The sequence below is a fragment of the Nonomuraea polychroma genome (assembly GCF_004011505.1).
GTDB lineage: Bacteria > Actinomycetota > Actinomycetes > Streptosporangiales > Streptosporangiaceae > Nonomuraea > Nonomuraea polychroma.
In genome coordinates this window covers 9,215,954-9,442,595 of the sequence record NZ_SAUN01000001.1, presented here as the reverse complement: position 1 = coordinate 9,442,595, position 226,642 = coordinate 9,215,954, and the positions used below count along the sequence as shown (strand labels likewise).

The 226,642-nt window shown below is 68.7% G+C and carries 220 protein-coding genes, 2 tRNA genes, 1 other RNA gene and 4 pseudogenes (2 of these 227 cut by a window edge); 105 read left to right on the top strand and 122 right to left on the bottom strand.

Annotated elements, in window-relative coordinates:
- The 4 genes from recF to dnaA all read right to left on the bottom strand — a co-directional run.
- On the bottom strand, window positions 1-1,177 hold the 5' portion of the coding sequence (recF, locus tag EDD27_RS43465; RefSeq protein WP_127937883.1) for a DNA replication/repair protein RecF. It extends 68 nt beyond the left edge of the window; the window shows 1,177 of its 1,245 coding nt (coding positions 1-1,177); the start codon lies at window positions 1,175-1,177; the stop codon falls past the left edge of the window.
- Window positions 1,178-1,226: 49 nt separating this feature from the next.
- Window positions 1,227-2,171, bottom strand: coding sequence for a phosphogluconate dehydrogenase (NAD(+)-dependent, decarboxylating) (gene gnd, locus EDD27_RS43460; protein WP_127937881.1), 945 nt, complete (start codon window positions 2,169-2,171; stop codon window positions 1,227-1,229).
- A 46-nt stretch (window positions 2,172-2,217) separates the two neighbouring features.
- A complete protein-coding gene (gene dnaN, locus EDD27_RS43455; protein ID WP_127937879.1) occupies window positions 2,218-3,357 on the bottom strand; it encodes a DNA polymerase III subunit beta in 1,140 nt (379 codons plus the stop codon).
- A 542-nt stretch (window positions 3,358-3,899) separates the two neighbouring features.
- Entirely contained in the window at window positions 3,900-5,471 is a 1,572-nt protein-coding gene (dnaA, locus tag EDD27_RS43450) for a chromosomal replication initiator protein DnaA (protein ID WP_127937877.1), read from the bottom strand.
- A 446-nt stretch (window positions 5,472-5,917) separates the two neighbouring features.
- Here dnaA and rpmH point away from each other — a divergent pair, with 446 nt between their 5' ends.
- The 8 genes from rpmH (at window position 5,918) to EDD27_RS43410 (ending at window position 11,753) form a co-directional block, all read left to right on the top strand.
- On the top strand, window positions 5,918-6,055 hold the full coding sequence (gene rpmH, locus EDD27_RS43445; protein ID WP_043614899.1) for a 50S ribosomal protein L34: 138 nt from the start codon (window positions 5,918-5,920) through the stop codon (window positions 6,053-6,055).
- Between the two features lie 154 nt (window positions 6,056-6,209).
- Window positions 6,210-6,572, top strand: a complete 363-nt coding sequence (gene rnpA, locus EDD27_RS43440) for a ribonuclease P protein component (protein ID WP_127937876.1) — start codon at window positions 6,210-6,212, stop codon at window positions 6,570-6,572.
- Window positions 6,569-6,859, top strand: coding sequence for a membrane protein insertion efficiency factor YidD (gene yidD, locus EDD27_RS43435; protein ID WP_127937874.1), 291 nt, complete (start codon window positions 6,569-6,571; stop codon window positions 6,857-6,859). The genes rnpA and yidD overlap by 4 nt, the downstream gene beginning before the upstream one ends.
- Window positions 6,860-6,863: 4 nt before the next feature.
- On the top strand, window positions 6,864-7,814 hold the full coding sequence (yidC, locus tag EDD27_RS43430) for a membrane protein insertase YidC (protein WP_127937872.1): 951 nt from the start codon (window positions 6,864-6,866) through the stop codon (window positions 7,812-7,814).
- A 20-nt stretch (window positions 7,815-7,834) separates the two neighbouring features.
- Window positions 7,835-8,323 (top strand): Jag family protein, encoded by a 489-nt coding sequence (locus EDD27_RS43425; protein ID WP_127937870.1) that lies wholly within the window; start codon window positions 7,835-7,837, stop codon window positions 8,321-8,323.
- A gap of 345 nt (window positions 8,324-8,668) precedes the next feature.
- The gene (gene rsmG, locus EDD27_RS43420) at window positions 8,669-9,340 is read left to right on the top strand and encodes a 16S rRNA (guanine(527)-N(7))-methyltransferase RsmG (RefSeq protein WP_127937868.1); all 672 of its coding nucleotides are present in this window, start codon (window positions 8,669-8,671) and stop codon (window positions 9,338-9,340) included.
- 236 nt (window positions 9,341-9,576) lie between these two features.
- Window positions 9,577-10,416 carry a ParA family protein gene (locus EDD27_RS43415; protein WP_241564563.1) on the top strand — a complete coding sequence of 280 codons (840 nt, stop codon included), beginning with the start codon at window positions 9,577-9,579 and terminating at the stop codon, window positions 10,414-10,416.
- A gap of 374 nt (window positions 10,417-10,790) precedes the next feature.
- A complete protein-coding gene (locus EDD27_RS43410; protein ID WP_127937866.1) occupies window positions 10,791-11,753 on the top strand; it encodes a ParB/RepB/Spo0J family partition protein in 963 nt (320 codons plus the stop codon).
- A 1,492-nt stretch (window positions 11,754-13,245) separates the two neighbouring features.
- Here EDD27_RS43410 and EDD27_RS43405 read toward each other — a convergent pair.
- The 3 genes from EDD27_RS43405 to EDD27_RS43395 form a co-directional block, all read right to left on the bottom strand.
- Window positions 13,246-14,295, bottom strand: coding sequence for a threonine aldolase family protein (locus EDD27_RS43405; RefSeq protein WP_241564562.1), 1,050 nt, complete (start codon window positions 14,293-14,295; stop codon window positions 13,246-13,248).
- Window positions 14,296-15,184: 889 nt separating this feature from the next.
- Window positions 15,185-16,141, bottom strand: a complete 957-nt coding sequence (locus EDD27_RS43400; RefSeq protein WP_127937864.1) for a D-alanine--D-alanine ligase family protein — start codon at window positions 16,139-16,141, stop codon at window positions 15,185-15,187.
- A 656-nt stretch (window positions 16,142-16,797) separates the two neighbouring features.
- Entirely contained in the window at window positions 16,798-18,144 is a 1,347-nt protein-coding gene (locus EDD27_RS43395; RefSeq protein ID WP_127937862.1) for an aminotransferase-like domain-containing protein, read from the bottom strand.
- 155 nt (window positions 18,145-18,299) lie between these two features.
- Between EDD27_RS43395 and EDD27_RS43390 the strand changes: the two genes are divergently transcribed.
- Window positions 18,300-18,917, top strand: coding sequence for a GNAT family N-acetyltransferase (locus EDD27_RS43390; protein WP_127937861.1), 618 nt, complete (start codon window positions 18,300-18,302; stop codon window positions 18,915-18,917).
- Window positions 18,918-19,124: 207 nt separating this feature from the next.
- On the opposite strand, the gene trxA is transcribed toward EDD27_RS43390, so the two are convergent.
- The 8 genes from trxA to EDD27_RS43350 form a co-directional block, all read right to left on the bottom strand.
- A complete protein-coding gene (gene trxA, locus EDD27_RS43385) occupies window positions 19,125-19,439 on the bottom strand; it encodes a thioredoxin (RefSeq protein WP_127937860.1) in 315 nt (104 codons plus the stop codon).
- 10 nt (window positions 19,440-19,449) lie between these two features.
- Window positions 19,450-20,382 (bottom strand): thioredoxin-disulfide reductase, encoded by a 933-nt coding sequence (gene trxB / locus EDD27_RS43380; RefSeq protein WP_127937859.1) that lies wholly within the window; start codon window positions 20,380-20,382, stop codon window positions 19,450-19,452.
- 211 nt (window positions 20,383-20,593) lie between these two features.
- A complete protein-coding gene (locus EDD27_RS43375) occupies window positions 20,594-21,511 on the bottom strand; it encodes an anti-sigma factor family protein (RefSeq protein WP_127937857.1) in 918 nt (305 codons plus the stop codon).
- The gene (gene sigM, locus EDD27_RS43370) at window positions 21,501-22,136 is read right to left on the bottom strand and encodes an RNA polymerase sigma factor SigM (protein WP_127937855.1); all 636 of its coding nucleotides are present in this window, start codon (window positions 22,134-22,136) and stop codon (window positions 21,501-21,503) included. The genes EDD27_RS43375 and sigM overlap by 11 nt, the downstream gene beginning before the upstream one ends.
- 15 nt (window positions 22,137-22,151) lie before the next feature.
- A complete protein-coding gene (locus tag EDD27_RS43365) occupies window positions 22,152-23,660 on the bottom strand; it encodes a protein kinase family protein (protein WP_127937853.1) in 1,509 nt (502 codons plus the stop codon).
- Window positions 23,661-23,812: 152 nt separating this feature from the next.
- The gene (gene murJ / locus EDD27_RS43360; protein ID WP_241564561.1) at window positions 23,813-25,420 is read right to left on the bottom strand and encodes a murein biosynthesis integral membrane protein MurJ; all 1,608 of its coding nucleotides are present in this window, start codon (window positions 25,418-25,420) and stop codon (window positions 23,813-23,815) included.
- On the bottom strand, window positions 25,417-27,549 hold the full coding sequence (locus EDD27_RS43355) for a DUF6049 family protein (RefSeq protein WP_127937851.1): 2,133 nt from the start codon (window positions 27,547-27,549) through the stop codon (window positions 25,417-25,419). Before EDD27_RS43355 ends, murJ begins: the two co-directional genes overlap by 4 nt.
- 50 nt (window positions 27,550-27,599) lie before the next feature.
- Entirely contained in the window at window positions 27,600-28,046 is a 447-nt protein-coding gene (locus tag EDD27_RS43350) for an aminoacyl-tRNA deacylase (RefSeq protein ID WP_277750854.1), read from the bottom strand.
- 244 nt (window positions 28,047-28,290) lie between these two features.
- Between EDD27_RS43350 and EDD27_RS43345 the strand changes: the two genes are divergently transcribed.
- Complete coding sequence (locus tag EDD27_RS43345; protein WP_127937847.1) at window positions 28,291-29,691, top strand: CCA tRNA nucleotidyltransferase; 1,401 nt, start codon at window positions 28,291-28,293, stop codon at window positions 29,689-29,691.
- Here EDD27_RS43345 and EDD27_RS43340 read toward each other — a convergent pair.
- Window positions 29,642-30,946, bottom strand: coding sequence for an MFS transporter (locus tag EDD27_RS43340; RefSeq protein ID WP_127937845.1), 1,305 nt, complete (start codon window positions 30,944-30,946; stop codon window positions 29,642-29,644). The genes EDD27_RS43345 and EDD27_RS43340 overlap by 50 nt on opposite strands.
- 106 nt (window positions 30,947-31,052) lie before the next feature.
- Between EDD27_RS43340 and idi the strand changes: the two genes are divergently transcribed.
- Window positions 31,053-31,643, top strand: coding sequence for an isopentenyl-diphosphate Delta-isomerase (idi, locus tag EDD27_RS43335; RefSeq protein ID WP_164904051.1), 591 nt, complete (start codon window positions 31,053-31,055; stop codon window positions 31,641-31,643).
- 132 nt (window positions 31,644-31,775) lie between these two features.
- On the opposite strand, the gene EDD27_RS43330 is transcribed toward idi, so the two are convergent.
- Together EDD27_RS43330 and EDD27_RS43325 are read right to left on the bottom strand one after the other, a co-directional pair.
- Complete coding sequence (locus EDD27_RS43330) at window positions 31,776-32,855, bottom strand: inositol-3-phosphate synthase (protein WP_127937844.1); 1,080 nt, start codon at window positions 32,853-32,855, stop codon at window positions 31,776-31,778.
- A 13-nt stretch (window positions 32,856-32,868) separates the two neighbouring features.
- Entirely contained in the window at window positions 32,869-33,459 is a 591-nt protein-coding gene (locus EDD27_RS43325) for a PadR family transcriptional regulator (protein ID WP_127937842.1), read from the bottom strand.
- A gap of 135 nt (window positions 33,460-33,594) precedes the next feature.
- Between EDD27_RS43325 and EDD27_RS43320 the strand changes: the two genes are divergently transcribed.
- Window positions 33,595-33,981: a DUF5318 family protein gene (locus EDD27_RS43320; protein ID WP_127937840.1), complete on the top strand. Its 387-nt coding sequence runs from the start codon at window positions 33,595-33,597 to the stop codon at window positions 33,979-33,981.
- 267 nt (window positions 33,982-34,248) lie between these two features.
- On the opposite strand, the gene EDD27_RS54965 is transcribed toward EDD27_RS43320, so the two are convergent.
- Window positions 34,249-34,476 (bottom strand): hypothetical protein, encoded by a 228-nt coding sequence (locus tag EDD27_RS54965; RefSeq protein WP_164904050.1) that lies wholly within the window; start codon window positions 34,474-34,476, stop codon window positions 34,249-34,251.
- Here EDD27_RS54965 and EDD27_RS43315 point away from each other — a divergent pair.
- The 3 genes from EDD27_RS43315 to EDD27_RS43305 are packed head-to-tail and all read left to right on the top strand — an operon-like array spanning window position 34,454 to window position 39,050.
- Complete coding sequence (locus EDD27_RS43315; protein ID WP_164904049.1) at window positions 34,454-36,670, top strand: transglycosylase domain-containing protein; 2,217 nt, start codon at window positions 34,454-34,456, stop codon at window positions 36,668-36,670. The genes EDD27_RS54965 and EDD27_RS43315 overlap by 23 nt on opposite strands.
- The gene (locus EDD27_RS43310) at window positions 36,667-37,989 is read left to right on the top strand and encodes a glycosyltransferase family 87 protein (RefSeq protein ID WP_127937835.1); all 1,323 of its coding nucleotides are present in this window, start codon (window positions 36,667-36,669) and stop codon (window positions 37,987-37,989) included. The genes EDD27_RS43315 and EDD27_RS43310 overlap by 4 nt, the downstream gene beginning before the upstream one ends.
- A complete protein-coding gene (locus EDD27_RS43305) occupies window positions 37,986-39,050 on the top strand; it encodes a mannosyltransferase family protein (protein WP_127937834.1) in 1,065 nt (354 codons plus the stop codon). The genes EDD27_RS43310 and EDD27_RS43305 overlap by 4 nt, the downstream gene beginning before the upstream one ends.
- Window positions 39,051-39,113: 63 nt before the next feature.
- Here EDD27_RS43305 and EDD27_RS43300 read toward each other — a convergent pair whose 3' ends face one another.
- Entirely contained in the window at window positions 39,114-39,857 is a 744-nt protein-coding gene (locus EDD27_RS43300) for a deoxyribonuclease IV (RefSeq protein ID WP_206641910.1), read from the bottom strand.
- A gap of 137 nt (window positions 39,858-39,994) precedes the next feature.
- Between EDD27_RS43300 and EDD27_RS54960 the strand changes: the two genes are divergently transcribed.
- A complete protein-coding gene (locus EDD27_RS54960) occupies window positions 39,995-40,171 on the top strand; it encodes a hypothetical protein (protein WP_164904048.1) in 177 nt (58 codons plus the stop codon).
- 51 nt (window positions 40,172-40,222) lie between these two features.
- Here the strand turns inward: EDD27_RS54960 and EDD27_RS43295 are convergent, their stop codons facing one another.
- Window positions 40,223-40,537 carry a hypothetical protein gene (locus tag EDD27_RS43295; protein WP_241564558.1) on the bottom strand — a complete coding sequence of 105 codons (315 nt, stop codon included), beginning with the start codon at window positions 40,535-40,537 and terminating at the stop codon, window positions 40,223-40,225.
- 193 nt (window positions 40,538-40,730) lie between these two features.
- Here EDD27_RS43295 and rpsF point away from each other — a divergent pair, with 193 nt between their 5' ends.
- The 7 genes from rpsF (at window position 40,731) to EDD27_RS43260 (ending at window position 45,079) form a co-directional block, all read left to right on the top strand.
- Window positions 40,731-41,021: a 30S ribosomal protein S6 gene (rpsF, locus tag EDD27_RS43290; protein ID WP_055504125.1), complete on the top strand. Its 291-nt coding sequence runs from the start codon at window positions 40,731-40,733 to the stop codon at window positions 41,019-41,021.
- A gap of 78 nt (window positions 41,022-41,099) precedes the next feature.
- Window positions 41,100-41,657: a single-stranded DNA-binding protein gene (locus EDD27_RS43285; protein ID WP_127937832.1), complete on the top strand. Its 558-nt coding sequence runs from the start codon at window positions 41,100-41,102 to the stop codon at window positions 41,655-41,657.
- A gap of 63 nt (window positions 41,658-41,720) precedes the next feature.
- Window positions 41,721-41,957 carry a 30S ribosomal protein S18 gene (gene rpsR / locus EDD27_RS43280; protein ID WP_020543048.1) on the top strand — a complete coding sequence of 79 codons (237 nt, stop codon included), beginning with the start codon at window positions 41,721-41,723 and terminating at the stop codon, window positions 41,955-41,957.
- Window positions 41,958-41,972: 15 nt separating this feature from the next.
- Complete coding sequence (gene rplI / locus EDD27_RS43275) at window positions 41,973-42,419, top strand: 50S ribosomal protein L9 (protein ID WP_127937830.1); 447 nt, start codon at window positions 41,973-41,975, stop codon at window positions 42,417-42,419.
- Window positions 42,420-42,645: 226 nt separating this feature from the next.
- Window positions 42,646-43,503 (top strand): ABC transporter substrate-binding protein, encoded by an 858-nt coding sequence (locus tag EDD27_RS43270; RefSeq protein ID WP_127937828.1) that lies wholly within the window; start codon window positions 42,646-42,648, stop codon window positions 43,501-43,503.
- Window positions 43,500-44,339 carry an amino acid ABC transporter permease gene (locus tag EDD27_RS43265; RefSeq protein WP_127937826.1) on the top strand — a complete coding sequence of 280 codons (840 nt, stop codon included), beginning with the start codon at window positions 43,500-43,502 and terminating at the stop codon, window positions 44,337-44,339. Before EDD27_RS43270 ends, EDD27_RS43265 begins: the two co-directional genes overlap by 4 nt.
- The gene (locus EDD27_RS43260; protein WP_127937824.1) at window positions 44,336-45,079 is read left to right on the top strand and encodes an amino acid ABC transporter ATP-binding protein; all 744 of its coding nucleotides are present in this window, start codon (window positions 44,336-44,338) and stop codon (window positions 45,077-45,079) included. Before EDD27_RS43265 ends, EDD27_RS43260 begins: the two co-directional genes overlap by 4 nt.
- On the opposite strand, the gene EDD27_RS43255 is transcribed toward EDD27_RS43260, so the two are convergent.
- Window positions 45,076-46,548 (bottom strand): APC family permease, encoded by a 1,473-nt coding sequence (locus EDD27_RS43255; RefSeq protein WP_241564557.1) that lies wholly within the window; start codon window positions 46,546-46,548, stop codon window positions 45,076-45,078. The two genes, EDD27_RS43260 and EDD27_RS43255, sit on opposite strands and share 4 nt — an antisense overlap.
- 104 nt (window positions 46,549-46,652) lie before the next feature.
- Window positions 46,653-47,954: an MATE family efflux transporter gene (locus tag EDD27_RS43250; protein WP_127937822.1), complete on the bottom strand. Its 1,302-nt coding sequence runs from the start codon at window positions 47,952-47,954 to the stop codon at window positions 46,653-46,655.
- 198 nt (window positions 47,955-48,152) lie between these two features.
- Between EDD27_RS43250 and dnaB the strand changes: the two genes are divergently transcribed.
- The 5 genes from dnaB (at window position 48,153) to EDD27_RS43225 (ending at window position 56,188) form a co-directional block, all read left to right on the top strand.
- The gene (gene dnaB, locus EDD27_RS43245; protein ID WP_241564556.1) at window positions 48,153-49,595 is read left to right on the top strand and encodes a replicative DNA helicase; all 1,443 of its coding nucleotides are present in this window, start codon (window positions 48,153-48,155) and stop codon (window positions 49,593-49,595) included.
- Window positions 49,596-49,795: 200 nt separating this feature from the next.
- On the top strand, window positions 49,796-50,533 hold the full coding sequence (locus EDD27_RS43240) for a TnsA-like heteromeric transposase endonuclease subunit (RefSeq protein WP_206641909.1): 738 nt from the start codon (window positions 49,796-49,798) through the stop codon (window positions 50,531-50,533).
- Window positions 50,530-52,626 (top strand): helix-turn-helix domain-containing protein, encoded by a 2,097-nt coding sequence (locus tag EDD27_RS43235; RefSeq protein ID WP_127937820.1) that lies wholly within the window; start codon window positions 50,530-50,532, stop codon window positions 52,624-52,626. The genes EDD27_RS43240 and EDD27_RS43235 overlap by 4 nt, the downstream gene beginning before the upstream one ends.
- 131 nt (window positions 52,627-52,757) lie before the next feature.
- Window positions 52,758-53,750 (top strand): AAA family ATPase, encoded by a 993-nt coding sequence (locus EDD27_RS43230; RefSeq protein ID WP_127937819.1) that lies wholly within the window; start codon window positions 52,758-52,760, stop codon window positions 53,748-53,750.
- Entirely contained in the window at window positions 53,747-56,188 is a 2,442-nt protein-coding gene (locus EDD27_RS43225; RefSeq protein ID WP_127937817.1) for a TniQ family protein, read from the top strand. The genes EDD27_RS43230 and EDD27_RS43225 overlap by 4 nt, the downstream gene beginning before the upstream one ends.
- Window positions 56,189-56,254: 66 nt before the next feature.
- Here EDD27_RS43225 and EDD27_RS43220 read toward each other — a convergent pair.
- The 10 genes and pseudogenes from EDD27_RS43220 to EDD27_RS43170 all read right to left on the bottom strand — a co-directional run.
- A pseudogene (locus tag EDD27_RS43220) lies at window positions 56,255-56,674 on the bottom strand (phosphotransferase); the annotation flags it as partial.
- 107 nt (window positions 56,675-56,781) lie between these two features.
- The gene (locus EDD27_RS43215) at window positions 56,782-57,876 is read right to left on the bottom strand and encodes a sensor histidine kinase (protein ID WP_164904047.1); all 1,095 of its coding nucleotides are present in this window, start codon (window positions 57,874-57,876) and stop codon (window positions 56,782-56,784) included.
- Between the two features lie 29 nt (window positions 57,877-57,905).
- Complete coding sequence (locus tag EDD27_RS43210) at window positions 57,906-58,595, bottom strand: response regulator transcription factor (protein ID WP_127937813.1); 690 nt, start codon at window positions 58,593-58,595, stop codon at window positions 57,906-57,908.
- Between the two features lie 37 nt (window positions 58,596-58,632).
- Entirely contained in the window at window positions 58,633-59,835 is a 1,203-nt protein-coding gene (locus tag EDD27_RS43205; protein ID WP_127937811.1) for an ABC transporter permease, read from the bottom strand.
- The gene (locus EDD27_RS43200; protein ID WP_127937809.1) at window positions 59,832-60,533 is read right to left on the bottom strand and encodes an ABC transporter ATP-binding protein; all 702 of its coding nucleotides are present in this window, start codon (window positions 60,531-60,533) and stop codon (window positions 59,832-59,834) included. Before EDD27_RS43200 ends, EDD27_RS43205 begins: the two co-directional genes overlap by 4 nt.
- Entirely contained in the window at window positions 60,530-61,555 is a 1,026-nt protein-coding gene (locus EDD27_RS43195) for a peptidoglycan-binding protein (RefSeq protein ID WP_241564555.1), read from the bottom strand. The genes EDD27_RS43200 and EDD27_RS43195 overlap by 4 nt, the downstream gene beginning before the upstream one ends.
- An 11-nt stretch (window positions 61,556-61,566) precedes the next feature.
- Window positions 61,567-62,025 (bottom strand): hypothetical protein, encoded by a 459-nt coding sequence (locus EDD27_RS43190; protein WP_127937807.1) that lies wholly within the window; start codon window positions 62,023-62,025, stop codon window positions 61,567-61,569.
- A gap of 152 nt (window positions 62,026-62,177) precedes the next feature.
- Window positions 62,178-62,996, bottom strand: coding sequence for a phosphotransferase (locus tag EDD27_RS59045; protein WP_421916678.1), 819 nt, complete (start codon window positions 62,994-62,996; stop codon window positions 62,178-62,180).
- A gap of 229 nt (window positions 62,997-63,225) precedes the next feature.
- Window positions 63,226-63,738 (bottom strand): GtrA family protein, encoded by a 513-nt coding sequence (locus tag EDD27_RS43180; RefSeq protein WP_241564554.1) that lies wholly within the window; start codon window positions 63,736-63,738, stop codon window positions 63,226-63,228.
- Between the two features lie 380 nt (window positions 63,739-64,118).
- Window positions 64,119-65,705, bottom strand: a complete 1,587-nt coding sequence (locus EDD27_RS43170; RefSeq protein WP_206641907.1) for a glycosyl hydrolase family 28 protein — start codon at window positions 65,703-65,705, stop codon at window positions 64,119-64,121.
- 260 nt (window positions 65,706-65,965) lie between these two features.
- Between EDD27_RS43170 and EDD27_RS43165 the strand changes: the two genes are divergently transcribed.
- Together EDD27_RS43165 and EDD27_RS43160 are read left to right on the top strand one after the other, a co-directional pair.
- Entirely contained in the window at window positions 65,966-68,065 is a 2,100-nt protein-coding gene (locus tag EDD27_RS43165) for an NPCBM/NEW2 domain-containing protein (protein ID WP_127937801.1), read from the top strand.
- 100 nt (window positions 68,066-68,165) lie between these two features.
- The gene (locus EDD27_RS43160) at window positions 68,166-69,605 is read left to right on the top strand and encodes a glycoside hydrolase family 76 protein (RefSeq protein ID WP_206641906.1); all 1,440 of its coding nucleotides are present in this window, start codon (window positions 68,166-68,168) and stop codon (window positions 69,603-69,605) included.
- 240 nt (window positions 69,606-69,845) lie between these two features.
- On the opposite strand, the gene EDD27_RS43155 is transcribed toward EDD27_RS43160, so the two are convergent.
- Entirely contained in the window at window positions 69,846-70,604 is a 759-nt protein-coding gene (locus EDD27_RS43155; RefSeq protein WP_127937799.1) for a MerR family transcriptional regulator, read from the bottom strand.
- Window positions 70,605-70,614: 10 nt separating this feature from the next.
- Complete coding sequence (locus EDD27_RS43150) at window positions 70,615-71,499, bottom strand: DUF2268 domain-containing putative Zn-dependent protease (RefSeq protein ID WP_127937797.1); 885 nt, start codon at window positions 71,497-71,499, stop codon at window positions 70,615-70,617.
- Between the two features lie 358 nt (window positions 71,500-71,857).
- On the opposite strand from EDD27_RS43150, the gene EDD27_RS43145 reads away from it, so the two are divergent.
- Window positions 71,858-72,694, top strand: coding sequence for a phosphatase PAP2 family protein (locus EDD27_RS43145; protein ID WP_127937795.1), 837 nt, complete (start codon window positions 71,858-71,860; stop codon window positions 72,692-72,694).
- 318 nt (window positions 72,695-73,012) lie between these two features.
- Window positions 73,013-73,486, top strand: a complete 474-nt coding sequence (locus tag EDD27_RS43140; protein ID WP_127937793.1) for a universal stress protein — start codon at window positions 73,013-73,015, stop codon at window positions 73,484-73,486.
- A 3-nt stretch (window positions 73,487-73,489) separates the two neighbouring features.
- Here EDD27_RS43140 and soxR read toward each other — a convergent pair whose 3' ends face one another.
- Window positions 73,490-74,008, bottom strand: a complete 519-nt coding sequence (gene soxR, locus EDD27_RS43135) for a redox-sensitive transcriptional activator SoxR (protein ID WP_127937791.1) — start codon at window positions 74,006-74,008, stop codon at window positions 73,490-73,492.
- Window positions 74,009-74,017: 9 nt separating this feature from the next.
- Window positions 74,018-74,449: an Lrp/AsnC family transcriptional regulator gene (locus EDD27_RS43130; RefSeq protein WP_127937789.1), complete on the bottom strand. Its 432-nt coding sequence runs from the start codon at window positions 74,447-74,449 to the stop codon at window positions 74,018-74,020.
- A gap of 56 nt (window positions 74,450-74,505) precedes the next feature.
- On the opposite strand from EDD27_RS43130, the gene EDD27_RS43125 reads away from it, so the two are divergent.
- Window positions 74,506-75,420 carry an SMP-30/gluconolactonase/LRE family protein gene (locus tag EDD27_RS43125; protein WP_127937787.1) on the top strand — a complete coding sequence of 305 codons (915 nt, stop codon included), beginning with the start codon at window positions 74,506-74,508 and terminating at the stop codon, window positions 75,418-75,420.
- A gap of 9 nt (window positions 75,421-75,429) precedes the next feature.
- Here the strand turns inward: EDD27_RS43125 and EDD27_RS43120 are convergent, their stop codons facing one another.
- Complete coding sequence (locus tag EDD27_RS43120) at window positions 75,430-76,161, bottom strand: ABC transporter permease (RefSeq protein WP_127937785.1); 732 nt, start codon at window positions 76,159-76,161, stop codon at window positions 75,430-75,432.
- On the bottom strand, window positions 76,158-77,063 hold the full coding sequence (locus EDD27_RS43115) for an ABC transporter ATP-binding protein (RefSeq protein ID WP_127937783.1): 906 nt from the start codon (window positions 77,061-77,063) through the stop codon (window positions 76,158-76,160). The genes EDD27_RS43120 and EDD27_RS43115 overlap by 4 nt, the downstream gene beginning before the upstream one ends.
- 109 nt (window positions 77,064-77,172) lie before the next feature.
- Between EDD27_RS43115 and EDD27_RS43110 the strand changes: the two genes are divergently transcribed.
- From EDD27_RS43110 to dnaN (EDD27_RS43100), 3 genes are all read left to right on the top strand, one after another.
- Window positions 77,173-78,606 carry a sensor histidine kinase gene (locus EDD27_RS43110; RefSeq protein ID WP_127937781.1) on the top strand — a complete coding sequence of 478 codons (1,434 nt, stop codon included), beginning with the start codon at window positions 77,173-77,175 and terminating at the stop codon, window positions 78,604-78,606.
- Window positions 78,603-79,256, top strand: a complete 654-nt coding sequence (locus tag EDD27_RS43105) for a LuxR C-terminal-related transcriptional regulator (RefSeq protein WP_127937779.1) — start codon at window positions 78,603-78,605, stop codon at window positions 79,254-79,256. Before EDD27_RS43110 ends, EDD27_RS43105 begins: the two co-directional genes overlap by 4 nt.
- Window positions 79,257-79,409: 153 nt before the next feature.
- The gene (gene dnaN, locus EDD27_RS43100) at window positions 79,410-80,507 is read left to right on the top strand and encodes a DNA polymerase III subunit beta (protein WP_127937777.1); all 1,098 of its coding nucleotides are present in this window, start codon (window positions 79,410-79,412) and stop codon (window positions 80,505-80,507) included.
- Between the two features lie 410 nt (window positions 80,508-80,917).
- Here the strand turns inward: dnaN (EDD27_RS43100) and EDD27_RS43095 are convergent, their stop codons facing one another.
- Window positions 80,918-81,394, bottom strand: coding sequence for a MarR family winged helix-turn-helix transcriptional regulator (locus EDD27_RS43095; RefSeq protein ID WP_127937775.1), 477 nt, complete (start codon window positions 81,392-81,394; stop codon window positions 80,918-80,920).
- A gap of 63 nt (window positions 81,395-81,457) precedes the next feature.
- Here EDD27_RS43095 and EDD27_RS43090 point away from each other — a divergent pair, with 63 nt between their 5' ends.
- Together EDD27_RS43090 and EDD27_RS43085 are read left to right on the top strand one after the other, a co-directional pair.
- Window positions 81,458-81,745, top strand: a complete 288-nt coding sequence (locus tag EDD27_RS43090) for an antibiotic biosynthesis monooxygenase (RefSeq protein WP_127937773.1) — start codon at window positions 81,458-81,460, stop codon at window positions 81,743-81,745.
- On the top strand, window positions 81,742-82,581 hold the full coding sequence (locus EDD27_RS43085; RefSeq protein ID WP_127937771.1) for an SDR family oxidoreductase: 840 nt from the start codon (window positions 81,742-81,744) through the stop codon (window positions 82,579-82,581). The genes EDD27_RS43090 and EDD27_RS43085 overlap by 4 nt, the downstream gene beginning before the upstream one ends.
- Here EDD27_RS43085 and EDD27_RS43080 read toward each other — a convergent pair.
- The 6 genes from EDD27_RS43080 to upp form a co-directional block, all read right to left on the bottom strand.
- On the bottom strand, window positions 82,568-83,242 hold the full coding sequence (locus EDD27_RS43080; RefSeq protein ID WP_127937769.1) for a FadR/GntR family transcriptional regulator: 675 nt from the start codon (window positions 83,240-83,242) through the stop codon (window positions 82,568-82,570). The two genes, EDD27_RS43085 and EDD27_RS43080, sit on opposite strands and share 14 nt — an antisense overlap.
- Window positions 83,243-83,341: 99 nt before the next feature.
- The gene (locus tag EDD27_RS43075) at window positions 83,342-84,685 is read right to left on the bottom strand and encodes a helix-turn-helix domain-containing protein (protein WP_127937766.1); all 1,344 of its coding nucleotides are present in this window, start codon (window positions 84,683-84,685) and stop codon (window positions 83,342-83,344) included.
- A 96-nt stretch (window positions 84,686-84,781) separates the two neighbouring features.
- Window positions 84,782-85,315 (bottom strand): PH domain-containing protein, encoded by a 534-nt coding sequence (locus EDD27_RS43070; protein ID WP_127937764.1) that lies wholly within the window; start codon window positions 85,313-85,315, stop codon window positions 84,782-84,784.
- Window positions 85,312-85,470 carry a hypothetical protein gene (locus EDD27_RS54955; protein WP_164904046.1) on the bottom strand — a complete coding sequence of 53 codons (159 nt, stop codon included), beginning with the start codon at window positions 85,468-85,470 and terminating at the stop codon, window positions 85,312-85,314. Before EDD27_RS54955 ends, EDD27_RS43070 begins: the two co-directional genes overlap by 4 nt.
- A 96-nt stretch (window positions 85,471-85,566) precedes the next feature.
- Window positions 85,567-85,791 (bottom strand): hypothetical protein, encoded by a 225-nt coding sequence (locus tag EDD27_RS43065; protein ID WP_127937762.1) that lies wholly within the window; start codon window positions 85,789-85,791, stop codon window positions 85,567-85,569.
- Window positions 85,792-85,934: 143 nt separating this feature from the next.
- A complete protein-coding gene (gene upp, locus EDD27_RS43060) occupies window positions 85,935-86,573 on the bottom strand; it encodes a uracil phosphoribosyltransferase (RefSeq protein ID WP_127937760.1) in 639 nt (212 codons plus the stop codon).
- A gap of 147 nt (window positions 86,574-86,720) precedes the next feature.
- Between upp and EDD27_RS43055 the strand changes: the two genes are divergently transcribed.
- The 4 genes from EDD27_RS43055 (at window position 86,721) to EDD27_RS43040 (ending at window position 88,296) form a co-directional block, all read left to right on the top strand.
- Window positions 86,721-87,236 (top strand): tRNA adenosine deaminase-associated protein, encoded by a 516-nt coding sequence (locus EDD27_RS43055; RefSeq protein ID WP_127937758.1) that lies wholly within the window; start codon window positions 86,721-86,723, stop codon window positions 87,234-87,236.
- Between the two features lie 17 nt (window positions 87,237-87,253).
- Window positions 87,254-87,730: a tRNA adenosine deaminase-associated protein gene (locus EDD27_RS43050; RefSeq protein ID WP_127937756.1), complete on the top strand. Its 477-nt coding sequence runs from the start codon at window positions 87,254-87,256 to the stop codon at window positions 87,728-87,730.
- A gap of 13 nt (window positions 87,731-87,743) precedes the next feature.
- Window positions 87,744-88,199 (top strand): tRNA adenosine(34) deaminase TadA, encoded by a 456-nt coding sequence (gene tadA / locus EDD27_RS43045; protein ID WP_277750794.1) that lies wholly within the window; start codon window positions 87,744-87,746, stop codon window positions 88,197-88,199.
- 10 nt (window positions 88,200-88,209) lie between these two features.
- A tRNA-Ser gene (locus tag EDD27_RS43040) sits at window positions 88,210-88,296 on the top strand.
- 792 nt (window positions 88,297-89,088) lie between these two features.
- Here EDD27_RS43040 and EDD27_RS43035 read toward each other — a convergent pair.
- Window positions 89,089-92,793 (bottom strand): nSTAND1 domain-containing NTPase, encoded by a 3,705-nt coding sequence (locus tag EDD27_RS43035; protein ID WP_164904045.1) that lies wholly within the window; start codon window positions 92,791-92,793, stop codon window positions 89,089-89,091.
- Between the two features lie 493 nt (window positions 92,794-93,286).
- Between EDD27_RS43035 and EDD27_RS43030 the strand changes: the two genes are divergently transcribed.
- From EDD27_RS43030 to EDD27_RS59040, 5 genes and pseudogenes are all read left to right on the top strand, one after another.
- The gene (locus EDD27_RS43030) at window positions 93,287-93,787 is read left to right on the top strand and encodes an RICIN domain-containing protein (RefSeq protein ID WP_127937753.1); all 501 of its coding nucleotides are present in this window, start codon (window positions 93,287-93,289) and stop codon (window positions 93,785-93,787) included.
- A gap of 72 nt (window positions 93,788-93,859) precedes the next feature.
- Complete coding sequence (locus tag EDD27_RS43025) at window positions 93,860-94,288, top strand: sensor histidine kinase (RefSeq protein WP_127937751.1); 429 nt, start codon at window positions 93,860-93,862, stop codon at window positions 94,286-94,288.
- Window positions 94,289-94,612: 324 nt separating this feature from the next.
- Window positions 94,613-94,681: pseudogene (locus EDD27_RS57360) on the top strand (hypothetical protein); the annotation flags it as partial.
- Window positions 94,682-94,779: 98 nt separating this feature from the next.
- Window positions 94,780-95,046 (top strand): hypothetical protein, encoded by a 267-nt coding sequence (locus EDD27_RS57355; RefSeq protein ID WP_241564956.1) that lies wholly within the window; start codon window positions 94,780-94,782, stop codon window positions 95,044-95,046.
- A complete protein-coding gene (locus tag EDD27_RS59040; RefSeq protein WP_127937749.1) occupies window positions 95,028-95,276 on the top strand; it encodes an EamA family transporter in 249 nt (82 codons plus the stop codon). The genes EDD27_RS57355 and EDD27_RS59040 overlap by 19 nt, the downstream gene beginning before the upstream one ends.
- 285 nt (window positions 95,277-95,561) lie before the next feature.
- On the opposite strand, the gene EDD27_RS43010 is transcribed toward EDD27_RS59040, so the two are convergent.
- The 4 genes from EDD27_RS43010 to ypfJ (EDD27_RS42995) all read right to left on the bottom strand — a co-directional run bounded on the left by EDD27_RS43010 (window position 95,562) and on the right by ypfJ (EDD27_RS42995) (window position 98,666).
- Entirely contained in the window at window positions 95,562-96,329 is a 768-nt protein-coding gene (locus EDD27_RS43010) for a DUF4352 domain-containing protein (RefSeq protein WP_164904043.1), read from the bottom strand.
- Window positions 96,330-96,434: 105 nt separating this feature from the next.
- Window positions 96,435-96,731 (bottom strand): type II toxin-antitoxin system VapB family antitoxin, encoded by a 297-nt coding sequence (locus tag EDD27_RS43005; RefSeq protein ID WP_127937745.1) that lies wholly within the window; start codon window positions 96,729-96,731, stop codon window positions 96,435-96,437.
- A 97-nt stretch (window positions 96,732-96,828) separates the two neighbouring features.
- Window positions 96,829-97,662, bottom strand: a complete 834-nt coding sequence (gene ypfJ / locus EDD27_RS43000; RefSeq protein ID WP_127937743.1) for a KPN_02809 family neutral zinc metallopeptidase — start codon at window positions 97,660-97,662, stop codon at window positions 96,829-96,831.
- 53 nt (window positions 97,663-97,715) lie between these two features.
- Complete coding sequence (ypfJ, locus tag EDD27_RS42995; RefSeq protein ID WP_127937741.1) at window positions 97,716-98,666, bottom strand: KPN_02809 family neutral zinc metallopeptidase; 951 nt, start codon at window positions 98,664-98,666, stop codon at window positions 97,716-97,718.
- 141 nt (window positions 98,667-98,807) lie between these two features.
- Between ypfJ (EDD27_RS42995) and EDD27_RS42990 the strand changes: the two genes are divergently transcribed.
- Window positions 98,808-99,449 carry a LysE family translocator gene (locus tag EDD27_RS42990; RefSeq protein WP_127937739.1) on the top strand — a complete coding sequence of 214 codons (642 nt, stop codon included), beginning with the start codon at window positions 98,808-98,810 and terminating at the stop codon, window positions 99,447-99,449.
- Window positions 99,450-99,490: 41 nt separating this feature from the next.
- Here EDD27_RS42990 and EDD27_RS57350 read toward each other — a convergent pair whose 3' ends face one another.
- A complete protein-coding gene (locus EDD27_RS57350; RefSeq protein WP_241564551.1) occupies window positions 99,491-99,886 on the bottom strand; it encodes a hypothetical protein in 396 nt (131 codons plus the stop codon).
- A gap of 527 nt (window positions 99,887-100,413) precedes the next feature.
- Window positions 100,414-100,617: pseudogene (locus EDD27_RS59035) on the bottom strand (zinc ribbon domain-containing protein); the annotation flags it as partial.
- Window positions 100,618-100,806: 189 nt separating this feature from the next.
- On the opposite strand from EDD27_RS59035, the gene EDD27_RS57345 reads away from it, so the two are divergent.
- Window positions 100,807-100,953, top strand: a complete 147-nt coding sequence (locus EDD27_RS57345; protein WP_241564550.1) for a hypothetical protein — start codon at window positions 100,807-100,809, stop codon at window positions 100,951-100,953.
- Window positions 100,954-101,222: 269 nt separating this feature from the next.
- Here the strand turns inward: EDD27_RS57345 and EDD27_RS42980 are convergent, their stop codons facing one another.
- The 7 genes and pseudogenes from EDD27_RS42980 to EDD27_RS42955 form a co-directional block, all read right to left on the bottom strand.
- Entirely contained in the window at window positions 101,223-101,849 is a 627-nt protein-coding gene (locus tag EDD27_RS42980) for a hypothetical protein (RefSeq protein ID WP_127937735.1), read from the bottom strand.
- A gap of 895 nt (window positions 101,850-102,744) precedes the next feature.
- On the bottom strand, window positions 102,745-103,119 hold the full coding sequence (locus EDD27_RS42975; protein ID WP_127937733.1) for a DUF6223 family protein: 375 nt from the start codon (window positions 103,117-103,119) through the stop codon (window positions 102,745-102,747).
- A 164-nt stretch (window positions 103,120-103,283) separates the two neighbouring features.
- Complete coding sequence (locus tag EDD27_RS42970; RefSeq protein WP_241564549.1) at window positions 103,284-103,532, bottom strand: lipocalin family protein; 249 nt, start codon at window positions 103,530-103,532, stop codon at window positions 103,284-103,286.
- A complete protein-coding gene (locus tag EDD27_RS58085) occupies window positions 103,529-103,840 on the bottom strand; it encodes a lipocalin-like domain-containing protein (RefSeq protein ID WP_277750793.1) in 312 nt (103 codons plus the stop codon). The genes EDD27_RS42970 and EDD27_RS58085 overlap by 4 nt, the downstream gene beginning before the upstream one ends.
- A 55-nt stretch (window positions 103,841-103,895) precedes the next feature.
- Window positions 103,896-104,120, bottom strand: a pseudogene (locus EDD27_RS59030) (hypothetical protein); the annotation flags it as partial.
- Window positions 104,121-104,442: 322 nt separating this feature from the next.
- A complete protein-coding gene (locus EDD27_RS42960; RefSeq protein WP_127937729.1) occupies window positions 104,443-104,826 on the bottom strand; it encodes a DoxX family protein in 384 nt (127 codons plus the stop codon).
- Window positions 104,827-104,983: 157 nt separating this feature from the next.
- Complete coding sequence (locus EDD27_RS42955; protein ID WP_241564548.1) at window positions 104,984-105,397, bottom strand: carboxymuconolactone decarboxylase family protein; 414 nt, start codon at window positions 105,395-105,397, stop codon at window positions 104,984-104,986.
- A 293-nt stretch (window positions 105,398-105,690) separates the two neighbouring features.
- On the opposite strand from EDD27_RS42955, the gene sigJ reads away from it, so the two are divergent.
- Both sigJ and EDD27_RS42940 read left to right on the top strand, forming a co-directional pair.
- Window positions 105,691-106,620 (top strand): RNA polymerase sigma factor SigJ, encoded by a 930-nt coding sequence (gene sigJ, locus EDD27_RS42950; RefSeq protein ID WP_127937727.1) that lies wholly within the window; start codon window positions 105,691-105,693, stop codon window positions 106,618-106,620.
- A 381-nt stretch (window positions 106,621-107,001) separates the two neighbouring features.
- Window positions 107,002-107,364 (top strand): tyrosine-type recombinase/integrase, encoded by a 363-nt coding sequence (locus tag EDD27_RS42940; RefSeq protein ID WP_127937726.1) that lies wholly within the window; start codon window positions 107,002-107,004, stop codon window positions 107,362-107,364.
- Window positions 107,365-107,428: 64 nt separating this feature from the next.
- Here the strand turns inward: EDD27_RS42940 and EDD27_RS42935 are convergent.
- A tRNA-Ser gene (locus EDD27_RS42935) sits at window positions 107,429-107,516 on the bottom strand.
- Window positions 107,517-107,621: 105 nt separating this feature from the next.
- On the opposite strand from EDD27_RS42935, the gene ffs reads away from it, so the two are divergent.
- Both ffs and EDD27_RS42925 read left to right on the top strand, forming a co-directional pair.
- An RNA gene (ffs, locus tag EDD27_RS42930) (signal recognition particle sRNA small type) lies at window positions 107,622-107,717 on the top strand.
- A gap of 31 nt (window positions 107,718-107,748) precedes the next feature.
- Entirely contained in the window at window positions 107,749-110,226 is a 2,478-nt protein-coding gene (locus tag EDD27_RS42925) for a DNA polymerase III subunit gamma and tau (RefSeq protein WP_127937724.1), read from the top strand.
- A 227-nt stretch (window positions 110,227-110,453) separates the two neighbouring features.
- Here EDD27_RS42925 and EDD27_RS42920 read toward each other — a convergent pair whose 3' ends face one another.
- Window positions 110,454-111,884, bottom strand: a complete 1,431-nt coding sequence (locus tag EDD27_RS42920; RefSeq protein ID WP_206641905.1) for a helix-turn-helix domain-containing protein — start codon at window positions 111,882-111,884, stop codon at window positions 110,454-110,456.
- A 450-nt stretch (window positions 111,885-112,334) separates the two neighbouring features.
- Here EDD27_RS42920 and EDD27_RS42915 point away from each other — a divergent pair, with 450 nt between their 5' ends.
- The 5 genes from EDD27_RS42915 (at window position 112,335) to EDD27_RS42895 (ending at window position 116,229) form a co-directional block, all read left to right on the top strand.
- Window positions 112,335-112,685, top strand: coding sequence for a YbaB/EbfC family nucleoid-associated protein (locus tag EDD27_RS42915; protein WP_127937722.1), 351 nt, complete (start codon window positions 112,335-112,337; stop codon window positions 112,683-112,685).
- 2 nt (window positions 112,686-112,687) lie between these two features.
- Window positions 112,688-113,287: a recombination mediator RecR gene (gene recR, locus EDD27_RS42910; protein ID WP_127937720.1), complete on the top strand. Its 600-nt coding sequence runs from the start codon at window positions 112,688-112,690 to the stop codon at window positions 113,285-113,287.
- A complete protein-coding gene (locus tag EDD27_RS42905) occupies window positions 113,280-113,810 on the top strand; it encodes a DUF5063 domain-containing protein (RefSeq protein WP_127937718.1) in 531 nt (176 codons plus the stop codon). Before recR ends, EDD27_RS42905 begins: the two co-directional genes overlap by 8 nt.
- 86 nt (window positions 113,811-113,896) lie before the next feature.
- Window positions 113,897-115,174, top strand: a complete 1,278-nt coding sequence (locus EDD27_RS42900) for an aspartate kinase (protein ID WP_127937716.1) — start codon at window positions 113,897-113,899, stop codon at window positions 115,172-115,174.
- Complete coding sequence (locus EDD27_RS42895; RefSeq protein ID WP_127937714.1) at window positions 115,171-116,229, top strand: aspartate-semialdehyde dehydrogenase; 1,059 nt, start codon at window positions 115,171-115,173, stop codon at window positions 116,227-116,229. The genes EDD27_RS42900 and EDD27_RS42895 overlap by 4 nt, the downstream gene beginning before the upstream one ends.
- 75 nt (window positions 116,230-116,304) lie before the next feature.
- Here the strand turns inward: EDD27_RS42895 and EDD27_RS42890 are convergent, their stop codons facing one another.
- A complete protein-coding gene (locus tag EDD27_RS42890; protein WP_127937712.1) occupies window positions 116,305-117,294 on the bottom strand; it encodes a hypothetical protein in 990 nt (329 codons plus the stop codon).
- 174 nt (window positions 117,295-117,468) lie between these two features.
- On the opposite strand from EDD27_RS42890, the gene EDD27_RS42885 reads away from it, so the two are divergent.
- The 4 genes from EDD27_RS42885 to EDD27_RS42870 are packed head-to-tail and all read left to right on the top strand — an operon-like array spanning window position 117,469 to window position 120,977.
- Window positions 117,469-118,137, top strand: a complete 669-nt coding sequence (locus EDD27_RS42885) for a TetR/AcrR family transcriptional regulator (RefSeq protein ID WP_164904040.1) — start codon at window positions 117,469-117,471, stop codon at window positions 118,135-118,137.
- Between the two features lie 51 nt (window positions 118,138-118,188).
- Window positions 118,189-119,148: an LLM class F420-dependent oxidoreductase gene (locus tag EDD27_RS42880; protein ID WP_127937710.1), complete on the top strand. Its 960-nt coding sequence runs from the start codon at window positions 118,189-118,191 to the stop codon at window positions 119,146-119,148.
- A 4-nt stretch (window positions 119,149-119,152) separates the two neighbouring features.
- Window positions 119,153-120,580: an amidase gene (locus EDD27_RS42875; RefSeq protein WP_127937708.1), complete on the top strand. Its 1,428-nt coding sequence runs from the start codon at window positions 119,153-119,155 to the stop codon at window positions 120,578-120,580.
- A 43-nt stretch (window positions 120,581-120,623) separates the two neighbouring features.
- The gene (locus tag EDD27_RS42870) at window positions 120,624-120,977 is read left to right on the top strand and encodes a YkvA family protein (protein WP_241564547.1); all 354 of its coding nucleotides are present in this window, start codon (window positions 120,624-120,626) and stop codon (window positions 120,975-120,977) included.
- Here the strand turns inward: EDD27_RS42870 and EDD27_RS42865 are convergent.
- The 4 genes from EDD27_RS42865 to EDD27_RS42850 form a co-directional block, all read right to left on the bottom strand.
- A complete protein-coding gene (locus EDD27_RS42865; RefSeq protein WP_127937706.1) occupies window positions 120,974-122,170 on the bottom strand; it encodes an amidohydrolase family protein in 1,197 nt (398 codons plus the stop codon). The genes EDD27_RS42870 and EDD27_RS42865 overlap by 4 nt on opposite strands.
- Before the next feature lie 171 nt (window positions 122,171-122,341).
- Entirely contained in the window at window positions 122,342-123,085 is a 744-nt protein-coding gene (locus EDD27_RS42860; protein ID WP_127937704.1) for a tyrosine-protein phosphatase, read from the bottom strand.
- A gap of 9 nt (window positions 123,086-123,094) precedes the next feature.
- On the bottom strand, window positions 123,095-123,898 hold the full coding sequence (locus tag EDD27_RS42855; protein ID WP_127937702.1) for an SURF1 family cytochrome oxidase biogenesis protein: 804 nt from the start codon (window positions 123,896-123,898) through the stop codon (window positions 123,095-123,097).
- A gap of 96 nt (window positions 123,899-123,994) precedes the next feature.
- The gene (locus tag EDD27_RS42850) at window positions 123,995-124,462 is read right to left on the bottom strand and encodes a winged helix-turn-helix transcriptional regulator (protein ID WP_127937700.1); all 468 of its coding nucleotides are present in this window, start codon (window positions 124,460-124,462) and stop codon (window positions 123,995-123,997) included.
- Window positions 124,463-124,520: 58 nt separating this feature from the next.
- Between EDD27_RS42850 and EDD27_RS42845 the strand changes: the two genes are divergently transcribed.
- Together EDD27_RS42845 and EDD27_RS42840 are read left to right on the top strand one after the other, a co-directional pair.
- On the top strand, window positions 124,521-125,036 hold the full coding sequence (locus EDD27_RS42845) for a GNAT family N-acetyltransferase (RefSeq protein ID WP_127937698.1): 516 nt from the start codon (window positions 124,521-124,523) through the stop codon (window positions 125,034-125,036).
- Window positions 125,033-125,629: a TetR/AcrR family transcriptional regulator gene (locus EDD27_RS42840; RefSeq protein WP_127937696.1), complete on the top strand. Its 597-nt coding sequence runs from the start codon at window positions 125,033-125,035 to the stop codon at window positions 125,627-125,629. The genes EDD27_RS42845 and EDD27_RS42840 overlap by 4 nt, the downstream gene beginning before the upstream one ends.
- A gap of 119 nt (window positions 125,630-125,748) precedes the next feature.
- On the opposite strand, the gene EDD27_RS42835 is transcribed toward EDD27_RS42840, so the two are convergent.
- Complete coding sequence (locus tag EDD27_RS42835; RefSeq protein WP_127937694.1) at window positions 125,749-127,815, bottom strand: hypothetical protein; 2,067 nt, start codon at window positions 127,813-127,815, stop codon at window positions 125,749-125,751.
- Here EDD27_RS42835 and EDD27_RS42830 point away from each other — a divergent pair.
- The gene (locus EDD27_RS42830; RefSeq protein ID WP_127937692.1) at window positions 127,802-128,344 is read left to right on the top strand and encodes an NAD(P)-dependent oxidoreductase; all 543 of its coding nucleotides are present in this window, start codon (window positions 127,802-127,804) and stop codon (window positions 128,342-128,344) included. The two genes, EDD27_RS42835 and EDD27_RS42830, sit on opposite strands and share 14 nt — an antisense overlap.
- Window positions 128,345-128,375: 31 nt before the next feature.
- Here EDD27_RS42830 and EDD27_RS42825 read toward each other — a convergent pair whose 3' ends face one another.
- Complete coding sequence (locus tag EDD27_RS42825) at window positions 128,376-128,678, bottom strand: hypothetical protein (RefSeq protein ID WP_127937690.1); 303 nt, start codon at window positions 128,676-128,678, stop codon at window positions 128,376-128,378.
- Window positions 128,679-128,904: 226 nt separating this feature from the next.
- Here EDD27_RS42825 and EDD27_RS42820 point away from each other — a divergent pair, with 226 nt between their 5' ends.
- Window positions 128,905-130,308: a DUF7059 domain-containing protein gene (locus EDD27_RS42820; protein ID WP_127937688.1), complete on the top strand. Its 1,404-nt coding sequence runs from the start codon at window positions 128,905-128,907 to the stop codon at window positions 130,306-130,308.
- 292 nt (window positions 130,309-130,600) lie between these two features.
- On the opposite strand, the gene EDD27_RS42815 is transcribed toward EDD27_RS42820, so the two are convergent.
- From EDD27_RS42815 to EDD27_RS42805, 3 genes are all read right to left on the bottom strand, one after another.
- Window positions 130,601-133,603 carry an AfsR/SARP family transcriptional regulator gene (locus tag EDD27_RS42815; RefSeq protein WP_127937686.1) on the bottom strand — a complete coding sequence of 1,001 codons (3,003 nt, stop codon included), beginning with the start codon at window positions 133,601-133,603 and terminating at the stop codon, window positions 130,601-130,603.
- A 256-nt stretch (window positions 133,604-133,859) separates the two neighbouring features.
- Entirely contained in the window at window positions 133,860-134,504 is a 645-nt protein-coding gene (locus EDD27_RS42810; RefSeq protein WP_127937684.1) for a GNAT family N-acetyltransferase, read from the bottom strand.
- A 181-nt stretch (window positions 134,505-134,685) separates the two neighbouring features.
- Window positions 134,686-135,921, bottom strand: a complete 1,236-nt coding sequence (locus EDD27_RS42805) for a pyridoxal phosphate-dependent aminotransferase (RefSeq protein ID WP_127937682.1) — start codon at window positions 135,919-135,921, stop codon at window positions 134,686-134,688.
- 79 nt (window positions 135,922-136,000) lie between these two features.
- Between EDD27_RS42805 and EDD27_RS42800 the strand changes: the two genes are divergently transcribed.
- From EDD27_RS42800 to EDD27_RS42790, 3 genes are all read left to right on the top strand, one after another.
- A complete protein-coding gene (locus tag EDD27_RS42800; RefSeq protein ID WP_127937680.1) occupies window positions 136,001-136,954 on the top strand; it encodes a LysR family transcriptional regulator in 954 nt (317 codons plus the stop codon).
- A 204-nt stretch (window positions 136,955-137,158) separates the two neighbouring features.
- On the top strand, window positions 137,159-137,854 hold the full coding sequence (locus tag EDD27_RS42795) for a ribonuclease HII (RefSeq protein ID WP_206642290.1): 696 nt from the start codon (window positions 137,159-137,161) through the stop codon (window positions 137,852-137,854).
- Window positions 137,855-138,198: 344 nt separating this feature from the next.
- Window positions 138,199-139,224, top strand: a complete 1,026-nt coding sequence (locus EDD27_RS42790; RefSeq protein ID WP_127937676.1) for an LLM class flavin-dependent oxidoreductase — start codon at window positions 138,199-138,201, stop codon at window positions 139,222-139,224.
- Here EDD27_RS42790 and EDD27_RS42785 read toward each other — a convergent pair.
- Together EDD27_RS42785 and EDD27_RS42780 are read right to left on the bottom strand one after the other, a co-directional pair.
- The gene (locus EDD27_RS42785; RefSeq protein ID WP_127937674.1) at window positions 139,193-139,579 is read right to left on the bottom strand and encodes an SCO5389 family protein; all 387 of its coding nucleotides are present in this window, start codon (window positions 139,577-139,579) and stop codon (window positions 139,193-139,195) included. The two genes, EDD27_RS42790 and EDD27_RS42785, sit on opposite strands and share 32 nt — an antisense overlap.
- Before the next feature lie 83 nt (window positions 139,580-139,662).
- Window positions 139,663-140,592 (bottom strand): ATP-binding protein, encoded by a 930-nt coding sequence (locus EDD27_RS42780; RefSeq protein ID WP_127937673.1) that lies wholly within the window; start codon window positions 140,590-140,592, stop codon window positions 139,663-139,665.
- Between the two features lie 67 nt (window positions 140,593-140,659).
- On the opposite strand from EDD27_RS42780, the gene EDD27_RS42775 reads away from it, so the two are divergent.
- Entirely contained in the window at window positions 140,660-141,139 is a 480-nt protein-coding gene (locus EDD27_RS42775; RefSeq protein WP_127937672.1) for a tetratricopeptide repeat protein, read from the top strand.
- Between the two features lie 23 nt (window positions 141,140-141,162).
- On the opposite strand, the gene EDD27_RS42770 is transcribed toward EDD27_RS42775, so the two are convergent.
- Entirely contained in the window at window positions 141,163-142,539 is a 1,377-nt protein-coding gene (locus EDD27_RS42770) for an LCP family glycopolymer transferase (RefSeq protein ID WP_241564545.1), read from the bottom strand.
- 172 nt (window positions 142,540-142,711) lie between these two features.
- On the opposite strand from EDD27_RS42770, the gene EDD27_RS42765 reads away from it, so the two are divergent.
- On the top strand, window positions 142,712-143,392 hold the full coding sequence (locus tag EDD27_RS42765) for a class I SAM-dependent methyltransferase (protein WP_127937670.1): 681 nt from the start codon (window positions 142,712-142,714) through the stop codon (window positions 143,390-143,392).
- A gap of 20 nt (window positions 143,393-143,412) precedes the next feature.
- On the opposite strand, the gene EDD27_RS58080 is transcribed toward EDD27_RS42765, so the two are convergent.
- Together EDD27_RS58080 and EDD27_RS42760 are read right to left on the bottom strand one after the other, a co-directional pair.
- Window positions 143,413-143,547, bottom strand: a complete 135-nt coding sequence (locus EDD27_RS58080) for a hypothetical protein (protein ID WP_277750792.1) — start codon at window positions 143,545-143,547, stop codon at window positions 143,413-143,415.
- Window positions 143,548-143,579: 32 nt separating this feature from the next.
- Window positions 143,580-144,557: a polyprenyl synthetase family protein gene (locus EDD27_RS42760; RefSeq protein WP_127937668.1), complete on the bottom strand. Its 978-nt coding sequence runs from the start codon at window positions 144,555-144,557 to the stop codon at window positions 143,580-143,582.
- A 73-nt stretch (window positions 144,558-144,630) separates the two neighbouring features.
- Between EDD27_RS42760 and EDD27_RS42755 the strand changes: the two genes are divergently transcribed.
- Window positions 144,631-145,146: a flavoprotein gene (locus tag EDD27_RS42755; RefSeq protein WP_127937666.1), complete on the top strand. Its 516-nt coding sequence runs from the start codon at window positions 144,631-144,633 to the stop codon at window positions 145,144-145,146.
- Window positions 145,147-145,191: 45 nt separating this feature from the next.
- A complete protein-coding gene (locus EDD27_RS42750; RefSeq protein ID WP_241564912.1) occupies window positions 145,192-146,136 on the top strand; it encodes a serine hydrolase domain-containing protein in 945 nt (314 codons plus the stop codon).
- Window positions 146,137-146,157: 21 nt separating this feature from the next.
- Here EDD27_RS42750 and EDD27_RS42745 read toward each other — a convergent pair whose 3' ends face one another.
- Complete coding sequence (locus EDD27_RS42745) at window positions 146,158-147,015, bottom strand: LysR family transcriptional regulator (protein WP_127937662.1); 858 nt, start codon at window positions 147,013-147,015, stop codon at window positions 146,158-146,160.
- Window positions 147,016-147,086: 71 nt separating this feature from the next.
- Here EDD27_RS42745 and EDD27_RS42740 point away from each other — a divergent pair, with 71 nt between their 5' ends.
- Window positions 147,087-147,965: a 4-hydroxy-tetrahydrodipicolinate synthase family protein gene (locus EDD27_RS42740; protein ID WP_127937660.1), complete on the top strand. Its 879-nt coding sequence runs from the start codon at window positions 147,087-147,089 to the stop codon at window positions 147,963-147,965.
- Here EDD27_RS42740 and EDD27_RS42735 read toward each other — a convergent pair.
- A complete protein-coding gene (locus EDD27_RS42735) occupies window positions 147,927-149,072 on the bottom strand; it encodes an FAD-dependent oxidoreductase (RefSeq protein WP_127937658.1) in 1,146 nt (381 codons plus the stop codon). The two genes, EDD27_RS42740 and EDD27_RS42735, sit on opposite strands and share 39 nt — an antisense overlap.
- 102 nt (window positions 149,073-149,174) lie before the next feature.
- Here EDD27_RS42735 and EDD27_RS42730 point away from each other — a divergent pair, with 102 nt between their 5' ends.
- Window positions 149,175-149,600, top strand: a complete 426-nt coding sequence (locus EDD27_RS42730; protein WP_241564544.1) for a MarR family winged helix-turn-helix transcriptional regulator — start codon at window positions 149,175-149,177, stop codon at window positions 149,598-149,600.
- On the opposite strand, the gene EDD27_RS42725 is transcribed toward EDD27_RS42730, so the two are convergent.
- Genes EDD27_RS42725 through EDD27_RS42715 form a run of 3 tightly spaced genes read right to left on the bottom strand, consistent with a single transcriptional unit; the run spans window position 149,597 to window position 157,076 of the window.
- A complete protein-coding gene (locus tag EDD27_RS42725; RefSeq protein ID WP_206641904.1) occupies window positions 149,597-154,420 on the bottom strand; it encodes a DNA repair ATPase in 4,824 nt (1,607 codons plus the stop codon). The two genes, EDD27_RS42730 and EDD27_RS42725, sit on opposite strands and share 4 nt — an antisense overlap.
- Window positions 154,421-154,431: 11 nt before the next feature.
- Window positions 154,432-156,525, bottom strand: a complete 2,094-nt coding sequence (locus tag EDD27_RS42720; protein WP_127937652.1) for a flotillin family protein — start codon at window positions 156,523-156,525, stop codon at window positions 154,432-154,434.
- Window positions 156,525-157,076, bottom strand: a complete 552-nt coding sequence (locus tag EDD27_RS42715; protein ID WP_127937650.1) for a DUF1449 family protein — start codon at window positions 157,074-157,076, stop codon at window positions 156,525-156,527. The genes EDD27_RS42720 and EDD27_RS42715 overlap by 1 nt, the downstream gene beginning before the upstream one ends.
- A gap of 145 nt (window positions 157,077-157,221) precedes the next feature.
- Here EDD27_RS42715 and EDD27_RS42710 point away from each other — a divergent pair, with 145 nt between their 5' ends.
- Window positions 157,222-158,133 carry an NADP-dependent oxidoreductase gene (locus tag EDD27_RS42710; RefSeq protein WP_127941331.1) on the top strand — a complete coding sequence of 304 codons (912 nt, stop codon included), beginning with the start codon at window positions 157,222-157,224 and terminating at the stop codon, window positions 158,131-158,133.
- Here the strand turns inward: EDD27_RS42710 and EDD27_RS42705 are convergent.
- From EDD27_RS42705 to EDD27_RS42695, 3 genes are all read right to left on the bottom strand, one after another.
- Window positions 158,123-159,037: an aminoglycoside phosphotransferase family protein gene (locus tag EDD27_RS42705; RefSeq protein WP_127937649.1), complete on the bottom strand. Its 915-nt coding sequence runs from the start codon at window positions 159,035-159,037 to the stop codon at window positions 158,123-158,125. The two genes, EDD27_RS42710 and EDD27_RS42705, sit on opposite strands and share 11 nt — an antisense overlap.
- Window positions 159,037-159,915 carry a 1,4-dihydroxy-2-naphthoyl-CoA synthase gene (locus tag EDD27_RS42700; RefSeq protein WP_127937647.1) on the bottom strand — a complete coding sequence of 293 codons (879 nt, stop codon included), beginning with the start codon at window positions 159,913-159,915 and terminating at the stop codon, window positions 159,037-159,039. Before EDD27_RS42700 ends, EDD27_RS42705 begins: the two co-directional genes overlap by 1 nt.
- Window positions 159,916-159,977: 62 nt before the next feature.
- Window positions 159,978-160,310 (bottom strand): ArsR/SmtB family transcription factor, encoded by a 333-nt coding sequence (locus EDD27_RS42695; protein WP_020542962.1) that lies wholly within the window; start codon window positions 160,308-160,310, stop codon window positions 159,978-159,980.
- Window positions 160,311-160,397: 87 nt separating this feature from the next.
- On the opposite strand from EDD27_RS42695, the gene EDD27_RS42690 reads away from it, so the two are divergent.
- A complete protein-coding gene (locus tag EDD27_RS42690; protein ID WP_127937645.1) occupies window positions 160,398-160,568 on the top strand; it encodes a DUF3073 domain-containing protein in 171 nt (56 codons plus the stop codon).
- Here EDD27_RS42690 and EDD27_RS42685 read toward each other — a convergent pair.
- Window positions 160,531-161,817 carry a cytochrome P450 gene (locus EDD27_RS42685; protein WP_127937643.1) on the bottom strand — a complete coding sequence of 429 codons (1,287 nt, stop codon included), beginning with the start codon at window positions 161,815-161,817 and terminating at the stop codon, window positions 160,531-160,533. The genes EDD27_RS42690 and EDD27_RS42685 overlap by 38 nt on opposite strands.
- A gap of 67 nt (window positions 161,818-161,884) precedes the next feature.
- On the opposite strand from EDD27_RS42685, the gene EDD27_RS42680 reads away from it, so the two are divergent.
- Window positions 161,885-162,481 (top strand): TetR/AcrR family transcriptional regulator, encoded by a 597-nt coding sequence (locus EDD27_RS42680; protein ID WP_164904038.1) that lies wholly within the window; start codon window positions 161,885-161,887, stop codon window positions 162,479-162,481.
- 6 nt (window positions 162,482-162,487) lie between these two features.
- On the opposite strand, the gene EDD27_RS42675 is transcribed toward EDD27_RS42680, so the two are convergent.
- Window positions 162,488-163,375, bottom strand: coding sequence for an alpha/beta fold hydrolase (locus EDD27_RS42675; protein WP_127937639.1), 888 nt, complete (start codon window positions 163,373-163,375; stop codon window positions 162,488-162,490).
- Between the two features lie 57 nt (window positions 163,376-163,432).
- Here EDD27_RS42675 and EDD27_RS42670 point away from each other — a divergent pair, with 57 nt between their 5' ends.
- Window positions 163,433-163,786 (top strand): zinc ribbon domain-containing protein, encoded by a 354-nt coding sequence (locus EDD27_RS42670; RefSeq protein WP_127937637.1) that lies wholly within the window; start codon window positions 163,433-163,435, stop codon window positions 163,784-163,786.
- Window positions 163,787-163,810: 24 nt separating this feature from the next.
- On the opposite strand, the gene EDD27_RS42665 is transcribed toward EDD27_RS42670, so the two are convergent.
- From EDD27_RS42665 to EDD27_RS42640, 6 genes are all read right to left on the bottom strand, one after another.
- On the bottom strand, window positions 163,811-165,232 hold the full coding sequence (locus EDD27_RS42665) for an LCP family protein (protein ID WP_127937635.1): 1,422 nt from the start codon (window positions 165,230-165,232) through the stop codon (window positions 163,811-163,813).
- Between the two features lie 93 nt (window positions 165,233-165,325).
- Window positions 165,326-165,586 carry a DUF6510 family protein gene (locus EDD27_RS42660; protein WP_127937634.1) on the bottom strand — a complete coding sequence of 87 codons (261 nt, stop codon included), beginning with the start codon at window positions 165,584-165,586 and terminating at the stop codon, window positions 165,326-165,328.
- 1 nt (window position 165,587) lies between these two features.
- Entirely contained in the window at window positions 165,588-166,316 is a 729-nt protein-coding gene (locus EDD27_RS42655) for a ferredoxin reductase (RefSeq protein WP_127937632.1), read from the bottom strand.
- Complete coding sequence (locus EDD27_RS42650; RefSeq protein WP_127937630.1) at window positions 166,317-166,913, bottom strand: sulfite oxidase-like oxidoreductase; 597 nt, start codon at window positions 166,911-166,913, stop codon at window positions 166,317-166,319.
- A gap of 19 nt (window positions 166,914-166,932) precedes the next feature.
- Window positions 166,933-167,592: a response regulator gene (locus EDD27_RS42645; protein ID WP_127937628.1), complete on the bottom strand. Its 660-nt coding sequence runs from the start codon at window positions 167,590-167,592 to the stop codon at window positions 166,933-166,935.
- Window positions 167,589-168,722, bottom strand: a complete 1,134-nt coding sequence (locus tag EDD27_RS42640; RefSeq protein ID WP_127937626.1) for a sensor histidine kinase — start codon at window positions 168,720-168,722, stop codon at window positions 167,589-167,591. Before EDD27_RS42640 ends, EDD27_RS42645 begins: the two co-directional genes overlap by 4 nt.
- A gap of 213 nt (window positions 168,723-168,935) precedes the next feature.
- On the opposite strand from EDD27_RS42640, the gene EDD27_RS42635 reads away from it, so the two are divergent.
- From EDD27_RS42635 to EDD27_RS42595, 9 genes are all read left to right on the top strand, one after another.
- Window positions 168,936-169,325, top strand: a complete 390-nt coding sequence (locus tag EDD27_RS42635) for a hypothetical protein (protein ID WP_206641903.1) — start codon at window positions 168,936-168,938, stop codon at window positions 169,323-169,325.
- Window positions 169,322-170,782, top strand: a complete 1,461-nt coding sequence (locus EDD27_RS42630; RefSeq protein ID WP_127937624.1) for a multicopper oxidase family protein — start codon at window positions 169,322-169,324, stop codon at window positions 170,780-170,782. The genes EDD27_RS42635 and EDD27_RS42630 overlap by 4 nt, the downstream gene beginning before the upstream one ends.
- A gap of 11 nt (window positions 170,783-170,793) precedes the next feature.
- The gene (locus EDD27_RS42625; protein ID WP_127937623.1) at window positions 170,794-171,165 is read left to right on the top strand and encodes a nuclear transport factor 2 family protein; all 372 of its coding nucleotides are present in this window, start codon (window positions 170,794-170,796) and stop codon (window positions 171,163-171,165) included.
- A gap of 42 nt (window positions 171,166-171,207) precedes the next feature.
- Window positions 171,208-173,520: a xanthine dehydrogenase family protein molybdopterin-binding subunit gene (locus EDD27_RS42620; RefSeq protein WP_127937621.1), complete on the top strand. Its 2,313-nt coding sequence runs from the start codon at window positions 171,208-171,210 to the stop codon at window positions 173,518-173,520.
- 22 nt (window positions 173,521-173,542) lie between these two features.
- Window positions 173,543-174,247: a DUF2267 domain-containing protein gene (locus EDD27_RS42615; RefSeq protein WP_127937619.1), complete on the top strand. Its 705-nt coding sequence runs from the start codon at window positions 173,543-173,545 to the stop codon at window positions 174,245-174,247.
- Window positions 174,248-174,416: 169 nt separating this feature from the next.
- On the top strand, window positions 174,417-174,884 hold the full coding sequence (locus tag EDD27_RS42610) for an ATP-binding protein (protein WP_164904036.1): 468 nt from the start codon (window positions 174,417-174,419) through the stop codon (window positions 174,882-174,884).
- A gap of 116 nt (window positions 174,885-175,000) precedes the next feature.
- On the top strand, window positions 175,001-176,350 hold the full coding sequence (locus EDD27_RS42605) for a polysaccharide lyase domain-containing protein (protein WP_127937615.1): 1,350 nt from the start codon (window positions 175,001-175,003) through the stop codon (window positions 176,348-176,350).
- A gap of 135 nt (window positions 176,351-176,485) precedes the next feature.
- Window positions 176,486-178,693 carry a polysaccharide lyase 8 family protein gene (locus EDD27_RS42600; RefSeq protein WP_127937613.1) on the top strand — a complete coding sequence of 736 codons (2,208 nt, stop codon included), beginning with the start codon at window positions 176,486-176,488 and terminating at the stop codon, window positions 178,691-178,693.
- A gap of 150 nt (window positions 178,694-178,843) precedes the next feature.
- Window positions 178,844-179,881, top strand: a complete 1,038-nt coding sequence (locus EDD27_RS42595) for an endo-1,4-beta-xylanase (RefSeq protein ID WP_127937611.1) — start codon at window positions 178,844-178,846, stop codon at window positions 179,879-179,881.
- A gap of 1 nt (window position 179,882) precedes the next feature.
- On the opposite strand, the gene EDD27_RS42590 is transcribed toward EDD27_RS42595, so the two are convergent.
- Window positions 179,883-180,701, bottom strand: coding sequence for a patatin-like phospholipase family protein (locus EDD27_RS42590; protein ID WP_127937609.1), 819 nt, complete (start codon window positions 180,699-180,701; stop codon window positions 179,883-179,885).
- A 102-nt stretch (window positions 180,702-180,803) separates the two neighbouring features.
- On the opposite strand from EDD27_RS42590, the gene EDD27_RS42585 reads away from it, so the two are divergent.
- A complete protein-coding gene (locus EDD27_RS42585) occupies window positions 180,804-181,274 on the top strand; it encodes a VOC family protein (protein ID WP_127937607.1) in 471 nt (156 codons plus the stop codon).
- Between the two features lie 42 nt (window positions 181,275-181,316).
- On the opposite strand, the gene eno is transcribed toward EDD27_RS42585, so the two are convergent.
- The 3 genes from eno to EDD27_RS42570 all read right to left on the bottom strand — a co-directional run bounded on the left by eno (window position 181,317) and on the right by EDD27_RS42570 (window position 185,054).
- Complete coding sequence (eno, locus tag EDD27_RS42580; RefSeq protein WP_206641902.1) at window positions 181,317-182,591, bottom strand: phosphopyruvate hydratase; 1,275 nt, start codon at window positions 182,589-182,591, stop codon at window positions 181,317-181,319.
- 461 nt (window positions 182,592-183,052) lie between these two features.
- Window positions 183,053-184,186 (bottom strand): amidohydrolase family protein, encoded by a 1,134-nt coding sequence (locus tag EDD27_RS42575; RefSeq protein ID WP_127937605.1) that lies wholly within the window; start codon window positions 184,184-184,186, stop codon window positions 183,053-183,055.
- A 346-nt stretch (window positions 184,187-184,532) separates the two neighbouring features.
- Entirely contained in the window at window positions 184,533-185,054 is a 522-nt protein-coding gene (locus EDD27_RS42570; RefSeq protein ID WP_127937603.1) for a DUF6292 family protein, read from the bottom strand.
- A 348-nt stretch (window positions 185,055-185,402) separates the two neighbouring features.
- On the opposite strand from EDD27_RS42570, the gene EDD27_RS42565 reads away from it, so the two are divergent.
- A complete protein-coding gene (locus EDD27_RS42565) occupies window positions 185,403-186,239 on the top strand; it encodes a helix-turn-helix domain-containing protein (protein ID WP_164904035.1) in 837 nt (278 codons plus the stop codon).
- 26 nt (window positions 186,240-186,265) lie between these two features.
- Window positions 186,266-186,448 (top strand): DUF397 domain-containing protein, encoded by a 183-nt coding sequence (locus EDD27_RS42560; RefSeq protein ID WP_206641901.1) that lies wholly within the window; start codon window positions 186,266-186,268, stop codon window positions 186,446-186,448.
- 194 nt (window positions 186,449-186,642) lie between these two features.
- Here EDD27_RS42560 and EDD27_RS42555 read toward each other — a convergent pair whose 3' ends face one another.
- From EDD27_RS42555 to EDD27_RS42520, 7 genes are all read right to left on the bottom strand, one after another.
- Complete coding sequence (locus EDD27_RS42555; protein WP_127937599.1) at window positions 186,643-187,941, bottom strand: YncE family protein; 1,299 nt, start codon at window positions 187,939-187,941, stop codon at window positions 186,643-186,645.
- Between the two features lie 179 nt (window positions 187,942-188,120).
- Window positions 188,121-188,351, bottom strand: a complete 231-nt coding sequence (locus EDD27_RS42550; RefSeq protein ID WP_127937597.1) for a hypothetical protein — start codon at window positions 188,349-188,351, stop codon at window positions 188,121-188,123.
- Between the two features lie 152 nt (window positions 188,352-188,503).
- On the bottom strand, window positions 188,504-189,454 hold the full coding sequence (locus tag EDD27_RS42545; protein ID WP_127937595.1) for a CU044_5270 family protein: 951 nt from the start codon (window positions 189,452-189,454) through the stop codon (window positions 188,504-188,506).
- The gene (locus tag EDD27_RS42540; RefSeq protein ID WP_338324691.1) at window positions 189,447-190,046 is read right to left on the bottom strand and encodes an RNA polymerase sigma factor; all 600 of its coding nucleotides are present in this window, start codon (window positions 190,044-190,046) and stop codon (window positions 189,447-189,449) included. The genes EDD27_RS42545 and EDD27_RS42540 overlap by 8 nt, the downstream gene beginning before the upstream one ends.
- A 137-nt stretch (window positions 190,047-190,183) precedes the next feature.
- Entirely contained in the window at window positions 190,184-190,552 is a 369-nt protein-coding gene (locus EDD27_RS42535; protein ID WP_127937591.1) for a barstar family protein, read from the bottom strand.
- An 8-nt stretch (window positions 190,553-190,560) separates the two neighbouring features.
- Window positions 190,561-190,974, bottom strand: coding sequence for a ribonuclease domain-containing protein (locus EDD27_RS42530; RefSeq protein WP_206641900.1), 414 nt, complete (start codon window positions 190,972-190,974; stop codon window positions 190,561-190,563).
- Window positions 190,975-191,322: 348 nt separating this feature from the next.
- Window positions 191,323-192,312 (bottom strand): pirin family protein, encoded by a 990-nt coding sequence (locus EDD27_RS42520; RefSeq protein WP_164904034.1) that lies wholly within the window; start codon window positions 192,310-192,312, stop codon window positions 191,323-191,325.
- 265 nt (window positions 192,313-192,577) lie between these two features.
- On the opposite strand from EDD27_RS42520, the gene EDD27_RS42515 reads away from it, so the two are divergent.
- Both EDD27_RS42515 and EDD27_RS42510 read left to right on the top strand, forming a co-directional pair.
- Window positions 192,578-193,045, top strand: a complete 468-nt coding sequence (locus EDD27_RS42515) for a MarR family winged helix-turn-helix transcriptional regulator (protein ID WP_127937587.1) — start codon at window positions 192,578-192,580, stop codon at window positions 193,043-193,045.
- 344 nt (window positions 193,046-193,389) lie between these two features.
- The gene (locus EDD27_RS42510; RefSeq protein ID WP_127937585.1) at window positions 193,390-193,605 is read left to right on the top strand and encodes a hypothetical protein; all 216 of its coding nucleotides are present in this window, start codon (window positions 193,390-193,392) and stop codon (window positions 193,603-193,605) included.
- Between the two features lie 170 nt (window positions 193,606-193,775).
- Here the strand turns inward: EDD27_RS42510 and EDD27_RS58075 are convergent, their stop codons facing one another.
- Window positions 193,776-198,038, bottom strand: a complete 4,263-nt coding sequence (locus EDD27_RS58075; RefSeq protein ID WP_127937584.1) for a rhamnogalacturonan lyase family protein — start codon at window positions 198,036-198,038, stop codon at window positions 193,776-193,778.
- Between the two features lie 415 nt (window positions 198,039-198,453).
- Here EDD27_RS58075 and EDD27_RS42500 point away from each other — a divergent pair, with 415 nt between their 5' ends.
- The 3 genes from EDD27_RS42500 (at window position 198,454) to EDD27_RS42490 (ending at window position 201,948) form a co-directional block, all read left to right on the top strand.
- Window positions 198,454-200,346 (top strand): helix-turn-helix domain-containing protein, encoded by a 1,893-nt coding sequence (locus tag EDD27_RS42500; protein ID WP_127937582.1) that lies wholly within the window; start codon window positions 198,454-198,456, stop codon window positions 200,344-200,346.
- 125 nt (window positions 200,347-200,471) lie between these two features.
- Window positions 200,472-200,894, top strand: coding sequence for an ATP-binding protein (locus EDD27_RS42495; RefSeq protein WP_241564910.1), 423 nt, complete (start codon window positions 200,472-200,474; stop codon window positions 200,892-200,894).
- Between the two features lie 28 nt (window positions 200,895-200,922).
- Complete coding sequence (locus tag EDD27_RS42490; RefSeq protein WP_127937578.1) at window positions 200,923-201,948, top strand: DUF4331 family protein; 1,026 nt, start codon at window positions 200,923-200,925, stop codon at window positions 201,946-201,948.
- A 393-nt stretch (window positions 201,949-202,341) separates the two neighbouring features.
- Here EDD27_RS42490 and EDD27_RS42485 read toward each other — a convergent pair whose 3' ends face one another.
- The 4 genes from EDD27_RS42485 to EDD27_RS42470 are packed head-to-tail and all read right to left on the bottom strand — an operon-like array spanning window position 202,342 to window position 205,250.
- On the bottom strand, window positions 202,342-202,923 hold the full coding sequence (locus EDD27_RS42485; protein WP_127937576.1) for a GTP-binding protein: 582 nt from the start codon (window positions 202,921-202,923) through the stop codon (window positions 202,342-202,344).
- Window positions 202,904-203,269 carry a DUF742 domain-containing protein gene (locus EDD27_RS42480; RefSeq protein WP_206641899.1) on the bottom strand — a complete coding sequence of 122 codons (366 nt, stop codon included), beginning with the start codon at window positions 203,267-203,269 and terminating at the stop codon, window positions 202,904-202,906. The genes EDD27_RS42485 and EDD27_RS42480 overlap by 20 nt, the downstream gene beginning before the upstream one ends.
- 2 nt (window positions 203,270-203,271) lie before the next feature.
- Complete coding sequence (locus tag EDD27_RS42475; RefSeq protein ID WP_127937573.1) at window positions 203,272-203,703, bottom strand: roadblock/LC7 domain-containing protein; 432 nt, start codon at window positions 203,701-203,703, stop codon at window positions 203,272-203,274.
- A gap of 29 nt (window positions 203,704-203,732) precedes the next feature.
- Entirely contained in the window at window positions 203,733-205,250 is a 1,518-nt protein-coding gene (locus tag EDD27_RS42470; protein ID WP_164904033.1) for a sensor histidine kinase, read from the bottom strand.
- 514 nt (window positions 205,251-205,764) lie between these two features.
- Between EDD27_RS42470 and EDD27_RS42465 the strand changes: the two genes are divergently transcribed.
- Window positions 205,765-206,319: a GAF domain-containing protein gene (locus tag EDD27_RS42465; RefSeq protein ID WP_127937569.1), complete on the top strand. Its 555-nt coding sequence runs from the start codon at window positions 205,765-205,767 to the stop codon at window positions 206,317-206,319.
- A gap of 60 nt (window positions 206,320-206,379) precedes the next feature.
- On the opposite strand, the gene EDD27_RS57325 is transcribed toward EDD27_RS42465, so the two are convergent.
- Together EDD27_RS57325 and EDD27_RS42455 are read right to left on the bottom strand one after the other, a co-directional pair.
- Window positions 206,380-206,760, bottom strand: coding sequence for a hypothetical protein (locus EDD27_RS57325; protein WP_241564543.1), 381 nt, complete (start codon window positions 206,758-206,760; stop codon window positions 206,380-206,382).
- A gap of 411 nt (window positions 206,761-207,171) precedes the next feature.
- Complete coding sequence (locus EDD27_RS42455) at window positions 207,172-207,756, bottom strand: DinB family protein (protein ID WP_127937567.1); 585 nt, start codon at window positions 207,754-207,756, stop codon at window positions 207,172-207,174.
- Between the two features lie 95 nt (window positions 207,757-207,851).
- Here EDD27_RS42455 and EDD27_RS42450 point away from each other — a divergent pair, with 95 nt between their 5' ends.
- Window positions 207,852-208,859 carry a helix-turn-helix transcriptional regulator gene (locus EDD27_RS42450; RefSeq protein ID WP_127937565.1) on the top strand — a complete coding sequence of 336 codons (1,008 nt, stop codon included), beginning with the start codon at window positions 207,852-207,854 and terminating at the stop codon, window positions 208,857-208,859.
- Here EDD27_RS42450 and EDD27_RS42445 read toward each other — a convergent pair.
- On the bottom strand, window positions 208,817-209,260 hold the full coding sequence (locus EDD27_RS42445) for a RidA family protein (RefSeq protein WP_127937563.1): 444 nt from the start codon (window positions 209,258-209,260) through the stop codon (window positions 208,817-208,819). The genes EDD27_RS42450 and EDD27_RS42445 overlap by 43 nt on opposite strands.
- A 93-nt stretch (window positions 209,261-209,353) precedes the next feature.
- Window positions 209,354-209,761, bottom strand: coding sequence for a RidA family protein (locus EDD27_RS42440; RefSeq protein WP_127937561.1), 408 nt, complete (start codon window positions 209,759-209,761; stop codon window positions 209,354-209,356).
- Window positions 209,762-209,902: 141 nt separating this feature from the next.
- Between EDD27_RS42440 and EDD27_RS42435 the strand changes: the two genes are divergently transcribed.
- A complete protein-coding gene (locus EDD27_RS42435; RefSeq protein WP_127937559.1) occupies window positions 209,903-210,283 on the top strand; it encodes a winged helix-turn-helix transcriptional regulator in 381 nt (126 codons plus the stop codon).
- Window positions 210,284-210,336: 53 nt separating this feature from the next.
- On the opposite strand, the gene EDD27_RS42430 is transcribed toward EDD27_RS42435, so the two are convergent.
- Window positions 210,337-211,233, bottom strand: a complete 897-nt coding sequence (locus EDD27_RS42430; RefSeq protein ID WP_127937557.1) for an SDR family oxidoreductase — start codon at window positions 211,231-211,233, stop codon at window positions 210,337-210,339.
- Between the two features lie 100 nt (window positions 211,234-211,333).
- Here EDD27_RS42430 and EDD27_RS42425 point away from each other — a divergent pair, with 100 nt between their 5' ends.
- A complete protein-coding gene (locus tag EDD27_RS42425; RefSeq protein WP_127937555.1) occupies window positions 211,334-211,912 on the top strand; it encodes a TetR/AcrR family transcriptional regulator in 579 nt (192 codons plus the stop codon).
- A 61-nt stretch (window positions 211,913-211,973) separates the two neighbouring features.
- Here the strand turns inward: EDD27_RS42425 and EDD27_RS42420 are convergent, their stop codons facing one another.
- Window positions 211,974-212,993 (bottom strand): SDR family NAD(P)-dependent oxidoreductase, encoded by a 1,020-nt coding sequence (locus tag EDD27_RS42420; protein ID WP_127937553.1) that lies wholly within the window; start codon window positions 212,991-212,993, stop codon window positions 211,974-211,976.
- A 73-nt stretch (window positions 212,994-213,066) separates the two neighbouring features.
- Here EDD27_RS42420 and EDD27_RS42415 point away from each other — a divergent pair, with 73 nt between their 5' ends.
- Window positions 213,067-213,984, top strand: coding sequence for an AraC family transcriptional regulator (locus EDD27_RS42415; protein WP_127937551.1), 918 nt, complete (start codon window positions 213,067-213,069; stop codon window positions 213,982-213,984).
- Between the two features lie 18 nt (window positions 213,985-214,002).
- On the opposite strand, the gene EDD27_RS42410 is transcribed toward EDD27_RS42415, so the two are convergent.
- From EDD27_RS42410 to EDD27_RS42400, 3 genes are read right to left on the bottom strand one after another with little or no spacing between them, the layout of a single operon-like run.
- Window positions 214,003-215,478 carry a dihydrolipoyl dehydrogenase family protein gene (locus EDD27_RS42410; protein ID WP_127937549.1) on the bottom strand — a complete coding sequence of 492 codons (1,476 nt, stop codon included), beginning with the start codon at window positions 215,476-215,478 and terminating at the stop codon, window positions 214,003-214,005.
- Window positions 215,479-215,518: 40 nt separating this feature from the next.
- A complete protein-coding gene (locus EDD27_RS42405; RefSeq protein WP_241564542.1) occupies window positions 215,519-215,959 on the bottom strand; it encodes a VOC family protein in 441 nt (146 codons plus the stop codon).
- 33 nt (window positions 215,960-215,992) lie between these two features.
- A complete protein-coding gene (locus EDD27_RS42400) occupies window positions 215,993-216,820 on the bottom strand; it encodes an alpha/beta fold hydrolase (protein WP_241564541.1) in 828 nt (275 codons plus the stop codon).
- Window positions 216,821-217,259: 439 nt separating this feature from the next.
- On the opposite strand from EDD27_RS42400, the gene EDD27_RS42395 reads away from it, so the two are divergent.
- On the top strand, window positions 217,260-218,882 hold the full coding sequence (locus EDD27_RS42395; protein WP_127937545.1) for a tannase/feruloyl esterase family alpha/beta hydrolase: 1,623 nt from the start codon (window positions 217,260-217,262) through the stop codon (window positions 218,880-218,882).
- Window positions 218,883-218,916: 34 nt separating this feature from the next.
- Window positions 218,917-219,480, top strand: coding sequence for a DUF308 domain-containing protein (locus EDD27_RS42390; RefSeq protein WP_127937543.1), 564 nt, complete (start codon window positions 218,917-218,919; stop codon window positions 219,478-219,480).
- Between the two features lie 124 nt (window positions 219,481-219,604).
- Here the strand turns inward: EDD27_RS42390 and EDD27_RS42385 are convergent, their stop codons facing one another.
- Complete coding sequence (locus EDD27_RS42385; protein WP_127937541.1) at window positions 219,605-220,663, bottom strand: alpha/beta fold hydrolase; 1,059 nt, start codon at window positions 220,661-220,663, stop codon at window positions 219,605-219,607.
- A 284-nt stretch (window positions 220,664-220,947) separates the two neighbouring features.
- Between EDD27_RS42385 and EDD27_RS42380 the strand changes: the two genes are divergently transcribed.
- A complete protein-coding gene (locus tag EDD27_RS42380; protein WP_127937539.1) occupies window positions 220,948-221,721 on the top strand; it encodes an alpha/beta hydrolase in 774 nt (257 codons plus the stop codon).
- A gap of 7 nt (window positions 221,722-221,728) precedes the next feature.
- On the opposite strand, the gene EDD27_RS42375 is transcribed toward EDD27_RS42380, so the two are convergent.
- Window positions 221,729-224,494, bottom strand: a complete 2,766-nt coding sequence (locus EDD27_RS42375; RefSeq protein ID WP_127937537.1) for a helix-turn-helix transcriptional regulator — start codon at window positions 224,492-224,494, stop codon at window positions 221,729-221,731.
- Here EDD27_RS42375 and EDD27_RS42370 point away from each other — a divergent pair.
- The gene (locus tag EDD27_RS42370) at window positions 224,473-225,027 is read left to right on the top strand and encodes a TetR/AcrR family transcriptional regulator (RefSeq protein WP_127937535.1); all 555 of its coding nucleotides are present in this window, start codon (window positions 224,473-224,475) and stop codon (window positions 225,025-225,027) included. The genes EDD27_RS42375 and EDD27_RS42370 overlap by 22 nt on opposite strands.
- A gap of 316 nt (window positions 225,028-225,343) precedes the next feature.
- Here EDD27_RS42370 and EDD27_RS42365 read toward each other — a convergent pair whose 3' ends face one another.
- Entirely contained in the window at window positions 225,344-226,237 is an 894-nt protein-coding gene (locus EDD27_RS42365; RefSeq protein ID WP_127937533.1) for an alpha/beta fold hydrolase, read from the bottom strand.
- Between the two features lie 77 nt (window positions 226,238-226,314).
- A protein-coding gene (locus tag EDD27_RS42360; RefSeq protein ID WP_127937531.1) for an aldo/keto reductase crosses the window boundary here: on the bottom strand, window positions 226,315-226,642 show its 3' end. The gene runs 782 nt beyond the window's last position; the window shows 328 of its 1,110 coding nt (coding positions 783-1,110); its start codon lies off the right edge, out of view; it ends in the stop codon at window positions 226,315-226,317.

Genomic DNA, 226,642 nt, shown 5'->3' with positions numbered 1-226,642 from the left:
CATCCGGTACGGCGGCCGTGATGAGCACCTGCTCGGCCGGCGCGACGATCTCGGCGAGCCGCCGCCTGCGCTGGCTGTCGAGCTCGGCGAACACGTCGTCGAGTATCAGCACGGGATCGTCGCCGTCGGCCCGCAGCAGGTCGTAGGCGGCCAGCCGCAACGCCAGCGCGAACGACCAGGACTCGCCGTGGCTGGCATACCCCCGCGCGGGCAGGTCCCCCAGGCCGAGGATCAGGTCGTCGCGGTGCGGGCCGACGAGGGTGACGCCGCGTTCCAGCTCCGACTGGCGGACCTCCAATAGCCGCTCCCGCAGCCGTTCTTCAAGGGTTTTCCCCAAGTCTGTGGATAACGTCTGTGTATCGAAAGATCCGCGCTCACCGGCGATTTCGCCCCCCGGACCCCCCTCATCGGCATCCCCACCTGTGGACAACGTGCTCCGGTACGCGAGCGTCGCCGGGGCGCTCGCCGGCGCCAGTGCGGCGTACGCGCCCGCCACCAGCGGCCGCAGCGCCTCGATGAGCTCCAGTCGCGCCCGCAGCAGCTCGGCGCCGTGCCTGGCGAGGTGGGCGTCCCACACCTCCAGAGTGCTCAGCGCGTCCCCTGCGCCCGCTGAGGCGAACGCGGTGTCGCTCTCCTGGCGACGGGCGCTCCTGCTGCCCCTGCGGGCCTGTGCGGCCGTGCGCAGCAGGGCGCCGCGCTGCTTCAGCACCCGGTCGTAGTCGGCGCGCACGCCCGCGAATCGGGGGGTCCTGGCCACCAGCAGGTCGTCGAGGAACCGGCGGCGCTCGGAGGGGTCGCCCTTGGACAACGCCAGGTCCTCCGGGGCGAACAACACCGTGCGCAGCAGGCCGACGACGTCGCGGGCCCTGGACACGGGGGAGCGGTTGAGCCGCGCGCGGTTGGCCCGGCCCGGGTTGATCTCCAGCTCGATGAGCGCCCGCCGGTCGTCCCTGTGGACGGCGCAGCGAATGATCGCCCGCGCGGCCCCTTGGCGTACGAGCGGGGCGTCGCTCGCCACCCGGTGACTCGAATGCGTCGCGACATAGCCGAGGGCCTCGACCAGGTTGGTCTTGCCCTGGCCGTTGGGCCCCACGAAGGCCGTGACGCCCGGCTCCAGGCCGAGCTCCACGGATGCGTAGGACCGGAAGTCGGTCAGCGACAGGTGGGCGACGTGCACCCCAAGAAGGTTAGTGCGCCTCGCCCATCACCGGGTCACGGCACGCTTGCTATCGCTCCGTCTCGCGCGGGGGCGTCACGTCCGCGCCGGGCGCGTCGGCGCCCTTGCCCGTGCTGCCCTCGGTCGAGGTGATCGCGTGGCCGCCGAACTGGTTGCGCAGCGCCGCGACCACCTTCATCGCGGGGGAGTCGTCCTGGCGCGAGGCGAACCTGGCGTAGAGCGCGGCGGTGATGACCGGCAGCGGGACCGCGTGGTCCACAGCCGCCTGCACCGTCCAGCGGCCCTCGCCGGAGTCCTGTGCATAACCGCGGAGCTGGTCGAGGTGCTCGTCGTCGTCCAGCGCCCGCACCAGCAGGTCGAGCAGCCATGAGCGGATCACGGTGCCGGTGCGCCAGCTCTTGAAGGAGCCCTTGACGTCCTTGACGACGTCGGAGGCCTCCAGCAGCTCCCAGCCCTCCGCGAAGGCCTGCATCATGCCGTATTCGATGCCGTTGTGGACCATCTTCGCGAAGTGTCCGGCGCCGACGTCGCCGGCGTGGACGAAGCCGTCCTCGCCCTCGGGCTTGAGCGTCTCGAAGATCGGCATCAGCCGCTGGACGTTGGCCTGGTCGCCGCCGCACATGAGCGCGTAGCCGTTCGTCAGGCCCCAGACGCCGCCGCTGACGCCGCAGTCGACGAAGCCGATGGCCTTCTCGGCGAGCTCGGCGGCGTGCTTCTGATCGTCCGCATAGTGGGAGTTTCCGCCGTCGATGACGATGTCGCCCTCGCTGAGCAGCTCTCCGAGGTCGTCGATCGTGGACTGGGTGGGCTTGCCCGCGGGGACCATGACCCAGACCACCCGCGGCGCAGCCAAGCGTTCGATCAGGTCTTTCAGGCTGGCCACGTCGCTGATCGACGGATCGCGGTCGTAGCCGACGACCTCGTGACCACCGCGGCGCAGCCGTTCGGCCATGTTGCCGCCCATTTTGCCCAGTCCGACCATGCCGATCTGCATGTTGTCCTACCCCCTTGTCAGGCTTCCATCATCCCCGATGACAGGTTCAGCCTGACAGGCGGATGGGCATGATCAGATAACGGTAGTCCGTGACGGCGCCGTCCTCCACGGGCTTGCCTCCGGTGAGGATAGCGGGCTTCGTGGACGTGGTCATCTGGAGCCTGGCCACGTCCGAGTCGATGGCGCCCAGGCCTTCCAGCAGGAACTGGTGGTTGAAGGCGATGTTCATGTCCTCGCCCTCGTAATCCACAGGCAGAGCCTCGACGGCCTGCGCCTCGTCGCCGCTGCCCGCCTCGAGCACGACCTCACCGCTCTTGAACGCCAGGCGTACCGGCGTGTTGCGCTCGGCCACCAGCGCCACGCGCTTGACCGCCTCCACGAACGGCCCTGTGGACAAGTCGGCGCGTGCGGAGAACTCGGTCGGCAGCAGCGACCGGTATTTGGGGAACTCAGGGTCGAGCAGCCGCGTGGTGGTCCGCCGGCCCGCGCTGGAGAAACCGATCATGCCCTCGCCGGTGCCGCCGGCGGAGCTGAGCGCGATCTCGACCTCCGCACCGGTCGTGCCGAGTGCCTTGGCCGTGTCGGCGAGCGTCTTGCCGGGGATCATCGCGATGGCCGAGAAGTCGGGCTGTCCCGGCTGCCACTTCAGCTCGCGTACGGCCAGCCGGTAGCGGTCGGTCGCGGCGAGGGTCACGGTGTCGCCCTCGATCTCCATGCGCACGCCGGTGAGCATCGGCAGCGTGTCGTCCCGACCGGCGGCAACGGCGACCTGGGCGACGGCGGAGGCGAACACGTCGCTGCCGACCCGGCCGGCGGCCGGCGGCATGGCCGGGAGCGACGGGTAGTCCTCCACAGGCATGGTGAGCAATGTGAATCGCGCGCTGCCGCACGTGACGACCGCCTTGGCGCCGTCCACCACGAAGTCCACAGGCTGTGCGGGAAGAGCGCGGGTGATCTCGGCGAGCAGCTTGCCGGAGACCAGGACCACTCCCGGCTCACCGGTGTGGAGTTCGAGCGTCACCTCAGCGGAGACCTCGTAGTCGAATCCGGACAGCTTCAGCCGCTGCTCGTCAGTGACCTCCAGGCGCATGCCGGCGAGCACGGGCACCGACGGGCGCGCCGGGAGGCTGCGTGCCGTCCATGCCACCGCCTCAGCGAGGACGTCTCGCTCGATTCGGAACATCACGGTGATCAGCCTCCTGGTTCGTCGTTGATTCAAGGATCTCAAGGATCCACCCTCCCGCGCTCGCGCTCCGGGAGAAGCCCAACTATGGGTCTTTGAGTTCTTAGTTAGAGATAGAAGAGGTCATCACACTAGGGGCTGTGGGAACTGTGGACAACCAGCGTTGTGGCTGGTCAGCGGCACTTTTTTCATCCACTGCGGTTGTGGGTGGAGCCTGGGGGAAACTTCGGCGCCTGGGGACGGCGAATTTTCGCCCACAGCTCTTCCCCAGATCATGGTCCGTTCATCCACGGGGGAAGCCGGGTTATCCACGAGGTTTCCACAGCTTATCCACGGGGTACGCGGCGCCCTTCTGGAGTCCCAGATCGATTGTTCACACGCTGTCCACACGTTATCCACGAGTCGTCCCCAGATCTGCTGGGGATGTCCCCACTGTTGTCCCCAGCCCCTGTGGGTGGATTTTTCACGCCATTGCCGGGCGTACGGCCGCGACCTTTCGGCGTTTCCGCTGCTCCACAGTGTTTTCCACAGGCTGTGCATGACTATCAAGATCCACGCTGTGTCTGCTTAATACGCATTGTCAGCTCGTTGACCTGGTTGTACATCGACCGCCGCTCGGCGATGAGCGACCGGATCTTGCGTTCGGCGTGCATCACGGTGGTGTGGTCGCGGCCGCCGAACTGCTGGCCGATCTTCGGCAGCGACAGCTCGGTCAGCTCGCGCGCCAGGTACATAGCGATCTGCCGGGCGGTCACGAGCGCCCGGCTGCGCGAGGTGCCGCACAGGTCGTCGATGCTGATGCCGAAGTAGTCGGCGGTCTCGGCCATGATCGCCGCGATCGTGATCTCGGTGTCCGACTCCGAGGTGATCAGATCCTTCAGCACCACCTCGGCGAGCTGCAGGTCCACACCCTGCCTGTTGAGGCTGGCGAACGCGGTCACCCTGATCAGCGCGCCCTCGAGCTCGCGGATGTTGGTGGAGATGCGGCTGGCGATGTATTCCAGCACCTCGGGCGGCGCGGCCAGGCCCTCCTGGATCGCCTTCTTCCTGAGGATGGCGATCCGGGTCTCCAGCTCGGGCGGCTGGACGTCGGTGATCAGTCCCCACTCGAACCGGTTGCGCAGCCGGTCCTCCAGCGTGATCAGTTGCTTGGGCGCGCGGTCGCTGGAGATGACGATCTGCTTGTTGGCGTTGTGCAGCGTGTTGAAGGTGTGGAAGAACTCCTCCTGCGTCTGCTCCTTGCCCTCCAGGAACTGGATGTCGTCCACGAGCAGGATGTCGATCGCCCGGTAGCGGCCGCGGAAGCCGTCGGCCTTGTGGTCGCGGATGCTGTTGATGAAGTCGTTGGTGAACTCCTCGGAGCTCACGTATCTGACCCGCGCGCCGTCGTACAGGCTTTGGGCGTAATGCCCGATCGCGTGGAGCAGGTGGGTCTTTCCCAGGCCGGAGTCGCCGTAAATGAAGAGCGGGTTGTACGCCTTCGCCGGCGATTCGGCGACAGCCACGGCCGCCGCGTGGGCGAACCTGTTGCTGGCCCCGATAACAAATGTCTCGAATGTGTACTTTTGATTGAGCCGGGCGGGTTCGCTGGGCTTGTTGCTCTTGGCTTCCCACCGGTTCGGCGCCGGTTCCGGCGCTTTCTCCACAGGCTGTTGTGCCTGTTCAAAAGTGAACCCGGGCTGTGGATACTCGGTGGATATGTGCGCCGACTCCGGCTGTGGAGAATAGAACTGCGGAGGCTCGGATGCCTGCTGGTGCTGGGGTTGCGGGGGCTGTGTAAAACGCGGCTGGCTCTCCACACCGTGGGGATAACTGTGAGCCACAGGCTGTTGATGAGAGTCGCCCGACGGCTGCTCGGGCGCCGTCGTGTCGATCATCACGGCCAGCCGCATGGTCCGGCCGAGCTCCTGGGAGAGTGCGTGCGCCACGAGTGGGCGCAACTTGCCCTCGATGAGGTCCTTGAGGAAGTCGTTGGGGACGCCGAGCACGATCGTGTCGTTGGCCAGGGCGATCGGCCGCACCATGGCGAGCCAGGTGCGCTGCTGGATCGGCACGTTCTCGTTGAGGAAGTTGCCCAGGGCCCTCGCCCATACCGTGCCGAGGTCGACACTGTTCACAGTGCGGTTCCCCCTCCTCCCTCTCGCGGCCCCCCGCGATCGTTTATCCACATGGTGCGCGCCGCCCGGTCGCTCAGCGGCCCTTCGTCCACAGCGTGGGGGCCGGGCGTCATGCCCAGGTCCTCCACAGGATCTCCACAAGTTGTGCACAGTGTTTCGGCGGGTCCAGAAGGGCCGACAGTAGCCCTGTGCACAGCTGTGTTCAAGACGTTGTCCACAGCGTAGTGGCACCTGGGTGCACATACTGTGGACGCCGCCGGGCGGTGGAAAACCCGCCTGTGGATCCGTGGATAAGCGTTCCGGTTTGACCTGGGGCGCCCTTCACCCGTAACGTACGACGGTCGGCTTGTCACGCGACGGCTATTTCGCGTGCCCTCGCTTCCCTGGCAGGCCATTCATGAGTGTTTCCGCGCCCGCTGGGCGCACCATTGACCTGGAGCCCACCCGTGAGCAAGCGTACTTTCCAGCCGAACAACCGTCGCCGCGCGAAGACCCACGGCTTCCGGCTGCGGATGCGCACCCGGGCCGGTCGTGCCATCCTCGCCGCTCGCCGCCGCAAGGGCCGCGAGAAGCTGTCGGCCTGATCGCCCTGCGCCCGATTGACGAGAGATCTGTCACGTGGACTACCGCCGCGGCCCTGACCGGGCACGACAGTAGGGAGGCAGTCCCACGAGCAGATTTCTCGTACCGATAGGAAGCCCGCCGGTGGATCTCGCCGGCGGGCGATAGGCGTATACGGTGTTGTCCCGGCAATCCCGCATGCGGCGCGGAGAGGATTTCGAGGCGGCGGTCCGGCGTGGCAAGCGCGCGGGTCGCCCGACCCTGGTGGTGCATCTCGGCACTACCGGGGAAGAGTCGCCTCTGGTGGGTTTCGTGGTGAGCAAGGCCGTCGGTGGTGCCGTTACCCGAAACAAGGTCAAACGGCGACTCCGACACCTGATGCGGGACCGTCTGCACCGGCTGCCGCGAGGTAGCCTGCTTGTGGTACGCGCCAATCCACCGGCCGCGTCCGCGCGATTCGAGCAACTGGCCGCCGAGCTCGATTCCGCGCTGGATCGTTTGCTCAGGCGGCGCGAGTCCTCGACGGGTGGACAGAGATGACGGAGCAGGCGCAAGAGGCGTCGAGCGAGGCGCCGAGCCTCGCAGCGCGGGTGCTGATCATCCCGATCCGGTTCTATCGGGCGTTCATCAGCCCGATGCTCGGTCCGCGCTGCCGTTTCTACCCGTCATGCAGTGCGTACGGGCTCGAGGCTATTGCCGTGCACGGAGCGGTGCGCGGCATTTGGCTGACAGTCCGGCGTATCGGGCGGTGCCACCCATTCCATCCCGGAGGTATAGACCCGGTGCCCCCACGCCCGGTCCGGTCTCACGAAACGCAAGGGAGATAGCTCGGTGGAGCTGTCCTGGCTGAGCTGGCTGTATCAAGCCGTAGCCCAAGTCATCATCTGGATCCATACTGGATTTAGCACGGTCCTCAACCCGGACAGCGGGCTGACCTGGGCGCTGACGATCATCACGCTGACCGTGTTCATGCGGATCCTGATCTTCCCGCTCTTCCTGAAGCAGATGCGCTCGTCGCGGAAGATGCAGGAGCTCGCCCCCAAGGTTCAAGAGCTGCGAAAGCGTTACAAGAACGACAAGCAGCGCATGAACCAGGAGGTCATGGCCCTCTACCAGGGAGCGGGCGCGAACCCGCTGGGCGGCTGCCTGCCCATCCTGGCGCAGTTCCCCATCTTCATCTCGATGTTCACCGTGCTCCAGAAGATGGCCAACGGTGACGCCGACTACGGCATGTCGCAGCAACTGGTCGACAGCGCACGGTCGGCGCACATCTTCGGCGCGCCGCTGCCGGCCAACTTCTTCATGTCCTCGGCGGACATCGAGGGCTTCGACGCGGGCGTCGTACAGACCAAGGTAGTCCTGGGGATCTTCGTCGCGATCAGCTCGCTGACGACGTTCCTCACCGTCCGGCAGAGCGTCACCCGCTCCATGGCGCAGATGCCGGACAACCCCATGGCGCAGCAGCAGAAGATCCTGATGTACATCTCGCCGCTGTTCGCCTTCTTCAGCCTGAACTTCCCGCTCGGTCTGATCATGTACTGGGTCACCACCAACGTGTGGACGCTCGGTCAGCAGCACTGGTTCTACAGCCGGCACCCGATGCCCGAGTTCGACGCCAAGGGCAACGTGATCCCCGTGCCGCCGAAGCAGGGCCTGATCGCCAAGCTCCGCAAGACCCCGCCGGAAGAGCAGGCGCCTCCGCCCCCGCCGGAGCCTAAGATCATCAGGCAGCAGCCGAGCCGCCAGCCCCGCAGCAAGCGCACCGGCAGCAAGAAGTCTTGAACACGAAGGAGGGGCCGGCCATGACCGAGGCCGAGCAGAAGAAGGCTCCTGATCTCGCCGCGCTCGAGCAGGAAGGCGAGATCGCTGCCGACTACGTCGAGGGACTTCTCGACATCGCCGACATCGACGGCGACATCGACATGGACGTCGAGGGCGACCGCGCCCTGGTCTCCGTGGTCGGGCTCAAGAGCACGGAGCTGGTGGGGCCTGGGGGAGAGGTCCTGGAAGCCCTGCAGGAGCTGACCCGCCTGGCCGTGCACCGTCAGACGGGGGAACGTTCGAGGCTGATGCTCGACGTGGCCGGTTATCGTGAGCGCCGGCGCGCTGAGCTGACCAAGCTGGGCACGGAGGTCGCCAGCCAGGTCAGGGACCGTGGCGAGCCGAAGTCGCTGCAGCCGATGACGCCGTTCGAGCGCAAGATCGTCCACGATGCGGTGGCGGCCGCCGGGCTCCGCAGCGAGTCCGAGGGCGAGGAGCCGCATCGGTACGTGGTGGTTCTGCCGGCCTGAAGGTCCGTCAATGCGGCCGTCTGCCCGTCGTTCACGCGGGGCAGGCGGCCGTTTTCTTTATCCTTGTACGTGGTGCGTTCGGATGGTATCTGCCGATATATGCACCTATATCCCTGTAAAGCACTATCCGGTGTCCGGTGTCTCGCCATGATGGCGGCGTGCTCGAGGGTCACCCGGGACCCGGCCCGCTAGTCTTCCTTTGTGATCGCCCAACTAGCCTTGGGTAGGGACCGACTCCGAACTTCAGGGGCAGGACCGGCGTGCGGACCTGTCCTCGCCTCGCCTCTCCTCGTCGGTGCGTTCACTCCGGGCTACGACCTAGCACCAAGAAAGGGCCATCAACCAGTGAGCGATGAGCTTCCGGCGCCGCCGGACATAGCGCGGGACGTCTTCGCCGGGGAGGCTTGGGATCGCGCCAACGCGTTCGCCGAGCTGCTGGCGGGTCCCGGCGTGGTCCGCGGGTTGCTGGGCCCGCGGGAGGTGCCGCGGATCTGGGATCGCCACCTGCTCAACTGCGCGGTGGTCGCCGAGGTCGTACGTCCGGACGTGCACCTGGTGGACATCGGGTCGGGCGCCGGATTGCCGGGGCTGGTGCTGGCGATCGTCCGGCCGGACATCACGGTCACGCTGCTGGAGCCGCTGCTGCGCCGTACCGTGTTCCTGGAGGAGTGTGTCGGGGCGCTCAAGCTCGGCAACGTCGAGGTGGTGCGGGGGCGGGCGGAAGAGCTGGCGGGCAAGCGGGTGTTCGACGTCGCGAGCGCGCGTGCGGTGGCGCCGCTCGACCGTCTCCTGAAGTGGGCGATGCCGCTGCTGCACGAGGGCGGCGAGCTGATCGCCATGAAGGGGGAGCGGGCCGCCGGCGAGTTGGCCGAGGCGGAGGAGCAATTGCGGGCCAGCGGAGCACGAACGGCTGAGCTTGTCACCGTCGGGCGCGGTAAGGTCGAGCCGCCTGCAACATTGGTTCGGGTGGTAGCGGGTCGTACGCCAGAGCAATCGAGGCGGCGACGAAGGAGGTGACGGTTGTGCCAGTCGCGTCAAGCGGCCTTGGATGGCCGGGCAACCGTCCGTCTGAGAGTGCAACCGGGGTTGGCTGGCCCGAAATGGGCGTGTCGCGACAGCCAATTCCCGGCACCGGCACACCATTGGTTGAAAGGATGGCGATCGTGACCCAGACCCCCCTGAACCCCGGCGATTCGCCGTTGGTACGAGAGGCGCTCAGCTCAGTGGTTTCACGTGAAACATCCGCAGCCCCGATGTCCGCTGCCCAGACCGGCGAGGCCGCCGGCGACGGCGACGGCACCTGGCCGCGCCCGTCCAAGTGCCGGGTGATCGCGGTCGCCAACCAGAAGGGGGGCGTCGGCAAGACCACCACGTCGGTGAACATCGCCGCCGCCCTGTCCATGCACGGGCAGCGCGTCCTCGTGGTCGACCTGGACCCGCAGGGCAACGCCTCCACGGCGCTGGCGACCGAGCACCGGGGTGACGTTCCGGACGTGTACCAGGTCCTGGTGGACGACCTCCCCATGGCGGACATCGTCAAGCAGGTCCCTGACATGCCGAACCTCTATTGCGCGCCGGCCACCATCGATCTGGCGGGGGCGGAGATCGAGCTGGTGTCCTTGGTGGCGCGGGAGGCCCGCCTCCGCCGGGCGCTGGCCGCGTACGACGCGATCGACCTCGACTACATCGTCATCGACTGCCCGCCGTCACTCGGCCTGCTGACGGTCAACGCGTTGGTCGCCGCGGACGAGGTCATGATCCCCATCCAGTGTGAGTACTACGCGCTGGAGGGCCTCGGGCAACTGCTCAGGAACGTGGACCTCATCAAGGCCCACCTGAACCCGACCCTGCAGCTGTCGACCATCGTCCTGACGATGTACGACGGGCGTACCCGGCTGGCCTCCCAGGTGGCGGATGAGGTGCGGGCGCACTTCGGCGACACGGTGCTCAACACGGTCATCCCGCGAAGCGTCCGGCTGTCGGAGGCGCCCAGCTATGGGCAGTCGGTCATGACGTACGATCCGGGGTCGAGCGGGGCGATGGCATACATGGACGCCGCTCGCGAGATAGCTCACCGCGCCATCGTGTCCTGACGATGGTCGCAGGATCGTTTTCCTTTCATCCCACTGCCGCACGGGGTGGTGCGGGGCGGATGGGTTCCGCTGCGCCTTGATCGGGGCGCGGAATCCAGGACACCGAACGCCTGTAGGGCGAGCACTGGTGCCAACTGGCCATGCATGTGTCCGACAGCGTCCGACCGTGCACACTTCGCGCGCGCACATGACGCCCGTACCGTCTGGGCCCCTATGCCGCCGCTGACCCGGGGACGGTCACGAGTTGGGCAGGTTTGTGACCGTGTCGGTGTAAATCCAATAGGACGGTGTGTGGCGAGGGGGCGCTCCGCCGGGCGCACAACGGTAACCTCTCCTGGAGTGACCGGAAACGGCCGGGTGGATGAGGAGACGTAGTGAGTCAGCAGCGGCGGGGATTGGGCAAGGGGCTCGGGGCGCTCATCCCGACCGGTCCCATTGTTGACGGCACGGGGGCGGTGGCGGCCCCGTCCGGCGGATCGCCGGCGGAGAACGGTCCCAGGCCGATTGCCGGAGCCTACTTCAAGGAGGTCGCCCTCAAGGCGATCGTCCCGAACCCTCGCCAGCCGCGTGAGATCTTTGATGAGGAGCGACTCGACGAACTGACCGCGTCCATCCGCGAAGTCGGTCTGCTGCAGCCCATTGTGGTTCGGTCGGTCGGCGGTGGTCAGTACGAGCTGATCATGGGGGAGCGGCGCTGGCGTGCCTGCCAGCAGGCCGGCCTGGATCCGATCCCTGCCATTGTCCGCAACACGCAGGACACCGACCTCCTCCGGGACGCCCTCATTGAGAACCTTCAGCGCGAGCAGCTGAATGCGTTGGAAGAGGCAGCCGCTTATCAGCAACTCCTTGACGATTTCCAGGCGACGCATGAGCAGTTGGCACAGAAGGTCGGGCGGTCCCGCTCTCACATCACCAACACCTTGCGGCTCCTGAACCTCCCGCCGGAAGTCCAGCGCGCTGTGGCCTCCGGCGTCATCAGCGCCGGCCATGCCCGAGCCCTCCTCGGCCTCGACTCCGCCGAGGAGCAGATCCAGCTGGCCAAGCGCATCAAGGCGGAGCTCCTTTCGGTACGGGCGGTGGAGGAGATCGTCTCCATGGGCAGCGCCAAGGCCGCCAAGAATGCGCCGCGCGAGCGGCAGTCGGCCAAGCCCACGGCACCCGGTCTGACCCATCTCGCCGACCGTCTCTCGGACCACTTCGAAACCAAGGTCAAGGTCGACTTGGGGCGTCGCAAGGGCCGGATCGTCGTGGAGTTCGCCACGATCGACGATCTGGAGCGCATCATCGGCACCATGGCACCCGAGGCGGTCCGGGCCATGCGGGAGTCGGAGGGCTGACCTGTTTCACGGTTTCACGTGAAACAGCGATCGCACGGCGTTGGCCTCCGATCACACGGCCACAGCAGCACCCACCCGCGCGCTGGCTTGCATGTCCACCGTGGTCTCACCAAAAGGCCCTTCAAGGCGTGGTGGCTGATGCCGGTGCCGCCCGCCATGCCACCCTTCGTTTCCGCCGCCAGCACCCGAAGGCCCAGGGTCATGCCGCGCCATCGCCTGCGGCGCCTTTGGCCGTACTCTCCAATTCGTCGGCTCATGATCACAGTAGCGACCGGCATTGTCGGGCGCCTTGGCGTCGGCCTCCTGGGGGGCGGGGTGGCCGACTGCCGCCGCGGTCGGTTGGCTCGATCGACAAAGCCCGCTCCGCCTGCTTGCGTAGGGCCGCTAGCGGGCGGTCAGTGCTTTGCGTAGGGTCGCTGGCGGGCGCACGCGGCCGCCAGCGCTTTGCAAAGGGCAGCCAGCAGGCGCGGGTCCGACCAGCGCCTTGCGCGGGGTGGCCCATCCCTGATCATGCGCCCAGGCAAGCAACTCCCGCACTGCTGGCGCCGGTCGCGCATCCAGCGCGTATCCGGGGACGGTGATCGTGTCTGCCCGGCGCGCCGCGTTCAGCCCTCCGGTCACGCGCACGGCGAAGCCCGCGTCCGTCGCGACGTCGCGGCTTCTCGGCGCACAATGTCAGGCATGCCTGGCCAGCGCTTTGGGCAGGGCCGCCAGCGGGCGGCGGACTCCCGGCGGGTCGCCGATGGGCGCGCGGTCGATGCTTTGTATGAGGCCAGCAGGCGTCCGGCGGTCGGCGCTTTGGCGGGTGGCCAGCGGGCGTGGCCGACTCCGCTTTGGCGGGGTGGGCAGCGGGCGGCGGACTCCCAGCGGGTCGCCGGTGGGCGCGCGGTCGACGCTTTGCGTAGGGCCGCCAACGGGTGTTCGCTCGGTCGGCGTTTTGCGGGGTGGGCAGCGGGCGCGGCCGACTGGCGCTTTGCGCGGGGCGGCCGCCGCCACGCGGCCGGATGCGTCCGATGGGCAACGACCGCGGCCGGTCTGGGCGATAGGCGGGCGGCGGTGTGCTCGTGGCTGGTCTCGGGCTCGCGGTGGCCCGGCCCGGATGGCGGTGGGTCACCGGCAGATGGCGGGGGACACCGGCCGACGGCGGGACACTGACAGGTGGTAGGGGATCGGCAGGTGGCCTCGTCCGCTGACCAACAGTCACGCCTGCATTGTCGGGCGCTTTGGCGTCGGCCTTATCGGCGGGGGCGGTTTGCCGACCGCCAGCGCCATCGTGGCGCTGGCGCGGGCGGGAATCGCTCGGACTCAGGATCGCCTGTTTCACGTGAAACATCGACCGCGCCGCGTGGTCGGAAGTCGCCGCCTCCGAGTGCTCCTCTGTTTCACGTGAAACAGAGGAGCAGGGGAGCGGGGGTTGGAGGCGAGGCTTGGGCCGGCGTGGAGTCGAGGCGACGTGTTTCACGTGAAACCACATCGAGGCATCGCCTGGAACTTACGCGGATGCGGCAGCCTTGCGGATGTCGTCGAGGAAGTCATCTACGTGTTCAGGGGTCGTGTCGAAGGCGGTCATCCAGCGGACGACGGTCGCCGCCTCGTCCCAGGGATGGAAGAGATAGCGGCGGCGGAGAGCCTCCGTGATGGCGGGTGGAAGGGCGGCGAAGACGGCATTTGACTGGACGGGCTGAGCCAGGGACACGCCGGGCACGTCCGCGATGCCGTCAGCCAAGCGCATGGCCATTCGGTTGGCGTGTGCGGCGTTCCGGCGCCATAGGTCGTTCGTCAGGAGAGCGGAAAGCTGTGCTGAGACGAAGCGCATCTTCGAGGCGAGCTGAAGGGATTGCCGCCGTAGGAAGGGCACGGCGTCGGTCAAAGACGGATCGAGCACCACGACGGCCTCGGCGGCGAGCGCGCCGTTCTTGGTGCCGCCGAAGCTGAACACATCCACTCCGACGTCCGTTGTGATGGTTCTCAGTTCGCAGTCGAAGTAGGCCGCGGCATTGGCGAGTCTGGCGCCGTCCACATGGAGGCGTAGGCCCGCCGCATGCGCCGCCTCGGCGAGGTCGGCGATCTCTTCAGGGGAGTAGCACGTGCCGAGCTCCGTCGCTTGGGAAATGGAGACCACCGTCGGCTGTGATACGTGCGGGTTCCCGATGCCGCCCAGACGGGACCTGATGTCGGCGGGGCTCAGCTTGCCCTGTTCGGTGGGGACCGTCATCAGCTTCACGCCGAGAAGGCGCTCCGCCGCTCCCGCTTCATGGGTGGCGATGTGGGCGCTGTCGGGACAGATGATGGCGTCGAAGCGGCCGAGCATGAGCGCTAGCCCGACCATGTTGGCGCCTGCTCCGTTGAACACCGCGAAGCCTTCCGCGCCTGGGCCGAACACCTCTTTGATCTTGTCTTCGAAGTCCGACGTCCATCGGTCGCCCCCGTAGGCGGGCGCATCGCCGTGGTTCGCCGCCGCTATGGCTTCCATGATGTCGGGGTGCACGCCGGCGTGGTTGTCGCTGGCGAAACTCTTCGGGTACATCGAATCGATCAGCACACCGCAAGGCTACGACCGTCGATGTTGCCGGTCGTCCGGCCCCTCGCCTCCTGAGCCACGCAGCGCCTGCACGTGGGGCCCTCGAGAGTTCGACGTAGCGCACGGGTGGCCAGGTAGCCCTCCGCGCGAGGCCCGCGTCCGTGCCGGGTGTGCGACTGCCCCGGTGTGCGACTGCCCCGGTGTGCGACTGCCCCAGGTGTGCGACTGCCCCGCGCGTGCACGTCTGCCGGGCGCGTGCACGTCTGCCGGGCGCGTGCACGTCTGCCGGGCGTGGCGAGTGTGCACGTGTGCCGGTCCGCGTGCCTGTCGTGCGTGCCAGGCGTGTGACTGCGCCGGGGTTCGCGTCCTGCCGGGCGTGTGACGGCTAGGAGCGCATGTGAGCCTGTCGTGCGTGCCGGGCATGTGACTGCGCCGGCGTGCGTGTGTGCCGGGTCCGCGTGCAGGTCGTGCCTGCCGGGCGTGCGACTGCGCGAATGTCCGCGTCCGTGCGGGCGTGCCAACGCCAGGCGTGCACGTCAGCCGGACGTGCGTGTCGGGTCCGCGTGCATGTCTGCGTGCGACTGCGGCGGAAGCTGCGCGCCGGGCGTGTGAGTGCGCCGGGTGTGCGCCGGGCGTGCGTGTCGAGTCTGCGTGCGGTCGTGCCTGAGCCTGCGTGCGTGCCGGGCGTGCGCGGGCGTGCATGCCGCGCGTGTGACTGCGCCGGCGTGGGGGCGCAGCCTCACCGGAGGCGCCCTGCCGACGCCCTCAGCAATGCCCGACCGAGGCCTGACATTTTGAGCCACCGAGGGGGTGTCCAGACACCTGGCGACGTCAGTGGCGATGGGAAGCCCCGGCGCGAGGACGTAGAGGGCCGGGAACGTGTGCGGCCATCCTCGGGTGGGCTGTGAAGTCAGGTGCGGGAGCGAGAGGCGGCGTTCTGGAGGAGAGTGCGGCAGAGCTCGCCCAGATCCTGGCCGGCCGCTTCTGCGGCCATGGGCAGGAGCGACGTCTCCGTCATGCCGGGTGCCACGTTGACCTCAAGGAAGTGGGGAACGCCGGCGGCGTCGACGATCAGGTCCGTGCGGGAGATGTCGCGGAGGCCGAGAGCGGTGTGCGCGGTCACGGCGGTTTCGGCGCACGCCTCAGCCGCTGAGGCGGACAGACGGGCCGGGGCGAAGAACTCGGTGTGACCGGCCGTGTAGCGCGCCGCGTAGTCGTACACGCCCTCGTCGGGGACGATCTCCACGGCGGGCAGCGCCACCGGGCCGTTGCCGAGGTCCACGACCGAGACCGCCACCTCCACGCCCTCGACGTAGCGCTCTATGAGAGCAGTGTCGCCGTAGGCGAAGCAGCCGACCATGGCGGCGGGAAGCTCCTCTGCCGTACGCACGATAGACGCGCCCAGCGCGGAGCCGCCCCGGGCAGGCTTGACGAACAAGGGCAGGCCGAGTCGCTCGACGATGCGGCCCAACACCGCCGTGGCGCCGAGGTCGTGGAAGGTCTCCTTGGGAAGGGTGACGGACTCCGGTGTACGCAGGCCGACGGAGCGGACGACGGCCTTGGCGGTGGGCTTGTCGAAGGCGACGCGGCAGGCGTCCGGATCCGCGCCGACGTACGGCACGTTGAGGAGCTCCAGGACGGAGCGGATCGCGCCGTCCTCGCCCGCGCCGCCGTGCAGGGTCACGAACACCGCGTCCGGAGGGTCGGCGAGGATCGACGGTACGAGCGATGCGTCGGTGTCTCGGGCTTCCACGTCGATGCCTGCGGCGCGCAGCACCTCGCTGACTCGGCGACCCGAGCGCAGGGACACCTCTCGCTCATAGGAGAGGCCTCCGGCCAGCACCAGCACGTGGCCCAGATCGCTCATCACATCTCCTCTACTGATCGAACGCTGTCCAACCGTACCCGCGTCCGGGGCGAATGGTGTACGTGAGGTGCTTCTCCCGCGATTCTGCGCATGCTCCTGGGATTCCGCGCATGTAACTGCCCACGCCGTCGCTGCTCGCCATCCGTATGACACGGCGATTCGCGGGTCACCCAACCGACCGACCGGCCGACCTTGCTACGGAAGCCGCGTGTGGGTGAATGGCGGCGGGGCGTGGCACTGGCACCGACGGGTGGCCACGGCTTCGTGCCAGCCACGGCAACGTGTCTGCCAGCGCGCCATGCCAGCGCCAGCCACGGCAACGTGCGGTCACGGCAACGTGCGGCCACACGGCAGCAACGTGCGGCCACGGCAACGTGCGGCCACCGCCAGTGCAGGGCAGCCCTCACTCGCATCAGCGCCGCTATAGAGCCGCACCGCCGCACCAGGCGCGACGGCCGTCAGACACGGCAGTACCCAGCAGGCGCGTGGGCCAGGGACGCGGGACGAGCTCGAGTGCCCGAGAAACCGACCGCCAGTCGCCCCGCCGCCCGCGCCGGAGGCGTCCCGTCCGGGGGCGTCCCGTCCGGGGGGCAACCCGCCGTCTGCAGGGCGCAGGCGGCGGGGAGCTAGCGGCAGGGCGCAGGCGGTGGAATCCGTTAGGCCAGGTCCGGGCCGGGGGTGTCCACGCCGGGATGCTCGCGCACCGAGCCGGTCCCGAACGTGTCCCGCAGTTGCATCTCCTGCTCGATCACCCCAGCGAGCCTCCGCACCCCTTCCCGGATACGGTCCGGCTCAGGGAAGCAGTACGACAGCCGCATGTGCCGAGCCCCGCTGCCGTCCGAGAAGAACCCGGTCCCGGGGACGAACGCCACTCGCTCGGCCACCGCCCGCGGCAGGATGGCCTTCGAGTCGAGACCTTCCGGCAGGGTGGCCCAGACGAAGAAGCCGCCGGCGGGGCGGGTCCACGTGACCTCGGGCGGCATCAGGGCTTCCAGAGCGTCCAGGAGCGCGTCGCGGCGCTCGCGGTAGAGCTCCTTGAAGGACTTGATCTGCTCCCGCCACGGCTGCGTGGCCAGGTATTGGCCCACGGCCAGCTGCGTGAACGAGGAGTGCGACAGCACAGCCGACTCCATGGCCAGCACGAGCTTGTCGCGGATGGCGTGCGGGGCCAGCGCCCAGCCGACGCGGAAGCCGGGGGCGAGGGTCTTGGAGAACGACCCGAGATAGACCACGCCGTCGGGATTGTCGGCCCGCAGGGCACGCATGGGCTCCCCGTCGAAGCCAAGCAGTCCGTACGGGTTGTCCTCGATGATCAGCACCCCGGCCCGTTGGCAGATGTCCAGCACCTGCTGCCGCCGGGCGTGGTTCAGCGTGACGCCGGCGGGGTTTTGGAAGGTCGGGATCGTGTAGAGGAACTTGATGGGCGCTCCGGCCGTCTCCAGCGCGTAAATGGTCTGGGCCAGCGATTCGGGCACGATGCCCTGATCGTCCATGGCGACGTGGACCACTTTGGCCTGATAGGCGGCAAAGGTGCCCAGGGCACCGACGTACGAGGGACCCTCGGCGAGCACCACGTCGCCCGGGTCGATGAAGATGCGGGTGAGCAGATCAAGCGCTTGCTGCGATCCCACGGTGACGACCACGTCGTTCGCGCCGGCCTGGATCCCCTCCAGCCGCATGACCTCGCAGATCTGCTCGCGCAGGTGCGGGTCGCCCTGGCCGGAGCCATATTGCAGCGCGACCGGGCCGCGCCTGGTGACGAGGTCGGAGACCAGCTCGCCGACCATGTCGAGGGGGAGGGCCGTGACGTACGGCATGCCGCCCGCGAGCGAGACCACCTCGGGCCTCGACGCGACGGCGAAAAGAGCTCGGATCTCGGAGGCGACCATCCCGGCAGCTCGCGCTGCGTACCGATCGACGTAGGCGTCGATGCGCGACCCTTGGGTCGCGGGTGTCTGACCGTGATCCCGCTCTTCAGTCACGGCCCACCTCCTAGGTGTCATATGGGGCGGAAATACCAGATTACGCCAGACGGACATGTCGCACGTGACCGGGCTCGACCGTCGTGGTGTCCGCTGGCGGCATCTTCACTCGGCTACGATGCCAGTTGTGGACGCGGTTTTCGCGCGCTTTTCCGGGTCAACGATAGGGGCCGTAGTTGTCGCGCCGACTGGTCAACATAACCCTGGACAATCTTGAAGATTTGCCGCGCCGCTGCCGGCGGTGCGTGTTCTGGGAGCTCGACCCCGTCAGCGGGGAGCGTGCGGTGAACTCGGGCGACCCGGGACTGGAGAAAGAAGCCTGGATCTCCGCCACGCTGCTGGAGTGGGGGAGCTGCGGGAAAATCGCCTATGTCGACGGGGTGCCCGCGGGGTTCGTCCTGTACAGCCCGCCGCTCTACAGCCCGCGTTCGGTGGCCTTCCCCACCTCGCCTGTCAGCGCCGACGCCGTGTTGCTGATGACGGCCCACATCATTCCCGAGTTCTCGGGCGGTGGGCTGGGGCGGATGCTGATCCAGGGCGTGGCCAAAGACCTGACGCGGCGCGGGGTGAAAGCCATTGAAGCTTTCGGCGACCTCAAGTGGGAAGAGCCTAGTTGTGTAGTTCCTGCGGATTACTTGCTTTCTGTGGGGTTTAAGACGGTCCGTCCGCATTTGCGATTCCCCCGGCTCCGGCTGGAGCTCAAGACCGCCGTCTCGTGGCGTGAGGACGTCGAGGTGGCCTTGGAGCGGCTCCTGGGCTCCATGAGCCCGGAACGCGCGCTGCGCCCTGTCTGAGCGGCACTCAGCCCCGTACACTGCCGCCCGAGCCGTCCCACGCCGTGCGCGACAGCCCCGGCCCCACGCCGTACGCGACAGCGCCCGGCCCCAAGCTGTAGGCGACAGCCCCCGCGCCACCCGTATGCGAGAGCCCCCCGCGGGATGACCGCGAGGGGCTCTGCCGGGCGAAGCGCGCCGCACGAGGCAATGCCGCAGCGAGGCGAGCTAGATGATGCCGTCGAGTTCGCGAAGCAGCATGGCCTTCGGCTTGGCGCCGATGATCTGCTTCACGACCTCCCCACCCTTGTAGACGTTCATCGTGGGAATCTGGAGTACGCCGTACTGGCGCGGAACCTCGGGGTTCTCGTCGATGTTGAGCTTGACGATCTCCAGCTTGTCGCCGTGCTCGTTGGCGATCTCCTGCAGGATGGGCGCGACCTGACGGCACGGGCCGCACCACTCGGCCCAGAAGTCGACCAGCACGGGCTTGTCGCTCTTGAGGACCTCAGCTTCGAAAGTGGCGTCGGTGACAGCCTTCACGGTGCGCTCCTTACTCTTCGTTCTCAGCGAGCCAGCGCTCGGAGTCGAGCGAGGCCGCACAGCCGGTGCCGGCCGCGGTGATGGCCTGGCGGTAGGTGTGGTCGACGACGTCACCCGCGGCGAAGACGCCCGGGATGTTGGTCGCGGTGGTGGGTGAGGCGACCTTGATGTATCCGTTCTCGTCGAGGTCGATCTGACCCTTGACGAGGTCGGTACGCGGGTCGTGCCCGATGGCGATGAACAACGCGTCGGTGGCCAGCTCGCATTCCTCGCCGGACTTGAGGTTGCGCAGCTTCACGGCCTCGACCTTGCCGTCGCCGAGCACGTCCACGACCTCGGAGTCCCAGACGAAGCGGATCTTCTCGTTCGCGAACGCACGGTCCTGCATGATCTTGCTGGCCCGCAGCGTGTCACGGCGGTGGACCACGGTGACCATGCGCCCGAACCGGGTCAGGAACGTGGCCTCCTCCATCGCCGTGTCGCCGCCGCCGACGACCACGATGTCCTTGTTGCGGAAGAAGAAGCCGTCACAGGTCGCACACCAGGACACGCCGTGGCCGGACAGGCGCTTCTCGTTGTCCAGGCCGAGCTCGCGGTAGCCGGAGCCCATGGCGAGGATGACGGACTTGGCGTAGTAGGTCTCGGAGTGGGTCTTGACGACCTTCGGGTTCGCCTCGAGGTCGACCTCGACGACGTCGTCGGCGACCAGCTCGGCGCCGAAGCGCTCCGCCTGCTTACGCAGGTTGTCCATCAGGTCGGGGCCCATGATGCCGTCGGGGAACCCAGGGAAGTTCTCCACGTCGGTGGTGTTCATGAGTGCGCCGCCCGCGGTGACGGAGCCCTCGAAGACCAACGGCTTGAGCTCGGCGCGCGCGGAGTAGACGGCCGCGGTGTAGCCAGCTGGACCGGACCCAATGATGATCACGTTACGAACGTCGCTCAACGCTCCACGCCTTCCTCGTCTGCTGTTGCACCGGCGTCAACAGATCCTAGGCCGCCGTGATTCCCAGCCCTACCCACGACGCCCGGGCGAAACGGATGACCTTCACCGACGCCGGCTCGCGTACGGCACACGACCTGGGGTTACGGCACAAGGCGGCACTCTACCCGCAAACGAAAGAGCCCGCCGAAGCGGGCTCTGACGCGAGCGTTGACTACCAGCGGCCCAGGGTGGGCTTACGCAGGTTCTTGCAGTAGAAGGGATCGACGATGTCGATGCGGATCTTCTTGGCCGCCTTGTTCTTCCACGAGGCGAAGACGAGGGCCTCTTGGCCGTTGTACTGCCCCTGGTCGACCGCGAAGACGTCGAGGCCGCTGCGATCGCTGACCTTGTCGGCGCACTTGGCGACCTTGTCGGCACTGGCGTCCTCGCCGCCCAGCGCCGGCATCGGGCCGAAGAGGGTCTCCAGCGGCTGCCGCAACACGCTGTTGCTGTAGTTGTAGCCGCTGTCCGTCATCGTGTAGCCCCTGGCCTTCTGAGGGCTCTTGGTCGCGCCCGTCGCGGACGGCAGTGCGACGGGCGGGCGCGCGCTGGTGCCACCGCCGCCTCCGCCGGAGGCCAGCAGGCCGGTCGAGACCGCGGCCGTGCCGACCACGGCGGCTGCCGCCGCGGCCGCGACCGCCGGCATCGCCCACCGGCGCCGCCTGGCGGATCTCACCTTGGCCGGGACAACGGTGCCGTCGTCGGAGACCACTCCCAAACGCACGGGCTCGGGCTCCGGCTCGGAGGCCATTCCCAAGCGCACGGGCTCAGGGACCTGCCTCGGCCGCTCCCACGGGGCGTCCCGCATGAGCTCGTCCCAGTCAGGTGCTTCCACGAGGCCGACGCCTCCGCGCCGAGACTCCGCCTCGGCCGCCAGGGCCTTGTCGATGCGCAGTGCGACGCCCATCGGCATGGCCGGGGTGGGGGTCGCCGCGAGCACCTCGCGAACCGCCGCCAGGTCTGCCAGTAGCTCCCCGCAGGGGTCGCAGACCGCGAGATGCTCGCGGATCCGGCTCGCCGAGGCGGCGTCCAGGAGACCCTCGGCCAAATCGGCCAGGGCGTCCAGATCGTAGTGCGTATCACCCGTCACGAAGTTCTGCTCCCTTCGCGGATGAGACGCGATTGAGGTCCGATCGGTTCCGCAGATGCGAAAGAATTGGGGCAAGTTTCGCGCGCCCTCGAGCACACCGGCTCTTCACGGTGCCACTGGGCACCTGGAGCACCTGAGCTGCGTCTTCGACCGAGTAGCCCATCATGTCCACGAGCACCAACGCCGCACGCTGGTCGGCGGGCAGGAGTTTCAGCGCGGCCGAAACCTCCATCGAGACCTCGCGCTCGACGGTCTGGTCGGGCAGCGGCGTCTCGCGCTCGGCGGCCTCGATGAGCTCGTCGTCGGCGACCGGCCGGACGGACTTGCGGCGCATCCTGTCGAGGCAGGCGTTGACCACGATGCGATGCAGCCAGGTGGTGACGGCCGCCTCGCCGCGAAACGTGGCGGCCTTGCGGTAGGCGGAGACGAAGGCATCCTGTACGGCGTCGGCGGCCTCGTCAGGGTCACCGAGCGTCCGCAGGGCGACCGCCCACATGCGGTCGCGGTGCCTCTTGACGATTTCGCTGAAGGCGTGAGGATCCCCGTTGATGTGCGCGGTCAGCAGCTCGGCGTCAGTGACCGCCGGCCGCTCCGCTGCTGAGGGTGTCTCGGGTGGGGAGTTCACAAGAGAGATTCCTGATTATGCCGATCCGGGAGAGTGCACCACTACTTCATAGATGGTGCCATGAAACTTGCCTGCATCCGCCGGAACACGCGTAAACCAGATCAAAACGTACTGCCCGCTTGCCGCCTGATCAGGGGTAAGTGTGGTCTTGCCTGCCGCGTCCTTCTCGGTCGCCACGGTCTTCAACGAGTCGAGGTCGGGCGAGTCGCCCACCTTGAGCTCGACGGTCGCGCCCGGCGTATCGGCCAGCGTAGCGACCACGTCGCTGATCTGAACGGACTTGCCCATGTCGAGCAGCAGTCCTACGCCCTTCTTGAGGTTGCCCAGCTCGGCGCTGGTGTAGCCCTCGGTCTCCCAGAAGGTGCTGGGCTTGCCGTCAATGGCCAGCCCGGCCTTCTCCGACTTCTCGTCCTTGTCGCCGAGCGGGTCGAAGCCCTGGGCCTTCTGCGGCTTGACGGCCTGGACGGGCGTCGAGGCCGTGGCCGTGACGGTCGGGGTGGCGCTCCTGGCCTCGGGGTCGGTCGGGCTGCCCAGGCTGCGGCCGATCGTCCACGCGCCGACGCCGACCGCGGCGATGACGAGCAGCACCACCAGCGTCATCAACACCCTGTTGACAGTGCTGCCGCCACCTGAAGGCCCCCGCGGGGCAGGGCGCATCGGGGGAATGGTGAGCTGCTGGCGGTGGGCGATGTCCAGGCCCTCGGTGTGCGAGGCGGACGCCACCGCGGGCGTCGAGGGATAGGCGATCGGGATCGGCATGGGCCTGGCCACGTCGGCCAGCGCCTCGGCGACCTCGGCGGGGCTGGCCAGCGCGCCCTGGCCCTTGCGGGACTCGGGCAGGCACGCCCGCACCGTGACCGCGTCGAGATAGCCGGGCACGCCGGCGGTGACCTGGCGGGGCGTGCAGAAGTGGCCGTCGCTCATGGGAGCGGCAGGCAGCCCGCCCTCTTCCTCGTCGCCCGGCCAGTGACCGGTGAGCCCGGCGTAGAGCAGCCGGCCCAGCCCTTCGGCGTCGTCGAGCGCCGGCTGGTCGGTCGTCAGACCCCACATCGCCGCGTCGATCGCGACGCCCAGCACCTTGACCGTGTTTCCGCTCGTCCACACCAGGTGCGAGGGACGCAGGCACAGGTGGTAGAGCTGGGCCTCGTGGGCGTGCGCGAGGGCCTCCGCGGCCTCGGCGACCAGCCCGGCGGCACGCTCGGGCTCCAGTGGGCCCGAGGCCAGCAGATCGGTGAGCGTCTCGCCGGTGACCCACTCGCTGACGACATATGCGCTCTTGTCGTCTTCGGCCGCGTCGAACACCTGGGTCAGGCGGGGGTCGGTGAGCCGGCTCGCGGAGCGGGCGGCTGTGACGACCTCGTGCACGCGGGGGAAGTCCGGCGCGAAGGTGTGCACGGCCACCGGACGAGCCAAGATCTCGTCAATGGCCTTCCACAACGTGGTTCCGTCCGACTCGCTGACGCGGTCCTCGAGCCGGAAGCGCTCGGCGAGACGGGTGCCGGGTTCGACGGCCGACGTGCTCACAGGCTCACTCCACTTGGCCGATCGGGCGTGCTCATGACTCGACTCACCTGCGTGGTCGTGTCCCACGAAGGCACGCTATGCCGGGTGGATCCGCCCACGCCCCTCCTGCTTCCATTCGCGCATGTCGGCCTCCATCGTAGTGCCGAGTTTCTTTACCGACCTACCCGTCTCGCGACCATCCCAACGATCGAGTTGACCTCCGGTATGCGCATTCTGTGCGCGACGCCAAGGTATAGCAGCAAACCGAGTCCTCCGCCGACGGACAGGACGATCAGCGAATTGACGAATCCGAGCCCGCCGAACACCTGCGTGACCACCCAGACGGCGGCCAGCGCCAGCACCGCCGTGGGCAGCGAGGCGAGGTACATCCTGGTCAGCGCCATGCCGACGCTCCACCCGCCCAGCCCCTGCACCCTGCGGGCGGCCAGCCACCAGGCCAGGACCGCGCCCAGCCCATACGCGATCGCGTACGCCAGAGCCAGCCCCATCACCGCGTACGCGGCCGGCAGCAGTACGTAGAACACCACCATCAGCGCCGCGTTGACCGCCGTCGTGCCCGCCCCCACGAAGACCGGCGTACGGGTGTCGCCGAAGCTGTAGAAGACCCGCAACAGCAGCTGGAACACCGAGAACGGCACCAGCGCGAGGCCGTAGACCTGCAGCACGTTGCCGATGTACACGGCGTCGGCCACGCTGTTGGCCCCGTGACCGTAGATCGGCACGGTGATCGCCGGGCCGAGCACCATGAGCAGCAGCGACACCGGCACCATCAACGCGCAGACGAGCTTCACGCTGGAGCCGAACTCGCTGCGCACGTCGTGGAGGCGCCCCTCACCGACCGCCCGGCTCATCCGCGGCAACATGGCCGTGATCACCGAGACGCCGATGATGCCGTACGGCAGCTGGAAGAGCTGGAACGCCAGCGTGTAGGGACTGATGCCGTGGCCCAGCACCTCGTTGCCCGCCGCGCTTGACAGGTTGGTCGTCAGCACGAAGCCCAGCTGGGTCACGATCACATAACCGATCGTCCAGACACCCGCCTTGGCCATCTCGCCCAGCCGGGCGTTCCACAGGTCGAAACGCGGCACGAACGAGAAGCCGGCCCGCCGCAACGCGACGATCAGCACGGCCGCCTGCGCCACGATGCCGGCCGTGGTGCCCAGGCCGAGCAGCGCCAGCTCCCCGTTGCTGACCCGCTCGATGTCGTCCTTGGCCGGGCTCATCACGGCGTAGGCCACGAACACGCAGATGACGACCAGGTTGTTGAGCACGGGCGCCCACATGGGAGCGCCGTAGCGGTCGCGGGTGTTGAGTATGGCGCCCGCCACCGCGCCCACGCCGAAGAAGGCCAGCTGCGGCAGGATGAACCGGGCGAGCGTGACCCCGACCTCGAACCTCCTGCTGCCCGGCGCCCAGTCGGTGTAGAGGTCGATGAGCAGCGGCGCGGCGAACACCGCGAGCACCGCGACGCCCACGAGCGTGACCGTGGCCACGGTCAGCAGCCGCTGCTCGTAGGCCTGGCCGCCGTCCGGGTCGTTCTGCTGCGCCCGCACGATCATCGGCACGATGACGCTGCTCAGCACACCCAGGAGCAGCAGGTCGAGGATGCTGTACGGGATCGCGTACGCCGCGTTGTAGGAGTCGCCCAGCGCCGCCGTGCCGATGGCGTACGCGAGCACCATGGTCCGCACGAACCCGGTGACCCTGGACACCATCGTGCCCGCCGCCATGATGGCGCCCGCACGCAGCATGCGGCTCATACGGTCTCACTCTCCCGGTTCCTGGCGGCTCGCGCGCTCTTCCGCTCCGACCTGCGCCGCACCACGCGCGTCACCACGGCGGCGAGCATCACGGTGAGCGCCGCCCCCACGATCACGGAGGCGACGCCGGTGTAGCCGGTGGTGCGGATGGTCAAGCGTTGCGGTTTGCCGTATGCCTTGCCGTCGGCGGTCCTGAGCTGGACGGTCACGGTCGTGTCGCCGCTGGTGCCGCTCATGGCGGTCATGGGCACCTGAACCGTGCCGCTCTGTCCGACGCCGATGGACAAGGGCTCTTCCTGCTCGAAGTCGACCCGCAGCAGGTTGGGGTTGTTGGACTTGACGTCGATGTACAGGGCGATGGGGGCGCCCAACGAGTTGCGCACGCTGATGGGGACGACGCCGTTGCTGCCGGCCAGCGTCTTCGGCCGGTCGGGCCGCGCCTCGACGATCTCGACCTTGGCCATCCGCTCGGTGACGGCCGTGCTCACCCGGTTGGTCACCGAGCGGCCCATGCGCGTGCTGTTGCGCCAGGCCGACGAGGTCAGCCTGAGCACCGCCGCCTCGAAGCTCGACTGCGTCCTGGTTGTTGTGATCAGTGCCGTGAGCTGCGCATTCAACGCGACGTCCTTGACCGGCTCCAGGTATTTGGCGCTCAGCTCTTCCTTGCGGTCCTCGTCGGTGTAGGTCAGCCCGGCGCGCGGGACCGACGCCTTGCTCGGCTTGATGGACTCCAGCGTGGTCAGCTCCAACCACGGCAGCCGGTTCGCGGTCTTCATCAGGCTGGTGACGAGCGTCGGGTTGGGGTCCCAGCGCCGCGACGGGGCGACGACCAGCGACCTCGGGCGGGTCTGCCCGGGCTCCGCGGCGATCATCGCGGTCTCGGCGATGAAGCGCTGCGTGCTGAGCAGCACGGAGGTGGACCCCGCCGGCTCGAACAGGCGGCTCAGCTCGGGGTCGGCGACCAGCGCGGTGACCGGGCCGTTCACCGAGTCGAGCGTTGTGGCGGCGTCCGGCGTGAACGTGACCGGCGGCTCGGGCGGCAGGTTGGTCGAGTTGAGCAGCACCCTGTCGACCTTGTCGTCGCTCACCGAGAGCAGGTCGAGCGCGTCGGGATCGAGCAGTCCCGAGGCCGGCCAGTTGACGGTGGTCTTCACGTCGCGGCCCAGCAACGCCTTGGCCTTCTGCCCGCCCAGCTGGATCGCCCTGTTGGTCAGGTCGTCCAGCCCTTGGTGCGCGAGCGCGGCCACGTCGGGATCGGCGTACGGGACCGCGACCACGGGGGAGGAGGCCAGCGAGGTCCGCATGGTCGTCAGCCACTGCCCGGCCTCGGCGTTGGCGGGCTTGCGCTCCGCGCCGTCCTTCTTCCTGACCCGGTAGTTCCTGGTCATCGCATCGAGGTCGTCGAGCAGCGACGGCTCGATGAACCACGTGACGCTGGTGGGCGCGGAGCGGGCGATGGCCGCCACGTCGGCCAGCCGGCCCTTGCCGGTGATCGACTGGCTCAGCTTGTCGTCCACGAACAGGGCCTCGCCGTTCGCCCCCGGCGCCGGGTCGACATCGGTGGCCCGGTGCGGCTGGTCGATGACGGGCAGCGCGATGGCCAGCTTGTTGCGCGGCGGCTTGGGCACCGTGGCCGGCGCGTAGGTGAGGTAGGTCCGCTGGGCCGCCAGCGAGACGAGGTGCTGGGACACGTCCACCGCGATCGGGTAGACGCCGAACTCGCGCAGGCCCATCTGCACGGGCGTGGCCGTGAACTCCCAGCGCGCGGTCTGGCCTGGCGCGAGCGGCTCGATGTCCATGGCCGAGTTGCTGGAGGGCGTCCTCGGCAGTGTCGCGACGTTCTGATCGGTCTGGTACGCGGCCATCAAGGCGCGGTCGGTGAACCTCTGGGGCGTGTAGCGCAGCCGCACACGCAATCCCGACTGCGGCACGCCCGTGTCGTTGCGCACCGTGCCGGTGAACTTGATCACATCGGTCAGGTTCTTCGGGATGTCGGGAGTGATCGACGTGATCGTCACGGCGAACGATTGCCTGCTCACGATCGCGGCAGCCGTGCTCGGCGCCGCGGCCGCCATGGGGGCGAGCAACACGGCGGACAGCACGGCGAGCAGCGTGGCCTTACGGATCACGCGGATGCCCGAGCGGGAGTACGACGACGCACGCCCGCAATGGTACGGGTTCAGTGCCGCCGCGCGACCGCCTCACGTGATCCTCTGGGGCGTGTGCTGCACAGGTCGACCATCTTTCCTGGCAGAAGTGTCAGCAGGTCGAGCGCGCGGATGGCAAGTGCCGTGTGGCGTTCGCCGGTGGCGGTGAAGACCGGCTCGGTGTCGGCGCGCAGCCGGTCGTCGATGAGCATCGGCAGCGACTCCGGCAGCAGCAACGGGCAGATCAGGCCGTATGCGTAGTCGGTGGCCGCGTTGACGACGTGGGCCGGGGCCGGTCGTGCCTGGCGCATGCCGAGCAGGCCGCCTACGGCTCCTGGACGTGGGGGAGTCGCCACCGAAGAGGCGACCGCGACGACGGCCTCGTTGCCGACCCTCGTGGCGACCTCGAAAACCGTGACCATCAGGCACCTCTCGGGCGCCGCTGAGAGCGTCTCGGGCAATTCGTCCGCGCATGTCATAGGGCGCGGAAGGCGTACGATCTCATGATGGACCTGGTGTGCGAGGAGCCAGCGGTGGATCGCGAGGGCGTCCTTCATATAGACCTCCTAGCCTCAGCCTCGTTGCCATGGCCCCCGACGGTCCCTTGACCGACGGTAACCCGGACCCGGTGTGGCTCGGGGGATATGTTCCGGATGTTCCGACCGACGAAGGACCCGACCCGGTTTGTCCGACTCAACTTTGACCGAAAGCCAGCAGCGGGCCATGACCGACCTGTTCCGCAAGATCGCCCCGGTGGCCGACGAGCTCGGCCGCCGTTTCGCTGCCAAGGGCCACGAGCTCGCCCTCGTCGGCGGTCCTGTGCGGGACCTCCTGCTCGGCCGCATCGGCAACGATCTCGACGTGACCACCGACGCCCGCCCCGAGCGGGTGCTAGAGATCGTCAGGGACTGGGCCGACGCGGTGTGGACCATCGGCATCGACTTCGGCACGGTCGGCCTGCGCAAGGGCAGCTGGCTGATCGAGATCACCACGTATCGCAGCGAGGCGTACGACCCGAAGTCGCGCAAGCCCGAGGTCATGTACGGCGAGACGCTGCAGGCCGATCTGGAGCGGCGTGACTTCGCGGTCAACGCCATGGCGGTGCGCCTGCCGGGACACGAGTTCGTCGACCCGTACGGCGGCCTGGAGGACTTGGCCGCCAAGCGGCTGCGCACGCCCGGCACGCCCGAGCGGTCCTTCGACGACGACCCGCTGCGTATGTTGCGGGCCGCCAGGTTCGCCTCGCAGCTCGGGTTCTCCGTGGACGCCAAGGCCTTGGCGGCCATGACGGCGATGGCCGAGCGCATCGAGATCGTCTCGGCGGAGCGCATTCGCGACGAGCTCGACAAGCTCGTCTGCGGCGCCTACCCGCGCGAGGGGCTGCGGCTGCTGGTCGAGACGGGGCTGGCCGCTCACGTGCTGCCCGAGCTGCCGAAGTTGCGCCTGGAGATCGACGAGCACCACCGGCACAAGGACGTCTACGAGCACTCGCTGACCGTGCTCGACCAGGCCATCGCGCAGGAGGATGACGGCAAGCCGGACCGGATCCTGCGCTGGGCGGCACTCCTGCACGACATCGGCAAGCCGAAGACACGCCGCCACGAGCCCGGCGGGCGGGTGTCGTTCCACCACCACGAGGTGGTCGGCGCCCAGCTGACCAAGAAGCGGATGAGCGAGCTGAAGTTCCCCAAGGACGTGGTGGCCGATGTCGCCCGGCTGGTCGAGCTGCACCTGCGCTTCCACGGCTACGGCACGGGCGAGTGGACCGACAGCGCCGTGCGTCGCTACGTGCGCGACGCCGGGCACCTGCTGGACCGGCTGCACAAGCTGACCAGGGCCGACTGCACCACGCGCAACAAGCGCAAGGCCGCCGCGCTGTCGCGTACGTACGACCACCTCGAGGAGCGCATCGCCAGGCTCGCCGAGGAGGAGGAGCTGGCCAAGATCAGGCCGGAGCTCGACGGCAACGAGATCCAGCGTGTCCTGGGCATCGGGCCCGGGCCGGTGGTGGGGCGGGCTTACAAGTTCCTGCTCGACCTGAGGCTCGACAAGGGCATGATCGGCAAGGAGGCGGCTACCGAGGCGCTGCTGGAGTGGGCGCGGGCGAACGACGCGGGCGCGTGATCATCCGGTACGCGATCGCCGCGACCTGGTAGCCGATGGCGACGATCGCTACGGCCATGTAGGACTTGCCGTTCGCGGGCAGGATCATCGCCGACAGGGCCGCGGCGAGGACGTACATGCCGTTGAACAGCATGTCGTAGATCGAGAACGCGCGGCCCAGATAGATGTCCTCGACATCACGCTGAACCGTGGTGTCGGCGCAGATCTTGACGCTCTGCCCGGCCACGCCCAGCACGAACCCCGCGACCGGCAGCCCCCACTCCTGGAACGGCAGCACCAGCGCGGCCGTCAGCACGCCGGCCGCCGACAGCGCGATCGGCACCCAGCGCTCGATGGTGAACCGCTCGGTCGCGTACGGGGTGATGATCACGGCCAGGAAGTAGCCGACGCCGGAGGTGGCCACGACCAGGGTTACTCCACCCAGCGCGGCGTCGGTGTCGCCGTCGTAGAAGTAGTAGCGGTAGAGGATGATGCCGAGGGCCGTCGCCATGCCGTAGAAGAAGCGGTGCGCGGCCATGGCGCCCATGGTGGCGGCCGCCACCCGGTGCCCCACCAGGTGCTTGGCGCCGTCGGCGAGGCCGACGAGCACGTTGCGCAAGGCCTGGCGGGCCTGCGGGCGGTTGGGGTCGGACCAAGGGCCGAGCAGCCCCCGGTCCATCGTCCGGGCGACCAGCGAGCTCAGCCCGAACACCACCCCTGAGGTGGCCAGAAGCAGTGCCACGCCGAAGTCGTCGCCGCCGAACACCTCGCGCAGCAGGAACCCGACCCCCGCGCCCACGAACGTCACCACAGTGCCCGACGTGGGCACGACCGCGTTGGCCGCCATGAGCCGGTCGGCGGGCACCACGTGCGGCAGCGAGGCGCCGAGCGAGGCCAGGAAGAACCTGTTGACGCCGAGCACCGCCAGCGCCGCCCCGTAGAACGCGGGGTCGGGCACGTCGGCGGCCACCAGACCGGCGGCGATCAGCAGCAGCGCGCCGCGCACGAAGGGCGCGACCACCAGGATCTGCCGCCGCGACCAGCGGTCGATGAACACGCCCACGAACGGGCCGAGCACGCTGTACGGCAACAGCAGCACGGCAAGGCCTGCCGCGACCTGCAGCGCGGTCGTCTGGCTCTCAGGGCTGAAGAAGGCGAATCCGGCGACGCCGAACTGGAAGATCCCGTCGGAGAACTGGGAGACCAGCCGGGTGCCGAAGAGCCTCCTGAAGTCCCTGCCACGAAGGACCACGCGGAGATCGGCGACGAATGACACGCCGCCAGCCTAGCCAAGCGCCGGTCCTGCAGCATGCGGGAGAGGTTGGCGTAGCAGGTGGGTCCCGGGTTTCGCGCGGTCGTCATGATCTCGTACGCTTCATAGCGTGACGATTGCGGAGCACGTTGTGCTGGTCGATCCGGAGGGTCGCGCGCTGGGGACCGCGCCCAAGACGTCGGTGCACGGTCGCGAGACGCCGCTCCATCTGGCGTTCTCCAGCTATGTCTTCGATCGCGCCGGTCGCGTGCTGCTCACCAAGCGGGCGGAGCACAAGATCACTTGGCCGGGGGTCTGGACCAACAGCTGCTGTGGTCATCCCCTGCCCGGGGAGGCGCTGGACCGGGCCGTCGTGCGCCGGCTGTCCTATGAGCTCGGGCTCGGGCTCGCCGTCGAGCGGGTCGATCTGCTGCTGCCCGATTTCTCGTACCGGGCCGTCATGGCCAACGGCATCGTCGAGCACGAGTTGTGCCCGGTCTACCGCGTCATGGTCAACGGGCCCGTCGCGCCCAACCCTGAAGAGGTGGGGGAGACGCGGTGGATGCCGTGGATGGAGTTCGCGGAGGGTGTGCAGAGCGGGCTGCTGGCGATCTCGCCGTGGTGCCGTGAGCAGGTGCCGCTGCTGATCAAGCTCGGCTCCGACCCGCTGAAATGGCGACCCGCCTCCCCGTCCGCCCTCCCCCCGGCGGCCCGCCTCTGACCACCCCGCCACACGAGACCGCGCGCCGCCCACGTCGGCGCGACGGCCGTGTCAGGGCGGTGCGCATCCGGGCGCAGGAAAAGGCGCCGCACCCAGGGCGGGCGCGGCGCCGTAGGACCGGTGGTCAGCGGGTCACCGCTCGACCTCACCCCGGATGAACTTCTCGACGTAGTCCCGAGCCTCGTCGTCCGAGAACTGCTTCGGCGGCGACTTCATGAAGTACGACGACGCCGACAGGATCGGCCCGCCGATGCCCCGGTCGAGGGCGATCTTGGCGGCCCGGACGGCGTCGATGATGATGCCGGCCGAATTGGGCGAGTCCCAAACCTCGAGCTTGTACTCGAGGTTGAGCGGAGTGTCGCCGAACGACCGGCCCTCGAGCCGCACGTACGCCCACTTCCGGTCGTCCAGCCACGGCACGTGGTCCGACGGCCCGATGTGCACGTCGGCCTTGCCCATCTCGTGCGGGATCTGCGAGGTGACCGACTGCGTCTTGGAGATCTTCTTGGACTGGAGCCGCTTGCGCTCCAGCATGTTCATGAAGTCCATGTTGCCGCCGAAGTTGAGCTGGTACGTGCGCAGCAGCTCAACGCCACGGTCCTCGAACAGCTTGGCCAGCACCCGGTGCGTGATCGTGGCGCCGACCTGCGACTTGATGTCGTCGCCGACGATCGGCACGCCCGCCACGGTGAACTTCTCAGCCCACTCCGGGTCGGAGGCGATGAAGACCGGCAGCGCGTTCACGAAGGCCACACCCGCGTCGATGGCGCACTGCGCGTAGAAGCGGTCGGCCTCCTCGGAGCCCACGGGAAGGTAGGAGACCAGGACGTCGACCTCGTTGTCCCGGAGCACCTGGACCACGTCGACGGGCGCCTCGTCGGACTCCTCGATGATCTCCCGGTAGTACTCACCCAGGCCGTCGAAGGTATGACCGCGCTGGACCGTCACCCCCGTGGGCGGCACGTCACAGATCTTGATCGTGTTGTTCTCGCTGGCGACTATCGCCTCGGACAGATCCCGGCCGACCTTCTTGGCGTCCACGTCGAACGCCGCGACGAACTCGACGTCGCCGACGTGGTAGTCGCCGAACTTCACGTGCATCAGGCCCGGGACCCGTATCTCCGGGTCGGCGTCCCTGTAGTAGTGAACGCCCTGGACCAGCGACGACGCGCAGTTGCCGACACCGACAATGGCCACGCGAACCGAACCCATCGCACTCGCTCCCTTACTCATCAGTTGACGTGGTATCTCTTTCGGGCCTCTCCTCTGAGGAGGCCCGACGCTCCGTTGCGATCAGCTCGTTCAGCCAGCGCACCTCGCGCTCGACCGACTCGAGCCCATGACGCTGCAGCTCGAGCGTGTAACTGTCGAGGCGCTCCCTGGTGCGCGCCAGCGCCGTCCGCACGGCGTCGAGCCGCTCCTCAAGCCGGCTACGGCGGCCTTCGAGTATGCGCAAACGCACCTCGGCCTCGGTGTGCCTGAAGAACGCGAAGTGCACACCGAAGCTCTCGTCCTCCCAGGCGGAAGGCCCGGCCTGCGTCAGCATCTCCTGCAGCCGCTCCTTCCCTTCCGCGGTCAGCTTGTAAACGATCTTTGATCTGCCGCCGACGATCGTGGTGGGAGCGGGTTGCTCCTCTGCGATGAGCCCTTGGGCGAGAAGTGATCGAAGACAGGGGTACAGCGACCCATAGGAGAACGCGCGGAACATCCCCAGCAGGGCGTTGAGCCGTTTGCGCAGCTCGTAGCCGTGTAGCGGGGTCTCGTGCAGCGACCCGAGCACGGCCAGTTCCAAGACCCTGCCCTGTCCGCCGGCCATGAGGAACCACCCTCCTCTCGCGTCGATGTATCGAGCCGATACATCCCCAGGATACGTCTGGCCGCTATATCGCTGCAATCGGCGGATTTGCCAAGTCGTTGGGACGATCGACAGAAACGCCGTAGTCTGGCGCTCATGTGGTCACAGCGAAGGGTGGTGGATTACGGCCTCGCGAAAAAGGCGGTGGTCCGCTCCTTCCGCGCCGGGCGCACGTCGCGTGGCGAGCTTTGTGACGCACAGCCGTACCTCCTTCGCGCGGCCCGCCTCTTCGGCGAGCCGACCGAACGCCTCTGCCCGGTCTGCGAGAGGGAGAACGTCACCAACGTGACCTATGTCTACGGAGATGCACTCGGACGGCATGCCGGACAGGCAAAGGTCGCAACGGAACTCGCCGCCATGGCTCATGATTACGATGAGTTCCGGGTGTACGTCGTCGAGGTCTGCCAAGGTTGTTCCTGGAACCACCTGACGGTTTCGTACGTCCTCGGCAACGGACCACCTGACCTCATCGGCCAAGCGTGAAGACCGAGGGCGGCGAGGAACCTCACGCCCAACCGCCGTTTATGTTCCGACGACAGTGCGAGGACGTGTGAGTAACAGCATGAATGAGGGGACGCCACGCCCGGGAAGGCGCCGTCGCTCCAGCTCATCCCGTTCTGTGCCCCAGGGTTCTCCACCGCAAACCGGCGAGCCGTCCTGGGGTCCCGGCCAGCCGCCGCGTCGTCCGGAAGCCGCCTACGAGCAGACGGGCGCGATGGCCGCGCAGCCGTACGAAGGCCCGCCCCAGCCTCAGCGCGACGAGCCGGTCTCCCGGCGCGGCGACCAGCCGCCGCCGCGCTCGCGCTCACGTGCGCGCCAGGACACGCACACGGTGAGTAACCAGGAGACCATGGTCTCCGGCGGCCCGCCGCGCTCGCGCCGGAGGTCGGGGCAGGGTGGGCCGCCAGAGCCGCCGAGGCCGCCGAAGAAGACCCGCGGCGGGTGGCGCAGGTTCGTGCCCAGCTGGAAGATCGTCATGGCCGGGTTCGTGGTGATCACCGCCGGGATCTTCGGCATGATCATGGTGGCGTACGCCAACACCGAGGTGCCCACGGGCACCCAGGAAGAGGCGATCGCGCAGCAGAGCACGATCTACTACAACGACGGCAAGACCCCGATCGCCCATCTCGGCATGAAGCGGGAGATCGTCAAGCTGTCGCAGATGGACGAGACGGTCAGGGAAGCCACGATCGCCATCGAGAACCAGACTTTCTACGAGGACTCCGGCATCTCCATCCCCGGCATGATCCGGTCGCTGTGGATGACCGCGACCGGGCAGCAGCTCCAGGGCGCCTCGACGATCACCCAGCAGATGGCCCGCAACTACTACGACGGCCTCAGCCAGGAAGTCTCGATCAAGCGTAAGATCAACGAGATCTTCGTCGCGGTCAAGCTCGACGACACGCTGACCAAGGACGAGATCCTGGAGAGATACCTCAACACGGTCAACTTCGGCCGGGCCTACGGGGTCCAGGCCGCCGCGAAGGCGTACTTCGGCGACAAGGTCACCGCCGCGAAGCTGACCCCGGAGCAGGGCGCCTACCTCGCCGCGCGGATCCAGCAGCCCAACTGGAAGGCCGACGAGCCGGCGCTGCAGAGCCGGTTCAAGGACGTCATCAACAACATGGCCAAGGTCTGGCCCGACAAGTACGGCAACCTCCCGCAGACCGCCAAGTTCCCCAAGACGGCCAAGGACGACAACGTCAACGAACTGGGCGGCATGAAGGGCTACATGGTCACGCAGGTCCTGAAGGAGCTGGAGGGCCGCGGGCTCACCGGCGACGAGGTCAGGAGCGGCGGCTACGAGATCGTCTCCACCTTCGACAGGAAGCTCATGATCGCCGCGAAGGAGGCGGTGACCAGCACCATGAGGGGGATGAACAAGGAGTACCACGCCGGCCTGGCCGCGGTGAACCCGAAGAACGGCCGCGTCGTCGCGTTCTACGGCGGCACCAACTACCTGACGGACCCGTGGAACGAGCCCTTCCAGTCCAAGAAGCAGGCCGCGTCCGCGTTCAAGCCCTACGTCCTGGCCGCGTGGTTGCAGGCCGGCTACTCGCTCAAGAGCTTCGTGCCAGGAAACGAGACCGTGCCGAAAGAGCTTCCCGGCGTGCAGAAGGAAGGCATCAGGAACAGCCACAACGTCGGCCGCGCCGTTGACGTGGTCAAGGCCACCTCGGAGTCGGTCAACACCGCGTTCGTCTCGATGGCCTACGCCCTGCCCAACAAGCTCGACGATGTGAAGAACCTCGTCGAAGCGGCCGGGTTCAACCAGGAGACCATGGAAGCCGACGTCAACGAGCACAGCTACCAGTTCGCGATCGGCAGCGCCCCGGTGACCCCCGTCGAGCAGGCCGCGGGCTACTCCATCTTCGCCAACGGCGGCAAGTACACCCGCTACCACGTGGTCATCGAAGTCCGGCAGGACAAGAAGGTCGTCTACCCGGAGCAGAGGACCGCCAAGAGCGTCGTCGACGCCGGGGTCGCCGCGGACGCGACGGTGGCCATGCAGGAGGTGCTGCGGAGCGGCACCGCGCAGGGCAAGGGCCTGGGCTCCCGTCCGGCGGCCGGCAAGACCGGCACCAACAACGACGAGAAAGAGGCCTGGTTCGTCGGCTACACGCCGCAGCTCTCCACCGCTGTCGGGTTCTACCGCGAGGAGTGCAGGACGAAGTCCGGCAAGGTCGTCCCGCCGCTGCACTCCAACTGCCCCATCACGCCCGGCGGCAAGCCGAGCAAGAAGTACGACATCAACAACCCGTACACCCTGCCCTACGAGGTGTCCCTGGGCTTCGAGGGCGCGGGCCCGCCCACGATCGCCTGGCAGAGGTTCATGCTGGCCGCCCACGAGGGCAAGCCGATCGAGCAGTTCCCGCAGAAGGCCGAGATCGGCACACCCGAGAACATCGTGCCGAGCCCGACGCCCACGCCGACGCCCAGCGCCGACGACAATCCGTTCACCGATGAGGACCCGTTCGGCGACCCGGGCACGGACAACCAGGACTGCCTCATCGCGCCGTGTGGTGACGACACCACCACCGGCGACGACAACGTCACGACGGACGACGGCGGCGCCGTAAACGACGGGTTCCCGCAGGGGGGCGACGACGGAGGGTTCGGCGGCGGCATGGCGCCGGCTCCACGGCCCTCTGGCCGGATCGAGGGTCAGTGACGAGCACGGAGGCACGCGTCCCGCTGATGGCGCGTGCCGTGCCGTACCTTCCCCTGGGGCTGATCGCGGCCCTGGGGGCGACGCTCGCGTACGTGGTGCGGCTGCCGTGCCGCACCGGCGGCTGGAACGACCAGGTCTCGACGTACACGAACTTCTGTTACACCGACATCTACCCGCTCTACTTCGACCGGCAGCTGGCCACCGAGAACCCGTACTTCGCCCACGTGGACTTCGACAAACAGGTCGAGTACCCGGTGGTGCTGGGCGAGGTCATGCAGGTGATCAGCTGGATCGCCAGGGCGCTGGAGCTCGACAGGGTCGCCCAGGCGGTCAGGTTCTACGACCTGACGGTGATCCTGCTCGGCATGTGCCTCGTGGCCGGCGTGCTGCTGATGGCGGCGGTGGCCGGGCCGGCGCGGAGGTGGGACGCGCTCTGGTACGCGATCTCGCCGGCCGTGGTGCTGGCCGCGTACATCAACTGGGACCTGGTCGCGGGCGCGCTGTCGATGGGCATGCTGCTGGCCTGGGCGCGGCGCCGGCAGGTGCTCGCCGGGGTGCTGCTCGGGCTGGCGATCGCGACGAAGTTCTACCCGCTCATGTTCGTGGGCGCGTTGTTCCTGCTCACGTGGCGTACCGGGCGATGGCGGCCGTTTCTGATCACGATCGCTTCGGCGGCGGGCGCGTGGATCGTGGTCAACGCGCCGTTCATGATCTTCGCTTGGGAGGGATGGCGCAGGTTCTACGTCTTCTCCCAGGAGCGCGGGGTGGACTGGGGGTCGCCGTGGCTGTTCTTCCAGAACAAGGGCTGGCCCATCCTCGGCGAGTGGGACGTCAGCACGCTCGGCATGTTGTCGCTCGGCGCCCTGTGCCTGGGCATCGCCGTGCTGACGCTGGCCGCGCCGCGCCGGCCGCGGCTGGCGCAGATCTGCTTCCTGGCGCTGGCCGCCTTCATGATGACGAACAAGGTGTGGTCGCCGCAGTTCGTGCTCTGGCTGGTGCCGTTCGCGGTGCTTGCCCGGCCCAACTGGAAGCCGCTCGCGCTCTGGCAGCTGGCCGAGGTCTGGTATTTCGCGGCCATCTGGCTCTACCTGCTGTCCCAGCCGCCGCTGGAGCGGGACGACCTGGGCATCGGTGACGACACATACTTCACCGCCGTCTGGGGGCGCATCATCACGATCGGGATCATGATGGCGTTCGTGGTGCGGGACATCCTGCGGCCGGACAAGGACGTCGTACGGCAGGCCGACATCGATGACCAGGCGGGCGGCGTCTTCGACGATACGCCTGACCGGTTCACGCTGGCGTCCGCCGTACGATGATCACTCGCTCGGCGAGCCGGGACGCGCTGCTGCTCTGGTTCGGCTCGCGGGCTGGGTTGCTGATCGCGACGTTACTCGGCGTGACGCTGGGCGAATACCTGGATAAGTGGCGCAAGTGGGATGCCGGGCTGTTCATCACGATCGCCCAGTACGGCTACGACGGCGAGCCCGGCAGACCGCCGGACGCGGGGTTGCCCGCGTTCTTCCCCGGCCTGCCCGCCGTGCTGCGGCTGGTGCACTTCGTCGTGCCGGACTGGGCGGCGGCCGGGCTGCTCGTCTCGCTGGTGGCGGGTGCGGTGGCCATGGTGGCGCTGGCCAGGCTGGCCGAGTTCGAGGGCGCCAACGGGTGGATGGCCGTGCTGGCGCTGCTGGCCTTCCCGATGGCCGTGTTCCTGGTCGCGGGCTACAGCGAGACGCTCTTCCTGGCCTTCGCCATTCCCGCGTGGCTGGCCGCCAGGCAGGGACACTGGGCGCAGGCCGTGTTACTCGCGGCGGGGGCGTCATGCGTGCGGATCACGGGGTTGTTCCTGGCGGTCGCGCTCGTCGTGGAGTTCGTCGCGAGCCGGGACTCGCCGCGGCGGGCCGGGTGGCTGGTCGTGCCGTTCCTGCCGCTGGTGGCGTACTCCTATTACCACTACAGCAGGTCGGGCGACTGGCTGGCGTGGAAGCACGCGCAGGAGGCAGGCTGGGGGCGCGAGTTCGAGTGGCCGTGGGAGGCGTGGAAGACGACCTGGCGCTCGGCCATGGGAACCGACGACTTCGCGGTGGCCTTCCGCATGGAGATCGCCGGGGCCGTGGTGGCGGTCGCGGTGCTGGTGTGGCTGCTCCTGCTGCGCAGGTGGAGCGAGCTGACCTACACCGGGGCGCAGGCGGCCGCTCTGATGACCTCGGCTTACTACCTGTCGATCCCGCGCTCGCTGGTGTTGTGGTTCCCGCTGTGGGTCCTGGTCGCCAAGGTCGCGACCAGGAAGGCGTGGGTGCTCGTGCTCTACGGCCTGATCTCGGGGCCGCTCATGCTGGTGAACACCGCCCGGTTTCTCAGCGGGGCGTGGGCTGGCTGATATGTATACCCGCTTCTTGGTCTCGGTAATCCAGGGAAGTTATCCACAGGCTGTGTGTATTCGCTAGAGGTTTTTCCTCAGGAACGCGATGTCGTCCGCCTGACCGGCGGCAGGCGTCTCCACCACGATCGGGGCCCCGGCCGCCCGGCAGACCGCCAGGATCAGCTCAGAGTCGATCTTCCCCTGGCCCAGGTTGGCGTGGCGGTCGGCGCCGGAGTCGAAGTCGTCGCGCGAGTCGTTGCAGTGGACGAGATCGATGCGGCCGGTGATGGCCTTGACCCGGTCGACCAGGTCGATCAGCTCTTCGCCGCCCGCGTGGGCGTGGCAGGTGTCGAGGCAGAAGCCCACGTCGAAGCCGTCGAGCGCATCCCAGAGGCGGGCGATGCGCTCCAGCTTGCGCGCCATCGCGTTGCCGCCGCCCGCGGTGTTCTCGATCAGCACGGGGATCGGGCACTCCATGCGCTCGAACACCTTGCGCCAGTTGTCGAACCCCTTCTGCGGGTCGTCGTTCTTGTTGACGTGGCCGCCGTGCACGATCAGCGCCTTCGCGCCGAGCCCCGCGGCCGCCTTCAGGTGCTGCTCCAGCAGCTTGCGACTGGGGATCCTGATGCGGTTGTTGGTCGTCGCCACGTTGATCAGGTAAGGCGCGTGGATGTAGATGTCCACGCCCTGGACCGGCTTGGCGGGCAGCACGGGCTTGTCATATCCCTGGGGGTCCCCGAGGAAGAACTGCACCACCTCGGCCCCGACCTCCTCGGCGTGAGCGGCGGGGTCGTCCTGATCGACATGAGCTCCGATGCGCACCATGCCACCGAGCTTATCCAGAGCGGCGCGCCTGGGGCTTGCGTAACCAGCGCAAGCCCCAGGCGAGCGCGACCATGAGCGCGTTTGCGGGCAGGGCGTTCGGGCAGTCGCAGAGCACCCCCTACCCGAGGAGAAACGCTATGACAAGGTGGCGCTGGCGGGCGCTGATCTTATTGATTTACGTGGTGATCGGGATCTACGTGGCCTGGCTGTACGACTACATCACCCCGGGGCTGCTGCGGGACCTCGCGGAGGCGTTGCTCGCGGTGTTCCTCTGGTTCCTGGTCCTGCTCGGCATAGATCTGCACATCGGATGAACGACATAAACGAACGGCCCCGGTTCCTGTGGAATCCGGGGCCGTCGCTCGTCAGTGGGGGAGGAACCCGCCGTGGGCGATGCCGAGCGCGGCCCCGACGAACGATCCCACCAGCCCGACGATGTTGAGCGAACGTTGCGGCGTGGTCGCGGAGACGTACTGAGAGTAGAGACCCACGCCGAAGCCGAGTGTGCCGAACCAGGCCGAGATGGCGTGCGCGGAGGTCCAGAACGTCGAGACGAATGCCACGATGCCGCACAGGAGCGTCGCGACGGCCAGAACGTTCTCGACAGGATGTGCACGTCCGTCCGTGTTGAGCGTGAGCCTGAACCGTTCCCTCTCCGAGGGTTGAAGCACATGTGGCACAGCCACCACCCCCTTAGGTTTCCTAAAGGCCTTCCCACGTACTTGTGGCTGGTAACCTGGGGCACGCTGCGTTGTGATGGGTGATCCGTCGCCCGGCGGTGCCGAAGTGGGCGCCCCGGGTTCCAACGCCAGCGTCCTCCTGTCACGGCAGAGTGTCGTGACCGCAAGAGTCCAGAGGAGGTTGGAGTCCCGCATGCGTCGTTACGAAGTAATGGTCATCCTGGACCCTTCGCTCGATGAGCGCACCGTCGCGCCGTCCCTCGACCAGTTCCTCACCGTGGTCCGCAACGACGGCGGCACCGTGGAGAAGGTCGACGTCTGGGGCCGTCGCCGGCTCGCGTACGACATCAACAAGAAGTCCGAGGGCATTTACGCCGTCATCGACCTGTCCGCGGAGCCCGCGACGGTCAAGGAGCTCGACCGCCAGATGAACCTCAACGAGGGCATCCTGCGCACCAAGGTCCTGCGGCCCGACGTGCACTAACCCCCGGCTTTTGTCGGGGGACACCCGTAGTCTGAGCCGTAACCCAAGCGAAGGCGTGCAGGAAGGCGAGCGCAAGCCATGGCAGCAGGCGACACCGTAATCACCATCGTCGGCAACCTCGTCGACGACCCGGAGCTGCGCTTCACCCCGACGGGGCAAGCGGTGGCTCGATTCCGCATCGCGTCCACTCCGCGGTTCATGGATCGCCAGACCAACGAGTGGAAAGATGGCGAGAGCCTCTTCCTGACCTGCAACGTGTGGCGGCAGGCGGCGGAGAACGCCGCCGAGAGCCTCCAGCGCGGCATGCGGGTCATCGTGCAGGGGCGGCTCAAACAGCGGTCTTACGAGACCAAGGAAGGCGAGAAGCGCACCGTCTACGAGGTCGAGGTCGACGAGGTCGGCCCGTCCCTGCGTAACGCCACCGCCAAGGTCAACCGCACCTCCCGTCAGGGCGGTGGCGGCGGCTTCGGCGGCGGCCCGGCCGACGACCCGTGGGCCTCCGCGTCACCCGCCCCGCCCCAGGGCGCGAGCCCCGGCGGCTTCCAGGGTGGCGGCGGCGGCAACTACGGTGGCGGCCAGCAGGGCGGCGGCGGCTTCGGCGGCGGCAACGACTTCAGCGACGAGCCTCCCTTCTAGTCCACATCCACAAGTCCGAGTCCATTCCCGCCCCAAAGGCGGGGCTCTGAAAGGAGCACCACGATGGCTAAGCCGGCACTGCGCAAGCCCAAGAAGAAGGTTTGCCTGTTCTGCCACGACAAGATCTCCTACGTCGACTACAAGGACACGGCGCTGCTGCGGAAGTTCATCTCCGACCGCGGCAAGATCCGTGCGCGCCGGGTGACGGGCAACTGCACCCAGCACCAGCGTGACGTGGCGACCGCGATCAAGAACGCCCGTGAGGTGGCCCTGCTGCCCTACACGAGCACCGCGCGCTAAGGAGGACTTGTCGATATGAAGCTCATCCTCACCAACGAGGTCTCCGGCCTCGGCGCCCCTGGCGACGTCGTCGAGGTCAAGGACGGCTACGGCCGTAACTACCTGATCCCGCGCGGCTTCGCCATGCGCTGGACCCGCGGGGCCGAGAAGCAGATCGAGACGCTCAAGAAGGCTCGCGACGCCCGCGAGATCCGCGACCTTGGCACCGCCAAGGAGGTCGCCGGCCAACTGGGCGCCCTGCGGGTGCGCCTGGCCACCCGCGCGGGTGAGTCCGGCCGCCTGTTCGGCTCGATCACCACGGGCGACATCGCCGACGCGGTCAAGGCCGCCGGCGGGCCCGCGCTCGACCGCCGCCGCATCGAGATCCCCAACCCGATCAAGAGCGTCGGCGCCCACCGCGTCACCGTCAAGCTCCACCCCGAGGTGTCTGCCTCTGTGGATGTTGAGGTTGTCGCGGGCTGATCTCGCTGATCAGAGCCCCCTCCTTCAGGAGTGGGGCTCTTTTCTTTTTGTTACGCGGTGCCGTGGCTTCCCACTCGCCGTAGCCGGCTGATGGCCCTCCAGGAAACGGCCGCTGACCCTTCACCGGCTGAGCGCCGTTACGCGAGCCCATCCTGGGCCGATTGCCGTGGTCCGGGCAGCGTAGAATGCCGTAGTTCTTAGCACGTTTCCCCCTGGAGGCAAGGCCATGGCCCGTTCCTTCATGCTGCTTGCGCTGGCCGTGGCGGTCGTTGGTTGTGCGCCTGTGGACAACACGACGAGCACGACGTCAGCCAGTCCGGCGACGTCCACTGCCTGTACCAAGGAGCAGCTCGCGCTCATCAATCCCGGAAAGTTGACGATCGGGACCGACAAACCGGCGTTCGAGCCGTGGTTCAAGGACGACGACCCGAGCAACGGGCAGGGGTTCGAGAGCGCGGTCGCCTTTGCCGTGGCAGGGGAGCTGGGCTTCGATCGGAGTGAGGTGCAGTGGAGCACTGTCAAGTTCGATTCCGCGTTCGCGCCCGGTGAGAAACAGTTCGACTTCGACATCAACCAGGTGTCGATCACGCCTGAGCGGGCTCAGGCGGTCGACTTCAGCAAGGGCTACTACACGGTCAAGCAGGCTGTCGTGGCCATTGAGGGCGGTAAGTACGCCGGGGCCAAGAGCCTGGCCGAGCTGAAGGACGCGAAGATCGGCGTGCAGGTGGGCACAACCTCGCTGGCCGCCGTCCAGGAGATCATCCAGCCCGCGGACGACCCCAACGTGTACAACGAGCAGATCGACGCCGTGAACGCGTTGAAGAACAAGCAGGTGGACGCGCTGGTCGTGGACCTGCCGACGGCGTTCTATGTGACCGCCGCGCAGGTCGAGAACTCGAAGATCATAGGGCAGTTCAGCTCGACTGGTGGCGCGCCGGAGGAGTTCGGACTGGTCATGGAGAAGGGCAGCCCGCTCAAGCCGTGCGTCGACCAGGCCGTGGATGCGCTGAAGTCCAAGGGTGAGCTGGCCAAGATCGAGCAGCAGTGGCTCGGCTCGGCCGCGGGCGCTCCCGAGTTGAAATGAGCGAGTGGGTCAAATCCGAGCGGCAGGCTGAGCGGGAGCGGATCCGCAGGTCGCACGCTCGCCGCTCGGCCTCGATCGCGACGACCTCGACGGTGGTGTTCATCGTCCTGGTCGTGTGGGGGGTCACGAACTCGCCTGGCTGGCCGCGGGTGCAGGAGAAGTTCTTCAGCTGGAAGCATTTCGCCAACGCGATGCCCGACGTGCTGAGCGGGTTCATGCTCAACGTCAAGATCTTTCTGATCGCGGAGGTGCTGATCCTGGTCGTGGGGCTCTTGGTGGCGCTCGCCAGAGGGATCAGGACGCCCGCGTTCTTCCCGATCCGGGCGCTGGCCACGCTTTACACCGACATCTTCCGCGGCGTGCCGACGATTCTGGTGATCTATCTGATCGGGTTCGGGCTGCCCGCCCTCCGGCTCCAGGGCATCCCGTCCGATCTGGTGACGCTGGGCATCATTGCGTTGACGCTGTCCTACGGCGCGTACGTGGCCGAGGTCTTCCGCTCCGGCATCGAGTCCATCCACCCGAGCCAGGTGGCGGCGGCCCGCTCGCTCGGGCTGAGCCACGGCAAAACCATGCGATTCGTGGTGCTGCCGCAGGCCACGCGCAGGGTCGTGGTGCCGCTGCTGAACGACTTCGTCTCGCTGCAGAAGGACACGGCGCTGGTGGCCACCATCGGCCCGCTGGAGGCCCTCAGGCAGGCGCAGATCCACGTGACCAAGACCTTCAACTACACGCCCTACCTGGCGGCGGCGCTGCTGTTCATCCTGCTCACCATCCCCATGGCCAGGCTCACCGACCACCTGGCCGCCCGCACCCGCCGGAGGCGTGGCGCATGAGCCTTCTGACGATCGACGGGGTGTGGAAGAACTTCCACGGCCACGACGTGTTGCGCGGCATCGACCTGGAGGTGCAGCCGCACGAGGTGGTGAGCCTGATCGGGGCCTCCGGGTCGGGCAAGTCCACACTGCTGCGCTGCGTGAACCTGCTGGAGACGGTGGACGACGGCACGATCTTCCTGGACGGCGACGAGATCACCGATCCCCGGGTGAACGTCGACGACGTGCGCAAGCGGCTGGGCATCGTGTTCCAGGCGTTCAACCTGTTCCCGCACATGACCGTGCTGGACAACATCACCCTCGCGCCGCGCCGGGTGCACAAGGCGGCCAGGGAGCAGGCGGAGGAGCAGGCGCACGAGCTGCTCGCCAAGTTCGGGCTGGCGGACAAGGCGCGGGCGTACCCCGACCAGCTGTCGGGCGGGCAGCAGCAGCGGGTGGCCATCATCCGGGCGCTGGCCACGCAGCCCAGGCTCATGTTGCTCGACGAGGTGACCTCGGCGCTCGACCCCGAGCTGGTGGTCGAGGTGCTGGGGATCATCAGGGAGCTCAAGGAGTCCGGCATGACCATGATCCTGGCGACTCACGAGATGGGTTTCTGCCGCGAGATCTCGGACACGGTGTGCTTTCTCGACGGCGGCGTGCTGCTGGAGAAAGGGCCCGCGGAGAAGGTCTTCACGGACCCGGAGAACGCCAGGACCAGGGAGTTCCTGCGAAGCGTGCTGGAGACCAGGCGGTTCTAGCGGCGGTGGCGGCCGCGTACGGGGTCGACCGGGCGCGCAGGGCGGGCCAGGAGGCTGTGGCGGCGGCCGTACACAAGGTAGACCAGCAGGCCGAAGGCCATCCACAGGACGAAGTACGCCCAGGTCAGCACACGCAGGTTCACCATGAGCCAGAGCGTGGCCAGCAGCGAGAGCGCCGGCACCAGCGGAGACAGCGGCACCCGGAACCCCCGCTCCAGGTGCGGCATGCGGCGCCGCATCACGATCACCCCGGCGGCCACGAACGCGAAGGCGAACAGCGCTCCGATCACCACGAGCTCCTGCAGCGTGAGCACCGGAACGAACTCGGCCAGCACGATCGCGACCAGCCCGATCACCAGCGTCACCCGCGACGGCGTGTGATAGCGGCGGCTGACCGCCGCCAGGCCGCGGGGGATCAGCCCGTCACGTGCCATCGAGAACAACACCCGCGTCTGGCCCACGATCAGCACCAGGATCACGGTCGTCAGCCCGAGCAGCGCGCCCACGTCGATGACGTGGGCCATCCAGTCCACACCCGCCGCGCGGAACGCGCTGGTCAGCGGTGCCTCCACCGAGATCTTCGTGTACGAGACCATGCCCACCATGACCAGCGCCACCGCGATGTAGATGACGGTGGCGATCACCAGGCTGCGGATCATGCCCTTGGGCACCGCACGCGGCGCGTTGACGGTCTCCTCGGCCGCCGTGGCCACCACGTCGAACCCGATGTACGCGAACGCGATGGCGGAGGCCGCCGAGAAGATCCCGAACCAGCCGAACGCGCTGCTCTCGCCGACGAGCACCTCAAGCACGGTGGCCGGCGAGGTCGTCAACGTCTTGGACGGCACATAGAGTTCGCCGAAGTTGGCGGCGTCGAGGTGGAAGAGGCCCACGACGATGACCGCGCCGATGGCCAGCAGCTTGGCCGACACCATGATCCACAGGGCGCGCAACCCGACCCGGGCGCCCAGCGCAACGATGGCGGTGAGCAGCACCAGAATCACGAGCACGAGGACGTCGGCGACGAGGTCGGGGTTGGGCACGCGGACGCCGAGGTTCGTGATCGCGCCGACCGCGATCAGGCCCCATGCCCTGGCCACGACGGCGGCGGCGAACTGCAGTTCCAGGATCAGCGCCCAGCCGATGATCCAGGCCCAGACCTCGCCGAAGATGACGTACGTGAAGGTGTAGGCGCTGCCCGAGGTCGGCATCGTGGATGACAGCTCGGCGTAGCACAGGCAGGCCAGCAGGCAGGCGATCCCCGCGATCATGAAGGAGAGGATCACGCCGGGGCCGGCCGTGGTGGCCGCCTGCTGGCCGGCAATGGAGAAGATGCCCGCGCCGATCGTCACACCGAGCCCGAGCACCACCAGGTCCGCCGGGCGGTAGAGCTCGGCCAGGCTGTGCCTGGCGCCGGTGCGTAGGCCGGTCGCTTCCGAAGGCGGCAGTCGTCGAAGAATTGTGGACAAGGAACACCCCGCTCAGGGACATCGCCCACAATGTCTCACCACTTGGACAACAGCAAGCACGAGACGATTACAGTGGACCGCGTTCAGCGGTCCGCTGTGTATGCCTATGCCCCGGTCACCAGCCAGGCGGTGCCGGCGGCGCGGCGCACGAGAGTGATCAGCCGCGCGATCATCCACACGCCCAGCGCGCACCACAGGGCGACCACGCCGAACCCGGAGGCGAGAAAGGCGGCAGGCAGGTACGCCAGCGTCGTCCACACCCCCGCCCACGCCAGGTAACGCTGGTCGCCCGCGCCGATCAGCACGCCGTCCAGCACGAACACCACCCCGCACACCGGCTGGAACAGCGCCACCGGCCACAACAGAGCCAGCAGCAGCTCGGCGACCCGCGGATCGGCGTCGAACAACCCCGGCAACGCCGGCCTGGCGGCGAGCACGAGCAGGCCGAGCACGATCCCCGACCACACGCCCCACTGCACCATGCGCTTGGTCGCCGCCCTGGTGGCGGCCACGTCCCCGGCGCCGAGCGCACGTCCCGTGATGGCCTGGCCGGCGATGGCGATGGCGTCCAGCGCGAAGACGAGCAATGTCCACACCTGGGTGGCGAGGGCGTAGGCGGCCAGTGAGGCCTCGCCCATCCTGGTGGCGATCACCGTGGCGGCGGTCACCACGATCCGCAGGCAGAGGGTGCGGATGAACAGCGCGATCCCTGCCGTGCCCGCCTGCTTGAGCCCGGCCAGGCCGGGCGTGAGCGGTGTGCCGAGCTGTAGCGCACCCCTGGCCACCACGACCAGATAGACGGCCGCGCCCAGCGTCTGAGCCAGCACGGTGCCCCATGCCGACCCGGCGATGCCCCACTCCAGCCCCAGCACGAACCAGGCGTTGAGCGCCGCGTTGAGCGCGAACGAGCCGACGGCCACGACCAGCGGCGTGACCGTGTCCTGCAGCCCGCGCAACACGCCCGTGCCCGCCAGCACGACCAGCATGCCGGGCGCGCCCAGCAGGCTGATCCGCAGGTACGTCACGGCCTGGGCGCTCTGTTCCGCGCTCGCCCCGAACACCTCCACGACCGCGGGGGCCAGGGGCCAGAACACCGCGATCAGCGCGGCCCCGATGCCTAATGCCAGCCAGATGCCGTCCACACCGCTGCGCATCGCTCGTACGTGCTCGCCCGCGCCCGTCTGCCGCGCCACAGACGCCGTCGTGCCGTAGGCGAGGAAAACACACAGGTTCATCAGCGCTGCCAGGACCGTGCCCGCCACACCCAGGGCGCCCACCGCCGTGGTGCCGAGCCCGTGCCCGACGATGGCGTAATCGGCGAGCAGGAAGAGCGGCTCGGCCACCAGCGCACCGAACGCCGGCACGGCCAGCCGCAGAATCTCCCTATCTCTGGATGTAATGAGCATTTGCCTATTATGAGCCTTACGCGGCGTGTCTGGCCAACTTTCTTTCCTCCACAGCCGGTGGACACTGTTAGCCCAGCTCAGAGGCTCATTGGTGGATGGCAGAAAGAGTTATCCCCAGCCTCCGTCCACAGGCAGTTCACACCCTGGGGGCGATAGTGCACAGCTTGACCACAGGGTTGTCCACAGGCCGCGTTGCCGATGAGCCTGGACTCCGCGAAACTGTCACACCGGTCGACTACAAGTGGGGGTGGTGCGACCGCCTGCAAGGTTGTTCGAGGGGGCGCGGTGAGCATTGACGAAGAGACCGACGCAGGTCCAGGTTTCGAGCGCACACCGCCGCACAACATCGAGGCGGAGCAGTCGGTGCTGGGCGGCATGCTGCTGTCGAAGGACGCGATCGCCGACGTCGTGGAGATCATTCGGGCTGACGACTTTTACCGGCCCGCCCACCAGATGATCTATGACGTCATCACCGACCTCTACGGCCGGGGCGAGCCCGCCGACGCGGTCACCGTCTTCGACGAGCTGCAAAAGCGCGGCGAGATGGCCAGGGTGGGCGGCGCCGCCTACCTCCACACGCTCACGGCCGTCGTCCCCACCGCGGCCAACGCCGGCTACTACGCAAAGATCGTCCGAGAGCAGGCCATCCTCCGCCGCCTCATCGAGGCCGGCACCCGCATCGTCTCCTACGGCTACGGCGGCCAGAACGAAGAGGTCGACGACCTCGTTGACCGCGCCCAGGCGGAGATCTACAAGGTCACCGAGCGCCGCACCTCCGAGGACTACGCACCCCTGGCCGACATCATGCCCGGCGCCCTGGACGAGCTGGAGGCCATCGGCAGCCGGGGCGGTCAGATGGTCGGCGTGCCGACCGGCTTCCAGGACCTCGACCAGCTCACGAACGGCCTGCACCCGGGCCAGATGATCGTCGTGGCCGCACGACCCGCAATCGGGAAAAGTACCCTAGGTCTGGACTTCGCTCGTTCGGCGGCGATCAAGCATGGGATGACCACGGTGATCTTCTCGCTGGAGATGTCCCGCAATGAGATCACCATGCGCTTGTTGTCCGCCGAGGCCAGGGTCGCGCTGCATGCCATGCGGTCGGGGATGATGGGCGACGACGACTGGACGCGGCTGGCCCGGCGGATGAGTGAAGTGGCCGAGGCGCCGCTGTTCATCGACGACTCGCCCAACATGTCGATGATGGAGATCAGGGCCAAGTGCCGGCGGCTCAAGCAGCGCAACGACCTGCGCTTCGTGGTCATCGACTACCTCCAGCTGATGAGCTCGCCGAAGAAGACTGAGAGCCGCCAGAACGAGGTCTCCGAGATTTCGCGTGCCATCAAGCTGCTGGCCAAGGAGCTCGAGGTGCCGGTCATCGCGATCTCCCAGCTCAACCGTGGTCCCGAGCAGCGAACCGACAAACGTCCCCAAGTTAGCGATCTGCGTGAATCCGGAAGTATTGAACAAGATGCGGATATGGTTATCTTGCTCCATCGCGAGGATGCCTACGAGCGCGAGTCGCCCAGGGCGGGTGAGGCGGACCTTATAGTTGCTAAGCATCGAAATGGTCCAACTGCCACTGTCACTGTCGCCTTCCAGGGACATTACTCTCGCTTTGTTGACATGGCTGCCCACTAGTACTGTCTGAATTGTAGGGTCCGCTCTTTGATGTCCCTTTCCGCGTCACCGTGTCCCATAGATGGCCCTTAGGACACCATTCGCGGACTCGCAGGTCTACAGGGTCGCACTATCTAGTGATGTTGTTGGCGTTTTTGGTGACGGTGGGGTCATTGGAGCCCATGATGAGGGCACCTGCCAGGTCTCCCTGAGGGGTCGAGGTGCTCTTGTCGGATGCTGATGTCGTAGGTTCGGCCGAGGTCCGCGCAAAGTCGCCGAACGGGACCGCGGCGGTGTCGTGCCGGTTCATGGATGCGCCGGTGCAGGAGATGCTTGCGGCCGGGCCGTGGCGGACGTTCCGCTGGCACCATGGTCAGAAGCACTATTCGGGTGCATTCTGGTCTGCTACCGAGGGCTCACATGTGATCTATGAGTCCCGGCTTGAGCTGGCGCGGCTTCTATTTGCCGACTTCGACCGGTCGGTCTCTCGGATCGTGGCTCAGCCGTTTCTGATGACGGCCCAGGTGGAGGGCGCTGAGCGTCGGCACATCCCCGATTTCCTGCTGATGACCGAGTCTGGTCCGCTGGTGGTAGATGTGAAGCCGGCACGGCGGCTGGCGCGTCCAGAGGTCGCGTTCACCTTCGCCTGGAGCAGGCGGGTAATCGAGTCGCGCGGCTGGGGTTTTGAAGTGTGGAGCGAGCCGGATCCGGTCGAGACCGAGAACATCCGGTTTCTCGCCGGGTATCGCAGGCCTTGGTTGTTCTCACCCGGTCTCGTGGCCGCGTTGGAGGCAAGCGTGACGGACGGGGTGACGTTGCGGGAGGCCTTCGCAACGGTGTCGAGCTTCGACCCGAGGCTGGTACGGGCGGCTGTCCTCCACCTGCTCTGGACCGGACGGTTCAGGGCTGATCTGAGCATCCGGCTATGCCCAGGCACCGTTCTGAGGAGATCGTCATGAGCCATGGCACAGTGCGGCTTGGCATTGGGGCGCGGCTCGTCTACGACGGGGAGGCCGTCGAAGTCGTCGAATTCGCAGCGACCGGTGCGGGCAACGAGGTGGTGCTCAAGGACGGCAGAGGGCGGATGCTGCGGGTCTCGGTCAAAGAGCTGCTGTTCTCCGACCGGGCCACGATCGTTCCCGAGGAAGCCGGAGCCTGCTCGGGGGATGTCGACGATGTCGCCTCGGTGGTGCTCTCGCGGCTCGACCGTGCTGAACAGGAACGTGTAGCAGGCCTGGTGGGACATGTTCGAGAGGTGCGGTGCGGCTACCGGTCGGGCAGTTCCGAGCTGGCGGCGCCCGGTGAGCCGAGACCTGAGTACGACCCCGGTTTGCCGAAGATGACCAGATATGCGGCCAAGGCGCGGGAGTTGGACGTCTCAGTACGCACCATCAAGCGGTGGGTGGCCGCGGTTGAGGAACGAGGAGCGGCCGGGCTCGCGCCCCGCGCCCGTGGAACGACGATCCTCGACCGTCTCGACCCGAGGTGGGTTGAGACGGCGCTGGAGGTGATGGTCGAGTACACCGACCAGTCCAAACCGCAGCGCATCGAGGTGATCGAACGCACGCGGGCACGCCTGGTCGCACGATTCGGTGAGGGCGCGGTGGACATGCCCGGCCAGTCCAAGGCATATGAGGCGTTGGAAGCGCTGGAGCGGCAGCACCCGACGTTCCGGTTGAGTACGAAGCGGAACCGGGACATCGCCGGACGGCCCCGGGAGGTGTTCGGGCGTCTGCGCCCGACCCGGCCGGGTGAGTACCTGCTGATGGACACCACCCGGCTGGACGTGTTCGCGCTGGATCCGGTGACTCTGCGGTGGATCAACTGCGAGCTGACCGTCGTGATGGATTGGTACACCCGCTGCATCGTGGGGATCCGGCTGACGCCGGTGTCCACGAAGGCGGTGGACGCGGCCGCGGCCCTCTTCCAGGCATACCGGCCGTTACCGGTCGCGGCGCACTGGCCACGCGAGGCGGTCTGGCCCGAGCACGGCATCCCCCGTTCGGTGCTGATCGACCCGACGGCGATCGATGGGCCGATGGCGAAGGCGGCAGGACCCGCGTTAGTGCCCGAGACCGTGGTGATCGACCACGGGAAGATCTACGTCTCAGAGCATCTGCGCAGCGTCTGCGCCCGGATGGGCATCTCCATCCAGCCGGTCCGGCTCCGGACGGGCCGGGACAAGGGGCCGGTCGAACGGTTCTTCAAGACGTTGAGGGAAGGGCTGCTGCACACCCTGCCCGGCTACAAGGGCCTGGATCTCTTCTCCCGGGGCGAGGCGCCTGAACGGGAGGCGTTCTACTACATCGACGAATTGTTCGACCGGATCCGGCAATGGATCGCGGCGACCTATCACCTCACACCCCACTCGAGTCTGATCGACCCGGCGGTCCCGGGGCTGCGCATGTCGCCAGCGCAGATGTTCGAGCACGGGATGGCCAGGGCCGGTTACATCGAGGTTCCCCGGGACAGATTCCTGGCGCTGGAGTTCTTGGAGACCAAGTGGCGCACCATCCAGCCCTACGGGGTCGAGATCGACGGTCGGCGCTACAACGGCCCTGGTCTCTACCTCGACGGGCGCCCGAGCCCGTATCTGGGCGGCAAGTGGCCGATCCAGGTCAACCCGGACGACATCGACCACGCCTACTTCCGTGACCTGGACCGGACCTGGCACCAGCTGGATTGGGAGCACGCGGCCAGCCGCAGTTTCCCGCTGAGCGAGGACGCTCTGGAGTACGGTCGCAAGCTCGCCGCGACGAAGCACCCGTACTCCAACGACCGCCTGGCGGTGTCCGAACTGCTCGAGCGCTGGCAGTTGGGGCTGGGCATGACGCTGGCCGAGCGGCGGATCGCGCTGCGTGCGGCCAGGGAACAGATCGCGTTCGCCGTTGAGTGGGACAAGCAGCCCCCGCGCGAGCTCGTGCGAGAGCCCGCCGACATCGGCGGGGACGATGACGCCGCGGACGCCGAAGACTTCGAGGGCGGGGTGCTTGGCGAGGATGCCGAACTCGACGAGGAGTCCTTCTACGCCGATGCCCTGGAGGACCTGTGATCCTGTCTGAGGTCCAGGTGCCACGGGAGGATCCAGCGTGGAGGACCCTTGCACTCGACGATTTGACCCTGACCAGGAAGGAAGGCTTTGCGACGTTCGCCGAGGCGCCGGATTTCCCCCGCCCTCCAGACATGACCAGGTCCGGCCTCAAGGCTTTGAGCCCAGAGGCGAAGGCCGAGCACGATCTGTGGCGCCGCAGGTTCCTCGCCAACCTGCGTCCGATCAAGACCGCACAGGCAAGCCAGCTCGTCGCGGATTTGACCGACATCCTCCAGGCCGGCTTGGACCAGCCGAACTGGGAGGCCAAGGGGATGGCCGCCGTCGACGCGTTCCCCGGCCTGGGCAAGACCACGGTCGGACTGTCGTTCGCCAAGCGCGTCCACAACGACCTGATCCGCGAGCACGGCCGGTTCACCGCAGCCGGGCACGAGCGGTGGCCGGTGATCCGGGTCGGGATGATGGGCGACACCACGGTCAAGGACTTCAACTGGGCGATGCTGGAGTTCTTCGCCCACTCCGGGCGCAACAGCGGGACCGCGAACTCGTTCCTATCCCGCGCCCTAGACTGCGCCCTGTCCTGCGAGTCACGGCTCCTGCTGGTCGACGACCTGCAGTTCCTCCGATTCCGGTCGATTCGCGGGACCGAACTGGCCAACCAGTTCAAGACGATCGCCAATGAGTTCCCACTGATGATCCTTTTCATCGGGCACGGCTTGAAGGACAAGGGCCTTTACGACGATCCGCAGCTCGAACGCCGCGTCACCCCGCTTGATCTGGATCCGTTCACGATCGATGACGAGGCCGGGCGCACGCAGTGGCGCAGCTTCCTGCTCTCCCTGGAACAGCGCTTGGTGCTGGCCGATAAGCATCCCGGCATGCTCGCCGACGACCTGTCCGATCACCTCTACGCCCGCTGCAACGGGCACATCGGCTCCCTGATGACCCTGATCAAACGAGCGTGCCTGCGGGCGATCCGAACCGGGGAGGAGCGCTTGACCCTGGAGCTGATGACCACGATCAAACTCGACCGGGCCGCGCAAGATCAGCAGGCGCGGTGGGAGGCTCTGCTGGCCGGCGGCAAGAACACCAGCAAGCCGAAACGATCTGCGCGGCGGCGAGCGTGACCACCTTGCGGACGCTACCGATCCGGATGGCACCGCTTCCCGGAGAGTCCCTGGACTCCTGGCTGGAGGCACTCGCGCACCGGACGCAAACCAGCTACGGCGATGTGCTCTCCAGCCTCGGCCTGTTAACCAGGGCCGGGGACGAGGCGCCCGGCTGGACCCGTCCCCGCGACTGGACCATCGCCCTGAGCGAGCGCGAAGCCGCCGGCATCGCCTTCGCCACCGGCCTGGACGACCAGCGTGTGCATGCCATGACTCTGGCGCACTTCGACGGTCGAGCACTGTTGATCGATCGCGCGAAGCGGCAGGTCAACCGGCACCGGCTATGGGGGCGGGGCACCGGGTCGCGATACTGCCCCGACTGCCTGGCCGAGAGCGCCGGACGATGGAAGCTGGAGTGGCGCCTGGGCTGGTCGTTCGCCTGCACCCACCACTCCCTCCTACTCGTGGACACCTGCCAAGGATGTGGACGCCTGACACGAAGACGCCCCTTCTCTCGCCGCAGCCTGCCGATCCCGGGACACTGCGGCACCCGCCCGCCCCGAACCGCTGACCCCGACGCCCCGCGCGAATGCGACCAGGACCTCACCCAGGCTGAGGCTCTCCGCCTGCCCACGGGCCATCCCGCGATTGAGGCCCAACGCCTGATCACGAACATGATCGAGACCGACCGTGCAGAATTCGGCCAGTATTACCGGCATCCTCAGCCCTCCGCCGTGGCGCTTTCCGAACTGCGCGCAGTTGCTAGTCGGATGCTGACCCACCTGGGCGCTGACGACTTGGCGGCAAGGGTTCCCGCCGACATCCTCAACGCCCACATCACCTCCCAGCCGAGCAACGAGCCAGAGCGACGGGAGGCGAGCCGCCCAGGGTTCATGGCACCGCCCACATCGGCGATGACGGCAGCCGCGGTCATCGCCGCGATGCAGGTGCTCGGCGTGGCGCAGCTGAGCTCAGCCGCCCACGCCCTACGCACGGTGATCGGTAAGTCCCGCAACGGATCTGAGAAGACCACGACCACCACCATCCGAGGCTGGGGCCGAGGCACCGGCACGGTTCTACGGACGATACAACTGGCCGCGCTCGGACCATTGCTTCGCCCGAGTGACCAACTGCGGTACCAAACCGTCGCGCTTCCCTCCCCTCCGTCTGTCACCGCCCGGCAGGTCAGTCGGCGCTCAAACAAACTCCCCGCCGCGCTGTGGCCGTCATGGGCCGTGCGGCTGAGCCCCTCCAGCGGCGCTTACCAGCGCATCCTGGCACCCGTGCTGGCTGCGGGGGTGCTTCTGGTTGGAACCAAACTCGAACTCGACGCGGCTGCATCAATGCTCGGATCGGCCAGCGACGGCAAGTCACTATCGCGCGTACTGCAGATGCTGCACGATCGGCAGTGTTGGGAACCGGTCGCCACAGCCCTGATTCGCCTCGCACATTACTTGGACGAGAACGACATTCCCATCGACTACCAGCGCCGCCGCACCCTGGACTACTCGAACCTGCTACCGGCCAAGCAATGGGTGGAGATCTGCCGCCAAACCGGCCATTCCCCAGGAGGCGGGCGACGGGCCCGTATCGCGCGATGTGTTCTGTTCAGCCAGATCAGCGGCATGCCTGTCAACCATGCGCCCGACTTTCCCACCGCTGACGTGTACTCCTTCCGCTCAGAAGCAGAGCGCTTCACTGAGGTGTGGTCTCCGCAGCTCGCGGACGCCCTCAAACAAGTCGCACGCGACTTCGTCAGCGGATGCGGGCTGCGGAGCGAACCGGTGGTCTGGTGGCCACCGCTCGGCCTACTCGACGGTCTCGAACTGCCCGGCACTGACCCGTCCACCATCGACATCGATCGCCTGCACGAGTTGACCGGGGGACGCCGTTACCCAGCCGGATCGGCCGCCCAGACTCTCGGCGTCAGCATCGAGGCCGTGCGTCTCGTTCTGGAGGAACACCCGATTCCGGCTGCGCCGCTCACCGCGGCCCAGGCCCGTGCCCTTGGGCAAGTGCGCCACGCCGCCCGCCAAGTACTTACGGAGGAGGAATTTCGCCGCCGCTACCTCGACGAACATCAGTCTGCGCGCACCATCGCGCTCGACATCGGCGTATCGAAAGCCACCGTAACCAGACTCGCAGCGGAGTACGGCATCGAGCTACGCAAGGTCGGCCGCTACTTCAAACACCACAACGCCATCGACCCAGACTGGCTATACGAGCAGTACGTCACACGCCGCAGGACACTAGCGGATATCGCACGTGAGAAGGGCACCAGCACCAACTACATCACCCGCCGAGCCCATGACCTGGGCATCCCGCTCCGCCCAAGCGGTGGCGCCAGCACCCGCAAAGCCATGGACTCCAAGGCCGACTTCGCAGGCTATCTGGGGTTGTCAAGTGAACTGGCTGGTCAGCCGCTTGGAGGTCTGTCAGGTACATCAGGCAAGTAGACCCCAGCATGCCGAGCATGGTGGGGTCCGGCGCGAAGGTATTCGAGCGTGTGGAGAGGCGATCGATCAGCGATGGGCCGTTGCGATGAGGCGCCGCAACGCGGCGTGGGCGGGTAGGCCCCAGGCGGGCTTGCCGCCTGGGCGGCCGCGGACGCCGGCTTCGCCGATGAGGAGGCCGCTGAGGGCACGGAGCACTGCCCACCCGCGGGCGCGGCGCAGGGTCGCGGCGTCCGGGGCCGGCTGGTAGGCGGCGTGGAAGAGGTCGGCGGTGTCGTCCGGCAGCAGAATCCACGCGGCGGCGAGGTCGCAGGCAGGATCGCCGGCGAACAGGTCGCCGAAGTCGATCACGCCGCAGATGGTGCCGTCCGCGGTGAGGACGTTGGCCGGATGCAGGTCGCCGTGGAGCCAGAGCGCCGGGCCGGACCAGTTGGGCGCGGCGGCGGCGTCGTCCCAGACAGCGCGGACGGCGTCCGGGTCGGGGATGAGCCGGGGCGCGACGAGCAACGGAACGAAAAGTCTCGGTTTCCGGCCAGCTCGAGCCGATTCAGGTCCCGCACGGCAACTGATCACATGGGTGGAGTCGCTGCGTTGCTTTACCCCCGGCCGCCCGTTGAGAACCTTAGCTGCGCTTTCAACACTGACCCCATGTCCGGGAGTCGTACCGTCACGGCGAGGCCGCCGCCGGTGCGGGGGACGGCATCGATCGTGCCTCCGTGGACGCGTGTGATGGCGGCCACGATCGACAGGCCGAGGCCCGCGCCGGACACCGACTCGGTACGGTCGCTGGTGAGGCGCCGGAACGGCTCGAACAGCGATGACACCACCTCGTGGGCAATCTCCTGCCCGGTGTTCTCCACGGTGAGGACCGCGCCTCCATTGCCCGTTCCGGTCCGGACGGCGATGAACCTACGCTGGTCGTTGTACTTCTCGGCGTTCTCCACGAGATTCGCGATCAACCGCTCCACCAGAACGGGATCGCCGGAGGTGAGGGCCGGTGACAGGTCCACCGTCGCGCCGGGGTGCTCGCAGAGGACACGCCGGGCCAGGTCGGCCAGATCGACGGGCTCTGCGTTGGTCAGCGTGTGTTCTGCCGCGGCCAGCATCAGGAGTCCGTCGATGAGCCGATGCTGGCGGCTGTTGGAGGCGAGGAGTTCATCCCGGGCCTCCAGCATCTCCTCGGGAAGTTCGCCGAACGCCACCTGCAGCAGCGCCCGGTCCAGCGCCAGGGGTGTCTTGAGCTCATGGGAGGCGTTGGCGGCGAACCGGCGCTGAGCATCGGTCGAGCGCTCGAGCCGGTCGAGCATGTCATCGAAGGTGTCGGCGAGCTCCTTGAGCTCATCGTCGGGGCCCTGCATCGCGATCCGCTGATGGAGGTTGGACAGGGACAGTCGGCGGGCCGTGGAGGTGACGCTGCGAATCGGGCGCAGGACGCGTCCGGCCAGCCACCAGCCCAGGATTACGGAGACCACCGTCAGGACAGCGATGATGATCGCGGTGGCGGCCCATTGGTACCTCAGGAGTTCATACTGCAGCTGAAGGTGGCCTTGGAACACCGCTTCCTGGTCGACTTCGCCCCGGGTCGGCGCCCCGGCGGCCGAGGGCTGAGGTGCTCGGCCCGAGACGGAGACGCTCACCCCAAGCGCGCTGCTGAGCAGCAGGTTCACCGCGAGCAGCATGACCACGGCCATGATGAGGAAGGGGCTGGCATAGAGCGCGGTCAGCCGGACCCTGACGGTGCTCCGTGGCCAGGGGCGACGAGACGGTAGCCCGCTCCGATCACGGTTTGAATTACCGGTGGCGGTCCCAGCTTCTTGCGCAGCGTCGCCACCGTTACCCGCACGGAGTTGGTGAAGTAGTCGACGTTCTCGTCCCATGCCTTCTCCAGCAGATCCTCGACACTGACGACGCTTCCGCCCGACCGCATGAAGACCTCCAGCACCGTGAACTCCTTGGGGCTCAGAGCCACGTAGCGCCCGTTGCGATGCACTTCGTGGTAGGCGGGGTCCAGGGTGATGCCCGCCATCTGCAGAACCGGCTGGAGCCGGGTCGGCACCCGCCGTGCCAGGGCTCGGATCCGGGCGACGAGCTCGGGAAAGTCGAAGGGCTTGGCGAGGTAATCGTCAGAACCCAGGCTCAGCCCCTCCACCTTCGACCACAGGTCACCCGCGGCGGTGAGCATGATGATCCGTGCGGGGACCTGCGCCTCCATCAGCCTCCGGCAGACATCGTCACCGTGGATCTCGGGTAAGTCCCGATCGAGCACGATCACGTCGTATTCATTGGTCATCGCCCGTTCCAGGGCCGCGTCCCCGTCATAGACGACGTCCACGGCCATCCGGGCCTTGCGCAGCCCGGTGCCGATGATGTCGGCCAGGCCTTTCTCATCTTCGGCAACCAGCACGCGCATGTTCGATGCTCCTGGATGTCGGTCGTCATGGTACGTCTCAGGCGGACAGGGCCAGCGTCGGCGACATCCGAGCGGCCCGCATCGCCGGGTAGAGTCCGGCGATGGCGCCGACGGCGAGTGTGGCGCCGAGTCCGCCGCCGATCACCCACGTGGGCACGACCGGCGGCAACCCTTGTGTCAGCGCGAACCCGATGGTGCCGACCACTCCCAACAGCGAGCCGGTGAGCCCGCCCGCCCCGGCCAAAATCAGGGATTCGGCGAGAAACTGGATGCGAACCTGGGCGGTGGTGGCCCCGAGCGCGCGACGCAGGCCGATCTCACGACGCCGCTCCAGTACCGAGATGATCATCGTGTTGGCGATGCCGACCCCGCCCACCAGCAGGGCCACGCCGCCGACACCAAGCAACAGGCTGGTGAATGCCCCCGCCACCGCGGCCCTCGCCTCCAGAGCGTCGGAGGGGCGGCTGACCGTGACCTCTTCTGGATGCTCCGGGTTCGCCGCGTGATTCAGCAACGCCCTGACCTCCGTGACCTTCTCCTCAGCGATCTTCGTGTAGACCAAGGTCGGGTGTCCATCGAAACCGAGGAAGGCATCCGCCGCGGCGAAGCCGACCAGCGCGGCCACGTCGACGTCCTCCGCCAGTGGCGATTCGGCCAGGACCCCGATCACCGTCCACCACTGACCGTTGATCCACACCGAGTCTCCGGCGGTGGCGGCGAGCCGTGTGGCGGCCGTGGATCCCAGCACCACGGTGCGTTGCGCCGCGGTGGCCGCATCGTGCCACCTTCCGCTGTGGACAGGGGTCTGCAGGACCTCCAGCAGATCCAGGGATGTGGCGCGGACCTGAAGGCCACCGGTGCGCGTCGAAGGGATGCGATCGTTGCGGTAGATGGCCTTGCCGGTATCACCGGTCTGACCGGCCATGGCGACATGCTCCACGCCCCGGATCATCCGGCCCGCGTTCTTCGGCAGCCTGGCTTTCTTCTCGGAGAACTGCTTGCCGGGGGCGACGGTCAACATGTTCGTCCCCAGCTCATCCAGGGTCTCCATGACGCGAGCCTGGCTGGAGGAGGAGATGCCCAGCACCGCCACCATGGTCGCGATGCCGATGGCGATCCCCAACGCGGACAGCACGGCCCGCGTGGGCCGGGCCCGTAGCCCCGCCACACCCACCCGCGCCACATCCTCCAGGTTCATCCGGGCCGGGGTCAGCCGTGCTTTGCCGATCCGATCCGTCATCGGAGAGCTCCAATCTCGCCGGCCTCGGAGGCCTCATCCGCGACGACCAGGCCGTCACGGATGTGGATCCGGCGTGGCGCGGCGGCCGCGACCTCCAGGTCGTGCGTGATGATCACCACGGTGGCGCCGGCGGCGTTCAGATTCCGCAACGTCGCAAGAACCTCTGCCCCTGATGCGGTGTCAAGGTTGCCGGTCGGCTCATCGGCCAACACCAGCGACGGCTCCCCGACCACGGCGCGGGCCACGGCGACCCGCTGCCGCTCCCCGCCCGACATCTGATTCGATCGGTGCTCCAGCCGATCCGCCAGGCCGACACGCTCCAATGCCTCACCCGCCCGTCGCCGGCGTTCACGCCGCGCCACCCCGGCATATAGCAAACCGTCAGCGACGTTGTCGAGAGCGGAAACTCCGTCCGCGAGGTGGAACTGCTGGAAGATGAACCCGATGTGCTGGGCACGCAGCGCCGACAGCTCGTGATCGCTCAGCTGCGCCACGTCGTAGCTGGCGATGCGCACCTGGCCCTGCGTTGGCCGGTCCAAGGTACCGATCATGTTGAGCAGGGTCGATTTGCCCGACCCGGAAGGGCCGACCATGGCGACCAGCTCTCCGGTATCCACGCGCAAATCCACTCCTCGCAGCGCCAGAACGCCACCGGGAAACTCCTTGGTCACCTTGGTCAGCTCGACGACGGCGGTCATAGCTTGGGAACCTCGACTCTCACGCCCTCCGACAGGCCGGCACCAGAGATCTCGACACGGCTCCCCGTGAACAGGCCCGTCTCGACCGGCACCACCTGCCGGGTCCCGCCCTGCACCACCCGCACACCGTACTGGCCGCCTTCTCGCGCGATCAGTGCCTCGACCGGCACCGACAGCACGTCCTTGCGGCGCCCGGTTCGTAGCTCGACCGTGACCGGCGCCTGATCCAGCCTGCCCAGTTCGCCGCCGACCTTGACACTGACATCGATCGTTGCCGGACTGTCCGCATCCTTCCCGGGCCGTGCGATGGTCCCGACAGAGGAGATCGTTCCAGCGACCTTCTTGCCGTCCGGCAGTTGCACCCTCACCCTGGCGCCCTTTCGAGCGAATTGCTGGTTGGAGGTCTCCAGTTTGATGGTGATAGCCCGTTCGGTCCTGGTTGTTGTCACCACCGAACCTTCAGCGGCATCCCCCGCCTCCTTGGTGTTTTCCGCGATCCGAAGCGCGCCCCTCGAGAAGATCACTTGGCTCACCTCCGCCCTGCCCGTCGCCACCAGCCCCTTATCGCGCTGCCAGGCCCACACCGCCTGGGCGGTCACAGCGGTAAAGGTCTTGTCGACCGTGCCGGACTTGTATCCCAGCTTGACCAGGTTCAGCTCCAGCTGCTGGACATCCGGGCCTGTGGTGCCGACACCAAGGCGCCGATACATCGGGACGGCGCCATACATCAGGAACACCGGTTTGCCCTCCACCTTGTACAGCCAGCCGCCCCGACGCACCACCGTTCCCTCGGCGCGGGTGGCCGTGACCACCCCGCTGGCGCGGTTCGGCTGGATGCGGCGGCCCGCGTACCCGAGGGTGCCGCTGACCTGTTTGGTGTCCACCATGTCGGAACGCGTGATCGGCACGGACGACGTCTGCGCACCGTTGGGGCTCGACGCCGGCGCTGCCGTACGACCGGGGAGGTTCATGAACCCCACCACAGCCCCGCTTCCGATCACCGCTACGCCGCTCAGCAGCACCGCCGTGCGCCTCACTCGGAGTTCCCAGGAGCCTGCTCCTTGCACGCCTTCTGCGCCTGCTGAACCACCGGCGTGTCCTCGGTCATCCCGTCCGGCAGCTTTACAGCGACACCGCCGTCAGGATCCTGCTTCGGGTCCGGCATGTCGACTCCCGCCTTGCGCATGCACGCGACGTACTGGAGCGCGGTGTCCATCGCCTGCTTCTTGTCCTCGGGCGACACCTCCTCACCGGCCGGGGCGTACTGCTTACAGGCCGACTTGGCCGCGTTGCTCTTCTCCGGGGAGTCCGCCTTGATGTCCAGCCCGTCGCTCCGCTCCGTGACGGTGAGACCCTGATCCCGCAGGCACGCCGCGTACTTCGCCTGATCACCGGAGTCTCCCTGCGCCCCGGGGCCACCGCCGCATGACACGAGGACCACTGAGGTAGCGAGGAAGGCTGCTCCCTTCAGGGCAATCTTTATGTTCGCCATGCCCCGCAGCATGCTGGACAAGGGTTTAAAAGAAGCTAACCAGATTTGCTTAACTCATCTTTAACTCAGGCCGGCATCGGTCAGGAACTCCACCGCATAGGCGGCAAATTAGGACACCGCACCGCTTCGCGGTCGGGTAAGCGATCAAACCGTTACCACACGTGCGCCCCTTCTGACCAGCGCCTCCATGTGGCTGACGAGCATTGGAACGACCAGTCTCGGTTTTGGTGCTCGGAGACCTTGGAAACCGAGACTTTTCGTTCCGTTGCTCGTCGAGCCCCGAGCCCCATCTCGATGGCCTCGGCGAGCTGCTTGGCGAACCCCGCAGAGCAGTCGGCCAGCGACCCTCCGCGGCCAAAGCGGCCGGCGGGCGCCTCATCGGGTGCGGGTTGGTGCAGCGCCGTCAGGAAGGCGGCCAGGGCGTCGGCGGCCTCCGCGGCGCGCGTGACGGGGGCGCGGTCGGCGGGCTCGCCCGGCACCCAGGTGGTGACGATCCAGGGTCGCGGAAACAGAGCGGAGGGCTCGCCGAGGCGCTGCGGGACGGGAACCGGCAGCGGGAAGCGCGGGGCGAGGGCGGCAGCCAGGTGTGCTCCTTGCGCAGCAGCTCGTCCGCGTCCTGCGTCGCCCAGGGCAACCGGACGGCGAGGTCGTCGCCGAGCCGCCAGAGCTGGTTGTCCCAGCCCCGCGCGCCGAGCCTCACAGGGTAATCGGCCAGGTCGGGGTGCTGATCGCGCAGCAGACCCCGCACCAACTCCGCGGTGATCTCCATCTCGGTATGCGTCATGCGGAGCAACAGTAGCCGGATGGGCAGCCCGCCCGTTTCCTCCACGGTCCAAGGCTTTCAGGCCAGGAGACCCAGGGTTTCGGGCGTTGCACGGTGTGCTGTTTCCGCCGGACGCCGAGGAAATGACATCAAGCGCGGAATGATCAAGGTGACACGGAGCGCGGAACCGCCAAAACGCCCAGCTCACAGGACCAGCATGTGACACCGAAACACGGAACCTACAATTGGCACGTGTAGAATCCGCGATTCCGTGAGCAAGTCCGCGTGATCATGAGCTTCGATAACGCTCCGTGATGTCGGACTTACTGGACTTTGTTTGCTATCTATTCGGCGGTCGTCCGCGAGGCCGGGCTCATGGGGCGCAGCAGCGGCATGAAGCAGTCCAACCGCCGAAACGGCTTCTGGATTCGCTGCCATCAAGCCGCCTCGTCCGTGGAATCGGGAGTGGGAGCCAGTCGCACGCTGCCGGACTGGGTCTTCTCGTCGGGGAAGACCCACTTCCGGAGCGCCCAGAAGCGGAAGACCATGGCGATCAGCGTGCCGATGATCTGCGCGCTCATGAAGTCGGCGATCTCCTGGGTCACCAGGCTCACATCCGGGGTCTCCAGACGAAATACGTACCGGGAGATCCATAGCGGCGCGGAGCTGAGCACTAGACCGACGCCACTGACAAGGAAGAACAGCGCCGCCTCGTGACGGCGCTCGCGGCCGCCCCTGGTCCGGAACGACCATTCGCGGTTCAACACGTAGGACACGATCGTCGCCACGAGCACCGCGATGATCTTCGCGGTCACCGGCTTCGGTTCCAAAATGGTCAGCTTCAGCCCATAGAACACCGTGTTGTCCACTAAGAACGCTGTTCCACCCACCACCGCGAACTTCAGCAGTTCACGGTGCTTCAGCGCAAGTGCGTGCAGCGGTTCCGGCAATCTGGCGAGTACTGCGTCTGCTATTCGGAGCACGCCCGATCTTCTCACCGGTCGAACACCCTGGTAACAAGATTTACGGACACGGCTTGTCCGGCTGGAACCGTACCTGACCGACAGATCCGCGTGATCATGAGCTTTGATAACGCACGCCCGGTCACGGGGCAGAACCGCGGCTGGCTCTTGCCCAGTTGAGGGCGGAAAGCTACCTGATGTGCCGCAGCAACGCGGCCACCGCCGGTGGGGCGTCCCCGCGCGGGCGTACGACCATCACCTTCCAGGAGGGGGCATGCGCCGAGAACCGGTGTCGTTTTCGCCTGGTACGGGGTGCTGGCCTGGTGGCGGGCCCTGCTCAGCGGGATTCGCGGCCCTTGCACGAGCCGCTACGAGATGATCGTGATAGGTCCGTGGTGGGACAGGTTGGTAAGGTTCATCTGCTGCAGCGTGGTCGCCGGGCTGGTGCTACCGGGCATCACGACGTGGTCGAGGGTCACGCCGGTGATCGGCGCGCCGGGCTGCCCGTTGATACGCGCGGGTGTGGTGCCCGCGTCGCGGACCCGCACGTCCGCCACCCTGACCTGGTCGATAGGGCCGACGCCGAGGTTGGCCCCGATCCACAGGGCCAGCCAGGTCCGGTTGCTGTCGTTGGTGAAGCTGAGCCGCTCGATGTCCACGTCCTCGAACCGGATGTTCGTGGCGCTCGCGGCGCCGTACTTGTGATGGACGCCGATGCCCACGGCGGCGTCGTAGACGACGACGCGTCGGAAGGTGACGTTGCTCTGCGGTTGGACCACCCCTTGGCCGACCTTGATCCCATAGCAGTAGGTCCAGCTGACCAGGTCGTCGAACACGACGCCGTCGAGCGGACGCGGATCGCCGGGGACGTTGCGGAACAGGTCGACGTCGCTGCCCCAGGTCTTGGTGGTGAACGGGTCGTCCAGCCCGATGCCGATCGCGTGCGTGACGGTGACGTCGGTGGACTCGATAACGTCGATGCCGTCGTTCTCGCCCATGTCGAACCGGTTGAACATCTTCAGGTTCCGGAACGTCATATTGGACGACCTGGTGGGCATGAGGGCCCAACTGCTCGACTCGCGGAGCGTGATGCCGTCCAGCGTGAAGCGGTCGGTGTAGATCGGGACAAGCAGGTTGACGCCCAGGTTGCCCGGCGCTAGAGACGCCATGCCGTTGCCGTCGATGACGCCCCGGCCGTAGATGGAGATGTTTCGCGTGGAGTAGCGGGTCGAAATGAACCAGGTGAGGTCGCGCTGCTGCGAGTCCTTGTGCGAGTGTGCGGCGTAGTGGGCGCGCTCGCCGGTATAGCGCAGCACCGCGCCCGGCTCGAGGTAGAACGCCAGGTCGCTGCGCAGGTAGAGGTTGCCGACGGTGTAGACGCCCGCGGGCACGTACACGGTGCCCTGCCTGCCGTTGGCCGTACCCCACGCAGCGGCGTCGTTGAGCGCGTTCTGGAAGGCGACGGTCGAGTACGCGGTGCCGGGCTGCGCGGAGTACGGGGCGCTGCGGACGTTGAAGATGCCGGTGCCGTTGGACGGCGGCCGGTCGGTCTCCGCGGGATCGATCGCGATGACCAGTCGGGGACGGCCGTCGACCTTGACGATCAGGTACTCGTCGTTCGGCACCGTGAACGTGAGCGTGGGACCACTGACCGAGGCGGCGAGGTTCAGCTTCGCCGGACTGATGCTGTAGGAGCCGATGGCGGTATTGTTGATCTTGGTGACGGCAATGGTGGCCGTGCCGGCACCCATGGCGAACTGCGCGATGTCGTATCCGGCATACCGCATCACCGGCACGGTCTGCCCGTTCACCATCAGACGGTAGTCCACCGAGGCCGGGTAGATCGACGCAACGGGATACACCTGCAGCGCGGCGGGCGCCGCCTTCGCGGCATGCGGCATCACCAACGCCGTCATTGCGACCGTGACAAGCAGCGTCGCTGCGACGGCAGCCATGCGGTAATAACCGGCTAATCCGGGCGGGCGAGGTCTCATCCGAATGTCCTCCCGTGCATTCCATCGCGATCCGTCACGTTAGCAAACTGTTACTTTTAGGTAATCCGGATTCACATATACGAAACACCTGCGTAAACGCCCGAGGGTTGCGGCGGGCCGGTGAACGCATCGACTCATGTAGACATTGACAGCAATGAAGCTGATGGTAAAGGTTCTTTCCTGAGAGCGCTCTCACGGCGCGTCGCATCCAGGGAGTCGGAATGCATTCCCTCGTCCGCATCCTCCGCACCGCCGTGCTCGCCACCGTCCTGGCCGCCGCAACCCTCATCGTTGTCGCCGGGCCGACCGCCACCCCGGCCGCTGCCTCGGCCACGCCCCCGCCCGGCCCGCTCACCGCACCCCCGATGGGCTGGAACAGCTGGAACCGCTTCGGTTGCAACATCGACGAAAACCTGATCAGGAGCACGGCCGACGCGCTGGTCAGCACCGGACTGCGCGATGCCGGCTACAGGTACGTCAATATCGACGACTGCTGGATGGCCGGCACGCGTGACGCGCAGGGCCGCCTCCAGCCGCACCCGACCCGCTTCCCGGGCGGCATCAAGGCCCTCGCCGACTACGTTCACGCCCGCGGACTCAAGCTCGGCATCTACGAGTCCGCCGGCACCGCCACCTGCCAGGGACTGCCAGGAAGCCTCGACCACGAGACCATCGACGCGCAGACCTTCGCCGCCTGGGAGGTCGACTACCTCAAATACGACAACTGCAACCACCAGAACCGTCCCGACGCCGACCGCTACCGGGCCATGGGTGAGGCGTTGCGGGCCACCGGCCGCGCCATCGTGTACAGCATCTGCAACTGGGGCCTCGCCGAGCCGTGGCTGTTCGCCCCCACGGTCGGCGGGGTCGTCTGGCGCACCACCGACGACATCAACGACTCGTGGGCCAGCATGGCCTCGATCCTCGACCAGCAGGCCGGCCTCGAACCGTTCGCCCGCAAGGGTTTCTACAACGACCCCGACATGCTGGAGGTCGGCAACGGCGGCATGACCCAGGCGGAATACACGACGCACTTCTCGCTGTGGGCGCTGCTGTCCTCGCCGCTGCTGCTCGGCAACGACCTGCGCTCGGTCTCCGCCAGCACACTGTCCATTGTGAAGAACGCGGACGTGATCGCGGTCAACCAGGACTGGGGCGGCTCGCAGGGGCGCCGGGTGGCCGATTTCGGCGAGACCGAGGTGTGGGCGAAGCCGATGAGCGACGGCTCGGTCGCCGTGGTGCTGCTCAACCGGACCGGCGCCGCAGCGACGGTGGCGACCACGGCGGCCGCACTGGGCATCGGCGGCTCCAGCCAGTACACCTTAAAAGACCTCTGGTCGAAGGCGACCACAACCTCGACCGGCAGCGTCTCCGCGACCGTCCCGTCGCACGGCGTGGCGATGTACCGCGTGACCCGCGCCGGCACGCTCGCCGCGGCACCCGCATCGGGCACGCTGCAGGTCAGCGACCTGACCTGGCTCGCGTCGTCCAACGGATGGGGCCCGGCCGAACGCGACCGGTCCAACGGCGAACAGGGCGCCGGCGACGGCCGCACGATCAGCATCGGCGGCACCACGTTCGCGAAGGGAATCGGCGTCCACGCCGACTCCTCCGTCCACGTCTATCTGGGCCGCGCCTGCCGTACCTTCAGCGCGCAGGTCGGCATCGACGCCGAGAGCGGCGGCAACGGCTCCGCACGCTTCGCGGTCTATGGCGACGGGCGGCTGCTCGGCTACACCGCGGTGAAGAGCGGTGGACAGGCTCCCACCAGGCTGGCGGTGTCGACCGGCGGCTACCTGGCCCTGGAACTGCGGGTGACCAACGCACGCAACGACACCAACTACGACCACGCCGACTGGGGCGACGCGACTCTCGTCTGCGGCGGCACCGGCACCGGCTCGTTCGCCTCCGACCGCGCCTGGACATCGTCCACGAACGGCTGGGGAGCGGCCGAGCGCGACCAGTCCAACGGTGAGCAGCTCACATCTGACGGCAGCGTGCAGACAGTCAACGGCGTGTTCTATCCGAAGGGTGTCGGCGTGCACGCCACGGCAGACGTCGCACTCGGGGTGAGCGGCTGCAGCCGGTTCACCGCGGTGCTCGGCATCGACGCGGAGACCGCCGGCCAGGGAAGCGTCGTATTCTCCCTCGTCGCCGACGGGGTGACGGTGTACACCAGTCCGTCGGTGACCACGACGTCGCCGGTGCAGGTGGACGTCGGCATCTCGGGTCGCACGACGCTGCACCTGGTGGCCGGCGACGGCGGCGACGGCGTCAACTACGACCACGCCAACTGGGCGGACGCCCGCCTGGTCTGTTAGTGCCTCCACGAAGGTCTACCCATGAGCATCGAGGCCGGTGGCCTCGGGGCGCTGCTGGCCGCGATCCCATCATCATGAGCACGTCTGTCTGGAGGATCCTGTGTCGCTTTCCTGGCTCAAAGCCGCAGCGATCGGTGCCGCCATGGCGCTCACCGGACCGGGCTTCGCGGCCGGCGCAGCGGCGAACGCCGCCATCTGCAACAGGTTCTGCGACGGGCGGGACCCGGCCCTGGCGCCGTCCGAACGGCAGCCCGTCACCGCCACCCTCTACGGGCGCCGGCTTACCTTGCACGTCAACGACGTCGATGCGATGGCATGGGCGTCGATCCAGTCTGGTCGGCCAGGCGACGAGGCATGGCTCGACCGGTCCTTCGACGGCGGGCGCAGTTGGGGTTCGGGTAGCCGGCTCGGCAACATCACGATCCCGGCCGGCGCCGGCGGCTGGCGTACCGCGATGTTCAATGTGGATGACTGGGCGACCCGCGGCGTCGGCGTGCTACGCGCCTGCGGCAAGGCGGGCGACCGGCCCGAGATCGCCTGCACCGCGTGGGCCCGCAGCACCTGGAACGCCTGGGACCGGCGCACCGCCGCGGCGACCGCGCTCATGACGGCCTACAACCAGGGCACTGGCCTGTTCGACACCACCGGCTGGTGGAACAGCGCCAATGCCCTCACCGCGATCATCGACAACATCCGGGTCAGCGGGATGGCCAGCTACCAGTACACGATCGCCAACACGTACGACAAGCAGCGCGGCTCCCACCAGGGCGAATTTCGCAACGAATTCATCGACGACACCGGCTGGTGGGGTCTGGCCTGGGTCGCCGCGTACGACCTCACAAAGGACGTCCGTTACCTCAACACCGCCCGGGCCGACGCGGACCACATGTTCAGCTTCTGGGATACCAGGTGCGGGGGCGGTGTCTACTGGAAGACCGATCGGCTGACCAAGAACGCCATCGCCAACAGCCTCTACATTCAGCTCAACGCTGCGTTGTCCTACCGGATCCCCGGTGACCAGACATATCGCCAACGCGCGCAGGCCGGCTGGAGCTGGTTCCAGAGCACCGGAATGATCAACAGCTCGAACCTGGTGAACGACGGCATCAACATGAGCACCTGCCGCAACAATGGCGACGTGGCCTGGACCTACAACCAGGGCGTGCTCGTCAACGGACTGGTCCAGCTCAACAAACTCACCGGCGACACCAACGCACTCGCCGTGGCCCGCCGCATCGCCGATGCGGCCACCACCAGTCCATCGCTCAATCCGGGCGGCATCCTGCGCGAACCATGCGAGAGTAACGGCTGCGGCAGTGACGGACCGTCGTTCAAGGGCGCGTTCATCCGCGGGATCGGTGAGCTCAACACGGTGACCGGCGGGGCCTACACCACCTACCTTCGACGGCAGGCCGACCGGGCGTACGCCAGCGACCGCAACAGCATCGACGCGTACGGACTGAGCTGGGCCGGACCGTTCGACCGCATGGACGCGGCCCGGCAGCACAGTGCGTTGGACCTGCTGAACGCCACCCCGTGACCTACCTCGTACAGTTTCCGGCTGTGGAACTTGACGCTGGCGGCGGGCTGTCCGGCGGCGCGTCGTTGCGGTGTCGCGTCACTCGCCGACGCGGTTCGGGCGTCGGCTTCGCGTCGATGTGACGCTGCTGGCCGTCGACGCCGACCCGGCGCGCGGCATCCCCTGACAGGCCAAAGGTGGTTACCTCACACCAAGCGCGGAACCATCAAGGTGACACGGAGCGCGGAGCCGCCAAGACAGCTACATCTGGGTCCGCGCGTACGCGTGCAGTGCGTCGCGGACGAACGCCGCCCCCGCGGCGTCGTCGTACATGCCGGCGAAGCGGGGGTCGTCGACGTACATGTCCCCCAGGCCCTTCACCATCGCGATCGACTGTTCCCGATTGCCGTCCGCCGTGGGCGTACCGGGGATCTCGCTCAGCCACCGGACGTGCCGGGCGGCCAGCGTCTGGGCACGCGCCGAGGTCGGAGAGATCCCGGCCCTCGCCGCGGCGACCCATGCGGCGACGAGGTCTTCGGTGGCCTGCTTCCAGGCCAGCTGCTGGTCAAGGGTCTTGCCGTGCCACCAGTCGTTGCTCACTTGGAACGCGCGCTCGCCCCAGAGTGAGATCACCTCGTCCTTGTAACGGTCGTTGAACCCCGCCAGCATGACGTCCATCCGCGGTTCCGCCCCCGCCTGCAGGGCCTCGAGCGTGTGACGCACAGAGCGGATCTGCCTTTCGATGCGGTCCCGTTCCTCCTCCAGTGCGGCGATGTGGACGCGGAGCCCCTCGCACGTGTCCACCTCGTCTGCCAGGACCTTGGCGATGTCCGGCAAGCTCATGCCGAGCCGGCGCATGAGCAGGATCCGCTGTAGCCGGGCGACCGCGCCCGGGTCGTAGTAGCGGTACCCGTTCGCGCCGACCCGGGACGGGGCCAAGAGCCCGACGCGGTCGTAGTGACGCAGGGTGCGGCTGGTGATGCCGGCCCTCGTCGCGAGTTCCTGGATCGTCCACTCCATCGTTCCAGTGTTACTCGCGGCGGAGCGTGGCTGCGATGATCTCCGAGCTGTCGGCGTGCAGGGCCTGCGCCGCCGTCTGCCCGGTCGCCGCCAGGTAGGTGTCGACCAGCCTGTTGCCCGCGGCGTACCCGGCACCCATCGGCAGTCCCACCGGGGTGAGGCCGAAGCGCTCGGCGCTGGGGTCGCCGTGCACCCAGGCAGTGAAGTTGTGCATGCCGGTCACGTCGAGCCCGGTGAGCACCTTGCTGAAGACCTCGTCGTCGTGCAGGTGCGGCACGCCGATGCGGGCGGGGCCGAGCTCGTCGCCGTAGAGCTGGCGGGCGAAGGCGTCGGCCAGGCCCTCGCCGACGATGTGATCGCCGACCGTGACGGTCATCGGGTCCCACACGACCCCGCCCGGGCCCCACCGCAGGTTGTGGTGCAGTTCGTGCACGGCGGTGGCCTCCAGCCGCTCCACGTTCTCGGGAAAGGGCCAGAACGTGATGGCGATGTTGCCCGAGATGCCGCCGAAACCGGTCAATCCTTTGCAGGGACCCATGAAATGCTTGTCAGCCGGATCGCCGAGGACGAACAGCACGGTGATGTCCGGGGCCTCCAGCCCCGGCGTCGCCTCCAGCAGTACGGCGAGAGCGTCGTCGAGCGCGCGTTGCATCCGCTCCCAGGCTCCGGCCGCCGCCAGGGTTTCGAGCGCGTCGAGGCAACGCTCCTCGTCGCGGTCGATGGGGAAACCGGATGTTTCGAGGTGCATGGCCACCAGGTCGACCTCGCCGGGGTTGTAGCGGTACATGCCCCTGTTGGCCTCCAGCATCGAACGCAGCAGGTCAACGCGGTCCGCGACCGGGGCCAGCAGGATCTGCCTCATGGCGGAGTAGGTGTCAAGAACGGTGATCGACATGGCCCCGATGCTAGAAGTTGACGCAGCGTCAAGGTCAAACCAGCGGCGCTCCTCGTCGAGAGTACGGCCTCGGACGCAACCGGGAGCGGTCCCAAGCGGCTGGACTACCGTGCCAGGGACGGCTGTGGACCCGTACGCAGCCGGACCGACCTTCACCAGAAGGGTGACGACATGGGCCAGCCAGCGGCACCCCTGCCGGGGGAAGACGATCCGTCTGAGGCCGAGCGGTTACAGGCCGAGATCGGTGCACACTTCTTCTGACCTGTTTCCCATGAAGTGGTCGCCCGGTACGGGCGATCCGACCGTCCGTAATGTGGGGAGGTCGCGAGCGGATCTCTAGATATGGAGCGCGGGGCGAATGAATAGGGTCCGCTGGTGGCGTGAGGTTGCCACCGGCCGATCCTCGCGCCTGATCGAGCGGGTCCGGTCGGGCGCGCTCGACGAGAGCGTACGTGGGCGCCCCGCCGCGCTCGTTGAAGTGGTCGGTCTGCTGCTCGTGATCCTGCTCTTCTCGCGGCTTCATGCCGCTGCCGGGAAGGACGTCGCGGCCGCCACCGCCAACGCGCTGACCCTGCAATCCATAGAGCACGCCCTCCACCTGGACATCGCGCTGAGGGCCAACCAGTGGCTGACCGAGCATTCGGCCCTGATCCAGCCGGCGGTGTACTACTACCGCCTGTACTACGTCGCGATCATCGGTGTGCTGGTGTGGGTCTTCGTCCGGCACGCCGATGTCTACGTCAAGGTCCGCCGGACCCTCGTCGCGATGGCCGTCCTCGTGCTGCCCGTCTTCTGGGCGCTGCCCATGTCGCCGCCACGGTTCGCTCTGCCGGGCGTCGTCGACATCATTGCCGAGCACGACATCCTGGGCGGCCATGCCTCACGACAGATCGGAAGCGGCCAGAACCTCTATTCGGCCATGCCCAGCATGCACGTGGGATGGTCGCTGTGGTGCGCGTACGCCGTTTGGTACGCGTTGCGGGCCTCCCATCCACGATTGGCGCTGTTGTCGTGGGTGTTCCCCCTAGGCATGACGGCAGTCGTGCTCACCACGGGGAACCACTACGTGCTCGACGTTGCCGGAAGCGCCGTGTTGCTCGTTGTCGCCATCGCTGCCGCATCAGTGTGGGGCTTCCTCGTCGAGCGCCGGCGTAAGGCGAGATCCCGGCATTCGGGCTCACCGCTTCACACGTAGCCACTACAGGAGCTAGCCCTGTCCAGATCGGCCAAGGACCACAATCCCAGGATCTCCGTACCAATCAAGCCTCGTCGGATGGGCGGCGATCTGGAGCATGATCAGGGTCACTGCCGCGTACAGCAACGGTGCCGCCGGAGCGCACTGCAGAGCAGGCGAGCGTCCATTGGATGCTGACTCGAGCCCGGGAGGTTCCCAGGGGCGACACCTCGGGACACCACTGGTCCGAGTCGATGTGACGAACCAGACAAGGACCTACGGAATGGGAGTGATCACGTCGGTGCTCTAGCGGATGACTGAAGGGAAGAGGAGCACGCCATGACCGTCCTTGTCGCCTACGATGGCTCGGCTGACGCGCGGACCGCGATCGAGTTCGCCGCCAAGCATCTCTCGGCCGAGCCGACCGTCGTTCTGACGGTGTGGGAGCCATTGCTCGTCCAACTGCGCCGGTACCCGCTGGCCGCGGCCGCGATCGACCCTGACACCGGGGACGAGGCGGAAGCCCAGGCGGAGCAGCACGCGAGGGAGGGCGCCGAGCTGGCGATCGCGTCTGGGCTCGCCGACGTGAGCTATCGGGCGGTCGCCGGCAACGAGTCGATCTGGAAGACCATCGTGGACGTCGCCGACGAGGTCGACGCCTCGCTGATCGTGACGGGCTCCCGCGGCCTGGCGGGGGCGAGGTCGGTGCTGCTCGGCAGCGTCTCCAACCACGTGCTGCACCACGCGCACCGGCCCACCTTGATCGTCCCGCCGGCCGAGACACCCCGCCAGGCCCGGCCGATCAAGGCTTGACGATCACTGCCCGCCCACGGCGGCCGGCTCCGCCGAGCAGCAGACCTGCGCGAGCTCCGGCGGGCACAGCTTGGTGTCGATGCGTCGCGCGCCCGGCCCCTCGTCTCCAAGCCGGTCGTACGGGTTGGCCACGGGGCACCGGTCGAGCGACAGGCAGCCGCAGCCGATGCAGTCCGTCAGGTCGTCCCGCAGCCGCTGCAGCTGCAGGATGCGATCGTCCAGCTCGCTCCGCCACGCGGCCGACAGCCTCGCCCAGTCGTCGCGCGTGGGTGTGCGTTGGTCCGGTAGCTCCGCCAATGCGTCCTTGATGGTCTTGAGCGGGATCCCGATGCGCTGCGCCAGCCTGATGAAGGCGACTCTGCGCAGGCTGTCGCGCCCGTAACGGCGCTGGTTGCCGGCCGTACGACGGCTCTTGATGAGCCCCTTGGCCTCATAGAAGTGCAGGGCGGAGACAGCGACGCCGCTGCGCTCGGCCAGCTGCCCGACAGTGAGCTCCTTGGCGTTCCAGGCGACCTTGGTCATACCTGGAGCTTACTTGAGGGTTCGTTCGAAGAACGTCTCCAGGACGACGACCGTCTGCGTCCCTGTCACGCCGTCCACCTCGAACACCCGCCGCAGCACGTCCTGCAGCTCCCTCGTGCCCGCCGTACGGACCTTGAGCAGCACAGACGCGGGCCCGGCGATGACGTGCGCCTCCTCGATCTCGCGGATCGCCGCCAGCCGGTCGGCGCTGTCGCCCATCCACGTGCTCCCCTCGACCAGCACGTACGCCGTCACGGCGCGCCCCAGCGCGGCCTGGTCGACCTCGATCGTGGTCCGCCTGATCACGCCTCGCTCGCGCAGCTTGCGCACCCGCTCGTGGGCCGCGCCGCTGGACAGGCCCACCGCCCGGCCGAGGACGGCGTACGACTGCGTCGCGTCCTCCTGGAGCAGGTCGATCAGCATCCTGTCGATATCGTCCACCACAGGATGATATCTCGTCATTTCTCTCGCAAACCGAACGGCGTATGGTGGGTGCCATGACGAAAACGATCCCCACCGAGTTCGAGGTGCTCGACGAGCGGTTCGCCGCGGTCGCCGGCGACGATGTGATCGAGGTGCTCTACACCGGCACCCGCTGGTCAGAGGGTCCTGTGTACTTTCCCGCAGGCCGTTTCCTGGTGTGGAGCGACATCCCCAACGAGCGGATGTTGCGCTGGGACGAGATGACGGGCGCGGTCGGGCCGTTCCGCCAGCCGTCCGGCTACGTCAATGGCAACACGCTCGACCGCGAGGGCCGGCTGATCTCCTGCGAGCACGGCAACCGCCGCGTCACCCGCACCGAGCACGACGGCTCGATCACGGTGATCGCCGACCGGTGGGAGGGCAAGCGGCTCAACAGCCCCAACGACGTGGTGGTCCGCTCCGACGGCTCCGTCTGGTTCACCGACCCGCCGTACGGCATCCTCAGCAATTACGAGGGGCACGCCGCCGAGCAGGAGATCGACGGCTGCCACGTCTACCGGACCGATCCGGTGACGGGCGAGGTACGCGTCGTGGCCGACGACTTCGTCCGCCCGAACGGCCTGGCGTTCTCGCTGGACGAGAGCCTGCTCTACGTGGCCGACACCAGGGAGCGGCACCTGCGCGTGTTCGACGTGCGGGAGGACGGCACCCTGGCGGGCGGGAAAGTCTTCGCCGAGGGCGGCGGCGACGACGTCTTCGACGGCATGCGGCTGGACGACACCGGCCGGATCTGGGTCGCGGCCGGCAAGGCGCTGCTCTGCTACGACCCCGACGGCACGTTGATCGGCCGGCTCAAACTGCCCGAGGCCACCGCGAACCTGGTGTTCGGCGGTCCCAAGCGCAACCGCCTGTTCATCGCCGCCTCGACCTCGCTCTACTCGCTGATGACCAACGTCACCGGCGCGCGCCCGGTCTGGGCCGGGCGCTAGTCCCACCGGTCACTCCCATCGGAACACGCGCGCGGCCAGGCCTCCGAACAACACCAGCCCGCCGAGGATCACCGCCAGGTGCAGCGGCTGCGGGGCCTGGCCGGCCCACGTGTCCCTGAGCGCCTGCGCGACCGGCCCCGCCACGGAGAAGTCGCTGACCGTACGGAGCGCGTCCGGCATCACCTCGCGCGGCACCCACATCCCTCCGAGGAACATCAGCGGGAACATCACCACCGACCCGATCCCGGGCGCGGCCTTGCCGTTGGGCGCGAGCGCGGCGATCACCAGCCCGATCGCCAGCAACGCGGCGGTGCCGAGCAGGAAGACCAGCACGAACCAGGCCCATTGCCGCGGCATCGCCGCGCCGAACACCAGCCGGGCCGACACGATCAGGATGGTCGTGGAGACCACCCCGGCCGCCAGGTTGATCAGCAACTGCACGGCCAGCAGCCGCGCCGGATGCACGGGTGTCGTCGACATCCGCCTGAGCACGCCCTGCTCGCGGTACGTCGACAACACCGCCGGCACCACGTTGCAGGCCAGCACCAGCAGGGAGAGCAGCGTCATCATGCTCGGCAACTGCGTGTCCACCGCCCGCAGCCCGCCCGCGCCGATCTTGCTCATCGTCGGGATGGTGAGCCCCAGGACGACCAGCAGGCCGACCGGCAGGCCAATGGTGAAGAGCATGTACGGCCAGTCACGCAGGTGCAGCTTGGCCTCCACGATGAGGATCTTCCTCATGCCAACTTCCTTCCTGTGAGCGCGAGGAACGCGTCGTCGAGCGTGGCCTGCTCGATACGCAGGTCTGCGGGAACGATCTCGTGCCGGGCGAGGGCGAGGGTGACCGCGGGGGCGAGGTTGCCGGAGCCGCTGACCACGATCTGGTTGCCGTTCCTGCTCACCTCGCGTACCTCCGGCACGGCCAGCAGCACGCCGTCCGCCACGGGCGCCGAGGGCCGGAACCGCACCCGCTGCTCCCCGCCCACCTGTGCCACCAGCCCGGCAGGCGTGTCGGTGGCGATCACCTTGCCGGCGTCGATGAGCGCGAGCCGGTCGCAGAGCCGCTCGGCCTCCTCCATGAAGTGGGTGACCAGGACGATCGTCACCCCGGATTCGCGTACCTGCTGGACCAGCTCCCAGGTGTCCCTGCGGGCCTGCGGGTCGAGCCCGGTCGTCAGCTCGTCGAGCACCGCCACACGGGGGCGGCCGATCAGCGCCAGCGCCACGGACAGCCGCTGACGCTGCCCGCCGGACAACTTCTTGAACGCGGTGTCGCGCTTGTCGCCGAGCCCGACCTTCTCCATGAGCTCGGTCCAGTCGGCCGGGCCGGGGTAGAAGGAGGCGTAGAGGTCCAAGGCCTCCCACACCTTGATCTTCTCTGGCAGGGCGGCGCTCTGCAGCTGCATGCCCAGCACCTGGCGCAGCTCGTCCCTGTTCCGGCGCGGGTCCAGACCGGTCACCCGTACGGTGCCGGCGTCCGCCCGCCGCAGGCCCGCGACGCATTCCACCGTGGTGGTCTTGCCGGCGCCGTTCGGGCCCAGGATGCCGAAGATCTCGCCCTCGGCGACCTCGAACGACACGTCCTCGACCGCCAGGTGGTTCGGATACTGCTTCCGAAGGTTCCTGACCTCGATGATTTTCATGTCATCGACGCTAGGAACGCGTAATCCGTCGCGGAATCTCGTTAGATGCCCGGCAAGGGTGTACCTAAGTGCAGTGACCGGGCCGCCCCTGCCGGCGCAGACTGAAGGCATGCTCGTGCGGAGGTTAGGTCAGGTCACGGCACTGCTGGCGCTGCTCGTCGTCGAGGTGCCGCTGATCCTCCTGGCCGGCGTCATGCTGATCCTGTCGGTGGCGATGGGCATGGTGTTCCTGTTCCCGCCGCAGGTCCGGATGGTCAGGCGGATGGCCGAGCTCAACAGGCGGCTCATGCGCGCGTGGACAGGCAGTCCGATCGAGGCCCCGTACCTGCCCAAGCCGCCGCCGCCCGTGCCCGGACCGGACGGGCTGTACCGCTCGGACCGCACCCTCTACAGGACGCCACGCATCCCCGCGTGGAACGACCGCTGGAAGTGGCTGCTCACCGACCCGGCGACCTGGCGCGACGGTCTCTGGCTGCTGCTGGACCCCCTGGTCAAGGCGGTGCTGCTGCCGCTGTTCGTCCTGGTCCCCGAGCTGGGCCTGCGATTCTACGCGCTCTGGAGCAACCTGCTGCTCGGCGCGACCGCGGCGAGCCGCCTGGCCGGCCAGGTGAGCCACCTCCAGCGCACGCGCAACCTGGCGACCGACTCGCAGGCGGCCGAGATGCGCAGGATCGAACGCGACCTGCACGACGGCACCCAGGCCAGGCTGGTCGCGATCGGGATGACGCTCGGCGCGATCGAGGAGCTGATGGACAAGGACCCGGCGGCCGCCAAGGCGCTGGTGGCCAAGGCCAGGGACACCTCCTCGGACACGCTGACCGAGCTGCGCAGGGTCATCCGCGGCATCCATCCTCCTGTGCTGGCCGAACGCGGGCTCGGCGACGCCGTCCGCGCCCTGGCCCTGGACAGCCCGATGCGGGTCACCGTGGACGTCGACCTGCCGCACCGGCCGGAGGCGCCGGTCGAGGCGGCGGCGTACTTCGCCGTCAGCGAGCTGCTGTCCAACGCCGCCCGGCACGGCGATGCCGCGTCGGCGACGGTGGACATCAGCTCCAACGGCCCCGACCTGCGCATCACGGTCACCGACGACGGCATGGGCGGCGCCGACCCGGCCAAGGGCAGCGGCCTGTCCGGCATCGAGCGGCGGCTGGCCGCCTTCGACGGGGTGCTCGCACTGAACAGCCCGCCCGGCGGTCCCACCACGGTGACGATGGAGCTGCCCAAGGCGCTGCCCCAACATTGGTCGGGCGACCTGGGCAGGCTCCCTAGGCGGAAGGCGCTCCTGCTCGGCTTCCTGTGGGCGACGGCCTGGTGCCCGACGTTCCCGCAGGGCTTCGTGCCGGCCATCTTCAAGATCATCGGCTTCGACGAGAAGTCCTGGTTCCTGGCGCTGCATCTTCCCGAGGTCTGGCAGTGGCCGACGATCATCGGCATGATCGCGCTCGGGCTTACCATGCACACCATGGCCATTCGTATCCCCGCCACGCACAACCGGGAGCGCTGGATGGCGGAGGCGACCCCGACCAGGCCCTGGTGCTCATGAACCGGGTGCTCATCGCCGAGGACCTTTACCTGCTCAGAGACGGCCTGGTGCACCTGCTGCAGGCCCACGGCTTCGACGTCGTCGCCGCGGTGGAGTCCGGCCCGGAGCTGCTCAAGGGACTGCTGGAGCTGCGCCCGGACGTCTCGATCGTCGACGTGCGGCTGCCGCCGACGTTCACCGACGAGGGCCTGCAGGCGTCGCTCGCGGCCAGGACGTCGGTGCCCGGCCTGCCGATTCTCGTGCTGTCCCAGCACGTCGAGCAGCTGTACGCCCGCGAGCTGCTCGCCGACGGCTCGGGCGGCATCGGCTACCTGCTCAAGGACCGGGTCTTCAACGCCGAGCAGTTCATCGACGCGGTACGCAGGGTCGCCGCGGGCGGCACCGCCATGGACCCGGAGGTCATCGCCAAGCTGCTGGCCAGCAACGCCAGGCACGAGCCGCTGGCCGCGCTCACGCCTCGCGAGCGGGAGGTGCTCGAGGCCATGGCGGAGGGCCGCTCCAACGCGGCGATCTCCCAGCGGCTCTACCTCAGCGAGAGCGCCGTGGCCAAGCACACCGCCAACATCTTCGCCAAGCTGGGGCTCGCGCCGTCGGACGACGACAACCGGCGGGTGCTGGCCGTGCTCGCGTACCTCAACAGCCGCAGCTGAACGGACCGCGCCTGGACCTCAGCAGCCACAGTTGAACGGACCGCGCCTGGACCTCAGCAGCAGCGGTTGAACGGGCCTCGCTGGACTCGCCTTGGGTTGTCGGTCCTCTGGGCTATTTTCATAGAGGCACGGCGCGACGAAGGGGTGTAACAGGTGAAAATCCGGGTTAACCGCGATGTACTGGCAGAGGCGGTGGCGTGGGCTGCCCGAGTCCTGCCCAGCCGCCCTGTGGTGCCCGTCCTGTCCGGGCTCCTGCTGGAGGCAGGCGAGGACCTGAGCCTGTCCGCGTTCGACTATGACGTCTCCGCCCGGGCCGTGATCGACGCCGACGTGGCCGAGGAAGGCCGCGTGCTCATTCCCGGCCGGCTGCTGGCCGAGATCAGCCGGAGCCTGCCCGCCGACGACGTGGAGATCGTCACCGAAGGTCCCGAGGCGGTTCTGACCTGCGGCAGCGCGGAGTTCGGGCTCGTCACGATGCCGGTCGAGGACTTCCCGACCATGCCCACGATGCCGCCCGCCATCGGCGCCGTCGGCGGCGGTGTGTTCGCCTCGGCCGTGGGCCAGGTCGCGCCCGCCGCCAGCCGCGACGACACGCTGCCGATGCTCACCGGCATCAGGGTCGACATCGAGGGCGAGTCCGTGGCGATGGCGGCGACCGACCGCTACCGCATCGCCGCGCGCGACTTCGCCTGGCGCCCGGCCGGTCCTGACCTTGCCGTCTCCGCGATGGTGCCGGCGCGGGTGTTGGTCGAGGTGGCCAAGTCGCTGCGCGGCGGCGAGGTGTCGATCGCGATGGGCGACGGGGTGGCCGGGTTCGAGAGCGTGGGACGCAGCACGACGGTGCGGCTGCTCGACGAGCAGTTCATCGACTACCGTGCCAGGCTGACCAGCGACTGGTCGATCAGGGCCGACGTGCCGGTGACGGCGTTCGTCAACGCGATCAAGCGGGTTGCGCTGGTGGCCGAGCGCAACACCGCCATCCGGCTGTCGTTCACGCAGGGACAGGTGCTCATCCAGGCGGGTGGCGGCGACATCGGGCGCGGGACCGAGGTGGTCGAGTGCGAGTTGCGTGGTGAGGACATCCAGATCGCCTTCCAGTCGCAGTTCCTGCTGGACGGGCTGGTGGGGATCGAGAGCGACCTGGCCCGCATCAACATGGAGTCGCCGACCAGGCCCGCTCTCATCCAGGACGTCCCTGGCGACGGCGCCCCATCTTTCCGCTATCTGGTGATGTCCCTCCGCCAGCAGTGATCTTTCTTTTTTCTTTTTTTACGGCGGGGCCAAGTGGGCGCCACCCGTCGTGCGGGGCTGAGGGCCTCCAGGGAGACGCCCTCTGACCCGCACGGGGTCGGCCGCCGCAACGGCGCACGGGCACCGGTGCCTCCCTACAAGCGTCGGCCGACCGCCTCGGATCGTGGCATTCCCGGGTCGCGCACCCGTGCTCCGGCACCTCCCGCGCCCGCGTCCCCGGCCCACGCCTGCGGCCCTGAGTCGCGCGACGCTCTGTGTCCGGTGTCCGCGGTCACCGTCGGCGGCTGCGACGCCTGCGCCCGTCGCTGCGGCACGCACAGGGGGAGGGCAGCGGCACACATGGCGGGAGCGGCGGCCCGTTGGAAGGTCGGCGTTGGGAGGCGCGGGCGAGGTGGCCAGGTCCTCGGGGGTCAATCTGGGTGCGGTGTGTCGTCGTGGCCCTTGCCGGTCTGGCGGTCGGCGACCTTCTTGAAGACCCGCTTGAAGTCCGCGTACGCCTGCTCACCCACCGCCCGCGCATGTTCAGCCTCCATCGCGGCGATGATCGCGTCCGACTTGACCATGTGGTCGCGCCCCTTCTCGGTGGGCACGATCAGCTTGGCGCGCCGGTCGGCCGGGTCCGGCCGGCGCTCGACGTATCCGAGCTCGACCAGCTCGTCGAGCAGGGTGCCGATCACCTGCTTGTGCTGGCCCGACTGAGCCGCCAGGTCGGTGGCCCTGCTGCCTTCCTCGTCCAAGTACGCCATCACCGCACCGTGCCGCGGCCGTAGCCGCGGATGTCCCTGCTCGCTCAGCCTGGTGAAGAGCTCCCGCTGCAGGCTGAAAAGGGCCCGGCTGGACAGGATGCCGAGATCGGGCTCCTCCTGCTTGCGCTGGCTCCTGCGCACCTCACACCCTCCCTTTAGTCACTAATCTTGACCGTCACTAATTCTTACTATATTCTCCATGTCATGACGACAACGGTGGAACTCGCCAGGTTCCGCGTCGCGCCGGACCGTGCCGACCAGCTCCTGGCGGCCCGCCCGGCGATGATCGCGGATTTCCAGGCCGATCGGGCGGGATTCCTGGGCGCCAAGCTGGTCCACGTGTCCGACGACGAGTGGCTGGACATCGTGGAGTGGCGCACGCCGGAGGACTTCGCCGACTCCCGCGCCAAGGGCGCCAACCTGCCCGGCATCCGGGCCTTTTTCGACCTGATCGACGAGCTCGTGTCCATGGAAGAGGGGACCATACGATGACCATCTTGATCACCGGTGCCACCGGCACCGTTTCCAGCGCTGTGCTGCAGTCCTTGGCAGGCACGGAGGACGTGCGGGTCCTGGTGCGTGATGCGGCGAAGGCGCCGTCCGGCGTGGAGGTGGCGGTCGGCGACTTGGACGACCCCACCACGCTCGACCAGGCGTTCAAGGGCGTTGACACGTTGTGGTTGCTGACCGCGATGGGCCCCCAGGCACCCCACGCCAGCATGAACGCCGTATGGGCCGCAAGAAAGGCCGGAGTGGGGCACGTCGTGCGCATGTCGGCCATCGGCGCCGCCCACGACGCCCCGACCCGTAACGGCCGGCTGCACGCCCTGTCCGACGTCGAGCTCGCGGCCTCTGGCCTCGACTGGACCGTCATCCGCCCGGCGTTCTTCATGCAGAACCTTTTCGGCTCGGTGAACGGCGACACGCTCTACGGTGCGACGGGCGAGGGCAGGCTGAGCCCGATCGACGTACGCGACATCGGCGACTTCGCCGCCGCGGTCCTGCGCGATCCGGCGCCGCACAAGGGCAAGACCTACACTCTCACGGGCCCGGCCAGCATCTCGCTGCGGGACGCGGCGACGGCGCTGGGGGAGGTGTACGGCGGGCCGATCGCCTACCAGCCGGTCACGCCGGACGAGGCACGACATTCGATGCTGGCGGCCGGGCTGCCGGAGTGGGTGGCCGCGGTCACCAAGGAATACCTGACGGCGTACGCACAGGGCTGGGGCGACTACACCACCCCGACGTTCGCCGACGTGATGGGCCGCCCCGGCAGGTCGTTCACCGACTTCGCGCGTGACTACGCAGATCGCCTCAGGACTCCGTGAGGGCGATGAGGATGTGCTCCATGCAGGCGTGACCCGCCCGCTCCGCCGCCGCCGCGTCGCCGGCCGCGATGGCGCGGGCGATCGCGTCGTGCGGGATGTAGCTCTTGTTGAGCGACGTGCCCGCGGCAGTGATGCTGGCGCGCAGGGCCGCGGAGAAGTCCTCGTACAGGTCGATCAGCACGAGGTTGTGCGTGGCGTGCGCGACCGCCATGTGGAAGGCCAGGTCGGCCTCGACGAAGGAGTCGGGGTCGTCCAGCTCCCATGCGCGGTCCCGCTCGGCCAGCGCCGCCTCGATGCGGACGATGTCCTCGTCCGTGCGCCGGGTGGCGGCCAGGCGCGCCGACTCGACCTCGAGCGCCCGGCGTACCTCCAGGATCTCCAGCTGCTCGGCCTGCTTCAGCCGCCGCAGCATGGCGCCGGACAGCTCACTGGTCGCCCGGACGTAAGTGCCGTCCCCCTGACGGCACTCAAGCAGCCCGGCGTGCGTGAGCGCGCGTACGGCCTCCCGAACGGTGTTACGACCCACTCCGAGTTGCTCGGCGAGCACGGTCTCGGTCGGGATCTTGCCGTTCATCTGCCACGACCCTGAGGTGATCTGCTCTTTGAGCTGGTCGATCACCTGGTCGACGAGCGAAGCTCGCTGCGCCGTACGCAGACTCACAGTCCGCCTCCTCCGGGAAACCAATCATCCTATGAGTCAATGACTGGTAGACCCTAATTATTCCAGACTCAAAAGCCAAATCTGGAGCTCTCCGGAGGATCAGCGAGAAACTATGGCGTCAGCCGTCACTCCCGCCATGGCAGAGCGAACTCCGGCAGCTTCGAGGGCCTTACGATATGCCGCCGTCTGCTGCGCCACGGACCCGACCCTGCCGTAGAGGTCGCCCAGCTCGCGCCAGCAGCGGGCCACCTGCCGATCCGAGCCGAACACCGGCCGGTCCAGCGCGCTCAGCATCCGGTGAGCCGTGGCGAGGTCTGCCGCAGCCTCCCGGCCCTCGTCGAGCGCCACGGTGGCGAGCACGAGATGCGCCTCGGCAGGCGTGGTGCCCGCGTGGTCGGGTGACTGCTCCAACGCCGCACCGGCCAGCTCAGCGGCCCGTGCGGGGTCGCCGGCCCGCAGCCGGACCCGCGCGTGCACGATCAGGCTCTCGCCGTATTCGCGCGTGGCGGCGGGGAAGCCGGCGAAGACGCGGGAGGCGGCCGAAACGAGCCCCTCGGCCTCCTCGATCGGCGCGGTCAGCATCCTGGACCAGTGCATGGCGGCCCGGGCGAGCTGCAGCGCGAGCCGGGACTCGCGACCCGCCATGATCGCGTCGTCGGCCAGGCGCACGGCCAGCGCAGAATCCTCGCCTGCCGCCGCCGCGGCACTCGCGTGCCACAACGCGCGAATCTCTCCGGAACGGTCCATAACCTGAGGAACGCCGGTCGTGTCCAGCACGCGCTTGACGTAGGCAAGCTCGGGGGAGTCGCTCTCACGCTCGCCACGTGCCTCGATGAGCGCGGTGGCCAGGTCGACGGCGATCTCGCCCTCGGTGATGGACAGCCGCTCGGCCTGCTCCAGCGCGTACGACGCCAGGTCGCGAGCGCGCAGCCGGTCACCGGCCCGCTGGTAGCAGCGGCTCAGCGCGATCGTGAGTGGGAGGTCGGCCAGCCGCTCGGGGTGGGCCGCGGCCTCCCTGCGCAGGCGCTCGAAGGCCTCTACCGCCTGGCCGAGCCGACCCTGGGCCTCGAGAGCGCGTGCCCGGCCGAACCGGGCCTGCGCGGTCAGCATGGCGTTTTCCTCGTCGGCCGCCTTCACGATCTCCGTGAAGCGGTCGGCGGCCACGGCGGCGTCACCGTGCTGGAGCTCGAGCTCGGCGTGGCGCAGCCCGAGCTCGGTGTCGATGCGCTGCCGAGGCTCGATCCCGTGAAGGAGGAACTCGGTCGTGCATCCGAGCCGCTCGGCCAGCAGCCGAGCCACGACAGGAGTCGGCGTGCGCTTGCCCGACTCAATGAGCGAGACATAACTGTCAGACAGGTCGGGTCCGGCCAGCTGGGCCTGCGACATCCGCCTGTTAAGCCGCAATCCTCGGACGCGGTCACCGATGGTTCCCTGACTCGGCATCTCATCTCTCAAGGCGGGGAAGGGTCAACAACACGCAATGATTGCATGAAGTAGCCGAATCTGGTATCCCCGCGTGAAGAATTCTCCACCTAGAGATTAATCGTCGCCGTCGTCCTTGCTGGGGAAAAGCATCTGGCAGACCTCGAGGTACAGGGTCTCCGGATACGGAATGTACTCGACCGTTGACAGAGCCTGGTCCTGGCCGGCCGATTCCAGGATGAACTCACCGTAACCGAGCATGCGCCCAAGGAGAGTTCTCTGGAAGCTCATGTCAGTGACCTTGGTCAAGGGCATCATCGCGACCTTGCGAGTAATGAGGCCCGTGGTGAGCAACATCCGTTTTGAGGTCACCACAAAGTAATCGACTGACCACTCCGCGACTTTCCATACAAAACGGATCAACAGCAGAAGCCACAACCACCACACGACGACCAGCGCCGTGCCGCCTCCTTGGTTGTCGCCGAAGAACTTGCTGAGGAGGCCGGCGATGATCAGACCGGCGAACACCTCGGCGACAGGGCGGAGTAGGACGGCAGGGTGGCGCCGCACCATGAGGTGTTGTTGTTCGGTGGGGAGAAGGTAGCGACTGACCGACGCCGGGGCGGAGTCCCCGTGGGTCACAAGTCTCATGAGAGATTGTTCACGAATTGGGCCAGGGAGTCGGCCGCGTTGAACACCGTGTCGAACGCCCCCTTCACCGCGTCAGCGGCGTCAGCTGGTCGGGCCAAGAGGTAGTACGCCACAAATGCGATACCACCGTAGGTGAGGACTTTTTTGACCTGCACTGTCGCCTCCGTGCCACTTACCCACTCCACCCGACCTATACATTACCCACCCCGATGCCGGGGTAAAGGTGTCTTAGCGGGTTGGTTCTGATCTTGTTAGCCGCGTTCGCTGGCCACCAGGGCCAGGACGTGGAGGTGCTTGCGAGCGATGCGTTCGACAAGGCTGGGATGCGCGTAGCCGGTGACCTCCAGCGCGCCGTAGTGCGCTGCCTCCACGCAGCGCGTTACGGTGGTCGTGGAGTGGACACCGGCGAACTCCTCGCGCAGCAATGCCTCGATCTCCGCGTACGGAGTCGGATCCGCCTCGATGTGCTCGTTCACGAGGACACCTCGGCACCGGGCATGTAGCTCATCATGCTCCCCCACGCGCATGCGGAAGTTGCCTTCCTGTCTCTTCGTACCCACTCAACCACATTATGTAACGAAGTGGCGACGGAGAGTGAGGGAATTCCGCTCCGTAGTGGTCAGACGACGCCGTAGAGGCGGTCGCCGGCGTCGCCGAGCCCGGGCACGATGTAGCCGTGCTCGTTGAGCCGCTCGTCGAGGGCGGCGGTCACGACGCGGATCGGCTTGCCGGAGTTGGCGAACACCTTGTCCATATACGCCAGTCCCTCGGGGGCGGCCAGCAGGCAGATGGCCGTTACGTCCACGGCTCCCCGGTCGAACAGGAACTGCACGGCGGCCGCCAGCGTCCCGCCGGTGGCCAGCATGGGGTCGACCACGAAGCACTGCCGACCGGACAGGTCGTCGGGCAGGCGTGTGGCGTACGTCTCCGCCTGGAGCGTGGACTCGTTGCGGATCATGCCCAGGAACCCGACCTCGGCCGTGGGCAGCAGCCTCGTCATGCCGTCGAGCATGCCGAGCCCGGCCCGCAGGATCGGCACGACCAGCGGGTAGGGCCTGGCCAGATGCACGCCCGTGGCGGGCGCGACCGGCGTCTCGACGGTGATGTCGGTGACCCGCACGTCCCGGGTGGCCTCGTACGCCAGCAGCGTCACCAGCTCGTCCGCCAGCCTGCGGAAGGTCGGCGAGTCGGTGCGGGCATCACGCAGCGTGGTGAGCTTGTGCGCCACGAGCGGATGATCAACGACGAGGGTCTCCATAGAGGACAACGCTATCTTGTGGGGCACGTGGCAGCACCTCGCGGTTTTGGTTTTGATCACAATTTGGTCGGAGAGGCACACGCCTAGTGGCCGGGTCTGGAACGATTAGGTGCTGGTGATATCTGTCGGGTCAGAGGTCGGGTGGGAATGACGATGACAGACGAAGACGCGCTCGACTTCGCCATCGTGGTCTATCGCGAGGACGAGCGCTGGGATGCCGAGCTGTTGCCCGTCATACTCACCTCCGACCTGAAGGGGCTGATCCACGCACTGCGGCAGCAGCCCAGCGAGAGTGGCACGATCGGCCTGGTCGCCGTGGGGGACGAGTTCTTCGTGGCGCTGAGGGTGCTGGGCGATCGGGTCAGCGTCTTCCTGTCCGACATCGCCGCCTCATGGGACTTTCCCCTGGCCCGCCAGGTGCTCGACTACCTCGACGTGCCCGTGCCGGACGAGGAGGAGCTCGACGAGATCCTTCAGGACGAGGAGACCGTGCTCCCGGCCGGAGATCTGTCGATCTTCGCCGATCTCGGGTTGGACGAGATGGAGCTGGGCATCCTTTCCGGCGACATCGATCTGCTTCCCGAAGATGTGTTGTCCAGCATCGCCGCGCGGCTCGGTTTCTCCGAGCCGTTCGAGCGTGCCATCGAATCGGTCTTCGGCTGACCCCCTGGAGCGCGGACATGGCGTCCAACACCTTCTCTGCGGCCTTCGTCAGGACCTCCAACGGCTGGAGCGGTGCAGAGGTCGATCTGAGTGATGCTGAGATCATCGACGACTTCGGCGACACCGTCATGGAGGCGCTGGGGCTGACCGGCGACGAGCTGGCCCTGCTGTGCGTCGAGGTCGAGGACGAATGGTTCGCGATCGTCCGCTACCGGGGCGAGGAAGAACCACGCGTGTTTCTGTCCGACGTGCACGCCGTGGTCTCCGACAGCCTGGGCGAGCTGTTCGCCGAGTTCGCCGGGGTGGCGCCGGACAAGGAGGGCAACGGCCTCGGCATACGCCCGGCCGGCGACTTCGAGCTGCTCAGCGACCTGGGTGTGAGCTCGGAAGAGCTGCTGGAGCTCAGTATGGAAGAGGGCATGTTGCCGGCCGACATCCTGTCGGTGATCGCCGAGCGGCTGTCGTTCGCCGACGAGCTCGACCGGCTGCGGTGACCCCGCCGGACCCGTGACCCACGAGGAGGCCATGCGCCTGGCCCTGGAGGAGGCCGTCGCGGCGGCCGCCAGGGAGGAGGTCCCCGTGGGCGCGGTGGTGCTCGGGCCGGACGGCGAGGTCCTGTCCGCGGCGGGCAACGACCGCGAGTCCACCGCCGACCCGACCGCCCACGCCGAGGTCCTCGCACTCCGGCAGGCGGCCGCGGCGCGCGGGCAATGGCGGCTCGGCGGCTGCACGCTGGTGGTGACGCTGGAGCCGTGCACGATGTGCGCCGGGGCCGCGGTGCAGGCCAGGGTCGATCGGATCGTGTACGGGGCCGTCGACGAGAAGGGTGGGGCCGTGGGCTCGCTCTGGGACGTCGTACGCGATCGCCGGCTCAATCATCGGCCGGAGGTCGTCATGGGGGTGCTGGCGGAGCAGTGCTCGGCGCTCCTAAAGCAGTTCTTTGCCACTCGGCGGATCCGGTAAGCTCATTCGCGGTGGTGTCGCCTAGTGGCCGAGGGCGCACGCCTCGAAAGCGTGTGATGGGGCAACTCATCCGTGGGTTCAAATCCCACCACCACCGCCGCTAAGTTGGGCCTCCGACCTGCATCAACAGGTCGGAGGCCCTTCGCATAACAAGATCATGGGGGAACGAACCTCCGGGCGATCTTGGAATGCGGTTCCGGTAACTGGAGCCGCTCGGTCTCGCCACATCTGGTTCCCGTCCTGGCCGAACCCGTAGTACGCCTCCGCCTGCTCGTCGAGAACCACGACACCGTCGCGAGAGGCGGCCACCCACCAACGCTAGGTGCGCGGCGGGAAGGCGACAGTGGTGCGCATCCCGCCTTCCGGCGTGGGCCTGCCCACCGGTATCGCCCGGGCTTTGCGAACCGCACGCTGCTGAACAGCGAGATCGGCGTCGAGCCCGGCACCGAGCTGCGGCGACTGCACAGCCACATCCTCGCCAACGCAAGCCGGGTGAGGACGCTGGCGCGCGCCCCGAAAGTCTGCAGGCCGGTCGTCGTTCGGCCCGCCCGGTTGCCGCCGGATCCGGCTTGTTTCCGTCGGCCGGCAGGAACAACTCGCGGGGGCGCACGAGGCGCTGTGGCAGGCGAGGAGCCGGGCTGGATCGCGACCATCGTCGTCTCCGGCATGGCCCGGGTCGGTAAGACGGCATTCGCGCTGCGGCTGGCCCATAGGCTGCGCCGCCGGTTCCCCAAGGCCAGCTCTTCGTGGATCTGCATGCCTCCGGCCCGCCCGGCGGCCACGCCTGCGCGACGTCATCACCCTGGGCCTGTCCCGATCCCCAATCCATCCTGCAGGATCAAGGACGTCCGGGTAGATGATGCGTCGCCCCGTTTCTCGCGGGGTGTCGTCAGTGGCAGGTCTTTTGATAGGCCAGTTCTGGGATGTGTTGTTGCCACTCGGACGGGGACAGGCCGCCGTCCCGGCGGCAGATCACGGCGGTGGCAGTGCCGGGATCGACGGTGATCTCACGTAAGGCCCCGTCGGCGGATGAGACGAGGAGAGCCGTCCGGTTGAATGCCACGGCCGGCACGGACTGGGTGGTGTAGCTGATCGGTGCGGCGATCCGCTGATATCCCCGCCAGTCCCACAGCTGGATGCCTGAATCGCCCCCGTTGCCGACCGTGGCGAGTAGCCCGCCCTGCCGGTAAGGGACAAGAGCCATGATCGATTTCGTGTCCGCGATCTGCGGCGGGGCCAAAGGCCTGCGCAACTCCCTGTCCCAGAACGTCAAACGCCCGTCATCGCCGCCGATCGCGGCTCTGTTCTCGATGAAGAGGATCTCTCCCTCGGCGCGGGCGTCGGATGAGTGCTGGCGTATCGCTCCGGTGGCCGTATCGACCAGGATTCGCCCCTTGTCGGATCCGTCCACGAGCAACCGGCGCCCGTCCGGCTCGAAGATCAGAACCCCTGATCCCGCACCGGAGACGGTGCGGATCCATCTTCGAGCTCTCACGTCCCACAGCTCGAGGTCGTCGAAAGTCAGGTCATCGAACCCCGCTTCGTTGTCTGGGCTCGGGAGAAGGGGGACGACCGCGACGGTTCTGCCGTCGGGTGAGAAGGCCACAGGCAAGACTCCGACGGCTCCCTGTCTCCGGACGCGCAGTGCGCCGATGTTGCGGCCGTTCGTGGCGTCCCACAAGGTCACCACGGGGGACGCGGGGTGGGTGAGCGCAAGCGTGCGCCCATCGGGGCTGAACACCGGGGCGTACGCCGTCTCCGCAGGGTCCTCTTCAGGGAGATCGTCGACGGGTAGCGGGCCGCTCACGGGTGTCCGCGCGGCGACATCCCATATGCGCACCTCGGCCCTGCCTTTTCGGCGATGCGCCGTCACCAGGAGGCGGCCGTCGGGGCTGAACAGTCGCTTGCCGCTTCCCGGCGCGAGCACCTCGGGGCGGGTGTAGGGGGAGATGTCCAGGACGTTCACCGTGCCGTGCTGGCCGATCATCCGGAGATACCGGGCATCCGGCGAGAAACGGGGCTCGGCTGCCACAACGTCGGAGTGAAGCGAGGAGTTCATCAGCAGCATGCCGTCGTCCACCCGCCACAGGGCCGCCGACCCCCCACCCCGCGTCCCGGCCAGGAATCGGCCGTCGGCGCTGAACTCCACACGTTCCGAAGGCGGAAGCAGCGGGCTTAGGACCTCCTTGCCCGAGGAGATTTCCCACAGCCGGATACCGTCGTTGGTGGGGACGGCCAGGTGCTTCCCATCTGGGCTGAACACGCCTTCCGTGGCGGTTTCCGGTAGCCAGGGGGCCCTGAGCGGCTTGCGCTTCTCGATGTCCCAGAGTTCCGCCCTCCGCCCCGAGCTCGTCCCGTTGTCGGGGGACAGCACGATGCTCGACAGTTCGTTGGCTTTCGCCGGGATGACCAGGGCCAGCCGGCCGTCCGGGCTGATGGCCCTGATCGGCTCGGCGAGCACGCGTGTCCGGTCCGCGACGCTCCAGGCTTCGTACCTGCCATCGCGGACCCCGATGAGAAAGCGCCCGTCCGGGCTGAACCTTGTGGGGTCGAGGTCGGGGAACGACGCGTTGAGGTCCGTCAGGCGTTCGCCGCCGACGGTCCACAGCCGTGTGCCGGCCGCGTCGCCCACCGCCACCGTACGGCCGTCAGGACTCCACACCAATTCCAATACATCTGGCTCCCTCCATATCGCGCTCGCGACCTCCTTCTTCGTGGCCAGGTCAAGCACGCGCAGTGCGCCCGGCTCGGCCGCCGTACCGGGTGTGTAGACGGCCAGCCTGGTGCCATCCACGCTGAGCCCATGCACCAAGCCCGTCGCGTCGTACGGGGCGGTGACGACGTCCACCAAGGGCAGCGCCATCGAGTCGATCAGCTCGCCCTTGGCCTCGGGGACCTGGGCGATCCGCCAGGCCGCGGCGCTCAACCGGCGGGCCAGCTTCGGGTCGCTCATCCGCAGGGCGGCCGCACGCCTGGCGGCCAGCCGGGCCGTCGCCTCCGCCAGCCGATCGTCGGCCAGACCGGCCTGCCGGATGGCGACTCCCGCCGCGACCATGGAGGCGACCAGCAAGACCACCAGAACGGCCGAGACAGCGACCCGCACCAGGGAGGTGCGCCGGGCCAGTGCCGCGCTCGCCTCAACGAAGTCCCGTTCCAGGGGCGTGAGGTCGCCACGGTTCTCCGGCTCGATGAACAGCTTGTCGACGACGGCCAGGCGGGTGCCCCGGTAGAGGAGCCCGGCATCCCGGCCATGCGCCTCCCACGCCTTGGCCGTCTCGGTCAACTGCCGATGGGCTCGCAGGCGATCCCGGCCTTCGTCCACCCAGCCACGCAGTCGCGGCCACGACTCGATCAAGGCCTCGTGCGCGAGCTCCACGGTGTCCTGGTGCAGCGTGAGCAGCCTGGCCCCGGCCAGCTGCTCGATGACCAGCGCCGTGTCCGCCTCCCCATACGGGTCCAGCTCCGCCCGGGCGGCGGGACGGCGGGTGTCCTGAGCCTGCTCGCCCGGATTGATCAGCCTGAGCAGGATCCGCCGGGCGATCCTCGCCTGTGCCGGCGACAGCCGGGCATAGAGCTCCTCCGCGGTATGGCTGATCGCCCCATGGACTCTGCCCACGCCCTCGTAGGCGTCCAACGTCAGCATCTTCCCCGTACGGCGGCGCCAGACCTCCCGCAGCGCGTGCGACATCAGCGGCAGCGCCCCCGGCTCCTCGGCGACGTCGGCGACGATCGCGGCCGTCAGCGCCCGCTCCACGGTCAAGCCCTCGGCCATGGCCGGCCGGATGATCGCTTCCCTGAGCTCTACCTGGTGCATCGGCCCCACCAGCACATTGGCCTCGCGCAGGGCGCCGGTGAGCTCGCGGTGCTCGGCGCATCGCCCGTAGAAGTCGGCGCGCACCGCTATGACCACTCTCATCCGGCTCTGCGGATCTCGCGCGTTGAGCAGCAGGTCGATGAACTGCCCCCGCTCACGCTGGTCCCGGCAGAGCGTGAACACCTCCTCGAACTGGTCGACCACGATCAGCATGTCGGAGTCGCCCCCGCCCGCGAGGAGCCGGTCGGCGTGCCGCATCGGGTGCTCACCCGGTGTGAGGATCCAGCTCTGCCCGAAGGATTCGCCCGTGGATGTCGTCTCCCCACATGCGGCAGCCACAAGCCCCGCGCGCAACAGGGACGACTTGCCGCTGCCCGAAGGGCCGAACACCGCGGCGAAACGATGCCGTCGAAGCAGCACGTGCACTTCCTCGACGAGCCGCTCCCGCCCGAAGAAACGACCGGAATCGTCCGTGTCGTACGGGGCCAGGCCAAGGTACGGCCCGGCGGCACCGTCATCATCCGCCCTCTCGCGGGCCACTTCATGCGCGACCTGCTGCCAGCGGCGCTCCCATGCGGAGACGTCTGCGCCGCAGGCCTCCACAAAGGCGAGGACGACCGGCAGCGAAGCCAGACGCTCACCCGCCGCCGCCTGCGACAGCGTGGTGACCGAATAACCCGCACGCTTGGCCATGGCCCGATAGGTGAGGCCGCCCGCTTCCTGGCGCAGCTTGCGTAACTCCGAAGCAAAGCGTTGAACCGGTCCCGCTGCCGGATCCACCGGACCTTCACGACGGCCTGCCACCGTTACGGGACTCCATTCACTGGACGACGAAGACGGTTCAGACGCGCTCGCTGATCACATCACCTGTTGACCCCGGCTCGCCGATCGCCTGCGTTGCAGACCCGAATGCCTGCGCGCGTGAGCGACACGCACATGGCCAGTGACAAGAGCCCGCCGGAAGGTCGGTCGGTATCAGGAGCCGCTGCCACCGGCTGAGGAGGCGCGGAGCGGAACCGTTCTGCCGGGAAAAGCATTGTTTGCCTGCCTGATCGGGGGTGCCGAACAATCTTGTCGCCACGATCCTGGTGCCACAGGCCTCGGCGGGCAAGCGGTCACGGGACCGCTTGCCCGCCGAGACTGCCGGGAGCCGGCACACAGACGTGTGACCTGTCCCGGCCTGCCCACCGATCGAGATCAGCGACTGCTGATGATCGCGACCAGTCTCGTGATCCCGTCCCCCTGTCGATCGACCACCTGCGAAAGGACATCCATGCGCACGAGCTCCACGACCGCCGCCGTGGTGGTGACCGCCCTGACCGTGCTGTCCCTGCCGCCCACCGCGTCCGCACAAGCCGCCGTGGCCTCCGCCGGACCCGGCCGGGCATACGTCAACGGCGCGACCGGCATGTGTCTGGCCGTGGGCCGGGGAGAGGTGAAAGCGGCGAAACCGGTGATCCAGTGGCCCTGCACCGGGGGCAAGGAGCAGCGCTGGATCCACCGGCCCGACCGCCGGCTCGTGAACGTCAAGACCGGGCTGTGCCTGGCGATCGGGCGCGGTGAGAAGAAGAAGGGGAAGGTCGCGATCCAGTGGCCGTGCACGGACGGCGGACTGGCGCAGCAGTGGATCTACAACGATGACCATCTGGAGCGGCTCCAGAACAGGGCCACAGGCATGTGCCTCGCCATCGGGAGCGGCGAGAAGCGCAAGGGCAAGAAGGCGATCCAGTGGCCCTGCAAGTTCACCTCCGAGCAGGCATGGCTCGAGCGATGACCGTTCCCGCGCAACTACTCCGTACGGCCTGCTCAGGCGCACTTGACCGGTGACGAGCAAGGGAAGAAGTAGATGATCAACAGCTCACATGGAGAACTCGAATCAGGCAGCCGCACAGCCTCTCAGGCTTTGGCGGACTACTTGGCGGAATGGTCGCTGCAGACCGGGATCACGGTGGAGATATGGGCTCTGCCGAAACAGCCGCTTCCCACCGTGATTACCGAGATCGTCCATGGCACGATCCGTGATGTCCTGCAGGAGGTGGAACGGCAGGCACAGGCCCGTACCGTCTCCATCGCCCTCACCGCGGTCCCCAGCGGGCTGCGCTTGACCGTCAGCTATGACGACTCCGGGATGTCGGCGGACGTGTTCCAGGCCCGTCTACGCGGCCGGCGAGCCGAAGTCGCCGGACTAGGCGGCCGCCTCACGGTCAATGGCGTACGGGGAGAAGGCACCACGATAAGCGCCGCCGTTTCCCTGGAAGGGCGTCTCCATCCCTGAGCTAATTGGGGTTTGACCTTGACCTCAGGTCAGGGTGCACGCTGAACGGGTGACCAATTTCAACGCCTCCTGGACCGGCATGGTGCCGGTCGACAACACCGCGCCGGCCGTGACCGACACCGGTGGGCCCGGTCGTTGCGTGGTCTACCTCAATGGCCAGTTCGCCACTCAGTCGTACTGGCGGCGCGTCATCGCCGAACTCGGCAGCGACTACCAGCACATCACCTACGACATGCGGGCCCGCGGCCGATCAAGCGTTCGGCCGCAGCCGCTTCGTTCGAGGCGCACTTCCGTGACATCGACGCCGTCCTTGCGGCCAGGGGCGTGGACCGGCCGCTTCTGGTCGGCTGGTCCTACGGCGCGCCGGTCGCGCTGCACTGGGCCGGCCGGAATCCGGACCGCGTCCTGGGGGTGGTGTCCGTGGACGGCGCCTACCCGTGGGGGTGGGCCGACACCGTCACCCCGGAACGGATCAGGGGGCTGTTTCGCCGGTGGGCTGGCTGTTTCCGGTGCTGCGTCCCCTGCACTTGTACGCGAAGATGTCCGTCGAGGAGCATGCCCAGAGCAACATCGAGCTCATCGAGATCTGCGCCGCCATCGGCCCGGTCCTGGACGGTGTGACCTTCCCGGTCCGGTACGTGGTCGCCACGGGCGCCAACCTCGGAGGCAGCCGGGAGGAGATGGAACGGATCCGGACCAGACTGAGCCCTGCCACCACGCTCCCGGCCGGGCTGACCGTGTGCCCGCTGCCTTGCTAGTGCTGGGCGTGGTGCGCACCGGCGGAACCCTCGTCCTGTTCTACACCTTGATCAGCCATGTAGGACCGGCCCACGCGGCTCTCGCGTTTTATCTGTCTCCGGCCTTCGCTGTGGTGCTTGGAGTCGTCTTATCGCAGGAACGGTTGACGTTCTCGACCGTTGTGGGCCTGGCAGCGATCGTCATCGGTGCCGCGTTGGCGGGAAGATCCCAAGAACCCACGGCTCTGTGATCGGTGGCCCCTTGTTCACGGAGACGCCATACGGTTGGCTTTCACTTTGGCCGCCCACTGGGGGAGTCTCGGCGGTGAGGCCGTACAAGATCCTTTTGCTCCCCACTTGGGGGAACGAGGCGTCCGGGCCAGTCCGCATCCGTCCGGGAGAGTCTGGATACGTCCGCCCCTACCGGGTAGTCTGCGCATGATCACAGGCCCGAAGGGGTAGGTGGACGGGTTCAAATCCCACCACCGCTCGTCGCGAAGGGGCTCCCGAAGTTCGGGGGCCCTTTCACGTTGCGCTCAGCCCAGCTGCCACTCGCCCTTCTGGTCCGCGAAGCCGCTGTTGAGCGCGAACTGGAACTTGGCCGGCCTGGCCGCCTCCGGCACTTCGAACACGATCACGCCCTTCCTGCTGTCACCGGTGTTGATCGTGGCCGAGCCGCCGAACGACTGGCCCTCCCGCACGTCGGCGATGATCGCCGCCCGGTACTGCTGGCCCTCGGCGTCGATCAGCATGGCCCCGTTCGTCGGTGAGTCGCTGTAGACGGCCTGGCCTTGGTTCGTGAGCGTCACCTCGACGGCCACGAAGCGCTTGCCGGTCTGGGGCTTGGTGAAGGTGTCGGCCGGGGTCGCGGGGGAGAAGACCTGGTTGACGGTCACGGCGACCTTGAGCCCCGGGTCGTTGCCTTCCAGGGTGATGGCGTCACCGATCTTGGCCGCCTGCTGCTCCTGGACGGTGGTCTGCTCGGGTGCCGTGGTCTGCTCAGGCGCGGCGCTCGGCGGTGGCGCGGTGCTCGGCGGTGGCGCGGTGCCCGGATCGAGCTGTATGTCCGGCGGATCCTCGTCGGCCTCCGTCTCGAGTGCTTCGCGTGCGGCGACGCTGCTCTGGTCGGCCGTGAGTACGAAGAACACCGCGCCGCAGCCGCCGAGCAGCAGCAGCGGCAGGCCGATGGCCAGCAGCAGGATCACGCCGAGATTGCCCTTCTCAGGATGCGGCGGCTGGTAGCCGTATCCGTATCCGTGTCCATGAGGTGGCTGCTGCCCAGGCGGTTGCTGCGGGTAGGACACGGCATTCTCCAAAACGATGTTGAAAGATGCTGCTGTGACGCCCGAGCACTCCTGAGGGTTGACACAACAAAAGGGAGCCGCGAATCGCGGCTCCCTTTTCCTTTCTCAGTTGGGTAGTTCGAGGACCCTGGCGTGCAGGATCGATCGTTGGTGCAGGGCCGCGCGCAACGCGCGGTGCAGACCGTCCTCCAGATAGAGCTCGCCCTGCCACTGGACCACGTGCGGGAAAAGATCCCCGTAGAAGGTGGAGTCGGCGGCGAGCAGCGAGTGCAGGTCCAGCATGGCCTTCGTCGTGATCAAAGAGTCGAGCCGGACCTGCCGTGGAGGAATCTGCGCCCACTCTCGGTTCGTCAGACCGTGTTCGGGATAAGGGCGTCCGTCGCCGACAAGCTTGAAGATCACCCCACCGATTTTAGGAGAGAATCCGAATCCTTGCGCTATCCGGCCTCGTCAGCCCACGAGTCAGCCCTTGGAAACAGCCCCGCAGTCAGCCCCGGAGTCAGCCCAGGTCGGCTTGCGCGCAGTCGCCGGGCGCGCCGCTTTCGTAGCCGCGCTGGAAGGCGGCGACGCGTTGCTCAGAAGAGCCGTGGGTGAACGATTCAGGATCGATTCTGCCGCGGGTGCGCTGCTGGATTCTGTCGTCGCCCACCGCGGCGGCGGCGTCGAGGGCTTCGGAGATTTCCGCTTCGGTGAAGGGCTTTTCGTAGAAGCCGGTGGTGACCGCGTTGCGGGCCCAGACTCCGGCGTAGCAGTCGGCCTGGAGCTCGACGGGGACCGAGCTGCCCGACTCGAGCTGGCCGAGAAGGTCCTGTACGTGGTGCCCGTACTCATGGGCGATGACGTAAGCCTGGGCGAACGGGCCGCCCTTGGCGCCGAACTTGCTGTGGAGCTCGTCGAAGAAGCTCAGGTCGAGGTAGACGCGCTGGTCGCCCGGACAGTAGAAGGGGCCGACGGCCGAGCTGGCCGCGCCGCAGCCGGTACGTAAGCTGCCCGAGTACAGCACGGTCTTGGACGGGCGATACTCCGCGATCTCGCGCTTCCAGTAGTCCTGGATGCTGTTGACCACTCCGACCACGCGGCACCGTTCCGACTGGTCGGCGTCCTTGCCCGTCTGGCACTGGTCGGACAGGTTCGACGGAGGTTGATGCTGCGCGGGCTCGGTGCCGCCGCCCACGTTGTTCAGCACGAAGACCAGCACGAGCAGGATCAGGCTGACGATGCCGCCGCCACCGATGACCATGCCGCCCGGGAAGCCGCCGCCAGAGAGCCGGCCGCCGCCACCGGCGTCCTCCACCTGCGAGGGATCGAGGTCGACCTGGTCTCTGAAGTCCATCGCTGACGTTCCTTCCGGGGGTGCCCGCACGGACCACTGCCCCAAAGGGACGCCTAGATGCTTCCGGAGAACGTGTCGCACCGCGTCGGATCGCCGGACTCGTAGCCAGTGCTGAACCACTTCTCGCGCTGGCGAGAGGTGCCGTGCGTGAAGGCGTCCGGGGTGACGCGGCCCTGGGAACGGCGCTGGATGCTGTCGTCGCCGACCGCCGCGGCCGCGCTGAGCGCCTCGTCGATGTCGCGCTGGGAGAACGGGGCCCGGTAGAAGCCGGTCTTGACGGCGTTGTGCGCCCAGACGCCGGCGTAGCAGTCGGCCTGCAGTTCCAGGCGTACGGACGGGCTGTCGGCGCCGGGCCGGTTGTTCCTGCCGACCTTGTCCATGGTGCCGAGCAGGTTCTGGACGTGGTGCCCGTACTCGTGGGCGACCACGTACGCCTGGGCGAACGGGCCGCCCTCGGCGCCGAAGTCGCGCTGGAGCGTGCCGAAGAAGGTCAGGTCGAGGTAGACCTTGCGATCGCCGGGACAGTAGAAGGGCCCGACGGCGGAGTCCGCCATGCCGCAGGCGGTGTTGACCGCCTGTGAGAACAGCACGGTCTTGGCCGGTGAATACGCTCTGCGCCCGCGTTCCTCGAACGCCTGCCGCCAGTAGGCCTGGATGCTGTTGACCGTGCCCACGATCCGGCAGTCCTCCGACTGGTCGGCGTCGGCGCCGGTGCGGCAGCGCTCGGCCAGGTTGCCGCTCGGGGTCGCCTGCGGCGGTGGGCTGGGCAGCCGGCCGCCGCCCTGCTGACCGCCCTCGTCCCCGGTGAACGGCGAAGGGACGACCCCGAACAGGAACAGCCCCGCCACCGCCAGGATCAACAGCAGGCAGCCACCGCCCCGGCCGCCGATCGGCACCATGCAGCCGCCCGGCATGCCGCCGCCGCCCCCGCCTCGCTGCGGGCCACCGGCCCGCACGTCCTCGACCTGCGACGGGTCGAGTTGCGCATCGTCGTCGAACTGCATGTCTCCCCCCCGAGGCACTTCTCCCCCGTAGTGGATCCAATACGCACGGTACGGGACAAAGGGCCCTTCGAAGGCCATTCCAGCGGGCGGGCCGAGGGGGCAGTCCAAGGCCACGTCATACGTGTCAGCTAATCTGCCGCCATGACGGGTGCCTTGATAGGAATTGCGCTGGTTTCGCTGGGAATGGTGCTCACGCCCGGCCCGAACATGATCTATCTGATCTCACGCTCGATCGCCCAGGGCCGCAAGGCAGGCTTGATCTCCCTCACCGGCGTCTTCCTGGGCTTCACCGTCTACCTCACCGCGACCTGCCTGGGCCTGACGGCCGTCTTCGCCTACGTGCCGGCCGCGTACACGGCGCTCAAGCTGGCCGGCGCCGCCTACCTGCTCTGGCTGGCCTGGAACGCCGTCAAGCCGGGCGGCACGTCGGCCTTCCAGACACGCGACCTCCCTGCCGAGCGCCCGCCCAAGCTGTTCGCGATGGGCCTGCTGACCTGCCTGCTGAACCCCAAGATCGCGATCCTGTACCTGTCGCTGCTCCCGCAGTTCATCGACCCGGCCATGGGCCACGTGCTGTTGCAGAGCCTGGCGCTCGGATCGGTGCAGATCGTCGTCGCCACCACGGTCAACGGCCTGATCGCGATCTCGGCGGGAAGCCTGGCGGCGTTCCTGCTCGGCCGCCCGCTCTGGCTGCGGATCCAGCGCTACGTCATGGGCACGGTGCTCGGCGGCTTCGCGATCCACATGGCGACCGACCGTTCCAAGGCCCTCGTGAGCGCCTGAGCAGACCCCTGGCCTCCGGAGGGAAGCCAGGGGCCCGCCCCTCACCGGTCGAACCACATCGCCGACGAAGACCTGCACAACTGCCCGAACACCACTGCGGCCAGCAACACGCCCAGCACGTTTCCGAAGCCGGCCCCGCCGAGCACCTCCCAGATCCCCAGCAGGATCAGCAGGAACTCGACGACCAGCCCGGCAGTGCGCACCCAGCCGCGGCGCGAGCCGATCCTGCTCGCCAGGAGCCCGATCAGCAGGATCGTGGCGAGCGGAATGGAGAGAGCGAGCAGCAGGGCGCCTCCAATGGCACCCGCAGGCGCGCTCCCCAGCAGTATGAACAGCAGGAACAGACCGACCAGCCCCAAGCCCGCCTGGATCCACATGCAGATCCGGGCGACGGAGACCGACTGCGGCATCGCCTCGATGCTGTAAGGCTCGGACATTCGAGCGTCTGCGATTCTCTGTGTTTACCTGAGTATTTCTGGCAAATCGGGTGGGCGTGGCCTGGCGGGCCGTCTGCGTAGTCTCCCAGGGGGAGTACGGGGGTGGCCGCGACGTGGTGGAAGCCGGTCCGGTGGTGAGGATCGCGTGCAAGCCCTGTACGTCCCGCGGGTGGGCGGGTCGCCTGGGGTGCTTGGCCCGCCGGACGCTGTCCACCCCTGTTGGGGGGTGGGGCGGGCACCGTGCGCCGGTCCGGCACACGGCTGGAGGCCATCGAAGGGTTCTTCGGGGTGCGGGTGTGGCGTTTCGGGGTGGGCCGGTTCTTGGATCTGTCCCGCGTCTCTGGGCGGGGGTGTAGGTCGGTTCGGGTGCGGCGGGCTCGGCGGGCGGCCCGGGTCGTCTTGCGGGGGCGGCGGGCGCGGGCCACGTTACCCTCCACCACCTGCCGGATGGCACGGGTGCCGGTGGTGCGTTCGGTGCGGGTGGCCTGCTGGCCGAGCAGGCCGCGCGCGAGGATGCGTTCGGCCGCCGCCCAGTCCCGATCACATGACAGGCCGCAGGCTGGGCAGTGCGCCCACGCCCAGCCCCGTTCGGTGAGCCGGTCCGGGGCCGGGCAATGCCGCAGGATCGAGGTGCCGTCACCGCAGCGGGGGCAGTATCGGGAGGTGCCGCGGGCCGGGACGGTGACCACGGCGATCGCGCGCTTGGCCGCCAGATGCCGGATCGCCGCCACGACCTGCCCGCATACCTGTCCCGACAGGCGCGCGTTCGCCCGTCCCCGGCGCCCGCGCGCTTCCAGGGTGGCCAGGTCCTCCAGATAGATGACCGTCGCCCCGGCGGCGAGGGCGTGGTCGACTGCCCAGCGGGCCGCCGACCAGGCCAGCGCCCTGTTCAGGTTGCGGATGCGCGCGCAGACCCGCTCATGCTCCACCGCGATGACCTCATACGCCGGGGCCAGTTCGGCGACGCGGGGGTCGGCGGGCGCCAGGCCGGCCAGCAGCCGTTCCTGATGCTGTTTCTTGGTGGCCAGGTGCTCGCGCTGGTCCCGCAGCCGGTGCAGTTTGGCTGACACGCCGCCGAGGGTGAACATCAGGGTGACGGCCGCGGCCGCGACGCGCAGCCTCCGGAGCCTGGCAAGATCCACAGAGGATACGACGCGGGGAATACGCCCGAGGTTGACCCGGCCCGAATGCCCTCGTTATGGGCTCCACGTAGCAGCAAGATGCCACGCCATCCACCGCCGAAGGTCACAGTCGAAGACGGCCGCAGCTCAGGACGAAAGTGCCTAATCTGATGTGGGTGCGGCTCCCTGCTGCAGGGGTGCGACAGTGGGGTTGATCAGGGGATGAGGTTGTACGCGCACAGCAGGTCAGGAAGCGAGGCCCACCGTGCCCCGGGCACGGGCTCGAACAGTCGCCGGTTCCCCACCGACACCACGATCTTCCCGTCGTCTTCCACATCGAGCACGCAGAGCAGCCCTGAGTTGCGGATCGTCAAGGTGGCGAAGAAGTTCCGGGTTGACACCGAGTCCCGGAACAGACAACTCATGCTGCTCGTGGCTGCCGTGAAGCATAGTTCCAGGTAATCAGGGCGCAGCCATGATGCCTCGTGCACGGTGAGGTAGATGTAGCCGACGTCATAGTGCCGTCGGCTGTCTGCGTCGGTGGACCACCGGAAGTCGGTGTCCTCTGCGAGGATCGAGCGGCCTTTGGCATAGTCGAGGACATGCTGGTCTTCGGCGAAGCGGATCGTCAGATCCAGCGCCAGTTCGGGGCCCAGGGGCTGGATTCGCCCGCTGGTGAATCCGCTGGTGAACGGCATCACGAGGTGCTGCGCCTCCGGTAGCTCAACTACGGTATGCCCATTGGAGTCATGACCGGCCGTTCTGTCGGTGGCCAGGTCGCGCAACACGCCGACCGCATTGCGGCGATGCAGGTAAAGCTCGTAGCTGTAGTCAAGCCCCATCCGTCGATCGTAGGGCCCGGCCGTGAACGTGCCCGAGCATGCTGGTGCAGGACCGTGGCTCTGCGGTCTAACCGGCAGAAATGGGGTCCTCTGACAAAGCTCTATGGCTATCAGGTCGATCTATCTATTCGTCCGGCTGGAGGTAGGTTTCCTCTGCCTCGGCACGGTCCGGCCCGGTCGGAGCGAGTGGAGGACGGACGAGCGCGTCGATGCGGTGTCGGCCACGCCATCGGTCCGCGTCCCTGAGGCCCTGGCCGTGTTCTATCGGCTCGCTCAGGGGCGGCCACAAGTTCTCGGCGTCCAGAACTTAATCCGTCCCGCAAAGGAGCTGTCCACCAACGCCGATGGCCTGCTGGAGTTCGGTTACGAGAGCCAGGGGTGCTGTGTTTGGTCGCTCACGCCTTCTGAGCTGGCGGAGGATGGGGGATTTGGACCCCCGATAGGTTGCCCTATACACGCTTTCCAAGTCTGCGGACCTTCGTTCACCGCTGGTCACAACGGTCTTCACCTGGGGCGAAGAGCCAGGCGGGGACCCCAGTGAACACCCCTGCACAGGGGTGAACTGAGACCCTGAATGAGACCCCGCCGGAGGCGGATTGGGCTGTAACACTAGGAGGGCTTCCGGGTGTTACAACCTTTTGTGTGTGATTTGGCCGCAGGGAGGCCGTAGAGACCAAGCACAAGTACACCCTGCTGTCGATGTGGTTCAAGGTGCTGGACTGAGGCCCAGCAAGCTGGCCGGCCCTCAATGTCGCCCATGTCGAGCCTCAGCGGCGCGAGTGCGCGCCGGGCTGCTCGCGTGCTGCACGCCACCTGCTGACCCGGACCACAGCGGCCCGAGCTCTGAGGGTGGATCCGGCGTCGAAGGCGACGGTGAAGCCGAGCCTTGGCCGGGTCAGGTGGTGCGGCGGGAGCGGGGCAGGGCCAGCCCACCCAGGACCATGCCGATCAGCCCGAGCAGCAGGGCGAAGATGGCCCCGGCCAGCCCGTTGCCGGTGCCGAAGCCGCCGGCGGAGTTGGCCGCATGCAGTCCGCCGATGATCAGGCTGGTCAGCCCGAGCGCCAGGGCCGTGACGGCGCCGGCGCGCCGGTTGCCGACGCCGATACGACCCGCGGAGCGGGCTCGGGCCAGCCCACCGATGACCACGCTGATCAGTCCCACCACGACGGCCACGCTGGGCAGCGTGCGCCCGGAGCCGATGTCGTAACCAGCGGCGGCGACGGAGAGCTGCACGGCCTCGGGTGTGGCGAGCAGGAGACGGACGGACATTGAGGATCCTTTCGATCGTCCCGGGTGGAGCCGGAGCACGGTGGATCGGCCTGGGCCGGTGGAGGCGCCGACGCGGAGCGCCTAGGAGGGTTTGAGGTGTGGTGTGGCGATGGGGCGGAACTGGCCGTTCGGGGCCGTTCGGGGCCAGGTATCTGTCTGCGGCGCTATCGCCAGTTGCCGTTCTGTTCGACGAACGCCTGCCCGGTGATCGGGTTGCCCCGGTACCGTCCGGTGACGGTGGCCGCGCCCTCGTAGAGGCCGCCGAAGGCGCTCTGGAGTTCGTGTCCCGGCTTGGAGGTGACGGTGAGGCTGGTATCCAGCGCGGGGATGTTCACGATCCACCGCGTGCCGTACCGCTGTCCGCTGGTGGGGCTGGTCCAGAAGCCGGAGGTGGTGTCGGCGAGCGGATTCACCGCGACGACCTCGTGGGTTCCGTCCCCGCGCAGCAGGGTCGCGTAGGGGAATCGCTCCCCTCGGCGAACAGGTCCCAGAGGTTGATCCGGTCACCGTTGGACAGTTGCACGGCCATCCAGGTCCACTTCCGCATGGTGCTCCAGTTCCAGGTGCCCCACAGGCGGTCCAGCCACGACTCGCCGGTCACCGGATAGGTGTGGTTGTCCACTCTGAGCGTTCCCTGCGTCGCCAGGCTGGGCAGGGAGTAGTAGTAGTAGCTCGTGCCGCCGAGGAAGGGGATCAGCCCGGTCCCGTTGTTGTACAGCACGGGCCCCCTGCGCCCTGAGCGTCAGGTCGATCTCGCCCACCGGCAGCGTGGCGCGCAGGCGCATCGCCTCCATGGGCCCGGACAGCGTCGCCGTCGGCGTGCGGATGTCCAGCTCGGTTGCGGAGAACCTGGTCTGGTCGAGCGCGTAGCTCTTGCTCTCGGTGTAGAAGGCGCCGGTCGTCTTGTCAGCGATCGCGATCATGGCCTGCGGGTTGTTGCCGCCGCCGATCGTGACCTGGTAGCGGAACCGGTGGCCAGAGGCGTTGACATGGCCGACCACGTACCACCATTCCTGGCGCGCGTCCGGATGCGCCGCCTGATCGGCCGGCAGACGCACGAACGTCGGGAAGGCGGGTGCCGCCGTGGCCGCCGACGGCTTGATCGTGCCGCTGGAGCGGGGCCGGTCTCGGCCGTCACCGGGAGCGACGGCGAGGCCGCGAGGGTCAACACCGCGCCGAGAGCCAGAGCGGCGATGGACGCGACTGTCCGAGGTTGCCTTTTAAACATACGATTTCTCATCTCTCGGTGGCGGAAGTGCTCAGTGCCATGCGGGGCGAGCGGAGGCACGGCGGCCGGCCCTTCACCGAATTGATCATTGCGGTTCAGCCGACGAAGGACTCGGGGCCGAAGCGGCCCCACGCCACGAAGGCGGCCAGGGCAAGGTAGATCAGGTTTCCCGCGGCAGACATGACCTCACCACGGCGCAGGTGCGTGATCATCGCACCGACCATCAGCACCACCACACCGACTGCCGCCACCGGCACCAGAACTGGCGCGATGCCGGTCACGGCGGGCAGGATGAGTCCCACCGCTCCCAGGACCTCGATGGTCCCGAGGATCTTCAGGAACCCGACGCTGAAGTCCGCGGTCCATCCCGCGCCGCGCATGGCGGCCATCTTCTCCTGGGGCACGACCAGCTTGCCGACGCCACCGGTGAGGAGGACAACGGCCAACAATCCAGCGCAGATCCACAGAGCGAGGTTCATGAGATTTCTCCTGATACGGGTTGTAGGCGTATCCGATCTTTGGCATCGGAAGCGGTGAAAGGGGGCCTGTGCGGGGGTGCCCAGGCACGCCATGGCCCACTGCAAGCGGTCTCTAGGCTGTACTGATGCCAGGTAGGACCCGGGCCGGTCCTGCTCGTTACCCGTGCTGGCCGGGCTGGTAGTCGCCGGCGGGCTGCCGGGTGATGACATTCACGCGGTTGACGGCGTTGATGAGGGCGATGAGGGACACCAGGGCGGCGAGCTGGTCCTCGTCGTAGTGCTTGGCGGCATTCGCCCAGACCTCGTCGCTGACGCCACCGGCCGCATCAGCGATGCGGGTACCCTGCTCGGCCAGCTCCAGGGCGGCGCGCTCGGCCTCGGTGAACACCGTGGCTTCCCGCCAGGCCGCGACCAGGTTGAGACGGGTGGAGGTCTCCCCCGCGTGCGCGGCGTCCTTGCTGTGCATGTTCACGCAGACCGCGCACCCATTGATCTGACTGGCGCGCAGCAACACCAGCTCGCGCGTCACGGGCGGCAGCGTCGAATCCGCGGCCACCTTGCCCGCGGCCACGATGTGCTTCAGAGACTTGCCCGCGACCGGGTGGCGAAGAGGTTCAACCGAGCATCCATCGTGCTCTCCTTGTCGTTGTTTCGTTGTCGCCCCTCTAGGACAGGGAAGTCCGCCAGCCTGTGACGGCGACGAATGTGACGTGCGTCTCCCTTCCCGTGCGGGCGCCACGCGGCTGATCCACGGCAACGCTCCTCGGCTACCCTGCGGTACGTCATGCGCAAGCGTCCTCGACGAGGGGGGCCGGCAGAAGGGCGCGGCCGGGCACGGCCGTACGCGAGTTGGGGAGGAATCCCGTGCTTGGATCAACGGCTCAGAGAGAGGCTGTCGGCTACCGGCCGCTGCTGTTTTCCATCGCCTACGGGATGACCGGGTCCGTGGGCGATGCCGAGGACATCGTGCAGGACGCGTTCCTCGGTCTGACCCGGGCGTACCAGGCGGGGACCGTGATCGACAATCTGAAGGCGTACCTGACCACGGCCGTGACGCGACTGGGCCTCAACTACCTGAGTTCGGCGCGGGTATCCCGGGAGACCTATGTCGGCGAGTGGCTGCCGGAGCCGGTCGTCGTGCTCGCCGACATGCCCGGACCGGCCGAGCACGCTGAGCTGTCCGACTCGCTGTCGATGGCCTTCTTGGTGCTGCTGGAGTCGCTCTCGCCGGTGGAGCGGGCCGTGTTCATGCTGCGTGAGGTGTTCGGGTACGGCTATCCCGAGGTGGCGGGAATCACCGGCAAGACAGAGGTGAACTGCCGGCAGATCTTCGCCCGTGCCCGGCAGCGCATCGCCGCTGGAGGGCAGGTCGTCGGCAGCGCGCTGTCCCGCGAGCGGCGGGCGGAAGGTGAGGAACTTGCGCGTAGGTTCTTCGTGGCCGCCGAGGGCGGCGATATGGAGGCGCTGCTCGGCATGCTCGCACCTGACGTGGTGCTCCACGGGGACGGGGGCGGCAAGGTGCGGGCCTTCGGAAGTCGGCTGGCCGGGCGGCTGGCTGTCATACGGCTGCTCCTCGGGGTGTTCCGCCGAGGCGGGACCCTGGGCGTCTCCCTCCGGCCGGCCTGGATCAACGGCCGTCCGGGCGCTGTCAAGTACGACTCCGAAGGCCGCGTGATCGGTGTGGTCGAGCTCGACATCGCCGACGGTGTGGTCCGCGCGATCCACGCGGTGGGCAACCCCGACAAGCTTGCTCACATCGGGCCGGTATCCGATCTAGGGCGGCTGCCGGAGTAATGGCGCTCCTCACGATCATCAGCAGGCCGCCTCAAAGGCGCAGAGCGGCGGCTCGGAAGTGCTCTATCCCGCCCAGTACGTCCCCGAGCCGGCCGTGGAGGGCGGCCTGCGCCAGAAGCTCATCGGGAAGGACTGTCCGTTGAACGTCCATTCGTCGGTATAGCCGATGGTCGCGAAATAGTTGGGTCGAGGATTCCGGCTCAGGTGCTCCACGAGAGGGTGGTTCACCGACACGAGCCGCCGCCTGGCCAATGCCGGCATCCCGGCGCTGGCGTCGATGTCGGTGACGACGGCACCGTGGTCGCGTAGTGCGGCGGACAGGGGCCTGAGCCGCAGCCGGCGTCCAGGATCCGGCGGCCGGCCACGTCTCCGGCAAGGGTTATGATCGCGGGCCGCGCGCAGTACGCGTTCATGATGTTGTTCTCGGTTTCCGCCGAGTACGCAGATCTTGGTGTAGAAGATCGCACGAGCACGCCTGCTGTAACACTGAGGACGCCGCCCCCTGTCCTGCTGAAGGCCGCTGGCCTATGGGACGGCCGTCTTCACGACGCCCGCCACACCGCCGCCACGGTGCTGCTCATCCTCGGCGTGCCCGAGCGAACCGTCATGTCCATCATGGGGTGGTCAGGCTCGGGCATGGCGGCGCGGTACCAGCACGTGACAGACGGCATCCGGCAGACCGTGGCCAGGCAGGTCGGGGGTCTCATGTGGGAGGCGGAAAGGAGCCCCGAAGAGGCCAACTGAGACCCACACTGAGACCCAAAGCAAGAGGGGTTGTACCGATGATCACGGCACAACCCCTCTGAGCTGGCGGAGGATGGGGGATTTGAACCCCCGATAGGTTGCCCTATACACGCTTTCCAAGCGTGCGCCCTCGGCCACTAGGCGAATCCTCCGCCGTCGAGCTTACCGGACTCACGGGCGTACGCAGACCACGTTTTTTCGCGTTCACCCGTAGCGCGAGCGTGGAGCGAGCACTGCCGCGTCCGGCTAGACTGTCAAAGGACCCCTCGCGCGGCGTCATCCTGTGAACCTCCCCAGGGCCGGAAGGCAGCAAGGATAAGCGGGCTCTGGCGGGTGTGCGGGGGGTCTCTTCGTTGGGAGCCCCCTCGCAGGCGGGATGGTCGCATGAGCCTTGCGCTTTACCGCAAGTACCGACCCGGGACCTTCGCCGAGGTCAAGGGTCAGGAGCACGTCACAGACCCGCTCCGGCAGGCGCTGCGTACGGGCCGCATCAACCACGCCTACCTCTTCAGCGGCCCCCGCGGGTGTGGCAAGACCTCCAGCGGGCGCATCCTGGCGCGTTCCCTCAACTGCGAGCAGGGCCCGACGCCCGACCCCTGCGGCATCTGCGAGTCGTGTGTCGCGCTCGGGCCGACCGGGCCCGGCCACCTTGACGTCATCGAGATCGACGCCGCCTCGCACGGTGGTGTGGACGACGCGCGCGACCTGCGTGAGCGGGCGTTCTTCGCCCCCGTGTCGGCGCGCTACAAGATCTACATCATCGACGAGGCGCACATGGTGACCCGCGAGGGTTTCAACGCGCTGCTCAAGCTCGTCGAGGAGCCCCCGCCGCACCTGAAGTTCATCTTCGCGACGACCGAGCCGGAAAAGGTCATCGGCACGATCAAGTCGCGTACGCACCACTACCCGTTCAGGCTGATGCCGCCCGCGACCCTCCGCGGGTTGCTGGAGGAGATCCTCACCTCCGAGAACGTGCCCTTCGAGCCGAACGCGCTGCCCCTCGTCGTACGTGCGGGCGCCGGCTCCGCGCGTGACTCGCTGTCGATCCTGGACCAGTTGCTGGCCGGGGCCGAGGAAGACGGCATCACCTACGCCAAGGCCGTATCCCTGCTCGGTTACACCGACGGCGACCTGCTCGACGAGGTCGTCAACGCGTTCGCCGCCCGCGACGGCGGCCAGGTGTTCCACACGGTCAACCGGGTGATCGAGGGCGGCCACGACCCCCGCCGCTTCGCTTCTGACCTGCTCGAGCGCTTCCGCGACCTGGTGATCCTCGCCAACGTCCCCGAGGCGGCCTCCAGCGGCCTGCTCGACCGGCCCGCCGATGAGCTGGAGCGGCTCGTCCAGCAGGCGGCCTCGATGGGGCGCGCCGAGCTGACCCGGGCGGCCGAGGTCTTCAACGCCGGTCTCACCGAGATGCGCGGTGCCACGTCACCGCGGCTGTTGCTGGAGCTGATGTGCGCCCGGGTCCTGCTTCCCGCCGCCTCGGACGGTGAGGAGGCCCTGCTCGCCCGCCTCGAACGCCTCGAACGTGGCGGCGCGGTCGCCCAGATGGCCGCCCGGGCTTCTTCGGGTACGCCGGCTTCTCCGGGCACGGCGGCCGAGCAGTCCGTCGCCGCCCATGGCGTCCCAGTGCAGCAGCAGCACACTGGTGCCCAGTCTCACGTCGGCGCTGCGGCCCCCGCTCAACCGCCTGCGGGTGCTCAGCCGGCTCAGGCTCCTGCCGCCGCATCGGCGGGTGCGGCGGACGACTGGCCCGAGCCTGCCCGCCCCGGTGCTTCCGTTGCGGGTGGCGGGGGGCCGGCGTCCCCGACAGCGGCCGGTGGCGGCATGCAGGCGTCCGGCAGCGGCAGCAGTGGCGGCGGCGCGCAGGTTTCCTCCCCCCAGGGTTCCTCCGGGGGTACGCAGGCGCCCGCCGGTGGCGCTCCGGCTTCCGGTGGCGGGCAGGGCGGTACCGGTCTGGGGGTCATGCAGCAGCAGTGGCCTTCCGTGCTGGCCGCGCTCAAGCAGCGCAGCATCGTGGTCTGGGCCAACGTGAGCACCAACGCCCAGGTGGTGGGCGTGGAAGGCAACCTGGTCACGCTCGGGTTCAGCCAGGTCGGCGCGATGAAGAACTTCACGGGCGGTGGCAAGGACGCCGTCGTGGCCAGCGCGCTCAGCGACGTGCTCGGTGGCGCCTGGCGCGTCGAGGCCGTCGTGGGCAACGCCCCGGGCCCGCAGCCGTCCCGAGGCCGTCCCCCGCAGCCGCCCTCCCACGGCGCTCCCGCCTCACCAGGCGGACCGGGTCCCGCCCAGAGCACCGGGCTGGCGACCGGCACTCAAGGCACTCAAGGCACTCAAAACACGCACAGCGGCACCCCGGCGGCGTCAGCAGGCTCCCAGAACTCCTCGGGTGCCCAGGGCGCACCCGCTTCTCCAAGCGTGCCTGACTCCCCAGGACATACGGCCTCATCCGGCTCCTCTCACGACGACCAGGGCACGCAGGGCGGCTCCGCTCAGCCTTCGGGCCGGCAGACCACGGACGAGTCCTGGCCCGACGCCCCCGACGATCCCGGCCCGGGCATGCCCCCGGGCCCGGATCCGACCCGGACCGTGCCTGCCGCCGCTTCCTCTCCCGGCGCGGGCCTCGCCGCCGCGAGGTCGGCGGCGAAGGCGGCGGCCCAGGCAGGTCCCCGTTCTCCGTCGTCAGGTCGCAGTGGCGGCGCGGCGTGGCCGGAGACCGTTCCCGGTCGCAACAAGGGGCCGGAAGATGATGTCGACCCCCTGAACGACGCCGACGCCGACGTGGACGCGGTCTCCGGCATGGCGCTCCTGGAACGTGAGCTCGGCGCCCGAGTGATCGGCGAAATCGACCACACCTGACCAAGCCGGTGGGTCCCAGGCGGCCGCTCAGCGGGGGCAAGCGCGCGACGTAACGGTCCGCACCCGAACGGCCCGAGGAGCGTTGAACGGACGGGCGGTCGCGACGGCGGCGGGCGGCGGCTCCCTCGGCCCCGCCGTAAAGAAACCAGGAACGCCGACTCTCGCGCCCGGGCGCGATCAAGACGCAGGCATCAGGGAGCACAAAGAGAGGAAACGAACGAACACCATCAGGCCAGCCGCGTGCGGGCGGCGGCGGAGCGGGCGTCGGTGGGGGGAAGGGCGGCGAGGCGTTCGAGGATCTCGTAGTCGTCGCGCCCATTGGTGGTCTGGGCGTACGCCCACAGGTGCTCGGGAGAGCCGTACCGCAGCAGACAAGCCCTGACCTGGGCCTCCAGCTCGTCCCGCTCCCGCCGGATCTCCGGCGACTCCGAACGTTGCAGCAGCGGCCCCGTGTACGAGCGCGCCAGCGCGGCCGGGTCCTTCGCCGCGAGATGGCGCCGCACGGCAAGGAAGTCGGCCTCGACCGGGCATGCCAGCCGGTACGGTTTAGCCGCGATCGCGTTCCCCAGCTGCGCCCGCAGCCGGTGGATCTCGGCCCTGATCGTCACGGGGTTGCCGTAGTCGCCGTACATGTGGAACGAGAGCTGCTCGGCCGTCAGCCCGTGGGGGTGCAGCGCCAGGAGGGCGAGGATCTCGGCGTGCCGGAGCGACAGTGGCTGCTCGCGGTCTCCCAGAGTGACAGAGGGCGGTCTGTCCCCGAGGAACGACAGGGCGAGCGCCGGCGGCGTAGCGGTGGGAACGGTACGCAGCAGGTAGCCGTCGTCGAACGACTCCAGCAGCCCCACCGTGCCGTCGCGCAGGATCATGCGCTGCCCGGACGCGCGCAGGCGCTCGCCGGGGTGGGCGGGAAACACGAGTGGCGGATCCGGGTCGTCCGCGTGCGTGCCGTCCATGAGTGGAACACGGTCGCCGAGCCGGCCGCCTGGGTCGCCGGAGATGACGCGGCCGGTCGGGGAGAGCAGGATGCCGGGCCGGCCGCGCAGGGACTCGTAGCGGCGGCGCAGGCGCTCGTCGCGTTCGTGCATGCGCAGGGCGAGCTCGCTCTCGGCGAGCTTGGCCGCGGCCGTTACCAGGGCGACGGTGGCGGGGTGCAGGGTGCGTGCGGTGCCGCTGATGTCGACGCATCCGATGATCCGGCCGGAGTCCGGGTCGACGATCGGCGCGCCGCTGCACGACCAGACGTGCAGCACCCGCATCAGGTGCTCCTCCGAGTAGACGTGCATCGGGCGGCCCATCGCGAGCGCGGTGCCGATGCCGTTGGTGCCGACCTTGCGTTCCTCCCACTGGTGGCCGTCGGCCAGGCCGATCTGGTCGGCGCGCCGCAGGATCGCGGTGTTGCCCTCGCGCCACAGCACCCGGCCGTGGGCATCCGTGACGATCATGACGTGGCCGATCTCGTCGGCCAGGCCGGCGAGCGTCTGGGACATGAGGGGCAGCAAGGGCTGCAGGGGGTGGGCCTGGCGGATGTCGTCGATGTAGTCCAGGTCGAAGACCAGAGGCGCGCTCGTGCCCTCCGGATCGATTCCCGCCGCGAGCGAACGATGCCAGGACGCCTCGATTTGGCGGCGCGGCGCCTCCGGCCACGCGTGCTTCGTCACCGCGGCTTCGTACGCTCCGCGTAGTAGGCGGGAATACGCGTCGAGATGGGCGTAACTCATCGGTCACTCCAAGTAGTCAACTAGTAGCATCCGCCTTACCGTCCATCTTTGCAACCGGTTCTAGTGATTGCGCAGGGTGGTTGAATGAACGCAACGCGTATGCAACGTTGCCCTCGCTAGCGTGCACTCCCGAGCGTCGGCGCGGTGCGGCCGCTCCGCCGGCGCAATGGCCGGGTCTCGGACACTGGAGGGGGGCCGGGACCCGGCCAAAACACGACACTGGGCCGCGAAGCGACGCGGAACATCAGCCCCACGCGGCACATCAGGTGTAAATGTCCACGCAGGACGGCGGTCGGTGACGAAACATGGGGACGTCCCAGTGCATGTCGCCGCCCAAACACCGTAGGCTCGTGGCAGTCAAGAACGCGGAGCCACGAGGAGCGCACGACGGTGAACCCAGGGGATGTCAACCTGCAGCAGCTGCTGGAGCAGGCACAGCTCATGCAGCAGCAGCTTGTGAGCGCCCAGCAGGAGCTCAACGACGCGCAGATCGAGGGCTCATCAGGCGGCGGCCTGGTCACGGCCGTCGTCAACGGTTCGGGTGAGCTGCTCGAGCTCAAGATCGATCCGAGCGTCATCGACGCCGGCGATCCGCAGGACACGGCGGACACGATCGCCGACCTGGTGATCGCGGCCGTCCGCGATGCCGTACGCGCGGCCGCCGACCTGCAGCAGGAGAAACTCGGCCCGCTGGCCCAGGGGTTGGGTGGCGGCGGCCTCGGACAATTGCCAGGATTCTAGGCATGTACGAAGGGGTCGTCCAGAACCTGATCGACGAGCTCGGCCTGCTGCCCGGCGTCGGTCCCAAGAGCGCGCAGCGGATCGCGTTCCACCTGCTGGCGGCCGACCCGGCCGACGTCAAACGGCTGGCGCACGCATTGCTGGAGGTCAAGGAGAAAGTCCGCTTCTGCCGGGTGTGCGGCAACGTGGCCTCGGAGGAGGAGTGCCGCATCTGCCGCGACACCCGCCGCGACACGCACGTGATCTGCGTGGTCGAGGAGCCGAAGGACGTCGTGGCGATCGAGAAGACCCGCGAGTTCCGCGGCACCTATCACGTGCTCGGTGGCGCGATCAGCCCGATCGACGGCATCGGCCCCGACGACCTGCGCATTCGCGAGCTCATGACGCGCCTGGCCGATGGCCGGGTCACCGAGCTCATCCTCGCCACGGACCCCAATCTCGAGGGTGAGGCGACGGCTACCTACCTAGCCCGTCTGGTCAAACCGATGGGCATCAAAGTGACACGACTGGCCAGCGGTCTGCCTGTCGGCGGTGACCTCGAATACGCCGACGAGGTGACCTTGGGCCGCGCGTTCGAAGGACGGAGGCTGCTGGATGTCTGACGAGTGGAGCACGCTGGCGGAGGAGATCTCGAGGCACGCGCAGGACTACGTGGACGGCCTGACCAGGGTCGCCGGCGGCGAGGGCGGCGACGCCATCTGGTCGTTGCTGCTGGTCGAGGTCGCCCAGGTGAGCCTGGCCGGTGCCAAGCTCGGCGCGAACAGGGACGTGATCCTCGCCGGCAACTACGAGCCGCCGATGAGCGAGGACCCTGACATCGACGGCGTGCGTACGGCGCTGGCCGAGCGGCTCGGGCCCGTCGACGACTACGCCGAGGTGTTCGACCCGTACAAGGACACCGGCGTCACGCCGTACCGGCTGTCCGACGACCTGACCGCGGTCGCCGCCGACCTCATCCACGGCCTGCGTCACTACCACGCCGGCCGTCCCCATGAGGCGTTGTGGTGGTGGCAATACTCCTACTTCAACACCTGGGGCAACCACGCGGGCGCCGCGATGCGCGCGCTGCAGGCTCTGGCCGCGCACTCGCGCCTCGACGTGGCCGAGGAGGCTACCACGGTCTGATCCGTCCCATATGGTGGTATGACCCTCCGGCCCATGAGAGAGCCCCAAGTAGACTGGCACCTCACAGTCCAGACCGGGAGACTCTCGTGGCGCTCGTTGTGCAAAAGTACGGTGGTTCGTCCGTCGCCGACGCGTCCTGCATCAAGCGGGTCGCGCAGCGGATCGTCGCGACGAAAAAAGCCGGCAACGACGTGGTCGTGATCGTCTCCGCCATGGGTGACACGACGGACGAGCTGCTCGACCTGGCCGAGCAGGTGTCGCCGCTGCCGCCGGCACGCGAGCTCGACATGCTGCTGACCTCCGGCGAGCGCATCTCGATGGCCCTGCTGGCGATGGCGATCGCCAACCTCGGCCACGAGGCCCGTTCGTTCACCGGCTCGCAGGCCGGTGTGATCACCGACTCCACGCACGGCAAGGCACGCATCATCGACGTGACGCCGAGCCGCATCCGTGAGGCGATCGACCAGGGTCACATCGCGATCGTGGCCGGGTTCCAGGGCGTCTCGCAAGACACGAAGGACATCACGACGCTGGGCCGTGGTGGCTCCGACACGACGGCGGTGGCGCTGGCGGCGGCCCTGGAGGCCGACGTGTGCGAGATCTACACCGACGTGGACGGCATCTTCACCGCCGACCCGCGCATCGTGCCGCCGGCCAGGAAGATCCCCAGGATCTCCTACGACGAGATGATGGAGATGGCCGCCTGCGGCGCCAAGATCCTGCATCTCCGCTGCGTCGAGTACGCGCGCCGGTTCAACCTGCCGATTCACGTACGCAGCTCGTTCAGCACCAAGGAAGGCACCTGGGTCGTCTCCGACCCTTACACCGACGAAGGAACCGAGATGGAGCAGCCGATCATCTCCGGCGTCGCACACGACCGGAGCGAGGCCAAGATCACCGTTGTCGGGGTTCCCGACAAGGTCGGCGAGGCTGCCTCGATCTTCAAAACGCTGGCCGACGCCGAGATCAACATTGACATGATCGTGCAGAACGTCTCGGCCGCGGCCACCGGCCGCACGGACATCTCCTTCACGCTCCCCACGGCCGACGCCCAGACGGCCCTGGGAGCGCTCAAGAAGGTCCAGGCCCAGATCGGTTATGAGTCGCTGCTGTTCGACGACCAGATCGGGAAGGTGTCGCTGATCGGCGCGGGCATGCGCTCGCACCCCGGCGTCACCGCGACGTTCTTCGCGGCCCTCGCCGACGCGGGGGTCAACATCGAGATGATCTCCACCTCGGAGATCCGCATCTCTGTGATCGTCGAGCAGGACGCGATCGACGCGGCCGTGGCGGCCGCGCACCGCGCCTTCGATCTCGACGCCGACCAGGTCGAAGCCGTGGTGTATGGAGGTACAGGACGATGAGCAGGCCCAGTCTGGCTTTGATCGGCGCCACCGGCGCCGTGGGCACCGTCATGCGGGACATCGTGTCGTCGCGTGAGGACATCTGGGGCGAGATCCGCCTCGTCGCCTCGCCGCGCTCGGCAGGCAAGGTGCTGCGAGTGCGCGGCGAGGACGTCGTGGTCCAGGCCCTGGCGCCTGAGGTGTTCGACGGCATCGACATCGCCATCTTCGACGTGCCCGACGAGGTATCGGCGGTGTGGGTGCCGATCGCGGCCGAGCGTGGCGCGATCGCGATCGACAAGTCCGGCACGTTCCGGATGGACCCGGACGTTCCGCTGGTCGTGCCCGAGGTCAACCCGCTCGACGCGCGCAGCCGCCCACGCAACATCATCTCCACGCCCAACTGCACGACGTTGTCGATGATGGCGGCCATGGGCGCGCTGCACGCCGAGTTCACGCTCACGGAGCTGGTCGTGGCGTCCTACCAGGCGGTGTCCGGTGCCGGCGTGGCGGGCACCGCCCGGCTCTACGACGAGGTCGAGGCGCTGGCCGGCGATCGCACGGTCGGCCAGGCGGCCGGTGACGTGCGCAAGGTGCTGGCCAACAAGTTGCCTGACGACTCGCCCTTCCCGGCGCCGATCGCGTACAACGTGGTGCCGTGGGCCGGCTCGCTCAAGGACGACGGCTGGGCCTCCGAGGAGCTCAAGCTCCGCAACGAGTCACGCAAGATCCTCGGCATCCCGGACCTGAAGGTCTCCGCGACCTGTGTACGCGTGCCGGTCATCACGACGCACTCGCTGGCCGTGCACGCGCGTTTCGAGCGCGAGATCACGGTCGCCGACGCGCACCGCGTCCTGGAGGCGGCGCCGACGGTGGTCCTCATGGACGACCCGGCGAGCGGGGTCTACCCGACGCCTCTCGACGTGGTGGGCACTGACCCGACCTATGTTGGGCGCATTCGCCAGGCGATCGACTTCCCCAACACGCTCGACCTCTTCGTGTGCGGTGACAACCTGCGCAAGGGCGCGGCGCTCAACGCGGCGGAGATCGCCGAGCTGGTCGCGAGCGAGCTGTAGTCCTCTTGCGATGGTGGACGCCGTGCGTTCAGTGCGGCGTCCACGTCATTTGCGGGCGCTCGTCACGTGAACTCGTCACTTGAAGAGGATGTCCCAGTGGTCGCCCTCGTCGGCGAACGTCGTGCCTGAGCTGGAGCGGTAGAGCGGCGCGCCGTCGCCGCGGACTCCTGCCCTGGCATGGTGCTGGGTGATGTAGCGGTCGATGCAGGAATTGTGGCCGATGTCCAGCTTGTAGCCGTTGCCGTGGCTGAAGGTGCCCGGCGCGTGGCCTGCCTCCGTGCCGCCCGTGACCATGATGGGGCAGCCGCTCTGCTGCTTCAGCTCGATGGCGCGAGCGATCGTGCCGGTCCGCACGTTGTCGAGCGACGTGCAGTGGTGCATGTGCTTGCTCGTGCAGTTGCCGGTGGACCTCGTCCGCATTCCCGCGCTCTTCAGCCAGTCGGCCGCGGTGGAGTGGGACATGCGCACGGCCGCCTGCCTGGGGAGGACACGGTTCAGGTCGACGTGCAGGTGCAGGCGCTTGCGGCCCGCCGGCGTGCGCACCACACCGGTACGTACGGGGCTGCTCAGGCTCTTGGCCCCCCCGCGCTTGCCTACGGCCGGGCGCGGTCGGGGCCGTGCCACGTCCTCTTGCGCCTTGGTGGTCTCGCCCGCGTGGGCCGCTGTGTCGGCCTGAGAGCGGCGCGGCGTCGTCTCCTGGGTCCCATAGGCCTCAGGGCGCTCCTGAGCCGCATAAGGCTGTTCCAGGCTCTCCTGAGGGCCACTCACCTCCGGCGGTCGTACGGGGCGATCGCCGGACACCGGCAGGTCATGCATGGCCTGGAGGTCCGTCGTCATCGTGAGGTGCTTGTGTCTCCAGGTTCTGGCCGTGTGCGCGCCCAGCACGTCCGCCAGCTCATCCAACATGGCGTTGTGCCCGGGCTGCGGCGGCCCGTGGTACGGCTCGGCCTCGTACGGGCCGTTCTGCACGGTGCTCCCTTCGGGGTGGGTGGCCGCGGAGGCGGCCGAGGCCTGCGCGATTATGGTGATCTCTATGCCGAGGAGCGCGACTGCAGTGAGTCGCATTGGTCCACGTATCCACATGTTGATGCCTTCTCGCGGAATTAGCCCTTCCGCCACAAACGACAATCCCACCATTCACAGGAGATAACTCCTGCTGCGGGAGCAACTTTGCCTTGTGTCGGCGATCACCGTGCGCCTTCATGACTTAACCGAGTTTCACGACGTAAAGTGACGAACGTGTCCGAAGCCCGAAACCGAGGATCGGAGAGCACCCGAGAGGTCATCGTCGAGACGGCCTTGCGACTGTTCAGAGAGCGGGGCTTCGACAAGACCACGATGCGCGCCATCGCCGCCGAGGCCGGAGTGTCCGTGGGCAACGCCTATTACTACTTCGACAGCAAAGAGGCGTTGATCCAGGCGTACTACGACCGCGCCCAGGCCGAGCACGAGGAGGCCTGCAGGGAGTTCCTGGCCACCGAGACGTCGTTCGCGGCCCGGTTGAGCGGGGTGCTGCGCGAGTGGGTACGCGTGTCCGAGCCCTACCACGAGTTCGCCGTGAAGTTCTTCAAGCACGCGGCCGAGCCCACGAACCCGCTGAGCCCCTTCAGCAAGCAGTCGTCCCCGGCCCGCGAAGCCTCCATCGCCATCTACCGCCAGGTCGTCGAGGGGTCGCGCGACCGCATGAACGCCGAGCTACGGGAGGAACTGCCCGAGCTGCTGTGGCTGCTGTCCATGGGCATGGTCCTGTTCTGGGTGCATGACACCTCGCCGGGCTGCGCGCGCACGTACCGGCTGATCGAGGTCACGGTGCCGCTGGTGGACCGGCTGGTCGGGCTGTCGCATCTGCCCGGGCTGCGAGGCATCACGAAGGACTTCATCGCGGCCGTGCACGAGCTGCGGGCATAGGGCAACATACCGAGCGGTTGGTATGGTCGGCCTTAAAGGTCTGGAGGCCGAATGACGCAGAACTGGGGCATGACGATCCCCTTCTACGACCGCTCCCTGTCGAGGTCCCAGGAACTCATCGCGGAGCTGCCCGGGCTCGGCTACACCGACGTGTGGTCGGCCGAGGTCAACGGGACCGACGGGTTCACGCCGCTGGCCCTGGCCGCCCAGTGGGCGCCGGGGCTCAGGCTCGGCAGCGCCATCGTGCCCGTCTCCACGCGCGGCCCTGGGCTGCTGGCCATGTCCGCGGCCACGCTGGCCGATCTGGCCCCCGGGCGGTTCGTGCTCGGCATCGGCGCGTCCTCGCCGGCGATCGTCGAGCGCTGGAACGCCGGCGAGTTCACCAAGCCGTACGCGCGCACCCGCGACACCCTGCGTTTCCTGAAGAAGGCGCTGGCCGGGGAGAAGGTCTCGGAGGCGTACGAGACGTTCGAGATCAAGGGGTTCAAGCTGGAGCGCGCCCCGAAGATCCCACCGAAGATCGTGCTGGCCGCGCTGCGCCCCCGGATGTTGCGCCTGGCCGCCGAGGAGGCCGACGGCGCGATCACCAACTGGCTCTCTCCCGAGGACGTGCGCAAGGTACGCGCCGAGATCGGCCCGGACACCGAGCTGATCGCCCGCTTGTTCGTGTGCGTGAGCGAGGACACCGACAAGGTGCGGGAGATGGCCAGGTGGATGCTGGCCAGTTACCTGACCGTCCCCGTGTACGCCGCGTTCCACGACTGGCTGGGCCGGGGTGAGGTGCTGCGGCCCTTGCACGAGGCGTGGGCGGCCGGCGATCGCCAGGCGGCGCTCAAGGCCATCCCCGACGACGTGGTGGACGCGTTGATCGTGCACGGCGACGCGGCCACCTGCCGGGCCAGGATCCAGCAGTACGTGGACAACGGCCTCGACACCCCCGTCCTCGCCCCCATCCCCGGCGGGGAGATCTCCATCGAGCAGGCCGTACGGGACCTGGCGCCTAAGGAGTAAGCAGATGCGTGACGTACTGAGGCTGGACGCGGTCGGGCAGGCACTGGCGATCAAGAACGGCCAGATGTCGGCGCGAGAGCTGGTCGAAGCCGCGATCGCCGCCATCGAGGCCCGCGACGGCGAGCTCAACGCGGTCGTCTTCCGCCGCTTCGAGCGCGCACTGGCCGAGATCGACTCCATTCCGGCGGACGCACCTTTCGCGGGGGTGCCGATCCTCCTGAAGGACCTCGGGTGGCGGCAGGTCGGCGAGCCGTACGCGGCGGGCTCCGCCATACGGGACGGGCTGGAGGTCGCCGAGGACGGCTACGGCGTCGCGCGGTTGCGCGAGGCCGGGTTCGTGGTGCTCGGGCGGACGAACACGCCCGAGTTCGGCACCACGATCACCACGGAGCCGGTGGCGTTCGGGCCGACGCGGAACCCGTACGATCCGGCGTACTCGGCGGGCGGGTCCAGCGGCGGCTCGGCCGCGGCGGTGGCGGCGGGGATGGTGGCGCTGGCCACGGCCAGCGACGGCGGCGGGTCGATTCGTGTGCCCGCGTCGCTGTGCGGGCTGGTGGGGCTCAAGCCGTCGCGCGGGCGGGTGAGCCTGGGTCCGGCCCTGGGCGAGGGCTGGAGCGGCTTCTCCTGCCCCGGGTTCGTCACCAGGACCGTCCGCGACACGGCCGCCGCGCTCGACGTCGTCTCCGGCTTCCACCCCGGCGATCCGTACGATGCGCCCGCCCTGCCGGGGCCGCTGACCGCCGAGGTCGGCCGGGATCCAGGACGGTTGCGGATCGGGTACCTCACCACGCACCCGAGAGGCGACGTGCCCGAGGTGCCCGAGCTGACCGAGGCCGTCACCGGGGCGGCGGCACTGCTGGAGTCGCTCGGCCACGACGTGGAGCCGGGCGGTCCCGAGGCGCTCGGCGATCTGGAGTTTCCCGTGCACTTCGGTGCGATCGTGGCCAACAACCTCGCCGCCCAGGTCGCCGGCCTGGGGGAGCTACGCGGCAAGCCGATCGAGCTGGAGGAGCTGGAGCCGCGCAACGCCGCCATGGTCAGCGTCGCGCGCACGCACAGCGCGGTCGACCACATCCGGGCCACGCAGTGGATGGACGCCTTCCGCCGCCGCATGGCCACGTGGTGGCGAGCCGGCCACGACCTGCTGCTGATGCCGTCGCTCGGCGTCGCGCCGTTCCCGCTCGGCTGGATCACGCCGGATGACCTCAGCCTCGCCTTCGGCAGGACGGGGCACGCCGTGTCGTACACCTCGCCGGTCAACGCGACCGGCCAGCCCGCCATCTCGTTGCCGCTGCACAGGACCGAGGCAGGACTGCCGGTGGGCGTGCAGCTCGTCGCGGCGACGGGCCGGGAGGACCTGCTGATCAGGGTGGCGGCGCAGATCGAGCAGGCCCGGCCGTTCGAGCATCCGGCGATGGAACCTCTCGCCTGAGCGACACGTTATTACGTGAAAAGCCGGGGGTAGGGGGTTCGACATGATGGCGAAAGCGGCACGGGCAGCGGCGGCGTGGCGGACGTACCGCGAGGTGACCAAGCCTGGCTCGCCCGGCCTGATGACCAGGGTACGGGCGATCCCGCGCATGATCGGCGCGGTGATGCGCGGGCAGTACGCGGGCATGGGCAAGAGCAGGCTCGCGCTGATGGCGATGGGTGTGGTCTACATCCTGTCGCCGGTCGACGTCCTGCCCGAGTTCCTCATGGTGATCGGCGTCGCCGACGACTTCGGCGTGTTCCTGTGGCTGCTGGCCTCGATGCTCGGCGAGAGCGGGCGCTACGTCGAGCACGAGCGGCGCGTCATCCAGGGCAGGCTCGCCGAGCAGGAAGGTTAGATCTCCTCCATACGCAACCAGGCGCGCGACGGCAGCGGGTGCCCGAACAGACGGGCCGCGTTGCCGTACGCGACCCTGGCGATGTCGGCGGGCGGGAGCGAGCCGAGATTGCGGGCTACGGACTTCTGCGTGTCGGGCCAGGTCGAGTCGGAGTGCGGGTAACCGCTCTCCTGCAGGACGTGGTCGAGGCCGACGGCGAGGCGCACCCCGGACAGCGCGTGGTCGTCGAGCGTGCCGAAGAAGAAGTTGCGGCGCAGCACCTCGCTGGGCTTGAGCCCGCCGTCCCAGGCCGCCTCGCCCGCCACCGGGTGGTCGAGGGCGTAGTCGGCGCGCTCGGCCAGCATCGGCAGCCAGCCCACGCCGCCCTCGACGATGAGGATGCGCAGTGAGGGGAAACGCAGCGGCAGGCCGGACCAGAGCCAGTCGGCGCAGGCGAACATGGCGCTGGTGGGCATCAGCGTGGTGATCGCCTCGATGGGCGTGTCCGGGGAGGGCACGGGCGACCAGGAGGAGTCGCCGGTGTGCAGGCACACGACGGTGCCGGTCTCCTCGCACGCGGCGAAGAACGGGTCCCAGTGGCCGGTGTGGATCGACGGCAACCGCAGGCGGGTCGGGAACTCGGGGAAGACGACGGCCTTGAAACCCCGCGCCGCGTTGGCCCGGATCTCCTTGGCCGCCACGTCCGGATCGGGCAGCCACGGCAGTTGCAGGCCGATGATCCGCTCGGGGTAGGTGCCCGCCCAGACGTCGATGTGCCAGTCGTTCCACGCCCTGACCAGGGCCAGGCCGAGCTCCTGGTCGCGGGTCCTGGCGAACGGCATGCCCGCCTGCCCGCCCAGCATGCCGGGGAAGCACAGCGCCGCCCAGATGCCCGCCACGTCCATGTCCTTGATGCGGGCCTCGATGTCATGGCAGCCGGGGCGCATCTGCTCGAACCTCACCGGGTCCAGCGTCCACTGCTCGCGGGGCAGGCCGGCGCCGACGTCGATGCCGGCGCACGGGTAGGTGGCCCCGCCGTAGCGCCAGACCTGGTGACCCGCCTCCGTCTCCACGACCTTGGGCGCGACCTCGGCATATTTCTCGGGCAGCCGGCCTTCGAAGAGGTCGGGGGGCTCGATCAGGTGATCGTCGGCGGAGATGATCACATAGTCGCGCCGCCTCGGGTCAGGGTCGGGGAGCAGCGGCGTAGTCACGCAGGTAACCGTACGACGACGGGATAACGTCGAACAAGCTGCGACGTATCCGTTGGGTCTCCGTGCGGGGTCTGGCACCCGGGATCGCCGGGAGGGGGATGCGGACGATCCCGGGCGTTTGAGGGTTCGCTTGAGAAGAGGGTGCTGCTCCTGCGAACCCCGCGGCACCCTCTACCCCTCCGACGTTCCTTCAGTCAGCAGATGCTCGCGTAGCAGGCCGATCGTGGCGGGGGAGATCTGGAGGACCTGTGTGACGTACGTCTCCACGGAGCCGTGCCGGCTCGCCAGGTCGGACAGGAACAAGCGCATGGTCTCCGCGGGCGCCAGCCCGAAGCCCGGCCACATGGGCGCGCCGGGATGCCGCCTGAGCCAGTCGGCGATGAAACGTTCGGTGGCCAGGCCGGTGAGCGCGTAATCCGCCACGATGTCGTCCTCACCCACGCCGGCCAGCGACAGGACCAGCGCGGCCAGCACGCCGGTACGGTCCTTGCCCGCCGCGCAATGGATCACCACGGGCGCGTTGTCCGCCCTCGCGATCGTCTCCAGGGCCGTCCTGAGGTTGTCGACGCCGTCCTCGGTGATCTCGAGGTAACGATCTGCCAGGTACCGGGCGACGTCGAGCTCCTCGCGGTAGGGGGTCGTGTCCCATCGGCGGCCCTCGATGGGCAGGTTGTGGTAGCTCTGCCCTTCGGTCTCGGGCACCCGTCCGGACTTCTCCACCTCGAACGGGTGCCGCAAATCGATGACGGTACGCACGCGTAACGCGCGGAAGGCCGTCAGATCGTCTCCGGCCAGCCAGCCGAGGGAGTCGGCCCGGTAGAGCCGCTGCCACTGGACGGTGCGGCCGTCCCCGGTGGCATATCCACCCACGTCACGGAAATTGCAGAGATTGCTGAACTCAATGTGGCGGATCATCCCACCACCTTACGTGGCAGGCGTTTCAGCCTTCGGGGCCACAGATCCCTCGCCGGACTGCTCTTTTGCCCGGCGCTCGGCCAGCTCGCGCCGGATGAGCATGATCCACCCGCCGACCGCGATTCCGATGAACAACCACCACTGCACCCCGTACGCCAGGTTCAGCCCGCCTCCCGAGCCCACGTCGGGCGCGGGCACCGGCGCGGGCGCCGGGGAGGTCGCGGGTTGCTGGGCGGTGAGCTCCACATATCCGCCCACCAGCCGGTACGGCAGCCCCTTCCCGATCTTGTCGGCGTTGATCAGCAGCACCTGACCGGGCGGCAGCCCGGGGAGATCGCGGATCCCGCTGGACTCCTCGGTCTCGCTGAGCCGTAGCCGCCCGGTGACAGTTACCTGACCGGTGGGCGGAGGCGGCACGTCGGGCGGGGTGTCGGCGGTGGCGCCCGCGGGCACCCAGCCCCGGTTCACCAGGACGGCCGTTCCGGTGCCCGTGACGAGCGGGGCCAGGACGTAGAAGCCGTTGCGGCCCTCCTGGGGGCGGCGGCGTACGACGAGGGCGTGGGACGGGTCGTACGTGCCGGCGGCCGTCACGGACCTGAACCGGTCGGCTTCCCTCACCTGCCGGCCTGGCGCCGCGAGCTGCTCCAGCGGCACCGGCGCGGCCTCGATGTTGGCGGTGACACGCTCACTGTTGGCCGACCGCTCCTCGAAACGCCCGAACTGCCACCGCCCGAGGAACACGAAGGCGGGGATGACCAGCAGCACCACCAGGTGCAGTGCCACCCATCGGGGCGTCAGGAGGAACCGGTACACGCTTCAAGGGTAGGTGCAAAGGGCTTTGCCACCTGCGGCGGGCCGCTGAACGGGGCCCGCCGCAGGCGCGGGACCGGTGCCCCCGTACGCGCCTGGTCAGGCGCTCCTGACCTGCGCGCCGGAGCCCGGCAGCGCGGTCACCTCGCGAGGCCCGGCGACCTCGTGGCCCTCGGCGCAGCGGAAGTGCTGCTCGATGGGGGCGCCACAGTCGCGATGGGTGAGAAGCACGGGCGGGCCCTCCTCACCGGACAGGTATTTGTCGCCCCAGTGCATGAGCGCGACCAGCAGCGGATAGAGGTCCCGGCCCTTGTCGGTGAGCCGGTATTCGTCGCGCTGCCGCTGCCCGGGCTCGCGGTAGGGCACTTTGCGCAGCAGTCCCTCGTCGACCAGCCGGGCCAGGCGCGCGCTGAGCACCTGACGGGGGGCGCCGGTGATCGCTTGCATGTCGGCGAACCTGCGCACGCCGCTGAACGCCTCGCGCAGCACCAGGAAGGTCCACTTCTCCCCGACGATGTCCAGGGTGCGCTCGATCGAGCAATTGTTCACCCGGAAGGGAACGTTCATTTTTGCAGTATATCTGAGTTCAATTGACAGACCCAGGTCTGACGGGCACCCTGGGTCTATGCATGGAACTCAGATCCGGCCGGCACGTCCAGAGGACGAGGAACGGATCAGACGCTTCCTGGCCGGGCTGTCGCTGCACACCCAGACGCTGCGGTTCTTCACCGGCGTCACCACGCCGGCCGCCGGTCTCGTGCGCAGGCTGATCGCGGTGGACGAGCGCAGGGACGCGCTCGTGGCCACCATTGAGGGGGGTGAGATCGTCGGTCACGCCATGAGCTACAAGGGCGACGGCGCCGACGTGGAGATAGCGGTGGTGGTGACCGATCAATGGCAGGGGTTCGGGCTCGGACCGAGGCTGATCCAGACACTGCTGCTCAGGGCCGCCGTACGGGGTGCGAGGACCGTGGGCATGGACGTCATGGGGGAGAACCGGCGGGTGCTCAGGCTCATCCGCAGGATGTGGCCGGACGCTGAGATGAAGGTCACTTCCGGATCGGTTGAGGTGACCGCTATGATCGATCACGCCACGCTATTTGCGGAACAACGTTCTGGTGCCACACCATTGACAGTGTGAAGAGTGCCAAGAACGGACGCGACGGCCGGACCCGCATCATCGAGGGCGCCCTCCGCCGTTTCAGCCAGGACGGGGTGTCGGCCACCACGCTGGCCAGCCTCCGTGAGGAGAGCGGCGTAAGCGTCGGCAGCTTCTACCACCACTTCGCCAGCAAAGAACATGTCTTCGGCGTGCTGTACGGCGAGATCCTCACCGCCTACCAGAGCGCCTTCCTCGCGGAGCTGGTCAGCCACCAGGAGGCGCGCGACGGCATCGAGGCCGTCGTGGCCTTCCACATGCGGTGGGCGGGAGAGCACCCCGAACGGGCGCGGCTGCTGATCAGCGAGCGGCCGCCGCGCAAGCACGAGCCCGGCGGGGCCGAGGTGGCCGAGCAGCGGCGGTCGTTCTTCCGCCAGGTTTCCGACTGGTGGCGGCCGCACATGAAGAACGGCCTGCTCCAGCCTGTGCATCCGACCATGTGTTACGTGTTGTGGCTGGGGCCCGCACAGGAGATGTGCCGGTTGTGGTTCGCCGGTGCGCACACGCCGACGGAGGAGGAGATCAAGGGCCTGGGCGAGGCCGCCTGGCACAGCCTCCGCCAGCGCCCGGAGTGACCCCCGCTCAGGGACCGGATGCCGCCTACGCCGGCTGCCGCAGCGCCCCACGCCGACCCCGCCCACCAGGACCGCCAGGCCCACGCCTCGGGGTCCGATCACCTGGAGGTGTTCGGACGTCAGCGGTTGAGGACCACAGTCGTGTGGAACCGGATCTCGCGCTCCCGGAATTCGCTCTCGATGTCCGACCAGGCGATCACGGGTCGGCCGCGCCCGTCGACGGTGAGCTCAGTCGCGCCGGGGTCGTCCTCGAACTCTCCGACGGCACTGGTCGAGCAGGTGCTTTCCACGCAGGTGACGAGCAGCAATCGCCGATTCTGCATGTCCCAGACAGCCAGGCGGGCACGTCCTGCCCCGTCCACTGCCAGCGCCGGCGTCGGCGTCGGCGTCAGACGTTCCTCGCTCGGCCCGGTGAGCGGGATGCGGTCGGCCTGTGCGCATTCCTTGGTCCGGCAGTTCAGTAGCACGCTCGCGGTGGTGCGGATGTCGCGGTAGGCGATCAGCGGACGCCCGTCACGCCGCACGGCGAGGGAGAGCGACGCCCACGCGGAACCGTCCTCGCTGGCGCGGAACTGCACTTGCGCGGCGGGCTGCGTCACACGGGCCCGGTTGCACGTCGGAACGTCGCAGGTGATGATATCGACGCCGCCGGTGGCGTCATTGGCGTGGGCGGCGATGGGTGTGCCGTCCGGCGCGATCGCGAGCGCCAGCGGGCGACGCTGGTAGCGCGGTGTCTCGAAATGGCTGAGCTTGGCGACAGACTTCCGGTCGGACCGCGAGCACGCCAGATCGTGACAGAAGATGAAGGACAACTCGGCCCATCCTTGACGATCGAAGTCGAGCATCGCCACCACTAGGCCACCATCGGGGCGAGGGGCCACAGCGAGTGCGCCCCCTTCGCCGAATTTGTCGATCCACAGCTCCGGGCCTTCGGTCACCGGTGAGCAGGCACGGTCGTCGCAGATCGTCAGCGCGAGCCTGGCTTGGCCGGCCTGCGGTGTCCGTGAGGCCATGACGAGCCGCCCATCGGGGAGCACGTTATCGGCGATAACGATGTCCCCTCGATCGGTGGTCAGTTCAGATCTCACCGCGCGTGAGTCCACGCATCCAGCGTCGCCGCATGAGCGGACCTCCGGCCTGCTGCCCGCTCCCACCAGCAGCAGCCTGCCGTCCTTGCGGAGGTGGAGGGATTCGAGGCTTGCCATGTCTAGGCGGGTCTGGGTGACGTCTGGCCAGTCGAGCGGATTGATCAGTACGGCTCCGCCGTACACCAGGGCCGGGAGCAGCAACCCGGCGACGACGAGCACGCGAGGCGGCCGTTGCGGGGAGTCGGGCAGGCGCGTGGCGATGTCGATCAGTTCGCGAATGTACTGCTGTGGCCACTGGAGCGTGAGCAGGCGGAGGTAGATCACGGCGATCATGGAGGCCTGGAACGGGGCGAGCACCATGCCGAAGAACATCGCCAGCGGGATCTGCGACATCAGCCCCGGCACGACGAAGACGCCGATCAGCAGCGGGGGCACGCACTTGAGCCAGTACCCCCGCGTCAGCCAGTAGGCACGACCGATCGCGCGGAAGGCGCCCCAATCCTCCAGCACGGCAGCAGGCACCGCGAGCAGCATCGGCAGCAAGGCCAGCGAAAGAAGCACCATGACACCGATGGCCGGCCATGCCTGCTCTGTCAGCACCACCAAGCCGAGACCGGCGCCTCCGATCACGCCCGCCATGAGGATCGCGACCCCCATCAGCACGAGCCAGGTGCGCCACCTCCTGGCAGCCATCCGCATCGCGGCACCGGGGGGGACAACGCACCCCAGCAACCGGCCCACCGCGAGGATCACCATGGCAGGTCCGGCCACGGCACCGGCAGCCAGCAGGTACGAGAGGGTGATCGCGGTCCAGACGAGCATCGAGGTTCCAGGCCGGCCGACCGGCATGATCTCGCCGCTGATCACGGCGAGATCGCTTCCCGCGGCGAGAGGCAGAGTGAGCCACCCGATCACGGTCACAGGTAGGGACAGCAGAACGATCGGCGCGATCAGGTGGGGCAGTTGGCGCCACGCGGTGACGTAGCCGAGCCGGAGCGACCCCTTGCTATGCATGAAGATCTGGACATCCCTCGCCCGATCACCATCAAATGCCATAGGCGTATCCGACCAGGGGCCGGTATAGATGCGGTATATCAAGCGAATCTGTGGGGGTTGCGGAAGTGCCGGCGAGCGGGTCAGCTGCTGGGGCGCGACGCGAGGCAGGGTTCAGGTGGGCAGGATGGAGCCGGTGGCGCTCCATTGCTCCGCCGGCATGGACAGCTCAGGCCAGGGCCGAGATGCTGCCCGCGCTGCTGAGGGAGGCAGACGTCGTGTCACTGCACGTGCCGCTCACCGCCAGACCAGGGGCCTGTTCGGGTACGCCGAGTTCGGCGCGATGCGTCCGGGGGCGATCTACCTCAACACGTCACGCGGCGCGCTGCACGACCTGACCGCACTGGTCGACGCGTTGCGCAGGGGACAGGTGGGCGGTGCCGGGCTCGATCACTTCGAAGGCGAGTGGCTCGACCCGTCACATCCGCTGATCAGACTGCCGAATGTGGTCCTGACACCACGCTTGGACGAGGCGACGGGGGAGACCAGGGAGGAGCTGGCGGAGGCCTTGGTGGCGGACATCGCCCGGCTGCTGCGCGGCGAGAACCCGGAGCCGGCCGCCGCGCCTGCGTAGCCCGCGTGCCCGTCAGGGCGGAACGCGCCGGTCAGGCCGGTTGGCGCAGGCGCGTGGGAACGTGCCAGCTCGCCCGGTCGAGAGAGATGTCCAGGCGCAGATCGCCGCGCTGCCTGCGCAGGCCGGGCACCCGGACCCGGGCGTGCACGTCGAACCTGCCCCGGTACGGGTAGCCGAACCCGAGCTCTCCGGGCAGCACGCGAAGGTCATCACGGTTCCCGCAGCGCGGACACGTCCACGAGACCAGATCCATGCCGCGGTTGTAGTCCGAGCAGGCGCTGAAGTACTCATCGGGCCCGAACCGGGACTCGCAAGCCAAGCAAGGGATCAGCATGGGCCCACTCCTCGGGATGACGTGCTGGCATCCCTAGAGATACCGTGCCCCACTTGTCCCGCGCTTGCAGAATGCTTGGCTACATAAGTAACAGTATGAGCACTGTGCGAAGCGGCGAGCCGGGGTGGAGAGCGGGAGCTTGCGTAACCGGCGTAGCCCAGTGCGAGCGCCACCATCGGATCAGTATCGGATCATGCGTGGGCGTCCGCGGTGAAAGGATGGACTTGTGGAACGACTGCGCCATCACCTCCTCGAAACCGGATACACCATCGACGGCGTACGCGATCGACTAGGGAGCATGGCCGCGTCGGCCCTGGCCCGCGAGGAGCTGGTTCCGGCGCTACGGGCGACCGCGGACGGCGACCCGCTGGCGACGTTGATCAGGTTGTGGTGGCTGGGAGTGCCCGTCCCGGCCGCGGACGTGGCGCCCGAGGTGCTCGATTCCGGGCTGGTCACGGCCGACGGCGACCAGATCCGTGCGGACGTCCACCTCCAGCCTTGGGAGACCGGCGGCTACCTGGTCTCCGACCGCAAGGTCCGGCCGGGCGACCCGGCGCTGCGCCCCGACCATGTGGTGGGAGCGGGCGGCGCGTCGGCGAATCTCGCGCAACTGGTCACCCGCCGCCCGGTCCAGCGCGCGCTCGATCTGGGCACCGGCTGCGGCGTGCAGGTGCTGCATCTGGCCGGGAGGGCGGAGGAGATCGTGGCCACCGACCTCAACCCTCGTGCCCTGGAGCTGGCCAGGCTGAGCTGGGCGTTGTCCGGGATCGAGGGGGTCCGGGCGCGGGCGGGCTCGATGTACGAACCGGTGGAGGACGAGCGGTTCGACCTGATCGTGAGCAATCCACCGTTCGTCATCGCCCCCGCGCGGGACCGGAAGCTGACCTATCGCGAGTCGGGCGAGGATGGCGACGGCTTCTGCCGCGACCTCGTACGCAGGACGCCCCGCCACCTCAACCCGGGCGGCCAGGCCCACTTCCTGGCCAACTGGCTGCACGTCGAGGGCGAGGACTGGCACGACCGGGTGGGCGGCTGGTTGCGTGAGACCGGCTGCGACGCCTGGGTGGTCCAGCGGGACGTGCAGGACCCGGCCGAATACGTCGAGCTGTGGCTCAGGGATGCCGCCGAGCAGGGCACGGCACGCTACGTGGAGCTGTACGACCAGTGGCTGGCCTGGTTCGACGAGCGCAAGGTCGAGGGCATCGGCTTCGGCTGGATCACCATGCGCAACTCCGGCACGCTCGATCCGGTCGTCCGCGTCGAGCACCTCGCCCACCAGGTGGTGCTCCCGGTGGGCGACTACGTGGACTCTGTGCTCGACTCGATCGCGACCGCGCACCGGGCGCAGGGACTCGACGCCGCCCGGCTGCGTACCGTCGACGGGCTGCTCGACGAGCGTATCGGGCTGCCGGGCGCGGAGGACCCGATGCGCATCGTGCTGCGCCAGACGCAGGGGCTGCGGCGCAGCAGAGAGGTCGGCACGGTGGAGGCCGCGCTGGCCGGCGTGTGCGACGGCGAGCTGGCACTCGGGCCGCTGCTCAACGTGATCGCCGAGCTGGTGGGAGACGGCGAGATCCCCGACTCCGACGCGGTCAGGCCGCTCATCGCCGAGGGCTACTTCGTGCTTTGATTCGCCGTTGATTGGACGTTGACTCCCCGGGTGAAGGCTTTAGTCAGGACACGGACCTGGGGGGTTCGAGGGCCGTGTCAGGTCCGGCCGGTCGTCTGTGTGAGGCGGCTAGCCGCCACGCGGAGCATCCGGATTACCGGGCCCCCTAGCGACGCGTGGTGGTGAGGATGACCGGCCGGGCTAGATCGAATGGGCTTCCGATTGACCGCCAATCGCGAGCGCCATCGTGACACCCAAAAGGACAGCCTTGATCAACCATGTGTGGATGACACGTCTGGACGACGAGCTGTACTCAGGACTCGACGACCTTCCCGGCGGGGTCGGGGATGGTGTCGAGCAGGACCTTGAGGTCCCCGGCCTCCGGAGCGCCGAGCCGGGAGAAGATCTCGAAGGCCTGCCGTAGGCAGTCCGAGCTCCTCGTCACGCTGCCGAGGCCGCGCAGCGCCTTGCCCAGCACGGTCAGCGAGAGCGCCTCGCCGTAGGGGTGGCCGATCTCCCGCGAGACCACGAGGGCCTGCTCCGCGTGGCGTACGGCGTCGGGATAGCGTTCGGCCGCGATGAACGTCTCGGCCAGCCGGGAGCACACGCGCTGCTCCCAGACGCGCTGCTTGCTGGCCCGGAAGAAGGCCAGGCACTCGGCGTGGTGGTGCACGGCCTCGGTGAGCCGGCCGACCCGGGACAACACGATGCCGAGGTGGTAACGGGCCCGGGCGGTGCCCGCGCCGCTGCCGATCTCGGTGAAGATGGCCAGGCCCTTCTCCGCCGCCGCGATGGCGTCCTCGGGCCGCCTCAGGCCCAGGTGGTCGCGGGCCGAGTAGCTGAGGACCAAGGCCTCGCCGGCCGGCACGCCGTTCTCGCGGTAGAAGCCCATCGCCGAGTCGAACAGCGCCAGCGCCTCGGTGTGGCGGCGCTGGCTGCCGACGACGACGGCCAGGGCGTTGAGCACCTCGCCCATGACGATCTTCTCGCCGCGTTCGACCGACAGCTCGTGCACGCGCCTGAACTGCTCCTCGGCCTCCCGCAACCGGCTGCCGGCGAACAGGACCCGGCCCAGCACGTAGCGGGCCCGCAGTTCGCTCGCTTCGTCGCCGATGCTCTGCGCGGTGGCCAGCACGGCACGGGTGCCCTGGTCGAACTCGCGCGTGTGGGTGCCGGACTCGAGCAGCGGCTCCATCGCGACCAGCAGATCCGCGGCGGGCAGCAGCTGCTCGCCGGTACGCGAGCCCGCGGCGGCCTGGTTGATGACCGCGAACAACGAGTCGCCCTCGGAGATCAGCCACGCCACGGCCTCGTCGGCCGAGCCGAACGTCCGCCCGCTCCCGACCACCACCAGGTTGGCCGGGATCATGCTGCCCTCGTAGGCCAGCCGGTGCGCGGACTGCGCCGAGGCCAGGTAGAAGCCGATGAGCCGGCGCAGGGTCAGCGCACGGGCCTGGGGCCGCTCGGTCTTGTTCAGCTCGCGGCGGGCGAACAGCTTGAGCAGGCCGTGGAAGCGGTAGCGGCCGGGCGCGGGCGCCTCCAACAGGCTCGCGTCCACGAGCGACTCCAGCACCTCCTCGGCCTCGAACTCGCTCATCGACAACACGGCCGTGGCGGCCTCTGAGGAGATGTCGGGCCCGTTCGGCAGCGACAGCAGCCGGAACGCGCGCGCGGCGACGGGATCGAGCTGACCGTAGCCGAGCGCGAAGGTGGCCTCCACGGCCAGGTTGCCCACCCGCATCTCGTCCAGGCGGCGCTGCTCGTCGGCCAGCCTGGACACCAGCGAGGCGACCGTCCACGAGGGGCGCGCGGCCAGCCTGGCCGCCACGATCCGCACCGCCAGCGGCAGGAACCCGCACGCGGCCACCACGTCCATGGCCGCGCCGTGCTCGGCCGCCACTCGCTCGGGCCCGGCCACCGCCGCGAACAACGACAACGCCTCGTCCGGCTCCATCACGTCCAGGTCGATGAGCCTGGCCGACGGCAGGTCGGCCAGCTTGACCCGGCTGGTCACGATGGCCGCGCAGCCGGGCGAGCCCGGCAGCAGCGGGCTGACCTGACGGGCGTCGCGGGCGTTGTCCAGCAGCACGAGGATGCGGCGGTCGGCCAGGATCGACCGGTAGAGCGCCGACCGCTCGGCGAGCCCGTCGGGGATGACGTCCGCCGGGATGCCGAGCGCGCGCAGGAACCCGCCCAGCGCCGACTCGGGCGCGGTCGCCTCGTCGCCGTAGCCGCGCAGGTCGGCATAGAGCTGGCCGTCGGGGAACAGGTCGTCCGCCGCGTGCGCCACGTGCACGGCCAGCGTCGTCTTGCCGACGCCGCCGATGCCGGAGATCGCCGCGACCGGCACGCCTTCGGCAGCCGATTGGGCCGACAGCAGCGTGCGCAGGCGGCCGGCCAGCTCCTTGCGGCCGGTGAAATCGTTGACGGCGGCGGGCAGCTGAGCGGGGCGGGGCAGCTCGTGCGTGTGCGGCGGCTCCTCCTCGGCGGCGGACTCGCCGGCGGGTGCCTCGGCGGGGAGCGGTGCGGCGGCCAGCGCCGGGTCGGCGGCCAGGATGCGCTGGTGCAGCGCGGTCAGCTCGGGCCCGGGCTCGATGCCGAGCTCGTCGATCAGCGCCTCACGGGTCTCGGTGAACACGTTGAGCGCGTCGCCCTGCCGCCCGCAGCGATAGAGGGCCAGCATGAGCTGGGCACGCAGCCGCTCGCGCAGCGGGTGGTCGGCGGTCAGCGCGATCAGCTCGGAGACGATCCGCGCGTGGTTGCCGAGCTCCAGGTCCACGTCCATCAGGGTCTCGACGACGCTGATGCGCCGTTCGATCAGCCGGTCCCGCTGGTGCTCGGCGTACGGCCCCACGGCGCCGGCCAGCGGCTCGCCCTCGAACAACGCCAGAGCGGCCCGCAGCCCCTCGGCGGCCTCGCGCAGCCGGCCGCCCTTGCGTGCGGACTCGGCGCCGGCGATGCCGCGCTCGAACCTGGTCAGGTCCAGCGCGTCCGCGGGCAGCCGCAGCGCGTAGCCCCGGCCGATGGAGGTCAGCAGCTCCGGGCGGGAACGCGCGGGCCGCTCCGGCTCGAGCACCGTACGCAGCCTGGAGACGTAGGTACGCAGCGCGCCCAGGGCACGCGGCGGCGCGTCCTCACCCCAGACCGCGTCGATCATCTCGTTGGGAGTGACCGCGCGGCCCTCCCGCAGGAGCAGCATGCCGAGAATGGAACGCTGCAGTGGGGTGCCCAGGTCGAGTTCCCGGCCATCACGCCACGCGCGGACAGGACCGAGCACGGCGAACCGCAGCCCGCCCTCAACGCTCTGACCAGCCATGCCGTCAGTCTCCCAGCCAATGGATCATTTTGTTACCAAATGATAGGTCTATCCTTGCTCGTCACCTAGATCCAGGTTGATCGTTAACCGTGCTGTTGATCCGTCTTCAATCAGGTGTTGAGCATGCCCCCGGATGCTGATGGGTGTCGGCTAGGGCGTGACGCATCGCGGGGGCGTGTCATGCAGAGCGAATGCAGGCAGGAAAAAATACCGGCCCCGCCCAGAAAACTGGGGCGGGGCCGTGGCGGACGGGTTCTCAGGCTGCCTCGACCAGTCCCATCCTCATGGCCAGTCGCTCCCGGACGAGCGGCCATTCGGAGTTCAGGATCGAGTAGAACGCGGTATCTCGGACCGTGTTGTCGGCGCCTCGGCTATCCGCTCGCCGCACCCCGTCGAAGTGTGCGCCGAGGGCCTCGATGGCGGCCCGGGATCTGATGTTGCGTACGTCTGCTTTCAGGGTGATGCGGTGGACGTTCCATGTCTCGAAGGCGTGCGAGAGCATGAGGAACTTGCTCTCCCGGTTGACCCCCGTGCCCTGGGCGCAGGCGCCCAGCCAGGTGTAACCGATATCGGCCACGGACGGGATCTCGCCCACCGCGCCGCGTGTACCCGGAGGCCAGGGCATGGGGCCCTGCCAGTACTCCAGGTGCATGAGACGGGTGGCACCGACCACGCGGTCGGTGTTCAGCCACCGGATGGCGAAGGGCAACGTGCGGCCCTCCGCCTGCTCAGCCATAGCGGCCTCCACGTAGGAGGCCATCTCGTCCCGACCGTTCGGGACGCGAGTGAAGGCGTATGTGGAACGGTCTTCACTCGCCGCGGCGACCAGGTCATCGACCGCCGCAAGGCTGAGAGGTTCCAGGCGCACGGAGCGCCCGGACAGGGTGACAAGAGCGGGCATGAGCACATGATGAGGGGTGCGCACCGTGCACGTAACCATGCAGTTAGGAAGATCTTTTGCAGGTTTCTGCAGATAGGGTGTTTCCGCAGGTCAGAGCCCCCTTTTGGGGGAGGGTAAACCCGCTCTTGGGGAAAGATTCGCCTAACTGTGACATGACGTCGGGCAGGGCTCCATGTGCCGTTCAGTGCCGTACCAGCGCGAGCTCCTTCAGCCCCGTCGACAGATGGTCGAGACTGTCCGCGATCCAGGGCAGCTGGAGCGGGTCGTGGCTGGTCAGCGCGACCATGCGCTGCTCGGTCGTCTCGCCGTAGAGGAGGCTGACCGCCACCCGCATCCTGGCCGCGGCGGGGTCGTCACCGAAGGCGTGTCCGGGCAGGACGCCGATGCCGTGCTCCTCCAGAAGGATCTTGGTGATCTCGGCGGAGCCGCCGAGTCTCAGGTGGCTCAGGTCGGGATAGAGATAGAAGCCGCCCTGCGGCACCGGCGTGCGAGCCTCGATCTCGGCGAATCTCTCGTACACCGCCCGTGCCATCGTGCCGTGCAGCCGGCGGCTGAGCGCGATACGCGCGGTCAGCTCCATAGGCTCGCTGAAGGCGTAGGCGGCGGCTTCCTGTACGGGAGCGGCAGGCGCCGACCAGATCTCACTGGCCACCGCCAGCAGTTGCCTGCGCAGGGTGGGCGCGCCCGCGGGCAGCCTGGCCACGCCGATCCGCCAGCCGCCCAGCGCCAGGCTCTTGCTGAGCCCGGTGGTGATGATCGTGCGCTCCGGCGCGAGCTCGGCAGGCGAGGTGTACGGCAGGGCCGGGTCGTGCATCAGGTCCCGGTAGATCTCGTCCGAGATGATCATCAGATCGAGTTCGCGGGCGACCTCCACCAGCCTGCGGATGCTCTCCGGCGTGGCCAGCCGTCCTGTCGGGTTGTCAGGCAGCGTGACCAGTACGGACTTCACGGTCCTGCCCTGGGCCCTGGCGAGATGCACCTCGGCGGCCACCAGGTCGGGATCCGGCACTCCGCCCTCTCCTGGTGGTGCGGGCACCAGGATCGGGCGCGAGCCCACCAGATCGGCCTGTGCGGCGTAGCTGACCCAGCTGGGCGTGGGCAAGACGATGTCTCCGCCGATCGCCAGGAGCAGGCCGTACAGCAGCGACTTGCTGCCCGGTCCGCAGACGACCAGCTCGGGGTCGGTGGCGAGCCCCCGTCGTTCCCAGTAGCCCGCTGCCGCGGCCCGCAACCCGGGCACCCCCGCGACCGGCCCGTAGCCGTTGCGTTCTGACGCGGCGGCCAGCTTGTCGCGCAGCGCCGGGTGGACGGGCAGCCCCGCCTCACCGAAGGCCAGGTGCAGCACACGTTCCCCGGCGCGTCGTCTTCGTTCGATGTCCTCGTTCGCCGCCAAAGTGGCGGAGAGAGTCACGCTCATAGTTGTCACGTTCCCAGGGTGGAAGGATGAAGGCATCAGCACAAGCGAGGCTTTTTGTGGGTAGGCATAAGGAAGTCCGATGCTCGAATTGCGGCGTTTGGTCCTCATCTGCGAATTCGCCCGTCGCGGCAGCATCGCCGCGACGGCCGCGTCGCTCGGCTACAGTCCGTCGGCGGTTTCACAACAACTCGTGGCGCTCGAACGGGAGACCGGCACGGCCCTGATCGACCGCACCGCGCGCAGCGCTGAGCTCACCGACGCGGGCCGCCGGCTGGTCGCGCACGCCGAGCGCATCCTGTCCATGGTCGAGGAGGCCGAGTCCGACCTGTCGGCGCACGCGAGCACCCCGGCGGGGCGGGTCGTGCTCACCGCGTTCCCCACGGCGGCGGTGGCCTTCGCGCCCGCGCTGGCCCGCACGCTGCGCCGGCACACCGATCTGACGCTGCGGCTGAGGCAGAGCAGGTCGGGGCGGGGCATGCGGGAGGTGCAGTCGGCGGAGGTGGACATCGCGCTGGTCGACGACTGGTACGGGCGGGTGCGCGACAGCGAGAGCCTGCGGGTCTTCCCGCTGCTGCGCGATCCCCTGGTGCTGGTCGTGCCGCGCAAACATCGCCTGGCCGATCCCGACGTGCCGCTCGACCTGCGTGAGCTGCGTGACGAGCCGTGGATGGCCACGCCCGACGGCGAGCCGTCCCGGCTGGCGGTGGACCGGCTGCTGGTGGACGTGGGCGGCACCCGGCCCACGCCGTGGGAGTTCGAGGGGCTCGGGACGATACTCTCGCTCGTCGCCAAGGGCATCGGCATCGCCGCCGTACCCGCGCTCGCGCTGTCGGCGGGGATCCGCGGGCTCGCCGTACGCCATTTCCCCGGCAACCCCGTCGGGCGGGACGTGCACGCCGTGGCTCGAGGCTCCAGCGTGCACCGGCCGTCGGTGTCCGTCACGTTGCGGGCGATTCACGTGGCCGCCCGCTACATCGCCGCCGACCTGGAGCCGTTGCGGCTGGCGGACCGGCACAGGACCGACGACGAGTAGGCCATACGACGAGTAGGCCATACGACGAGTAGGCCATACGACGAGTAGGCCATACGACGAGTAGGCCATACGACGAGTAGGCCATACGACGAGTAGGCCATACGACGAGTAGGCCATACGACGAGTAGGCCATACACACAGCGGCGAGCCTGGGGCGGAGAGCGGCAGCTTGCGTGACCAGCGGAGCCCCGTGCGAGCGCGACCATAAGCGCTGTAGCGTCTGCTGTCATGGCGCCGACGTACGAGATCGAGCAGTTGCTGCTCTCCCAGCCGAGCGTCCGCACGGTCGCGGGCGTCGACGAGGTGGGCCGGGGCGCCTGGGCCGGCCCCGTCTCGGTGTGCGCGGTCGTCACCGACCTGTCCGAGCCGCCGCCGGGGCTGACGGACTCCAAGCAGCTCACCGCCGCCCGGCGCGAGCCGCTGGCGGCCGAGCTGGCCGCGTGGGCGGCGGGCATCGGCTACGGCGAGGCGACGCACACGGAGATCGACACGCTCGGCATGACGGAGGCCCTGCGCCGGGCCGCCAGACGAGCCCTGGAGGCGCTCCCCGCCCGCCCGGACGTGGTGATCCTGGACGGCAAGCACGACTACATAGGCGCCCCGTGGCCGGTGCGCCTGGAGGTCAAGGGGGATGCCGCCAGCGTCTCTGTCGCCGCCGCGTCCGTCCTGGCCAAGGTGCGGCGCGACGCCTACATGGGCACGATCGGGTGCGAGGAATACGGCTTCGCCGACAATGCCGGCTATCCCTCACCCGTCCACCAGGAGGCCCTGGCCCGGCTGGGGCCCACCCCGCACCACCGGCTCTCGTGGTCCTACTTGGACGATCTCCCGCAGTGGCGGCATCTGAAGCTGCACCGGGACCCGCTCGCCTGCGAGGGCCAGGTCACCCTCTTCGGCTGACGGGCTCCGGCTGTCGAACCGCCCGGGCTCTCCCGGACGGCGGGTCTTCTCGTGCCACTCGGCCCTCGTGCCGGACAGCGCGCTGTCTAGCATCTTCCGGCCCTCCTGTCACAGGACCGCGCCGAAGTGCGGTGGGTGGCAGGTGACGGGCGGCTGATCGTGGTGAGGTGCCGGCTCTTTGCCGAAGGGACCCGCACCGGAGTGCGGCGGCGGACGGAGGGCAGCCCCCTGCCACACTTCCTAGCCCCCTCCAGGGGACCTCTGCCGAAGTGCGGCGGACGGAGACCGCGGGCAGGAGTGGCGACGAGCGCAAACGAGGCGATGGGCCTGGCATCATCGGGTGGGTGCGCATCGGGGTCTTTGTCATTGCGGCGCAGTTCCCCGGCCAGGAGCCCGGGCGAGTGCTCTCGGACGCCGTGGAGCTGATCGTGGCGGCCGAGGAGGCGGGGTTCGACGACGCGTGGATCGCCGAGCACCACTTCATGTCCTACGGCGTCTGCCCGTCCGCGATCACGCTGGCGGCCGCCGCGGCCGGCCGGACGACGCGGATCGGGCTCGGCACCGCCGTCAGCGTGTTGTCCACACACCATCCCGTGGCGCTGGCCGAGCAGGCGGCCATGGTGCACCACCTGTCCAGCGGGCGGTTCACGCTCGGCGTCGGCAGGGGCGGGCCGTGGGTGGACCTGGAGGTGTTCGGGACCGGTCTGGAGCGGTTCGAGCGCGGGTTCGGGGAGTCCCTCGACCTCCTGCTCGACGCGCTGTCCGGGGATCGGATCGCGGCCGACGGCGAGTTCTTCCGCTTCAGGGAGGTGCGGATGGTGCCGGACGCGCGGATGCGGCCGGTGGTCGCGTGCACCTCGGGGCCGACCGTCGCGCTGGCGGCGCAGCGCGGGCTGCCCATGTTGCTGGGGATGCACATCGGAGACGCCGAGAAGGCGTCAATGGTGGCGCGGCACGGATCCGCCGGCGGGCACATCGCGGCGGCCGTCGGGTACGTGGCCGACTCCACGGCGCAGGCGGTGCGCGAGCTCAAGGAGTCGATGCCGCGGTGGCTGGGGCCCGGGCTGGCGGGTTACGTGCCGGTGGACGGCCGGTCGCGGCCGCCGCGTGACGTCGGCGAATACGTGGATCTGCTGACCCGCATCCACCCGGTCGGGTCGGCCGAGCACTGCGCCGAGACCATTCTGCGTACCGCGAAGAACACCGGGATCGAGCACGTCATCCTGATGGTCGAGGGCCTCGGAGAGCACCGGCGCACGCTGGAGAACGTGCGGCGGCTCGGGCGTGAGGTGCTGCCGCTGGTGCGGCGGGCCGGCCGGGCCGGCCCGCCGGGCGGGCTCAGCAGTCCACCAGCTCCGGTTTCTGGTTGAGGATCTGGGCTCTCGGGGTGACGAAGTCGGCCAGGGCCTTGGTCGCCGCCGGGTCGAAGACCGCGACCCGGTGGCAGTTCTGGAAGGCCAGCCGCACCCCGAAGTGACGCTCCAGCGCGCCGCGCATCGAGTCGCTCGCCAGGCAGCGCAGGAGCTCGCCGCGGGCCTCCTCGGACGGTGGCGGCACCTGGTTGTCGGCGAACTCGGCCCCGGTGTGCTCACGCTGCTTGACCAGCTCGCTGATCAGCGACCACGCGTAGGGAAGTGAGTCGCGCACGCACGCGAGAAACGCCGCGTCGTCGACGTCACCGGTTCTGGCCTGGTCGAGCAGATCGTTCGGAACGGTCAGCGACATGCTGTCTCCTCTCGAAAGGGTCGGAACTGACGCTAGGTGAGCGAGGGGAAATCTCCAGATGCCTGACGGGCACAGTCGTGTGGTCAGGGGCCGTAGACGAAATCCGGGTCCACCTGCTCGGCGAGGTCGGTCCCGGTCCGCTCGTTGGCCCACGCGCGGGCGTTGCGCAGGTGGAACTCGACCGTCTGCCGGCCGAAGCGCTCCCAGTCCTTTTCCTGCTCGTCGAGCGTCTTGCGGAGCAGCGCCAGCGCGTCGGCGTTGACCGGCTCCAGGTCGTCGAGCGTGAAGTGGCGGCCCTGCTCCATGGCGCGCACGGCAGCCGAGTGCTCCATCCAGGTGAGCAGGTCGTCGCCCACCTGCTCGCGCAGGAAGTCGACGTCGGACGGGCCGTGGACCTTGTTGCCGACCACGGCGAGCGCGACGTCGTACTTGGCGGCGTATTCGCGGTACTGCCGGTAGACGCTCACGCCCTGCCGGGTGGGCTCGGCGACGAGGAAGGTCAGGTCGAAGCGGGTGAACAGGCCCGAGGCGAAGGAGTCGGCCCCGGCCGTCATGTCCACCACGACGTACTCGCCGGGGCCGTCGATCAGGTGGTTGAGCAGCAGCTCCACTGCGCCGACCTTCGAGTGGTAGCAGGCCACGCCGAGGTCGTCCTCGCTGAACGGGCCGGTGGCCAGCAGGCGCACGCCGTCGGGGGCGGTGAGGCCGTAGGGGTCGGCGGCCAGGTCCTCGAAGCTCAGCAGCGTGGACCCGCGCCCCGGCGGGGTGGTCTTGACCATGGCCTCGGCGGAGGGGATGCGCGGATTGGCGCCGCGGAGGCGGTCCTTGATCTCGGTGAGATGGGCGCCGAGCGGCTCGGGCTGCCGGTCGAGGCCGAGGACCAGGGCCAGATGCTGGTTGATGTCGGCGTCCATGGCGACCACCGGCGCGCCGCTTTCTGCCACATGCCTGGCGAACAGCGCTGACATCGTGGTCTTGCCGCTGCCGCCCTTGCCGACGAAGGCCACTCTCACAGGGACTCCAGGTGATGATGAAAATCGTTTCCGGGTCGGTCGATCACCATCATGCCACACTCGGATCATGTTGAACGAGGAATTGGCCCAGGCAGTGCGGCTGCGCGAGGAGGGCAAAAGGGGCGAAGCTCGGCAATTGTTGGTCGAATTGGCGCGGCGGCATCCCGACGACGTCAACGTGGCCTATCAGACGGCGTGGGTCCACGACACACTGGGGCTGGAGGCCGAGGCGGTCCCCTATTACGAGCGGGCGCTGGCTGGGGCGGGGTTGAGCGCCGAGGACCGGCGCGGGGCCCTGACGGGGTACGGGAGCACGTTGCGGGTGCTCGGGCGGTTCGAGGAGGCGCTGGAGGTGTTCGGGCGCGGGCTGGCGGAGTTCCCCGGGGATCCGGCGTTGCGCACCTTCATGGCAATGGCGCTGCACAATGCCGGACGGTCCGCGGAGGCGGTCTCCACATTGCTCAAGGTCGTCGCCGAGTCGGACAAGAGCGGCGGCTACCGGCGAGCCATCGAGTACTACGCGGACAACCTGGACGAGACGGTCTGATCCGTTTCCGTACCAGTAGCCGGCTAGCGGCAGATGGCATCCAGATTGACCGGGTCGTCCGTCTGCCGCTCGGGTGACGGGGTCCGCGCCGCGGTGGCCGCCTTCGTGGAGCGGCGGTCGTCCAGGGTTTCGGAGACCTTGCGGCGGATGAAGGACCAGTCGGGGTAGGCCGTGTTGATCAGCGGCGGCACGAAGTTGAGGCTGCGGATCTTGGCGGCCTTCACCTTCTGTGCCAGGTCCACGATGGCCGGCAGCAGGTCCTGGGGGATGTCGGTGGAGATGGCGCGCTTGGTGGCGGCGGCCAGGCGCTCGAAGCTGTTGAGCACGGTTATCGGGTCGGCCTGCTTGGCCACGGCGTTGAGCAGGCACTTCTGCCGGCCCATGCGGACGTAGTCGTCGCTGTCGGTACGCGAGCGGCCGTACCACAACGCCTGCTCGCCGGAGAGTTTGCGGGTGCCGGCGGGGATGAGGCCCTCGCGGTAGCGGCCGTACACGATGGGTTCCTTGATCGTGACCTGCACGCCGCCCATGGCGTCGACGATCTCCGCGAAGCCCTTCATGTCGATCATGGCGTAGTAGTCCACGGGGATGCCGAGGATGTTGCCGATCGTCTCCTTGATCAGGGCCGGGCCGCGTTTGCCGCGTCCCACATGGGGGACTATGTCCGGGTTGTCTTCGGCGTACTGGTAGATCTCGTTGAGGAGGCCTGGGGTTTGGGAGTCGCTGCCGGTGAAGCCCCAGGGGAAGCGGTTCCTGGCCGGGCCCGCGGGCATTCGCACGCGCTGGAGGTTGCGCGGCAGGCCGAACAGGGTGGTCGCGCCGGTCTCCACGTCAACGCTGGCCACCGTCATGCTGTCGGTACGCACCCCCGGCCTGCTGGGTGCCGAGTCCGCGCCGAGCAGCAGGAAGTTGACGCGCTCCGCGCCGTTCCACGGGTCGTCGGCCACGACGGGGGAGTTGCCCGTGGGGGAGAACAGGCTGGTCACGACGTCGCGGGACAGGTAGGCCACCCGGGTGGCGTAGACGGTCGGCGCCAGCACGAGCGCGCAGAGCGCGATGGTCAGCGCCGTGGTCAGGAAGCGGCCGATGGTGTCCGGGCGCGGGGGGCGTACCAGGAGGAAGGACCAGACGATCACGCCGGTCCAGGCCAGCGCCATCGCGACCAGGACCGCGGTGAGCCAGGCAAGCCAGTGGGGCTGGACGGCGAGCGACAGGAGGTTCGTGCTGAAGGCGGTGAACACGGTGAGGATCCCGGCCAGCAACAGGACATGGGCGGCCATGAGCGCCAGGCCGGTCTTGCGGCGTTCGGCGGCGAGGTGCGCGACTCCCCACAACATGGCCGACGCCAGCGTCAACGCCATGCTCGCCCCCAGGCCGAATCCTCGATCTTTCTCCGTCATGCCTGGTCAAACCCCCATTGCGTGCGCATTCATGCAACCGTAGTAATGGGATGTGCGTGATTGACGGTGTGAAGGGGAAGGTGTCGGTCAAGTCACCTCCAAGACCTCATTGAGATATGACGTGAGTGTTCGCAAACGACACGGTAGCTATGGGTTCGACGCACCGTGGGCCATGGCCGGTTTGCTTTTCGGGGCAATCGTGCTGGTGGCCCTGAGTGTGCTCTCGTTCGCCTTGGACGTCCTGCCGGCAGGGGTCGTGTTCCTGTTCGGCGGGCTCTACACCTTGGCCAGTGCGGCCAGCTATCTTTACACGACGCGACGCGGCAAGTTCTCCGTCTGGGCCGAGGAGCTCCAGCGGCTGGAAGGCGACGAGAGGCTGCTCGACCTCGGTTGCGGACGCGGCGCGGTGCTGCTCATGGCGGCCGAGCGGCTGGACAAAGGCCGGGCGACCGGCGTCGACCTGTGGCGCGTTCAGCGCCAGTCCGGCAACGGCGAGGCGACGACCAGGGCCAACGCCGCGGCGGAAGGCGTCGAGGACCGCGTCGAACTGGTCACGGGTGACCTGCGCGACCTGCCGTTCGGCGACGACGCCTTCGACGTGGTCGTGTCCAGCCTGGCCATTCACAACATCTCCGACGCGGAGGGGCGCGGGCAGGCCATCCGCGAGGCGCACCGGGTGCTGCGGCCCGGTGGTCTGATGCTGATCGCCGATTTCCGGCACACGCCCGCGTATGAGGACGTGTTGCGCGAGCTCGGCGTCGTCGACGTACGGCGGCGCGACGCCGGCTGGCGCTTCTGGTACGGCGGCCCATGGTTCAGCACGGACATCCTCGAAGCCCGTAAACCTTCCTGAGAGAAACACCGCGCTCGCGTTCACCATCGGCGCGCCGGCCGCAGCGGGCCCCGCTCCAGGCGCAGCGTGCGCGCCATCCGCGCGTGCACGTCGGCGAGCGGCACGTAGTCGAGGTAGCTCGTGCAGGCGTTCTGGGAGCGGAACGTCGCGGTCATGACGAGCGTGCCGTTCCTGATCCCAACACATCTCAACTGATTGCGGTCAGATGAGCGATGCCGGCCACCCGGTCGATGTACGCGGTCGGGAGGCCGTACAAGAGGGACGCCATCTCCGGGTCGTGGATCACCGGCAGGGCTGCCACCGCGTCGGCGGCCAGGCCGCGGCAGTACGCGATCGTGTTGTCCGCCATGCGGCTCGCCCGCAGCCTGCGCAGCACTTCCTCGGTCATTTCCGGCTTGCCGAGCAGATCCCTGACGTCGGCGTCGGCGCATGCCATGAGCAGGGGCAGGCTGTAGACGCCCTGGCGCAGATCGTTCCCGGCCGGCTTGCCGAGCTGCTCGCTGGTGGCGGTCAGGTCGAGCAGGTCGTCGAGGATCTGGAAGATCAGCCCGAACTTCTCCCCGTACGCCGCCATCCGCGCCCGGTCCTCCGGCGAGGCCTGCGCGCACACCGCCGCCACCAGGCACCCGGCCCGGAACAAGGCGGCGGTCTTGCCGGTGATGGAGCGCAGGGCGCTCTCCTGCGTCCGGTCCACGTTGAACAGGTCGGTGGTCTCCAGGAACTGCCCCTCGGCCAGCTCGACGACGGTCGCGGCCAGCACCTCGGCGACCGGTCTGGACACCGCCGTGATCGCCGCCAGCCCAGCCCTGGCCAGCATGAAGTCGCCGATCACCAGCGCCTTGCCGTCGCCCAGCTCGGCGTTGAGCGTCGGCATGCCGCGGCGCTGGGTTGCCCGGTCCATGAGGTCGTCGTGCACGAGCGACCCGGCGTGAACGAGCTCCACGCAGGCCGCCGCCGTGATCACCCGCCGGTCGGGCGCCTTGCCGAGCGCGATCGAGGTGGCGAGCGTCAGGGCCGGCCGCAACCGCTTCCCGCCGGCGGCGACGATGCGCTCGGCCCCGGCGTTGATGCCGGGCAGTGTGGAGGACCCGCCGAGTCGCCGGACCCTGGCCTCGACCTTCCGTAGACCTTGGACGATGGCAGGACTGCTCAGAAGTTGATCCATACCTCCAGCCTGCGTCGCGAGCGCTGTGCGACGGCTGAGAAACCCTGAGGGCCCTCTCAGTACGCTGGCCACCGTGACCGAATCGCGGGGCAAGGAGCTGTACGTCATCGTGTGCGCGGCAGAGCCGGCCGCGGAGGTCGGCCGCCTCGTCGCCATGGCGCAGGAGGAGGGCTGGATCGTCCAGATCGTCGCCACCCCGTCGGCCCTGGACTTCATCGACGTGCCGGCACTGGAACGGCAGACCGGCCGCCCGGTCCGCAGCCGCTACCGCAAGCCGTCCGAGCCCAAACCGCCCCGGGCCGACGCGATCATCGTGGCGCCGGCCACGTACAACACGATCAACAAGTTCGCTCAGGGCATCGCCGACACCTACGCGCTGGGTGTGCTGGCCGAGGCTCCCGGCCTCGGCATTCCCGTCGTCGTCCTGCCTTGCGTCAACGAGGCCCTGGCCGCCCGGATCCCGTACCGGCGCAGCGTTGAGGAACTGAGGGCGGACGGCGTGCGTGTGCTGTCTGGATTGGACTGGAAACGGGCCCTGGCGGAGTTCGGCTCGCAGGACCAAGGAGGGGTTGAGCCTGACACCGTGTGAGGCGGTATGCCAGATGTACCTACTTTGAGGAGGAATATCGTGGCAATGGCGGAGCGGGTCGACGCCGTCCTGCGGGCAGGTGCGGCGCCTGGCTTCCACGGGCTCGTGGTGATGCGGGGCGGGGAGGTCGTGCTCGAGCGTTACGGGGCGGGGGTCGATTACCGGCTGGGTGATTCTCTGGGGCATGTCGTGTTCGATCGGGACACGTTGCACGACATGCGGTCCGTCTCCAAGAGCATCGTGGCGCTGCTGTACGGCATCGCGCTGGGCGATGGGCTGGTACCGGAGCCGGGGGCGGGGCTGGTGGCGCAGTTTCCGGAATATCGGGATTTAGTGGGGGATCCGGAGAAGGCTCATCTCACCGTCGAGCATGCGCTCACCATGACGCTCGGACTCGAATGGAACGAGGACGCCCCCTACACGAGCACGGCCAACAGCGAGATCGCGATGGAGTTCGCCCCCGACCGCTACCGCTACGTGCTGGAGCGGCCGGTCGTCGAGGAGGCGGGAAAGCTCTGGCGCTATTGCGGGGGCGCGACCGCGCTGCTCGGTGGGATCATCGCGCGCGGGACGGGGCGGCCCTTGGAGGAGTACGCCGCCACGGCGCTCTTCCGGCCGCTCGGGATCACCGACTTCGACTGGTCCAAGGGGATGCACGGGGCGGTGTCGGCTGCGGCCGGGATACGGCTGCGGCCGGTCGACCTGGCCGCCATCGGGCAGCTCGTGCTCGACGGCGGCCGCGGGATCGTGCCGGGTGAATGGCTCCAGGAGATGCTCCGGCCGCGGGTGAACATCGCCGAGGGGTTCGAGTACGGCTACCAGTGGTATCTGGTCACCGGCGACCGTCCCCACGTCAAAGGCATCGGGAACGGCGGGCAGGAGCTGCTCGTCTTCACCGGGGAAGAGTTGGTCGTGGCGGTGACGGCGGGCGAGTACGACGGTGACACGACCAGTTCCAGGGCCGTGCTCGAGGCCGTGCTCACGGAATGAGCAGGATCCGGCCCGATCTTGTCAAAGGGCTGATGGGCGAAGGGCGGCCACCGCCGCTCTGATCGCCGGGTGCTCGCCGTACCCCCTTCTGAAGGCCGCCAGCGTGCGGCGGCTCAGCGGCAGGCGGGTGAGCGTGACCCCGGGCGGCGGCGAGGTCGCGGCCAGGCGTGGCACGAGCGCCACTCCCTGACCCGCCGCCGCGAAGGCGAGGATGGTGTCGAAGTCGTCGATGTGATGGCGGACGCGTGGTTCGAAGCCCGCCGCCTGGCACGCCCTGATGGCCATGGTGTGGCAGAGGGTGCCCGGCTTGTTCACGATCCACGGGTCGTCGCGGGCGTCGGCGATCGAGGGCCGGTCGGTCAGGTACATCGGCTCGCTGAACAGCGGCTCGGTCTCGATGGCGTCGTCGGTGACCGGCGGGACGAAGTCGTACTCGTGCACGAGCGCCACGTCCAGCTCGCCGGCCCGCAACGCGGCCGAGACGTCGGCGGGGTCGATCTCGGCGACCATCGGCTCCAACCCCGGGTGTGCCGCCGTCAGGGTGGCGAGGGCGCCGGGCAGGAGCACGCGAGCCGCAGTCGGGAACGCGCCGATCCGCAGAGGTCCCGTCGGCCCGCCGCGCACGGCGGCGAGCGCGGCGGAGGCACGCTCCAGTTGTTCGAGCACCGCCTGCGCGTGCTCGACGAGGAGCCGGCCCGCCGGGGTGAGTGTCACGGTGCGGCCGGTGCGCTCCAGCAAGGGCACGCCGGCCTCCCGCTCCAGCGCGCTGAGCTGCTGGGAGACGGCCGACGGCGTGAACGTGACCGCCTCCGCCACCGCGGCGATCGTGCCGCGCCTGGCCAGTTCGCGGAGCAAGACGAGCTTGCGTGGATCCAGCATAAGTTGAGCTTACGCTCCAACGTAGAAATCCGAACTGGACCTAACGGGTTGTGGCAGGTCAGGCTCGAAGCATGTTGAGAGGAATCCACGTGCCGCTGGTCACCCCGTTCACCTCGGACGGGGACGTGGCGGTCGACACGATCGAGAAGCTCGCTCACCAGATGCTCGACGAGGGCGCGGCCGGGCTGGTCGCGCTGGGCACCACCGGCGAGGTGGCGGCGCTCGAACCCGAGGAGCGGGCCCGGGTGATCGAGGTGTGCGTACGGGTCTGCGGGCAGCGGCAGGCGCTGCTGACGGTCGGGGTGACGGGGAACGACCTGCGTTCGACGGCGCGGGCGTTGCGGAGCCTGCCTGAAGGCGTCGGTGCCGCCCTGGTGACCGTCCCGTATTTCCTGCGGCCCGGCGAACGCGGCGTCGTCGCGTACTTCGAGGCGCTGGCCGAGGAGACGCCGGTGCCGCTGGTGATCTACCACATCCCCTACCGGACGGGGCAGGCCGTGGGCGCCGCGACGCTGCGCCGGCTGGGGGCCCATCCGATGGTCGCCGGTGTGAAGTACGCGGCAGGCGGGATCGATCAGGATGCGATCGATCTGCTGGCGGACCTGCCCGACGGGTTCGAGGTGGTCGGCGGCGACGACGCGTTCGTCTCGCCGCTGCTCGCGCTGGGCGCCTCGGGTGGGATCCTGGCCTCGGCGCACCTGCGTACCAGGGAGTTCGTCGAGCTGGCGGACGCCTGGCAGGCGGGGGACACGCCCCGGGCGCGGGCGCTCGGGCACCGGCTGGCCCGGCTCTCGGCGGCGCTCTTCGCCGAGCCCAACCCGACCGTGATCAAGGGCGTGCTGCACGCCCAAGGCCTGATCCCGACGCCGGACGTGCGGTTGCCACTGGTGCCCGCCGGGGCGGAGGCGGTGTCACAGGCTCGCCTGGTAGCGGTACATCCAGGACAGTGACTCCTGGCTCGCGCTCTTCTTGAGGAAGATCGGCAGCATCAGGTCGCGGAAGACCCGGGCGACCGGGCCCGCGGCCTTGCTGTTGCTGATCGTCCTGGAGTACGCCACGACCCGCTCCACCCTGGGCCGCCGCTCGGCCTCGTACCGCTCGAACGCCTCGCGATGATCCCGGCTGTCGCGCAGGCACCTGGCGAGGACGATCGCGTCCTCGATGGCCAGAGAGGCGCCCTGGCCCGCGCTGGGCGAGGTGGCGTGCGCGGCGTCGCCGAGGAGCAGGACCCGGCCGCGGTGCCACACGGGCACCGGCGGCAGGTCGTGGATCGGCAGGCCCATCCCGACCTCGCTGCGCCCGATGAGCTCGGCGGAGGCGTTGGCGTCGTCCTCGAACGCCTTGACCAGCTCCGGCCGCCAGCTCTCTGGAACGTCGCCGAGCCGCCTGGGCAGGTTCGCGAACCACCAGGTCTCGCCGGACTCGGCCACGGAGTAGCCGAAGAACGCGTGCTTGCCGAACACCATGTGGTACTCGCCGGGCTCGCCGGCGAGGGTGCCGCCCTTGACGATGCCGCCGAAGCTGTACAGGCCGCTGTAGCGGGGCGCGGGGGCTTGCGGGTCGAGGATCGCGCGGGTGCGTGAGTGCACGCCGTCGCAGGCGATCAGCAGGTCGCCGGTGGCCTCCGAGCCGTCCTCGAATCTCGCTGTGACCTCGCTGCCGTGGTCTTCGAAGGCGGTCAGGCGCTTGCCGTGGTGCACGTGGATCCCGCGCTCGACGGCCTCGTCGCGGATGGTGCGGTAGAGGTCGGAGCGCTGGACGGTGTGGCTGACCGTGCCGTCGTCGAGCCGCAGGCCGTTGGCCACCTCGCCGAGGCGCTTGCCCGAGCCGCTCCACATGACCATCCGCGGGGTGGGTATGGCCGTGTCCAGCACCTGGCGGTGCGCGCCCAGCACGCGCAGGGCGGCCAGGCCGTTCGAGGCGATGTTGAGAAAGGAGCCCACGTTCTCCGCGCCCTGCCCGTACGCCTCGAAGATCTCGGCCTCGATGCCCACCTCGCGCAGGGCCATGGCGGTGACCGGTCCTGCAATGCCGCAACCTATGACAAGAGCCTTCATTATGATAACCTTTCGTTCGGTCGAACGAAATATATGACGAAGGCAGGGCCCGTGTCGAGAGGTATTTCGGAGCATCGAAAGAAATTGTTCGAGGAGCTCGCCATGGCGGGGCGGGACAGCAGCAACGCCGCCGTGATGTACCACACCGCCATGGGCGAGCGCCTGGGCCTCGGCATGACCGAGGAGAAGACCCTCGACCTGCTGCAACGCCTCGGCCCGATGACGGCGGGCGAGATCGCGCAGCACACCGGGCTGGCGCCGGCGTCGGTCAGCGGCCTGATCGACCGGCTGGAGGGCAAGTGGCTGGTGCGGCGGATCCGCGACACCAAGGACCGGCGCCGGGTCATCGTCGAGATCAACCAGGAGCGGCTGGCCGGCTTCGGCGAGCTGTTCGAGCCATTCGTGGCCGCGCTCGCCGAGCTCTACGAGCGCTACACGGACGAGCAGCTCGAAGTCATCCTCGACTACCTCACCCGGTCGACCGCCCTGCAGCGCGAGGCCACCGCAGGGCTGGCCGACGGCGCTTAGCGGTCGGTCTCTCTGATGGCCGTGCCGACCTCCCCCACCCGATCGGCGAGCAGACCGATCGCGCCCACCGCCCTGGCCATCGGGTCATCGTCCGCGCCGCCCAGCGCCTTGGCCCTGAGGTAGGCCCGCTTGATCTCCGCCCAGCGCGCGGCCTGGTCAGGGGTCAGGCGGCCGCGCAGCTCGGCCAGCTTGAGCAGGTTGGCCTCGGCGTCCGTGGTCAGCGTCTGTGCCTCGCCCACGTAGTGGTCGTCGATCACCACTTCCAGCTCGGCGTCGTTCATCGCGGGCACGATGCGCTCGGCCAGCTTGTTCATGTTCCGGTACGAGCCCTGCAGCCGGTACGGCGGCTCCGTGCGGGCGGCGTCGGACTGGGCGGCCGAGGCGATGTACGCCTGGTTGTTGGCCAGCACGACCTCCTGCACCCGGACCAGCTTCGCCAGGACGCTGAGGATCTGGTCCAGCTCCGGCTTCGTGTACGGGTGCTTGAGCTGGTCCGGCTGGACTGTCGTGTCACCCTTCGCGAGGCGGACGAGCAGCTCGACATCCCCGCGGTCGCGGCCGGACAGCGGGGCCAGCACCGGGTTGGAGGTGAGCGCGTTGTCGATGTAGCTCAGCGCGAACAGCTCGTCCTTGCCCGACAGCACGTCGCCCAGGTTCCACACGTCGGCCCGGTTGGCGAGCATGTCGGGGATGCGGAAGCGCTGGCCGGACTCGGTGTACGGGTTGCCCGCCATGCACACCGCGAACCGCTTTCCGCGCAGGTCATAGGTGCGGGTACGGCCGTTCCACACACCCTCGATGCGGCGCTGGGCGTCGCAGAGCGAGATGAACTTCTGCAGGAGCTCGGGCGAGGTGTGCTGGATGTCGTCCAGGTAGAGCAAGGTGTTGTTGCCCGTTTCGAGGGCGAACGAGATCTTCTCCACCTCCTGCCTGGCCGTCGCGTCGGGGGCGTCCGCCGGGTCGAGCGAGGTCACCTCGTGGCCCAGCGCCGGGCCGTTCACCTTGACGAAGACCAGGCCGAGGCGGCTGGCCACGTACTCCATCAAGGTCGTCTTGCCGTAGCCGGGGGGTGAGATGAGCAGGAGGAGGCCCATCTGGTCGGTGCGTTTGCCCGCGCCCGCGGCGCCCAGCTGCTTGGCCAGGTTGTCGCCGATCAGCGGCAGGTACACCTCGTCGAGGAGGCGGTTGCGGACGAAGGCGCTCATGACCTTGGGCTTGTACTCGTCCAGGCGCAGGCGGTTTCGTTCCGCCTCGACCAGCTCGTTCCTGCTGCGCTGGTAGGCACGGTAGGCGGGGACACGATCCTCTCGGAAGTGGCGGGTTCTGGCGAGGATCTCGTCCAGCTGGATGTGCAGTTTGCGGTCTTTGATCCGGGGGTGGGTGCCGAGGAGGCCGTCCACGGTTTCGGCGGTGGTGGCGCTGGAGTCGTGGCGGGGGAGGTCGCCGCACAGCTGGACGGCGACGGCCTCGGCGGTCTCCAGGCCTTGACGGTAGGAGCTCAGCCAGGCGTGGGCGAGTTGGAGGCGTTCGGGGAGGGGGAGTGCCTTGAGGTCCTCCTCGAACCCGCGCAGCTTGACCGGGCCCAGGGCCTGGCGGAAACCGTCCAGGAGGTCGCGTGCCGCCTTACTGGTCACGAAACCGATGGGGCTGCCGGCGAGCTCCTCGACGAGATACTCACCCGCCATGCTGAAGCCGGTGGTGAGCGGCGCATGGGCCGCGAGGCCGGCCATGAAGGCGTCGATCCGGGCCCCCAGCTCAGTAGCGAGGGAGCCCAGGGCGGGCGCGATGCCGAAGACCGTCCGTGCACGGATCAGCGACACCGCTCGCGTGGTGAATGTTTTACGTGAAACCTCGTCCACGCCGAAGGCCCAGAACAGCTGGGCCATGGCCCGGACCTGGGCTGGATAGCGCAGGAGCCCTGCGCCCTCACGCAGCCGCACCAGCGTGTCGAGGATCATCGTCGCGTCGTGGTCGTGGACCCCGCGTTCGTAGCCCTCGTCGTACCGGGACTCGGCGGCCTGACGGACCAGATCGGACAGGGGTGCGCCCGGAGTGACGGAGTCCAGGAGGGAGGCGGCCAGGTGTTCGGCGCGGTAGACGTCGGGCGTCTCCGACACCAGGAGCTGGTCCCAGAAGGGCCGGGTGTGCTCGAACGAAGCCGGAACGGGCGAGCGGTAGTCGGTGCCCGTGATCGCGAAGTACAAAGACCCGTCGTGCGGCACCAGCGTCAGATCGATGGGCTGGGTGTTGACCGCGAAGCGGTGGTGGCCGAGCCGGAGGGTCTCGCCGCCGTCGGAGAACAGGTCCAGGCGGTCCCGGAGCGCCCGTGCCGCTTCCTGCTGCGCGGACTTGATCCGGCCGTCCAGTTCTTCCGCCCGTACGGCGTCCCCGAGCGAACGCAGCTCCCCGGCTGCCGAGCGGACCTTGGCCACCATCGGGTCCGTCGCGAAATAGGTGTTGACCTCGTCCAGCGAGTCCAGGGAGCCGAGCCGGCGGGTGATGCTGCCGAGAACGCGTTCGGCCGAGCCGAAGAGCCGGTCCGCGCGCCGGGCCAGCTCATCCAGCTGGGTCTGCTTGCGCGCCGAGAACGCCTCGTAGACGTCGTCCCGCTTGGCCGACAGCTGCGCGGCGAAGTCGTCGAACTCGCCGAAGCGCGACTCCAGGTTCTCCAGCTGGAGCATGAGCCGCCCGAGCTGCTCGTCGCACTTCTCCGGCGTGTCGGCCACCGCCAGCGCACCGGTGATGGCCTGCCCGAGCAGCGCGAACTCGGCGGCGAACGCGGCCCGGCCCTCCGTGCCGAGCAGCTCGCGCCGGCGCCCGTCGAGCAGGGCGCGGGCCCGGTTCACGCCGCCGAGCACCTCCGCGATCCGCCCCAGGATGGACGTGCGTACGGTGGCGTCGGCGATGTCCAGCGAGCCGACGACCTCCGTGACCACCTCCAGGCCCTCCGTCTGCTCCGCCAGCCGCTCGGCTACGGGCGCGGCCTCGGCGACCGTGGCGATGGCGGCGGCGTCGGCGGCAAGCTGCTCGACGGCCGCGTGGTAGGAGGTGAACGCGTCCTCACCGGAGAGGAACGTGACCGCACGACGGCCGGTCGCGGTCACCTCCTCGGCCACGGAGGCGGACAGCCTGTCCAGCGCGGCCAGGTCGATGTAGCGGACCTCGCGCAGCGTCACCAGGTGGCCCTGGGCGCGGCGGAGCGTGGCCAGCATGGTCACCCAGGCGTCGGCGGTGGCGGGGCTGTCGGCACGCGCCTGGCGTACCAGCTGGGTGGTCTCCTCCGTGGCCTTGGCCAGCGTGTCGGCGGCCTGGCGGGTGAGGTGCTCGACGTTCTCGTACTCGTCGAGGACCTGTTCGGCGGTGGCGCGGACGTCGGCGAGCGGCGCGCGCAGGCCGTGCTCGCCGAGCCAGTGGTAGGAGTCGAAGGCCCGCGTGCAGGCGGCGATCAGTCCTTCGAACGTGCCCGCCGACGGCGCCATCTCCTCGACCATGCGTGCCACGGACAGGCAGTCGGAGATCCCGCGCACCAGATCGGCGTTGCCGATGCGTTCCAGCGGGCCGGTCCCGGCGGGCTGGGCGGCGGCGTAGGTGTCGGAGACGTACGGCGTCTGCCAGACCTGCATCGGGTGGACCCGGGTGGGCTCCTCGGAGGTGGCGCGGAAGACCACCATCGTGCCGTCGTCGAACAGCGAGTACCCATGGCAGACGATGGGGTTGGCCACCTCCTTCCTGATCACGTTGTACGGGAGCAGCAACGACCGCCCGTCGCCCCTGGCGTGGAAGACGTACAGGACGTCCTCGCCGTTGGGGGAGCGGACCACCCGCTCGAACTCCAGGTCCGTCACGTCCGTGTCGAACGTCTTGCTGACCCCGGTCGTCAGGTAGTAGCCGCCAGGGAAGATCAGGCCCTGGTCCTCGGGAAGGCGCTGGCAGGCCTGGCCGATGCCGTCCAGCCTGATCACGGCCTTGGTGCGGGTGTTGAAGACCAGGTGACGCCACTCGGTCTCCTTGTACGGCCTGATCCGCATGAGGATCAACGGCCCCACCCTGGCGTACTCGACGTCGGCGTCGGCCAGGCTCTGCAGCGCCTCGGTGACCGGTTCGGCGTAGATGCCGGCGCCGGTCTCCGTGTTGTCCTCGATCTTGATGGTGAGGTCGCCGCCGACGGTCTCGACGAACACCTCGCCCTGGATCGAGATGTGCGGGTGCCGGCCGAGCACGTGATCGTCCCGGGTGGTGACCGTCCACTCGAAGTCGTGCGACGGCGGGAAGACATGGTCGCGCTCGCCTCGGCTGTCCAGATATTTCGGGATCCCGTCGTTCCCGACCGTCCAGCGCAGCACCCGCATGTCGCCAGGGCCGGTCTGGAACACGGCGAGCAGCTTGCCCTCCACCCGCCTGAGCTGCTGGAGCCTGGTCTCCTTGTAGTACCGGTAGAGCTCGGCGAAGTCCTTCTTGAACGCCGGGTCGTCCAGCGTCTCCAGCTTGTCGGCGTCGAACCTGAAGGCGTCGCCGTCCCTGGAGAACCGGTGCACCGCGAACACGTCGGACACCGCCGTCTCGGGTTTGAGCCCGATGAAGACGTTGTAGCCGAACAACATCACGTCACCCAGGGAGACGATGTCCCGGGGCACGCAGTTGTTCTCGGTGCGGATGCGCTCGGTGCCCAGCAGGCGCAGCTCGGCGCCGCCGAAGACCTTCAGCCGCTCTCCGTTGAGCGTCTCGGCCGCCGCCGCGAGGCTCTTGGCCTGGGCCTGGAGGCGGTTCCTGAGTACCTCATAGGTTCCCGCCTCCAGCTGCGCCTCAGCGACCACGCTCATTTCGCTAAGGCTCATTTCGTCCCGGCCAGCGCGGCGACCGGCGAGTCGGCCACGCCGAGGCGGCGGGCCGTCTCAAGCAGCTCGCCGAGCGCCGACGACTGCGGTCCGCCGTCCTGGATGAGCCTCATGAGCAGGGCGGACACGGTCAGGTTCTTGATGTCCTCGGTACGGACGCCGCTGATGACGTTCGCGAGGTCGGCCGCCAGGCTGGCCTGCCCGTTGACGTACGGGCCGACGAGCGCCCCGGCGACCTGAGAGTGGTCCACGAACCCGTCGACCACCTTGCCCGCGGTGATCGAGCCGACCACCCTGTCGAAGAACATCGTGTCGCCGCCGACGATGTCGATGTTGGCCTTGGCCAGCCCGGCGGCCAGCACGCTCGCCTGCGACTCGGCCACCTGCCGCGACACGTCGATGTGCTTGAGCCGGATCTCCTTGTCGGCCTCCAGGCGCAGGCGGTACTCCTCGTGCCCTCTGCTGGCGTCGTCCAGCGCGGCCAGCGCGGCCGCCTTCTCGGTGAGACCCTCGGCCTCGGCCTTCAGCTTCTCGCCCACCGCGGCCGCGCCGGCCAGCGCCATCGCCTGCTCGCCTTCGGCCTTCGCCTTGAGCCGCTCGCCCTCCACGACCGCCATGGCCTTGGCGCCCTCGGCCTCGGCGGTGAGCTTCTCCTTCAGCGCCACGGCCTCGGCGCGGCCGACCTTCTCGATGGCCTCGGCGTCGCGCTCCTTGACCTGGACCTGCGCCAGGCCGGCCGCGGCGGACTCGGCCTGGACGCCTTCGGCCAGCCGGATCTTGGCCCGGGTCTCCAGCTCCGCGGCCTGCTGCCTGGCCTCGGCGAGCACGAGCTCCTCGCGTGCCTTGAACTTCGACGCGGCCTCGGCGGCCTCGGCCGCCTTGATGTCCTTGACCAGGTTCTCCTGGGCCTCCGCCTCGGCGGCGATGATGACCTGCTGACGGGTGCGCTCGGCCTCCTCGACGACGCGCAGCCGCTTGATGGCCTCCTCCTGCTCGGCCACGGTCTTGTCGACCACGATGCGCTCGCGGATGACCTCGGCGATCGTGCGCTTCTCGGTCTCGACTTCCTTGTCCTTGGCGATGCGCGACAGCTCGGTCTCCCGCTCGCGGGCGATGACCTCCAGGACGCGGTCCTTCTCGATGCGCTCGCTCTCGATGGCGATCACGCGCTCGCGGTTCTTCATGGCGACCGCGATCTCGCGGTCCTTGTTCTCGTGCTGCACGCCGAGCTGCTCGTCGGTCTTGATGTGCGCGGCCTGGGCACGCAGCCGCTCCTCGGCCGCCACGCGGGCGATCTCCGCCTCCTCGCGGGCCTTGACCGTCTCGATCTCGCGCCTCTGCTTCATCTCGGCGTCGGCCTGGCGGCGCTGCAGCTCGAGGATGGCCTCGCGGGCGTCCACGTTCTGGCGGGTGATCTCTTTTTCCTCGTGGCGCTGGAACTCGTTCGTGCGGACGTGCTCGATGGCCGTCAGCTCGGTGATCTTGCGGATGCCCTGTGCGTCGAGGATGTTGTTCTTGTCGAGCTGGAGCAGCGCCGTCTGCTCCAGGTAGTCGATGGCGGCGTCTTCCAGGCTGTAGCCGTTGAGGTCGGTGCCGATGAGCCGGACGATCTCGTCGCGGAACTCGTCACGCTTGGTGTAGAGGTCGACGAAGTCGAGGTGCTTGCCCGCGGTCTTGAGCGCCTCGGAGAACTTGGCGTTGAACAGCGCCTGCAGCGTGGCCTCGTCGCTGGCCCTGGCGGTGCCGATGGCCTGGGCGACCTTGATGACGTCCTCGGCGGTCTTGTTCACGCGGACGAAGAACGTGATCTTGATGTCGGCCCTGATGTTGTCCCGGCAGATCAGGCCCTCGCGGCCGGTGCGCTCGATCTCGATCGTCTTCACCGAGATGTCCATGATCTCGGCCTTGTGGACGACGGGCAGCACCACGGCGCCGGTGAACGTCACGTCGACCTTGTTGACCTTCGACACGATCAGCGCCTTGCCCTGCTCGACCTTGCGGAAAAGCCGGGCGATGAGGACGAGGAGGCCGATCACAATGATCAGGATGACGGCGAGGAAAACACCGAAGCCGGTTGAGATGACGTCCATCAGAGCTCGCTTTCGTAGGGCATGACCCAGAAGAATTCGCCGTCTGCGTCGTATTCGAAGATGAGTGCTTTGTCGCCGCGGCTGAGGCGGTCCTGTCCGGTCGTGCGTACCTGCACGACCGCGGAGGAGCCGTCGGCGGCGGTGACCTCGGCCTGGCCGAAGTCGTGCGTGGCAGAGCCGGTGCGGATGACGCACATCTGGCCGACGAAGTCACCGCGCGAGTGCTTGTCCCCCTCGGGGAAGAGCCTGCGCAGCGGAACCACCAGGCCACGGGTGGCGAGCCAGGCTCCACCCGCGGCGGCGAAGGGGACGGCGATCAGCAGGCCGCCGCTCACGAATTGGCTGCCGATCAGGCTCAGCAGCCAGGCCAGCGCGATCAGCAGCGAGATCGTGATCCCGGCCGGGACTCCCCCAAGGCCCAGCCAGGGCGCGTCGTCGTCCAGCTCGAAGAGGCCGGTGATGACGACCAGCCAATAACCGGCGACCACCACGAGCAGAAAACTGAAAATGACCGTCGGAAAGCTCAGTGCGGTGCCTAAGAACTCGCCCATCCCGCCTCGGTGCCCATCCCCCGTGTGATGTCCGTGTCGGACTATATCGAGATAAAGAGCGAGTAAAGGTAAAAGTTCCCGAACAGTATGAGCAGTTGACCTCAACCATGGTTGAGGTAGCAGGCTAAGGCCCATGAACGAAGTGATGAGGGCGGCGGCCTTCGCCGTGCCCGGCGGTCCCGAAGTGTTGAAGGTGATGGAGCTGCCGGCGCCGCAGGCAGGTCCTGGGCAGGTACGCGTTCGGGTGCGGGCGGCCGGCGTGCAGCCGTTCGACGCGGCCGTACGGGCCGGATGGCTGCCGCCGTACATGAGCGAGGTCGGCTTCCCGCGGATTCCGGGCAACGAGTTCGCGGGCGTTGTGGACCAGGTGGGCGAGGGCGTGACCGGGGTGTCGGCGGGGGACGAGGTGCTCGGGTTCTCCCGGCTGTTCTCCTACGCCGAGTACATCGTTGTCGACGGCACGGACGTGGCCCACAAGCCGGCCGGCGTGCCGTGGGAGGTGGCCGGCGGGCTGACCTCCGGTGTGCAGACGGCCGAGCTGGCTCTGGACGGGCTCGGCGTCAAGGAGGGCGAGACGCTGCTCGTGCACGGCGCGGCCGGATCGGTGGGGACGGCCGCCGTGCAGATCGCCAGGATGCGGGGAGCGACCGTGATCGGCACCGCCCGTGAGGTGAACCACGACTACCTACGCGAGCTCGGCGCCGTCCCGGTCGTCTACGGGGACGGGCTGGCCGACCGGGTCCGCGCGCTCGCGCCGGGCGGGATCGACGCCGCCCTGGACGGGGCCGGGGGCCACGCCTTGGACGTCTCCCTGGAGCTGGTGCCCGACCGCGGGCGCATCGTCACTCTGGTCGAGCACGGCAAGGCCGCCGAGCTGGGGGTCAAGCTCGTCCAGGGCGAGCGTACGGCCGAGCGGCTCGGGCGCTACGCCGCGTTGTACGCCGAGGGTCGCTTCAGCTTCCCGGTGCGGCGGGCGTACCGGCTGGAGGAGGCCGCGGACGCGCACCGGGAGATCGAGACCGGGCACGGCCAGGGCAAGATCGTTCTCACGATCTGACGCGTACGGCCTCGGCGACGGCCAGGCCGATCTCGTCGAGCTCGCGCTCGCCGTCCTCGACGTCCCACAGGGCGTTCTGCAGGACCCGGCCGAGCGTCCAGCGTGCCGCCCGCCGCGGGTCGAGGCCGAGCCCGTCCACCATGAGGTCGAAGCGGCGCAGCACCGCCCGCGTCACGTCGCCGGTGGCGACCACGTCGTCCCACCGGTTCCACAGGGCGGGACAGAGGTCGAACCCCGGGTCGCCGGCCAGCGGCTTGGGGTCGATGGCCAGCCACGGCTCCCGGTCGGCGGCCAGCACGTTGTCGTAGTGCAGGTCCCAGTGCAGCAGCCGGTCGCCGGGCTCGAGGACGAGCTCGGCGACCGCGTCCGCGCACCACCGCAGCCAGCGGCGGTCCTGCTCGCGCGGCAGTTTCGTGAGGGCCTCGTCCACGTCGTCGAGCATGGCCTGCGCGATGTCACCGAGGCGGCGCATGCCCTCGGGCGCGGGGTGGGCGACGAGCCGGGCGAGCAGCTCGGTCAGGATCTTCAGCGCCTCGATGTCGTCGGGCAGGGCCGACAGCGGGCGGTCGGCGTGCAGCCGTTCCAGCAGCAGGGTGCCGGTGTCCGGGTCGGAGTCGAGCAGCCGCACCGACGCGTCGCCGTCCCAGGCGCGCAGCCCCATCGCCTCGGTGGCGTTCTCGTCGGTGACCGGCTGCAGCTTCAGAGCGGCCCGCGTGCCGTCCGCGCGGATCACCGGCAACACCAGCGACACCACGCCGTGGCCGGGCTCGCCGTCGAGCCGCAGCTCCCATTCCTCCAGGTAGCGCTCGGCCAGCGCGGGCAGCCCGGCGGACCAGGCGCGCCCCGCCTCTCCGTCGTACTTGACGTGGGATGCGGTCAGGGCCGCCGGTACCTCGATCCGCATCAGTAGTGCCAGGGGAAGGGCGACCAGTCGGGGGAACGCTTCTCCAGGAACGAGTCGCGCCCTTCGGCCGCCTCGTCCGTCATGTACGCCAGCCGCGTCGCCTCGCCCGCGAAAACCTGCTGCCCCACCAGCCCGTCGTCGATCATGTTGAAGGCGAACTTCAGCATGCGCTGCGCCGTGGGCGACTTGCCGTTGATCTTGCGGGCCCACTCCAGGGCCGTGGCCTCCAGCTCCGCATGCGGCACCACGGCGTTGACCATGCCCATGCGGTGGGCGTCGGCCGCGGTGTAGGTGTCGCCGAGGAAGAAGATCTCGCGGGCGAACTTCTGCCCGACCTGCCGCGCGAGGTAGGCCGAGCCGAAGCCGCCGTCGAAGCTGGCCACGTCGGCGTCGGTCTGCTTGAACCGGGCGTGCTCCGCGCTGGCCAGCGTGAGGTCCGCCACGACGTGCAGGCTGTGGCCGCCGCCCGCCGCCCACCCGGGCACGACGCAGATCACGACCTTGGGCATGAAGCGGATCAGGCGCTGCACCTCCAGGATGTGCAGGCGTCCGGTCGAGGCCGAGCCGTCGGCGTACTGATAGCCGTCCTTGCCCCTGATGCGCTGGTCGCCGCCGGAGCAGAAGGCCCAGCCGCCGTCCTTCGGCGACGGGCCGTTGCCGGTGAGCAGCACGCAGCCGACGTCGGTGGTCTGCCGGGCGTGGTCGAGCGCGCGATAGAGCTCGTCCACGGTCTGGGGACGGAAGGCGTTGCGCACGTCGGGGCGGTTGAAGGCGATCCGCACCGTGCCCTGGTCCACAGCCCGGTGGTAAGTGATGTCGGTGAAGTCGAATCCCTCGACCACCTGCCATGCCTTGGGATCGAACAGCTCGGAGACCATGCAGGAGAGCCTAGTAGATCTGCTCTTCGGCCCAGGGCCTGGTGTCCCGCGGCGGACGTTCGCTAGGTGACCTCCGCGCGCAACTCGGCGAGCAGCTCCCCTTGGTCGGCGAGCATGTCGGTGAGGATGCGGCGGGCGGCGCCGAGCAGATCGGCCAGCTCCGGTGTGGCCAGCGTGTAGACCACTGTGCTGCCCTCGCGGATCGCGCTCACGATCCCCGCCCTGCGCAGGACCGCGAGCTGCTGCGAGAGGCTGGACGGCTCGATGTCGATCTGGGCCAGTAGATCCCTGACGGGCAGCGGCCCTTCCTGGAGTAGCTCCAACACTCTGATGCGAGCGGGGTGGCCGAGCGTCCGGAAGAAGTCGGCCTTGGCCTGATAGACCTCCACGTGCATATAGCCCAGACTAATCCAGCGGAGTTGCATAATTCTTCAAGTCACCATGTTGTTGGATAGCATGACTGCGGGGACTAGGGAGTAGCCATGGGCCGAGGAAGAGCCAAGGCGAAGCAGACGAAGGTCGCTCGCCAGCTGAAGTACGCCAACCACAACATCGACTACGACCGGCTCCGCGAGGAGCTCGGTGCCGATACGCGGCGCGAGGAGAGCTACCCGTCTACGGCATCGGAGCAGGAGTCCGAGCGCGCGCAATGACGCGGGTCAGCTTCGCGGGGGCAAGGGTGACGTTCTTCAGCCGCCTGGCCTCCGGCGCCTGATCGGGCGCCGAGAGCTCCAGGCGGTGCAGCACCTCGCGAATGATGACCCGCATCTCCAGAAGCGCGAGCTGCGCGCCGACGCAGAAGCGCCGGCCGCCGCCGAAGGGCATCCAGGCCCTGTTCTGGTGCCCCTCCATGAAGCGTTCCGGGCGGAACTCCTCAGGAGAGGGGAACGCTTCGGGGTCGCGGTGCACGAGAGGGATGTACGGCCCGGCATACCAGCCGGCCGGGATCTCGTATTCGCACAGCGGGAGCGGGGCGTCGAGCAGCCGCGGCGCCTCATAGACGGCGGGCCGGACGCGTAGCACCTCCTTGACCACCGCGTCGAGGTAGGGTTCGTCGTCCGGCAGTCGTTCCATGACCTCGGGCATGCGTAGGAGCCGCTCGAAGGCCCAGGCCAGGCCGGTCGCGGTGGTCTCGTGACCGGCGATCAGCATGGTGATCAGCTCGTCGCGGATCTCCTGGTCGCCCAGGCCGGTCTCGAGCAGCCGGCTGAGCACGTCCGTGTCGCCGGCTCCCGTGGCCGAGCGCCGACGGCGGATCTCGTCGAACAGGATCGTGTCGACCTCTGCCCGGATCCGGACGAACCGCCCGTAGGCCAGGAACGGCGCCCGCGCCGCGAATGCCCGCAGCCGCTCCGGCAGCATGATCGTCTGCATTGACCCGCCGGTCTCGATCAGCTCGGGCAGCAGCGTTTGCAGCCTGCTCACTCGCCCGGCGTCCCTGATGCCGAAGATCAGTCTGATGATGATCTCCAGCGTGATGTCCTGCATGCGTTCGCGCAGCGCCAACGGCCTGCCCAGCGGCCAGGTCGCGATCTTCTCCGCCGCGATCGCGGCGATCTCGTCGCGGTAACCGGCGACCTGCTTGGCCCGCAGCGGCGGGTTGAGCAGCTTGCGGTGCCGCCACCAGTCGTCGCCGTCCAGCGTCAGCACCGAGTGCGCGCCGACCATGTGCTCCAGGAAGTCGCGCCGCGCCGCACCGGCGCGCCCACCACCCTGGTCGGTCTGGTAGACTTGCGCCGCCAACTCTCCGGTGGCCACGTAGACCTCCGGCGGATAACCCGTGAAGCGCACCGCGAAGACGGGCCCGTACCTGCGGTGCAGGTTTTCCATCATGCCGGGCGAGTCCCGCATGAACCACGCGGTCTGCACCAGCGACGGAAGCCTCGGTCCTGGAGGGAGCATGGCTTGCGCCTCCTAAGTAGATGTACGTGTGTCATAGACGCTCGTATACATCTGTACCATGGATTCCGTGGCGAGAACAGAGGCCGGTGGATACCGGGACAAGTTGCTGGCGGGCGCGGTGGCATGCCTGCAGGAGAAGGGCTATGCCCGCACCACCGCACGAGACCTGGTCGCCGCCTCCGGCACCAACCTGGCCTCCATCGGCTATCACTTCGGGGGCAAGGACGCGCTGCTCAACGAGGCCATAGCCGGCTTCTTCGACCAGTGGACCGCGCACGTCGAGCGGTCGTTGTTCGGCGCCGTGCTCGGCAGCCCCAGGGAGATGCTGGAGCGCGCGATGATCGCGCTGGTCGACGTGTTCGAGGAGCTGCGGCCCCAGCTCATCCTGTGCGTCGAGGGTTACCCGGCGGCGCTGCGCGAGCCCGTGCTGCGGGAGAAGATGGCCGAGGCCTACGCCCGGGCGCGGCAGACAGGCGCCGACATGATGAGGCGGGCTGCCGCGCAGCTCGGCGTCGAGCCGCCGATGTCGCCCGAGATCCTGGTGTCGGTGCTGGTGGCGATCGCGGACGGGCTCATGCTGCAGTGGCTGCTCGACCCGGCGAGCACGCCCGACGCCCGCCAGGTCGTGGACGCGCTCGCCGCCCTCTCGCAGTTCATCGCCTAGCCCGGCCTACCGTGCGGTGTGGCGGACGATGGCCGTGGCCAGTTCCTCGTACGCCTGGGGCGGCAGCATGTGCCCCATCCCGTCGATCATCAGCAGCTCGGCGCCCGGGATCCGCTCGGCGATGATCGCGCTGTGGCCGGGCTTGGCCGGCTCGTGCGTGCCCTCGATGACCAGCGTCGGCGCCTTCACCCCGCCCAGTGCGTCCGTCGGCTCGAAGTCCGGGCCGGCCGCGTACGCCAGGCGGTGATTGACCAGGGCCGACAGATCGCGGGCCCGCTCCAGCACCCGTTCCTGCAGGTGCCGCTCCGCGTCCTCGTCGAACGGCAGTGCGGTGCCGTGCAGCACCCGCGCCTCCTCGATCATGCGCGCCACCTGCTCGCGCCGGTCGGCCGGCGGAGGGGCGGCGATCATCTTCGTGTAGAACTCCACGAACTCGGGCCTCGGCGGCGGCAGGCTTCCCTCGGGCTGCGGCTGCCCGGTGAGCGCCCGCATGAGCACCTCGCCCTCGTGCTCGCCCAGTGGCGAGGAACCGATCACGGTGAGCGTGCGCACCCGCTCCGGCTGCTCGACGGCGATCAGCTGGCCGAGCAGCCCGCCTGCCGAGTGGCAGACGAGGTGCGCGCTGTCCAGCCCGTACGCGTCCAGCACGCGCAGCACGTCGTCCCTGATGTCGAGCCACGTGTACCGCTGCTTCTCGAAGTCGAAGGTGGCCGACCTGCCGGTGTCGCGGTGGTCGTACCTGATGACCCGGCGACCGGCCGCGGCCAGCCGCCCGACGAACTCGTCCGGCCACAGGATCCCCTGCGTCATCGACCCCATCACCAGCAGGATCGGCGGGTGCGTGGCATCTCCGAACTCCTCGGTCCAGAGTTCCACGCCGTCAATGTTGATCATGTTCGTTTGCATGGCTCAAGTCTGCTCTGGAGGGTTACGCATGCCCCTTTGTGGGCTATGCCGTTCCACCAGCTGGGCGAGTTCCTCGCCTACAAGGCGCGCCGGGCTGGTGTCGCCTTCGTGGAGGTGGATCCGGCCTACACCTCGCAGATGTGCCCGAACCGCTGGTGTGGGCACACCGGGCGAGGCAACCGCCCCACCAGGGACACCTTTGGCTGCGCGTCGTGCGGGTTCGCTGGACCAGCCGACCATATCGCCGCACTCAACGTCGAAAGGCGGGCGAGCGCGGTGTGGGCATTCGTCAACATGCCCAACGAGCCCGCCGTGGAAAGCGGGCTCAGTGCGCCCCGAGCCGGTCAGCCAGACCGGATCGAGAGGCGCAAGCCCAGAGCTTCAGCGCTGGGTCGTTGACTAGTCCTACTGGCTATGACGCCGTCAGGTGGCGCAGGAATCGTGGGTGGCGTCGAAGCCCTTGATCGACTCCGTGTCGTCCGCGCGCAGCGGTTTCACGCCCTTCCAGTCGTCGCCGATCACGAGCACCAGCCGGTTCGTACGCGCGGCGTCGATCTTCCTGGCGGCGGCGGGGCCGAGGAGGTCGTTCGTGAGCGTGGGCACGCGGGTCTCGCCGTTCGGCCCGTACAGGATCGTGGTCTTCGCCTGCGGCTTGCGTGCCGAGTCGCCGATCTTCGTGATGTGGTAGCCGCGCTGCTCCAGGAAGGCCGCCACCTGGGTGCCGAGGCCGCTGCGCCAGGTGCCGTTGCGTAGCTCGATATTGATCTTGGAGCGGGCCACCTTGGTCTGGCCGCCCTTGATGCCGTCGACGCTCTGGTCCCTGGCCACGATCCGGAACAGCTGCCCGGCCTGCGGCTGCACCCACTCGACCCGGCCGGGCTGGGTGAGCGAGTAATGCCACGGGGTGGTGATGAAACGGATCTTCCCGGCGTCCAGGCCCTGGAGGCTGGTGGCCAGGTCCTTCATGACGCCCGCGGACAGGCCTCGATCGGTGGTCACCGCCTTGGTGGCGGCGTCGAGGATGGCGAAGAGCTTGGCCGGGTCGGTGAGCGTCTCGCCGCTCATCACCTTCTTGACCATCGAGGCGATGAACATCTGCTGCCGCTGGATGCGCCCGATGTCGGAGCCGTCACCCAAGCTGTACCGGGCGCGTACGTACCCGAGAGCCTGCTCGCCGTTGAGCGTCTGCCGCCCCGCCGGCAGGTGCAGCAGCGCCTTGTCGTCGTCCACCCGCTGCGGCAGGCAGACCTGCACGCCGCCCACGGCGTTCACCATGCTCTTGAAGCCGGTGAAGTCCACCTTGACGAAGTGGTCGATGTGGATGTGGGTCAGCGTCTCGATCGTCTTCCAGGTGCAGGCGATGCCGCCGAAGTTGAACGACTCATTGATCATGCCGAGGTGCGGCCGCTGCCCCGGGTGGCCGCCGGTGGCCCGGCAGGCGGGCAGCTGGACCAGCGAGTCGCGGGGGAAGCTGATCACCATCGCGTTGTCGCGCTCGGACGACACGTGCACCAGCATGATCGTGTCGGTGCGCTCGCCCGTGACGCGGCGGCCGTACTTGGCGTTCTTGCCGGTGCGCTGGTCGGAGCCGACGACCAGGATGTTCATGGCGGTGCCGGCGACCTTGGGCGGGCGGGTGGCCCCGAGATCGTCGGCGGTGACGTCCTCGTGCTTGATGTTGCCGCTCAGCTTGGCGAAGATGCCGACCGCGACACCCGCGACCAGGAGGACGACGGTCACCGTGACCGCGATCACCCAGCGCAGCCAGGTCCTTCTCCGGCGCCGTGGCGGCGCGTCGGGATCGGAAGGATCGGAAGCTGGCACGTCGACAAGCCCGCTGCTCACGTGACTCCCCAGGGGCGAGGGCCGGAAGGGCCGCCGCCCCTGACCAAGAGCCTCGCCGTACAGATCTCGGCCGTGGAACGTGCCTGAGTGTACTCAGTCAGGCACGGTCATGCGGAGTGACACGGCGCCACGCAGGTCCAGCCAGGCCGTGCCGGGACCGCGTACCAGCCTCAGCACCACCTCCTCGCAGCCCGGGCAGCGGGCGACCAGGCCGGGCTCGGGGCCGTACACGTGCAGGGCGGCGAGGGGTCCCGCCAGCCCGCAACTCGCGCAGCGGCCGGTGGCGGCGGTGACGTCCACGGCGAAGATCTCGCCGAGCGGCCCGCCCAGGGCATTGCCATCCAAATGCGTCATGTCAGTCTCCGGTCGGGCCGAATCGTTCGGTTCTGATCCGCTCCGGCGCGTGCCCGAGCGTCAGCAGCAGGTCGGCGGCGGCCTCCACGAAGCCGGTCGGCCCGCACACGTAGCAGTCCGGCGCGAAGTCGGCCGGCCAGCCGCCCTCAGCCAGGTCGGCCACGGTGAGCCGCCCGGCGGGGCGGGCCGAGCCGGGCGGGGAGGTCCTGCTGTAGAGGTAGGTGATGTCCAGGCCGGGCTCGGGCCGGCGCAGCTCGGCGGCGTAGTAGCGGTGGTCCTCGTCTCGTAGCGAGTAGAGGAGGCGGAACGGCACGCGGCTGTCCGCCTGCCGGCGCACTCTGATCATCGCCATCAACGGCACGATCCCGGATCCGCCGCCGACCAGCAGCACCGGCGCCTTGCTCTCCGGACGCCACACGAACCAGCCGCCGACCGGGCCGCGGATCTCGACCTGGTCGCCGGGCTCGATCACCTCGGTCAAGTAGGGCGAGACCTCACCGTCGGGCACGGTCTCCACGGTCACCTCGATGCGGTCGCCGTCCGCGGGTGCGGCCAGCGAGTAACTGCGTTGCGCGGTGTAGCCGTCGTCGGCCGTCAACCGCACGTCCACGTGTTGCCCCGCCAGGTGCCCGGGCCAGCCGGGCACGTCGAGCACCAGTGTGCGGGCGGTGGCGGTCTCGGCGCGGATCTCGTGCAGGCGGGCGGCCTGCCAGGCCAGGCGGCGGCGCACCTAGTCGCCCTCGTAACGCTGCTCGCGCCACGGGTCGCCGTAGTTGTGGTATCCGGCGGTCTCCCAGAAGCCGGGCCAGTCCTCGTTGAGCAGCCGGATGCCGCGCACCCACTTGGCGGACTTCCAGAAGTACAGGTGCGGCACGATCAACCGGGCCGGGCCGCCGTGCTGTGGCGCCAGCTCCTCGCCGTCGAAGCTGTGCACGATCCACGCCTTGCCGTCGAGCAGGTCCTCCAGCGGCAGGTTCGTGGTGTAGCCGCCGTAGGAGTAGACCAGTGCGTATTCGGCGGCTGTCTCGACGTCCTCGAAGAACACGTCCAGGGAGACGCCCTCCCAGGTGGTGCCGAGCTTGGACCACTTGGTGACGCAGTGGATGTCCACCGTCGGCGTCTGCATGGGCAGCGCCATGAACTCTTCCCACGACCAGCGGTGTGTCTGCTCGGCCTCGGTGTCGATGGCGAACTCCCACCGGTCGAGCGGGACCCGCGGCGTCGGCCCGGCTGACAACACCGGGAAGTCCTCGACCAGGTATTGGCCGGGCGGTAGGTCGCCGCCCTCTCTGCGCCTTCCGCGGAAGCCGCGCGAAACGATGCTCACGCCTCATTCCATCACGCGATCAGCTGCGACGGGGAGTGACGAGGCCGGACTCGTACGCGAACACCACGAGTTGCGCGCGGTCACGGGCGTGCAGCTTGGTCATTGCCCTGCTGACGTGCGTCTTCGCGGTGGTCGGGCTGATCACCATGTGGGCGGCGATCTCGTCGTTGGACAGGCCCCGGGCCACCAGAGCGGTCACCTCGCGCTCACGGTTGGTGAGCACGTCGAGCCCCTCGGGCGCGGGCTCTGGGCGGCGGGAGACGTACTCGCCGATCAGCTTGCGGGTGATCGCGGGGGAGAGCAGCGCGTCGCCGCGGGCCGCGACCCGGACGCCCTGCAGCAGGTCGGCAGGCTCGGTGTCCTTGACCAGGAAGCCGCAGGCCCCGGCGCGCAGCGCGTTGAAGACGTATTCGTCGAGACCGAAGTTGGTGAGAATCACGACGTGGACACCGGCCAGCCGCTCGTCGGCGGCGATGCGCCGGGTGGCCTCGATGCCGTCCATCACCGGCATCTGGATGTCGACGAGAGCCACGTCAGGCCGGTGCTCCAGGGCGAGGGCGACGGCCTGCTCGCCGTTCGCCGCCTCGGCCACCACCTCGATGTCGTCCTCGACCTCCAGCAGGGCGCGGAAGCCGCCCCGGATGAGCGCCTGGTCGTCCACGAGCAGCACGCGGATCACGGTGTCTCCTTCAGCGGAAGCTCGGCGCGTACGGTGAAGCCGCCCTCGGGGCGGGGCTCGGCCCGCAGCCGGCCGCCGAGCGCCGCGACGCGCTCGCGCATGCCGAGCAGGCCGACGCCGGGCACGGGCGGTGCGTCCGCGCTGGCTTGCCCGTCGTCGTCCACCTGCACGACCAGCTCGTCGCCTGCGTAGTCGACGCGCACCGACGCCGTGGCGCCGCCCGCGTGCCTGGAGACGTTGGTGAGGGCCTCCTGGACGATCCGGTACGCGGCGTTGTCCACCTCGGCGGGCAGCCGGCGACGTACGCCGGAGATCGTCACCGTGGCCGGCAGGCCGGTCGAGCGGGCCCGCTCCACCAGATCGTCGAGCCGGTCAAGGCCGCTGGCCGCGGGCTCGCCGTCGGAGTCGCGCAGCACCTCAAGAGTGGCGCGCAGCTCCCGCATGGCGTCGCTGCCGGCCTCCTGGATGGCCAGCAGCGCCGCGGGCACCTCCTCGCCGCGCTTGCGCGCCAGGTGGACGGCGACCCCTGCCTGCACCTTGATGATGGAGATGCTGTGGGTGAGCGAGTCGTGCAGCTCCCTGGCGATGCGCAGCCGCTCCTCGCCGGCCCGGCGCCGCGCGACCTCCTCGCGGGTGCGCTCGGCATCGGCGGCCCGCTGCTCGGCCTGCTCCAGGTACGCCTGCCGGTGCCGGGTCACCGTCGCCCCCACGCCTGCCGTGAGGAACCAGCCCACGAGCAGTGTGGTGGTCTGGAGATTCCGCCCGGACACGTCGGCGTTGGGCAGGTTCAACGCCAGGCTGCCGCCCAGGAACGCCACGCTCGCCAGCGCTGCGGGCAACCGGTGGCCGGCCCTGACCGCGGCGAACACCGACACCAGTACGGGAAAGGCGGACGGCGGGCCCGGCTGGGCGTGCGCCGCGTACACGAGCATGCAGGCCGTGCTGACGACCAGGGACACCAGGGGCGCCCGGCGCCAGGCGACGAGCACGAGCGACCCGGTGACGACGGCCGCGAGGTCGAGCGCTCCCGCGCCCGGCGTGTCTGCCACGGTGACCGACAGCGCGGCGGCCACCACCACGGCGAGCAGGCCGTCCTTGACGAGCGGCGGCCACCGGTCCAGATAGCTCATCTCTGCAGATTAGGGTCTTCTCCCGCGATGATCCTCCGTTGGAGGGCGTATTCCGTCGCTACTCCCGGCGAAGTAGTCCCGTAGATCGTGATCCCGACGTCGTACGGGCAGAAGCCTTCTCCCGCATGACGACCGCTGACCGGCCGGAACACCACCATGTGCGGATATGGACACCGAAACCCTCATCACCAGCGCACCCGCAGGAGAACCGACATGACCGTCCAGACCGTCGCCCCCGTTTCCTGGACCACCCAGGCGCTCCGGGCCGTGGCGGCCCTGCACGTCGTCGCCCTGCTGTTCCAGGCGGTGACGGCGGGGCTGCTGCTGTCCTCGCCCGGCGGCCGGGCCCTGCACATGACCTCGGGCGTCGCCCTGGTCATCATCGGCCTGCTGCACCTGGTCGTGGCGATCCTGGTGTGGCGGCCGGGCGGGGGGTCGCCGCGGTTCATCGCCCCGGCCGCGTTGTTGCTCGTCTTCACGATCGTGGCGGCGATCCTCGGTGTCGCGCACGTGAAGACCGTTCACCTGCCGCTCGGGGTGCTGCTGTTCGGCGGCGGCGTCATGCAGCTCAGCAGGGTGCTGGGCAGACCGGGCCCGGCATGAACCCGTCCAGACGGGACGCGCTGCGCCTGCTCGGCCTGGGCGCGGTGGCGGTGGCCGCGGTGCCCGGCTGCTCGCTGCTCGCCGGCACCCCGCAGCCGCAGCTCCTGGCCAGTGCGGCGCCGCTGCCCAAGCCGTACGCGGTGCCGCTGCCGGTCCCCGAGGTGGCCAAGCCGGTCCGGAGCGCCGGCGGGGCCGACTTCTACGAGCTGGCCGAGCAGGCGGCCGACGTGGAGGCGTTGCCCGGGCTGCGTACCCAGATCTGGGGATATGGCGGGCAGTTCCCCGGGCCGACCATCGTGGCCCGCAGCGGTCGCAAGACCGTCGTGAAGCTGGTCAACCAGCTCGGCGTGCCGACCGTCCTCCACCTGCACGGCGGGCACACGCCACCCGAGTCCGACGGCTTCCCGACGGACCTGGTGGCGCCGGGGGCCGCGCGCGAGTACGTGTTCCCGCTGGAGCAGCGGGCCGCCACGCTCTGGTACCACGACCACCGCATGGACTACACCGGGCCGCAGGTCTGGCGCGGGCTGGCCGGCATGTTCCTGGTACGCGACGCCGAGGAGGAGGCGCTGCCGCTGCCCGCCGGGGAACGTGACCTGCCGCTGCTGATCTGCGACCGGTCGTTCGCCGCCGACGGCAACCTGCTCTACCCGGCGCTGGGCGACCGGCCCGGGGTGCAGGAAGGGTACATGGGCGGCGTGCTCGGCGACGTGATCCTGGTGAACGGGGCGCCGTGGCCGGAGCTGCGGGTGGCCAGAGCCCGCTACCGGCTGCGGTTGTGCAACGGCTCCAACGCGCGCGCGTACGAGCTGGCCACCGGCGGCCCGATGATCCAGATCGGCAGCGACGGCGGGCTCCTGAGCGCCCCGCGCACGGTGCGGCAGTTCCGCCTCGCCCCGGGAGAGCGCGCGGACGTGATCGTGGATTTCTCCGCTTACAAGCTCGGCCAGCACGTCGAGCTGCGGAATCTGGCAGGGGAGGGTCCGCAGGCGAGGGTGATGCGGTTCGCGGTGGACCGGGACGAGTCCGACGACTCGGCCGTGCCGCAGCGGCTGTCCACCGTCGAGGCGCTCGACCCGGGCAAGGCCACGGTGACGCGGGACTTCGAGTTCAGCAGCGGCAGCATGCACGGCGGCACCGGCTGGCTGATCAACGGGCGGCCGTTCGACCCGAAGCGCATGGAGGCCAGGCCCAAGCTCGGCGACGTCGAGATCTGGCGGCTGACCAGCGATGTGGCGCATCCGGTGCACCTGCATCTCGACCACTTCCAGGTGTTGTCGGTCAACGGCGAGCGACCGGCCGGGCCGCCGGAGTGGAAGGACACCGTCGAGCTGCGCGACGCGCAGACCGTCGAGATCGTCACCAGGTTCACCGGCTACCGGGGGCGCTACGTACTGCACTGCCACAACCTCGAGCACGAGGACATGGCGATGATGGCGAGTTTCGAAGTCGTATGAAGGGGATCAGTATGCCCATCGACCTGGCGGAGCGTTTCCACGCCTTCCTCACCGAGATGCCTCAGGAACTGGGGTTAGGGAACGAGGATGCCGCCGCCATCATCGACCGCTACTACGTGCCCGAGATCGAGTACTGGAACGACGGCATCTGCCTCGACCGCCAGCGCCTGATCGACCACGTGAAGCCGGCGCGCAAGAACGGGAAGAGCCTGCGGATAGACGTGCACGAAAGCCTCGTGGGCGAGGACGTGGCCGCGGCGCGCTACACGTTGCAGGCGGGTCTGCGCCAAGGCAAGACGATCACGATGGAGATCTATCTGTTCGCCCGGTACGCCCCCGACGGGCGCGTCCGCCGGGTCGACTCGATCACCCGCACAGTGTGACCCGTATGGACCGTTCACCGGACGGCGCTCACAATCGGGGCCATGGGAGACGCGTACGTCGGCGCCAGGACGCCGCGCAGGGAAGACGCCAGACTGCTGACCGGCCGCGGCAGGTACGTCGGCAACGTCCGCCTGCCGGGCGCTGCCCACGCGTACGTGGTCCGCAGCCCCATCGCCCACGGCCGGCTGCTCGGCTGTGACACCAAGGCGGCCTGGGCGGCCGAGGGCGTGCTCGACGTGATCGTCCCGGCCGACGCGGCCGGCATGCGCCTGCCCTGTGTCAGCGTGGCGCCAGGCCAGCAGATCACGGAGTATCCGGTGCTGGACGAGGCGATCAGGTACGCCGGCCAGCCCCTCGCCGTCGTCGTCGCCCGCACGCCCGAGGCCGCCAGGGACGCCGCCGACCTGGTAGAGCTGGAGCTCGACGAGCTGCCTGCCGTGGCCGGGATGGAGCGGGCGCTGGAGGGCGACGCCCCGCTGCTCTATCCGGACTGGGGCACCAACGTGCTCACCGACTTCACGCTCGGCGACGCCGACTGCTGGGCGGCCATCGAGGAGGCCGAGCACGTGGTGGAGATGACGTTCCGGATGGGCCGGGTCTCGCCGTACCCGATGGAGCCGCGCGGCGTGGTGGCCTCCTACGCCGACGACGAGCTGACCGTCCACACCTCCACCCAGGCGCCGCACCACGCCCGCGAGCAACTGGCGGACGCGCTCGGGCTGGCCCACGACCGGGTACGCGTGATCGGCGGCGACATCGGAGGCGGGTTCGGCGGCAAGGAGCACGTCTACCCCGACGAGGCGCTCATCTGCCTGGCCGCCATGCGCCTCGGCCGCCCCGTGTCCTGGATGGAGTCGCCCGGCGACCGCCTGCTGGCGACGCTGCCCGCGCGGGCCGCCGTGCACCGGGGGCGGCTGGCGCTCGACGGCGACGGGCGGTTCGTGGCGCTGCAGGTGGACGTGCTCGGCGACATCGGCGCCCACCCGTCGAACGTCGGCGTCTCGACCGCGGCGGTGACGGCCACGTTGTTGCCGGGACCGTACCGGTTCGACCGGGTCGCGGTACGCGTGCGCGGCGTCGTCACCACCACCACGCCGACCGGCTCCTACCGGGGCTTCGGCCAGCCCGAGGGCACGCTGACCAGGGAGCGGCTGATCGACGAGGCGGCACGCAGGCTGGGCATCGACCGGGTCGAGCTGCGGCTGCGTAACATGCTCGGGCCTGAGGACCTGCCGTACACGACGCGCGTCCACACGCCCTACGACTCGGGCGACTACCCCCGTGCCCTGCGTACGCTGCACCACCTCGCCATGCCGGTGGAGAAGGACGACGGGCGCAGGCGCGGGATCGGTTACTCCTGCCACGTGGAGAGCACCGGCATGGGTCCCTCGATGGACCTCAAGGCCACCGGTTTCCTGGCCGGCGGATACGAGACGGCGGTCCTGCGCATGGAGCAGGACGGATCCGTGGTCGTCTCGGCCGGGGTGGTGCCGATCGGTCAGGGCATCGAGACGGCGCTGGCCCAGCTCACCGCCGACCGCGTGGGGGTGCCCATCGAACGGGTGCGGGTGGTGATGGGGGACACGGACACGACGCCGTACTCGGGGATCGGGTCGATCGCCAGCCGGGCGCTGGCGGTCGGCGGCGGGGCCGTCATCCAGGCCGCCGCTCTGCTGCGGGACAAGCTCGTGGCCATCGCCGCCCACCGGCTGGAGGCCGCGCCCGCCGACCTGGAGATCGCCGACGGCGCCGTGCGCGTGAAGGGCGACCCGCAGGCGTCCGTGACGCTACGCGAGCTGGCCACGTCCGCGTGGCGCGGCTGGGACCTGCCGGAAGGGGTCTCGCCCGGGCTGGAGGAGCGGGCCAGCTACGACCCGGCCGCCTACACCTACGCGTACGGAGCGCACGCGGCCGCCGTGGCCGTCGACCCGGAGACCGGGGCGGTCGAGGTGGAGCGCTATTGGGTGGTCAACGACGCCGGCGTGCTGGTGAACCCGGCGGTGGTGGAGGGCCAGATCCATGGCGGCGTGGCCCAGGGCATCGGCGAGGCGCTGACCGAGGAGATCGTCTACACGGAGGACGGCCAGCCGATCACCGACTACTTCCTGCCCACCACGAAGGAGATCCCGGACATCCAGGTCGTGATGCTGGAGACACCCTCGCCGATCACACCGGGCGGCATGAAAGGCGTCGGCGAGGCCGGCACGATCGGCCCGCCCGCCGCCATCGCCAATGCGGTCGCCGACGCCCTCCCCGAGATTGCCGACAAGATCACCGACGTGCCGCTGACCCCGTCCTGGCTGTGGTCCCTGCTGGAGGTATCGAAGGCCCAAAGCTGGGCACGGAACGCCTGAGCGGCAGTAATCGGGGGAAATCATGGAATATCGGGAGCTTCTTGCTGCCATCGGCCGCATGACGGGGCTTGACGCGGGCCCGGCCAGAGCCGCCGCCGAGGCCACGCTGACCACGCTGGCACGCACGCTGGAGGACGAAGACCGGCAACGGCTCATCGAGGCGCTGCCACCCGAGCTCACCGACGACTTCCCGATGGATCACCCGCGTAGCGACGGCACTGAGGAGGGCTTCGTCCGCCAGGCCGCCCTCCTCGGCCACCGCCCGCCCGAGCAGGCCAGGCTCAGAGCGCAGGCCGTGCTCGCCGCGGTGGCCGAGCAGGACCCCGAGCTGGTGGCCAGGCTGCACATCCCCGAGCAGGTCCGCGGCCTGTTCCGGCCGCCGGAGAGCGGCGGCGGCATCACCGGGCCCAAGGGCCACAGCGCGCCGCTGACCGCGGAGGAGATCAGGTCCGCGCTGCGCGTGCTGCCGCAGTGGAGCGGCGACCGGCACGCGCTGCGCCGGGTCGTCTCCCTGCCCGTGGAGAACCTGCGTGCCATCCGCCACGCCCTGGAGAAGCTCAAGCTCACCTACGGCCGGGCGCCGCACCTTGAGGACACCGCCGACGGGTTGGAAATCGTGGTGTGCACGACGTCCGCGGATGCCGTGACCGCGCTGGACGTGGAGCTGGCGACCAGGGTGGACGAGGTCATCGAGGAGATGGGCGCGGGCATCGCCGGTCCTTCATGACACCGTGCCGCGGGGCCGCATAGAAAGAATGGCGATTTTCTTGCCGAAGATTCGACCCGAACGGCTTTCTCGTGCGTACAAGTTTCGACAGCCGCGTACGCCAACCGAGAGGCAGGCACTCTTGTTGAACGAGACGCGCATTAGCTGCCCCGCACCGGAAAGAGACGCCATGACCACGCTGCGATCAGCTCCTCGGAGCGGGATCCAGTACGTATGGCCGCTGCGCGAGGATGCCCGGACTGTCGGTCACGCAAGAGCGATCATTCGTACGGAATTGTCAGCCCTTACCCTTTCCGCCGATGTCGTCGATGACGCCGCGCTCATGGTGAGCGAATTGGTGACAAATGCCTTCATGTACGGCGACGCTCCCTACGAACTGATGCTTCACGTGGACGCCAAAGAGATCATGTGCGTCGTCGTGGACAGCAGCCCGATCCTGCCCGTCCCGTCGCCCCACGACCTTGGCGCCGAACACGGGCGCGGCCTGCGGATCATCGCCCGGCTCTCCGACGGCTTCTACGGCTGTCACCCCCAGCGCTACGCCACCCACCCCGGCCTCGTCGGCAAGGCCACCTGGTTCGCCCTGCCCCGCCAGGGTGTCCAGACCAACGTGGTGCCGATCAGGCCAGGAACTTGACTCCGGGTTGACTTTGACGTCGGGAGTTCCATAAAGATCACCGGCTAGCGTTTCAGCCGCCGAGTCCGGGGATGATCTTCGTCGCGTGACGGGGACCCGGCCGTTCTGGAGGCTGAATGTCTGGCTGGAACCTGCGTGCCGGTGCCGCGCTCGCGACGATCGCCCTCTCCGCCACCACGCTTGCGACGGGATCCGCGAGCGCCGCCGCCGGGACCGTCTACTACGTGGACGCCGTCAACGGCGACGACGCTGCGGCGGGCACCTCGCCCGCCACCGCGTGGAAGAGCCTCGCCAAGGCCTCAGCGGCGCCGCTCGCCCCCGGCGGCAAGCTGCTGCTGCGCCGCGGCAGCACGTGGCGGGGAGAGCAGCTCAGACTCGCCCGGTCGGGCACCGCCGCCGCGCCCATCGTCGTCGGCTCCTACGGCCGCGCCGCCGCCGCCCGTCCCGTGATCGCCGGGCACGCCGAGGCCTGCGTCAGCCTGGAAGGCGCCCACATCGAGGTCCGCAACCTGCAGGTCGGCCTGACCGGTGACGGCGTCCGCTGCTCGTGGGCCGGGTTCGAGGTGACGGGCAACCACAACGTCATCGCGCGCAACCTCATCACCGGCGCCGCCGCCGGCGTCTACATCGCGCCGAAGGTGCGCCACACGGCGGTGACGGCCAACGAGTTCGTGGACAACAACCACATGAGCCAGCTCACCCCGAGGGAGGTGAACCCCAACGACGACTCGGGCGCGTTCGCGATCCTGATCCAGGGTGACGAGTCCGACATCGGCTGGAACAAGATCCGCGGCTCGATGGCCTTCAGCTACGACTACGGCATGGACGGCGCGGCCGTGGAGATCTTCCTCGGCTCGCGCAACCGGGTGCATCACAACATCGCGGTGGACAACGAGACCTTCACCGAGCTCGGCACCAGCAAGGAGATCAAGGACAACGGCCGCCCGGCGGACCCGGACGGGACCTCGGGCAACGTCTTCGAGTACAACCTGATCACCGGACCGCAGACCCATACCGGGCTGGTGACCAGGGGTCCGCGGCAACCCGGGTCGCCTCCGGACCCGAACGGCCCCGTGCTGGCGACCGCCTTCCGCAACAACACCGTGTACCTGACGCACCCCGAGTCCCAGGGCGTCGTCTGCGACGCGGGCTGCACCAATGCTCACCTGTCGATGTCGCAGAACATCGTCCATGCCGTGGTCAAAACCGCCTACGGCCCCGACGTCACCGACAGCCACCACAACGTGTTCTTCGCGGCCCGGCAACACCAGATGGGCGGCACGGACAACGTCACGGCCGATCCGCTGTTCGCCCTCGGCGACGCCACCCACCCGCTGCGCCCGCGCGCCGGCAGCCCGGCCATCGACCTCGGCGTGACGTCGTTCGGCCGCGTGGACGTGACGGGCCGCACCATCGACACCACCGACGGCCCACCAGACGCGGGCGCCTACGAATTCAACAAGTAACTCCAACCACCGCCCCCGCCCGCCACCCCTCGGCCGCGCGCCGCCACGGCCGCTCGCCGGACGCGACCGTGCCACGGCCAAGCGCTGCATGGAGCACCCGTGCAGGGCAGGCGGTCCATGCCGATAATCGATGACGTGCACCGGCGATCGTTCCTCCGGCTCGGCGGCGTGGCCGCAGCCGGGGTCATCGGGGCGTTGGCCCAGGCGGAGGCCGCGCACACGCCCGACGACTCCTTCGTGCGATTACGCCGCCGGTGGCGGGAGGTCAGCGCGGGCTCCGGCTACGACCCGGCCGCGAAGCCGTACGTGACGTGGCTGGCCGGGCTGGGCCGGGCGGCCACGCGGTACCGCGACACGATGGCCCCCGCCCGCACCTGGCTCTGGCCCGACCAGGCGTTCCCGTCCTTCATGGCGACGCCGCGGCGGCTGCGGGGCATGGCGCACGCGTACGTGCTGGAGGGCACCGGCCTGACCGGCGACCCGGCTCTGGCCGCGGCCGTCGCCAGCGGGATCGACCACTACCGGCGCCACGTGTACGCCGCCGGAGCCGACCCCGTGGGCAACTGGTGGCACTGGCAGATCGGCGTGCCCAGGGCGCTGCTGGACGCCGCCGTGCTGGTCGGCCTCGACGAAGAGCGAAGCGTGGCCCTGCGGGACGCGGTGGACCACTTCGTCCCCGACAGCCGCCTCGCCCGTTACGGCGGCACCAGCACCGGCGCCAACCGCGTGGACCTGTGCCTGGTGATGCTGCTGCGGGCCATGCTCAGGTCAGACCCGGGCAAGGCGGACCTGGCGGTCGCGGGGCTCGATCCGGTGTTCCGCTACGTCGGCGAGGGTGACGGGTTCTACCGGGACGGGTCGTTCATCCAGCACACGTACGTCCCCTACCAGGGCGCCTACGGGGTGACGTTGCTCTCGGGGCTGGCCACGATGTTCGCGGTGCTGCGCGGCTCCCCGTGGGAGGTGACCCACGAGATCGTGTTCGACGCGGTGGAGCGGTCGTTCGCGCCGTTCGTACGCGACGGGGCCTGCATGGACCTGGTACGCGGGCGCGGTGTCGGCCGACGGCCCTTCGGCGACCACGAGAAGGGCCGCGAGACAGCCGCCGCGATCCTGCTGCTCGGCGACGTGGCCCCGGTCGCCTACCGTGCCCGCTGGCACGCCATGGTCAAAGGCTGGGCGGTCCGGAACACGTACCGGCCGATGCTGGAGCACCGCGAGCCCGCCTTCCACGCCCGCCTGGCGGCGATCATGGCGGACGACGCCGTCCCCGCCGCGCCCGAGCCGGTCGGGCACCGGCTGCTGCCGATGAGCGCCAGGGCCGTGCACCGGCGGCCGGGCTGGTGCGCGGCGCTGAGCATGGCCTCCCACCGGATCGGTCACTACGAGCACGGCAACGGCGAGAACCTGCGCGGCTGGCACACCGGCTCGGGAATGCTCTACTGGTGGGCGGACGGGCACGGCGACCAGTACTCCGACTCCTTCTGGCCCACCGTGGACCCCTATCGCCTGCCGGGCACGACCGTCTCCACGCAGCGGCTGCCGGACGGCGCCGGTGAGGGATGGGGCGACACGTGCACGCCGTGGCGGTGGGTGGGCGGGGCCACGGACGGCCTCCATGCCGCCGTCGGCCAGCACCTCACCGGGCTGGAGAGCACGATGGAGGCGTTCAAGTCGTGGTTCTTCCTCGACGACGCCGTCGTCTGCCTGGGCGCGGGCATCACCTGCGAGGACGGGGCGCGGGTCGAGACGATCGTCGACAATCGCCGCACCGGCGCCCCGCTCGCCGTCGAGCCGGGCTGGGCCCACCTCGACGGCCACGGCGGCTACGTGGTCCAGGGGGCATTGCGCACGGTGCGCGAACGCCGTACCGGCGGCGGCGTGGCACGCGACTATGTGACGCTCTGGCTGGACCATGGTGTGGACCCCCGCTCGGCCGGCTACGTCTACATGCTGCTGCCCGGTGCGAGCCGGGCGGAGACGCGCGCCAGGGCCGCCGACACCGGCTGGCTGCGGGTGATGGCCAACTCTGCCGGGCTGCAGGCCGTCCACGTCCCGTCGCTGGGGCTCACGGCGGCGAACTTCTGGACCGCCGGAGTCGCCGGCGACCTGGCCGCCTCCGCACCCTGCGCGGTCCTGGCCCGCGAGCACGGCGACGGCACGGCCACGCTCACCGTGGCGGATCCCCGGTGCGGCCTGGACGAGCTGGCCGTGACCTGGTCCCGCCCGGTGGCCTCGTTGGTCAGCGGGGACGCCCTCCTGACCGGCTCCACCTTCACGTTCAGGGGACTCGCCGAGCGGGAGGGCGCCTCCATCACGGTCACCGTGCGGCTCAGCCTTTAGGCCGCTCGTCCGGTGTGCCGCCCCCCGGCAGCACGACGAGGACCTCCCGCCACCGGAGGTTCAAGGCCTTGACGAAGGAGCCCGCAGCGCCTAAGTTCCCGGCCACGGCGAAACATATCGTTACGCCCCCGAAACTTTCGGAGGTCTTCGGTGAAGTCCCTGATCATCGCCCTGGCGCTCGTCGCCGCCGTCCCGCTCCCCGCCCACGCCGAGCACCGCACGCCGCGTGACCTGCGCGAACTCGCGTACCAGAACGGCATCAGGATCGGCAGTGCCGTCAACATCGCCGCCCTGCGCGACGAGGCCGACTACCGCAAGGTGCTGAACCGCGAGTTCTCCCACGTCACCGCGGAGAACGCGATGAAGTGGGAGTCGGTCGAGCCGGAGCGAGGCGTCTTCACGTGGTCCGACGCCGACGCGCTGGTCGACAACGCCCGCCGCAACAACCAGAAGGTGCGCGGCCACACCCTGGTCTGGCACAACCAGCTGCCGGCGTGGCTGACCAGCGGCGTCGAGAACGGCACCATCGACGCGGCCGAGCTCAGGGAGATCCTGCGCGACCACATCACCACCCAGGTACGCCGCTACAAGGGCAAGATCAGGGCCTGGGACGTCGTCAACGAGGTCGTCAACGACGACGGCACGATGCGGCAGAGCATCTGGCTCACTCACCTCGGCCCCGGCTACATTGCCGACGCCTTCCGCTGGGCCCACCGCGCGGACCCGCACGCCAGGCTCTACATCAACGACTACAACCTGGAATGGAACGCCCCCAAGATCGAGACCACGTTCTCGATCGTCAAGGACCTCCAGGCGCAGGGCGTCCCGATCCACGGCATCGGCTTCCAAGGCCACCTCGGCATCCAGTACGGCTACCCCGGCGACTGGGCGAACGTCATGAGCCGCTTCGCCGACCTGGGCCTGGAGGTCGCGGTCACCGAGCTGGACGTGCGCATGGAGCTTCCGGTGACCTCCGAGAAGCTGGCCACCCAGGCCGACTACTACCGCCGGGCGCTCACCGACTGCCTCGGCGTCAAGGCCTGCCGCGAGTTCACCGTCTGGGGCTTCACCGACCGGCACTCGTGGGTGCCCGGCTGGTTCGAAGGCGAGGGCGCGGCCTGCCTGTTCGACGAGAACCTGGCGCCGAAGCCGGCCTACCACGCCCTGCTGGGGGTGAAGAAGGCCTAGCTCACGCCCAGAGCGCCGCCACCCGATCGGTGGCGGCGCGCCCCTGGGCGTAGCCGGCCTGGGCGCTGGGCGTGCGTACTTCGGGGGCGAGCGGGTCGGCCCCGAAGGCGGCCAGCGAGGCCTCGTCGGGCTCGATCACCTCGACCGCGCCGCCGAGCCCGGCCCAGGAAGGCTCGCCCAGGTCGGGCATCGGCGCCAGCACCAGCACCCGCTCGAACCCGGTGGCGAGGTCGGCGTTGGTGATGGAGCGCACGCCGCCGTCCGTGTACGGCACCCCGTCGATGCGCACGCACGGCCACACCCCCGGCACCGCGCAACTGGCCGCCACCGCGTCCACCAGCTCCACCCCGGAGCCGGGCGTGAAGAGGCGCGGCTCGCCGGTGCGCGCGTCCACCGCCACGATCATCAGATCGCGCTCGGGCCACCGGTGCTCGGGCAGCCTGGCCTCGATGACCGCCCGCCGCCTGGCCTCGCTGACCGTGGACGCGCCCAGCGCCAGCTCCCCGAGCCTGCGCCGCTGCTCGGCCGGATCGGGCGTGCTCTCGTAGATCGTCTGGAACGCCGCCCACAGCTCGTCCATGTCCACCCCGCTCGGCAACTCGGGCGTCTGCAGCGCCGGATCCGTCTGCCGCGCGAGCAACTCGGGGAGCGGCACGCCGCTGGTGATCTGGGCGCCCACCGCCGCGCCCGCCGACGTGCCGACGATCCGGTCGGCCGTCGTGACATCCACACCGCCGTCGGCGAGAGCGGCCAGCACGCCCGTGGTCCAGGCGATCCCGGCGACCCCGCCGCCCCCTAATACCAGCGCCCGCTTGGCCATCGATCCTCCAAAAAATTTCCCCGCGGCCGTGTCGATCCGGCGGGGACACGTTCGACGCGATTGATGAGAGAGCAGATTCACGCTAGTCGAAGGGATCGCGTCATGCAGAAGATCACCACGTACCTCTGGTTCGACAACCAGGCCGAGGAGGCCGCGCAGTTCTACACCTCGCTCTTCGCCGACTCCCGCATCCTGGAGGTCCAGCGCTACCCGGAGGGCGCGCCGGGCCCGGCGGGCACGGCGATGATCGTCACCTTCGAGCTGGCCGGCCAGCGGTTCATCGCGCTGAACGGCGGCCCGCAGTTCACGTTCAACGAGGCCGTCTCGCTGTACGTCGACTGCGAGTCGCAGGAGGAGGTCGACGAGCTGTGGGCCAAGCTCACCGACCGCGGCGAGGAGTCGCGGTGCGGCTGGCTGAAGGACAGGTGGGGCCTGTCCTGGCAGATCATCCCGCGCCGCCTCAGCGAGCTGCTGAGCGACCCCGACCCGGCCAGGGCGCAGCGTGCCATGCAGGCCATGCTGGGCATGCAGAAGATCGACGTCCAGGCCCTGGAGAAGGCCGCCGCGGGCTGACCCGCGCGGGGTGGCCGGTGAACGATCATCGGCCACCCGCCCTCACCCTTCGCCCAGCCCGTACGGCAGATCGGGCCGCTGGGCGGCGATGTGCATGAGCCGGTTGTACTTGATCACCCGTTCCCCGCGCGCCGGCGCGCCCGACTTGAACTGCCCGCATCCGCTGGCCACCGCCAGCTCGGCGATGAAGTCGTCCACGGTCTCGCCGGCGCGGTGCGAGACCATCCGCGCGTAGTCGTGCTTGCGGCACACCTCCATCGCCTGCAACGTCTCCGTCACGGTGCCGACCTGGTCGACCTTGATGAGCGCGGCGTTGGCGATCCGCGCGGCGATGCCCTGCTCGATGACGGTGGGGTTCGTGACGAACACGTCGTCGCCGACCAGCTGCAGCCGCTCGCCGAGCCGGTCGGTCAGCTGCCGCCAGCCCTCGGTGTCGTCCTCGGCCAGGCCGTCCTCGATGCTCCAGATCGGGTAGTCAGCGGCGAGCTCCTCGTAGAGCTCGATCAGCTCCAGAGTGGACAGGCGCTCGTCCGCCACCTGGTACGCGCCGTCGCCGCGGCGAAACCGGGAGGCGGCCGGGTCCAGCGCGATGGCCACCTGGTCGAGGCCGGGCGTGTAGCCGGCGCCGTCAATGGCCTCCACCAGCGCGGCCAGCACCTCGCGCGGGTGCGTGAAGTCGGGCGCGAGACCGCCGTCGTCGCCCTGCCCGGTCGGCCGTCCGGCCGCCGCCAGGTTCCCGTGCAGGACGGCGTAGATCTCCGCCCCGGCCCGTACGGCCTCGGCCATGGAGGGGGCACCGATCGGGGCGATCATGAATTCCTGGAAGTCGAGCTGATTGGAGGCGTGCAGGCCGCCGCTGACCAGGTTGAAGTGCGGCACCGGCAGCCGCGGGCGGACGGTGTACGGGGTGAGGAACTCCCACAACTGCTGCCCCTGGGAGGCGGCCACGGCCCGCGCGGTGGCCATCGACACCCCTACGGTGGCGTTGCCGCCGAGCCGGCTCTTGGCGGCGGTGCCGTCCAGCTCGATCAGAGCCTGGTCGACGTCGGCCAGCGAATGCCACGGCCGGCCCTTCAGCCGGTGGAAGATGGAGCCGGTGATGCCGGCCGCCGCCTTGGTCACGCCCGCGCCGCCGTACCGGCTCATGTCGCCGTCACGTAGCTCGACCGCCTCCTTCGAGCCGGTGGAAGCGCCGGAGGGCACCCCGGCCCAGCCGGTCGCGCCGCCCGCCAGGGTGAGCGTGACCGACAGGGTGGGGCGGCCGCGCGAGTCCAGGATCTGCGTGGCGCGCAGGTCGATGATGTGGAACGCGCACAAGGCTCCTCCTGAGGGTGCGTCTCGGTCGTTTTCGACGGTGTCATGGGCTTTCCCGTACACAAAGGGCAAATCCAGCTCACTTGGCGACGGATTGTCGGTGGGCGGCCCTGTGCCGGGGGACATGACGAACGTCGGGGACACGGTTCGCGCGGCGATAGACGCCGGAGGACGCCACTGCTGTCGTGACGCTGCTGAGCGCATACGAGGACGCGCAGCGCCGGGAGCTGCCCGCATACCTGGCGCTGCTGCGTGACACCGGGACCGAGCCGCCCGAGCACGACCTGCTCTCCCGCCCGCCTGGGTCACGGTCGCCCGCATCGCGGAGCCGGCGGCCATCCGCTCCTGGAGGACATGAGGCCGCGGCAGTTCGGGGGCCGAAGGGGTGGCAGGCCGCTGCGCGGCGACCATGCGATGCCCGCCACCCTGAGCGCACCAGGCTCGTGGCCTGCGCGCCCGGCCTGCTAGACGGCCTGGGTGACGAGACGCCCCATCCGGTAGACCGCCTGCGGACGCCGCAGCGCGGTGATGTCGGCCAGCGGGTCGCCCGCCACGGCCAGCAGGTCGGCGTCGAACCCGGGCGCGATCATGCCCTTGCGCTCGTTCACCCGGCAGGCCCGCGCCGCGACCGACGTGATCGACCGCAGCACGTCGATGGCCGCGTACCCCTGCTCGACCAGCATCTCAGCCCCGTACGGCAGCACCCCGTGCGGTTTGGGCGGCCCGATCCCCGCGTCCGTCCCGATGACGAAATCCACCCCGGCGGCATAGAAGGCGCGCAGCGCCTCGGCCATGCCGGCCATCCGTTGCTGGATGCGCGGTGGTGGCGGCACGGGGCTCGGCGCCATCCCGGCCGTGAGGGACACGACGACGTCGGCGGCGGCCAGCCGGGCGATCAGCCCGTAGTCCACCTCGAAGGAGTCCTCGGTGAAGAACCCGCAGTGCTCGATCGAGTCGAACCCGGCCTCCAGCGCCTGCGCCACCCCTTCCGCGCAGTGCGCGTGTCCGGTGATCGGCAGACCATGCGCGTGCGCCTCGTCGGCCGCCGCCTTCAGCTCGGCGGGGCCGTACTGGAGCACGTGCGAGTGGGAACCGGCGGTCATCTCGCCGCCGGTCACCATCATCTTGATCACGTGTACGCCATGCGACGCCCGCTGCCGCACAGCCTCGCGCACCCCTTGTTCGCCCGCCGCCTCGCCGCCCAGGAACCAGCAATGCCCCTTGGGCGTGGTGATCGGCGGCCCCGCGGACAGGATCTCCGGCCCGTCGAGCCCCAGCCCGAGTCCCAACGCCAGGTAGTCCCGGTCGCCCAGGTCGCGCACCGTGGTCACGCCGGCCGCCAGGTGCTGCCGGGCCGCCGACCGCATACGCTCGGCGAGACCCGGCTGCTCCAGCGTTCCCACAACGTCGAGGCCGGCGTCGAAGGCCAGGTGGACGTGGCAGTCGATCAGCCCGGGCAGCAGCGTGGCATCACCCAGGTCGATCGCCTCGGGCCCGTCGCCGGTGACGTCGGCGACGCGCCCGTTCTCGACGAGCACCACGCGGTCGTGGTGCATTTCCCGGCCGTCGAAGAGGCGGCGAGCACGTAACGCGAGCATGCCGCCACCGTCATACGGGCCCGCCGGAAACGCATGAGTATGCCCTACTCAATTTCAGGGGCGGGGGGACAGCGATGCCGCCGTAGCGGTCCCAGCCTTTGGAGATACGGTCGTAGTACTTGGCGGCCTCGGCCGCGTCCCGGACCCAGTCCCGCTCGCCGCTGGCCGCTGGCCGCTGGCCGCTGGGGGCCCGCGAAAGCGGTGACATCCCACCGCGTCGCGGGAATCGAGGAGGCCGGATCCTCCGCAGGATGTGTGGCACCTGGTGCCAAGGGTCCGTGGATGGGGCTCGGCCTGCGCCAACGCTGTTCCTGGAGTGATCGTGGCGGCCGCGAGGATGTGAAGACTAGGCGGCCGGCGCCCGGGTCGGGTCGTCCGGCGGCAGGTGGGCCCGCAGGCGATCGTCGAAGCCGTCGCGCACGTCGCGATAGGAACGATAGGAGGGCGGATACGGCCAGCCCCAGCGGCGCTCGGACCCTCGTGCCTGCCACCACCGCCGCGGACGGCGCAGCTCCCCGACGACGGCCAGCACCGTGTCGCCCACCTCTGCGGGGTCGGGCAGCACGTCGCCGCAGATGTAGCGCTGCTGCCTGAGCAGGGTCGGGCAGTGCGCATCGCCCTGCGCGAACATCCCGAACCTCCAGCCGGTCTCCTCGTCCCACGCCAGGGCGAGAACGGAGTCCTCGGCGAGGCCGGGCTCCTCGAGCACGATCGTGGCAGAGCGCGGGATGAACTCCGTGATCCAGTGCGTGCTCGGCTGGATCTCCCGGCGAACCAGTGCGAGGTAGACGTCGTGCAGGTAGCCGACGTGCAGTTCCTGCCAGTCCACGCGCCAGATGCCGCCGGAGGTCACCACATCCGAGCCCATCGGCCGGCTACTCCATCCCATGAGCCGGGAAGGGCATGGGTGCGCGCTGGCGTCGGCTTGCTCGTGCTGATCAAGCACATGAGAGGCTCCCATCGACGTTGCACAAGCCCGAAGGAGGCCCGCTCCTGGCGATGATCGGCCCGTGGGCTTCTCCATCAAGCCCTGGGTGTGCGTTGCCCGCTCGACCATTCGACGCCTCCCCAATGACCATAGTGGAGTATGGTAAGGCTGCATGCAATCTTGCATGCAGCCTTACTTCTGTGGCTCAATAGCTGGAGTGATCAAGGCAAGAGCGGGGCATCAGAGACATTTGGGATATATGCCGTGAGCGATGCATCTCCTCCTCCTGTGCAACGTCGCATCCTGGCGCGGGAGCTTCGCTACTTGAGGGAGCGAGCGTCCCTCACGGGTGACGACATCAAAGATCGTCTGGGCTGGTCACCGTCCAAGATCAGCCGGATAGAGAATGCCCGGATCAGCGTGTCCGAAGGCGACATCGAACTCCTGCTTGATCTCTACGATGCCACGCCTGGCCGACGGGAGCGCCTCCTCTCGCTGGCCAGGCAGACCCAGACGCCGCACTCCTGGCGGGCTTATACCGATGGGACGCGGGAGTTCCTGACGTTCATGAGCGTGGAGGCGATAGCCGAGTCCATCCGGCAGTGGGAGATCAACGTCGTGCCCGGCGTCGCGCAGACGGAGGCGTACGCGCGGCATCTCATCACGAGCTGGCGGGCGGTCGATCCGACGCTGACGCCGCGCCAGATCGAAGAGCGCGTCTCCATTCGGATGAAACGCCAAAAACGTTTTTTTCCGCCTGAATCATCTCGAATATGGATGATATTGGACGAAGCCGTATTGTTGCGGACGGTCGGTAGTCCGGCTATCATGTCCGAACAAATGAGGAAGCTGGTAGACTTTTCCGAGTTGCCTAACGTAACGCTTCAGGTCGTTCCCTTGGCGCAGTCTCGCAGCATAATCGGAGAGTCCTTTACCCTGCTGAATCTGGATGAAGGCGACCCGCTGGAACAGTGCCTGGTCTATATCGACGGTAATGTCGCCACCCAATTTTTGCTGGACGAGCAGCAGTCTGTCTATTATGAAAAGACGTTCGAGCAGCTCGCGGGTTCCGCGCTCGCGCCCGCCGTTTCACGTGAATTTGTCGCCAACCTGGCTCGTTCTTGATGCGGAGTCCACTACGCTTTCCACACATGGAACATGGGTGGAAGCGCTCCAGCTTCTGTGGTCATAACGGCAACTGCCTCGAGGTCCGCCTGCTCGAGAGTGGCGACGTTGCCATCAGGGACTCCAAAGACGTCAGTCTCCAGCCGCTCGTGATATCGGCGTCCGCCTACCGTCACCTGCTCGACAGGATCAAACACGGCGACGTCTGATCGATCAGCGCAGCCCACCGAAGCCCCTTCCGCCCAGCGGCCGACGCCGCCTGCCCGCGGTGTCGGCCACACAACGCCCTCCCGGTGAGGCGCCCGCCCTTACCCGGAGACCGGCGTCCCGGCTGTGGGCGTGGGTCCTCAAGCCGGGCCAGCCCTGCCGGTGACCGCGTGGTGGCAGGGCATGATGCCAGATGTCAGCGCACGCGCCGTACCCGGATGCCATGCGCGTCGGCGCGTTCGGCGCCGGCCGCGTCGACGTTGGTGATGGGGATCAGCCCGCGGATCTCACCGGTGCGGCCCTCGTCCGTCATGCGGATGATCAACATACCGGGGTCGGTGCCGTGCGAGGAGTGCGGGTCGCCGGAGAGCGGATTCGGTCCGCGTGTCGACGCGAACAACCACGCTCGGTCGGGGGAGCCGGCGAACAGGTCCACCGTCGGGTCGGCGCTGAACGGCGAGGTCAGCGGCACCGTGTTGACACGGGCGCCGGTGCGCCCGTCGAAGACCTCCGCCACGTTGCCGTCGCGGTCGCCCGCCCAGACGTGGCGTTCCCAGGCGCTGACGGCGGTGCCGTGCGCGTCCCGGTCCGGCGCGTCGTCGTCGAAGAGCCGCTCCACCGGAGGCGTGTTCGGCGGGTCGGAGGCGGAGTAGCCGCTACGCGGCATCCGGAAAACGCTGAACTGGTCGAGGTTGGCAGGGGTGCCGCCGCCCCCGTCGCCGAAGACGGCGCCCTTCGCTTCGATGAAGCCGCAGCCGTTCGCCGGCACGTGAGCCCCGTCGTACTCTGCCACGATGGTCATCGGCGTGGCGCGCCAGTCCACGACGAACATGCCGCCGCCCCGGAGGCTGACGAAGACCGGGCCGTTGTCCGAGGCGATGAAGGGGCAGATCGGCGCGTTGTCGGGGCGGGTGTCCGGCGACTGACAGGGCGCACCGCTGGGGGTGGTGCAGCCGGCCAGGTCCAGCGTGGCCGCGGGCTCCTGCGTGAACGCGCCGGCGGCGTAATCGGTGCGGATCCGCTCCAGCTTCTTGCCGTTCTGGTTGGCGATGATGAGGTAGCGGTCGTCCTCGGTCGGCCACAGGGCGTGCGCCTGCCGGGCGCCGCCCGCTCCGGCCTCGGTGGACAGGCAGGCGAGCGGGCGCCGGGAAGGGGCGTCGAAGATCACCACGTGGCCGCTGGCGACGAACGCGAGCGCCGCGTGGGTGTCGGCCTTGTTGAACACGATCATGTGGGGCCGGACCGGGTTCCGGCCGGTGTTCGCCAGGCACAGGGCGGAGGTGGCGCCGCCGAGGTCGATCGCTCCGGTCGGCCGGGCGGTGGACAGGCGTCTGGTGACGTCGTCGCCGTCGTAGACGTACACGGTGCCGCCGTGGGCGAGGCCGTTCGTGTCGGACTGGTCGACCAGCCATATCTCGTAGGAGTCCCTGGGGGCTTCGCCCGCCCCGACAGCGAAGGTCATCAGAAACGCGACGATCACGGCACGCCATCTCATGGCGAATCCCCCTGTCCCCACCCCGGCTCCGCTCGCAGTGTCTCCGCGATCTCAAATCAGGACAAGAGTTGATATTTCATGATTTAGCTGCGCGGTGAGAGTGCGCTGGAGAAACGGCTTCCGGCGCCGTACCCCGACGTCCCCGCCAGTCCCGGCGGACCGGCGGGCAGGGCCGGACGTCAGGGCTGCAGGTGCCGGGCCAGGTGGGCGAGGAGCCGGACGGGCAGCGAGGCCGTGGGCAGGACGGGCACCGGGTCGGCGAACCGGCCGCTACGGTGGTGGACCACGATCGGGTCGGTGGTGGCGAACTGCCACACCGCTTGGCCGGGACCGTACCAGTTGCAGGCCGCCATCAACGCCGTGCACGCCGACGCCCTGGCGCCCGCCGGCCCCGAGCGCGACTTCCTCACCGAACGGGCGTGATCGAGAAGTGGCGACCGCTTCCTGTCCCGCCTGGAGGCCCCTCCCCTCCGCCACCTCCCTCCCCCGAGGGACCGCCACCGAACTGCGGCGGGGTGACGGAGGGAGCGCAGCTCAGTCGCGGTGACGTGCGGAAACGGGGCTAGGGGACGTCGCCGGGCCGGTCCACGATGCCGGACGCGAGCAACACAGCGGCGAAGACGGCACCCTTCTTGTAGGCCACCTCTCCCCCGATCAGCTCGTCTTGCAGCCAGATCGACTGATCCGCCAGCACGCGGTAGGTACGAGGATCGAGAATGAGGTAGCGGCGTTGCCCCTCCTCACCGGGGGTGGATCGGAACATCCCGAGCCCGGTACGCCCGGTCGCGTCCCTGACACCCTGCTCGATCTTCACCCCCGGGATCTTCGCCATCGCGCGGAAGATGGCCGCCTCGAGGTCGGGCGGCATGACCGCCTGCTGGTTCAGGTACACCGAGAGGATGCGGTAGGCCCGCGAGTCCGGATCCTCGACGCCCTTCGGCACCCCCTCCTCCTTGGGGTAGTCGATCCAGTGCCGATCGCCTTGGACGTGCGCGAGCAGTGCGTCCGGATCCGTCGGGAGCTTGAGCAGCTTCTGCCGGTACTGCTGAGGCGAGAGATCATCATCCCCGGGATCGGGCGGAAGATCCTGCACCTGGAAGTTCCCCTCCGGGTCCCGTCCGGCACTCTGCTTGCCGTCATAGCGCAGCCAGCTCTCGTACGTCCTGGTCCGGCCGTCGGCAGGCTGCACGTTGAGGGTCTTGGTGTACTGCCACTGATCGGGTCTGGGCTCCGGCGCGTCGGCACGCTTCTCGACGGTCTTCGCCGCCTCTTCCAGCACGGTCTTCGAGTTGAGCAGGACCGTCTCCGCGGCAGGAAGGGTCCGTTCTTCCGGTGGCCTGTGGGCCATCGAGACGGCGATCACGACGACCGCCACGGCCGCGACCAGAACCGACGGCATGATCACGAACCTCCGCCTGCGCCGCATCACCCGACGGCGGACCCTGCGCAGCCGGACGGCGTCCGGCTGTGGCGCGTCGGCACGCATCTCACCGAGGATCGTCAGGTCATCCACGCTCTGTCTCCTCCTCGTCCGTGACGACGGCGGACGGATCGACGCCGCCCAGCGCCGCGCGCGTCTTCTTCCTGGCGCGATGCAGCCGCGAGCGGACCGTGCCAATGGGTATGCCGAGGGCGAGCGCCACTTCCTCGTAGCTCAGATCCGCCCAGGCGATCAACAAGAGGACCTCGCGGTCTTCCGGCGACAGCACCGCGAGCGCCCCCGCGAGATCACGGTGTGCCGCCGACGCGGAGACGCGGGCCTCGACCCGGTCGGCGTAGCTCTCCGCCACTTCGTCGACTCCAGTCCTCGCCAAGGCGAGGTAGAAACGCACTTCGGTACGGCGATGCTTGCCGATCACGTTGGCCGCGATGCCGTACAGCCAAGGGCGGGCGTCGGGATGGCTGACGTCGTAGCGGTCACGGCGCTTGAAGGCGGCCAGGAACGTCTCCGCCACGACATCGTCGGCCAGCGAGTCGCCCAGCCGCCGCGTCACATAGCGGTGCAGGGCGGGCGCATGCCGGTCGAATAACGCCGCGAAGGCGTCGGGATCACGCCTGGACCGCTGGATCAGCGTCGCGTCCTCCAGGCTCACATCGGCTCTCAAAGCCTGTGCTCCGTTCCTCGGTGTGGTCATCCTCTTTCACCCGAAGTCGGGATTCGAGTTCTCGACCAAGCTCCACACCGTCAGGCACGCGGAGTACGCAGGGTGCCGCTCACGAGAGTGGGGCACCCGGATGACAGTCAGGTCAGGGCGGCGGTGGTCCGTTGCCGGAGCAGGGCCTCATGGCCTGGGTCGGTGCACAGAGTCACGGTCAGCCCGGCCTCTGCAGCGTCGGCGAGGACGGCCAGCAAGGTAGCGAACTGCTCGGGAGGTTCGGCGCCGAGCAGTTCCTCGGCGTGCTCCACGATCAGGGCGATGGCGCCCGTGTCGCGCAGGCAATCGGTGAGGGCGTCCCAATTGCGGCCGAAGTAGTCGGGGAAGTGCAGAACCCGCGCCACCTCCTCGAAGAAGGCGGCGCGGGTCCGGCAAGCCCGCCCATCGATCACCGCCGGCGCCGGGCCGGTGGACACCGTCAGCCAGTACGGCAGCGGACGTGCGGCGGAGGTCATGGGTGTTCCTAGAGTCGGTAGAAGTCGGTGTAGTGGTTGGGCGAGAACCACGCCACGCCGGTGCTGCGGTTGACCACGATCCGGTAGGCGTCACGCGCGGCACCGTACGGCCGGGAGTACACGTCGTACTCATAGTAGGTGGCGCCGCTGGGCAGCTGGCCCTCGCGGTTGTAGAAGCGTCCGCCGGCGAAGTTGTACTTGCCGTCCGGCCAGGAGTACCAGCCTCTGGTGGTGGGGTAGCCCTTGGAAGCCCAGATCGATTTGGCCGTGCGCGCGTCGGCGCAGCGCGAGATCGTGCAGGAGCCGTAGACGGCGGCGTTGGCGGGGGTGATGTGGACCAGGGCGATCAGGGAGGTGATGGCGGCGAGGATGACGGTGAGCCTTACCGTCCAGGAAGGGCCAGACCGTTGCGAAGTGTGCACGAAGCCTCCTTGCGGGGATGCGACGGACACCGTCATGATCACCGCTGATCGCGGTCAATAAAGACAAAGATGGCTAAAGGGATGATGAACACTTCACGGATGTCTCACGTGAGGTGCGGGATCTCGTCTGCGTGGGTGCTCGGCGTGCGGTGGGGACATCGGCCAGGCTCGCGTAGACGTCCTTGCCCTGGGCGCGGGCTTGGCCGACCATCTGGTCGGCTCCTTCGGAGGGACCGCCGATGCGCAGGACCGCGTCGCAGCGGGACAGCAGGTCATCTCCCGACACGCCCAGGATGTGAGAATGCCTGAACCGCGTCCACGTCACGTACCACCGCGGTGTGACACGGCCTAGTGACGTGGGGGGTTCCCCCGCGGCTTGATGGTGGCGTTGGGCAGAGCAGGCGCCGGAAGGCGGTCCCCCGGATATCCCGCGACGACGCCGAAGCGGTCGGAGGAAGCCTCCCAGTCTTCTCGGGCCCGCACGATGTCCTCATGCGTGCGGCCGATGAAGTTCCACCACATGACGATCTCCTCCTCGAACGGAGTGCCGCCGAGCAGGATCGTCCGCGCCGGGCCGTCCGACACGTTCTCCAGCACAAGGGCGTCGACGCCGGGGCGGACATAACCGAGCTCCGCCGGGCGCAGCACGGTGCCGGCCACGCGGACGTCCCCGCTGTCCACCAGAACGCCGTGCTCGAAAGCGGTGTCCACGGTGAGTGTGATCGCCGCGCGCGGTTCAAGGGTGATCTCGGTGCCGAGCAGGGGTGTGAAAGTCCGCACCGGGGAGACGTCTCCGGCGAGCGAGCCCAGGAACACCCTGATCTCGGCCCCGTCGATGCGCATGGGTTCGGGTACGTGGTGCTGAAAATCCCGTTCGGCGTTGCGGTGCTCTTCGGGCAGCGCCACCCACAACTGGACGCCGTGGAGGATGGTGGTGCGCGGAGTGGAGACCTCCGAGTGGGCGATGCCGTACCCGCCGGTCATGAGGTTCATCTCACCGGGCCGGATGAAGGCGTGACTGCCGAGACTGTCGCGGTGTTCGACCTCCCCGCTGAACAGCCAGCTCACCGTCTGCAGGCCGGTGTGCGGATGCGGCGCCACCTCCATGCCACCCGTCCGGGCCACGTCATCGGGGCCGTAGTGATCGGCGAAGCACCAGGCCCCGATCAACGTCCGGGCCCGCTGTGGCAGGGTGCGCCGCACGGACATCGCCCGCGGCCCGCCGAGAGGTACGTTCCGCGCAGAGAGCACGTCGACCTCGGGCGCCGCAGTCGGCCGCCTGTCGTCCGCCGGCTCTCCACACCTCATCTCGACAGGCTGGGCTTCCACATTGCTCACCGAAACCACCCCACCCAATCTGTTCTCTCTTCAACTACCAACGGGACTGCACGCTTCCATGATCCGGCCTACGCGGCGGTGAATGCGCCGGCCGCCGCCTTGGGCACCGGTCGCACCGACCACTGCGATCACTTTCTTGTCCGCCACGGCATTTGCCCCTCCGTTGCATGAGAGCCTGAGCGTACATGACGCATCAGTTGATATGTCATGTACCTTAGCGAAAAAGATGCATGACATGTCAAGGGCCTGGGTAGACTCCAGCCGTATGAACGACACGCCCCAGTGGCTGAGCCCGGCCGAGCAGGACGCCTGGCGCAGCTACATCCGCCTGCACCTGAGGCTCACTGCCCGGCTGGGCCGTGACCTGCAGGCGCACTCCAAGCTGTCCGGTGCGGACTATGAGATCCTCGTCGCGCTCACCGACACCCCCGACGGCCGCCAGCGATTCCAGGACCTGGCCAAGACGGTGGAGTGGGAGCAGAGCCGCCTGTCCCACCAGATCGCGAGAATGATCAAACGCGGTCTGGTGGCCCGGGAGGAATGTGCCGAGGACGGGCGTGCGGCCTTTGTCGTCCTGACACCCACCGGCCGGAAAGTCATCGAAGCCGCCGCCCCTCAGCATGTGGCCATGGTCCGCCGCCTGGTCATCGACGCCCTGACTCCGGACGAACTCGCCACGCTGGCGCGGATCTCCAATCGCATCCTCGAACAACTGGACAACGTGAAATCATGACGCTGATCCCCTTACGGGTAATTTGCCGTCCCCATGTCGCCGCCTGAAAGAGTCAGGGGAAGCGCTGTCCAGAATTCCGCCGGCGGGGTAAATGTGCGCTGGAAGGCTCGGAGTGGCTTCCTGGGTGTGATGCCGTATTTTCTCTAGGCGCGCGGCTGATTACGCGTATGTGGTGACGTGCCAGAAATGAGAATCTACCTGTGGCCGGGAGATTCCGCCTGACATCGCGATTAGTCTGAATGGTGTTCAGCGCTGTATCGGCGCATCCCGGGAGCCCGGAACCGACGCTCATCATCCGATCCCATCAATCCGAGGTTCGGTCTCACTTCAGGGAGTGATCTCTGATGCTCAAGCGTTTGCTTCTCGCCGTCGCGCTGGCGGCGCCCACGCTCCTCACCTCCGCAACCATCACCGGCGCCGCGCAGGCCTCCGACGCGACTGTCTGCGCGCAGGCCCGGCACGCCGCCCACGCCTCCAGCACGGCCCAGCAGTGTGAGTGGCGACGGAACTGCTACTGGTGCTACGAGAACGGACGCTGGGAGCGCCAGTACTGCAGGTAGCCGCATCGGCGGTTGACCTCGACGAAACAACCGCAGCCCCGCGAAGCACCAGCCTCGCGGGGCTGCCCGTGCGTCAAGCCGGCGGTGGCAAGCGACCAGAAGGACCTCCGTGTGGTGCGGGACCGGGGGTCCGGCACCACATCACATCGGAGGTCCTCCTGTGGATATGGCTAGCGCGCCCGCGTGTAGACGATGCGCGGAGCCTCAGGGGCGGTCATGCCGTTCCCGATGAAGAAGCCCGCCTGCGGCGGCTGGTTGTAACCGACGTTCTGCCAGGCCACCGAGAGCCGGTACACGGGGTCGTGCATCAGCGTGGGGATCCTGAGGTCGGTCACGTCAACGGTCGTGTAGAGACGCAGCTTGGTGCTGTCCTGGGACCGCCAGATGATCTCCTCCCGCCAGTCTCCGACCAGGTCGGCCTGGAGCGTCGGCGTCCCCTTGGTGGAGTTGTTGGAGTAGGTGCCCTCCGCGCGGAGGATCTCCTTGCTCGCGGTGCCGTCCCACTTGGAGATCGTGCCGACGCCGACGCCCTTGGCCTGGTCGTGGGCGTGGTCGACGATCTCGCGCAGCGGGTCGCCGTCCCACCAGGCGAGGAAGTTCGCCGCCGGGATCGACTGCCCGAGCAGCTCGCCGGAGGCGGAGCGCAGCTCACCCTGCGTGGAGTTCCACTCGCCCGTCGCCGTGACCGCCCACGCCTCGGCGCCCGGGTGCTTGGGGTCGATGTCGGCGGCGGCGGCGCGGCCGGTGTCCTTCGTGGCGGGCATCGACCAGAGCACCTCGCCCGTGTCGGCGTCCCTGAAGGTGGCGCCGCGGTTGCCGCTCGAGCCCATGTCCTCGTGGGCCGCGAACACCTCGTAGCCGGGCCGGCTCGGGTCCAGGTCGGTGACGTGCAACGCGTCACCGTGACCCAGCCGGGTGTTGTACAGGCCCTCGCCGTCGTCGTCGATGGCCATCGAGCCGAACACGATCTCATCCTTCTGGTCACCGTCGAGATCCGCGACGGACAGGTTGTGGTTGCCCTGTCCCGCGAAGGCGCCGTTGCCGGGGGTGCTGGAGTCGAAGACCCACCGCTGCTTCAGGTCCTTGCCGTCGAAGTCGTAGGCGGCCAGGACCGTACGCGTGTAGTAACCGCGGCTGAAGACGACCGACGGGTGCTCGCCGTCGAGGTAGGAGACGGCCGCGAGGAACCGGTCCACGCGGTTGCCGTACGCGTCGCCCCACGCCGCCACGTCGCCGCGCGGCGGGGTGTAGTCGACGGTGTCGATCGCCTTGCCCGTGGTCCCTTCGAACACCGTCAGGTACTCGGGACCCGACAGCACGTACCCGCTGGAGTTGCGGTAGTCCCTGCTGGGGTTGCCCAGGACGGTGCCCGCGCCGTCGACGGTGCCGTCGGCGGTCTTCATGACCACCTCCGACCTGCCGTCGCCGTCGAGGTCGTAGACCATCAGCTGGGTGTAGTGGGCTCCCGCGCGGATGTTCTTGCCGAGCGAGATGCGCCACTTCCGCTTGCCCGCCATCGTGTACGCGTCCACGTAGACGAGCCCGGTGTAGCCGGCCTGGGAGTTGTCCTTGGCGTTGCTCGGGTTCCAGACGAGGACCAGGTCGAGCTCGCCGTCGCCGTCCAGGTCCCCGACCGAGGCGTCGCCCGCGCTGTAGGTGTACGGCTGGCCGTCCTTGGTGTAGTCGTCAGCCGGCTTGTCCAGCGCGATCTCCGTGTACGGCTGACTCCACACGCCGAACTCGGCTGTCGGGTCACCGCCCACGGGGGCCACTCGATAGACCGATTGTGCGGTTCCGTCAGGGTCGAGGTGGTTCGTGGCGCCCGTGATCTCCTTGATCTTCTTGCCGTCGCGCCAGATCTCGAACGCCTGGCCGGAGTCGTCCAGCCCGAGCAGCCGCCAGCCGAGGTAGACGCCCGAGCCGGTGGCGACGGCGACCGGCGCCCGGTTGAGGCGCTCCATCTGCCGCTTCAGCTTGGCGGCCGCCCGCGAGGCGGTCGACGGCGAGGGCTCGGAGGCGCCGCCCCTGTTGACGGCCACGATCCGGTAGTGGAAGGGCACCGTCGTGAGGACCTTGTCGTCGGTGAACGACGGGTTCTGCGTGCTCCCGATCAGCTTGTACGGCCCCTCAGCCTTCTCGGCTCGCTGGACCCGGTACAGCAGCGCGCCGTCGACTCCGCTCCAGCGCAGTTCCACGCTGTCCTTCTCCACCTGCCCGAGGCGCGGCGCCTGCGGCACGGCCGGCGGCGTCACCGAGTCGTCCACGGTGGCGACCTTGACCGCGACCGAGGGCACCGACTCGTCTCCGGCGGGGTCGAGAGCGGTCACCGTGTAGTCGTAGCGGGAGCCGATCTGGGCGGTCTTGTCGGTGTAGGACGTGTCCGCCACCTTGCCGAGCAGGGTGGGCTTGGCGTCGCCCTCCTCGGCCCGGAAGATCCGGTAGCCGGCCGCCCCGTCCGTCGCGGTCCAGCTCAGCGGGACACTGGCGGAGATCCCGTCGAAGGAGACGGATCCGGCGCGCAGTCCCTCGGGAGCCGTCAGGATCGGGGTGATCTCCAGGCCGTTGAGGTGGGCGGTGGTGCCGGACACCACGACGTTCAGCTGCCCGTCGGTGACCTTGATCCCGGAGATGGCGGTCGTGGCGACGCTTCTGCTGCTGGAGACGGCGACGGCGGTGCCGCCCTCCGCGGAGATGTTCGTCCGCGCGGTGCCCAGCAGGTCGCCCACGTACGCCTTCAGGCCGTACAGGCCGTTCGGCACGTCCACCTTGAACTCGTAGGAGCCGCCGAAGTAGGCCACGAAGTCCCGGCCGAGGTCGTCCAGCGCGCTGCCGCGGTCCCGGTCGATCATGTTCGCGGAGCTCGTGAGGCCGAAGCCCTTCTCAGACGTGTAGATCGTCGCCCGCGTGACCTGGGTGTACCCGGCGGCGACCGGCCCGGTGGCGGGACCGAAGTCGTACTTGTACAGGGCCCGCTTGGTGGTGATCGTCACGGGGTCGGACGGCTCGGAGTCGCCGCGACCGTTCACCGCCACCACGCGGAACTCGTACGTCTTGCCCTCCGCCAGGCCCGAGACCGAAGCCTGCGGGATTGCCGAGGTGGTGGCCAGTGCGCCGTCGCGGAGCACCTTGTAGACGTCGGCGGACTCCGCGGCGTCCCACTTCAGCACGGCGCCCGCGTTCGAGATGCCGCCCGCCACCAGTCCGGTGGGCTTGGCGGGGACGGCGGCGGGCGGCTCGATCTCCCGCACCAGTCCCGACAGCGGCAGTCCCAGCGCCTTCACGCCGCCCGCGACCAGGCGGGCCATCTGGATGGCGCCGTACTCCTGGAAGTGGGTGTTGTCCGTGGCGCCGTTCGGCCAGGCGCCGTAGACGCCCGCGGGGACGTGCAGGAACACCGACTTGGCCGCCTCCGGCCCGATGCCGTCCAGGTATTCCCTGCTCAGGGTGGAGAGGTCGATCAGGGCGACGTTCTCCTCCTGGGCCAGCTCCTTCATCTTCGCCACGTAGTCCGGGAAGGAGACGTTGAACTTGCCGGTCGTGGCGTTGTAGTCGAGCCGGGAGACGGGCGTGACCAGGACCGGGGTCGCGCCCCGCTGCCTGGCGCCGTTGACGTAGACCTTCAGGTACTCCTTGTAGTCCGCGGGGGAGGCGTACCGGTCGGGGATGCCGACGGTCGCGTCGTTGTGCCCGAACTGGACGAAGAAGTAGTCGCCGGGCCTGATGGCGCGCAGGACCGTGTCGAGGCGGCCCTGAGAGATGAAGTTCTTGGAGCTGCGGCCGCCGATGGCGTGGTTGTCGAAGGCGACGCCCGTGGTGAAGAACTGCTCGATCATCTGACCCCACCCGGCCTCGGGCGCCCAGTACGGGTCATAGGTCTGGACGGTCGAGTCGCCCGCGATGTACGCGGTCGGGATCGTGCCGGGGGTGCGGTCGGCCTGCCGTGTGATCACCAAAGAGTTGATCTTGGGTGCGGTGCCGGAGAAGACGAAATCCATCTTCCCGTCCACCAGGGCGATGCCGAAGGACATCTCCAGGTACTGGCCTGCTGCCTTGGCGGTCTGCTGCACCTTGGCCATCGACTCGACCGTGATGGCGAGGTCGGTCGCCTCGGTGGCGTCACCGGCGATGAGTGAGACGGTGTAGTCGCCGTTGGGCAGGTCGACGCTGAAGGTGGCGCCGCCGGTGGCGACGAAGTCGGATCGGAGCGCGTCAGCCGTGGCTCTGTCGGCCGAGGTCAGGCCGGAGGTGTCGGCGAAGCCGTATCCCTGGGCGGAGCTGTAGCCGGTGGCCTCGGTGACGCGGGTGTAGCCCTCCTGGAGGGCGCTGTCGGAGGTGCCGAAGTCGAAGGCACGGTCAGCCTCCCCGGCCTGGGCCTGAGTCGGCGTTAGCGCTAACAAGCCCAGAACGAGGGCAATGGCCGCGGTCTTGCGCATGGGGCGTCCATTCGGGTGGTGCGGGGGCGTGGGGGTGTTTCGGCGCGATTGAATCGTTTTAATCGAAGGTCCGAAACCAAGTGTGATCGGAAACTCACACCGGTGTCAACGGGGAGGTGATCGCGCCCCTGATTTCCGCGTACGAGCAGCCTGGCGGTAGCCGTCGAGCACATCCCGCCGCAGCAGGTGCTCGCCCTTGCCTGCTCCAGCAGGCCCAGCGCTGCCACGCCGGAGCCGAGCGCTGCGGCGGTCGCGGGCTTCGGCCACACCAAGATCAGCGGTGGTGCGCTTCAGCTGTATCCGCTGGCTGTAATCAGGCGCTACTTTTGTGTGACTGATCACTTGGGTGCGGCTTGCCCGGTATGGGCTGCCACCACACGAGCCGGTGCTTTGCCGGCGCTGGAGAGGAGCACATATGCCAACTCTCAGCGGTTTGGTGCGCCAGCCCGATTTGGGCCTGCGGTTCGTGGACCCTGAGGACGTGGTTCAGTTCGGTGAGAGGCCGGTGGCGGCGGTCGCCGAGGGGATGTGGGCGGCGAGCGGGGGAGTCAGGGCGCCGATGCTCGCGCTGAACGATGTGCTGCTCGTCCTGCCGGCCGGGCCGCGCATCGATTGGCCGGCCGTAGGCAACGCCGCCGGAGTGATCCTTGCGGGAGCCATCGAAGATGACACTCTGTCGGAATCGTTGCTGGCCGCCAGAAGACACGGCGTTCCGTTGCTCGCCGTGTCGGATGACGCGCCACACATCTGTGCCCGAATCCACCCCGTCATCCGCCAGGAACAGCGGCGCGAGCTCCACGAGCACACCGATCAGCTGAAGGCAATGCAACGCATTGCGCTGCAGCCGGATGGCCTGAGCCGTCTTCTGCAATGGCTCGCCCGGCAGATATCCGGGCACGCGATGCTGGTCGACCCCTCTGGTTCTCCGTTGTACGCCTTCCCCGGGCCCCCAGGGGAGCTCTTCTCCCGGGCGGAGAAGGACATCCGCCGCGTCGTCACCAAGCAGACCCGATCCGCCGCCATCAGCCTGGGCACGCAGGTCGCCCACATCATGTCCATCGGCAGTCAGGAGCCGAACCCGGTTCTCATCGTCGCCAGGGACGAACCGTTCCCCTCGGAGATGCGGAGCCTGGTGTCCGACGTCGCGGGCCTGCTGTGGCTTCGGTGGCGGATGGACGAGCTCGGCCGACACTCGCGGCAGGTCGAGCTGGCGGAGTCACACAGCCGCGAGGCGGCCCTGCATCTGCTCATGCTCGGCCACGTCCAGGCGGCAAGACGCGTTGCCGGGGCTTTGGGGGCGCGGCTTCCCGATCTCACGCGCGTCTACATCGTGGAGTGCCCGGCGAACCGCAGAGGTGATTACGCCAGGAGGTGCGCCGAGGTCACCGAGGGCCGCGCGTGGATCGTGCCCTGTCCCGTCTATACCCGCCAGCTCATCATCCTGGCCCCGGCCGACTCAGAAGAGGCGGACAACCCGCTGGACCAGGCGTTGCGTGCCTTGGTGGCGAGCAACCCGGGATGCTACGTCGGAGCCGGGCGACTCGTGAACCTCCGCGACTTGGCGGCAGGCTACCAACAGGCGTTTCATGCGCTCGCGGTCGCCAGGGGAATCGACGCGCGGTGCGCGACAGCGAGTTCGCGCGAGGACATAGCAACGCTCGTGGGCGCGGGAGGCCGCCGATGGGCGACTGGATCACTGCGCCGCCTGCTGGATCATCGGCCCGAACGCCGCCAGGATCCCGACGCGGAGGAGTTGAAGGAGACCCTCACGTCCTGGCTCACCTTCTCCAGCGCAGCGACGCGTCAGCTGAAGATCCACCGCAACACGCTGTCCGCCCGGCTGCGCCACATCGAACGACTCCTGGCCTGCGATTTGCACGATCTCGCAATGCAGGCGGAAACGCAGCTCGCGCTGCGCCTCCTCGCTCAGCCGTCACGGCCCGACAGCGACGAACCCGGCGAAGTGACGCTGGACGCGCTCCTCGGCACTCCTGCGGTGTTCCACTGGGCGGAGTCGTATCTCACGCCGCTTCACCAGGGCGACCCGCGTCTTCTCGAGACCTTACAGACCTGGCTCAAGAGCAATGCCCGGCTGGACACGACCGCGTCGATGCTGGGACTGACCGTGCCGGCCGTGCGCAAGCGCCTGGTCCGCGTTGAAGGCATTCTTTCCCGGTCTTTGCTGAATGCGCCTTCCGCGCGGCACGACATTGTGCTCGCCTTCCGCATATTGGATGCGCCCCGGCGACCGCAGCAGGACACCGCCCCAGCCGCGGCCTCTCCCCTGACAGAAGCCTCCACAAGCTGACCCAGCAGCCTGAAACCGGCTGACCGCATCACTGTGCAGATCGAAACCGGAAGAACCGCCCACTATCGCCATAACATCGAATTCGCCATATCCAACGATTGCCTGTCCCGAATTCAGTGGTGGCGATGATCCCGGGAACAAAGGAGTGGACGACGTCCTGCGAATGGCGCCTGGACGGCTTCGAGCCGATCGTCGCACGTCGAATGGTGGAAAACATCCTGTCGCTCTGGGGAGTGCATGCGGAAACCATCGACGACGCGAAGTTGATCACCTCCGAAGTAGCCACCAACGCCGCCGAGCACGTACGCCGCGAGCTGCGAAAAGCGGGCGTCATCCACTTTCGCATCGACCTGTCCGGGGACACGCTGCGCTTCGAGATCTCTGATCCCGACCCTCGCCCGCCCCTGTTGATCCGAGCTGCACACGACGATGAGCAATATCGCGGGCTGACCATTGTGGACGCCCTTGCAAAGGATTGGGGCTTCGAGGTGGCCTCATCGGGCACCGGCAAGGTCGTTTGGTGGACACAGACCATCTCCCACCCGTGATACCCATCATCAGCTTCCAAGGAGCTCCATGTCTCACCATCTTGACTCACCACTTGCCCGCCAGGACAAGCGCCTTGACATCAGCGATGTCTATCTTTTCCGCGGGACGTCGGGAACCGTCTTCGTCATCAATGTGAATCCGCTCTCCGGGTCTGACGGCTTCCATCCTGAAGCGCTCTACGAGTTCAAGATTGATGTAGATGGCGACGCGGTCGAGGACATCACCTACCGGGCCACCTTCGGGGCCCGCGAAGCCGATGGCAGGCAGTCGATCGAGCTTCGCCGGCTCGACGGACCGGACGCGCGGAACCGCGACGCCACTGGGGTGACCGTGGCCACGGGACGGACTGAAGAGGAGATCACCGGCGAGGCTGGAGTACGCGTCTGGGCGGGGCCGGCCGGGGATCCCTTCTTCATCGAAGGCTCGGTCGTCACGGGCGTCGTGAAGGCCGTCGCCACGGGGACCCCGCTCAACCTCGACGGCTGGGACCGCGACAACCCGCAGAACGTCTTCGGCGGCACCAACGTCAGCGCCATCGTGCTCGAGGTCCCGGACACCGCGTTCGAGACGACCTCCATCGGCTTCTGGGGGACGAGCGTCCTGCCGACCGACGCGGGCGGCTGGCGGCAGATCAACCGATGCGCGCAGCCACTGGTCAACACCATCTTCAATCCGGACGACACCGAACGCTCCAGCGAATACAACACCACCCAGCCGCGCGAGGATCGCGTCATCTACGGGGCGCTCGTAGAAAAGCTGGTCGCGGACGTGGTCAGAGCCATGGGCACCCACCAGAACCCCTCTGACTATGGCCGCCACGTTCGCGACCTGATCTTTCCTGACATTCTGCGATACGAGATCGGAACCACGGCGGAGTTCACTCCCCACAGGCGAAACGGCCGCGGCCTGACGGATTGCACGCCGGAAGTCATGTTCGGGTTGGTGCTCAACACGCCGATCGCGATGGGCCTCGACCCCGGTTCCGCCACAGGGACGCTCCGCACAAGTTTCCCTTACCTGTCCCCGCCCCTGTTGGTGGCACCGACCCCATGACCCCATCGTGATCAGAGCGCACGGAGCGCGCACTGATCATCTCCGTTCCACGGATACGCAGCGCGTCCACTGGAATCGCCTCACGCGGTCGGCCCCGGTTTGCCTCCGCGGTCATGAGACTCCCTCGCCTAGCGATCTGTGTTCGCGGGGTTCTACAGGTTTGTGTCAAGTTTCACGACGCCCAGGGAAGTCGAGCCTAGGTGACGCAGTCGTGGACGTGGCGGGTGACGGTCTTGCGCGCCGCCCGAAGTTCGGGCGGCGCACAGGTCGAGGTCACCCGGGGTCTTGGCCTGAAGCTCCTTCAAACACGCTCAGATATCCATCAAACCGGGTCGAGCACACAGGAAAGGCTCCGTGCGTGGACAGGTCTGCGATGAATTCTGGAGAAATCAATTAGACGGAAGGGGCAGGCGCGGCGGCGAGGAGATGCTGGATCAGTGACCGGAGTACCGACCTCGCGGAAGCGGTGTCCCGTGCGTCGCACAACATGATCGGCACGCGCGAGTCGAGTTCGAGTGCGGCGCGCACCTCATCCGGTTCATAGGGGAACGCATCATCGAATACGTTGACCGCGACGAGGAACGGGATGTCCCGATTCTCGAAGAAGTCGACGGCCGCGAAACATTCCTGCAGCCGACGGGTATCGGCCAGTACAATGGCGCCGAGGGCTCCCGCGGACAGCTCGTCCCACATGAACCAGAAGCGCTCCTGGCCGGGCGTTCCAAACAGGTAGAGCACGATATTGTGCTGGTGAATGGTGATGCGGCCGAAGTCAAATGCAACTGTGGTTGTGGACTTGTCCTGCGTCCTGCTGAGATTGTCGATGCCCATGCTGGCCGCAGTGATGAGTTCTTCTGTGTTCAGGGGCTCGATCTCGCTCGTCGCGCCGACGAAGGTCGTCTTTCCGACGCCGAATCCACCAGCGATCAGAATCTTGACCTGGGTGGGGAACACCTCAGATTCGTTGTAAACCATCGAGCAGCTTCTCCAGGAGAACTCGGTCGGTGACGTGGCTGGACGACGAAGACGATGCCCAGGTAACTATGGCTCCGCAGTCCACTAGATCCGCGATGAGGACCTTGGTGACCATCACAGGAAGTCGTATGTTCGCCGCCACCTCGGCGACCGAGACCGGCGTGTGACACAGTTCGAGAACCTTGACATGTTCCGGATCCACGTCCGGGCCGGGCCGGCCCGTGGTGACCACCAATGAGAGCAGATCCAGTTCCACGGTCGGGCGGGTGCGGCCCTCGTTCACTGTGTATGGGCGAATCAGGGGGCCGGCGTCGTCATCGAGCCATACTTCGTCGTCACCGGCCATGTTCATCGGTTCCTGCCACCAGAACCGGTTGTCGGCGGGCGGATCGCCGTGTCCAGGAAGGGACGGACGGCCTTGATCAGCCGAGCCATCTCGAGACCGACGACAGCCGGGTCGGCGTCTCCCCCCGCCAGCACCGCGATAACCGAGTTGTGGCCGGCCCACGAGATGAACAGCCGGCTGGACTTGAGTTCAGTCACGACCTGGCGTACTTCGTTGCCGCCGTCGAATTTGGCACAGGCGCTCCGTGCCATGGAAAAAAGCCCGGAGGCGAGTGCCGCGAGATATTCCGAGCTGTCGCGGTCCAGACCGTGGGCGGCTTTCATCAGTCCGTCGGAGGACAGCAGCACACTGCCACGAATGGCAGGGACCTCCTGGGACAGACCCTTCAACAGCCAGGCAAGATCCTGAGTCTTGTTTGACGAGACGGCGCTCAATGGGACGCTCCTTCTAGGTTTGTAATGTTCTACAGACCGGTGTTACCAGTCCCGTCTTTCGTGTCTTCGTCCTGGCCACTGCGCATCCCCTTCATGAATGACGCCATCAGCCCGTGATCGAGGTCGAGGTCCGTGTCGTCATCCAGTGTCGCGGGAGTGTTGAGAAGCTCGGGCGCCATGTTCGCCTGAGGGCGACGTTTCGGCAGTTCCGGACGTCGGCCGGTACCTCTTGGAGGACTGAGGTCGGTCCGCTTCTCCGTTTGCCGGGCCGGCGCGCCGGCGGTCTGCTTCCTCCAAGCCTCGGACGGGTCAGCAGGGCGGGAACCGGCATCGTGGTGGCTCACCACTGGGGTGTCCTGTCTGGAACCGGAGGAGGGCATCGGCGTGAAAAGCGAGCCTGGCTCACTGGCCGACGGGGCAGGCGTGGGTTCGGCGGGCTCGGGTGATGTCGCCTGTCGTACGCCGGTCTCCCGCGATTCTGAACTGATCAACTCATTCGGGATCACGACGATGGTCTGGGTGCCGCCGTAGATGTTGCTCTGCAGCCTGACAACGACTTTGTGCCGACGTGAGAGCGCGGATACCACGAGCAGTCCGATACGGCCGTCCTGCACCAGTTCGTCGACGTTGACTCGTTCCGGAGCGGTGAGAAGGTCGTTCAGCCGACGCTGGGTTTCTCGGGGAATGCCGAGGCCGCGGTCCTCGATCTCGATGGCCAAGCCGGCTGTTACGGCTTCTGCGCGGAGGAGCACCTGCGTGTGCGGCGGCGAGAACTTGGTGGCGTTCTCGACAAGCTCGGCGAGCAGATGGATGATGTCCGCGGCCGCGCCGCCGTCCAGTGCCCCCTCGACCGGCGGCACCACTTTGACCCGGCTGAAGTGCTCGACCTCGGCGATGGCAGAGCGCAGAATCTCGTACGCGGATACCGGCCTGCTCCACTGGCGCCGAGAGACGGCTCCACCGACCACAGCGAGGCTCTCGGCCTGTCGGCGCAGGCGGGTAGTGAGGTGATCGACCCTGAACAGGCCCTTGAGCAGTTCCGGATCCTCGACCTGGTTCTCCAGCTCGTCGAGTCCCCTCATCGCCCGATGAGACAGTGACTGCATTCGCAGGGCAAGGTTGACGAAGACCTCGACTCGCTGCGCGGGGCGGTCACTGGGTTTCCGGCTCGCCGCGTTGATCACAGCGTTCCGGGCCTCGTTCTGAGCTTTCTGGAATTCATGCGCAAGGTGCGTGATGGGGTCGCCGGTCGCTATAGGCCGGAAGTCGACGTCGCGTCGTGCGGGAACCTCGCCGGCCGCGATCCGCTCTGCCAGGCCTTGCAGTTCTTGCCGGTCACGGGACACCAAGGACCCCAGGTCGCCGAGCCGCGACTCCAAGTCCCTGAGGCGGGATGCCGAACGATCGGATATCCGACGCTCCCGCTGAGTCGCCTTGTCCGCCACCACGATCCCGACCAACATGATGGCCACCGCTCCCCCCGCAATGACGGCCAGTGTCGGCCAAGCCTGCGGCGACGAGGGTCCCGCCACGATCAGCACCGTCACCGCGATCAGCCCCAGGCACGCCATAAGGGCTGCTGGAAGGATGGAAATGTACAGATGGAAGGCATGAACGTTGTTCGGACGACGTTTACCGCGGCCGCGTGACCTACCACGGCTTCCGGCGTCTTGACGTTCGGGGGCGGTGGTAGGCGGGGGAGGCGCAGACATCGGGCGTCCTTGGTACAAAGGTGATCGGTCAACAGGGGTCACCATACTGAGTCAATCAGCACAATATCGATCTATACGGGATTTGAGGTGATGCGGCGCTCGGTCAGCCGGGGGACGGCTCTTGCGATTGACGCGGGAGTCCGCGGCCGGACCGCAGCCCACGGCGAGCCCCAGGCACGGACGGGCGTCGCCACCGCTAGTGACTCGAAGATTGCTCGGCCTCTGGGCAGGCGGCAGTGGCCGGACTGGTCCGTTCGCCGCCGCCGCCGTTCCGCGATCACCTTGCTATCCTCCGAGCGGATGGCCGCAGTCCGACAGGAACGGCCAGGTAAGCAGACAGGAGCTTGTGATGAGCCTTCCCTCCGCCTTCCGCCTAGTGACTCCCATAGATGAGGAAGCGCCCCGCCGGGCTGCCCGGCTCCAGGAGTTGGGCATCAGGGAGGAGCCTGACCCGGAGTTCGACGAGTTCGCCCGCTCCTTGGCCCACGAGCTAGAGGCGCCGTTCGCCATGGTCAACATCATCGGCCCGGAACGGCAGTATTTTGCCGGCTTGTATCCTTCCTCGCGCGACCGGGGCGTCGACGCCGAGCGGGATCCGTTCCGGACAATGGCCTGCGACCACGGCTACTGCATGTACGTGGTGACCAGGAAACATGCGATGGCGTTGGACGAAGTGATGGACTATCACCTCTTCGCCAACAATCCGGTGGTGGACGAGATCGGGATTCGCGCCTACCTGGGCGCTCCGTTGATCGACGGGACGGAGACTCTGGGCACCATCTGCGTCGTGGACACCAAGCCCCACGAATGGGGCACCGAGGGGGTCGCGTTCATCAAGGCCCGGGCCGCAGAGCTTGTGGAGAGGATCCATCAGCGGGCTCGTCTGCTGAAGAGGCCGGGATAACGTCGGCATGCCGCTTTTTCGAGAGCGTGAGCAGCCAATGTCAGTCCAGCGGTGGAGCCGTTACCCCATCGCCTCGTCGGCGCCGGAGCGCGGCCTGCGCCCGCTTCGGCCGCTGCCGCCGCCCGAAGGCCGGCCCGCCACCTCCGCGGACGAGGACGGGGTCTGACCCGCTGACCAGTCCTTCCGGGTGCCGGCAGCGACCTTGAAGGAGCTCGTTTCGATGGCCGGCACCGCGAGCGCCTTCACTTCAGGCCAGGGCGCGAGAACGCGGTCACCGCTGCCGGGCCGGACGGATGACGATCTCGTTGACGTCCACACCGGACGGCCCGCGTACGAGACGGCCTCTGCGATGCTCTGCGGCGGGATCGAATCCGCCCGGTTCGTCCGCATGGCCGCCTTCGCGGCCGGGTCGGTGAGGGAGTCGGCCAGTTCGGACTCCACTACGCCGGGCGAGATGATGGTGACCCGGATGCTCGGGTCGAGCTCAAGGCGCAGGCCTCCATGATCTCCCAGGCGGCGTACTTCGTGGCGCAGTAGATCGCGCCCGTCGGAACGATCTGGTGGGCCGAGCGGGTTCTCCCTGTCCGTGTCTTCGAGGCTAGGGCAGGTCAGCCGAGGGCAGGGTCGCTTAGGGTGGCCGAGAAACTCCTACCCTCAGGCACCGGCGGGTGTCGGTCCCCCGCAACCGAAAAGCCCGGCGCCGGCTCCGGAGGCTTCGTCGACCGGACCGGTGAGATCGCCTGGGCTTGACCCGGCAGCCACTCCCGGCGCTGCGGCTTGGCCACCAGGCTCCGGCCGATCCCACGGTCGCCTCTGGTGCCAGGGCGAATCCGATCCGGCGTCATCCGCCGGTCAGCTCGACTTCTGCCCGTCGAGCGTCTCCCGCAGGATGTCGGCGTGCCCGGCGTGCTGGGCGGTCTCGGCGATGAGGTGCGTCAGCACGCGTCGTACGCTGCGCACCGCTCCCGGCTCGTGCCACGGCGCCTCCGGCAGGGGGCGGGTGGCTGAAAGGTCGGGGACGGCCGCGATGATCTCCGCGGTCCGGGCGGCGACCCGCTCGTAGTGCTCGAGGATGCCGGTCAGCGTCTCGCCGGGCAGCACCTGGAAGCCGTTCTGGTGGTCGATCGCCCACTGGGGGTACTCACGGGCGGTGCCCGCCGCGATGTCCGCCCAGCTCACTCCCTCGGGCAGGTCGTAGCGCATGGCCGACGGGCCCTCGACCACGAACCTCAGCCAGGCCTCCTCCATCGACGCGACGTGCTTGACCAGACCGCCCAGACACAGCGCGCTGACCGTCGGGCGTTCGCCCGCCTGCTCGTCGCTGAGCCCGCGTACGGTGGTGAGCAGGGCGGACCGCGCGGCCGCGAGCTGGTCGAGCAGGTCGGCCCGCTCGGCGTCGAGGGTCGAGGATGCCGCGGTGCCAGTGCTGATGGTCATCGCCTTCAGGTCCTTCCGGTAGCTCTTGGGTACGGCAGGACGATCGCAGCTGAAGCGGCCAGGACGTGTCCTCTTCTCAACGGCACTATGGAGTCATGCCGAAGACATCAGCGCGACTGCTGGCGCTGCTCTCGCTGCTCCAGGCGCGACGGGACTGGCCCGGGGCGCTACTGGCCGAGCGGCTGGAGGTCAGCCCGCGCACCGTGCGCCGCGATGTCGACCGCCTGCGCGAGCTCGGCTACCCCATCGTGGCATTCAAAGGGCCCGACGGCGGGTACCGGCTGGACGCCGGCACGCAGCTGCCCCCGTTGCTGTTCGACGATGAGCAGGCCGTCGCGCTGGCCGTCGCCCTCCAGAGCGCCACCACCACCGGCGCCGGCATCGAGGAGGCCGCGGCGCGTGCGCTGGCCACCGTCCGGCAGGTCATGCCGGCACGGCTGCGCCGCCGCATCGACACCCTCCAGGTCACCGCCGTCGATCAGCCCGCGACCCGACCGAACCCACAGGTCGACAGCAGCGTGCTGATGGCACTCAGCGCCGCCGTACACGCCCGCGAAGTGCTGCGCTTCGACTACACCCCCGCCTCCCCACCAGAGGCGGACGACGCCGGCGTGCAGACCCCGCCTCGCCGGGCGCAGCCCCACCACCTCGTTACCTGGGGCGGGCGCTGGTACCTCATTGCCTGGGACCTCGACCGCGAGGACTGGCGCACCTTCCGCGCCGACCGGATCATCCCGCGCACCCCCAACGGGCCCCGCTTCGCCCTGCGCGAGCTGCCCGGAGGCGACGTGGCCGCCTTCCTGGCCGGCAGGTTCCGGGGCTCCAACGGCTCTGGCGACTGGCCCTGCCGCGGCGAGGTGATCCTCGGCCTCCCCGCGGCCACCGTGTCCCGCTACACCCGCGACGGAGTCGTCGAGGAACTCGGGCCGAAGCGCTGCCGACTCCTCCTGGGCTCCTGGTCATGGCCTGGCCTGGCCGCCGCCATCGGCAGGTTCGACACCGACATCGAGGTGGTCGGGCCGTCCGAGCTCAAGCGCGCCTTCGCGCACCTGGCCCGCCGCTACGCCAAAGCCGCGACCGACGCACCCGTCGACCGTCCCTGATCGATGATCGCGGTGACCTCGGCCTCAATGAGAATGCCGGGCTCAAAGAGGATGTCGACCCCGATCAGCGCGAGCGGCGGCGTAGTGATGTCGAATTCGCGGGCCGCCTGTTCAATACCCGCGTTGAAGGCGTCGTACATGTCTCTCTTCCAGCCTGCGGCGTACCACGTAAAGCGGACGACGTCGTGGAACGTCGCCCCTGCCGCGTCGAGCGCCTTGGCGACGTTGCGGTAGACCTGGGCAACCTGTCCGGCGAGGTCGCCCGGTGCCACGAGCTCGCCGTTCTCGTCCCAGGCGACCTGTCCCGCGATGTGGACCTGCCTGCTACCCGTCGCCACCGCGACGTGGTGGTAGATCGGGACTCGGACATGCCTGTCAGGGTTGATGAGCGCAACAGCCATGAGGTCTCCTCAGCCGCCTTTCATCTGGGTGGGCGAGCGCAACGGCAACGGACGAGCTGTCCTCTCGCCGCCGGTCGGCCACTGAGCATTGATTCAGTCGAGGATCGCGATGGCTTCGATCTCGACAAGATGGTCGGGAACGTCCAGTGCTGCAACGCCCAGCAGCGTGGCCGGTGGGACCGGAGTGACCTCCAGCTTCGCGGCCGCCCGCGAGATTCCCTCCAGGAGCGAGGGCATCTTGTCGGGGGTCCAGTCGACGACGTGGACGGTCAGTTTCGCCACGTCGTCGAAGGAGCCGCCGACCTCGGCCAGGGCGGTGGCGATGTTGAGGTAGCACTGCTCGACCTGCGCGGCGAGATCGCCTTCGCCGACCGTGATCCCCTCGGCGTCCCAGGCGACCTGCCCGGCGATGAAGACCAGCCTCGACCCCGACGCGATCGACACCTGCCGGTAGACATCGATTTCGGGCAATCCTTTGGGGTTCACCAGGGTGATGGCCATGTCGCATGCCTCCTTGTCGGAGAGCCCGTGGGCACGCGTCCGCCGAACCCAAGACACCGTGCTCTCTTGCAGTTACTCAGAAACCATAGGAGAGTGTTCGCTGACGTGGAAGAACGCACTTTTCAGTGACTGGGGAACCTGATGGTGACCAAGCAGTTCAGAGGCTCGTCCGACGAAGCGGACCTGAGGCGCGCGGACTCCCTGGCGCGGGAGATCTTCTCGGATGTCGCCAACAAGTGGGCGTTGCTGATCATCGAGGCTCTCGGTGAGCGCACCCTGCGCTTCAGCGAGCTGCGGAACGAGGTCGAAGGCATCAGCCACAAGATGCTCACCCAGAACCTGCGCATGCTGGAGCGCAACGGCCTGGCCGAGCGAAAGGTGCACCCCACCGTGCCGCCGCGGGTGGAGTACACCCTCACCGAGCCGGGCCGAGCCCTGCGAGCAACGGTCGATCTGATCTGCGGCTGGACCTACCAGTACTTCGGTCACATCGAGACCGCCCGCCGCCGCTTCGACGCCTGACTGCTTGGAGCGCGTAGGCGGAACGAGGTCGGGTGTGCCGAAGGGCGCATGGTTCAGGGTCGGTCGTAGTGGCCCGCGGCGATGTCCTCCAGGAGGGTGGGGCCGGTTGGTCGCCAGCCGAGCAGGTCGCGCGTGATCTTGCTCGTGGCGGGGATGTCGACGGCCAGGAACCGGCCGATGAACGGGATCTCATCGGCGACCTGCTCTGCCGGGGCGGACTTCGCCGGCACCCCGAGGCGGCCGGCGAGTGCTTCGGCGATCCGCCGGACGGGCACGCCCTCTTCGGCGGCGGCGTGCAGGATCGTGCCGGCGGGGGCGTTCTCGAGCCCGAGCCGGACCAGGCGTGCGGCGTCGGACCGGTGGACGGCGGGCCAGCGATTGCGTCCCTCGCCGGGGTAGAGGGAGGCTCCGCGGCGTCGGGCGGCCTGGGCGACGATGGAGACGAAGCCGTGGTCGCCTTCGCCATGGACGGTCGGGGCAAAGCGGACGGGGATGACGCGTACGCCACGGCCGGCGTAGGTCAGGGCGAGGTTCTCGGCGCCGCCGCGCGGTGAGTCCGGGCCGGCGGCGGGATTGGGATCCCGCTCTGTCGACGGGCGTCCGAGGCCGGGGAGAGCGAGGCCGGCCGCGAACACGAACGGCCGACGGGACCCCGCCAGCGTGTCGCTGATGGTCTGGACCGCGGCCCGTTCGGCGCGGTTGGAGATCTCGGGGTGGGCCCAGTCGTGCTTGTTCGCGAGGTGGATCACTCCGTCGGCTGCGTCCGCGCCCTGGCGGATCTGGTCGAGGTCGTCGAGGTCGCCGCGGTTGACCTCAGCCCCGAGCTCCTTGATGACGGTTGCCGATGCCTCGGAGCGGGCCAGGCCGGTCACCTCGTGACCGGCGGCGATGAGCTCGGCGACGACGGCGCGGCCGATGAATCCGGACGCTCCGGTGACGAAGACATGCATGGTGTGCTCGCTTCCACTACTGATGTCATCGACTGACATCAATCAGCATAGCGATGATGTCAGGCTCTGTCATCACCTTGATTCCGGTTACGATCCGGACATGGCACGTTGGGCACCTGGGGCGTCAGATCGTCTGCAGCGGGCGGCGATGGAGCTGTTCGCCGAGGACGGTTTCGAGGCGACGACCGTGGCCGGGATCGCCGGGCGGGCCGGGGTGACGGAGCGGACGTTCTTCCGGCATTTCGCGGACAAGCGCGAGGTGCTGTTCGCCGGCGAGGAGCAGCTCGAGGCGGTCTTCGTGGACGCGATCGCCGACGCGCCGGCGGACGCGTCCCTGGCCGGCCTGCTGGTCGCGGCGCTTGATGCCGGCGGCCGGGCCCTCCAGGACGTACGGGGACGCGATTTCGCCCGCCTGCGGAACGAGATCATCACGGCGAACGAGCAGTTGCGGGAGCGCGAGCTGCTCAAGCTGGCGAAGCTCTCCCACGCCGTGGCCGCCGCGCTCGTCGCCCGTGGCGTCGCCGATGTGACCGCTTGCCTGGCCGGTGAACTGGTCGTTCTGGTGTTCAAAACGGCCTTCGACCGGTGGATCGCTCCCGATGAGACCCGCGATCTGGTCGACCTGCAACGCGAAGGCCTCGCCGCGATCAGCGACCTGACACGTGCCGAGACCGTGTGAGCCGGCGGTGACGTGAGCGGCCGCCGGACGTGGGTTCTGGGGCTTGACTGCGGTTGGCGCCCTACCCCTTGAGCAGCCGCTCGCTCAGCTCCCACAGCCGCCGTGCCGAGTCCGGGTCGACGGCGTGCGGCACGACGTCGGACGGGATGTCCTCCTCAGTACCGAAGTTGATGGGCCTCGGGGTGTCCAGCGGTGAGATGTCGTTGTCCTTCAGGTAGACACCGCCGATGTCGTCGAGCAGGGGGCTGGTCGCGGCGAACACGGTGGTGCCGGCGCCCTGTTGCGGCGTCTTCATCTCACGGTCGGGGTCGTTGATCGGCTGTCCGGAATCGTCGATCAGGCCCATGGCCCGCAGTGCGTCGTCGCTCAGCCAGGGTGTCCGCTCTTCGCCCTCGGCCAGGTGGGGGCCGAGGTTCGTGCCGATGACGATGCCTGGGTGCACGGCGTAGCCGCGGATCCCGTCTCCGGCCCATCGATGATCCAGCTCGACGGCGAACAGGACGTTGGCGGTCTTGGACTGGCCGTAGGCGAGCATGCCCATGTCGTCGTAGCCGGTGGTGAAGTGCGGGTCGTCCCAGCGGATGTCGGACAGGCGGTGGCCGCCGGAGGTCACGTTGACCACTCGGGCGCCGTGAGCGGCGCGCAGTGCGGGCAGCAAGCCCAGAGTCAGCTGGAAGTGGCCGAGATGGTTGGTCGCGAACTGCGATTCGTAGCCGCGGGCATCTCGCACCAGCGGGCCGGCCATGATGCCGGCGTTGTTGATGAGGATGTGGAGCGGGCGGCCCGAGTCGAGGTACCGGGTGACGAAGGCGTCGATCGATGCCGGGTCGAGGAGGTCCAGCTCACTGGCCTCGACGCGCTCGATCCCGGTCAGCGCGGAGGCGGCGCGGTCCGGGTTGCGTGCGGCCACGGTGACCGACGCGCCGGCCTTGCTGAGCGCACGGGTGGTCTCCAGGCCGATCCCGCGGTGGCCGCCGGTGACGACGACGTTCTTGCCCGACAGGTCGATGCCCTTGAGCACCTCGTCGGCCGTCGATGCCGCGGTGAATCCGGATCCGATGGGGCGTTGCTTGTGCGTCATGCCACCAGCCTGCGCCCATTCGTCCGTACGCTGAATAGTTGTGAGTCCGCATTTCTTGCGCGAAAGTACGAACATGGCTGGTGATCAGCTCTCTGAGGTCTTCGACCTCGTCGAGATCCGCGGACTGCTGACCGGCTGGTTCGCGGTGCGGGGACCATGGGTGTCGCGGGCCGTCGTTCAGGACCCGTTGAAGCTCATCGCGATGGTGTGCGGCCGGGCCCGGCTGTCCACCGACGGCATCGACGATTCGATCGAGCTCGAGCCGGGCGACGTCGCGATCCTGAACGGCCGGTCGTGGCTGGAAGTACAGGGCGGCACCGGAGACGGGCCGCCCCGCGAGATCATTCCTGAGGAGGGCGATCCCTCCACTCGCCTCATCGGTGCCGATGACGTCGTCATCGGCTGCCGTGTCGACCTCAATCCGGCAGGCCGGGCGCTGCTGCTGCAGGCGCTTCCGCCGGTGGGACACGTCCGGGCGTCTGCTGCCACGGCGACCAACCTGCGCGGCAGTCTCGACCGGCTGTTCGATGAGGTGGTCGGTAACCGGATCGGCTCGGCGTTCGCGATCCGGCAGTACGGCCAGCTTCTGCTGCTGGAGGTGCTGCGGGCCTTCGTCGAGCAGGCCCAGCTACCGGCGGGATGGCTGCGGGCGCTGACCGACGAGCGGCTGCGTCCGGCGCTGACCTTGATGCACACCGAGCCGGGAAGGCCCTGGCGGTTGGAGGAGCTGGCGCGTGCCGCGGCGATGTCGCGGACCTCGTTCGCCGAACATTTCCGGACGGTGGCGGGCATGCCCCCGCTGACCTATCTCAACCGCTGGCGGATGCTGCTGGCGCAACGCGCGCTGCGCGACGGCGATGTCCGCATTGGATCGCTGGCCTCTGACCTGGGATACTCCTCCGAAAGCGCGTTCAGCACCGCATTCAAACGCGAGGTGGGCGAGTCACCGCTGCGCTACCGCCACCGGGTCCGCGGTTTCGCGCTGAGGTGACATACATCTCTTCATGCGCTACACGAGAAGCCCGTCAGCGCTTCCGTTCCCTCGGCTGTGCTGGTCCCGGTACGTCTCGAGCAGCCGCAGCCACACCTCGCTGATGGTGGGGAAGGGCGGTACGGCGTGCCAGAGGCGTTCGATGGGGATTTCACCGATGATCGCCACGGTGGCGGAGTGGAGGAGCTCGGCGACGCCTGGTCCGGCAAGGTGACAGCCGACGACGGTGCGGCGATCAGGGTCGATGAGGAGGCGGGCTCTGCCGCGGTAGTGCGGGTCGTGCTGGAGGGCGCCGGCGACATGGCCGAGGTCGTAATCGACCACGTCGACGCGGCGGCCGGTGCGCCCGGCTTCGACGGTGGTGAGGCCGACGCCGGCGACCTCGGGGTCGGTGAAGACGACCTGAGGTACGGCTGCGGTGTCGGCGGTGCCGGCGTGAGGGCTCCAGCGTCCGGTGTCGAGCGGGGTGCCGCAGGCTCGGGCGGCGATGACGGCGCCGGCGATGCGGGCCTGATACTTGCCCTGGTGGGTGAGCAGCGCCCGCCGGTTGACGTCGCCCGCGGCGTAGAGCCACTCGCCGGGGGTGGCGGTGACGGTGAGGGTGTCGTCGGTGGTGAGCCAGTCCCCGGGGATCAGGCCGATGGTCTCGAGGCCGATGTCGCCGGTGCGGGGTGCGCGGCCGGTGGCGAAGAGGATCTCGTCAGCGGTGAGCCGGCTGCCGTCGGAAAGGATGATGTGGACCTCGCCGCTCGTCCGGGCAGCGGTGGCGACGGTCACGCCGAACCGGAGGCCGGTGCCCGCTTCGCGCAGGCGGTCGGCGACGAGTTCGCCGGCGAAGGGTTCCATCTGGGGCAGCAGGCGGGTGCCGCGGGCGAGGAGGGTGACCTCGGTGCCGAGGGCCTGCCAGGCGGTGGCCATCTCGGTGGCCACGACGCCTGCGCCGACAATGATGAGTCGTCCGGGCGGCTGCGGCGCGCTGGTGGCTTCGCGGCTGGTCCAGGGGCGCAGGGCGGCGAGCCCGGGAAGGTCGGGGAGGGCGGCGCCGCTGCCGGTGCACACGGCCACGGCGTGCCGGGCACGCAGGTGGACGGTACCGCCGTCGGGGGTGGTCACGGCCACGCGTCGTGGCCCGTCGAGGCGGCCGTGGCCGCGTTGAAGGTCGATGCCGGCCGTCTTGAGCCATTCGACCTGGCCGTCGTCGTTCCAATGGGCGGCCATGCGGTCGCGATGCGCCAGCACCGCGGCGGTGTCCAGTGGTCCGGCGGCGGCCGGGCCCAGGCCTGGTACCCGGCCGGCGTCGGCACGCAGGAGTGCGGGCCGCAGCAGGGCCTTGCTCGGTTCGCACGCCCAGTATGAGCATTCGCCGCCGACGAGTTCGCTTTCCACGATGACGGTGCTCAGGCCGGCGGCGGTGGTCCGGTCGGCGACGTTCTCGCCGACCGGACCGGCCCCGATCACGACCACGTCATAGGTACGGGTGTCTTCGGTGGTCATTGGTCCTCCATGTGTGGCCGTGTCTCGGGGATGCCGTTGGTCAGCGGCCGGGCAGCCGTTCGGTGATCTCCTGCAGGAACCAGCGGTTGCCGTCGGGGTCGGCGAACGAGGCGAAGGAGCCGTAGCTGGCACGCTGCGGGTGCGGGCCCATGACGCGGCCGGTCTCGCCGGCCTGGTGGAAGGCCCCGGTGGCGTCGTGGAACGGGCCGGTGACGTCGACGCCGCGGCCGGCCAGTTCCTTCTGGGCCTGCTCGATGTCGGACACGATCAGGTGCAGTCCCTGGACCGTGCCGGGTTCGGCGTCGGTGAGGCCGTCGCCGAAGATGATCGAGCAGGCGGAGCCGGGGGGAGTGACCTGAATGATCCGGTAACCGTCCTTGATGGGGAAGTCCGCGTGGAGGCGGAAGCCCAGCTGCCGGGTGTAGAAGTCCTTGGCGCGGTCGACGTCGGATACGGGCAGGACGACGACTTCGAGCTTCATGTCCATGGTCGTGATCTCTCTTTCGGGTTGGCGCTATCGGGTGGCGCGTGCGGCCTTCTCGATGACGTCGGCCACGGTCTTCGGCTGGGAGACGGCGACGGAGTGGGAGGCGCGTACTTCGATGGAGTGCGCGTGGGCGCGCTTGGCCATGTAGCGCTGGACTTCGGCGGGGATGTTGAGGTCCTGGGTCGTGATGACGGCCCAGGTGGGCTTGTCCTTCCAGGCGGCGGCCTGGGTCTTCTCCTCCAGGGCGGACTGGGCGATGGGCCGCTGGGTGGCGGCCATGAGAGCCGCGGTGCCGGCCGGTACGTCGGCGGCGAACTGGTGGTGGAACTTGCCGGGCTTGATGTACAGGTCGGTTCCGGTGGTGCCGCCGGGGAGAGTGAAGGGGGTGGGGTCGAGGGCGCCGGGGAGGGTGGAGCCGGGGAATTTGTTCGTCAGCTCCAGGGCGGTCTCACCGGGGGCGGGCAGGAAGGCGGCAACGTACACGAGGGCCTTGACCTGGGGGTCGTTCGCGCCGGCGACGCTGATGACCGAGCCGCCGTAGGAGTGCCCGACGAGGATCTTGGGCCCGGCGACGTGGTCGAGGACGCTGCGGAGTGCGGCCGCGTCGTTGGCCGGTCCGCGCAGCGGGTTGGCCGCGGCGACGACGGGGTAGCCGTCCGCGCGCAGCTCTTCGATCACCGCGTTCCAGCTGGAGGCGTCGGCGAAGGCGCCGTGCTCCAGCACGATGGTCGGCTTGGCGGGCTTGTCCGCCGCGTGGGCGGGCGTGGCGACGGCGGTGGCGAGGAGACCGATCGCGACCGCTGACAGGGCGCCCGACATGAGCCGCCGGCTGCGTACACCCTTGATGCTGACCACGGTATTTCCCTTTCAGAAGGCATTCGGACGAGGTGCCATCACTGTCGTCCGGGAAGGACCGCGGTCACATCGGTCACTTGACGGTCAGTCACGACGAGCCGGCCGCGGCCGTCGTTCAGTGCCACAACGGCGCTGGTCGGCGGGCTGTCCGGCCTTGCGTGGCGGCCGTGTGCGCGCCTGTTCGCGCCTCAGCGCGTTAAGCCATTCAACTCTTCAGTCGGTGACGTGAGCACGGGCGGCACCGCCAAGCCGTGGGCCGCGACCTGCGCACATGTCCCCTTGTGTGCCCGCTGACCTGCGCCGCGACGTGTGTGACGTGCTCGGGGAGCGGCTCGCCGGTGCTGACCGTCAACTGACTGATGTGCCGGGTGCCGGCCGCGAACGACAGTGAGACGCACCGCAACAGCCGACGACCCGGCACTTCATTGAGAGGAATGTCATGAAACGCCTTCTGTTCATCTTCGCGGCCGGAGTGCCGCTGGCGGCGGCGGCGTGCCTGCCGGCCGCGGCTTCGGCCGGCACCGCGCGCTCCGCCGCCGTCCCGTTCACGTGCTCGTCCATCTCCGTGAATGCTCCGGCGGGCACCACGGTGGAGTCCGTGACGGCGGTGAGCCGGGAGGCGGGCACCGTGACCGTCCCTCCGGTGCCGCCGTTCACCGACGTGGTCGAGATCCCGGACGTGCCGGCCTACTGCGATGTCACGGTCACGCTCACCCACCCGGGCGTCGGCGACCACGCCAAGGTGCGGATCTGGCTGCCCGAGACCGGCTGGACCGGCCGTTTCCAGGCGTTGGGCGGCAGCGCCTTCGCCGCCGGTGACTACGGCGCGGGCCTGGCCGGCGCGATCAAGAGCGGCTACGCCGCCGCGACCACCGACGCCGGCGTCGGGACATACCTGGACACCAGCTGGGCCCTGAACAGTGACGGCGAGGTCAACACGGCGCTGCTGAAGAACTTCGCCGACCGGTCCCAGCACGAGATGGCGGTCGTCGGCAAGCATGTGGTCAAGGAGGTCTACGGCAGGTCCGTCTCCTACTCGTACTGGACCGGCTGCTCGACCGGCGGCCGCCAGGGCTACATGGAGGCCCAGCGCCACCCTGGCGACTTCGACGGCATCCTGGCCACCGCTCCGGCGATCAGCTGGGACGAGTTCGAGGTCGCGACCCTGTGGCCGCAGGTGGTGATGAACGAGGAGAACACCTTCCCCTCCCCTTGTGAGTTCAACGCCTTCAACGAGGCCGCCGTCAAGGCCTGTGACCCGCTCGACGGCGCTCCCGACGGGCTGATCGGCGACCCCGCCAGGTGCACCTTCGACCCGCGGCAGCTCATCGGCAAGAGCGTCGAATGCGACGGCGAGCAGGAGACCATCACCGCGGCCGACGCCGCCGTCGTACGTAAGATCTGGGACGGCCCGCGCACCCCGTCCGGTAAGAAGTTGTGGTCCGGCATCCCGATCGGTGCCGGCTTCGACCTCGCCGGCACCGACATCGACGCGGACGGGAACCGCGTGGGCATGCCGTTCCCCGTACCGGCCAGCTGGGTCTCGACGTTCCTGAAGCGGCAGCCCTCCTATGACCTCTCGACGATCACCTACGCCGAGTTCGCCGAGCTGTTCGAGCAGTCCCAGGCCGAGTACGACACCATCATCGGCACCGACGACCCCGACCTGTCGGCGTTCCGCAGGTCCGGCGGCAAGCTCCTCACCTGGCACGGCCAGGCCGACCAGCTGATTCCCGCTCAGGGCACCGTGGACTACCGCCGGCGGGTGGAGCTGGCCATGGGCGGTGCGGCCCGGGTCGACGACTTCTACCGGCTGTTCCTGGCGCCGGGCGTCGCCCACTGCGCCGGCCCCACGAGCACCGGCCCCGCACCTACCGACGCCCTCGGCGCCCTGACGGCCTGGGTCGAACAAGGCAAGGCCCCGCAGACGCTGAGCGCCGCCATCACGGACTCCTCCGGCAAGACGGTGACGCGCGAGTTGTGCCGGTACCCGTCCGTCTCCCGCTACACCGGCCACGGCGACCCGGCCGACGCCGGCAGCTACTACTGCGCCCGGCACTGACAACCATCCACTCGTCTGGAAAGGCGCACCCACCATGAACACGACGTCATCCGGAACGTCATCCCTGCTCAAGCTGTACCTGGTCCGTGGAGTCCTGGCCGTGGCGTGGGCCGCGGCGTTCGCCTCCGCGCATGACCCCATCGACGGCCTCGCGATCACCCTGCTGGTCGTCTATCCGCTGATCGACGCGGTGTCGTCGCTGATCGACCTGCGTGCGCTCCCGGACGGATCGGAGCGTCGCCTGACGCTGTTCAACGGGGTGCTCAGCACTCTGGCCGCCGTCGGCGTCGGCCTGGCGGGGATGGGCGGGGTGGCGGCGGTGCTGCACGTGTTCGGTGCCTGGGCCGTCGTCTCCGGTGCGGCGCAGGTGCTGGTCGGGCTGCGGCGGCGCGGCCCGGAGCTGGGCAAGCAGTGGCCGATGCTGATCGCGGGCGGTCTGTCGTTCCTCGTGGGCATCTTCTACAACATCCAGGCCCTGGGGGACGACGCCTCCCTCGACGTGCTGTCGGTCTATGCCACCGGTGGCGGCGTGTTCTTCATCATCCAGGCCGGGCTGCTGGCCTGGCGTGCCCGCCAGCGGCACACGCAGACCGTCTGACGGCTTTCGTGGCGGCTCGCGGAGGGCGCGGGTGCGACACGGCCACGAAGACACCGACAGCCTGCCGGATCGTATCCGGCAGGCTGTCGTGGTATCGCAGGAAGTGGGCTGGCTGTCGCGTTCGTCAGAAGTGGTCCACGTCGACGACGGCCTGGGCGAAGGCCGTGGGTGCTTCCTGCGGCACGTTGTGGCCGATGCCCTCCAGGGTGCGGTGTTCGTAGGCGCCGGTGAACATGTTCCGGTACGACGAGCCGTCGCCCGGCGGCGCCGTGAAGGGGTCGCGCTCGGCGTCCAGGGTGATGGTCGGCACCTTGAGGGTCGGCCGTGCGGCGAGCCGCTTCTCCAGACCGTCGTAACGGCGCTCACCGTCGGCCAGGCTGAGCCGCCACCGGTAGTTGTGGATCACGATGGCGGCGTAGTCGGGGTTCTCGAAGGCCGCGGCCGTGCGCTCGAAGGTGGCGTCGTCGAAGTCCCACGTCGGGGAGACGGTGTCCCAGACGAGCCGGTTCAGGTCGTGGCGCTTCTTCGGGTCCTCCATGGCCTTCCGGCCCCGCTCCGTGGCGAAGTAGTACTGGTACCACCAGGCGTATTCGGCCTTCGGCGGCAGCGGCTCGAGGTTGGCCTCGAGGTTCGTGATGAGGTAGCCGCTCACCGACACCAGGGCCTTGCACCGCTGCGGCCACAGGGCGGCGATGATGTCGGCGGTCCTCGATCCCCAGTCGAAGCCGGCAAGCACGGCCTTGTCGATCTTGAGAGCGTCCATCAGGGCGATGATGTCGAGCGCGATCGCCGACTGCTGGGCGTTGCGGAACGTCTTCGAGGACAGGAACCGCGTCGTGCCGTGACCGCGCAGGTAGGGAACGATCACCCGGTAGCCCTGCGCCGCCAGCAGGGGAGCGACGTCGACGAAGCTGTGGATGTCGTACGGCCAGCCGTGCAGGCAGATGACCACGGGCCCGCGGGCCGGGCCCGCCTCGGCGTAACCGATGTCCAGCAGCCCGGCCTTGACCTGCTTCAGCGAGGCGAAGGACGTGTGCGTGCCGGGCGTGACCGCCGGCAACGTCGGGGCCGCCCCGCGCGTGGTGGCTGAGGCGGCCGGGAACGCCTGCACGCCCGCCAGCGAGGCGACTGTCGCGCCGGTGGCCAAACCGAGGGCCTTGCCGAAGGTGCGCCTGTTGATCATGTGAAATCCTCCGTGTCGTGTCGCAGGGAATGCGACATCTCTCACTGTTTCGGGCACGAGGGATCCGGCACATCAGTCACATGACGGTGAGACACGGCGAACGGCAGCCGTGCCGCCCACGCGAAACCCACCCCCGGAGCCCGGCGTCCCGGCAGACCGCGCCGGACCAGCGACGCAAGGCGGACACGAACATTAAGTCATTCGACTGTTCCCGCCCCAGGCGCATCTGGACGATCCTTGGTCACATCCCATACGACCTGGTCCTGAGCCTTTCCGGAGGATCCGTGAACCCGACTCCCGTCGTCTTCATCCATGGCGCGTGGCTCCACGCGTCGTCGTGGGAGTCATGGAACGAGCGCTTCTCCAGTTTCGGCTTCGCCGTCTGCGCGCCGGGTTGGCCGGGGGAGCCCGCCACGGTGGGCGAGGCACGCCGGCATCCCGAGACGCTCCACGAGCTGGGGCTCGACGCGCTCACGGATCACTACGCGCGCATCGTCCGTTCCTTCGACACCCCGCCCGTGATCGTCGGCCACTCGGTGGGCGGGCTCATCGCGCAGCACCTCCTCGGCACGAACGCGGGCCGTGCCGCGGTCGCCATCGCCCCCGCCCCGGTGGACCACGCGAGCTCCCCGGCGCCTGGGGAGCCGTGGCCGGTGTCCATGGACGCCGGGAGGTTCCGGCGGCTGTTCGCCAGCGCGGTCACCGAGCAGGAGTCGGCCGAGCTGTTCGAGCGCCACGTCGTTCCCGGGCCGCGCCGGCTGCTGGCCGAGCTGGGACACGGCGGCGCCGTACGGCACCCGCGGGCGGTCGTGGACCACGGCAACACCGGCCGCGGCCCGCTGCTGCTGATCTCGGGGCAGGAGGACCGGCTCGTGCCGGATCACGTCACCCGGGCCGTGTACAAGTTGTACAGCGACTCGACGGCCACCAGCAGCCTCAAGCAGTTCCCGGATCGGGCCCATTCGCTGGTCATCGACAGCGGCTGGCGGGCGGTCGCCGACTACGTGCTGGTCTGGCTCGCCGAGCGAGGGGTGCGCGCCGACCCGTCGAAGTGGTGAAGGGGGCTCACGCGTCGCCGCCGTCGCCGACCTTGTCCAGAGCGTCGCGCAGCGCGGCACGCGAGGTAATGCCCAATTTCGGGAAGACGCGGTAGAGATGGGAGCTGACGGTGCGCGGGGACAGATGCATGCGTTCGCCGATCTCCTTGTTCGTCAGCCCGCTTGCGGCCAGCTCGGCGATGCGGCGTTCCTGCCAGGTCAGCGTGGACAGGTACGACAGCGAGGCCCGGGCGGGCGCCCCTGATGCGCGCAGCTCGGCCTGGGCACGTTCGGCCCAGCCTGTGGCGCCGAGCCGTTCGAAGGACTCGGCGGCGCGCACCAGGACGGGCCGTGCGGCCTTGGGTCCCTGGGTGTGCCTGAGCCGGACGCCGTGGACCAGGCGGATGCGTGCCAGCTCGAACGGGAAGCCGGCTGCGGCCGGCTGGGCCTCGGCCCGGGCGTACATGTCCTCGGCCTCCTTCTCGTCGTCGGTCGTCATGGCCAGAGCGCCGTACGTGATGAGGGCCAGCCGGGGGGAGATGCCGGGCAGGCCGGCGTCGGAGGCGGCCTGGGCGTGCCGGCGGGCCTGCTCCAGACGCCCGGTGTGCACGGCGGCCTCGACCAGGTCGAGCAGCGTGCGTGAGGCCTGGTGGACGCAGCGGGCGAACGATCCCGGCGGCGTGATGCCGATGGCGTACAGGTAGGCGGCTTCGTAGTCGCCCTCGCTCAGGGCCGCCGTCGTGCCGATGGCGTCGGCGATCTGGGCCAGGAATCCCACGCCGCGCGGGCGGGCCCAGGCGTCCAGGAGGGCCTGCAGCTCCCGGGCCCGTTCGACCTGGCCGCGCATGGCGGCCAGGAGCCCCAGGTAGGCGTGGGTGTGGTGGGTGAACAGCGCGTTTCCGCGGGACGTGGTCAGCTCCAGCGCGCGTTGTCCCGTCCGTTCGGCGTCGTCCCACTCGCCGGCGGCCAGCTGGTCGAGCATGATGAGGTGCAGCATGGTCATGCCGGTGGCCACGGCGCCGGTATCCACTTCACGGTCGACGGCGCGCTGCAGGTAGGGGCGGTACTGGCTCAGCGTGTCGACGTGGTAGGCGGCCACGGCCAGGCGCGAGACGTCCCACGGTTCCAGCTCCGAGGCGCCGGCGAACGCGCGCTCGACGCGCTCGTGCACGCCCGAGCCGTGACGGACGACGTCGCTCCACGCGTCGCGGTAGATCGCCGAGCGGGTGTCGACTCGGTCTCCCAGAGAGTCCATGAGCTGCTTGGTGCGGTCCCACAGCGCGGCGTCGCCGGCGTACTGGCTGATGGCCAGCAGCACGTTCACCAGCCGGGTGAGCACTTCGGCGGGCTCGTGCGCGCTGTCTTTCCGCAGGCTCTCGATCGCCGCCGCGACGTGACGATGCGCGGAGCGTACGTCGCCGTCTTCGTACAGGGCCACGTAGGCCGAGGTGACGACCGCGGCGGGAGACCCGCTCGCGCCCGGCAGCAGGTCCGAGCGGACGAGCTTCTGCGCCTGGTCCAGGAGCGCCGCATGCCCGGCGATGAAGGCGGCGTCACCGACCCGCCTGGAGCGGTCGGCGGGCGTCTCGCTCAACTCCGCCGCGCGGGTCAGCCAGGCCACGGCCGCGACCGCGCCGCCGCGCCGGGTCGCCGAGTCGGCCGCGGCCTCCAGCGCGGCTGCCACCTCCTCGTCGGGATCCACGATCGAGGCCGCCAGGTGGCGGGCGCGCCGCTCGACGTCGTCGCGGTGCACCCGCGCGAGCTCGGCATGTGCCGCGCGGCGCTGGTTGGGGGTCGCCAGCTGAACGACGGTGGTGCGGATCAGCGGGTGCCGGAAGATGAGGTCGCCGGTGGCGGGGTCGATGTCCAGGAGGCCGGCCGCGACCGCTTCGTCGGCCTCGCGCATGCGGTAGCGGGCGCCGGGGGCGCGGTTGGCGCCCGGTCCCGCCCCGACGCCGTCGAGGGCGCCGCGCAGTAATTCCTCGCGTACGGGGCCGGGCAGGCGTTCGACGCGGAGGCCGTAGACGTGCTGCAGACGGCGCGACAGCGGGATGTTGCCGAATCCGAGGAGTGCCTCCGCCGTGCGGCCGGTGTGGCCGCCGTTCAGGTAGGCGGGCAGCTCCAACAGCGCCAGAGGGTTGCCCATGGCGTGCTCCAGGACGATGCGCCGGGTCTGCGCGTCGAGCTGCGGATGGCGCATGTCCAGCAGGTGCCCGGCCGCCTCCTCCGGCAGGGCCGCCACGGGGAGTTCGGGAAGCGCGGCCGTGTCGAACCGCGAGCCGACGTCGGACCGTACGGCGATGAGCATCTTCACAGAGCTGCCGCTGAGCCGGCGCCCCACGAACCCGCACACCTCGACGCTGGAGGGGTCCATCCACTGACCGTCGTCGAGCAACAGCAGCAGCGGTTTCTCCGACGCCGCCAAAGACAGCAGGTCGAGGACGGCGATGCCGAGGGACATGACCGACGGCGCCTTGCCCTCGCGCAGCCCGAAGACGACGTCGAAGACGGCGCGGCGGCCTTCGTCGAGGCCGGCCGAGTGAGGCAGCAGCGAGTACAGCAGCTGGTGCAGGCCGGCGAAGGGCAGCTCCGCCTCCGCCTCGACCCCGGCGGCGCGGATCACCCGGTGGGTCTCCGGGGCCGCGAGGCCGGCCACATGGTCGAGCAGGGCGCTCTTGCCGACCCCGGTCTCGCCCCTGAGGATGAGGGCCTGCCCTCCGGCGGCCGCCATGAACGCGGACAGCTCCCCTTGGACGCCATCCCGGCCCACCATTGTCGAGACGAGCGACTCCACGCTTCCCTCACTCCTTCAGGTATGGCCGATCAGGCCAGAGTCCTTGGCCGCGAAGCGCGACCATCGCCGCCATCGCCGCCGAGGCAGGAGTGGATCGCCGCACGGTCTACCGCCGCTTCGCCTCCCGCGAAGACCTCATGGCCGCCGTCTACGGAGCACGCTACGACGCGGTCGAGGAGGCCATCGAGGCCGCCAGGCCACGCGAGGCCCCGGTCGCGGTCGCGCTGCATCGTTACGTCGAGGGCATCATCGCCGTCAACCGCAAATGGCCCGTGGAGACGAGCCGCATGCTCCGCGAGGCGACGATCCGCGAGCGCCGCCAACGCCTGATCGACGAGGTCGACACCTTCCTGCAGCGCGCCACCGACGAGGGTCTGCTGCGCTCCGACCTGCCACCCGGCTGGGTGGCCACGGTCCTGCCGCCGCTGATGGAACACGCCGCCGAGGACCTGCCCGAGCTGAGCGCCGCACAGGCCGCCGACGTCGTGGCCGACACGCTGCTGCGCGGCGTCGGCACCCCGCAGGCGCGCTGACCCTGCACGGTGGCGGGCGTGCAGGGCCCGCGACAGGCGGTCTCTACGGCAGTGGTCATGGGTTTCCTCGCGTACGATGCGGCCGGGCAGGGTCGGCCTCAGGCAAGCCAGCCCCGATGCGACCCTAGGCACCGCGTGCATGCGAACGGTTGACGACGCGTATACATGCCATGGCAGGGCCGCTCAGGCAGCACTTCCCGCCGGCCCCTTCGTTCAGGGGACGATCCGGATGGCAGGGCCCGTCTATACAAGCCGCATATCCGCTTCTGTGGCGCGAGCAGCCCGACCATCCGCCCCCCGGCCGCCGGCTGGTCCGTCACTCGACCGTGGCTGCCACGAAGGCCGTCACGGCACGGGCGAAGGCGTCAGGCTCTTCGACGTGACCGAGATGGCCACTGTTCTCCAACAGGACCAGCTCGGCGCGGGGAATCCCGTCGGCCAGCTCCCCTGCCCAGCGCGGACCGCAGATGACGTCGTGGCGGCCGGCGATGACCAGCGCCGGTACGTGGAACGAGCCGAGCATCGCTCGGTCGTCGATGGCATCCGGGACGAGTCGGTCGTCCAGGCCGGAGATATAGGTGCCTGTCACCGACAACAGCGGCGCGTACTCTTCCTGGTGGTCCCAGTAGTCGGCGAGGTAGGCGGGCAGCAGCCCGCGGGCGGCCCGAGTGACCGCCTCGTCGTCCGCGAGCCCGCCCAGCGACTCCCACGCGTCGAGGACGTCCCGTAACCCGGGCCTGCCCGCGTTGCGCCGCGCGAACGCCTCCATGTTGCGCGCCGACTCGGCGAAGTGCTCGGGGCCGGTCACCGGGGCGCTGTCGTACAGGACGACGCCGGCGAGCCGGTTGGGGCGCGTCAGGGCGTAGTGCTGCGCGACGAAGCCGCCGTGGGAGTGGCCGAGCAGGTGGACGCGGGCCACGCCGAGGTGCCGGATCAGCCCGTCCAGGGCCTGCGCGTAGCGCTCGCGCGTGTAGCCGTGCGGATGCGCCGGCAGCCGGCCGGAGGCGCCCGTCCCGATCGGCTCGACGTACACCATGGTCAGGTGCTCCTCTGCCGCCGGCATCCGCAGGTACTCCCACGACAGCCCCGGGCCGCCCGGGTGGGCCAGGCAGACGGGCCCGGTCCCCGCGACGTGGTAGCGCTGGGCGACGCGTCCGACGTTGACAGTGTGCGTGCCCGGCGACAGCGGGGTCGCGACGGCGGTGTTCATGTGTCTCCCTTGCGTACGGTGTTATGCAGTGTTCTGCTGCGCCAGTCCGCCGCACCGCGCACAGCAGGCGAAGTCCGTCAAGCGCTGCGTTCGGGTGCCCAGTTCCGTACGGCGGGGGCGTACCCGGCCGGCTTGTCCCCGACCTTGACGCCCGGACTGACCAGCCAGCTCTGATAGTCCGGCGTGAACATCTGGTAGACCGACAGGGGCGGCACGGAACTCGCCTCGTCGAGCTCGGCGCGCAGCTCGGCCGGCAGCTCGAAGTCGAGGGCCACCATGTTGGCGTCGAGCTGGTCCGCGCTGCTCGCCCCCACGATCGCCGAGGCGACACCGGGCTGGGTGGCGACCCAGTTGAGCGCGACCTGAGCCATCGTCACGCCGAGCTTGTCGGCGACGCTCTCGACC

Coding starts and splice junctions, on each gene's coding strand:
- gnd (WP_127937881.1), bottom strand. CDS start 2,171: ATGCAGATCGGCATGGTCGGACTGGGCAAAATGGGCGGCAACATGGCC.
- yidD (WP_127937874.1), top strand. CDS start 6,569: ATGACGGAGCAGGCGCAAGAGGCGTCGAGCGAGGCGCCGAGCCTCGCA.
- EDD27_RS43425 (WP_127937870.1), top strand. CDS start 7,835: ATGACCGAGGCCGAGCAGAAGAAGGCTCCTGATCTCGCCGCGCTCGAG.
- EDD27_RS43415 (WP_241564563.1), top strand. CDS start 9,577: ATGTCCGCTGCCCAGACCGGCGAGGCCGCCGGCGACGGCGACGGCACC.
- EDD27_RS43400 (WP_127937864.1), bottom strand. CDS start 16,141: ATGAGCGATCTGGGCCACGTGCTGGTGCTGGCCGGAGGCCTCTCCTAT.
- EDD27_RS43395 (WP_127937862.1), bottom strand. CDS start 18,144: ATGACACCTAGGAGGTGGGCCGTGACTGAAGAGCGGGATCACGGTCAG.
- murJ (WP_241564561.1), bottom strand. CDS start 25,420: ATGAGCCGCATGCTGCGTGCGGGCGCCATCATGGCGGCGGGCACGATG.
- EDD27_RS43350 (WP_277750854.1), bottom strand. CDS start 28,046: ATGACATGCGCGGACGAATTGCCCGAGACGCTCTCAGCGGCGCCCGAG.
- EDD27_RS43345 (WP_127937847.1), top strand. CDS start 28,291: ATGACCGACCTGTTCCGCAAGATCGCCCCGGTGGCCGACGAGCTCGGC.
- EDD27_RS43330 (WP_127937844.1), bottom strand. CDS start 32,855: ATGGGTTCGGTTCGCGTGGCCATTGTCGGTGTCGGCAACTGCGCGTCG.
- EDD27_RS43325 (WP_127937842.1), bottom strand. CDS start 33,459: ATGGCCGGCGGACAGGGCAGGGTCTTGGAACTGGCCGTGCTCGGGTCG.
- EDD27_RS43320 (WP_127937840.1), top strand. CDS start 33,595: ATGTGGTCACAGCGAAGGGTGGTGGATTACGGCCTCGCGAAAAAGGCG.
- EDD27_RS54965 (WP_164904050.1), bottom strand. CDS start 34,476: ATGACGATCTTCCAGCTGGGCACGAACCTGCGCCACCCGCCGCGGGTC.
- EDD27_RS43305 (WP_127937834.1), top strand. CDS start 37,986: ATGATCACTCGCTCGGCGAGCCGGGACGCGCTGCTGCTCTGGTTCGGC.
- EDD27_RS43300 (WP_206641910.1), bottom strand. CDS start 39,857: ATGGTGCGCATCGGAGCTCATGTCGATCAGGACGACCCCGCCGCTCAC.
- EDD27_RS54960 (WP_164904048.1), top strand. CDS start 39,995: ATGACAAGGTGGCGCTGGCGGGCGCTGATCTTATTGATTTACGTGGTG.
- rpsF (WP_055504125.1), top strand. CDS start 40,731: ATGCGTCGTTACGAAGTAATGGTCATCCTGGACCCTTCGCTCGATGAG.
- EDD27_RS43285 (WP_127937832.1), top strand. CDS start 41,100: ATGGCAGCAGGCGACACCGTAATCACCATCGTCGGCAACCTCGTCGAC.
- rpsR (WP_020543048.1), top strand. CDS start 41,721: ATGGCTAAGCCGGCACTGCGCAAGCCCAAGAAGAAGGTTTGCCTGTTC.
- rplI (WP_127937830.1), top strand. CDS start 41,973: ATGAAGCTCATCCTCACCAACGAGGTCTCCGGCCTCGGCGCCCCTGGC.
- EDD27_RS43270 (WP_127937828.1), top strand. CDS start 42,646: ATGGCCCGTTCCTTCATGCTGCTTGCGCTGGCCGTGGCGGTCGTTGGT.
- EDD27_RS43265 (WP_127937826.1), top strand. CDS start 43,500: ATGAGCGAGTGGGTCAAATCCGAGCGGCAGGCTGAGCGGGAGCGGATC.
- EDD27_RS43260 (WP_127937824.1), top strand. CDS start 44,336: ATGAGCCTTCTGACGATCGACGGGGTGTGGAAGAACTTCCACGGCCAC.
- EDD27_RS43250 (WP_127937822.1), bottom strand. CDS start 47,954: ATGCTCATTACATCCAGAGATAGGGAGATTCTGCGGCTGGCCGTGCCG.
- dnaB (WP_241564556.1), top strand. CDS start 48,153: ATGAGCCTGGACTCCGCGAAACTGTCACACCGGTCGACTACAAGTGGG.
- EDD27_RS43235 (WP_127937820.1), top strand. CDS start 50,530: ATGAGCCATGGCACAGTGCGGCTTGGCATTGGGGCGCGGCTCGTCTAC.
- EDD27_RS43230 (WP_127937819.1), top strand. CDS start 52,758: ATGACCAGGTCCGGCCTCAAGGCTTTGAGCCCAGAGGCGAAGGCCGAG.
- EDD27_RS43215 (WP_164904047.1), bottom strand. CDS start 57,876: ATGGCCGTGGTCATGCTGCTCGCGGTGAACCTGCTGCTCAGCAGCGCG.
- EDD27_RS43210 (WP_127937813.1), bottom strand. CDS start 58,595: ATGCGCGTGCTGGTTGCCGAAGATGAGAAAGGCCTGGCCGACATCATC.
- EDD27_RS43205 (WP_127937811.1), bottom strand. CDS start 59,835: ATGACGGATCGGATCGGCAAAGCACGGCTGACCCCGGCCCGGATGAAC.
- EDD27_RS43200 (WP_127937809.1), bottom strand. CDS start 60,533: ATGACCGCCGTCGTCGAGCTGACCAAGGTGACCAAGGAGTTTCCCGGT.
- EDD27_RS43190 (WP_127937807.1), bottom strand. CDS start 62,025: ATGGCGAACATAAAGATTGCCCTGAAGGGAGCAGCCTTCCTCGCTACC.
- EDD27_RS43170 (WP_206641907.1), bottom strand. CDS start 65,705: ATGGCTGCCGTCGCAGCGACGCTGCTTGTCACGGTCGCAATGACGGCG.
- EDD27_RS43165 (WP_127937801.1), top strand. CDS start 65,966: ATGCATTCCCTCGTCCGCATCCTCCGCACCGCCGTGCTCGCCACCGTC.
- EDD27_RS43155 (WP_127937799.1), bottom strand. CDS start 70,604: ATGGAGTGGACGATCCAGGAACTCGCGACGAGGGCCGGCATCACCAGC.
- EDD27_RS43150 (WP_127937797.1), bottom strand. CDS start 71,499: ATGTCGATCACCGTTCTTGACACCTACTCCGCCATGAGGCAGATCCTG.
- EDD27_RS43145 (WP_127937795.1), top strand. CDS start 71,858: ATGAATAGGGTCCGCTGGTGGCGTGAGGTTGCCACCGGCCGATCCTCG.
- EDD27_RS43140 (WP_127937793.1), top strand. CDS start 73,013: ATGACCGTCCTTGTCGCCTACGATGGCTCGGCTGACGCGCGGACCGCG.
- soxR (WP_127937791.1), bottom strand. CDS start 74,008: ATGACCAAGGTCGCCTGGAACGCCAAGGAGCTCACTGTCGGGCAGCTG.
- EDD27_RS43125 (WP_127937787.1), top strand. CDS start 74,506: ATGACGAAAACGATCCCCACCGAGTTCGAGGTGCTCGACGAGCGGTTC.
- EDD27_RS43120 (WP_127937785.1), bottom strand. CDS start 76,161: ATGAGGAAGATCCTCATCGTGGAGGCCAAGCTGCACCTGCGTGACTGG.
- EDD27_RS43115 (WP_127937783.1), bottom strand. CDS start 77,063: ATGAAAATCATCGAGGTCAGGAACCTTCGGAAGCAGTATCCGAACCAC.
- EDD27_RS43110 (WP_127937781.1), top strand. CDS start 77,173: ATGCTCGTGCGGAGGTTAGGTCAGGTCACGGCACTGCTGGCGCTGCTC.
- EDD27_RS43105 (WP_127937779.1), top strand. CDS start 78,603: ATGAACCGGGTGCTCATCGCCGAGGACCTTTACCTGCTCAGAGACGGC.
- EDD27_RS43090 (WP_127937773.1), top strand. CDS start 81,458: ATGACGACAACGGTGGAACTCGCCAGGTTCCGCGTCGCGCCGGACCGT.
- EDD27_RS43085 (WP_127937771.1), top strand. CDS start 81,742: ATGACCATCTTGATCACCGGTGCCACCGGCACCGTTTCCAGCGCTGTG.
- EDD27_RS43075 (WP_127937766.1), bottom strand. CDS start 84,685: ATGCCGAGTCAGGGAACCATCGGTGACCGCGTCCGAGGATTGCGGCTT.
- EDD27_RS43070 (WP_127937764.1), bottom strand. CDS start 85,315: ATGAGACTTGTGACCCACGGGGACTCCGCCCCGGCGTCGGTCAGTCGC.
- upp (WP_127937760.1), bottom strand. CDS start 86,573: ATGGAGACCCTCGTCGTTGATCATCCGCTCGTGGCGCACAAGCTCACC.
- EDD27_RS43055 (WP_127937758.1), top strand. CDS start 86,721: ATGACGATGACAGACGAAGACGCGCTCGACTTCGCCATCGTGGTCTAT.
- EDD27_RS43050 (WP_127937756.1), top strand. CDS start 87,254: ATGGCGTCCAACACCTTCTCTGCGGCCTTCGTCAGGACCTCCAACGGC.
- EDD27_RS43030 (WP_127937753.1), top strand. CDS start 93,287: ATGCGCACGAGCTCCACGACCGCCGCCGTGGTGGTGACCGCCCTGACC.
- EDD27_RS43025 (WP_127937751.1), top strand. CDS start 93,860: ATGATCAACAGCTCACATGGAGAACTCGAATCAGGCAGCCGCACAGCC.
- ypfJ (WP_127937743.1), bottom strand. CDS start 97,662: ATGGACTTCAGAGACCAGGTCGACCTCGATCCCTCGCAGGTGGAGGAC.
- ypfJ (WP_127937741.1), bottom strand. CDS start 98,666: ATGCAGTTCGACGACGATGCGCAACTCGACCCGTCGCAGGTCGAGGAC.
- EDD27_RS42990 (WP_127937739.1), top strand. CDS start 98,808: ATGACGGGTGCCTTGATAGGAATTGCGCTGGTTTCGCTGGGAATGGTG.
- EDD27_RS57350 (WP_241564551.1), bottom strand. CDS start 99,886: ATGTCCGAGCCTTACAGCATCGAGGCGATGCCGCAGTCGGTCTCCGTC.
- EDD27_RS57345 (WP_241564550.1), top strand. CDS start 100,807: ATGCTCCACCGCGATGACCTCATACGCCGGGGCCAGTTCGGCGACGCG.
- EDD27_RS42980 (WP_127937735.1), bottom strand. CDS start 101,849: ATGGGGCTTGACTACAGCTACGAGCTTTACCTGCATCGCCGCAATGCG.
- EDD27_RS42975 (WP_127937733.1), bottom strand. CDS start 103,119: ATGTCCGTCCGTCTCCTGCTCGCCACACCCGAGGCCGTGCAGCTCTCC.
- EDD27_RS42960 (WP_127937729.1), bottom strand. CDS start 104,826: ATGAACCTCGCTCTGTGGATCTGCGCTGGATTGTTGGCCGTTGTCCTC.
- EDD27_RS42940 (WP_127937726.1), top strand. CDS start 107,002: ATGATCGCGGGCCGCGCGCAGTACGCGTTCATGATGTTGTTCTCGGTT.
- EDD27_RS42925 (WP_127937724.1), top strand. CDS start 107,749: ATGAGCCTTGCGCTTTACCGCAAGTACCGACCCGGGACCTTCGCCGAG.
- recR (WP_127937720.1), top strand. CDS start 112,688: ATGTACGAAGGGGTCGTCCAGAACCTGATCGACGAGCTCGGCCTGCTG.
- EDD27_RS42905 (WP_127937718.1), top strand. CDS start 113,280: ATGTCTGACGAGTGGAGCACGCTGGCGGAGGAGATCTCGAGGCACGCG.
- EDD27_RS42895 (WP_127937714.1), top strand. CDS start 115,171: ATGAGCAGGCCCAGTCTGGCTTTGATCGGCGCCACCGGCGCCGTGGGC.
- EDD27_RS42890 (WP_127937712.1), bottom strand. CDS start 117,294: ATGCGACTCACTGCAGTCGCGCTCCTCGGCATAGAGATCACCATAATC.
- EDD27_RS42880 (WP_127937710.1), top strand. CDS start 118,189: ATGACGCAGAACTGGGGCATGACGATCCCCTTCTACGACCGCTCCCTG.
- EDD27_RS42875 (WP_127937708.1), top strand. CDS start 119,153: ATGCGTGACGTACTGAGGCTGGACGCGGTCGGGCAGGCACTGGCGATC.
- EDD27_RS42870 (WP_241564547.1), top strand. CDS start 120,624: ATGATGGCGAAAGCGGCACGGGCAGCGGCGGCGTGGCGGACGTACCGC.
- EDD27_RS42860 (WP_127937704.1), bottom strand. CDS start 123,085: ATGATCCGCCACATTGAGTTCAGCAATCTCTGCAATTTCCGTGACGTG.
- EDD27_RS42850 (WP_127937700.1), bottom strand. CDS start 124,462: ATGAACGTTCCCTTCCGGGTGAACAATTGCTCGATCGAGCGCACCCTG.
- EDD27_RS42845 (WP_127937698.1), top strand. CDS start 124,521: ATGCATGGAACTCAGATCCGGCCGGCACGTCCAGAGGACGAGGAACGG.
- EDD27_RS42830 (WP_127937692.1), top strand. CDS start 127,802: ATGCGGTATATCAAGCGAATCTGTGGGGGTTGCGGAAGTGCCGGCGAG.
- EDD27_RS42825 (WP_127937690.1), bottom strand. CDS start 128,678: ATGCTGATCCCTTGCTTGGCTTGCGAGTCCCGGTTCGGGCCCGATGAG.
- EDD27_RS42815 (WP_127937686.1), bottom strand. CDS start 133,603: ATGGCTGGTCAGAGCGTTGAGGGCGGGCTGCGGTTCGCCGTGCTCGGT.
- EDD27_RS42810 (WP_127937684.1), bottom strand. CDS start 134,504: ATGCCCGCTCTTGTCACCCTGTCCGGGCGCTCCGTGCGCCTGGAACCT.
- EDD27_RS42805 (WP_127937682.1), bottom strand. CDS start 135,921: ATGAGCGTGACTCTCTCCGCCACTTTGGCGGCGAACGAGGACATCGAA.
- EDD27_RS42800 (WP_127937680.1), top strand. CDS start 136,001: ATGCTCGAATTGCGGCGTTTGGTCCTCATCTGCGAATTCGCCCGTCGC.
- EDD27_RS42785 (WP_127937674.1), bottom strand. CDS start 139,579: ATGTCGCTGACCGTTCCGAACGATCTGCTCGACCAGGCCAGAACCGGT.
- EDD27_RS42775 (WP_127937672.1), top strand. CDS start 140,660: ATGTTGAACGAGGAATTGGCCCAGGCAGTGCGGCTGCGCGAGGAGGGC.
- EDD27_RS42770 (WP_241564545.1), bottom strand. CDS start 142,539: ATGACGGAGAAAGATCGAGGATTCGGCCTGGGGGCGAGCATGGCGTTG.
- EDD27_RS42765 (WP_127937670.1), top strand. CDS start 142,712: ATGGCCGGTTTGCTTTTCGGGGCAATCGTGCTGGTGGCCCTGAGTGTG.
- EDD27_RS58080 (WP_277750792.1), bottom strand. CDS start 143,547: ATGACCGCGACGTTCCGCTCCCAGAACGCCTGCACGAGCTACCTCGAC.
- EDD27_RS42760 (WP_127937668.1), bottom strand. CDS start 144,557: ATGGATCAACTTCTGAGCAGTCCTGCCATCGTCCAAGGTCTACGGAAG.
- EDD27_RS42750 (WP_241564912.1), top strand. CDS start 145,192: ATGGCGGAGCGGGTCGACGCCGTCCTGCGGGCAGGTGCGGCGCCTGGC.
- EDD27_RS42745 (WP_127937662.1), bottom strand. CDS start 147,015: ATGCTGGATCCACGCAAGCTCGTCTTGCTCCGCGAACTGGCCAGGCGC.
- EDD27_RS42740 (WP_127937660.1), top strand. CDS start 147,087: ATGTTGAGAGGAATCCACGTGCCGCTGGTCACCCCGTTCACCTCGGAC.
- EDD27_RS42735 (WP_127937658.1), bottom strand. CDS start 149,072: ATGAAGGCTCTTGTCATAGGTTGCGGCATTGCAGGACCGGTCACCGCC.
- EDD27_RS42730 (WP_241564544.1), top strand. CDS start 149,175: ATGGCGGGGCGGGACAGCAGCAACGCCGCCGTGATGTACCACACCGCC.
- EDD27_RS42725 (WP_206641904.1), bottom strand. CDS start 154,420: ATGAGCGTGGTCGCTGAGGCGCAGCTGGAGGCGGGAACCTATGAGGTA.
- EDD27_RS42720 (WP_127937652.1), bottom strand. CDS start 156,525: ATGGACGTCATCTCAACCGGCTTCGGTGTTTTCCTCGCCGTCATCCTG.
- EDD27_RS42715 (WP_127937650.1), bottom strand. CDS start 157,076: ATGGGCGAGTTCTTAGGCACCGCACTGAGCTTTCCGACGGTCATTTTC.
- EDD27_RS42710 (WP_127941331.1), top strand. CDS start 157,222: ATGAGGGCGGCGGCCTTCGCCGTGCCCGGCGGTCCCGAAGTGTTGAAG.
- EDD27_RS42705 (WP_127937649.1), bottom strand. CDS start 159,037: ATGCGGATCGAGGTACCGGCGGCCCTGACCGCATCCCACGTCAAGTAC.
- EDD27_RS42700 (WP_127937647.1), bottom strand. CDS start 159,915: ATGGTCTCCGAGCTGTTCGATCCCAAGGCATGGCAGGTGGTCGAGGGA.
- EDD27_RS42695 (WP_020542962.1), bottom strand. CDS start 160,310: ATGCACGTGGAGGTCTATCAGGCCAAGGCCGACTTCTTCCGGACGCTC.
- EDD27_RS42690 (WP_127937645.1), top strand. CDS start 160,398: ATGGGCCGAGGAAGAGCCAAGGCGAAGCAGACGAAGGTCGCTCGCCAG.
- EDD27_RS42685 (WP_127937643.1), bottom strand. CDS start 161,817: ATGCTCCCTCCAGGACCGAGGCTTCCGTCGCTGGTGCAGACCGCGTGG.
- EDD27_RS42675 (WP_127937639.1), bottom strand. CDS start 163,375: ATGATCAACATTGACGGCGTGGAACTCTGGACCGAGGAGTTCGGAGAT.
- EDD27_RS42670 (WP_127937637.1), top strand. CDS start 163,433: ATGCCGTTCCACCAGCTGGGCGAGTTCCTCGCCTACAAGGCGCGCCGG.
- EDD27_RS42660 (WP_127937634.1), bottom strand. CDS start 165,586: ATGACGCATTTGGATGGCAATGCCCTGGGCGGGCCGCTCGGCGAGATC.
- EDD27_RS42640 (WP_127937626.1), bottom strand. CDS start 168,722: ATGAGCTATCTGGACCGGTGGCCGCCGCTCGTCAAGGACGGCCTGCTC.
- EDD27_RS42635 (WP_206641903.1), top strand. CDS start 168,936: ATGACCGTCCAGACCGTCGCCCCCGTTTCCTGGACCACCCAGGCGCTC.
- EDD27_RS42630 (WP_127937624.1), top strand. CDS start 169,322: ATGAACCCGTCCAGACGGGACGCGCTGCGCCTGCTCGGCCTGGGCGCG.
- EDD27_RS42625 (WP_127937623.1), top strand. CDS start 170,794: ATGCCCATCGACCTGGCGGAGCGTTTCCACGCCTTCCTCACCGAGATG.
- EDD27_RS42620 (WP_127937621.1), top strand. CDS start 171,208: ATGGGAGACGCGTACGTCGGCGCCAGGACGCCGCGCAGGGAAGACGCC.
- EDD27_RS42615 (WP_127937619.1), top strand. CDS start 173,543: ATGGAATATCGGGAGCTTCTTGCTGCCATCGGCCGCATGACGGGGCTT.
- EDD27_RS42610 (WP_164904036.1), top strand. CDS start 174,417: ATGACCACGCTGCGATCAGCTCCTCGGAGCGGGATCCAGTACGTATGG.
- EDD27_RS42605 (WP_127937615.1), top strand. CDS start 175,001: ATGTCTGGCTGGAACCTGCGTGCCGGTGCCGCGCTCGCGACGATCGCC.
- EDD27_RS42590 (WP_127937609.1), bottom strand. CDS start 180,701: ATGGCCAAGCGGGCGCTGGTATTAGGGGGCGGCGGGGTCGCCGGGATC.
- EDD27_RS42585 (WP_127937607.1), top strand. CDS start 180,804: ATGCAGAAGATCACCACGTACCTCTGGTTCGACAACCAGGCCGAGGAG.
- EDD27_RS42575 (WP_127937605.1), bottom strand. CDS start 184,186: ATGCTCGCGTTACGTGCTCGCCGCCTCTTCGACGGCCGGGAAATGCAC.
- EDD27_RS42570 (WP_127937603.1), bottom strand. CDS start 185,054: ATGGGCTCGGATGTGGTGACCTCCGGCGGCATCTGGCGCGTGGACTGG.
- EDD27_RS42560 (WP_206641901.1), top strand. CDS start 186,266: ATGGAACATGGGTGGAAGCGCTCCAGCTTCTGTGGTCATAACGGCAAC.
- EDD27_RS42555 (WP_127937599.1), bottom strand. CDS start 187,941: ATGAGATGGCGTGCCGTGATCGTCGCGTTTCTGATGACCTTCGCTGTC.
- EDD27_RS42535 (WP_127937591.1), bottom strand. CDS start 190,552: ATGACCTCCGCCGCACGTCCGCTGCCGTACTGGCTGACGGTGTCCACC.
- EDD27_RS42515 (WP_127937587.1), top strand. CDS start 192,578: ATGAACGACACGCCCCAGTGGCTGAGCCCGGCCGAGCAGGACGCCTGG.
- EDD27_RS42510 (WP_127937585.1), top strand. CDS start 193,390: ATGCTCAAGCGTTTGCTTCTCGCCGTCGCGCTGGCGGCGCCCACGCTC.
- EDD27_RS58075 (WP_127937584.1), bottom strand. CDS start 198,038: ATGCGCAAGACCGCGGCCATTGCCCTCGTTCTGGGCTTGTTAGCGCTA.
- EDD27_RS42500 (WP_127937582.1), top strand. CDS start 198,454: ATGCCAACTCTCAGCGGTTTGGTGCGCCAGCCCGATTTGGGCCTGCGG.
- EDD27_RS42495 (WP_241564910.1), top strand. CDS start 200,472: ATGATCCCGGGAACAAAGGAGTGGACGACGTCCTGCGAATGGCGCCTG.
- EDD27_RS42490 (WP_127937578.1), top strand. CDS start 200,923: ATGTCTCACCATCTTGACTCACCACTTGCCCGCCAGGACAAGCGCCTT.
- EDD27_RS42485 (WP_127937576.1), bottom strand. CDS start 202,923: ATGGTTTACAACGAATCTGAGGTGTTCCCCACCCAGGTCAAGATTCTG.
- EDD27_RS42480 (WP_206641899.1), bottom strand. CDS start 203,269: ATGGCCGGTGACGACGAAGTATGGCTCGATGACGACGCCGGCCCCCTG.
- EDD27_RS42465 (WP_127937569.1), top strand. CDS start 205,765: ATGAGCCTTCCCTCCGCCTTCCGCCTAGTGACTCCCATAGATGAGGAA.
- EDD27_RS42455 (WP_127937567.1), bottom strand. CDS start 207,756: ATGACCATCAGCACTGGCACCGCGGCATCCTCGACCCTCGACGCCGAG.
- EDD27_RS42450 (WP_127937565.1), top strand. CDS start 207,852: ATGCCGAAGACATCAGCGCGACTGCTGGCGCTGCTCTCGCTGCTCCAG.
- EDD27_RS42445 (WP_127937563.1), bottom strand. CDS start 209,260: ATGGCTGTTGCGCTCATCAACCCTGACAGGCATGTCCGAGTCCCGATC.
- EDD27_RS42440 (WP_127937561.1), bottom strand. CDS start 209,761: ATGGCCATCACCCTGGTGAACCCCAAAGGATTGCCCGAAATCGATGTC.
- EDD27_RS42435 (WP_127937559.1), top strand. CDS start 209,903: ATGGTGACCAAGCAGTTCAGAGGCTCGTCCGACGAAGCGGACCTGAGG.
- EDD27_RS42430 (WP_127937557.1), bottom strand. CDS start 211,233: ATGCATGTCTTCGTCACCGGAGCGTCCGGATTCATCGGCCGCGCCGTC.
- EDD27_RS42425 (WP_127937555.1), top strand. CDS start 211,334: ATGGCACGTTGGGCACCTGGGGCGTCAGATCGTCTGCAGCGGGCGGCG.
- EDD27_RS42420 (WP_127937553.1), bottom strand. CDS start 212,993: ATGACGCACAAGCAACGCCCCATCGGATCCGGATTCACCGCGGCATCG.
- EDD27_RS42415 (WP_127937551.1), top strand. CDS start 213,067: ATGGCTGGTGATCAGCTCTCTGAGGTCTTCGACCTCGTCGAGATCCGC.
- EDD27_RS42410 (WP_127937549.1), bottom strand. CDS start 215,478: ATGACCACCGAAGACACCCGTACCTATGACGTGGTCGTGATCGGGGCC.
- EDD27_RS42405 (WP_241564542.1), bottom strand. CDS start 215,959: ATGAAGCTCGAAGTCGTCGTCCTGCCCGTATCCGACGTCGACCGCGCC.
- EDD27_RS42395 (WP_127937545.1), top strand. CDS start 217,260: ATGAAACGCCTTCTGTTCATCTTCGCGGCCGGAGTGCCGCTGGCGGCG.
- EDD27_RS42390 (WP_127937543.1), top strand. CDS start 218,917: ATGAACACGACGTCATCCGGAACGTCATCCCTGCTCAAGCTGTACCTG.
- EDD27_RS42385 (WP_127937541.1), bottom strand. CDS start 220,663: ATGATCAACAGGCGCACCTTCGGCAAGGCCCTCGGTTTGGCCACCGGC.
- EDD27_RS42365 (WP_127937533.1), bottom strand. CDS start 226,237: ATGAACACCGCCGTCGCGACCCCGCTGTCGCCGGGCACGCACACTGTC.